Here is a 171089-nt window from a genome sequence, read left to right as displayed (position 1 = left end):
AGTACTATCTCCAGAGAAGTGACAAATGAAGTTATTCGATCAACTGGAGGAGATGTACTAAAAGGAGAAACAGGTTCAAAAGTGGATAATAGCCCTTGTAATCACTGATTTTAACACTTCCGTCAGAAGAGAATTCTCTTCTGACGGATTTTTTTTGTACAATTCTATGGGCGTTTGCATAGAATGAATTACACACGTCCTAAAGCCATTATTATTTTTAGTCACCAACCGCCCAGCTCAAACATAGGATGGGTGGTAGAATAAGGAGGAGTGAATCCTATGTCATATTTTGAACGTGATTACAGGGAGATCATTACCAAGGCTGTAATCGGGAAAGGTAAGAAGTTCACAGAAACGAAGCATACCATCAGCCCCTCCCATCGTCCAACTAGTATTTTAGGATGCTGGGTCATTAATCACATTTATAACGCGAAGAAGAAGGGCGATCATGTCGAAGTGTCTGGAAGTTATGATATCAACGTGTGGTATTCGTATAATGATAATACGAAAACAGAAGTGGTAACAGAACGAGTCAATTATTGTGACCAAGTTCCACTTCATGTAAAAGATCATAATTGTATCCACGACGACGTTGAAGTGATCGCAAAAGCTGTTCAGCAGCCAAACTGTCTTGAAGCGAACATATGCGCTCAGGGTCAGAAAATCTGCGTAGAGGTAGAAAGAGAGTTTGTCGTTGATGTTATTGGTGAAACCAAGCTTTGTGTGAAGGTCGACCCTCATGGCTGTGATCAAGAGGATGACTATGAAGTCGAATTATCATCCGATGATTTCTCGGCGATTGAGACTGACTTCCTTCCATCGTCAAGCAGCAGCTCCAATGGCAGTCACGAGTAGAAAGCTCAGTCCTTGCTGATTCAGCGAGGATTTTTCTTTTTTTGCAAGGACAAGCGTACACGTTCAGGACGTCTTGTTAAATGTGCTATAATTGTACCGTGATGAATTTTGTACGTTTTGGAGGATTTTTGTATGGCACAATACACACCTATGATGCAGCAATATTTAAAGATTAAAGCGGATCATAAGGATGCGTTTTTATTTTTTCGTTTAGGAGATTTTTATGAGATGTTCTTTGATGATGCCCTAAAAGCATCGAAGGAACTGGAAATTACATTAACCAGTCGGGAAGGAGGTTCTTCCGACCGGATTCCTATGTGCGGAGTGCCTTATCATTCTGCAGAAAATTACATAAAGCAATTAATTGGTAAAGGCTTTAAAGTGGCGATTTGCGAACAAGTCGAAGATCCTAAAGCTGCCAAAGGCGTTGTTAAGAGGGAAGTTGTTCAGCTGGTGACTCCTGGGACGGTCATGGAAGGGAGTATGCTCGAGGACAAAGAGAATAACTACTTGGCATCGTTAACTGAGTTTTCTGATGGAACATTTACAGTCAGCTATAATGATTTGACCACAGGAGAAAATAGTATCGCCCTTGTGACCGGCGGCTTTGACGCAGCGATCAGTGAACTTTACAATCGGCCGGTTAAAGAGGTTGTAGTATCAAGTGAGATGGCGGAAGAGCAATTGGAAATGCTGGAAGGAAGGCTGGGCTGCACGGTTTCCTTTGAAGACCGTACAGAGATTGAAGATGCTTTCAGCGGTTTAACGGAAGGAATCCATCAAGAGAAGTTTTTAACTGGGTTTGGCCGGATGCTTCAGTATATTAAACATACACAAAAGCGGGCTCTTGACCATCTAAGGCCTGTGCAAGTCATTGAATTACAAGAATTTATGTCTCTCGATATGTATTCCAAGCGTAATTTGGAACTGGTTGAAACGCTAAGGAAACAGGGGAAATCAGGGAGCCTTTTATCAGTTTTGGATCAGACCATTACCTCCATGGGGGCGCGAATGCTGAAAAAATGGCTGGAACGACCGCTGCTCTCCAGGAAAGAAATAGAAACTCGTCATGACCAAGTGGCAGGGTTTTTGGAGAATTACTTTGAACGGGAAGATTTACGGGAACAGCTGATTTCTGTGTATGATTTAGAACGACTGGCCGGACGCATCGCTTATGGGAATGTAAATGCGCGTGATTTAATTCAACTGCGTCATTCTTTATCTCGTATTCCTGATATTTTGGCGACCTTGCAGACATTTGACCATCCAGCGATGAAGCAATTGTTCGAAACCATCGACCCTCTTGAGAGTTTGAAGCAGTTACTTGTGGAGAGTATTGGTGAAGATCCTCCTCCTGTTATCAAAGAAGGAGGAGTGATCCGTGACGGCTTTAACCCTAAACTGGATGAATATCGAGATGCTTCTAAGAATGGGAAGCAATGGATCGCACAATTAGAAGCGAAGGAAAGGGAATCGACTGGAATTCGTTCGCTTAAGATTGGCTATAACCGGGTGTTTGGCTATTATATTGAGGTAACACGCGCAAATTTGAAGTACCTTCCGGAGGGGCGGTATGAACGTAAACAAACGTTAACCAATGCTGAACGGTATATTACCCCTGAGCTGAAAGAGAAAGAATCCCTCATTTTAGAAGCTGAGGAAAAGAGTGTTGAATTGGAATATGAACTCTTTCTGGAAGTACGCGAACGGGTGAAGGCCTACGTTCATAAATTGCAGTTTCTGGCAGAACAGATCAGCCGGATTGATGTTTTACAGGGGTTTGCCCAAATAGCTGAAAAGAATGATTACCATCGTCCTGCCTATCATGAAAAGCGGATCGTAGACATTAAACAGGGCAGGCATCCAGTTGTAGAAAGAGTAATGAAGGGAGAATCCTTTGTTCCTAACGATATTTATATGGATGAAGAGACAGATGTCCTGCTTATTACCGGCCCCAACATGTCGGGGAAGAGTACGTATATGCGTCAGCTTGCTTTAACGGCAATTATGGGTCAGATGGGAAGCTTTGTCCCCTCTGAATCTGCAATTCTGCCAATCTTTGATCAAATCTTTACCAGAATAGGAGCGGCTGATGACCTCGTTTCAGGTCAGAGTACTTTTATGGTAGAAATGCTGGAAGCGAACCATGCGCTTAGTCATGCTACAGAGAAAAGTTTGATTCTTCTAGATGAAATCGGCCGGGGAACAAGTACTTATGACGGAATGGCTTTAGCTCAGGCGATCGTTGAACATATTCATCAGCATATTCGTGCCAAGACGATGTTCTCTACCCACTATCATGAATTAACGAGCTTGGACCTAGAGCTGGATCGATTAAAAAATGTTCATGTAAGAGCGGAAGAGTATGAAGGGAGAGTTGTATTTCTGCACCAGATTAAAGATGGAGCTGCGGATGAAAGCTACGGGATCCATGTCGCCCAGCTTGCCAATATGCCTGACTCTTTAATTGACCGTGCAGCTGATTTGCTTGCTCAGTTAGAAAAAGGCGCAGAAAACGAAGTGGCAGCGTCGGCAGAAGATGACCAGCAGCTAAGTCTATTTGTTGAGGAAGCCCGGCCAGCTCCGAAAGCAAAAGCGGAAACTCCCCTTGAAAATCAACTAAAGAAGCTGAATTTAATGGAAATGACACCTATGGACGCTATGAATGAACTCTATCGTCTGAAGAAACAGATAAAGTCTTGAGGAGGTGTGCTTAATGGCAAAAATCCAGTTGATGCCAGACCACTTGTCTAATAAAATTGCCGCGGGAGAAGTAGTGGAACGGCCTGCCTCTGTCGTTAAGGAATTAGTAGAAAATAGCGTAGATGCTGGGAGCACCTGGATAACGATCGAGCTCAAGGAAGCTGGCCTTGAAAGTATTCAGATTACCGACAACGGAGCAGGGATGGAAGAAGAAGATTGTGAACGGGCATTTTACAGGCATGCCACAAGTAAAATTACGAATGAGCATGACTTATTTCATGTTCGCACGCTGGGGTTTAGAGGCGAGGCACTTGCAAGTATTGCGGCGGTCAGCCGGTTAAAACTCCAATCTTCTACTGGGGACCATGCTGGCACTTGTCTTGAGCTTGAAGGTGGCAGGCTTTTGAGTAAAACGAAAAGTGATGCCCGACAAGGAACTGAAATTAGTGTGAATGAGTTATTTTTCAATACTCCTGCACGATTGAAATATATGAAAACGATTCATACCGAATTGGGACACATTACGGATGTTTTAAACCGGATGGCGCTTTCCCACCCAGACATCAGGTTTACATGCACTCATAATGATAAGCAACTGTTCCAAACAAATGGCAGAGGGGATCTTCTCCAAGTCATCGCAAAGATTTATGGTGTAAATGTGGCGAGGAAAATGGTGCCGATTGAAACGGAAACCTTGGATTTTAAAGTGAAAGGTTATATAGCAAAACCTGAAATCACAAGAGCATCCAGAAGTTATATGTCGACAATGGTAAATGGCAGGTATATAAGGAGCATTGCTTTAAACAAGGCAATTCTGCAAGGTTATCATACATTACTTCCTATTGGTAAATCACCAATATCGGTGTTGAATATTGAGATGGATCCAATATTAGTGGATGTTAACGTTCATCCTGCGAAACTTGAGGTGCGCTTTAGTAAAGAAAAAGAATTATTTCACGCTATTGAGGAAGCCATTAGACAAGCATTTAGAAAACAGACGCTGATTCCTCACGTAGAAGATACTAAATCGAAGCCCGTTAAACAAAAAAGTGAACAGAAAACCTTTCAGTTTCATGAAAAACAGCCAAGCGATCATCAGGAAGAGGCTCACGAAGAGAGGGAAACATCCTTCGCTGAACTTATTCAGCAGGCACCCTCACAACCATCAGATAGTTATGAACAGGTTCAGCATTCTGTGGTGCGGGAAATGAATGAGGAGGAACGAGCGGTCCCTGCAGAACGGAGAGCAGAGACTAAAGAAGAAACAAAAGAGGAAGCAAATGAAAAAGACGACGGAAGAGTTCCGCCTTTGTATCCCATTGGCCAGCTGCATGGGACCTATATCATTGCCCAGAATGAAAATGGCATGTACATTGTTGATCAGCATGCAGCTCAGGAAAGAATTAAGTATGAATTTTTCCGTGACCAGCTCGCTGAAGTTGATCATGAGGTACAAGAGTTGCTCGTTCCGTTAACTTTTGATTTTTCACGTCAGGAAGCTTTGAAAATTGAAGAATTTAAAGAGGATTTAACCCAGGTTGGACTGTTTTTCGAACCGTTTGGTACGACGACATACATCATTCGCAGCCATCCGCAGTGGTTTCCAAATGGATTTGAAGAAGAAGTTATTCAAGAAATGATAGAACAATTAATGACTGAAGATAGAATTGATGTGCTAAAGCTGCGGGAAGAAGCGGCTATTCTTATGTCTTGTAAACGATCCATTAAAGCGAATCATTATTTAAACTTATCCGATATGACAAGACTTCTGGAAGACTTAAGAAATTCTACGGATCCATTCACTTGTCCACATGGACGGCCAATTATAGTCTTCTTTTCAGAGTATGAAATGGAAAAAATGTTTAAACGAGTCATGTAAACCCTGAACCCGTTCTCGGGAGTCAGGGTTTTTTATTTTTGCTTTCTATGCATAATTTTTCATTAAGAAACATGAACTGAATAAAAGGGAGGCTGCTAAGAAGATGCAAAAGGAAGTGAATCCTTTGCCTTATATGGTTGTGAATGGAGAAGGTGTGGTAACCGCAGAACCTAATTCTGCCGTTATCGAGTTAGGTGTACAGACGGAAAATAAAAATGTAGCAGCTGCTCAACAGGAGAATGCTGAAACGATGCATCAGATCCTCCAGTCTTTATTAACTTACGGGGTAGGGGAGGGGGCAATTCAAACGTCCCAATACACGGTATCACCTAAGTATGATTTTATAGATGGAGAGCAGGTATTAAAGGGATACCAAGTTAATCACCTTATTCGGATTACTGTAGGTCAGGTTGAAAATACGGGCGTAATAATTGATAGTGCAGTTTCTAATGGAGCGAATCAAGTAGCCGGAATCACATTTACTGCTAGAGATTTAGAAACCTACGAGCAGCAGGCATTAAGTGGGGCAATGGATGATGCGCTGGTAAAAGCGAGAACATTAGCCTCAAACATGCAAGTAAATATGAATCCTGTTCCGATTAAAATTATTGAAACGACGAGCGCCTCGGGTTCTATTACTCCTATGTATTTCAAGACTCAAGCAGCGGCATCGTCAACCCCTCTCATGCCTGGACAATTAGAAATAAGAGCAGCTCTTGAAGTTCAATTCGAATATGGAAAAAGAAGGGAGTAACGACGGACTGGTGATGAAAAGAGTAAGTTACAAATATTTAAAACTTAAAAAACCATAACCAGTTAACATAACAACGTTACGTCAACTGGTTATGGTTATATTTATAAGAGAATAAATGCATTACGAAATATTTTTTTGCTGCAAGAGAAAACGGAAGTAGTTTTCAATTTGTTTAATTTCCTCCGGCTGTACTCCGAACCAGGCTTTTTTATCAAAAAAGACGGGGTGGTCATAACCCTGATTCTTCAAGTGTTCTTTGATTTCCCGCATCTCATCCTCTGTTTCATCACTCAGTCCTAATAAATAATCAGCTGTCGTGTGAAGGGCATGAGCAATTTTGGTTAAATCCTCAAGATCAGGAGAAGTATATTGACGCTCCCAATTAGAAACGACTTGAGCAGATACACCAACTTTTTGAGCTAACATGGTTTGAGTTAACCGCCGTTCTTTACGTAGAGATCGAATTCTATCATGGACCACGAAAAGACCGCCTCCTTTTTTATATCATACCACAAACTAACGAAATGCGATAGTGAGACTAACGAGTTTTTTGATTTTTTATAACGGAATCCGTTAGTACTTGTAACGGATTCCGTTATTTTGCGTCGTGAGGTATGATTCTATCAAGGTTCATGTATAATGAAAGAAAGTTAGGAAGGTGAAGATATATGAAGCCCTTAGTCGTTTCTGTAGTTGGACCGACAGCGGTAGGTAAATCACGCTTAGGAGTGGAAATTGCTAAGCAGTTTTCGGGAGAAGTGATCAGCGGTGATTCTATGCAGATTTATCGCGGTATGGATATCGGGACAGCGAAGGTTACAACCAAAGAAATGGAAGGAATTCCTCATCATATGATTGATATTAAAAATCCTCAGGAATCTTTTTCGGTGGCAGAGTTTCAAGAAAAAGTGCAGTCGCTGATCGTTGAAATTACAGAACGAGGTCATTTACCTGTTTTAGTTGGAGGAACTGGACTTTACATACAGGCAACGTTATTTAATTTTAATTTTTCGGATCAACCTAAAGATGAAGAAGTTTACAAACGCCTTGAAGAAGAACTGAAAATAGAGGGCGCTGAGGCTATGTACGCCCGTCTGGTGAAGATTGATCCTTCCCAGGCTGCAAAGATCCACCCCAATAATGAACGGCGTGTGCTTCGTGCTCTCGAGATTCATGAGGCAACAGGGAAAACAATGAGTGAGTATCAGAATTTGCAGGCGGAAGATGGTGATTTTCGTCCAATCATTATTGGGTTGGAAATGGACCGGGAGCAGCTGTATAAGCGCATCAATATGAGAGTTGATGAAATGATGAAAGATGGATTGCTGGAGGAGGTTGAGGCTCTTTACAGGGATGGTTTAGAAGATGCCCAATCTATGAAGGCAATAGGATATAAGGAATTTGTTCCATATTTAAAGGGCGAATACTCCCTGGACCGGGCCGTTGAATTGTTAAAAAGAAATTCGAGAAGGTATGCGAAACGACAATACACCTATTTTAGAAACAAAATGCAGGTTCAATGGTATGAAGTGACTGAGGAAAACTATGAAGACAAATTTACAACAATTTTACGTGATTTAGCAGGAATGATGCAGTAAAACATAGAATGGTATTAATATAGATAGAAAAGAGGAGGAAGATTCATGGCTCAGACCGTAAATATTCAGGACAACTACTTAAACCAATTAAGAAAAGAACGTATGCAAGTGACGGTCTTTCTGCTCAATGGTTTTCAATTGCGTGGAGTAATAAAGGCGTTTGATAATTTTACTGTATTACTTGAAACGGATGGGAAGCAGCAGCTCATCTTCAAGCATGCAATTTCAACCTTTGCTCCAATGAAAAATGTGACATTGGATAAAGAATAGAGAATGACAGCGGGCGCACAGAAGCGCCCGCTTTTTCTTTTGTGCTGATATTTCGACCGTTACCGCTGTCCTTAGGAAAAACAAAAGGAGGCATCATGGATAGAATGGTTTTCTCCTCTGCTCAGCCTTCCTGACTGACTTCCCTTAGGCGTTTGTCACAGCTTTTGGAGATTATGCGTATGATGAAGGGAAATGAGGAGGGATCCATGTGCATCCGCAAGCTAAAGCTGTTCGATCTGGTACGATAAATATTGTGCTGAATGAAACAAAAGGAAATCCCATTGCCGTTCAGCAGATTCAGGCTCAAGAAACATCGATCAAACCTTTTCTTAGGATTGATGAATTCTTTTCTACCATTATAGGAATGAAGGATTTAAAGAAACGAGTGAAAGAAATCTATGCTCAAGTTCTAATTGCCCAGAAGCGAAAGGATTTGGGACTTAAGCCAAATACTCAAGTATTGCATATGGTCTTTAAAGGAAATCCGGGAACGGGAAAAACAACGGTTGCGAGAATGGTAGCTCAATTATTTAAGGAAATGAATGTTTTAGAGAAGGGGCAGTTTATCGAGGCAGACCGATCGGATTTAGTGGGGGAATATATTGGTCATACCGCACAAAAGACCAAAGATTTAATTCATAAAGCCATTGGAGGCGTTCTCTTTATTGATGAAGCATATTCTTTGGCGCGTGGAGGTGACAAGGATTTTGGAAAAGAAGCGATCGATACGATTGTGAAATGCATGGAAGACCATCATGACCGTTTAATTATGATTCTTGCTGGTTATCCAGAGGAAATGGACCAATTTCTACGTATTAACCCTGGTTTAGCTTCGAGGTTTCCAATTCAATTGCCATTTTCTAATTATTCAGCAGCAGAATTGTCTGCAATAGCCTCCAAAATGTTGGAAGAAAGGGATTACTGCTTAACTCCTCAAGCCGAACGGAAGCTGTATGATCATTTGATTTCTGTATGTGCCCACTCCCCTTACAACTTTTCGAATGCAAGGTATGTTCGTAATCTAATTGAAGAAGCAATCCGAAAACACGCTTGGAGAGTAATTAGCAGTAACAATCAAAAGAAGACCGCCCTAATGACGCTCGAAGTAAATGATTTTTGTGGAATCAACCATCTTTCCTGCCCTTAATTCTGCAGGAATACCGTTTGCTGGTTATTTTTGATATTATGAAAGGAAGGATGGTTTAGAAAAGAGGGTGACCCAAGTTGATAGATAAAGAAAAAGTAATCCTTGTAGCAAGAAAAGCACCAAGAGAAGATGAAGAGCGGTTTAACTACTCTCTGGAAGAGCTGCAGTCTTTAACGGAAACAGCGGACGGAGAAGTGTGTAAAGTTGTAATCCAAAATCGGGAACGTGTTCATCCGGCAACCTACTTAGGGGAAGGTAAGTTAGAAGAAATAAAAATTCTAGCTGAAGAGTTTGAAGCTGATTTAATTATTTTTAATGATGAATTATCACCGGGTCAGTTAAGGAATATCTCAGATCGGACAGATAGGCGGGTAATTGATCGCAGTCAGTTGATCTTAGATATTTTTGCTGGCCGTGCTCATACCAAGGAAGGGAAGCTTCAAGTAGAACTTGCTCAGCTTGAGTATCTGCTTCCACGCCTGGCTGGGCAAGGAACTGCATTATCGAGGCTTGGCGGCGGGATAGGGACCCGTGGGCCAGGGGAAACAAAACTAGAAACAGACCGCCGTCATATTCAACGGAGGATAGATGATATTAAAAAACGATTAAACACGGTCGTCAAACAGAGGGATCAATATCGTAAGCGGAGGAAAGAAAATAAAGCGTTTCAAATTGCGATTGTCGGATATACCAATGCCGGGAAATCGACCTTCTTTAATCAAGTGACAGAAAGTGATTCTTTTGAGGAGAACTTGTTATTTGCCACATTAGATCCTTTAACAAGGCAATTCAGTCTGCCTTCAGGCTTTCAGGCCCTGTTGTCCGATACAGTCGGTTTCATTCAGGATTTACCGACTACTTTGATTGCTGCCTTTCGCTCAACGCTTGAAGAAGTAACGGAAGCAGACTTTATTCTTCATATGGTAGACGCGGCTCATCCAGATCATCTTCACCAGGAACACATTGTGCTTAAACTGCTTGAGGAACTGGGAGCGAGCCAATTGCCAATGCTTACTGTTTACAATAAAAAGGACCTAGTGGAAGGAGATTTTATTCCACCGGCGTTCCCTTCTTTATCGGTCAGTGTGCACGACTCCATTGATGTGAAGCGGATCCTACATAAAGTAGAAGAAGTGATCAAGGATGACTGGTATGAATACGATGTGTTTGTACCTGCAGGTGAAGGAAAAAGACTTCAGGAATATAAGAAATTCAGCATAGTAACCAGCATGCAATTTTATGAAGAACGGGAAGGATATGCACTTCACGGATATATCCATCCAGACCACCCATTAAAACACAAGATTATACAAAAGTAAGGAAGAATGCGGCTCATGAATATTGAACAAGCTTTACGAGAGACGGAAGAATCCATTAGAAATTACCATGATGAGATTAATCGAAAGGTGGAAAAAAACCAGCGGAAAGTATTACAAGCTTTTCAGGCCCTGCGAGTTAGTGATGCACACTTTAATCCGACCACGGGCTATGGGTACGATGACTTTGGGCGAGATACGCTGGAAGCTCTTTATGCGGCAATCTTTAACGCGGAAGATGCCCTCGTTCGTCCTCAGCTGATCTCGGGAACGCATGCGATTACAACCAGTTTATTTGGAGTTCTGCGCCCTGGAGATGAACTGCTTTATATTAGTGGAGAACCTTATGATACACTCGCAGAAGTAATTGGGAGCAGTGGAAAAGACACGGGCTCCCTAAAGGACTTTGGTATCACTTATCAGTCCATACCGCTTACCAATGAACATGATTTTGACAAAGCAGAAATCGAACGTGCATTGTCTAACCAAACGAAAGTGGTGGCTATTCAGCGGTCAAAAGGCTATTCTGAACGGCCTTCCTTTCGTATAGAAGAGATTGAAAAGATTATTCAATACGTCCGTTCAATGAAAGACGATGTAATTATTTTCGTCGATAATTGCTACGGTGAATTTGTAGAAGAGCGGGAGCCTTTGGAGGCAGGAGCGGATTTAATTGCAGGTTCTCTCATTAAGAACCCTGGCGGCGGGCTGGCAAGAATCGGTGGGTACATAGCGGGGAAAAAAGAGCTGATTGAATTATGCAGTTACCGCCTCACTGCGCCTGGATTAGGGAAGGAAACGGGTGCTACGGTAAATAGTCTCCAGGAAATGTATCAAGGAATCTTCCTTGCTCCACATGTTGTGGGAGAAGCTCTTAAAGGAGCAGTATTCACAGCTAAATTTCTAAATGAGCTGGGCTTTAAGACTAACCCTTCCTACGATGTTCCGCGTACCGATCTCATTCAGTCGGTAAGTTTTGAAAACGCCAGCCAAATGGTTCGGTTTTGTCAGACCATTCAAGCGGCATCACCGATTAACTCTCATGTGACTCCTCACCCTAGCCCTATGCCTGGATATGAGGATGACGTGATTATGGCGGCCGGCACGTTTATCCAGGGAGCCAGTTTAGAGCTTACGGCAGATGGCCCGATCCGTCCGCCTTATACTGCCTTTGTCCAAGGCGGGTTAACCTATTCTCATGTAAAAATTGCTGTCACCACGGCAGTGGAACAGCTGCTGAGTGAAAATATTATGTAAGATTATAAGCGCTTTCTTTTTTTATGTAAACAATCCTAACATTCATTGACATATCACCTTCGTGTCGTATAATGAAAGTATCATTTCTTTTGGGAGGAGGCAATTCGATGAGTGATGAAATTCGTCGTTCGATGCCGCTATTCCCGATGGGGATTGTTCAATCTTTAACTGACCTGTCTGCGCGGCAAATCCGTTATTATGAGCAGCACAAACTTGTGACTCCTGCAAGATCAGATGGCAATCGCCGTCTGTTTTCCTTTAACGACGTAGATCGTTTGTTAGAGATAAAAGATCTCATAGAAAAAGGAGTAAATATGGCAGGAATTAAGCAGGTTCTGGAGCTGACGGACCAGCCGAAGAACGAGCCCTATAACGAAGAGCGCGTAGAAGAGGTCCACAATGAACTTTCTGAAAAAGAACTTCGTCGTATGTTACAGCAAGAACTATTCACTTCGGGAAGACAAGGTAAACTTGGATTACGACAGGGAGAATTATCACGATTTTTCCATTAAAGCAGTTCGGGAGGAGACGAGGCAATGGGATTAACCAGAGAAGAAATTTATAAGAAAATTGATGAGGAAAATGTTCGTTTTATCCGGCTTCAATTTACTGACATGCTGGGAACTATTAAAAATGTGGAAATACCATTAAGCCAGCTGGATAAAGCTATTGATGGATTAATGATGTTTGATGGATCCTCGATTGAAGGGTTCGTACGCATAGAAGAATCAGATATGTACTTAGTACCAGATTTAGATACTTTTGTAGTTTTCCCATGGACTTCTGAGAAAGGTAAAGTGGCACGCTTTATCTGCGATATTTATAATCCTGACAAAACCCCATTCGAGGGCTGTCCGCGTTATAATCTTAAACGCAACCTTAAAAAGATGGAGGAATTGGGTTTCTCTGCATTCAATATTGGAACAGAACCGGAATTCTTTCTATTCAAACTTGGGGAAGATCGGGAACCTACGTTGGAATTGAATGATAAAGGCGGATATTTCGACCTGGCACCTACCGACCTTGGGGAAAACTGCCGCCGGGACATTGTTTTAGAACTTGAAGAGATGGGATTTGAAATTGAAGCCTCTCACCATGAAGTGGCTCCAGGACAACATGAGATTGATTTTAAATATTCGGATGCTGTGAAACATTGCGATGATATTCAAACGTTTAAGCTTGCAGTTAAAACGATTGCACGTCAGCATGGACTGCATGCCACCTTTATGCCTAAACCGTTATTTGGCGTGAACGGATCCGGAATGCATGCGAATATGTCCTTGTTTAATGAAAATGGCAACGCATTCTTTGATGAAAAAGGTGACAAACAGCTCTCTAAAGTTGCTTACCATTTTACAGCGGGCATCATTAAACATGCGACGAACTTTACAGCGGTGACTAATCCCACTGTAAATTCCTATAAGCGTTTGGTGCCTGGCTATGAAGCTCCTTGTTATGTAGCTTGGTCCGGCCGTAACCGGAGTCCGCTGATTCGCGTACCGACTTCACGAGGGTTAAGCACCCGTATCGAAGTACGTAGTGTGGACCCATCTGCTAACCCATACATGGCTATGGCCGTGTTACTTGCTGCAGGGCTTGACGGGGTGAAAAATAAGTTAGAAGCTCCAACTCCAGTAGACCGGAATATTTATGTTATGAACAAAAAAGAACGTGAAGCTCATGGAATTAAAGATCTTCCAGCTACACTATTTCATGCGCTTGAAGAATTGGAAAAAGATCCAATTATGGTGGAAGCGCTTGGCGAACACCTATTCGAACATTTTATTGAAGCAAAAGAAATCGAATGGGATATGTTCAGAACCCAGGTTCACCCTTGGGAACGAGAACAATATTTACAGACGTATTAATCTTCTCACCCTTGATGTTAATAGCATCAAGGGTTTTTTTGTGAACAAATAGTAACTGGCGCACCGTTGTTTTTTGATTACTACAGTCAAAGTGAAGTTGAGACACAAGAAAATGATTCATCAAAACGCTCGAAAAAAAAGACTGGCCGGAGTTCGGTCAGTCTTTTTAGTCTTCTAGGAAATGATCATACGATTTCGGTTTGAATAGCTTTAGGTATATCCAGCTCCAGGGATTAGCCAATAGAAATCAGCGATCGCTCTCCGCGGATAATGAACCACCCGCCCCCCCGTTTGTCGGTGCTCACGATTCGCTTGCGCTTTCTTCTTTAATGAACAGTACGGTATAAACCGACTACTTTACCTAATATCGACACATCATTTAAGAGGATCGGATCCATGGTCGCGTTTTCCGGCTGCAGCCTAATGTGATTTTTTTCTTTAAAGAAGCGCTTAACAGTTGCTTCTTCGTCTTCTGTCATGGCTACTACAATGTCTCCGTTTTGAGCGGTTTGCTGCTGTCTGACAACGACCATGTCACCATTTAATATGCCAGCTTCGATCATACTTTCCCCTTGAACAATCAAAACAAAGGTGTTCTGGTCTGATCCGGCAAGTGAATCAGGAAGTGGAACATATTCTTCAATGTTCTCGACTGCAGTAATGGGAGAACCTGCGGTAACTTTACCAATGACAGGTGCATAAGCTGCTTCGCTTCTAGGAATACTATGGTCTTCTTCAAGCTCTATTACTTCTATTGCTCTAGGTTTTGTCGGGTCTCTGCGAATATACCCTTTTTTCTCTAGTCTGGATAAATGCCCGTGAACAGTAGAACTGGAAGCGAGGCCAACAGATTGGCCAATTTCACGAACGGATGGGGGATAACCCTTTAATAAAACCTGTTCTTTTATAAAATCTAGTATTTCCTGCTGCCGTTTTGAAAGTTTACTCATAGATTGACACCTCATACATAGGATTATAGTAACCACATTGTACCATGCATAAAAAATAAATACAAACAAGCGTTCGAATAAATGGGTTGACAAGAACCTTTGTTCGTATATAATTGGAATTAACAAAAGGCGAACAAAAGTTCTTAGGAACGTTCGTTCTTAAAATGGAGGGAATCTAATGTTTAATAAACTATCAAAGCTTGATGTTACTTATCTTGTTCTATTTATTGCGAGTTTAGCATTCTTATATTTCTCTATGGTGATTACAGGATAAAGTATATTATGATAAGAAGTAGTTTTATTAGAGAGGGTTAAGTGATCATGAGAGTAATACTATATTGCCGTGTAAGTACGGAAAAAGAAACCCAGGTTTCTTCCTTGAAAAGGCAGAGGGAAGAATTATATGCGATGGCAGCAGAGCACGGCATGGAAGTGTTGGATTGTATAGAAGAACGAGCGAGCGGTTACGAGGTTGAACGGGAAGGTCTCTACCGCTTGCTTCAATACTTCTCCAGTGAAGAAGCTGAAGGGCTTCTCATTCAGGATGAAACTAGACTTGGGCGGGGGAACACCAAGATTGCTTTATTTCATCAGCTGCAGAAACTGGGAGTGAAGATCTACTCCCTTTCTCACGATGGTAAATTAGAAATCTCGGAATCTGATTCAATGGTTTTGCAAATCGTAGGGATTGTAGAGGAGTACCAGCGGAAAATACATAATATGAAGATTCGCAGAGGGATGAAAAAAGCTGTTCAGAATGGATACAACCCGGCTAACAATCTTTCTAATCTTGAGGCAGCTTCTGGCAGGGAGCGAATTGAATTTCCAATCGAAGAAGTAGTGCGTTTAAGGCGAAATAAACTGACCTTTAAAGATATAGCTGCCACTCTAAGAGGGTTGGGGTATGATGTATCAAAAGCTACCGTTCATCGCAGGTATCAGGAATACGAATCACTTGAAAATAAAGAATGATCGCGTTACTATAGTAGAGACAAGGGCTTAAATGCGCTTGTCTTTTTCATGGATACTTCCAAATAAAGGGGTATGTAATATGTTGTCTAAAGAAAAAATTAATCGTATTAATGAATTAGCTAATAAATCAAAGCAAGAAGGCTTAACTAAGTCTGAGAAAGAAGAACAAAAGGAATTGCGTCAGCAGTATTTAGGAAATGTCCGTAAATCCTTTAAGAATCAGTTAAAAGGAATGAAGGTCATTGACCCGAATGGGAAGGATGTAACTCCTGAAAAGCTGAAGCAAATGCAGAAAAATGAAAAAAAACACTAATAAACTTTCCGCACCTGAGTGAAGGTGCGGATTCTTTGTTTGGAAGTAATTGGTGTTCCGGTAGAGCTCTTGCTTGAAAAAAACAGGAAATCACTGTAGAGTGCTTGTCACTGGAGCATTTTCATTATAGGATAAAACATGTTACATATAACAGAAATGAAAGGAGATTTTTGAACATGGCAAACAGCCTTGAACAAACTTCAATAAACACGATTCGTACACTAGCAATTGATGCAGTAGAAAAAGCAAACTCTGGACATCCAGGGATGCCGATGGGCGCTGCCCCGATGGCCTATACTCTTTGGACGAAATTTATGAACCACAATCCTAGTCATTCTCACTGGTTTAACCGTGACCGTTTTGTATTATCGGCAGGGCACGGCTCTATGCTTTTATACAGCCTGCTTCATCTTTCCGGTTATGATGTAAAGATCGATGATTTAAAGTCTTTCCGCCAATGGGATTCCAGAACTCCAGGACACCCTGAGGTTCACCATACAGACGGTGTAGAAGCAACAACCGGACCGCTGGGTCAGGGACTTGCAATGTCTACAGGTATGGCGATGGCCGAGGCCCACTTAGCAGCAAAATACAACCGTGACGACTATAATGTAGTTGACCACTATACGTTCGCAATTTGCGGAGACGGAGATTTAATGGAAGGCGTTTCACAAGAATCTGCTTCTCTTGCCGGCCACTTGGGCCTTGGTAAACTAGTCGTTCTTTATGATTCCAATGATATCTCCTTGGATGGTGATCTGGATCGATCCTTTAGTGAAAGCGTTGAGAAGCGCTATGAAGCTTATGGCTGGCAGGTTATTCGCGTAGAAGATGGAACGGACACAGAAGAAATTGCCCGTGCGATTGAAAGTGCAAAACAAAACACAGATCAGCCGACGATGATTGAAGTGAAAACTGTAATTGGTTACGGTTCTCCAAATAAATCAGGTAAGTCTGCTTCTCACGGTGCTCCGCTTGGAGAAGAAGAAGTGACAGCAACGAAAGAATATTATAAATGGGAACATGAACCATTCCATGTACCTGAGGAAGTTTATCAGGATTTTAAAGATAAAGTCCAAGCGAATGGACAGCAGCAAGAGGATTCCTGGAATGATCTAATGAAGGGATATAAAGAAGCTTATCCTGAGTTAGCTGAAGAACTGGAAGCTGCCATTAAAGGCGAACTTCCTGAAGGGTGGCAAAATCAGCTGCCTACGTATAAAGCCGGAGAAGACAAGTTAGCTACCCGTGCTTCTTCTGGAGAAGTTATTAATGCTCTTTCCAAAACGGTTCCTTATCTATTTGGAGGAAGCTCTGACTTAGCAGGCTCTAACAAAACGTCTGTTAAAGAAGAAGAAGATTTCTCAAGAGAGAATTATGCTGGACGTAATATCTGGTTTGGCGTGAGAGAATTTGCTATGGCTTCTGCTTTAAATGGAATGGCGCTTCATGGCGGCTTAAAAGTATACGGCGGTACCTTCTTCGTATTTAGTGACTATCTGCGTCCTGCTCTACGTCTATCAGCAATTATGGATGTACCAGTCAATTATGTATTTACTCATGACTCTGTCGCCGTTGGTGAAGATGGCCCAACTCATGAACCTGTAGAACAGCTTGCTTCTCTTCGCGCGATTCCTAACTTGTCCGTTATCCGTCCGGCCGATGGAAATGAAACGAGTGCAGCTTGGAGACTTGCATTAGAATCTAACAAAACACCTACAGCACTAGTTCTTACACGTCAAGGACTTCCAACTCTGGAAGGAACGGATGAAAAATCTTACGAAGGCGTGAAAAAAGGTGGATATGTAATCAGTGACTCCGAGAAGGAAGAACCAGATGCGGTTCTGCTGGCATCAGGCTCTGAAGTTCAGCTTATTATTCAGGCACAAGCCGAACTGAAGAAAAATGGCTACGATGTGCGAGTTGTAAGTATGCCATCCTTTGACCGATTTAATGCTCAAAGTAATGAATATAAAGAAAGCGTACTTCCTAATCAGGTTCGTAAGCGTTTAGCTGTTGAAATGGCTGCATCCTTCGGCTGGGATCGTTACGTAGGTCTTGATGGTTCAGTAATTGGAATCGATACCTTTGGCGCCTCTGCACCAGGAGAAACAGTTATTGAAAATTATGGCTTTACCGTTGAAAATGTTGTGAAACATGCAGAAAACCTTATGAATTCCTAAAGTCTTTTTAATTAAGCTGCTGCTGTACTAGCAGCAGCTTGATTTAATTTTAGAATAGTTCACCGGGAATCTATGACAAAAATCGAAATTACTGAACGTGAAGAAATGACATCCTTCGCTTCCCTAAGCCGTTATACTACGACTCAAGGGGGGATTAAGGATGCACTTTGCTATTTTTGCTGTGAAGCCAGAAGTCAGTGTCAGCTATTATTATAAAGTTGAAATGATGAAACGTTTTCTGCTGGAATGTCTCCGTTTTCCACAATCGGAGGTCCATCAAAAGCAGCTGGAATATATAACTGATGCTTTTCCTTACATAGATTGGCTGAATCAGAGAAAGAACATGAATGTTAGTGAGAAAAATGATAGGTTTGTAAGGTTTCCTTTTTCGGATGAAGAGGGCAATTATGGTATAATAAAGTATAAGAATAATAGCTGTTTCTTTCAGTGTAGTAGTCTCTGTCAGGCAGACCGTATGATCTTTCAGCCCTTAAGAATGTCCCATAAATCCTTTTATATTCTGGAGAAGAACGGGGATCATTATGGCTGGATATCATCTCTAGCTCGTCAGCGATTATTATTGTAAAATGCCCTATTGTATTCAGAAGAGCATTTTACTATACTGTTATGGGATACAACACGAAGGAGGAAGACGAATCAATGACACTGGGGATTGTATGGGTGATCATCATTGCTATTTTAGCTCTTGTCGGTGGTGTAGCTTTAGGCTTTTTCATCGCAAGAAGATACATGATGAACTATTTAAAGAAAAACCCGCCAATTAATGAACAAATGCTGCGCACATTAATGATGCAGATGGGGCAGAAACCATCGCAGAAAAAGATAAATCAGATGATGCGTTCTATGAACAACCAAATGAAATAATTATTTCTGTAAAAAGCCTTCTTTCAATAATAGAAAGAAGGCTTTTTTCTAGTAGTAAATAGGTACACTCTTGAAAACAGATTATATTTCTGCCTGAAGACTTGAAAGATTGAGGTGGGGGAAACCTGCTTTTATTCTAAATGAAATAACCAGTATTAGAGAATGGTATTGTAATCCGCCAGACAGTTAAAGATTCATCAATGTGTCATCGTTTTTTATAACTGGGTTTGATACAATAGTATCTAGCAATTCGTTTGGAGGAAGAAATCATGACTGACGTGAACATTTTTATCGCCTTCGGGGCAGGTTTTTTATCTTTTATTTCTCCCTGTGTGCTTCCTCTGTACCCTGCTTTTCTTTCTTACATAACAGGAATGAGTGTGAGTGAATTACGGGGAGATAATGGGATGCTGAATCGAAAAAGTCTTGCCCATACGATTCTCTTTCTGCTTGGTTTTACGACGATTTTTATTATTCTGGGCTTTTCGGGATCCTTGCTCTCACAATTTTTCATAAGAAATGAAGATTTGATCCGGCAGCTCGGTTCCATCATTATTATTTTCTTTGGTTTTGTCATTATTGGTGTGTTTAATTTCTCATTTTTAATGAGAGATCGTAAAATTGCCTTTAAAAATCGTCCGGCAGGATTTATAGGGTCATTTTTGATTGGGTTAACCTTTTCGCTGGGGTGGACGCCATGTACAGGACCGATCCTCTCTGCGGTATTGGTTCTTGCTGCAGACCGTCCCAATTTATTTATGCTGATGATGGTATCCTATTCTTTAGGGTTTTCTGTGCCTTTTCTCATTCTTTCATTCTTTATTGGAAAAATGACCTGGATTAAACGGAATAGCGGTATCATTGTGAAAATAGGCGGCTATGTAATGATTGTCATGGGAGTAGCCCTCTATTTTGACTGGATGACGAAGTTAACCTCTTATTTAGTTAACTGGTTTGGTTTTCAAGGTTTCTAACCGTGGATTTTAACCGTGCTTTATATTATGATGAAAATATCGACACTAATCAAAGGAGCATCTATATGGCCCGCACGAATGACATAATACTACGTACAACTACAACTTTGATTGCATTTATTCTTTTTGGGTTCTCCATCTATTTATTTCTGGCCGGTCATAATGCCCCAGGAGGAGGATTTATAGGCGGGCTGATGACCTCAGCTGCGATTGTTCTCATGTATATGGCTTATGGCTTTCAATCCATGCAGAAGGTTCTTCCTGTGAACTACCGCTATCTAATCCCTGTAGGGCTGTTGATTGCCTTAACTACTGGCATAGGCTCATTTGTTTTTGGTCAGCCTTTTTTAAGTCATACTTTTGCTTATTTTCATCTTCCTGTCCTGGGAAGAACAGAACTTGCAACTGCTTTAATGTTTGATCTTGGCGTTTATATAACGGTTATCGGTGTGACAATGACGATCATTCTATCGATCGCAAATGATCGTGATTAAGGAGCAGGGGGAGCAGTTATGGCGAGAATTTTAATTGTGGATGATGCTAAGTTTATGAGGATGACGCTGACCGCCATTTTACAAAATGGAAATCATGAAGTGGTGGGAGAAGCGGAAAATGGAGAAGAAGCTGTAGCTAAGTTTCATCAATTAAAACCAGACTTAATTACGATGGATATTACGATGCCTGAAAAAAGCGGAATCGAAGCATTAACAGAAATCAAAGCTCATTCAGCGGATGCTCGGATTGTCATGTGTTCGGCAATGGGACAGCAGAAAATGATTGTCGAAGCCATTGAACGCGGCGCCAAAGATTTTATTGTAAAGCCTTTTGACGAAAATAGAGTTCTTGATGCCGTTGAGCGAGTCTTAAATCAACCGTGAATGGGCTAAAAGAAAGAGTGAATGGATATGTATTGGTTAATTGCAAGCACAATTCTGGCAGCCGGAATGGCTACGGGAATGATTTTCATCCGGCTGCGGGCAGCTAAACGCCCGGCGAGTATTAAGAAAATTGTTTTACCGCCGATTTTTATGAGCACAGGAGCCTTCATGTTTCTCTTACCGGAATTCAGAGTCGCTTGGAGTCAAGTAGCTGAAGCTCTCGTTGTGGGAATTATATTTTCCATCTTTCTCATTCGGACTTCACGTTTTGAAATGAGAGGGGACCAGATTTATTTGAAGCCTTCCAAGGGGTTTGTCTTTATTTTGGCGGGGCTGCTTGTGATAAGGATTATACTAAAAGTCATAATTGGTCAGAATGAGACTCTGGCTGAAACGAGCGGGATGTTCTTCCTGCTTGCCTTTGGGATGATTGTTTCCTGGCGCATAGCAATGCTCAAACAGTTTCTGCAGCTTGATCGGAAAAGGCATACTTCAGATGCCAATGCATGAATATTAGAAAAGGCCGGGGTGGTTAGACCCCGGCCTCTTTCGATTCGTCCGAATTAGTTAAGCAGAACGAGCACTATGAGGTTTGATCAAACAATGGCTGATAAGGTGCAAGATCAATTTTCTTCTCTTCAAGCTTCTTTATCAGAAACTTATGATCTCGCTTAGGTGTAGCCAGAATGTAGCCTTCGATAATGACTTCTTGTGTAATTTTCTTTTGTTTCTTTTCGAGCGCTACCTGCCCGATGCGTCCGGCGATTTTCTGACGTGCGATATCTCTAAATAATTCCGGCACCGGGGACACCAGCTCTTCCAGTAAGTCTTTCTGATCCTGTTTCCACATATGTCTGGTCAGCTCAATATAATGTTCTTCCCAGTCGATGATGGACTTTCCATCTTCTTTCGGCAAACGCTTCAAAAACTTACGGAACATAAAGAAACCGCCTATACTCATTAAGCCTACCATGATGATGACCCAGGTAATGATAAACAGGGAAAATCCGAGAGACATTTTGTAATCACCTTGTTTCATTTTCTAAGTATGATTGATTAGGTTAATTATAAAAGGTTGCTTTAAGAAATACAACCTGTGTTTACTTTTAGGTCAGCATAGTTCGCCGTTTAGTAATAACTGAATAATTAAAAATCTGCTTAATTGTTTTACTTCTAAATTCTTTTGTTTTACAATAATAGTTGCAGATTTGTGTCCTTTTTTGTTGAAAGGAGCAAATGAACAATTGGGGAATGGGGAAGCCTGTCGGGCTCGCCATTTAATTTTGATGAGGGGGTAAAAGGAAACATGGCTAGCAATGCATATAATGCTCGCAAACAATTTGACCTTAATGGCCAAACGTACAACTATTACGACTTGAAAGCCTTAGAAGAAGCGGGACATGGAAAGATCTCCCGTCTGCCTTTCTCTATCCGTATTCTGCTCGAATCTCTGCTTCGTCAGCACGACGGACGTGTGATTAAAGATGAACACGTGGAGAGTTTAGCAAATTGGGGAACTAGTAAATCAGCAGGGGAAGATGTTCCATTTAAACCTTCCCGGGTAATTCTGCAGGATTTCACAGGTGTACCCGCAGTAGTTGACCTTGCTTCACTTAGAAAAGCTATGGTCGATATGGGAGGCAGCCCGGATAAAATTAATCCTGAAGTCCCTGTGGATCTGGTTATTGACCACTCCGTACAGGTGGATAAATATGGCACACCTGATGCACTGAGAGCTAACATGGAACTTGAATTTGAACGAAATCAAGAGCGTTATGAATTTTTACACTGGGCTCAAAAAGCCTTTGATAATTACCGTGCAGTTCCACCTGCAACAGGTATTGTTCACCAGGTGAACCTTGAATATATTGCAAATGTAGTTCATTCAAATAAAACGGATGATGGTTCTGTAGATACTTATCCAGATACATTAGTAGGTACTGACTCACATACGACTATGATTAATGGTCTTGGAGTACTTGGGTGGGGTGTAGGCGGTATTGAAGCCGAAGCAGGAATGTTAGGTCAGCCTTCTTATTTCCCTGCTCCAGAAGTTATAGGTGTGAAATTAAACGGAAGCTTCCCTCAAGGAACTACCGCAACAGACTTAGCGCTAAAAGTGACTCAAAAACTTCGTGAGCAAAACGTAGTTGGGAAGTTTGTTGAATTCTTCGGACCAGGCTTACAGGAAATGCCGCTGGCAGATCGTGCAACGATCTCCAACATGGCTCCAGAATATGGTGCTACATGTGGTTTCTTCCCAGTAGATGGGGAATCTTTAGAATATATGCGTCTAACTGGCCGCAGTGAAGAGCAGATTAAATTGGTAGAAACATACTGTAAAGAAAATAATCTTTGGTATGATCCATCCTTTGAAGATCCAGATTTCACGAAACTGGTCGAAATCGATCTTGAAGAGTTGGAACCAAATTTATCTGGACCGAAACGTCCTCAAGATTTGATTCCGCTTTCTCAGATGAAGAAATCCTTTAACAAAGCGATTACAGGCCCTGCCGGTAATCACGGCTTTGGACTGGATAAAGCTGAATTTGATAAAGAAGCAGAAGTAGAATTCTCTAACGGAGATAAAGCAGTTATGAAGACAGGTGCACTTGCGATCGCTGCTATTACTTCTTGTACAAATACTTCGAACCCGCATGTAATGCTGGGCGCAGGACTTGTAGCTAAGAAAGCCGTTGAGAAAGGTTTAAACGTACCATCCTATGTGAAAACTTCTTTGGCTCCAGGATCTAAAGTAGTTACTCGCTATCTTGAAGATTCAGGCTTAATGGAGTATCTAAACAAACTTGGCTTTAACTTGGTCGGTTATGGCTGTACAACATGTATCGGTAACTCCGGTCCTTTACTTCCTGAAATTGAAAAAGCAATTGCTGATAATGATTTAACAGCATCATCAGTACTTTCAGGTAACCGTAACTTCGAAGGCCGTATTCACCCGCTTGTGAAAGCAAACTATTTGGCATCACCGCCATTAGTGGTAGCTTACGCATTAGCTGGAACAGTGGATATTGATCTGAAAACAGAGCCTATTGGCAAGGATATGTCCGGAGATCCAATTTACTTTGATGATATCTGGCCGACTCAGGAAGAAATCAAGCAGGAGATTTCAAACTCTGTTACTCCAGAGATCTTCCGTAAAGAGTATGAAAACGTATTTAATTCCAACAAGGAATGGAATGAAATTAATACAACGGATGAGCCATTGTATGACTGGAACGATAATTCTACGTACATTCAAAACCCACCATTCTTTGAGGGGCTTTCAAGCGAACCTGAAGAAGTCAAGCCGCTTAACGGCATGCGTGTAGTAGGTAAATTTGGTGATTCCGTTACGACAGACCACATCTCACCTGCAGGAGCTATCCCGAAAGACATGCCTGCCGGCGAATATTTACAGGAAAACGGTGTAAGTCCGCGAAACTTTAATTCTTATGGTTCACGCCGTGGTAACCACGAAGTGATGATGCGCGGTACGTTTGCAAATATTCGTATTCGTAACCAATTAGCGCCTGGAACAGAAGGTGGATTTACCACTTACTGGCCAACTGAAGAAGTAATGCCGATCTATACAGCGGCAATGAAGTATCAGCAGGACAATACCCCGCTTCTCGTAATTGCTGGAGATGACTATGGTATGGGAAGCTCCCGTGACTGGGCTGCTAAAGGAACGGACTTACTGGGAATTAAAACGGTTATTGCTCAAAGCTTTGAGCGGATCCACCGTTCTAACCTAGTCATGATGGGTGTTCTTCCGCTTCAATTTAAAGAAGGAGACACCATCGAATCTCTTGGACTTACTGGACGCGAAACGTTCGACGTTCAAGTAGATGAATCTGTACAACCTCATGATTTAGTGAAGGTTACGGCTACCGACGAAGAAGGCAGCAAGAAAGAATTTGATGTTGTCGCTCGTTTTGATAGTGAAGTTGAAGTTGATTACTACCGTCATGGTGGAATTCTTCAAATGGTCTTGCGTAACAAATTAAGCTAAGTATGATTAAAAAACCGCCTTTTATGGCGGTTTTTTTAATTTTATTTACGCTTTTCTTTACAAAAGCGTGTTTTATTATATAAAGTAAAACATAGACTATCCTATATAAATCTTGTACATATTTTGATGATCTTATTAGAGAAAGGGGCGAGTAAATCATCGTCAAGAAGGTCCTTGCAGGAGCAGTGATGCTTGTCTTAATTGGAATGCTTGTGGTAACTGTCGCTGACTATAAAAAAGACCAGCAGAAAAAAGAGGATGTAACTGCGGAAATATCCAACTCCGAGTCGAATCAGGACGGGACGATGATGGTCGCCCCTAACGCCCCGAGAGAGCTTAAAACTGGGGAAAAAGCACCTGATTTCACTTTGGAAACTTTAAACGGAGACTCCATAACTTTAGATGACTTAAAAGGGAAAAAGGTTTTTCTGAATTTCTGGGCGACCTGGTGTCCCCCTTGTCAGGAAGAAATGCCGGAGCTGGAAACGTTCTATCAAGACTTCGGAGATGAGGTTGAGATTGTGGCGGTTAATGCCACTGGAAGCGAAAAAGGTGTTGCAGAGGTAAACAAATATATGAAGGAACACCATTATCATTTTCCTGTTGTGTTAGATAAAGAACTAAAAGTCAATGATCTTTACCAGGCGCTTACGATTCCGACTACTTATTTTATTGGGACGGATGGCAGAATACAGCTGCCTAAAATAGTTGGTCCAATGACTTATGATGTTATGGTCAAAATGAAGGAATCGCTGGAATAGGAATATTTTGCTTATCTCTTGGGAATGCTTATTCTTAAAAGGAGAGATTCTCATGAGAAAAAGGCAATCCTTAACGTTTAATGAGCGTGTGCAGGCGAATATTAAAAGTATAGAAGAAGACCAAAAACTACTAGATGAAATTGATGACCGCATTGAAAAGCGTCATAAGGACAGATTAGAACAAATTCCATCCTAAAAAAGATGGAATTTGTTTTTTTGTATAAGGTTTTTTTCATTGGGAAACGTAAGGGAGGACTTCCGACAAGTCCGAATCGATTTTAAAGGAGAATTTTAATGGGGCGGAACATGCCGAAACCAGACAACCGCAAGGATAACGTTGACCGTTTACAGGAGAACGTAGCAAATACCATTGAAAATATCGAAGCTTCTCATGAATCACTAGAGTTTGCTAATGAAACGGAACAACAGCAAATTAAAGAAAAGAACAAACGGCGCGAACAATCTATTGAAGGTATGCGTCAAGAAATTAAAGATGAAGCCAAAAATCAATAAAACCAACATTAAATGGAAAAGGATGGGATGAAAGCATTCCATTCAGTAGCAAACCCGGACCTTTAACTTTGTATGGTTCGGGTTTGCTTTATTTTGCAATAAATAAAAGCACGGTTTACCAATCGGCTTCCTGAGAGAGTAAACTATTCTCGTGCAGGGTTCTCGGTTCGTGGAGTTTCCGTAGTATGCAGACAGCATTTCCGGCCGCAAGAATAAAGAACGGGATCCTTGGCGGGAGTTCGTCCGCCTGTTCAGGGCTTGTTCTTCTACATATAAAACGGATTATGATAAAATGGGAAACGTTGATAGGAAAGGACGTGAGGAAGCAATGTGGGATTTTATTAAAGAATGGAACAGCTTGGATGAAGCACCTCCGATATCCGAAGTGGAAGCGCTGCGTTATTTAAATGACTCCGAGATTAATGATAAAGAATTGAAAGCCCTCTTATATGCATCCCTTGCCTATCACCGAATTAAGCGTCACCCTGATCAAGATTCCCTATCTGATCAGTTTATAGATGAGGCAAGAGTGATGAATGATAACCATAAAGTAGTGAACGAAATTTATGAATCTAAGCAGCTCATGCAGGCCTATACTTTACTAAAGAATACACCTATTGAGCAATGGGTGATGCATGAAACTGACCATGATTCAGCGAAAGCTAAAAAGGCACGCTCTATTCAACAAGACCTTCTTAAACTGAAGGAGCAATGGGACAACTCCCTAGCTGAAAAAGAAGTAATGGAAACTTCCAGCAGATTGCAGATCTATAAAGAAGTATACGAACAATTAACTGAACTGCAGACAGTCATGGAAAATGCAATTTCAACAATTGAAAAAAGGAGAATTCTTGTTCCGGTAAAGGAAATAAATGAAATGGCCAGACGGTTATCCGATTCACAGGATGAATTATACAAACGTCTGCCATCCTTTTTAACAGAAAGTGCTCGGGAAAATCCTTTAGAAGTCTTTGAACAGATGGTGGGACTTACCGATGTGAAAACTTATATTACGCGCTACTACCATTTTCTAAAGTATCAGCAGCAGCGCAGAAATTTCGGTTTTTCGATGGTAGATGAACCTGGTCTTCATATGATAATGACGGGAAATCCCGGCACGGGAAAGACGACGATGGCCCGTTTATTAGCGGATATCTACTATGAACTCGGTATTTTAGATACTAAAGAGGTCGTGGAGGTAAACCGTTCCCATTTGGTCGGATCCTATGTAGGTCAAAGTGAAGAAAATACGATGGACTACGTTAAACAAGCAATTGGCGGTGTCCTTTTTATAGATGAAGCCTACAGCTTGAGAAGAGACGGACAAACAGGGAACGACTATGGACAAGCAGTTATAGATACACTCGTTTCAGCGATGACGAGTAAAGAATTTGGTGGAAAATTCGCGGTGATACTAGCGGGTTATCCAGAGGAAATGCGCCAGTTTCTATGGTCCAACCCTGGGCTGCGAAGTCGTTTCCCAGAACAAAATCATATTGAGCTTCCTGATTATGGAATGGATGAGCTTATTACGATTGCTGAACAAACCGCTATTGAAAATGATTTCTTTTTCACAAAACAAGCGATTAATGATTTTTCAACTTTAATTGACAAAGAAAGAGTGGATGATTCATTTGGCAATGCACGCACTGTGAAAAACCTGGTCATGAAAACGATTTTTCATAAAGGGGCTTCAGAAGCTGAAAGAGATAAACATCACTGGCTCGATCATATGAGGATCGATCAGCAAGATGTGAATTGGGAAGCAGAAGCGGAATTATCAGACGGTACACCGATGGAAAGACTGGATGAGCTAATTGGCTTGGGAAATGTAAAATCAGAAGTGAAGAAACTATCTTCGTTTGTAAGAGCTCAGCAAGCCAGGAAAGAAGAAGGATACCCTGTTGTTCCTATCCAGCTTCATTCAATATTTTCCGGGAATCCGGGAACAGGAAAGACTACCGTAGCTTCTATCTATTCTGATGTACTGAAGAATTGTGGTTTGTTAAAGCGCGGCCACATGGTGGTCGTATCAAGAAGTGATCTTGTCGCTGGTTATGTCGGTCAAACCGCGATTAAAACAAAGCGGAAAATTCGTGAAGCACTTGGCGGTGTGTTGTTTATTGATGAAGCCTACTCCCTTTATAATGGAGGCAGAGACGATTTTGGCAAAGAGGCAATTGAAACCCTGGTCGATGAAATGACGAAGCATAATGAAAATCTAGTCATCATATTAGCTGGCTACCAGTATGAAATGGAACAACTAGTCGAAAGTAATCCGGGACTTGCCTCCAGGTTTAAAAAATATTTTTATTTTCCCGATTATAATGAAGAGGAACTGTTAGCTATGACCAGCCACCAATCCGAAAAATACGGCTATCAACTGAATGAAGCTTGTCGGACCTTCTTACTCGGCAAATTTAAAGATCATCGAATTCGAGGTAACGGACGATTCGTAGATAATCTAGTAAATGAGGCCATCCAGTATCAGTCCATTAGAGTAGTCTCAAATGATTTAGAAGACATGAACCAGCTGATCGAATTGGACATGGAGAAGGCGTGGCATGCTTTAAGAAGGGAGCGCTAATAATGAAAGTAACAGAAACCCCTATAAAAGTAAGGTATCAGGAGACAGATATGATGGGTGTGGTTTATCATGCGAACTATTTAGTGTGGTTTGAAATGGGCAGAACTGATTTTATTGAAGGACTGGGCTTTAAATATTATGAGATTGAAAATCAGGGCGTCGTATCGCCGGTTGTGGATGCTACGGTTCAATTTAAAACACCGGTCAGGTATGGGGAAGATGTCCACGTTCTCACTTGGTTAGAGGCGTATGACGGGCTTCGAATTACGTACGGGTATAAAGTGGTTCACGAGTCCGGAGATATCGCTGTGACGGGGCAGACGCAGCATGTGATCGTCAAGAAGGAATCGTTCCGGCCCCTCTCCATCCGAAGAAGTTTCCCAGATTGGCATAAGGCGTATTTAAATGCTATGGAGTCTGATCAATAATGGCATTTGGATTAAAAAGAGAAGAACTTGTCAGGTGGAAGAAAAACGTAAAAAAAGGTGAAATTGCTTTCTTAACTCATTTTTGGATTGATGACCGCTTCCCCGGCTGTGATACAGTGACGAAGGTAGGCTGTGCCGATCTTAAAAAACTGACCGCCTGGGGAAGAACCTACGGATTAGAACCGAACTGGATCCATAACGATCCCCGTTTCCCACATTTTGATTTATTTGGCCCTCGCCAAGTTGATATATTAAAAAAAGAGAACCAATGGGATCAAATTGAAAGGTTTTCTTTAAATAAAAAAGTCTGATACATGTTTCTGACTCTATGGACAGATTAACTAGTCTGCCCCGCTGAAAAAGCTGACATCCTTATACTCAAAAAACCCGAACCTATGTACATCAAAGGTTCGGGTTTTTTGATGAAGTTTTTACGCACACTTTTTCAGGTATAGTTAGCTCTCTGCCATTAGCCGTCATTTTTTTCATAGTTAAAATTGGGCTCCTGCCACGTTTCATCAAAATCTACGGTCAGCGAATGACTGTCAAAATACCAGCTATCTTCCTCTTCAATAAAGTAATCGATCGACCCTGCTCTCTTTATTGCCACTGGATTTTCAGGTTTTTCTATTTTGATGGCAAGAGAGAATCCAGGCTGTAATCCAGAACCTCCGTAGCGCACATAAAATCGAAGCGATGTATCTTCTATTTCTAACTCATTCTCATACCACTGAGCTGCTTTATCCGTTACGTTTAATTCCATAAGGTTCTCTCCTTTCAGTACTTGGTGTCTGCTTTCTATTCCCTTTAGCTGTCGTGGGGTAAACGAATAAGTAGGAAAATAAAATTCCGGACGGCGAGCGCCCGGAATTAAGAATTGCGTTTCTTCTCAGGAACAGGATCAAATCCTCCTGAATGGAAGGGATGACATTTGCCAATACGTTTGATCGTTAAATAGAGGCCTTTGAAAAATCCGAACCTCTGAAATGCTTCTAATCCATAGGCAGAGCAAGTAGGCTGAAACCTGCACGAAGGCGGGAAAAAAGGGCTGATTGCTTTACGGTAAAACTGGATCATAGCGATCATTACATATTTCATAGTCAATCCCTTACTCTCCTCGTTCGTCTTTTTTATCATAACGCAAAACAGCGGCAGCATCGTGAAGATGAATGGACTCTTCATTTCTGCAGGTAACCTCAAAGGATTCCACAAATTCGTATTCATAAAGATCTGCTGCTACCAGCCGAACAATATCTTCTACGAAACGCGGATTCTCGTACGCTTGCTCGGTGACCATTTTTTCATCGGGACGTTTTAGAACTGGGTGAATTCTCGCGCTGGCATTACTCTCCGCGGCTTCTAACAGGGCAGCTTTCCAATCTATGTCTTGTTCATTAAAATCATCGGTCAACTTCACTTTCATCGTCACATTACCACGTTGGTTGTGGGCGCTGTATTCACTTATTTCCTTTGAACATGGGCATAGGGTGGTAATTTTTCCGGTGAGAGTCACCGAAACATCATATCCTTTTTCTTCCTCATAGTTCACACTGATTGAAGCGTCGGCGTGATTCATTCCAGTTAGGTCAGAATAGGGACCTTTTCGTTCAAAAAACCATGGGAAGCTGACTTCTACACATGCATCTGACTGTTTTAAGCGGCCGGCTAATTCTGCTGTGAAGTCTTTCAGTGTGGCGACATCTATGGCAAATCCTTCATGATGGTATTTATCAAGCTGTTCCGTAAAGCGGCTCATGTTCGTTCCTTTGCTTCCTTTTTTAATGGATGATCCAAAAGTAAAGGTACCAATCGTGGTCTGGATTTCGGGTGTCAGCTGACTTGGGATTCGGATCGGGTGCTTCACATTAGAAATCCCTACCAGATCAATATCAAAGAGAAAGTCTTTTCTTGAATTTTGAAGGTCTGCCATTTTGTCTTTATCCACGGGTTTCGTTCTAGGGCCTGGATCTACAGAGCCGAATAATTTATGGCGCTCTTTCTTGGAAGGTAATTGTTTTTGGTTATTTAATTCAGTTTGGTTCATAGCAAGGTCTCCTTTCAGGCCTTCTTATACGTCAAAGTATACAATATGTAGGGCGATTTATACAATTTATTGCTTTTCTAATGGGCTTACATACATGCATGTTTTAGCATGTCTTGAAGAGAATGAGTTTATCCGCTTTTCATCAAATAAGCCAATGACAGCAGACTTGTCATTGGCAGAAGATCTATTCCTTTACATCCAGGTGATTTTCGGCTCTGTTTTGTTGATGATCCTCTTAATATTCGTACTGTGCCTGTATATGACGAATAAAGTCATTACAGATACCACAATGGTTAATCCATACTCTTGCTGAAGAAGTGTAACAATTACAGTAACGATCCCTGTAATCATTGAAGCAAGTGACACGTATTTACTTAAATAAAGCATAAGAAAGAATGTGCCGATAGCAATGATAAATAAGATGGGATTGACGGCTAACACAACCCCTCCAGAAGTTGCTACGGCTTTTCCTCCTTTAAACCTTGCAAATACAGGATACATATGACCGACAACTGCGAATAATCCTATGATAAGAATGATAACATCTGCTCCAAATAGAAGCGGCAGGAGGGTGGCCAGGGTCCCTTTTAAGATATCAGCACTAGTAACGAGCATACCTGCTTTGATTCCAAGAACACGAAACGTATTCGTTCCTCCTAGATTTCCGCTGCCATGTTCGCGAATATCCTTACCGTAACCGATCTTACCGACAATCAGCCCCGATGGAATAGAACCTAATAAATAGGCAATCACTCCAAAAATTATATATTCCATAACGCACAACTCCTTAAAGTCTTTTACTAGTTTTATTTTATCATGCCAGAGGGTTGTAAAGAACTAGATATACCGTGAATTCTCTTTAACCAACTCAGTTATTCATTTCCTTCTTTTGCAAATTTCGCTATTATGTAGCCAGGAGGGAATCTATGAAAAACAACCATTTACACAAAAAAAAGAAGAAGATTAAACGATCCCTCATTGCTGTAATCCTTACTATAGCAGGAATTACTGCTATTCTGTGCTTTAAACTCTATCCTTTTGATTCTCAGACTAAGATTGATTATTTTAAGCACACGCATACGATTTTATTGAATGATCGATTGCAAGGTGATTATAGAGCAAAGATGCTGGATCAAAAGATTTATGTACCTTTTTCGTTTATCAAACAGAAGATCGACTCTCACATCATTTATGATAAAGCTTCCCAGGCTGTTGTGGTCACCACTCCTCAGCAATTGTATCAGCTGCCTGCCAATAAGCGCTATTATTATAAGAATCGCAAGAAATCTCCTTTAAATTTTCCAGCTTTTAAAGAAATAAATGGCAACCTATTGATTTCTACCGCGTGGCTGGAAGATGTGTATTCATTAAAAGTAAATTATAAGTCGAATACGGGAGCTTTGTTTGTCTATCGGGATGGGTATGAGCAAGAAAAAGCTGTACTGAAGAAGGAAGTGACCACTCCCTGGAAACGGCTTAGACAAAGATCAACCGTGACATCTCCTTATTATATCAATTTGAAAGCGGGTGACAAGGTCTTTGTTATCGACCAGAATGGATCCTATTTCAAAGTCCGTACAGACAGCGGGTATGGTGGATACATATCAAGGAAAGTCCTTACCAAGAAAGGAGTAACGACTATTAACGTGAAGACTGCAGGTATCAACCATCCAAAATTGAAAAGACCAGCCTCTCCTTTCCACTTAGTGTGGGATGGGATTTACGTCAAGGGGGCGAATCCTGCCAAGTTAGCCAATCTCCCTGGAGTTAGCGTCTATTCCCCCACATGGTTTACCTTGCAAAATAGTAAAGGTGACATTGGAAATATTGCTTCTAAATCCTACGTGCAGCAAGCCCATGATCATAATGGTCTAGTGTGGGCATTGTTTTCCAATGCGTTTGATCCTGATTTGAGCGCTAAAGTGCTGCCTTCATTTTCGAAAAGACAGAAAATGATCAGTCAGCTGCTGCATTTTGCGACGAGGTATAAACTAGATGGAATAAATTTAGATTTCGAAAACGTCTATGAGGAAAACGGAGCTGATTTCACTCAGTTTGTCAGAGAATTGACTCCTTTAGCCCACCAGGCAGGCCTCACTGTTTCACTTAACGTCACTTTTCAATCCACGAGTGGGCAGTGGTCAAAATTCTATAACCGCAAAGAGCTTGCAAAAGCAGCAGACTATGTGATGGTGATGAGCTACGATGAACATTGGGCAAACTCACAGGAGGCAGGCAGTGTCGCCGGTCTATCATGGGTTGAGAGTAATTTACAGCGACTCTTAGATGAAGTGCCTTCAAGTAAGCTTCTTCTGGGAGTTCCGTTATACACTCGCTTATGGATAGAAGATCCAAACAAAACCGATGAACCGAAGATGAGCTCTACATCTATGTCTATGGATGAAGCAAGAAGTTGGGTTGAGAAACACCATTTAACACCAAAAATAGACCAGGATTCCGGACAGCATTATGTGGAAACAACAAGTAATGGAAAGATCTACCGTATGTGGCTGGAGGATGAAACTTCTCTGCATAAACGCATTTCATTGGTGGATAAATATCACCTAGCTGGTTTGGCTTCGTGGAGTAAACGGTTTGGCAGTCATAATATTTGGGAGAAAATAAAAACAGACCTCCGTAACTAAATGGTACGGAGATGAAGCAGGTCTTCTGTGGAGACGAACAAATGTTTCTGAATAGGTTTGATGAGCCACTAAATTGGGAATATATCAATGATTTATTTAAAGATACAGGGGGAAGGCAATGATCACTTTTAAAAATGTAACCAAGACTTATCCTGATGGGACTACGGCGCTTAAAGCCATTGATCTTCAGGTGAAAGAAGGAGAACTACTCACCTTAATCGGTCCAAGTGGATGCGGAAAGACTACTACCATGAAGATGATTAACCGGCTGATCCATCCAACAGAAGGGACAATCACGATACATAACAAGGATATTCGGGACTACAATATACATGAACTTCGCTGGAATATTGGTTATGTATTACAAGAAATTGCGCTCTTTCCGCATATGACAGTGGAAGAGAATATTTCCATTGTACCCGAAATGAAAAAGTGGAAGAAGAAAGACCTCTCCAAGCGCATTGACGAACTCATGCATATGGTGGGACTTGATCCCGATAAGCACCGCAAAAGAAAACCAAGTGAACTCTCCGGCGGTCAGCAGCAAAGAGTGGGTGTCATTAGAGCCTTGGCCGCTGATCCTGATATTATCCTCATGGATGAACCCTTCAGCGCTCTTGATCCAATCAGCCGCGAACAACTGCAGAAAGATATTCGAAATCTTCAGCAGGAAATCCAGAAAACAATTGTGTTTGTGACTCATGATATGGATGAAGCCATGGCGCTTGGTGATCGGGTGTGCTTAATGAAAGAAGGAGAAATTATCCAATTAGATACGCCGCAAAATCTAATTCTGCACCCGGCAAATGCTTTTGTTAAAGATTTCATCGGTGGCAGGAAATCACCGTGGCAGACAGCCGTCGATGTGATGATGGATCAAACTGAAAATCAAGTCTATACGGAAGAGGATTTTGCCAATCACCAGGTTCCATCCAGGGGGACTTACGCCTTGAAGAATTCGGCGGGCACTTATAGCAGCGCTGTTCATGAAGGAGAGAAGATTAATCTTCCAGCCCTGGACAATGGAATGACTTTGAAGGAAGCGATGACCGTATTTGAACAGCATGATTATCCCTTGCTGCCAGTTGTGAAAAGAGACGAATTAATTGGCACCCTTTCTTATAAAGATATGGTTTATTACCTCAAAGAGAATGTTCGAACAGAAAATGGGGTGGTTCAGTCGTGAATGAATTTCTGGACGTCTTTCAACAGCGGCAGGATGTATTATTAGAAAAAATTTGGGAACACTTGCAAATATCAATCATTGCCCTGGTCATTGCGACATTAATTTCGGTTCCGCTCGGGCTTCTTCTCACCCGTAAGCAGAAGGTTGCCGAGCCAATAATCGGTCTGACAGCCATCCTTCAAACGATCCCGAGTCTTGCTGTTCTGGCGTTTTTAATTCCTCTCTTCGGAATTGGACAGACTCCGGCAGTCATTGCGCTAACCGCGTACGGACTCCTGCCCATTCTCCGTAATACGTACACCGGAATTAAAGAAGTGAATCCGGCATTGAAAGAAGCGGCTACCGGGATGGGAATGAGTTCATTCCGCCGGTTATCAAGAGTAGAACTGCCGCTTGCTATGCCGGTAATTATGGCAGGAATCAGGACGTCTATGGTTCTCATAGTCGGCACAACGACCATAGCTGCGTTAATCGGCGCCGGCGGTTTGGGGGATTTGATTCTGCTCGGTCTCGACCGAGGAGGAGATATTAATCTCATCTTATTAGGTGCTATACCCGCTGCGTTACTAGCAATTGTATTAGATGTTATTCTTCGTATGTTTGAACGAACCTCTGCAAAATCAGGTTTTCGTTCGCTTGTCAGTCTGTTAGTCATCGCTGCCTTAATAGCCGTTGGCCCGCTTGCATTCGGAGGAAAAGCGAAAAACGACCTGGTATTAGGAGCGAAATTAGGCTCTGAACCAGCGATTTTGATTAATATGTATAAGCTTTTAATTGAAGATCAAACAGACCTGTCTGTCGGGTTAAAGCCTAATTTAGGCAAGACAGACTTAGTCTTCAGCGCTTTACAGGAAGGTAGTATTGATATTTACCCGGAATTTACCGGAACCGCTATCGTGTCTCTGCTTGACCAGCAGGCAAATAGCAACCAGCCGGAAGAGGTTTACAAGCAGGCCGAAAAAGGGATGGCTGAAAAGTACGACATGGCATTTCTTCAGCCTATGAAATATAACAATACCTATGCGGTCGCCACAACGCAAGAACTTGCTGACAAATATAACTTGAAGTCAATCGGGGATTTAAAAGCGGTAGAAGATCAAATCACTGCAGGATTCACGCTGGAATTTAAGGATCGCCAGGATGGCTATCAAGGTATGAAAAAAGTATATAATCTGGATCTTGGCACCGTGAAAACGATGGATCCAGGGCTTAGACAAGGAGCGATTTCTAAAGGGGATGTGGATGTCATCGATGCTTATGCCACTGCCGGATACATGGTAGATCTGGATTTAAAAGTATTGGACGATCCAAAACATTTATTCCCGCCGTACCAGGGAGCTCCGCTTATGCGTAAAGAAACCTTAGACAAATATCCGGAAATAAAAGATGTGTTAAACCAGCTGGGCGGAAAAATTAACGGGGACAAGATGCGTGAAATGAATTATGAAGTCGATTTTGAAGATCGGGACCCAGAAGCGGTTGCCCGGGAGTTTTTAGAGAAAGAAGGATTACTAAATAACTAGGAGGCAAAAGGATGTCTTTTCAAAACCCGACGCAAGAGCAAATTAAGAAGTTGTTGAATGAATCGAAAACGATCGCAGTGATCGGTCTGTCAGATAATCCTGGACGGACATCTTACCAAGTAAGCCAGGCGATGCAGGAGGCCGGTTATCGGATTATTCCTGTGAACCCTACCATTCAGGAATCACTTGGCGAGAAAGCGTATGCTTCGATTTCAGAGGTAAAAGAACCCATCGATATTATTAACGTTTTCCGCCGGCCGGAGCACTTGCCGGAGATTGCCAAGGAATGTAAAGGGGTGAAGGCTAAAGCCTTCTGGGGTCAGCAAGGAGTTATCCACCCCGAAGCTTATGAGCAATTAAAAGACTCAGATATGCTCGTAATCATGGATATGTGCATTAAAGTTGCTCAAGCAATTCTACGCTGAAAAATGAAAATTCTTTTTTAAAAATCCCTGTGAGAACAGGGGTTTTTCATTTTCAAAAATAGAATTGTGTTTGCGTCTTGGGATAAAACCGCTACAATATAACAAGCAATGTTTTTATTCGAACGTTTACAGTTGCGAACATTTGTTCTATTATAGAAGTAGCTGGTGTCGATCTGAAAGGAGCCGATGGAAAATTGTCAAAACAACAACAAACGTACTCAGATGATTCCATACAAGTACTTGAAGGATTGGAGGCCGTACGGAAACGGCCGGGGATGTATATCGGGTCCACGGACCACAGAGGTCTCCATCATTTGGTTTATGAAATTGTAGATAACGCAGTAGATGAAGCTTTAGCTGGATTCGGAGAACAAATGACCGTAACGCTGCACAAAGATGGAAGTGTTTCCATTCAGGATGAAGGAAGAGGGATGCCGACAGGAATGCACAAAACCGGCAAGCCTACACCTGAAGTTATTCTCACTGTTCTGCATGCAGGCGGTAAATTCGGTCAGGGCGGTTATAAATCAAGCGGAGGGCTGCACGGAGTTGGAGCTTCTGTAGTGAATGCTCTTTCTGAATGGCTGGAGGTTCACATCTGCCGTAATGGAGAGAAGTTCTACCAGCGATTTGAGCATGGCGGTCGTCCCGTTACTTCTCTTGAACATAAAGGAAATACGAGAAAGTCAGGTACGACTGTTCGATTTAAACCGGATCCAACCATTTTTTCTGTCACGAAGTACAACTTTGAGACGCTCTCGGAACGGCTTCGCGAAGCGGCCTTTTTGTTAAAAGGGTTTCGCATTAACTTAGTAGATGAACGGGACGAGTATGCAAAGGAATCCTATCAGTATAATGACGGGGTTGAATCTTTTGTTGCGTATCTTAATGAGGAAAAAGATACCCTTCACCCGGTCGTTTCTTTTGAAGGAAGAAATTCAGATATTGAAGTGGATTTTGCCTTTCAATTTAACGATGGATTTGCAGAAAGCATGTTATCGTTTGTGAATAACGTCCGTACAAGGGATGGAGGCACCCATGAATCCGGAGCTAAAACAGCAATTACACGGATTTTCAATGATTATGCAAGACGAACGCAAATGTTAAAAGAAAAGGATAAAAATCTTGAAGGAAATGATATCCGAGAAGGGTTTACATCGATAATCTCAGTACGTATTCCCGAAGAATTTCTTCAATTTGAAGGTCAGACTAAAAGTAAGCTGGGAACCTCTGAAGCTAGGTCAGCGGTTGATGCTGTAGTGGCTGAGCAGCTGTCCTATTTCCTGGAGGAAAACCCAGATATAGCTTCCATGCTTATAAAGAAAGCGATTAAAGCAAAAGAAGCCCGGGAAGCCGCACGTAAAGCCCGTGAGGATGCCCGTTCCGGTAAAAAGAAAAAACGGAAAGACTCACTTTTAAGTGGAAAGCTGACACCTGCCCAGTCAAGAAATCCGGACAAAAATGAACTTTACTTAGTTGAGGGAGACTCAGCAGGAGGTTCAGCTAAACAAGGAAGAGACCGGAAGTTTCAGGCCGTGTTACCGCTGCGAGGAAAAGTGATCAATACTGAAAAAGCTAAAATAGCTGATATCTTTAAAAATGAAGAAATTTCTACGATCATTCATACCATTGGAGCAGGGGTGGCCGGCGATTTTACGCTGGAGGACTGCAATTATGATAAGATCGTGATCATGACCGATGCGGATACAGATGGAGCACACATACAGGTTCTGCTGCTCACCTTTTTTTACCGGTACATGAGACCGCTTGTCGAAGCAGGAAAAGTTTTTATTGCCCTTCCGCCTTTATATAAAGTTTCTAAAGGAAAAGGAAAGAAAGAGAAAACGGAGTATGCCTGGGATGATGAAGGCATGCAGAAAATTCTTAAGGAATTTAAATCTGGTTATATGATTCAACGATATAAAGGTTTAGGCGAGATGAATGCGGATCAGCTGTGGGAAACCACGATGAATCCAGAATCTCGTACTCTCATACGTGTGACGATAGATGATCTTGCACGTGTAGAACGCCGGGTAACGACACTGATGGGTGACAAAGTAGAACCTCGCCGTAAATGGATTGAATCCCACGTTGCTTTTGGTCTAGAAGAGGAAGCAAACATTTTAGAAAACGACAAAATTCAGACATAAAAGGGGGATATTCTGTTGGCTGAGGCAGAAAAGTATTTAGATTTACCTTTGGAAGAAGTATTAGGAGACCGTTTTGGACGCTATAGTAAATATATAATCCAGGAAAGAGCTCTCCCTGATATTAGAGACGGACTGAAGCCGGTGCAGCGAAGAATATTATTTGCGATGCATCAGGAGAAAAATACACATGATAAAGCGTACCGGAAATCGGCGAAAACGGTCGGTACCGTTATTGGGAATTACCATCCCCATGGAGACACGTCTGTGTACGATGCGATGGTCCGTTTAAGCCAAACGTGGAAAGTCAGAAAAACACTCGTAGAAATGCATGGTAATAACGGGAGTGTGGATGGAGATCCACCAGCTGCTATGCGTTACACGGAAGCACGGCTGTCAAGCATTTCTTCTGAGTTATTAAGAGATATTGAAAAAGAAACCGTAGAATTTATACCCAACTTTGATGACACGATTCAAGAGCCGACGGTTTTGCCGGCAAAATTTCCGAATCTGCTGGTTAATGGATCGACGGGTATTTCGGCAGGCTATGCGACAGAGATCCCTCCGCATAATATAGGGGAAGTGATCGATGCTGTAATTATGAAAATTGATAAACCTGCAGCTACTGTTCCAGAACTTATGACGAAAATTTTGGGTCCGGACTTTTCCACTGGAGGCACCATTCAAGGGATAGATGGGATTCGGAAAGCTTATGAAAGCGGCAAAGGGAAGATTGTATTGAGAGGACGGGCAGAAATTCAACAGGTCCGTGGCGGCAGAGAACAGATCGTCATAGATGAAATTCCCTTTGAAGTAAACAAAGCTTCCATGGTGAAGCGGATGGATGAATTAAGAATAGACCGGAAAGTTGAAGGGATTTCAGAAGTACGCGATGAAACCGACCGTACTGGACTCCGGGTCGTTATAGAGCTAAAGAAAGATGCGAATAGTGAAGGTGTGCTGAATTACTTGTATAAGCATACAGATCTACAGATTTCCTATAACTTTAATATGGTCGCCATTCACGAGCGGACTCCTAAACTATTAAGCTTGCCGATGATCCTTGATGCCTATATTCAGCATCAACGTGATGTTGTAACCCGGCAGGCGAAGTATGATTTAAATAAAGCAAGAAAGCGCGCTCATATTGTGGAAGGACTTATTAAAGCTATTTCCATTCTAGATGAAGTGATCGCTACTATTCGTGGTTCGAAAGATAAACAGGATGCAAAGCAGCAGCTGATTGCTCAATATGATTTTACTGAAGAACAGTCTGAAGCAATTGTTACCTTGCAGCTTTATAGGTTAACAAATACAGACATTACGCTGCTTCAAAAGGAAGCGGATGAACTGAAGAAGCAAATTGATGATTTAGAAAAGCTTCTGAACAGTGAAAATGAACTGATGAAAGTTATTAAAGCTGATCTTCGTTCGATGAAGAAACAATATAATGACGATCGTCAGACTAAAATCGAAGATAAAGTGGAAGAACTGAAGGTCGATTTAGAAGTAACTGTAGCAAGTGAAGATGTCCTGGTATCGGTCACCAAGGACGGTTATGTTAAGCGGACAAGCTTAAGATCCTATGCTGCTTCCAACGGCGAAGACTTAGCCATCAAAGACCGCGATCATATCTTGCGGTTGTTTGAAATGAATACGAAAGATACAGTTCTGCTGTTTACCAACCTGGGTAAATACTTGTATCTGCCAGTCCATAAACTGCCGGATATCAGGTGGAAGGATCTCGGGCAGCACGTGGCTAACATTGTGCAGCTTGAAAAGGAAGAATTCTTTGTTGAAGCTCTGCCCATTAGAGAATTTGAGGACGATCAATTCTTATTATTCTTTACGAAAAATGGCATGGTGAAGAAAAGTGAACTGTCCCTGTACAAAGCGCAGAGACATTCTAAATCCCTTGTGGCCATAAATTTAAAAGGCGATGATGAGGTAGTCGATGTGCACCGTACTTATGGAAATTCTTCTATTTTCATGGCCTCCAGCAAAGCTTACGGCCTCTGGTATCATGAGGATGAAGTAAAACCGGTCGGCCAGAGAGCAGCTGGCGTGAAAGCGATCACTCTGAAAGAAGGGGAAGCTGTTGTTTCCGGTCAGGTTTTCGATCCGGCAAAGGACCCTTCCATTCTTATTACGACTCACCGTGCGGCAGTTAAGCGCATGAGATTGAAGGAATTTGAGGCAACTTCTCGGGCGAAACGCGGAGTGGTCATGCTAAGAGAACTCAAATCGAATCCGCATAAGCTCATCGATCTTCACTTAGTCCAAAGTGACGAGCAAGTGATCATTAAATCTGCGGGCGACAAGACGATAACCGTTCGACCGATGGATTTTAAAGCGAATGATAGATACAGCAACGGATCTTATGTCATGGATACCGAACAATCAGGCGAAGTTACAGAAGCCTGGGTTAAACCGCAATATGAGAAACCGTTTGAGCATTTGAATGAGAATAAAGACTAAGAACGAAAAGCAGCCTTATGTCCATGGTGACATAAGGCTGCTTCTTTTATGATTTCATGGTCTTTTTTCACGATCCATTATAAATAAAAAACATAAATGGCCACTTATGACGTATAGGGAAAGAGTTTTCCTTATACTTATTCTGTTTGTTTTTTCTGAAAACTGTGATAAAATGAACATGTATTCAGCAGATAGGGGATGATGTATGGCGGAGTTAAAGAATACTATAATTCGGACGTCCCTTGAATTATTCGATGAATATGGATTTCACGGGGTAACGGTCAATCAGATTGTGGCCGCTTCAAATACCTCGAAAGGCGGCTTTTATCATCATTTTCACTCGAAGGATGAGCTTCTATTTGTCATTCACGACACGTTTATTACATACGTATTGAAGGAAGCGAAGTCGGCTGACAGAGTGCATACTTCACCCGTTAATAAAATCCAGGCGATTATCCAGGCATTTGTGCAGGTATTTGATCTGTATAAACCTCATATTGCTGTTTTTTATCAGGAGAGTAATTATTTAAAGCCTGAATATGAAGTACTGATTAAGCGGAAACGTGATGAGTTCAAGCAGCTGATTTTTGCTGTTATTAACGAAGGACAGGAGGCAGGTTATTTTCGCAAAGAACTGCCGACAGAAATCACAGGGATGGCGATCCTCGGTATGGTAAACTGGATTTATAAGTGGTATAAGCGATCAGGCACTTATTCCATTGATGAAATTGCAGATGTTTTTGTGGACTTAGTTCTGCATTCGCTGTTACCGGTCCAAATGGAAGACGAATATTTTCGTCAAATGCTGCAAGTTCCTTTTTTTTACGAAAGTAAGTAAACGCTTTCATTTTATTTTTGCCGTACACCGACCAACCAGTCGGTCTCAGAGATTAAAGGAGGAGACGTATGAATTTTGAATTATCGAAAGAGCAGGAAATGACCAGGAAAATGGTGAGGGATTTTGCAGAGGACGTCATTCAGCCTCGTGCGGTGGATATTGATAAGAAGGCTGAGTTTCCGGAAGATATCTTTAAGGAAATGGGGAAACTGGGTTTGCTCGGCATTCCATTTCCAGAAGAGTATGGTGGAGCCGGTGGTGATACCGTTACGTACGCTTTAGCTGTAGAGGAAATCGGACGTGTCTGCGGGTCGACAGGATTAAGTTATGCAGCGGCTGTTTCACTAGGAGCAAGTCCTATCTATTACTTTGGTACCGAAGAGCAGAAGCAGGAATTCCTCGTACCATTAGCGAAGGGGGAAGCACTAGCGTCTTTCGGCCTGACGGAACCAAACGCAGGTTCGGATGCTGGAGGAACGAAGACGCGAGCGGTCCTTGAAGGCGACCAATACGTCATCAATGGTGAGAAGTGCTGGATTACTAATGCTGAGTATGCCCGTTCCATCACCGTTACCGCAGTTTCCGGCAAAAGAGATGATGGGAAGAATATTATATCCGCATTCATTATTCCTAAAGACACTCCGGGAATGAAGATTTCCAGTCCCTATGACAAGATGGGGGTTCGCGGATCGAATACTTCTGAAATTATTTTGGAGGATGTTAGAGTTCCGAAAGAAAATATTTTAGGAGATCCATCCAAGGGATTTAAGCAATTCCTTCATACGCTGGATGGGGGAAGAATTTCAATAGCCGCGCTGGCTGTAGGAATCGCACAGGCTTCATTAGATAAAGCCCTTGCTTACGCAAAAGAAAGAAAACAATTCGGTCAGCCCATATCCAAATTTCAGGCCATTCAGTTTAAGCTGGCCGATATGGCTATGGAAGTAGAGCTTGCCCGGAATATGGTGCTTAAATCGGCTTGGTTGAAGGATCAAGGAAAACCGTTCACTAAGGAATCGGCGTATGCAAAGCTGTTCGCTTCTGAAACCGCTTTCCGTTCCTCGAATCAAGCGATTCAAATCCATGGCGGCTACGGATATATGAGGGAATACGAAGTTGAGCGCTTCCTTCGAGATGCTAAACTGTTGGAGATTGGGGAAGGGACATCGGAAATACAGCGGATGGTTATCGCACGACAGCTTGGATGCTAATTAAGATCAAGGAGGAACTTTCATGGCGCTTTTAGAAAAAACTGTGGGTCAGCTGCTTGAGGAACAAGCAAGAAATTATCCAGACTATGAAGCTATGGTTTATCCAGAGAAAAAGCTGAGAAAAACATACCGTGAATTTAATGAAATGACGAATGAAGCTGCCCGTGGCTTTATGTCATTAGGAATTGAAAAGGGAGAGCATGTAGCCATCTGGTCAGATAACAAACCGGAATGGCTGGTTTCTCAGTTTGCTACAGCAAAAGCGGGGGCCGTATTAGTCACAGTAAACACGAATTACCGGGCTCAGGAGCTTGAATACTTACTTAAACAATCGGATGCCACTACGCTTATTTTGGCAGAAGAATTCAGAGGAACCTCTTATATTGATATTTTAAAAGAGATCTGTCCTGAGCTGGATACTTCTATAAAAGGAGATCTGGATAGCGAGCGGCTCCCCAGACTGAAGAATATTATTGTGCTCAGTGAAAAAGAGTACACGGGCTGCTTTACATGGCAGGACCTTCTGGATATGAAACGATCAGTGAATGACGATCAGCTGGAAAATCGCAAGCAGTCTTTACACTGCGAGGATGTCATTAATATGCAGTATACGTCAGGGACTACGGGTTTCCCTAAAGGGGTTATGCTCAGCCATAATAATATCGTCAATAACGGTAATCAGGTAGCTGATTGTATGCGGCTGACTCCAGATGACCGTTTATGTATCCCTGTTCCGTTCTTTCATTGCTTCGGCTGTGTGCTTGGAACGATGGCGGCGGTTTCCAAGGCGTCTACGATGGTTATATTAGAGCAGTTTCATCCGAAGAAAGTACTGGAAGCCGTTCGAGATGAAGCTTGTACGGGGCTTCACGGGGTGCCGACGATGTTTATTGCTGAGCTGAATGATGCTTCGTTTGAAGATCTTAAACCAACGACTCTACGGACTGGAATTATGGCCGGATCCACGTGTCCAATGGAAGTAATGAAAGGCGTAATTGATCAAATGGGTGCGTCAGAAATTACGATTGCCTATGGGCAGACGGAATCATCCCCAGTCATTACACAGACCAAAGCAGATGATCCGATCGATCTGCGCGTTTCGAGTGTAGGAAAGCCTCATCCGAATGTAGAAGTGAAAATTATTGAGCCTGCTACCGGAAACGAAGCAGAACCAGGAATGCCGGGGGAATTGTGCACGAGAGGGTACTTAGTGATGAAAGGCTACTATAAAAATGAGGAAGCGACAGAAGCGGCAATTGATCGTGAAGGCTGGCTTCATACCGGGGATATTGCGGTGATGGATGAGAACGGTTATGTGGAAATTACCGGTCGAATGAAAGATATGATTATTCGCGGCGGAGAAAATGTGTACCCTCGCGAGATTGAAGAATTTCTCTATCAGCACCCCGATGTCCTGGATGTTCAAGTGATCGGTGTGCCAGATCAGAAATATGGGGAAGAAATCATGGCATGGATTATCCCTAAAGAAGGCAAAAATTTAACTGAACAGAATATCCGTTCATTCTGTGATGGGAAGATATCGAAACATAAAATACCACGTTATATCTCCTTTACAGAGGAGTACCCAATGACCGCCAGCGGTAAAATTCAAAAATTCAAGCTGCGGGAAGACGCTCTAGAAATTATTGATTTGAAAGCTTAATAGAAAGGAGTCAACAACGCATGTTTAAAAAAGTGCTCATTGCAAACCGGGGGGAGATTGCCTCTCGCGTGATCCGGACGTGCAAACGAATGAATATTGAAACCGTCGCCGTTTATTCGGAAGCCGATCAATATGCTCCATATGTAAAGGAAGCGGATGAAAGTTACTTAATTGGCAAACCACGAGTGAATGAATCCTATTTAAATATTGATAAAATTTTAAAAGCAGCGAAAGACTCCGGCGCAGAAGCCATCCATCCCGGGTACGGGCTGCTAAGCGAAAATGCAGACTTTGCCCGTAGAGTGAAAGAAGCAGGAATCGTATTCATTGGTCCATCGGCAGAAGTCATAGCGAAAATGGGAGACAAAATTGAAGCAAGAAATACGATGAAAGCAGCTGGGGTTCCGATTGTACCTGGGACGGACAAAGCTGTCGCAAGTGCTGAAGAAGCAAAGGAAATCGCCCGTGAATTCGGCTACCCCGTAATGCTGAAGGCTGCCGCTGGCGGAGGAGGCATCGGCATGCAGGCGGTGCAAGAGGAAGCAGAGCTTGAGAAGGCGTTTGAAGGAAACTCTAAGCGTGCTGAAACGTTTTTCGGGGACGGCAAGATGTTTATTGAAAAACAGATCGTTCAGCCTCGTCATATAGAGATTCAAGTGCTTGCCGATCATTACGGAAATGCTGTTTACTTATTTGAGCGTGAATGCTCAATTCAGCGCAGGCACCAAAAGGTCGTTGAAGAAGCACCTTCACCATTCATATCAGAGGAAACGCGCGCTAATATGGGAGAAAGTGCTTTGAAAGCCGTGAAAGAACTGGGGTATACAAATGCAGGGACGATAGAGTTCCTTGTCGATGAGGAGCAAAACTACTTCTTCCTGGAAATGAATACTAGATTACAAGTAGAACATCCGGTTACTGAAGAAATCACTGGTGTTGACCTTGTGGAACAGCAGCTGAAAGTTTCCTATGGGGACAAACTCACGATGAACCAAGAGGACTTATCGATCCATGGTCATGCCATTGAAGTAAGAGTGTACGCTGAGGATTCCAACACGTTCCTCCCATCCCCAGGAAAGTTGACCAAGTTGATTTTACCTGAAGGAGATGGAGTCCGACACGAGTTAGCGGTGGAAAGCGATTCCCAGGTGACTCCGTACTATGATCCAATGATTGCTAAGTTAATTGTTAAAGGAGATTCAAGGTCCGAAGCAATCGACAAGCTGACAAAAGCTCTTCATCAATATGAAATTGAAGGAATTAAGTGCAACTTGACGATGCTGAAGCGGATCATTACCCATGAAAAGTACCACGAAGGTGACACAAAAACGACTTTTATTGAAGATTACTATTTACCAACATTAACGAACCAATAAGGAGGAAGAATAATGAGTGAAGTAAAAGCGTCTATGGCAGGAAGTGTATGGAAATTGGTAGCAAAAGAAGGGGAAGATGTCACAGAAGGACAGGATATCGCCATTCTTGAATCGATGAAAATGGAGATTCCTATTCCTTCAGAAGCGGCTGGAACGGTCAAGGAAGTCAAGGTAAGCGAAGGAGACTTTGTGAATGAAGGAGACGTTATTGCCATTATCGAATAATGAGGAGCGTAGGTTATGCTGACTGTACCGAAAGAAGTCATCATTAAAGAAGTCGGACCTAGGGATGGATTGCAGAATCAGCCATCCGAGGTACCGGCCGAGGATAAAATTAATTGGATTAATCAGCTGACTGAAGCTGGGTATTCTTATATCGAGATCAGTTCGTTTGTGCATCCGAAATGGATTCCCCAGCTTAAAGATGCAAGACAAGTAGCGGCAGGGATTAAACGAGATCCTTCTGTGACCTATGCGGCTCTGGTACCGAATATGAAAGGACTGGAGGGGGCGCTTGAAACGGACGTGGATGAAATATCCGTGTTTATGTCTGCGAGTGAAACTCACAATAAGAAAAACATTAACAAGTCCCTGAGTGAAACCTATCCCGTTTTAAAAGAGGTTATTGATGAAGCAAGGCTCGCTGGCAAGACCGTGCGGGGGTATGTATCGACTGTATTTGGCTGTCCTTATGAAGGAGATATCCCAACAGATCAAGTGATTGAAGTGAGCAAACGTTTATTTGATCTAGGCATTGAGGAGCTGTCGCTTGGCGATACCATTGGAGCAGCAAATCCATTACAGGTGGATCGCGTGCTTACAGAGCTTGAGAAGCATTTTACTTTTGGACAGCTTGCGATGCATTTCCATAATACACGGGGAATGGCGCTTGCAAATACGCTGGTTTCGCTCGAACACGGAATCATTACTTTTGACGGTGCACTGGGTGGACTTGGAGGCTGCCCTTATGCTAAAGGGGCGTCTGGGAATGTGGCGACCGATGATCTTGTCCATATGCTTCATCAGATGGACATTCGTACAGGGATAGACGAAACGAAACTTCAAAAAGCGGCACGATTCATTCAATCCAAATTGAACAGTGCACTGCCGAGCCATCAAATGCAAATCTGGAATAAGCAGCAGGAGGAGGGGTAATAGTGAATGATCTTGTTACAGTGGAGGTAATAGAGGAACACGTTGTATTGCTGACACTGAATCGTAAAGAAGCCGCGAACGCACTTTCTTCTGCTTTGCTCGATGCCTTAACCGAGTCTTTACAGCAATTAAAGAAACAAACTCAATTAAGAGCCGTAATGATTACAGGGAGCGGAGAAAAAGCTTTTTGTGCAGGGGCCGATTTAAAAGAAAGAAAAGGAATGACCAATGAGCAAGTTGTGGAAACCGTTGAGAAAATTGGTGATACGATCCGTTTAGTGGAAGAACTTCCAGTCCCTACGATTGCTGTCATTAACGGTGTAGCTTTTGGAGGAGGACTGGAGCTGGCGCTTGCTTGTGATCTTCGTGTGATGAACAGTAATACAAAAGTCGGCCTGACTGAAACTTCATTAGCGATCATCCCTGGAGCCGGCGGCACTCAACGGCTGACGAGACTGGTAGGATTGGGACAAGCGAAGAAAATGATCTTTACGGCAAAACCAATTACAGCGGAAAAAGCCCGGGAGATCGGACTTGTAGAAGAAATCGCTCCATTAACCGATTTGATGGCATCCGCTGAAGAACTTTGCAAACTCATTGCCCAAAACGCGCCGATTGCATTGAGACAAGCTAAAAAAGCCATTCAGGAAGGATTCAATACTTCCCTTTCTTCCGGCCTTGAGATTGAAAGATTGTGCTATCAGCAAACCATTCCCACCGAAGATCGGATGGAAGGACTAGAAGCGTTTAAAGAGAAGCGGAAGCCTGTATATAAAGGAAAATAGAGGAGGGGAAACCATGGGAATAAATGAAACATTAGAAGAAAAAAGCCAAAAGATCGCCTCCGGCGGAGCAGAAAAGTATCATGGGAAAAATGCCGAAAAGGGTAAGATGTTTGTAAGAGAACGCTTAGAATTATTATTTGATGAAGATATTCAAATCGAGGATGCTTTCTTTGCGAATTGCCAGGATGATAGTCTTCCTGCGGATGGTGTCGTAACCGGTATTGGGAAAATTAACGGAGAACAAGTTTGTGTAATGGCGAATGATTCCACTGTTAAGGCTGGTTCCTGGGGTGCGCGGACGGTAGAAAAAATTATCCGCATTCAGGAAACGGCTATGAAGCTTCAATTACCCATGCTTTATTTAGTAGACTCAGCGGGTGCACGGATCACGGATCAAGTAGAAATGTTTCCAAATCGCCGTGGAGCAGGGCGGATTTTTCATAATCAAATTAAATTATCTGGACGAGTGCCGCAGATTTGTCTATTATTTGGCCCGTCAGCGGCGGGTGGTGCTTACATACCTGCATTTTGTGACATTGTAGTCATGGTTGATGGAAATGCCTCCATGTACTTAGGTTCGCCGCGTATGGCAGAGAAAGTTATCGGTGAGAAGGTATCCTTAGAAGAAATGGGCGGTGCTAATATGCACTGTTCGGTCTCAGGATGCGGTGACGTATTGGCGAAAGATGAGAAAGAGGCCATTTCGTTTGCGAGAAACTATTTAAGCTATTTCCCCCAAAATTTTAAACATTTGCCTAAAAGACAGGAATCCATCGATCCTAGTGAATTTGATAAAACGATAGAAGAGCTTATTCCTGAAAATCAGAATGCCCCTTTTGACATGTACCAATTGATAGACAGACTGATAGACAGCGGCTCATTTTGTGAAATTAAAAAGAAATTTGCGCCTGAACTGATTACCGGCTTAGCAAGATTGGACGGAAGGTCTGTGGGAATCATTGCGAACCAGCCGCGAGCAAAAGGCGGGGTTCTATTTCCTGATTCTGCAGATAAAGCAGCTAAATTTATGCAGCTTTGCGATGCGTTCAATATTCCGTTGTTATTCCTAGCAGACATTCCCGGTTTTATGATTGGAACGAAAGTAGAACGAGCGGGTATCATTCGTCACGGGGCTAAAATGCTTTCAGCTATGAGTGAAGCTACGGTACCTAAAATATCGGTGATCGTTCGAAAAGCTTATGGAGCGGGTCTCTACGCTATGGCGGGTCCTGCGTTTGAACCTGATGCCTGTTTAGCGCTTCCATCTGCACAAATTGCAGTGATGGGACCTGAAGCGGCTGTTAACGCGGTTTATGCCAATAAAATCGCTGCTCTTCCAGAAGAAGATCGTGCCGATTTTATTAAAGCTAAACATGAAGAGTACAAAGAGAATATTGATATTTACCGTCTCGCGTCTGAGATGGTTATTGATGACATCGTTCAGCCCGACCGCCTGCGTAATGAGCTCTCCCGACGGTTTGAAGCTTATGAAAGCAAAGATGTCCAGTTTACTGAAAGAAAGCATGGAGTCAACCCTGTATAATAATGAAGTTCTGTCAGCTTACAGCTGGTGATCAGGCTGTCGAAACATATGACAGCCTGTTTTTTTAAGTAATTTTGTAGTGGTAAAGGTAATAAAGGCAGAATTTAGCGAGTAAAGATCACTCACGTATTTATAAATGAGACTTGTAGGCACAATTATAAAAGGCATGCAGAATACCAAGAGGTTTTCTGCATGCCTTACTTTGCTTTTAAAACGTTTATTATGATTCAGTGGAAGCGGATTGGCCGATTTGTTGTATCTCTTTAACTGCTCCAGGGTTCTCCAAAGCGCTCAAGTCACCGGAAGGTTTATTTAAATAAGCAGACTTTATCGCCCTCCGCATCACCTTTGCATTTCTAGTTTTAGGAAGGTCATGAACCGCAAAGACTTTCTTAGGAGCCAGTGCTTTACCCAGTTTGTTATTCAGATGGGACTTAAGATCGTTCATTAATTCTTCACTGGCTTGAATAGAAGGATTTAAAACCACGAATCCCACTGCTTCTTCTCCTTTAATATCGTGAGGAATGCCAATAACTCCTGCTTCCACTACAGCATTATGCTCGACGAGGACGGATTCTACTTCAGCAGGTCCCAAACGTTTTCCAGCGACATTCAACACATCGTCAGAGCGGCCGGTAATTGTGTAATAGCCTTCATCATCGACAATTACCCAGTCCCCGTGGACCCAAGTGTCTTTAAATCGGTTCCAATACGTATTTTCATAGCGATCATTTTCTTTATAAAATCCGTGAGTCATTCCTACCCAAGGTTTTCTTAGTACCAGTTCACCAACCTCATTCGTTAGCGTAGAACCATGCTCGTCATATACTCCAACATCCATACCCGGAAGAGCTGCATTAAAGGTTACTGGCTGAATAGGCTTTACGAGAACATTTCCTAAAATGCCACCGGAGATTTCCGTGCCGCCAGAATAGTTAAAGATCGGTACATTTGCTTTCCCTGCATGGGTATACAGCCAGCGCCAAGGTTCTGGATTCCATGGTTCACCTGTTGAACCTATTAATTTGAGTGATGAGAGGTCATGCTTTTCGATCCATTTCTCTCCGTGCTTCATCATCGACCGGACTAAGGTTGGGGAAATACCCAAATGAGATACTTTGTAGCGCTCGACAAGCTCCCATAAACGATCAGGTTCGGGATAATCTGGCGTTCCTTCAAACATAACGATGGATGCGCCATTTAATAATCCTCCATATACGAGGAACGGTCCCATCATCCAGCCCATGTCGGTATACCAGAATAAGGTATCTTCTTTGGTTACATCCATACAGATACCGGCATCAAAGGCTGCTTTAATTGGAAATCCTGCATGAGAATGGACCGCACCTTTAGGCTTTCCGGTGGTCCCGGAAGTATAGATCAGCATGAAGGGGTCATCCGCTTTCGTCGTACACGTGCTGTAAACGGTTTCATTTTTCAGCAGTTCGGCCCAGGAAACATCCAGGTCACTGGTTAACGGAGTATCTTCCCAAATGCGGTTTACGACGACTACATGCTCCAGAGAAGGCGACTGTGCAGCTGCTTTATCTGCTTCTTCTTTCATATTGACCAATTTTCCTCTTCGAAAGAAACCATCCGCCGTTATTAAGACTTTTGCACTGGCAGCATTCATTCTTGTAGCGACCGCGTCCGCTTTGTAGCCGGAAAAAGCCGGGGAAAAAATCGCTCCTATTTTAGATATAGCTAACATGGCCATTAATGTTTCAGGCAGCATCGGCAAATAAAGAGTCACAACGTCTCCTTTGGTTACCCCCAGCTTGCTGAGGCCGTTAGCAATAGAATTCACCTTCTCTTGCAGTTCATGAAAAGAAAAGGAAATCTTATCGCCGTTATCACCTTCCCAAAAGAGAGCTGCTGCATCTTTCTTAACTGGGTCATCTGCCCATTTATCGAGAGCATTATGAACGACATTCATTTCTCCGCCTAAAAACCATTTAGGGTACTGAATTCCATTAGATAAATCGAGGGTTTCAACATAGGGGGTTTGCCATTCAATTCCTAGTTCTTTAACGGCTTCGTCCCAAAACCAATCAATATCTTGTATAGACTTTTGATAGAATTGATCATAATCTTCCATGCCATGTTTTTTCATCCATTGATAAAGTCTCGTTTTTTGTTTTTGTTCGTCGGTAGGGGCCCAGGCTGTAGTATATGTACTCATTGTTCTTCCTCCTTAAAACAAATTATTAAACTGGTTCTATTTCTATTATAACTGAAATGAGTGCATTAATGAATAATGATTCATTCACGTTAAGGAGTCTACTTTGTCTGAAAAATTGGGCGGAAACGGAGTGTAAGTATAAAGGAAGGAAACTAAGGGAAGAGTAGGAATTATTTCCTTGAAATCTGTTGAAATATTTACAAGAAATTAATCTTCCGGTTTCTGATAAAGTTTATCTTTAACATAGGATATATTGTTTCCGGGATTATTTAATGGTAAAGTCTTAAACGGAAGTCCGGCAATACCATTGTAGAAGTTTTCCAGTTCATAATTTAGGGGTTTTTGTTTACCATGCTAAATAAATTAATGTTATTCTATAATGGGAATACGAATTAGCAGATAGGTCACTAGGAGGTTTATTATGAGAATAGTAGTAGCTGGAGGAGATGGTTTTTGTGGTTGGCCAACTGCATTATACCTTTCCAAGCAAGGACATGAAGTAACGATTGTAGACAATTTGGCACGCAGGAAGATTGATGATGAACTTAAATCTAACTCTGTGACTCCTATAGAAACACTAGAACAACGGGTGGCCAAATGGAAAGAGCTTACAGGCAGAGAAATCCGGACATTTATCGGCGATTTAAATCACTATGATTTTCTGAGTGAGGTATTTCGTCAGACAGAACCAGAAGCCTTTGTTCATTTTGCTGAACAGCGTTCGGCTCCATATTCAATGATTGATCGTGAACACGCCGTTTATACTCAATCGAATAATGTCATTGGAAACTTGAACGTATTGTACGCTATTAAAGAATTCGCACCAGAATGTCACTTAATTAAATTAGGGACAATGGGTGAATATGGAACTCCGAATATTGATATAGAAGAAGGGTATATTGAAATAGAACATAAAGGTCGCAAAGACTTGCTGCCCTATCCTAAGCAGCCCGGTTCTTTTTATCACTTATCTAAAGTACATGACAGCCATAATATTATGTTTGCCTGCAAAATCTGGGGCATTCGCGCGACAGATTTGAACCAGGGGATTGTGTACGGTCTCCATACAGAAGAAACGAATCTAGACCCGGCACTTATGAATCGTGTCGACTATGACGGGGTATATGGTACAGCTTTGAACCGTTTTATTAATCAGGCAGCGATTGGCCATGATATTACGGTTTACGGAACAGGCGGCCAGACACGGGCATTTCTAAATATTGAAGATACCGTACGCTGTGTAGAGATTGCTGCTGAAAACCCTGCTGATAAAGGGGAATTCAGAGTCTTTAACCAATTTACTGAATGGTTCTCTGTACAGGAATTAGCAGAAAGAGTTCAGCAAGTTGCAAAAGAAGAAGGATTAACAGCGGAAGTAAAGAAAATTGAAAATCCTCGAATAGAAAATGAAGACCACTATTACAATGCTGTGAATACGAAGCTGCGCGACTTAGGTTTAGAACCTCATTTATTAACGGATGACGTCATTCGTGATATTTTACGTACCGTTGTGGAGTATAAAGATCGCATTATCGAGGAAAACGTACTACCATCTATAACTTGGAAGTAAGGAGTTATCTACCTTGAAAATCGCCATCATTACTGAAACATTCTTACCATCCATAGACGGTGTAGTTACCAGGCTGAAGGAAGCAATTAAATACTTGCGCAAGCAGAACCACGAGGTTGTTGTAATTGCTCCTGATCTTGGTGTAAAAGAATATGAAGGGGCGATTGTTGAAGGGGTAAAAGCAACTACGCTGCCTTTTTATCGGTATAAGGAGTTTTCGTTACCGCAGAGAAAGGTAAAAGATCTGCTTTTAAAACATGATCCCGATGTCGTTCATGTAGTAAACCCTGCTATTGTTGGTGTTTCTGGAGTCTATTATGCAAGCAAGTTAGGCTATCCGTTAATCGCTTCCTATCACACCCATATCCCTAAGTACATGGATTACTACAAGCTTTATCCTTTAAAACCAGCAGTATGGTGGTATTTCCGTAAATTGCACAATTATGCCGATGTCAATTTGTGCACATCTAAAGCCATTCAGGGTGAGCTCGTTGATAAGAATTTTCATAATGTTCATGTATGGGACCGTGGTGTTGCCGTCGATCATTATCATCCCAGACACACAAATGAAGAGATGAGAAATCGGTTATCCAGGAATGAACCAGATAACAAACTCCTTGTATTTGTCGGAAGACTTGCTCCTGAAAAAGAAATCCACAAAATCAAACCTCTTCTCGAACAAAGAGATGATATATCATTGGCTATTGTAGGAGATGGACCAGAGAAAGAGTCTTTGGAACACACCTTCGCCGACACAAAAACTGTTTTCATGGGGCTCTTGGAAGGAGAGGAATTAGCTCAAGCTTTTTCTTCTTCCGATGCTCTCATCTTTCCATCTGTTACAGAGACGCTTGGCTTAGTTATCTTAGAGTCTATGGCTTCCGGCCTTCCTGTGATCGCTGCCAAAAGCGGTCCGACTATGGAACAAGTGGAGGATGGTAAGAATGGGTTGCTATTTGAAAATGAAAACACCCAAAGCATGATTGATGCCATCAGCCGGCTGGGAGATGAACGTCTCTATGACAGCCTTTGTAAAAATGCACGGAAGGAAGCAGAAAGACATAGCTGGCAAAAACCGTCCAAGCAAATTCTTGATTATTATTACGAAACCATTGAAGTTTATCAAACGAACCAATCTGAAGAACCTTCAAAGAAATCTAAGGTAAAGGTCACAGAGTAACATTTTCTGTGACCGTTTTTTTTGTAATCACAAAGCCACTCAATACTATTATTGTTCGAACTTAGTAGCAACTCCGACTTAACCACAAACCATACACTTCAAATTCAACCTTAATAGTTCCTCTTTATACTTAGTAGCAACTCCGAACTTTAAAACAAAAAAACAATCCCTAACCCATGAAAAATTGCCTAGTAAAATTTAAGAGCTCTGTTTCAAACGAATGACCGTATTTATATACGGTATAAATCGTACAAATGGGAAGTGAGAGAGAAGGTGTATCAACGGTAATCATTCGTCCTTCTAAAAGCTCTCGTCTTACCGCAAAAGCAGGGAAGAAGGAGACTCCCATGCCTTCTAGAATAAATCGCTTAGCAGCATGAGATTGCGTGATTTTTAAGAAACGATGGGTAGTTGTTCTTACCTGAATGTTTCTTTTTAGCGTGTCCCAGTATCCAGGGTGATGGTCCGTGAAAATTATTGACTGATTTAAAAGTTCCTCCCAGTCTAAAGCAGGGGCTGATTCTAATTCCAATCCATCGTGTGCGGTTACGAGGGAAACTGAATCAGAGAATAACTCTTCACAATAGAGAATTGAATTCCTTGATGGTAAACAAGAGAAGGCTAAGTCAAGCACATCTCGTTCTACTAAGGATTGAAATTCTTCTGACTCTGCAACGGTGATGGCCAATTCTAAAGCAGGGTGATATTCCGTGAACCTCCTAATAATACTTGGGAAGACACTGTCAATGAGAAGGGGAGTCATTCCGATTCTTAGAGTTTTGCGATAGCCTTGTTGGAAGCTTTTCACCCTATGAAGCATGGACTCATAGTGATTGATCATCTCAGCAGCTTCCATTCGGAACTGTCTGCCGAATTCCGTCAATAATAGGCCACGGCCTTTTTTAATGAACAATTTTTCATTTAATTCTTCTTCCAACTGTCTGATGTGCTGACTGACAGCTGGCTGGGTAATGTATAGTTGTTCAGCTGTTTTTCGGTAATTTAACAAATCAGAAGCCAGTGTAAATGTTTTCAGCCATTTAATCTCCAATAGAAAACCTCCCATAACTATTACTTATTAAAAAGATAACTATTACTTAATTTTAATTATTGTTGATTGAACTTACAATAGATCATAAGGAAATAGGGAGGGGATCTTATGTTTGCACTAGGATTAAAAGGAATTACAGCTTTGGAAACAAGTATAAGTGAAATTGACGGAGAGAAGGGAGAGCTGCATTACCGAGGCATTCCCATTGGGGATGTTATTCAGAAGGGTTCATTTGAGGAAGTGGTCTTTCTATTATTAGAAGGATCCTTTCCTAACGAAGAACAATTCGAGTGGGTAAGAAGGAAAATGAAGGAGGGAAGAGCTTTAACGAGGGAAGAAATGGAATGGATTGACCATTTAAGTGAGAAACAATCCCACATAGCTGTTATCCGATCAATCATTTCCTTCATGGATAACTCGGAGGATTTATGGCCAATTTCTAAGGAGGATGCTTTTCATCTTATTGCTAAACTTCCTGCAATCATAGCTTACAGTTACCGCAGGAGAAATGGATTAGAGCCTGTAGAACCAGACGGAAAGCTTGATCACGTAGAAAACTTTCTTTATATGCTGTTTGGAGAAAAGAAATCGCAGCAGGAAGCAGCTGCACTTGAAGCTTATATGATATTAACTGCAGAACACGGGTTAAATGCATCTACATTTGCCGGCAGAGTAGTAACATCTACACAAAGTGATCTATTCTCAGCTATAACGGCAGCGATTGGTGCATTAAAAGGACCTCTGCACGGAGGTGCACCGTCTGGTGTGCTAAGCTATGTAGAAGAAGTAAGTCATGATCGCGTGGAGAATATTATAAAAAGAAAAATCAGCAGGAATGAGAAGGCCATGGGATTCGGACATCGGGTGTATAAAGGAAAAGATCCGAGAGCAGAAGCGTTAAAAGTAAAATTAAATGAAATGAATTCAAAACCGGACTGGGTAAACCAAATGATGAATGTGGAACAAGAAACCGTTTACTGGCTGAATGAACTTAAACCTGGCCGAAAATTATTCGCAAACGTAGAATTTTACGCTGCGGCCATAATGAAATCCATTCAAATTCCTGCCGAATTATTTACACCGATTTTTTGCTCAAGCCGAATAGCTGGCTGGACTGCGCATATGATTGAACAATCGAATCACAATGTTATATTCAGACCGAGAGCCAGTTATGTAAAATAATTTTGTTCTGTCTCATTATCTTAAGTATACTTTTGATATGAGACAGAATTTGTGTTATTTCTTTTACTTCCTATAATATATATTATGTAAACTAGATTATTTTTTATTTTTTTATGGAAAGTCTCACCTACTATCTTGTACGTTGAAACAAATCCGCACTTCCAACTTTCAAATCTGCCTATTAGAGAAAGATTAAAGAATATACCTAATATAAAAGGTATATTCTTTACCTGCTCTTGCATAGATAACCTTATCGCACTTATTGAATTGAGCAACTCCTTTATGGAGAGCTGTTAAACGAACGGTTACTCAGGGAATAAAACGCCTGTCATCTTTTCGCTGAGTGTCCATAAATTCTCTGCGCTTTCTAGATCTATCGCCCACGGACGGACACCGTTTTCTTTTCCGCTATCCTCTGGGACTGCTTCAGCTATATCGACATCTTCACAATACACTCCGCCGTGTTCTTTCAACTGCGAACTCACTGCACACCACACACTGGTCGCAGCTCCTTGCTCGATGGATTTAAAAGAAGCTTTGATTTTGCTGAATATGTCTTTCTTTTCACCGTTTTGCACGGGCTTTGGTCCCATTTCCTTCTCTGTTAAATCTCTCCCAAGGTCTGTTGTTGGGATTAGCCCTGGGTGCACAGAAAATGCCCTGATGCCTTTGTCTTTTCCTAATTCATCCAGTTTAAGCGCGAATAATACATTGGCCGTCTTCGACTGCGCATAAGCTTTCCATTTATCATACGCAGTCGATTGATAATTCGGATCGTCAAAGTTTATTCCGCCAAGCCGGTGACCTCTGGAGGAAACGGCAACCACTCTTGCTCCACCGGCTTTTTTCAGTGATGGCCAAAGCCGTGCTGTCAGCTGAAAGTGGCCGAGATGGTTGGTGGAAAATTGAGATTCATAGCCGCGTTCATCCCTCCTGAGCGGCGGAGCCATCACTCCTGCACTGTTGATCAGGATATGAAGTGGGCGGTTGGTTTCAACAAAGCGATGGGCAAAAGTGTCAATCGACTTAGGATCCATTAAATCCATTGTATCAATCTCCACATTCGGAATGCCGGCTAAAGCACGCTCCCCTTTCTCCCTATTTCTCACAGGGACAACGACTACAGCGCCAGCTTGAGCGAGCACTTTCGTCGTTTCGAGCCCGATTCCTGAATAACCACCTGTGACGATCGCAACCTTTCCTCTTAAATCCTCGTCAGCGACGACTTCCTTCGCTCTAGTCTCAGCTCCGTAGCCCGAATGAATCGGATTTTGCTTCTTAATTGGTTCCATTTCCATTCCCCTTTTCTTTAAGGTTTGTTATCTTCACTTTCTACTTTAAACCTATAAGTGCACTCCAAAGCAAATAACAGGCTGATTCTGGTATAATCTTCACCATACAACCAAGAACTTTGAAATTGGAGGACATATGAATGGCAAAAACCATCAAGCAGGCAGCAGAGGAATTGAGGATCCCGACAGATACGATCCGCTATTATGACCGAGTTGGACTGTTACCGAACTTACAACGTAACCAAAATGGCTACCGACTCTTTTCCGACGATGACATGTACACACTTGAGATGATTAAATGCTTCAGGGCAACAAATATGAGTATCGAGGATTTAACAAAAATTTTCGCTTTTCAAAGCAACGACTCTAAGGTTTCCCTTACAGAACGTCTTAGAATTATTTCCAGTCAGCGCGAAAACCTGTTGGAACAGAGAAAGCAAATCGATGAAGCACTCGCTCTCACCGATTATAAAATCAAACGCTATAAAGAAAAACTTAAAAATTAGCTTTTCCTCACTAAAATTAAAATTATCTCGAAACTGAGTCTTACACGATCCTTCCCGTTTGCGGAAGACACAGTTTCGAGAAATTTACAATAATACAGTCAAACGAAGTTTTTAATCAGGATTTCTTTTAATCCGGGCAATAAAGAAGCAGCTACTCCTAATAGTGTGATTATGGCTGTAAAGGAAATTCGAGATGTTGTGTTGAAGCATATCTTTAATTAACGCTCTGTTATCTTGAGTCATTGTTCAAGATTTTTTCTCTAAATCATTAATTCTCTTTTCAAGTTCTTTTACATTATTACTACTATTCAATACTGTCGTAAAAGCAATGATACCGAAAGTGAATCCCGCCATTCCAAAAATAAGTCCCATAATTCCGAAAATCTCCACATAATCCCCCCCTATTTAAGGCTTTAAGACATACCTCTAAATTTAGTCATTCCAAAATTAAATGCTCTATCTCAGTTTTAAAAATCCCATCATGATAGCTCCTATTCTTATGCAATAAGAACGAGTGCTTTTATGCAATCGCCTCAAGCTCGTGTAAGACTTGATTTTAATATATCTTGATGTTGTTCACCTTACACTTACTCTCCCTTTAGTTCAACAAGGTAACTACCTCGTATTTTTTATGGACCACCAATTAATGAATACTCAATAAAACTCCCGTTGTGTTTCTTTAGAATTAAAACGGTAGCTGTTTTTTCTTGTTTTTGAGCTTTGATAGAACTTGGAGTATCGTAAACATTCAAACCGATTACCTTTTCGCCAGTAGGCATAATTTGTTCTTGTTCAAAAACGTTTTTAACCTGTTCAAGGGTCATCTCTTTGCTGGGCCCCGAATATGCTCGATTGTGATACCAAACACGATCATATCCATATACCATCCAATGAAGTTCTTGATGTAGATTCCCCCCTCCCTTCACGAGAATAGGAACAACTCTAAACCCAAGAGAAAGAATTAATATAGCAATAATAGAAAAAGCAATCAATTTCAGCTTCATAACAATTCTCCTGCACTTTACTTATTTATCTTACCAACTCTCTAACTTCAATAAAAACGCAGCAACGTCCTTCATAAATTCTTCTGCGCCATCGCTTTATGAAACGGCTTTTCTACTTATGGAATAAATGCTCCAGTTTAAAGATAACGACTTTAAATTAATTATCAAATGGTCACTTAGTTTTTTCAACAAAAGGGCTGATGGGCACTTAACATCAGTAGGATTTATACACCTACAGATAGGGAAAAAGATCCAATAGGAGGAATTTATATGGAAAATTTCAATAAAAATCCATTATTCATAGCGATACTTACGTTAATCTTTGGATTTGCTTTCACTTGGATTCTTGATTCTTCGGAGGGTATAGAACTTAGTTTGGGGTTAAAAATTTTTATATCTATTTTGGCGGCAATCTCGGCTTATAGGCACGTCTATACCAAAAATAAGAAAAAGGATTAATTGTTAATTCATAAACTAACAATTATTCAAAATTAAGCTCCTATGGATTAACCCTGTTAGTCTATTGAAATACACCATTCCTTCCTATTTTACAAGCTGTAAATAATTATTACTTTTAGAACAATTACCCACATAAATTTACTTTATGATTTGAATTCGAGATACCTGGATTCTGAAGAATTCCTTTTCCAGACTATATCTCACGATCGTCAGCTCTTCTTTTTTAGTTTTACTTCAGCTTTACGCTGATTTTCAACTACTCTATATTTTACTATTTGACCAATTAGTTCATAAGGAATGGGTCTATCAATAGGAAATTGTACGGCACCTTTTGAAGTTTTATATTGCTGCAATTTCTCTTTAAACGCATTAATACCGTCAGGAGTTGGATAGAATCCTATATGGTTCTTGTAAGCAGCAAAATGCACTAAATTTCCTTTTAAAGCAAGAGTTGGCATTTTATAACTTATTTTTTCCAGTATTTCTTGCACCTTTTGAGGAAATTGTACAATATACGCATCAATTGAATGAGGTGTATCATTTTCCGACATCATGTTTTCCCCTTTCAATGTCATTTGTATAGTATTCTCTATTGTATTGAATTTATGGTGTAAATGAGGTTATCGGTCCACTCTCCAAATTCAAATATAAAACCTTTTCTAGTACATTCATATTCCATACCGACATTTTCTGCTAAATGAATCGAAGGAGCATTATCTGTATTTATATGGGCTTCAATTCGGTGGAAATCCATATGGTTAAAAGCAATATTAATTGCTTCCCTTACAGCTTCTTTACCATAACCCTTTCTCCAATATTGATTATGAATTGTATATCCTAACCTCCCCCATTGGAAGCCGCCTCTCGCTAGTGTCGAGAAATCAACCATACCTAAATGCTTTCCATCTTCCTTTCTAAACACACCGAAAACATAACATATATAAAACCATTATTATCCTGTAACTGAGTCTTCCATAAACCTGTCCAATACTATAAGTCTCGATTTCAAAGTAAGTTGTTTAAAAACAAATATCGACAATCAACTTCATTAGAAAATTTTTTTATTAAACGGAGACAACATAAATTTGTAAAATATTCCAATCTGCAATATATTAAACCTATGCCTTTATTTTCAGGAGGGATTACATGCAGGATCTGGATGGGGCGATTAGCATCATTATCTTTTGCTTATTAATCTTAGCAAACTGGTACGCCATTAAGTGGTATAGAATTGGCCGTTTACCTTTATGGGGTTCCGGACTTTGGCTGGTCCTTATTGGTGTCATCGTTGGCATTTTAATTGGGGCCCTCCTGGCAGGGTCGAGTGGCGGTTGGGGAGTGATGTATGGAGTATTAGTAGGTTATGTCATCGTGGGAAATGGATTACTGCTTATCCTCGCCGGGCTTGCTGTAACCATTGGAAAACGATTGTCAAAAAAGAATAATCAAGCATAAGAATCCCCAAAACCGACCGTCTCTTAACCTAGGCGGTCAGTTTTTTTTGTTCAGGGGTAGATGTGGTATCGTCCATAGAAAATGACTCCCGCTGGCGTGGAGAATTTATTAAACTAAAACTCCCTTTTCTTGAAGACTTGATTTCAAGCTATACTGCTTTTATTCATAGTCACATAACGTCATCAATATTTAAAGCTCATACCTTCTCAAAAACCATAAGTTAAAAAGAAGAAGAAAAACTTTCCTTCTTCTTGTTGGACAATTTAGTTGATCAACTGTTCAAATTTTTCTTTGTACTCGCTTCTCTCAAGAATCATACTAGCAGGCATAAAGGTCCATTCTTTTATGGTGGTATCTGGATTATTATTCAAAAAACTTTTCATAATTTGTTTTGAAATGCGATATCCTGACGAACTAGGAAAACCCTCACTAGATCCATCGTATGTCAGTATATCTTTGAATTTTTGACCAGTCTCGTAGCTGTTTTTCTTAAGATAATCCCAAACCTCTTTTTCTTTCTCTTTTGATGAAAATGGACGGGAAATATAACAGGTGTATTCCGGAAAAACTGTTTCAGCGAACTGTTCTGCTTTTCCCTCAGCAAGGACATAAGGAAACAATGGATCAGAAAAACTCGGTGGATTCTTTTCATTGTAAACCAGGTGATGATATTCATGTGCAACAAGGTTCTTGAGTGACATTTTTTCAAAGGAAGGTGTGACTCGAACAACCATCGTATCCTTTGTTAAGGAAAAACCAGACGTACCACCTACTGGTGCATACCTAGAAGATGCCCCTTTGGCAGCCATGTCAACTGGTAGGATGTAGACTTCTTTACCTACAGATGGCAGGGCGTCTACAGACATTTTTAGGCTTTCCTTGGTCCATTTAAGAATATCCTCTCTACGATTGATAAGTTTTTGAACATCCTCTTTTAGTCGGTCTGGATCATCAGGAGGGATAAACCCCCAATTTTCATTCAATAAATCCTGATTATCATCCTTTTCCAACGCAGCTGCCTGAAGTGGATCAATGACGTATTTCTGATAGAGCTGCTCTGATTCCTCAGGATTTGCCTTCGCTTTTTCCTCATAAGTCAAGAATTCCTCGAAATATGTATGAATTTCGTAAGTTTGTCCTTTGTATTCAAACGTTTGCTGTGCTTGATTATTAGATTTAAGTTCTTTTCCAGAATCCATACAGCCCAAGAGAAAAACTAAACATAAAATAATAAATGTTCTTTTCATAGAATCACCCTATCATTAATTTTAAGCCAAATATCATTAAGGATAATGGTAAGTTGAATAAGTAATTTCCTTTCACCTTTTCACTTTTCAAAACTTACGAAATCTGTTTACGACATTTCCTCTATAATTAAAGGCGAAGTTAACATCTCGAATGCAAATTGCATAGCCCTAGACATTTATACTTGAAATTCTTATGATGTCTCTCTTGAATTAAACTGTCTAAATTTCTATAGAAGTCTGGGCTTTTAAATTGCTTCACCCCTTTCACTCCGTAAAGCTTAACAAGTTTACTGTCACAACTCCGCCGGTATCAATTTTTCATAAACCTTGAAAACTAGTAATTCTGTTTTAACCCATCCCTCTCTAATTTTTAAGTCTTCGTACAATTACTACCCCGATCCATGTAGGTGATTTTCATACCTAATCTATATCAAATCATTAAAATTGAAGGACAACTACATTAAATCTATCGCCCTCGTTTTCCGTAAGACTTGAATTCGAGATAATTGAAGCATACTTACAAACAACTTACCCAATAGCTTAAAAACGTTTATTTTCTTTTAGTATTACTTTGCAGTCCCCTTTTATCTTTCCAATGATTGACAATAAAGCTTGCGGAGAAAATTAACAATAGCAACATAAAAATTGGGGAGATTAGTGGTATAATTCCTGCTTGATTGCTTATGTCACTAAAAAGTTCGAACAAGAAATAGGGCATTAACAGTATACTTATTACAAATATAAGAACTTCAACTTTCACCTTCATACCTCCATTTCAAATTTCCACTTCAAATTGTATCCATTCTACGGATGAGAAAGTATCAACAATTCTGCTTGTTAGGAAAAAGACGATTATTCCTATTAACCAGTCGCCCCAATTCTTGAAGAATCGATTTCAAGATAAAATTTCCCCCTCCAAGCAGATGAACATTCTCTTGACCTATTAGCTTAGATTCTGCCGATTAATTACCTTCATCTTGATATTCATTTTCTATTGTCTTAAATTTTTCTTTTACTAAGCTCACAATTCCACCAACTATTAAGAGTATAAATCCTAACGAATATAGGTCGAAATCTCCATATCCAAACCAATTTATAATTAAAAGAATCAGAGCCGCAATAATTAATCCAATGTTAAACACAATGTTACTTATTCTACTCATATACTTCCCCTTCCCTAAAGGCGATGCCCCGTTTATTGAGTGTGAGTCTTCCTTGAGGATTTAAGAGACTACTTTAACTTGGTAAATCGAAAAACAGCTTTAATAATAAAGGTTTGATTAGTCAAGAATTAGAACATCCAGACTTTTAGATGAGCCCCCTTATTGTTGAGAAATTGATATCAAGAATAAAAGCAATTAAAACACCCATAAGTAAAATCGCCAAATTTACCCACTACCTAAATCTTATTCTGTAGTATCTATAGTCCTTCTATGGTTTACAGCTATTACTAAATCTCCTACTCCCATTGCAATAAAACCATTTAGTAAGGCAAACAAAGGAGTAGCAAAACCCATCCCACCATTGGAAAAAGGTATTATTACTAGTAGAGCTATACTAAAAATGACAAAAAACATACCTAAAATAAATAGAACGCGACCAACAAACATATAAATCTCCTTACTGTAAGTAATTTCTTTTGTAGTAGATATTTAAATTTTACTATGTAGCACCATATAGGATCATTTAACCACCTCGGATCATTAACATAAATCTACTCACTAACTCTAGATTGGTACAATTATATTAAACTAAAGCCCCCCGTTTATGTATCTGTATTCTCACTTATAAATCCATTCTATTCTCCTGGAAAACCCAGTACCTCGGTAAAGTAAATCTTATTAAACATTTACTTCCAAGCTGTTTAGCTTTACTATTTTACTTAAAAGTAGATAAGGGTGGGCATATAGATGAAAACGAGTTTTTCTGTAGATAAAATTACTTTACGCCGATTTCTTTTACACAAACAGTCTCTATTTAAACCAGATCGATCATTGGAATCGACCTCTCTTGAAAAGACTTTAAATATGATTAAAAAACTGGAATGTGTTCAACTTGATCCAGTATCAGTCGTTGAACGGAACCAGCACTTGGTATTAGCGGCAAGAATGCCTGGTTATGATCCTAAGTATTTGGACGATCTTTTATCTGACGGCAAGGTCTTTGAATATTTTGCGAATGCAGCCTGTGTCATCCCGATGGAAGACTTTCCTCTGTTCGAACCGACACGGAAACGGATCCAGGAAAATGTTGCTGATTCGTTAGAGAGCTTAGAAATCGTTGTAAATACTGTGTTAGAGCAATTAAGGGCAGAGGGCCCTCTTCCTTCTCGTGCTTTCAAATCAGACAACCGCGTTAACGGCTATTGGGATAACAATGCCCCGAAAACAAAAGAAACTTCCCATGCATTGAACCTGTTGTTGGATGCTGGCATTATCCGGGTCGTCCAGCGGGACAGGACTGAACGCTATTTTGACCTTACAGAGCGTACGGTCACCCGGAAATTGTTGAAACATACAAAAGACATGGATGGACCTACTGCAAAAGATCTGCTGATAGAAAAATACATTCGCGCTTACCGGGTATTTGATCCAAGAGATGCTCGATTTGGTTGGCAAAAAATGACCGCGGCTGAACGGCGTGCAGAAATTGAGCGTAGAGTCCAGGATAAAACGGTCATTCCACTCGAAGTCGAAGGTGTAAAACGACAATATTATTTAATGGCAGAGGACTTGGAGGAACTCGAAACATTCGTTGAGATTACCAAACAGGAACCCCGTTCACTTGAGAGTACGATCACTTTTCTACCACCGCTCGATAATTTACTTTGGAGTCGTGAGCGGATCAAAGACCTGTTCGACTTCGATTATAAGTGGGAAATCTACACTCCTCGTGTGAAAAGAAAATACGGACCATATGCGATGCCGATTTTATATGGAGATAGACTGATTGGTCGTATCGACCCACAAATTGACCGAAAAAATAAAGTGATGATTGTACGTTTGCTCCAGCTTGAGCCAGAGGTTAAGCAAACGTCAGAGTTACGTCAATCATTCCGTAACGCGCTCAATTCTTTTACCATTTTTAACGGAGCAGATGACATACAAGTTGAGAATTCTGACCTGAACTATTGATAGAAATTTTCATTTTGTAGATGAATTTGTGTTTTTGTAGATCAATTTTAGTTTTTGTTGATTCATCCATCATTTTTTTGATATCCGTTCTAATTTTCTTTTTATAATAGCCCTGTTAAGCATAAATACTTCATATCTTCCTACTTAATTTATCGAAACAGTTTCAACATCACATTAATAACTTTAAAAAAACCTGTCACAAAATATTAATTCACGTAAGAAATTGCATATGATAATTGCAATATGTTTAGTAATGTATTTGCTAATAAATAAGCCGCACTTTCAATCTTTAACGGATCGATGTTCGGCTATTATTTTATCTGGTCTTATTAAACTATAGCCCCAGTTTATGTAAGACTCGATTTCGAGATAATTCAACAATTATATAGTCTTTATCGTGTTCCACCAGTTTTCAAAATAGATCCCGCTATTGTTAAAGGGGTTAATAGGACCTGACTGGAGATATAAGTTGGAGATAAGAGGAATCACTCTTAGGTGTAATTATGATAGGTCTCATGGTGCCCCCAAAACTAATAAGTATTTCCCTATTATCAATGACAGATAAAGCATCTTTTAAAAAGCTACCGTCTAAACTCAAATCTAATTCAGCTTCTCCTGAAAAATTTATAATCTCTTGGGTTTCACTGATATCCCCCACTTCGCCTGCGCGGGATGAAATGCTGAGATTCCCGCTATCATTTAGACTTAACCGTATGTTGTTATGTCTCCAATCACTCGCAAATAGGCAAGCTCTATCCACGGCTTCGTATAGACGCTTAGTGTTTAGTTCAATAGTGAGTTTTGAATCATTAGGTATTAGACGTTTTACATCCGGATACTGACCTTCTATTAGTCTTGAATATAATGTGGTATTTTCACTGGAAAAGATTATGAAATTCTCGTTCATGTATAATTTGACTTCTGAGGAAGTCTTTCTTATTAGTTTTGAAAATGTTATTAGAGAAGTTGCGGGTACTGTACACTCCCCGTTATCAATTGACTTGATTTCTGCTTTTTTTAAAGTGAGTCTATGTGAATTCGTAGCTACTGCTGTTAATTTGCCTCTTGAAAATGAAAAATTCACCCCAGTAAGCAAAGGTCTAGATTCATTACTTGAAGCAGCAAACACTGTTTGACCTACTACTTGGTTAAAGACTTCACTACCAATTGATACCCCTTCATTTTCACTAATTTGAGGTAAGCTAGGATATTCACTACTGTCCATACTACTAAGTCTTGTTCTGATTTCTCCCGAACGGATATGAGCTATACCGTCTTTCACATCGACTGCTATATCTGTTGATAACTTTCTAAGTAACGGACTTAAGTACTTAGCAGATAACACTGTTTCGCCAATCTCTTTAACATCTAAAACCTTTCTTCCATTTACTAGAAGTGGAATTTCCTTTACTAAAACTACTTCAGAGTTACTTCCAACAATAATCAAACGGTTTTCTTCAGCTATTAACTTTATACCATTTAAAATTGGAATTGCTGATTTTGAGGAAACTACAGAAGCTGCCTCAGCAATCATTTTATTAAACAACTCATGATCAACAATAAACTGCATGAAATCCTCCCTTTTCTTACATTTCCATTTTTTAGCTTACCATAGATTGTGAAAGCTTAAAAAGAAGCCCACATTATGAATAACGATTTTAAGCTACTTAACAGTATTTACCTCGATTATAAATCGTTCGCAAGATTGGATAAGTATAAAAAGACGATGATTATACCTTTTTATTAATATTTAGTGAAACAAAAATTATAAAATCATACGTACGCACCCCTTATTTCAATGAATATCTCGAAACTGAGTCTTCCACAATCCTGCCCGTTTGTGCAAGACTCAGTTTCGAGATATTTACAATAATACAGTCAATCTAATTCTAAAACAGGTTTTCTTTTGATCCAAGCTGCCTATATAAAAGACGAGAAAACGTCAGGTTCATTAATACTGCTTCTGAAGCAATCGTGAAATATAACAATAAACTCTTAAATAGCAAAGAGTTTAGTCTGAATTATAATTTGGCCAACGTGTGGGCTGTCATTTATGTAAGTGTTTTTGATTAAAATAAACATTAATTAGTAACGAATAGATTGTAAGTTCACTTATTTAAACGTACAAATCTCCTGAAATTTAAATTTATGTTTAAATAACTGCAATTTGTTCTCTTATCAATACCTCAGCTACCATTAGCAGGTCTAGCTTAAAAACATTTCTTCACCAGATCCATGGAAACATCTTTTTTGTTCTTCTCATATAACTTACATACTTATCACCAAATTGCTGAATCATGGCTGTCTCTTCTACATGAATTCTGTAAGCAAATATGAATAACACACCTATTGCTGTTAAGAGCGCACCCCACCACGTTCTTAACGCCAATGCAATTCCATTTGCAACTAACCAAACGCCTGTATAAGAAGGGTTTCGAATCTTTTTATACAGTCCTGTCTGTATTAGTTTTTGATCGGCAACGACTCCCACCGTTACGGAGAAAAATCGACCAAGTTGAATAATCGCAGAAAAGCGGATCACCGTTCCAATGATAATGAGAACATCACCAACATAACTCATATAAAATGATAATTCTCCAAGTTTCCTGAATCCAAAGACAAACGACAGAAAAACAAAGAAATTCATTCCTAACATAACCAAAAAAAACGAGCCGCGATCGAGTTTCTTCTGTTTTGCTTTTCCTCGACGAAGAATTCTTGCTCGAATGGAAAACCCATACTCGGCAACTATGTACAACAATAGTAAGAGCCAAAACACAGCATGAACATATAAGTGATTCAACGTTGAGCACCTCCTAACTGTGCACCTCCTACTGACTTCGATCATTATTCAACCTGAACTAACTTCATCACAGTGAGTTCTTTATATTTTTTTTGGAGATCTTTCTACTTCGTTCTTCCTAGCCCATAACGCTTTCCTTTGTCTTGAATCTTAGAAACGTCGTAACAATGAAATATTGAACATTAATTAGAATCCTCTTAATTGTGCAGGCGATTTCCATAGCGTTTGTGAAACTCTTTTAGGATCGTTTCCTTATCTTCTTCTTTCACGTTCTCTAAATAAACCGTTTCTTCGTCACCCTTGTGAGTCCGAATAATCAGATTGTCTGCTGTTTTCTGAACCCATTTAACGTCCTCGTCTGCTAGTTCCATTCGAGGATCTCCTATTCCGCGTCGGATATTAATCCCCATTTCTTCAAACCTAATGTATTCGCGTTCGGGCATTTTTAGATAGTGAAGGGTTTGCAAGAGCCCAGTTAACACTAACAGGGCAGTTACATAGACGAACCCCTTCCTCACTTCCCCATTTAAATACAGTGTGACCATGAGTACACAGGCACTCGTAAAGGTATTTAATGCTGTCCCGCGTGCTTTCTTGTTCCAAACAGCTCTATTACTGTAATAGATATGCATGAGGTCATTCCTTTCTGTTCTTTCTTCAACTGCTACCCAGAATGGTTTTGATCTCAGAAATTTCCTCTGTTTAGAAAACAGCATGTCCAAGTATAAGTATCAGAGGGCAGCCAATTTAAAAATGACTCAAACAGAGTTTATTGTTTATTATGTATGGTTATCCATGTATTCGCTCAGACAACTTGATGTGAATAAATACTCTTGAAATCTAAATTCACTTTACTCTTTTATTTGATCGATACTCGCTGCCGAAGTAAATAGCCCCAATTACAAAAAGTATACTTGAAATGAATAGAACAAAACCATTCCAATTACCATTAAATATTGTGACATTTACAAGTGTAGTTATATGCATGAGGCATAAAAGAATAAATAAAATTTTATACGTATTCAAACATTTCACCTCTTTAAATCAGTACTTAATCTTCCCGTTCCTTCTATCATACGATAAAGATGGAACTAAAGTTTCAACCATTTCTATATGAAGTTTCCTTGCTCTGACTCTAGAGTAACGTCTAGTTGAACGAAGAGAAAAGAAATTTTAAATGAGCTAGCGTTTGCTCCTCCATACCGGTATCTCAATTCTCAAAACACTCACTCCCGATATGTGAACCCGTGCACAAGGAACAGAAGAGTTCTAGCTTTCTCTGCAGATTTATATGTTAACAACGCATATCCAAGGATACCAATGAACTCAGCCGCCATTTGAATGTTCACCCATAAGCATACTGAATAGAGCTCATTCCATTAACTTAAACAAGGGAATGCCTAGAATTCCTGTCCTTCATTAAATCGATTATTATATTCTTCAAGTTTATCCCTAAGGACGATCAACATGTTTTCAATATCCTCACATTTTCCAGCTACAATACTAACCAATCGCTCTTCCACATAAAAGCCTACCGTTAATATTCCTTTAAAATCACTAAGATATCTGACTAAAATATGCAATTCATCCACCCTCCTTGTAGTCACGCGAGTGCCACTGCACTATGGCTTTGTTTCTATAAATTATGTAAAAAAAGGACGCCTGACACGGCGCCCTTCCTAATTATTATTCGATTCCTGGATCTATTCTGCTTCATAAGGACTGCTCGTTAATTCCTTTACACCTTTTCGTAAAAACACAAGCTCCACCAGGGCTGCAAATTACAAATCTGAAGAATCCTTTAGCTCCACTTTAAATACGACAGCAAATTCTGCATTTTTTACTGACTTAGGTAAAGTGGTCATGTCCTCGTTATCCTGTGAAGTCACTGTATTCTTACTTGAACCGATTAAATAAGATAAATAAACGGGGGCGTCTTTCTTCAGGGTGATTTCATTATTATCAAACTTTTTAAACATAAAAGCACCTAAACTTCCAGGAGTTGTCGTTGAGCCTTTCGCATAGCCATTTGGAGCTCCAATAGTAAGAAAAGTCGTTTTCTTCTCCATCTGAAGTTGGAACGAGTGCAAGCCAGAGCTAAAACCTGTTTGATTAACAGGAGAAGAAAGAGCTTCTTTCTGTTTTCCTTTTTTAAAAATGATAATCGAACTCACAAATACTTCCCCGCTCTTTATTTTTCCATCTACGGTGTAAAAGGTTTGATAGTCAGCCCCGATTTGATTAACAAGGCTCTTTTCTCTTTTCGAAAGTTTGGCGGGTTTAATTTTCAAAGCGGTTGAAGAGAAATCTTCTTTCGACTGGGTTTGTGGGTTCTTTTGATTATTTTGTGTATCAGTGCTTCCTTCCTGTGTACATCCAGTGACAAGTAAAAGGACCCCGAGTAGGGTGATGAACCATTTCATTTGTATTCTCCTTTTCTTCTATAGGAAATGTCTGTGGTATTCGTATTTGGTTGTTTTTTTATCCCTTAAAACGAACATATGTTCCATGGGCGGGGAGTTCCTTAACAGGTTGGGCAAATAATGGGGGGGGGCATTTCTCCAGTCCCCAAGTTTTGATCATCCACTAGCCACGAGATTTTTTTCCAATCTAAAATTCCTTCTCTAACCTTTTTAGGGGTTGGAAAGGAAAAATCCTTAGGCAAATTTATTAAGTAAACATACATGCCGCCCTTATCGGAGCCGTCTGCTTCCCAGGTTATGAGACCTTTGTAAACGAGTTCATCAAGATGAACTTTAAGAGCGGTTTCTTCTTTCACCTCTCTCCTCGCACATTCTTTTGCGGTTTCATTCATTTTTATTTTCCCGCCAACACCGTTCCAGAGACCTTTAACAGGTGCGGATTCTCGATTTAACATAAGTAATTCATCTTTTCTTTTTATAAAGCATAATGTTTGGTTATACACTTTTTCCTCTGCCTTTAATTTGATTTTTCCACACCTTCTTTCCACCATGAAATTGCTCTTTGCTCCAGAAGTTTAACAAAATCATTTTTCCCCTTACTATACGCATCAATGTCATTTGGGAATTCCTGAGCGAGTCGTGCTTTTAAATCCCCGTATGTAGTCCTCTCATCATCATGAACCCTTAAATAATCGCGGACGGCTAGATGGCGTTCGATTTCTGAGGAATGATCATACTGAAAAATATGGATTTGATGAGTTCTGTTTTCTCCCCCTTTTCGAAAGTATCTACGTCCGGAAATTCCTAATTCTCCTAGAGGTTCATAGCCTATTTCGATCATTTTTTGATTAAACTGATCCAGCCGTTTAATATCCTTGACGATCGGCATCATATCAATGACAGGTTTAGCTTTTAAATAGGGTACTGCCGTACTGCCTATATGGTAAATCTCAACGAGTTCGCTTTTTAACACATCCTGAATTACTTTTGCTTCTTTTTGATACAACTTCCCCCAACTTTTATTATAATCTGTCACAGTGATATTCATTGAACGATCAATTCTCATAGATTTTCTCCTTTTCATTTGAAGATGTCTCTTCCCTTTTGGATCAGGAGACGGCTTCTCCATCACTTTTAATCTTGTTGTTATCTGTATTTTTGTTCCTCTTCCAGAGGAGCTTTTGAAGTAGGATTCCGCTAAAGCCGAGGAAGGTTAAACTCATCCCAATTCCTTTAAATGCTGCAAATATACCAAACTGACTAATCATAACACCACCAAGTAAGGGGCCAGCGATAAACAGAACGCTCAAAGTGGAGTCCAAGATTCCAGAAACTCTTCCAATAGCATGCTGCGGTGGTTCTTTCTGAATAAGATAATTTACAGCTGCATACACCATTCCATTGCCAACCCCTCCAATTAACGAGAGACAAATCGCCAGAAGACTGTAGTTATAATTCGCTAAAAACCCAAATCCCCAGACCATAACGCCTATGAGCAGAGATCCGCCGCCGAAGAACCACCCATACTTACTCATACTGTTCATTCTGTTCAAAAGAAGAACTATAAGAAGGGAACCAATTCCGATTGATGAAATGGCCCACCCTGTAATCTCGGAGGTGTTCGGAAAGACTTCACTGAACAATGTCACGATCTGGGCGTCAATCATCTGTATCGTTAAGGTACTGCCTATTCCGAATAGAACACTGGCTAGAAGGATTCTGTTCCTTAATACAATCATCCAGCCTTCTTTCCAAGAAGAAAGAAAATGAGATGGTTTTGCTGAGGAAGAACGTTCAGCTTGTGTCCTATCGTTCTGCTGTCTTATACGAATTCGAAGCAGAACGATAGCAGATAACATGAAGGAAACAGCATTCACTCCTATAGAAAAACGGGGAGATAAAAGGCTTGCCACTGAACCTCCGATAAGTGGCCCAATCACTTTTACCAGCTGAAAGAGACTGCCGTTTAAAGTCACCGCCTTCATAATATCTTCTTCTTCGACTATCTTTCTCATTAATGCCTGCTGAGCCGGTAAGCTCACAACTCCAGCTGTATTTCGGAGTAACAGAACAGGTAATGCAAACAGTGGTGCTGGAGAGACAATAAGCAATACAGTTAAACCTGCTCGTATCCAATCAGAATAGACTAGAATTTTCAGTTGATCTTTTTGATCCGCAAACACTCCAGCAAACTGACCGAAAAGAATGCTTGGGACGGCATACATGACCGGAATAAGAGCAATCAGCATCGGGTCAGCTTTCCACGTGTACCGGAATAAAATGAGTACGGATACAAAATCAAACCAGTTCCCTAAATTGGAAAGCGCATTGGCTGCAAAGAATTTGATGAAATTTCGGTTTTTCCAAATCAACTCAGGACTCGACATATCTTACTTCCCCCTCGTTATTAATTCCTGTTTCAATCATAACGAGTGAATGTCATAGGAATATCAGAGGGGAAACTTTTTTTATAACTCTGCTTTATAAGTAATCATCGAGAAGTTTTGCAATCTTTGGTTTTAACACGTTAAACTTGTATTCTTCTGCGTACCCTTCCCATTTCTTTTGATAAACGGCAGATAGGTCGTTTTTTATGTTAAACTCTTTCAAATAAAACAAAATTATTGCGTGTGCCATCAATAAACCAGGTACATATTTAGCTTGCCGGAACATTTCAAAGGCTTGTTTGAAATAGCTGCTTGCTTCGTCCCCATGATCACTAGTCAAGGAGTACACGCCTTTAATGACTAAAAAACTAGCTTTTTCTCTGGAAAACGGAAAATCTGCCAGCACTTGTTCTAAATTCTCCATCTTTTTCTTTACATGTAAATGCTCTTTACGGAGCAATAGGAGATAAAGCTCAATAAGTAAGATCAGAGGCTTAAATCCAGCCAGATCTTGCTCTTGAATGTCCTGCTTCGCGTCAATGATCATCTTTTCTGCTTTCTTCATTTGCTTTGTAAATATGAAAAGCGGCAAACGATTCAACAGTTTTATTTCAAGTCGATGAAATTCAGGCAAATTCTTTGCTGCTAAGGCTTTAGTGAAATATTCGAGCGTTTTACTTTTATCAGGTTCCATAAGGGAGTAGATGTGCAGGTAATAGTAGCACTTTTCCCAGAATGAAATCTCCTGTGAATCTAAGAACCATTTAAAATCGCCATTCATGAAGTGAAGGTAGAGTCGGCTTTGCACATCTAGTTCAAAACCGAACACCGCTTGGTTTTCTTCCAGCAGCTTCAGGGCAGCCCCTTCGCCGTAGAGATGATATTTATGAAAGAGATTTTTTACATTTGAAGAGACTTCTTCGTCTTTTAATAATGGACTATTATGAATGCTCTTACGAAGATTCAGCAGATAACCCTGTCCCCGAATGGTTTGTATGCTGATGAAAGTATCCACAGGGACCAGTTTCTTTCTTAACCGGTAAATATGATCGTCAACGGTTCTGTCTATAGGAGCACACATGGGCCAAACTTGGTCGAGAAGTTCCTGCCTTGAGAAGATCCGCGACGGGGAATGATATAGAAACTGCAGCAGCTGGAATTCCTTAGGTAATAAAACGATTTCTTCGCTTCGGTATTTAATTTTACATTCCTCGTTAATAAATATAATTCGCTCCATCATTTCACCTTCATTAAGTCGTTATGTAATCATTGACAGCAGGCAGCTTATATTGCCTTTTTTACCTGAGCAGAACTGATTTATGAGTCGTTACTCTATATCTTCGTAAAAAATGATTCGATTAGAAAAAGGATCAATCACGGTTACCTCAAGAGTATTCCAGGGGGTTTTCTCCAGTCCTGGATTAAAGTATCGATACGGCTTATCTTTCAGTAAGGCATAATAATTTTTCAAATTCTCCATATGGATTCTTATCGTGCTTCCGGGAGAAGCGTCTCCATGATGTTCAGATAAATGGATGCAGGCACCATTTATGGATACCTGAAAATATAAAGGCGTGTCTGCCGTATACTGGTGTTCCCAATCGGCCTGAAAACCTAAATAATCTAAGTAAAATGATTCTGCCTTTTCCTTGTCAAAAATTCTAAAGATCGGTGTAATCAAATAGGTTCATCCTCCTATTAATTTATCCTTGCTGAAGTATGGCAAGTTCTATTCGACTGTTGATGTTATCGTCTCATTTTCCTGTAATCATAAACACTTGTCCAAAAACAGACCACCACTCCGACAATAAAAATTTTAAACTGTTATTCATCTTGTTTGCTCATTCTTATGTTTTCCCTCCTCATCAAATATAAAGAGTTCATCTATAAGTGTGTTCAGATTGACGGATAATTTGAAGGCAAGCTGTAATGTAGGATCGTATTTATTGTTTTCGACAGCATTAATGGTCTGCCTGGTAACATGGCAGATGCTGCCTAATTCATCTTGAGAAATTTTCATTGCTTTTCTAATTTCTCTTATATTATTTTTCATATATTAAACCCCTTATCAAAATTATGAAAAAAAGTAATTACAATTACATTTTTAAGATAAGTGATAAAAATGTCAAACCCTTTTTACATTAACTTTAGTTTAGAAATGTATTAAAGAATAGAAATTTTTTGATTTCAACCAAATTTATTCGTTTTTTTTCCTAATGAACTAAATTTGTGTTAGGGAAAAGGGAATTAAGGGAAGAGTAAGGATGGATGTTTTTTTAAAAGACTATTAGGAAAGAGGAGTGTTAGCATGAACAACAGTCAATTAGAAAAAATCAAGAACGGAAAAGGCTTTATCGCCGCCCTTGACCAAAGCGGAGGCAGCACACCGAAAGCATTGGCAGGATACGGCGTACCTGAAGACTCCTATTCCAGTGAGGAGGAGATGTTTGACCGTGTGCACCAAATGCGCACAAGGATCATAACTTCTCCTGCCTTTAATGCAGACCATATTCTAGGAGCGATTCTATTCGAACAAACAATGGATCGCGAAATTGAAGGCAAATATACGGCGGATTACCTTGCAGATAAAGGCGTCGTTCCATTCCTTAAGGTAGATAAAGGACTGGCAGATCAGGAGAATGGTGTTCAAATGATGAAACCGATTAATGACTTAGATGAAACACTGAGACGAGCGAATGAGCGCAAGATTTTCGGTACTAAAATGCGTTCTGTGATTCACGAGCCAAATACTAGCGGCATCAAAGCAGTAGTGGATCAGCAGTTTGAATTTGGAAAGCGTATTATTTCCGCTGGCCTCGTACCAATTATCGAACCGGAAGTAAATATTCACAGTGAGAATAAGGAAAAATCTGAAGAAATTCTAAAAGAAGAAATACTCAAACACTTAAATGAGTTATCTGCCGATGAAAATGTAATGCTGAAGCTTTCCATCCCAACGAAAGCCAACACTTATAAAGAGCTGATTGATCATCCTCGCGTGATCCGCGTAGTCGCTCTGTCAGGTGGTTATTCTCGTGATGAAGCAAACGAGAAGTTAAAAGAAAATCACGGATTGATTGCGAGCTTTTCAAGAGCGCTGGCAGCTGATTTAAATGCCAACCAGACGGATGAAGAGTTTAATAAAGCATTGAATAACGCAGTAGAATCAATTTATGATGCTTCTGTTAATAAGAAATAACCTGAATAATTATTTCAAATAATCATTTGAAAAGGGTGCGTTTACGAAATTGTAAACGCACCCTTTTCTATGTACTACGAGGCCTGGTGAAGAATATGAACCTCTTTCAAACAGGCTGTATTGAATCCATTAATTCAGGAAGATCGCTTTCAACTCTTTTAAATCATCAATGACCTGGTCTGCCTGAGAAAGCTCATCTGACCGTGCAAAGTCAAAATTACATCCGATTGCTGTTAAGCCGTTTTCTTTAGCGGCGTTAATATCAGAAATCCGATCTCCGACCACAGCCCCTTTCGTGATTCCGTGTTTTTGGATAATGGTTTCTATCAGATCTGATTTATTGAGCGATTGTATTTGTTGAATACTAAATGTTTCTGTAATCCAATGATCCAGTTGATAATAACTCACAATAGCTGTTAAATACTCGGTCAGCCCGTTACTTGCTATGTAAATGGAATAATTATTCTCTTTTAAAAAGGTGAAAACCTTTTTTACATTCGGATATAGTGCCCCTTCCCCCTCTCTAATATTTTCAACTAATCTTTCTAGGAAGAATTGATTTGATTGTTCCCTGACTTCTTTTGAATGGGAAGGCAATAACGTTTCCCACACTTTAGGTAAAGGAACGCCCATAATATCTCGGTAAGTATTGATTGGTGTATCGGTGTCCCATTCATTTCGGGATCTTAATAGGTCAAATGTATCGTTGAGGGACAACTCAAGGATTTTATCCGTTTGAAACAGTGTTCCGTCCATATCAAAAATGATAGCGTGAGTCATTATTTTTGAACTCCCTTTTTAAATTTTTTATAAAGAGCTTCGTTAGTTCTCAGATTGCCCTTCTAAATCTATATCTACTAGTCTCTCATATTTATGTTGTTCACGTTTCTTTTCATAAATTCTAATGAAATCTACTTCAAATGCTCGATAAGGAGTCAATTCCTTTTCTACCGAGAGTTTCATATCCTGCAGGTCTTGCTTAGATACTCCATACCCCTCTTTTCCTAAAGTTAAGTGCGGCACAAAATCAACTAATTCAAAATAAGTTTGAATTAGTTGATCAGAAGGCGAAATCTCCCTTACTAATTTTTCGTGTAACTCATATAAGAGCGTAGATTGAACACTTAAGTACAGTATATTTACACCAAAGAATCTTGGTTGACTTAAGGCAAGGGAAAAAGGCGGAAAGTCCTGACAAACCTTCCTTACCTTATTTATCCACTTTTTGTCTAAGGTTAGTCCCCCCTGCGCTTTCAGGGTCACATGGGGTTCTACTCTTATCTGCTCCATCCATTTGTTTTGGAATTTTACGATGCGTTTTAGATAATCTTCTGGAGGAACGATTCCGATAAAATACTCTATTTCCATTGAAAACCTCTTTCTGCAGTTGTTATTAGATACTGAAATCTATGCGAATAAAACGATGGAGCAATTAGTAAGTACATGAAATACCATAAACTGCAAATCAAATTATTTCAAAATCTTCCGTCCAGCACAACCGTATGCTTTCCAAAGGGAAGGACATGGAAGGATTCTACAAGATTGATGAAGCGGCTCTTGAAATGAACTTATAATTAAGGCAGGATTTTTTTCAAAATCATTTGTTCTAGTAAACGCCAGGGAAGAAACTTCTTAAAGAAAAGGGTGGCTTTCACACCCGATCCTATTGGGTATCTCAAATTGCGAAGCTTTTTTTTCCTCGCTAAATTTGTAATTAATCCTGCTACTTCTCTTGGATCCTTATGATTTACCTGGTTTAAGATATTCTGCAGTGCCTGTAAGTAAAATGCATATGGCGAATAAGAATCGTGTACTTCTTTCGGTAATTCCATGCCTTTGGACCAGATATTTGTTTGATAAGAACCAGGTTCGATAATCGCGACGTCAATGCCAAATGGCTTCAACTCCAATCTCAAACTTTCAGATAAACCTTCTAAGGCATGTTTGGATGCTGAATAAGCGGAAAGCCCGGGAAATCCAATCACTCCGCTAATACTGCTAACATTAATGATTTTACCGCATTTTTGACTTCGCATTAGCGGAAGAACTGCCTGGGTTACACGGATTACACCAAAAAAATTGGTTTCAAATTGCCGTCGGTAAGCTTCCACAGGAATTTGCTCTACAAAACCTCCTACAGCATAGCCCGCATTATTTACGAGCACATCGATTCGTCCCCTTTCGTTTAACTTCTTTTCAAAGTTTAGTAATGACTCAGTGTTAGTAACATCGAGCTGCCAGACTTCAATCCGGCGATAAGTCTCTTCTGACAGACCTGCAGTGAGAAAAACTTTAGACTTAGATGGATCTCTCAGAGCAGCGATTACTTGAAACCCTCGCTCGGCACATTTAATTGCAGTTTGAAGTCCGAATCCACTGGAGGCGCCAGTGATTAGTACGGTTGTTTTCATTATATTCCTCCTTAGTTTGTTTCACTTACACTCTATAAGTAATAGGGTTAATTTTCAGTAATGATAGGCGTCATTCTAGAATAATGGTAGAATAGGTAAGGTTTCCAAACAAACGAATCAACAGCTGGAAAGGAAGTTCCAATTATGCAGCAGAATAAAAAGAAGTTTCCTGATATTACTCCTTCCTATGATCCATGGGAAGCCTATATGGATGTTAAAGAGCATGGAGACATGACCCTTTCAAATATTGAATTTACGACCACGACCTTATGTAATATGAGGTGTGAACATTGTGCCGTCGGTTACACCTTGCAATCTAAAGATCCAGAGGCCCTTCCGATGACTGCGATTTTAAATCGGCTGGACGAGATACCTCACTTGCGCACCTTGAGTATTACCGGTGGTGAACCGATGATGTCTAAAAAATCAGTGGAAGAGTATGTTCTCCCCCTCCTTAAGTATGCTCATTCAAGAGGCGTCCGAACTCAAATGAACTCAAATTTAACTTTGCCTTATAACCGGTACCTGCCTATAATTCCATACCTTGATGTCCTCCATATTTCTCATAATTGGGGAACGATCGAAGAATTTATCCATACCGGATTTGCCCGTATGGACAGAAAACCTTCCGAAGATAATCGTAAAATGTACTTTGATCGAATGGTCGAGAATTCTAGAAGACTCTCTGATGAAGGAGTTATGGTTTCTGCTGAAACCATGCTGAATAAACGAACCTTTCCTTATCTAGAAGCTATTCATGACCATGTCATTCAGATGAAATGCGCAAGACATGAGATACATCCTATGTACCCAGTAGATTTTGCGAGCAGCCTGGAAACATTAAGTCTAGCAGAAATGAGAGAAGGTATCACTCGGTTACTAGATCACAGGAGTGAGCAGCTATGGATGTTATTTGGTACGCTTCCTTATTATCCATGCAGTTCTTCTACGGAAGATCTTGAAATGTTAACCCGGTTGTATAAAGAAAAAAATGTAACAGTACGCAATGACCCGGATGGACGATCTAGATTAAATGTGAATATATTCAGCGGAGATATTATTGTTACAGATTTTGCAGATGAAGCGGGACTCGGAAACATTCAAACGACTTCGCTGGTAGATGCTTATGAAACTTGGCTAAACTCTCCGACTGCGAAAAGCTTAAACTGTCATTGTCCAGCTGTGGAGTGTCTTGGTCCCAATGTTTTGGTGAAAAATACATATTATAAGGATATAGACTTTCAAAAAAGGCAATCCAACCTCCATTTATAATGAGATGCAAACAACTAAATTCAACATTTTTTCCTACATAAGGTTTTAACTCAACAAAGATTGAGTTAAAACCTTATTCTTTTTTTCTTAAGTGCTCAATTAAAGCATACAAAATTTGTTCTTTCGCCTGTTTGAATGTTGCATCCATTCTAATGCGCTGGCTGTTGAATAAAAAAGCATCATGCAAATAAAAAATGCGCGGTTTTGCCTGCCACGTATGTTCATTAATACGTTTCCAAACGTATTCTTCAAATTTATTGGAATAATTTTTGGCTTTCATACAGGCGTGTATGTCTGATTTTTGCACTTCAATGGTCCCTTCAAATAAATTCTTACGAGCCATTTCCCACCACATTTCCGACCGATAAAATTCCCGTTCATCCCCTCCTTTTACAACGTTTGTTGTAAAAGGATTCTGGATCCCTTCCTCCGGCATGCGCTGCTCTATAAATGTCCATAAATCTTGTTCTTTTATCCGCCAGCCTTTTTTCCTGGAAGCAGGCGCAATGCCTTTAATCGTGCCATTCCTCAGCCATCTTCGTAAACTCTCTTTATGGGTGGTTATTTTATATAATTTTAATTTTTCAAGTGCCTGTTCGACATTGTATTCTTTCATCTTACATCCTCCAACAAAACAATTGATGTGTTAAATTAATCATACATGACTTGTTTTATTACATCAAAATTTTACATAATCTTCTTCAAATATGGTCAGTTTATCTGGTTTATTATTTTTAATGTACTTTCATGCAGCGAATAATCTATGATCTCTATTTATTTTAGCTGAAGTTGTCTGAAAAGAATGTTGAAACTTGTTTAATTTGGGTAGAATTCATCTGGCTGGCAGTGCTTATATTTTTATACAATGGTTGGTGATGTAATATTATGTCGACTATTGTAAAACGATTACAGCAGGGATTTAAAGTATTTTGTAGAAACCTATAGTATAAGACAAAACTAGGCACATTACACAGGAAGGTGAATATATGTTTAACAATGTTCTATCCAAATGGATGCCATACAGAGAGCAGAATTTGTGTGAAAAGAAACTAACCCGGGTGATTAAGCGTTTAGAAATTGAAAATTTCAATTTCAATTGGGACCGCAGCAGTTGTTTTATAGAATTCTCTTATCATGACCGGTCGTACAGGCTGGAACATTCCATTGAACAAGCCAAGAAAAGAGGAATTATCCTTAAAAATGGTATGGATTGTTTAAATGAGTTAACTCAATCCCTCGAAGACTTATGCAGAATTATGGAGAGAGGCACTTATCAATTTGAGACTTGGATAACTGGCATGAGACAGCCGTCTTTTGAGCAGGAGCAGCCGGAATATCAGGAAGAATTTCATATTAGATATAAATCTTTAGGAAAACAAAAGCATCCGGAGTATAATCGAACCGATGAATTTAATCCATTTGCGCCAGATTCACCTCTCAGTGATTTGGAGCAGGAACAGCTTGCCCATCGAATTCCACGCAAATAGTAATATAAAAGTCTAAGATCGGGCAGCCGTCATGAGATGAAATGACCAATCCTCCCTCTTTAATCGTTCGGAGAGTTTGTGGTCGTTCGCAGGGATAATCAAATAGCATTGAAATTTTGCTTGCAGAAACCTATGTTTCTGCAAGCATTTTTTTATTGATAAGAAATTGCTGTTGTAGTGGAAGCTTTTATATAGAAGCATGACAGGTAATTATGTTTGGTCTTCAATCATTAGTGGAACCTTTTCAAAAGAAAGAATTATTACTAAGTAAAGGATGATAAGAATGACTGAATCTATGCGAGCTATCGGATTATATAAGCATTTACCTATCTCAAATAAAGAAAGTTTGATTAATGTTACGGTACCAAAGCCTAAGGTGTCTGGTCGCGATATTCTAGTTAAGATTAAAGCTGTATCTGTAAATCCAGTCGATACAAAAGTGAGGGCTAATGGTGATGAAGAACAAGAACCCAAGATTCTCGGGTATGATGCATCCGGTATAGTGGAATCGGTTGGAGCAGACGTTTCTTTATTTCAAGAAGGCGATGAAGTCTATTATGCAGGCTCCATCTCCCGTCCGGGATCCAATAGCGAATATCAGCTTGTCGACGAACGTATTGCTGCTAAAAAGCCTGAAAACTTATCGTTTAATGAAGCGGCGGCCTTGCCATTAACAACTTTGACAGCTTGGGAAGCCCTGTTTGAACGATTGAATATTTCTGCAGACGCATCAGTGAATCAGGGAAAGACCATTCTAATTATTGGAGCTTCTGGCGGTGTGGGATCTATGGCTGTACAACTAGCAGATCTAGCGGGATTAACTATAGTAGGCACTGCCTCTAGAGAAGAAACCATTTCATGGGCCAAAGACCGTGGATGTGACTATACCTTAAATCACCATCAGGATTTCCAATCTCAACTTGAGTCGATCGGTAAAAGTCAGGTTGATTATATTCTTTGTTTAAACTCTACGGAAGAGCATTGGGGTCACATGGTCGAAGCAATTAAACCACAGGGGAAAATATGCAGCATAGTTGAAACAGAAGGAAAACTGGATTTGACTGCCCTACAACAGAAAAGTGCCACGTTTGTTTGGGAATTCATGTTTACCAGACCCCTCTTTCAAACCGAAGATATGCAGGAACAGCACCGTATTTTAACCAAAACAGCTGAGTTGATCGCAGAAGATAAGTTAACTACTACTTTGACAGAAACGTTAACAGGCCTTCATGCCGAAAACTTGCGCGAGGCGCACCGAAAAGTGGAAACCGGAAAAATGATAGGTAAAGTGGTAGTCGGGGCAGAATAAAGAAAAACCCACAGGGATTGCTGATCAGCTCTCTGTGGGTTTTCTGTTCAAACTTTTCTCTCAATATTCCGGCCACTTTTTATCTCTTCTACAGACATCTATTTAAACTTCCAAGTAATGTTCCAACGCTTCTATTATTTGATATGGACCAGATTCCTTGTTAGATGTAACCACCACTTTAATATTGGACTCAGGATAAAATGCCGACCGAAAGCTCACACCCGGGTCATAACCCATCACGTGATATTTATAAATCTGCCCTTTCCGCGAGTTTATCCATAATCCTAATCCGTAGTTCATTTCATTCTTGACATGAACTTGAGGAATTAAAAGGGAGCGGGTCATCTCACCGTTAAGCAATTGATTACTCATGAAAGATTCCCAAAAATTCATCATGTCAGGTGCTGTGATAAATGCTCCTCCATCTGCTCCCCCTTTTGCAGGAACAGAAAAAATATTGGTTTTCCATGAGTCCTCCTCCGCATGATCTATGTATCCCTAAGCAGTTTGATCAGGGAGCTGGTCCATGGAGAAATATCCTGATCTTTTCATCTTACTGGTATTAAAAATTTCTGTCTCTACGTAATCTGTAAAACTCCTTTCTGTTACTTGTTCTATCAGTAGACCTAAGATGATATATCCTGCATTATTATAATGAAATTTCTCCCCTGGCTGATGAGCCATTTCTTTCGACTGAAACATAGGTAAGAAATCATCCGGATTTCTCATATGGTAAACAGGACGTTCTGTCCAAAGATCTGCAAAATCCTCCATGACCTTTTCATCAAAGTAATCCGGAACTCCAGAAGTATGCGTTAAGAGCTGGTGAACGGTTACCTCTTTATCAAAATTTGGGAATTGGACGTCTAAGATTTCTGCTGCTTTACTTTGAAGGGAAAGATGCCCTTGTTCAATAAGCTGACAGATGCCTATTGCTGTGAATAATTTACATCCAGATGCTATTCCGAAGCGGGTATCGATGGTGTTGGGCAGTTCATCTGCTCGATTGGCAAAACCAAAAGCTTTTTCGTATATGACCTTTTGTTCCTGTTTTAGGTGAATAACACCAGAAAAATTCATTTGATTGGCCACTTTATCCAATAACGGATGAATCAGATCTTTTTCCACTTTTTTTCTCCCCCTCTAATTAATTTAGTATTTTTTCTATTACCTTAAGAGTCTCCTGCTTAATTACGTCGGGCTTTCTAGTATGAATGTCATGTCCAGAATTTTCAGCTAAAACATAGGTCGTTTTTTCACTCATCTTTGTTTGGAGGGTAATAAGATATTGCCAGATTTCTTCAATTTTCTCAGCTTCTGTTTCGGAAATTCCTTCTTCTTCGATCATCTCTTGGATGGACACTTTTGGGTCTCTTCCTATAACTGTGACAGGTATCTGAGGAAATCCATCGAATGACAAGGGGTGATTCCGCCACCACTCCAGCTCTTCTGCCAAAGTTGCAAACATGAATGGGTTACTCATAAACTCTTGGATAGGCTGCTTCATATCTACAGGTGCCGATGCTTGGAGGTCATAGATCCAGTCCGATAGTTCATCATGAAGTTGCGAAGGGGTCAGCTTGGAATAATCTCTACATTTTCGCATCCATGCATCCATACTATTATCATCGTTCCCCTCCATTTCCACCTCATCAAGAAGGTGCGAATCTGTCGATGAAGAATCTACAAGAACTAAAGCACTTGCTGTATCAGGGTACGTGTGAACGAATAATTGTGCGAACAACCCTCCATACGAATGCCCGACTATGACTGGGGATTTCAATTCCAGGATATCTATTAATTTTTTGAGGTCTTTTACATTTTCGTATAAATTAGCAGGATTAGATCCTTTGCTGCTGTTTCCGAATCCTGCTCGATGAAAGAGGATCATTTCTGTGTTCTCCGCAAGATCATTAGCGATGGATTCCCATTCGGCCATGGAACTAACCATCCCTGTCAAAAGAATGACGGGGTGTCCCTTCCCTCTTATGGAAACTTCTAAATGTCTGCCTCCTATGTCAATTAGCTGTTTGATAGATTTCCCTCCTTTATTATGAGTCGGTCTTCTCCTAAACAAGGATAAGCTCTTTGCTCTTAAACTTCCATATTGTGGACTAAAAAAGCTGCGATTAATTAGAAAGGAAAGGAAAAACTTGACATTTACTTAATGATACATGCCGAAAACCCGAACCAACGTGCTTAAATAGTTCGGGTTTTCGTGTAAATAGAACACTATAATTTAATTTCCATTTGTTTTCTAATTCTCTTAGTCTTAGGTGGTTCCCTCATCCCCAATTAGAGACAGAGGATGATTCTTTAAAGCTTTTAACCGATAGTTTTTACTTCAGTTATTTCTACGCCTCTCTTCGCCATTTCGGCAATATAAAGTTCGCCGGGAACAATTTGCTCTGGAGGACAGACTCCTGTATTTGTTATGTCCTTTCTGCCAATCATTTGAGCAACCACGGAAATGGTATTTGCGGTGGCTCTTGCCATAGCGGTTACCTGATTTTTACGGTCTTTATAGGTTACCATTTCATATTGATAGCTGGCAGGCTTCCCATCTTTCAATCCTCCGACACAGACACGAAGTAATACCGCATCATCTTTATCTTTTAAATCAACAATGGGATCAAGCGTCTTAAGCAGAACCTCTCTAGGTTTTACTGGAAATCCATTTACTTCTACTTCAACATCATTTCGGGTTAGTCCTAAATCGACTAGAAGTTTCATTTTCTCTGCGTGCCCTGGATAACGGATAGTTTTATACTCAAGTGTTTCAATTGAAGGATAAGATTTAAGCAACGTAGACGTACCGCCAGAGGTGTGGAAGGCTTCTAACGGTCCAAAGCGCTCAAAGTGCAATTGTTCAATTTCAGTTAAGGAAGACACGACCTGTTCTCTGCCATTTCTGATAATGGTTGAAGGATCCGTGTAGTGATCCAGCAGTCCTTCCATCGAAAAAACGTGATTATATTCAAGCGGCGGCTCGGGTATGACTGGAATCCCTCCGACAAATAAGCGAATCGATTTGAGTTGGTCCAACTTACTTGCCCCATAGCCTGACAGGATATTAATCATCCCTGGTGCGACCCCGAGATCTGGAATGATGGTGACATTTGCTGCTTTTGCGTCCTCGTATAGTTCCAATACTTTATCGGTGATGTGCCCAATATGGCCACCTAAATCCACGGAGCAGATTCCCACCTTAATAGCTGTTTGAGCGACTATTTCATTAAAAGAGTAAAAGAGAGCATTAATGACAACATCGAACTGACTGAGGAATGCTGCTAATTCTTCGGCATTGCCTGCATCTACTTTATAGGCTTGAATCTTCGAGGAATTGATTGCCTTACATACGTACTCGGCTCTTTGTATATCGATATCAGCAAGACCGACTTTATCTACACCTGCGCTCTGTACTAAATCACGTGCGGCTTCTTTTCCCATTAATCCGGAACCCAGAACTGCTAATTTCATACTTATGCACTCCTTCTTTTCTCGTTAAGCAAAAGCACACCGCCAAGCTATTCCACATCAATTTGAGCTCTCTGAAGTTTGCCGCTGAAGTCAACATAAACTGCTTTCCATTCAGTAAATACATCTAAGGCGGCTACCCCCGAGTCACGATGCCCATTCCCCGTCCCCTTCGTTCCTCCAAAAGGCAAATGAATTTCTGCGCCGGTTGTTCCAGCATTTATATAAACGATTCCTGTATCTAAATCGCGCTGTGCTGCAAAGATTTTATTCACATCACGGGAAAAGATCGAGCTTGATAACCCGAATTCTACATTGTTGTTAATCTCAATCGCTTCTTCAAGACTTTTCACAGGAATAAGCGAGACGACCGGTCCGAAAATTTCTTCCTGAGCGATCCGCATATCAGGTGAGACATCGGTAAACAATGTAGGTGCAAAATAATTCCCTTTCGCATGTGGTCCAGTTTCTAATGTATGTCCTCCGGCTATTAACTTCGCGCCTTCGTCTTTCCCGATTTGGATATAGCTTTTAATTTTCTCTAAGCCGCCTTGATTAATGATCGGTCCAACCTTAATGGTTTCATCAAGACCATTTCCGATCGTTAATTTCGTCATCTCAGTCTGTAGTCGTTCTTCTAGCTCAGCTTTTACACTTTCATGCACCATCACTCTGCTGCAAGCCGTACAACGTTGTCCACTAGTTCCAAAGGCGCTCCATAATATCCCTTCGACTGCCAGGGATAGATCAGCATCATCCATGACAATGACAGCGTTCTTTCCTCCCATTTCCAGAGATACTTTTTTCAGCTGTTGGCCGCATTTAGCTGCGATGTTCCGCCCCACTTCGTTGGAACCAGTGAACGAGATCACTCGGATGGCCGGTGAATGGATCATTGCTTCTCCTACCGCAGATCCCGAGCCGAACACCACATTGATGACACCACTAGGAAGACCTGCCTCCTCAAAAATTTTGGCTAATTCAAATGCCATAATTGGAGTTTCGGTAGCTGGCTTCCATACTACGGCATTCCCAGCAACGATCGCGGGGAATGACTTCCAAGTGGCAATTGCTATTGGGAAATTCCAAGGTGTAATGATTCCGACTACTCCTACAGGTGAGCGCACACTCATAGCGAATTTATCTTTTAGCTCAGAAGGGGTTGTTTGACCAAATAATCTTCGTCCTTCACCAGCCATGTAAAAGGCCATATCAATCCCTTCTTGAACTTCTCCACGAGCTTCTTCAATCACTTTCCCATTTTCCATTGTCAGTAATTGAGCTAGTTTTTCTTTTTGTTCTTTCATAATAAGACCGACTTTGTAAAGAACTTCTGCTCGCTGCGGGGCAGGGACCAACGCCCAGTTTTTCTGAGCCCGTTTAGCGGACTCAACTGCCGTTTCAACATCTTCCGTACCTGATAGAGGTACTTGTACTAATGATTGTAAATTGGCAGGGTTAATAACAGACGTGTATCTAGTGTTAGAGGGTGGCAGCCACTCTCCGTTAATAAAGTTTAATAATTTTTCTTCTTTTAGCAATTGGCGGATCATATTATATTCCTCCTTAAAGTATGAAGTCGAAATTATACTTAGCAGCGTATTTAATTACGCTTTCTAATTTGTTCAATGGTTTTTGACACGGATATTTGTTCACCGTCACACTTTATTTCTATGACAGAAGGTTTTAGACATCGCAATGCTTCTAATAGAGCGATTTCAAATTCTTCCGCATTTTCTACATAACGGCTATGGGCGCCCACCTCTGCAGCAATCTTCGCAAAAGGTACATAGCCCAGGTCAGTACCTATAGTTTTAGTAGGATAATGAATTTCTTGATGCATGCGGATGGTTCCATACATGCTATTGTTGAAAATAAGACTTATGACAGGAATTTTATATCGAATGGCAGTTTCCAGTTCCTGCATCGTCATCATAAACCCTCCGTCTCCCGACAGTGACACTACTGTACGTTCAGGGTGTGCTAATTTCACGCCTAATGCAGCAGGCATTCCGTAACCCATCGCTCCTGAAGTTGGACCAATATAAGTGTTTGTTTCATTAAATTGGTAATAAGTATGAAGCCATCCGGCAAAGTTTCCTGCATCATTGGTAATGATGGCATCAGGTGGCAGATGCTCTTGCAAAAGGGAGATCACCTGATCATTTAAGGTTGGCTTGTCCCTGAGTGATTGCACAGATTCTTCATACGCCTTACGCTTTTCCCTGCCCCAGCTTGTCCAGCTTGGGGTGAATTCCATTTGTATTAAAGCAAGTAAAGCTTCCCTGGCGTCTGCTATGATCCCGATGTCTGGTGCATACACTTTCCCGAGTGTTTCATATTCAATATCGATATGAATGAGGCTTTGGTTACTTCTTATAAGTGAATAATCTTGAGTGGTGACTTCTGAAAGCCTGGTGCCAATTGCCAAAATGAGATCTGCCTCTTGAATTGTTTGTAATAAGCTTGCTTTCATCCCTAAACCAAGATGTCCCGTATAAAGTGGATGATTATTTGGGAAAATATCGTGCCGTCGGAAAGCTGACATAACTGGCAATTGGTATTTGCCAGCGAATTGAATTAATGCCTCTTCGCCCCCTGAACTTTTAACGCCTCCACCCGCAATAATGATCGGTCGATTAGCGGTCTTTAGAAGCTTTTGGATTTCATGGATTTCCTTTAATGATGGCGCTGGAGATGGCCGGACTGCCGGCTTTCCAAAGGTCATTTTAGCTTTTTTCTTTAATAGGTCTTCAGGGAGGGAAAGGACGACGGGTCCTGGTCTACCGGTTTTAGCAATACGAAAAGCTCTTTGAACAAGTTCTGGAACTCTAGCAGGATCCTGGATTTCAGCTGCCCATTTTGAAATTGGACTGAAATATTGCACTAAATCAATTTCCTGAAATCCCTCTCTTCCTCTAAAATCACTGTGGACTTGTCCTAACAAAACCACCATGGGAGTAGAATCCTGATAAGCGGTATGCACCCCAATAGTTAAGTTGGAGCCCCCTACCCCCCTGGTAGCCATGACGATTCCGGGTATCCCACTAGCTTTTGCAAAGCCTTCCGCCATAAAGGATGCACCACCCTCATGTCTCGCTGATATCAAATCGATTGAAGGTTCGTCGCGTATTGCATCCATTAACGGGAGATAGCTTTCGCCTGGTACACAAAATACTTTAGGGATAGATTCTAATTTGAAGCACTCTACAATGGCTTGCGCGCCCGTTAATGACACCTGCGGCAGCTTATTCATGATCGCGTTCCTCCACAGCATTCATTTTCAATATTCGGTTGGCAGCTTCATTCAATCGATCTGTGGGAACGGATAAGGAAATTCGAAAATAACCTTCTCCTTTTGCTCCAAATGCCGTACCGGGTGTTATGATCACCCCGCATGCCTCCAGGATCTTTTCAGCAAATTGCTGTGAAGAATACCCATCAGGAACTTTTGCCCATAGAAAAAAAGTACCTCTGGGTTTTCCAGCATTAATCCCTGCTTGTTTTAAAGCGTCCACCATCGTTTCCATGCGCTCCTGGTAAACGAGATTATTAGACTTTACTGTAGATAAGTCACTGGTTAAGGCAGCAGCCCCTGCCTTTTGAATAGCTAAAAACTGACTAGTATCTATATTACTTTTCATGATGGATAGAGCTTGGATCAGCTCTCTGTTTCCTACTACATAGCCAATTCGCCACCCTGTCATGTTAAAGCTTTTAGATAAAGAGCCAAATTCAACGGCCCTCTCCATTGCTCCTTCTGCTTGGAGAATACTGGGGGACTGATATCCGTTGAACGTTACTAAATCATAAGCAGCATCATGAACTGCACACAAATTATGCTCTTTCGCAAATGTAATGGCAGAGGTAAATGTCTCTCTTTCTACAGTCGCTCCCGTTGGATTACTAGGATAATTTAATAGCAAAAGTTTCGATTTCTTTAATTGGGAAGTAGGTACCTTGCTGAAATCTGGAACATATCCATTAATTTCATCTAAAGGATAGGGTACAGATTCTCCGTGAGCGAGGTGAACCGCCGATTGATAAACAGGATAACCAGGATCGGGAATCAGAACACCCTCCCCTGGATTGATGACTGCCTGAATAAGGTGAGCAATTCCTTCTTTTGATCCAATAAGTGTAAGAACTTCATGAGTTGGGTCAAGGGTCACACCGTAATGATTTTTATAAAATGTTGCTACCGCTTGTTTAAATTCCTGACTGCCTCCATATGGAGAATATTTATGATTCTCCGGCTTGCGTGCCTCCTCTATTAATCGATCGATAATAAAATCCGGGGTCGGCAAGTCAGGGGCTCCAATTCCTAAATCTATGACGTCTATTCCTTGTTTCTGCAGCTTTCTTTTCTTTTCGTGAAAAACAGAGAATAGATAAGGAGGTAAGCTTTTCACTTGTTTAGATGCATAGGACATGGATTCAACCTCCCTGGATGAAATGATATTTGAAAACTCCTCGTCCAAACTAGATGTGCGGATGTGTGTTACTTCAAAATATCTGTCTATTAACCGCGCTATCTAGTAGGACGTGTTCTCAGTGATTGCCCATTGGTCTATCCTATTACTTAACTATTCGTTTCATGATAATAGATTTCTGCATCTCCCCCATTTTTAAAGAGTTATAATATTTTCGGTAACGGAAGAATAGGATGGAATGCAGGTACTTGATAGGAAGTTCTATCTAAAACCCCCAATAGATGAGGCAATCCATAGCCAGTTGTATTCATACTAAGTATGGGTTCTGCTGGTTTTTCCTATATTGAAAGGATGTGATTCTGCTGGCTGCTGCATTAAAAGGTATTCAAGTTCTGGATTTTACCAGAGTGCTAGCCGGACCCTATTGTACGATGATTCTTGGAGACCTCGGTGCTGAAGTGATCAAAGTGGAAGCACCGGGCGGGAGTGATGATACGAGAAATTGGGGGCCCCCATTCCAAAAAGGTGTAAGCGCCTATTACTTATGTGCAAATCGGAATAAAAAGAGTATAACGGTAGATTTAAAAACGAAGAAAGGCAAGGAGATTGTTAAGAAATTAATCGTACAGAGTGATGTGATGATTCATAATTTTAAATCAGGCACGATGGAACGCCTTGGGCTGGATTATGATGTTTTAAAAGCAATTAATCCAGCACTTGTATACTGCTCGATTACAGGTTTTGGAGAAACTGGCCCTTACAGGCATCTTCCAGGTTATGATTTTATTATTCAGGCGATGAGCGGGCTGATGAGTATTACAGGAAATGAAAACTCAGGTCCGCAGAAAATGGGGATTGCCATAACTGATATTTTGACAGGGCTGTATGCCTGCATTGGAATTCAAGCGGCTCTGATTGAAAGAGATCAGTCAGGTCTTGGACAGAAGATTGATTTATCATTGTATGATGCTGCGGTGAGCAGTCTAGTCAATATTGGAAGTAATTACTTAATGACTGGACAAACTCCCGAACGACTAGGTAACCATCATGCTAATATCGTCCCTTATCAAACCTTTCAATCTGAAAATGGAGAGATGGTAATTGCCGTAGGAAACGATAAGCAATTTTCATCGCTTTGCCAGATGATTAACAATAAAGAATTAGCGGAAGATGCCCGGTTTAGGACGAATGCTGACCGCGTTGCAAACCGCAAGGAGCTCACCCGGATTCTGCAGGATTATTTTATAAGACAGCGAACTGATTACTGGGAGGAAAAATGTGGTCAAGCAGGTATCCCTTTCGGCCCTATCCAGTCATTGAAAGATCTAGATGAAGATCAACAACTTAAGGCAAGGGATATGTTCGTAAGTCTTCCCCACCCCCGCGCTGGAGAGGTCAAGTTAATCGGCAGTCCTCTAAAACTGTCGAGAACTGCAGTAGAGTTTGAACGTCATCCGCCGGAGCCTGGTGAACATACAGATGAATTGCTGCAGTCCCTTGGTTATCAAAGTGAGGAAATTGAAGACATGAGAAATACAAACACGATTTAAGGAGTGGTTCGATGAATTTTGATTTCAGTGAAGAGCAAGTCATGCTTCGTAAAACAGTCAGGAGTTTTGTCGATAAGGAAATCATGCCTTTTATTGGAGAATGGGATGCTCAAGGACATTTTGACACCAATACTCTAAAAAAACTTTCAGCGTTGGGACTTATGGGAGTTTGCATTCCCACAGAATATGGCGGCAGTGGAATGGATTACAATTCCCTTGCCATTGTATGTGAAGAATTAGAGCGAGGAGATACTGCCTTTCGGACAGCAGTTTCTGTTCATACCGGACTAAATAGTATGGCTCTGCTCCAATGGGCAAATGAACAGCAGAAGCGCAAGTATCTAACTCCGCAGGCAAAAGGTGAAAAAGTTGGGGCTTTCGGTTTAACTGAACCGGGCGCAGGTTCCGATGTCGCGGCGTTGCAGACGACAGCTGTCCTTAAAGGAGACTCTTATTTCCTGAACGGGCAGAAAACGTGGATTTCACTATGTGATACGGCCGATCATTTTCTAGTATTTGCCTATACGGATAAGAGTAAAAAACATCAAGGCATTTCTGCATTTATAGTAGAAAGAACAATGGAAGGATTCTCTTCAAAAGCTACGAAAGGAAAACTCGGTATTCGTGCCGGAAATACGGGTGAACTATTTTTCGATCAGGTGAAAGTTCCCAAAGAAAATTTAGTTGGCCAGGAAGGTGACGGCTTTAAAATTGCTATGTCTGCCTTAGACAACGGGCGCTTCACCGTTGCAGCTGGAGCCTGCGGACAAATCATGGCTTGTTTGGAAGCAAGTGTTCAGTACTGTCATGACAGAGAAACGTTTGGCAAAGAGATCGGCAGACATCAGCTTGTTCAGCAGATGGTAGCTAAAATGGAAGCAGGACTGCAAATGAGCCGCTTGCTCGTTTATCGTGCTGGAGAACTAAAAAATAAAGGGCTGCGGAATACTAGAGAGACTTCTTTAGCCAAATGGCAAGCTTGCGACTTCGCTAATCAAGCCGCCGATGATGCAGTTCAGATCCATGGTGCGTATGGATATTCTAATGAGTATCCTGTAGAAAGATACTTAAGGAATTCTAAAGCACCCGTCATTTATGAAGGCACGAGAGAAATTCATACGATTATGCAGGCGGAATATGTATTAGGCTATCGAACAGATAAACCATTGAGTCAAAAGCTTCCCGCATGGAATTCAACAAACTAATTTTTTATAAGAAAAGAAGACGTTTCCTTTTTAATTAGGGTCCTAACGTCTTCTTTTTCTTTTTAAATGATGGAACCTAATGGTAGGATAATAAGTGCTGCTGTTTTTAGAGAAGGAATCTTAAGAAATTCTATCTAGGTACGATAAGGGATTAGTTTTTCTTCCCTTCCTTTCTTTCTTTCTTTCTTTCTTTCTTCCTATTATTTCTATGTTATTGATGTTTTGTTTTTAATTTGTGTTCGGAGTTGCTACTAAGTATTAAGTGGAAATTAATTCTGTTTATGGTGTACGCTTCCGTTCTTTCATTTATAGATGGAACGTTGTAAGAATACACTCCTTTTTTTATCTCAGATTTGGTTTTCGTCTCGTTCATTCATTTACACCCTTCTCTGCTTCTATCCTCTAAGTTCTCCTGCTATAAACTACTTTAGTAACTTGCCCAGGTTCCCGGCTTTGTCCGAGGACATTGTCCCTTTTATTCTATAAGCTAACGTACGGATCGTTTATTAACCGCATTTTCAGTGATGAATAAATCATAGGTTTTTTCACCGTACTACTCTCCCTTTATTGTAATCATCACCTTTTCATCATTTTAAAAATTACACTACTGATTCTTAAGCTAAATTTTTGATAAAAGATCATTTTGTATCATTATGGAGATCCTGCTAGAATTCTTCAATTTAATAGGTTATATAGAAGGAAGTGTTACTTTACCTATACTCTATAGCTGGTATGGGGTTTGAACTCGTTTTTTTTGATTGCAATTTAACTTCATTCAACAGGGATATCCCCCCTTAATTTCTTTCTAAAGTATTCAATTCATAGCAAAAAAGGGTATAGGGAATAGATTGAAAGTTTTAAATATTTCCTTTGTTTTCATACTCTATAAAATACGTTTATGCCGCTTCTTATTTCTCTTATGGTCAATAACTGTTCGATTCTCATCTTCATTTTATGAAGTAGATTCATTGACTGACTAAATATTCACACATATAATGTAACAAAACCTAACATAAATCGTGAGGAGATTACTATGATCGTACGGGATGATTTTAATCAAAAGAACACTCTCGAGTATACATCGGAAGATTATATAACTTCTTTAAATCGAGTGATCAACGAAAAAGAAAAGGAAATTGAGCTGATTCGCAACAAGATAAGTAAATACGAAGACAAGAAACGAGCAGAAGAAGCCTTTTACCGCTCTCTGTCCCCTGTTCGTAAGTTCTTTGCCAGCAAAAGCCCTTCTCATCATCAGGCCGTTGAATATATGGTCCATGTAAAAGAAAGATTGAAATTAATTGATAAAATTTCACAGCGGATCACCGAGGTAGAACAAGCGATTGATGATTATAATGAGCATCAATCGGATCAGGAAATCGTACTATCCAACTCGATATTTGAGGAATTAAAGATTCTAAGAGAAATGGAGGACGCAGACTCATGACCATACAGGAGCTTCACTCGGGACTTGATACCATCTGGGTAGTATTAACGGCCGCGATGATTCTTCTCATGGAAGGCGGTTTTGCTTTACTAGAAGCGGGCTTTGTCAGACATAAGAATAATGTGAATATCATCATGAAAATCTTCGCAGATATTACCATCGGCACCCTTTGTTACTATGTGATTGGATTTGGGTTGATGTATGGCAAGGATATCGGGAGCTTCATAGGAACGAATGGGTTTATGATGTCAGGGGATCTATCTCATTTACAATTCTCGATCTCCCTTGACACGTATTGGCTATTCCAGGCAGCATTCGTCATTGCTGTGATCTCTATAGTCTCCGGAGCTGTTGCTGAACGAATCAACTTTCGTGCCTACATACTCTATGCTATTTTAATGACTGCTCTAATCTATCCAATTGCCGGTCATTGGGTTTGGGGAGGCGGCTGGCTTGGCCAATTAGGGTTCATGGACTTTGCCGGATCAGCTGTCATTCATGCTTTAGGCGGTTTTGCTGCCCTTGCTGCCGCTATCTTCATTGGACCTCGTAAAGGTAAATTTCTTCCTGAAGGTTTGAGCAAGATTGCTTTACCTAGTAATTTGCCGCTTGCTTCTGTAGGGGCCTTCTTATTGTGGTTCGGCTGGTTCGGGTTTAATGCCGGGAGTACCTTAAGTGCAACGGATGTAAGAATTGGTCATATTGCCGTCGTCACCATGTTATCTGCTGCCTCTGGCGGAGCGGCCACCATGCTCTACACGTTGTTTCGTTATAAACGTTCAGATGCCCCCTCGGTAATCAATGGGTCCTTAGCCGGGCTTGTAGGTATTACAGCTGGCTGTGCCTTTGTCAGTGATGGCTATGCCATTCTCATTGGTGCCATCGCTGGCTTGCTTATGTTGTTTGTTACCGATTGGCTCGAAGCGAAAGGAATTGACGATCCAGTAGGAGCTTTTCCAGTCCATGCCGTATCAGGAGTCTGGGGGTCTATCGCAGTCGGTTTGTTTGCCACAGATGGCGGGTTATTCCATAATGGCGGGTGGCATTTAATTGGTGTGCAGCTACTCGGATTACTTGTTTTATGTGCCTGGGGCTTTGTGTTAACCTGGCTTGGTTTGAAACTAATCCAGCTCATTGTTCCTGTCAGGTCTACAGAAGACGAAGAAGAAATCGGCTTGGACGTCAGTTATCACGGGATGGTGGCTGCTTATCAGGAGCATGAATTTATCCATCACGATGATCCATATAACGATGCTGACGAAGAACAATAAATAAAGCGATTGAAAAAGGCAAGCCGCAGTAACGGCTTGCCTTTTTTATCATCTATTTTACAGCTTCACTGACTTTAATACTTTTCCCCTTAACAGGAGTACGATTTAATTCCTGCAGTACGAGAGAACCCTTCCCATTTAATATATCCACATAAGAGAAGTTTTCTTTAATCGTTATGATACCGATATCCTCGGCTTCAACACCGGAAATACTCGTGATCGTGCCCACTATATCCAGCGCGCGGATTTTTTTCTTCTTCCCGCCGCTAAGGTGCAATTTCATAATATCTTTATTAATCCGTGCCGTTTTGTTGTTTCTCACGATTCTAGTCGTCTTGCTTTTCTCTTCAAAAGCATACCTGCTAGCTTCCACTTGTTCTGCCGAAGGTGCTTCAGCTCTTGGTAATTCAAACCCAATATAGTTTTCTATCGCTCGAATGGTCTTTCCTTCAAACGGAGTCATAAACGTAATAGCTTTTCCTTTGTTTCCAGCACGTCCTGTCCTACCCGTTCGGTGGACATAGCTTTCTTTTTCAGCGGGTACGTCGTAGTTAATGATTAGCGTAACATTATCAATATCTACCCCTCTTGCAGCTACATCAGTGGCGACTAAATAACGAAATTCTCCTTGCTTAAATCCATCCATTACTGCAAAGCGATCTTCCTGCTCCAATCCCCCATGGAGCTTCTCACATGGATAACCGGATTCATTCAGTTCTTGAAAGACCGTGTTCACGTGTTCTTTAGTTTTGCAGAAAACCATACAGCTGTCAGGGTTTTCCACTACGGTTACATCCTTAAGCAATGACAATTTGTCTGCTTCCTTCACATCTATTCCCTGGTGCTCGATCGTTTCAGAGGTTAAACCCTCGCTCTCGATTTCGATGTGAACGGGACGATTCATAAATTTAGCACATAACTGTTTAACGTTTTCCGGTAAAGTTGCGGAAAATACCATGGTTACTCTATCTGCAGGCATAGCTTCAATTATTGATTCAACTGCATCAATAAAGCCCATGGCCAGCATTTCATCCGCTTCATCAATAATTAAATGATTAATGCGGCTTAGTTCCAAGGTTCCTCGGTCAATATGGTCTAATACTCTACCAGGAGTTCCTACGACAACGTGAGTCTTCTGTTTTAATTCTTCCTTCTGAACAGAAAACGGCTCTTTTCCATAGAGAGCAAGTGCCTTAATGCGTTTAAACCTGCCGATATTTGAAATATCTTCTCGAACCTGCACGGCGAGTTCTCTAGTTGGAGAAAGGACTAACGCTTGAGGCTGCTTAACCTCCCACTCTGCTTTTTCACAGATGGGAATAGCAAAGGATGCTGTCTTGCCGCTCCCTGTTTGTGATTTTACTACTAAATCCTGATTTTCCATGGCTTTAGGGATAACTTCCATCTGTACTTCTGTTGGCTGCTGATATTTTAAAATAGCCAGCGATTTATAGATTTCTTCACTTAGTTGAAATTGGTCAAAATTTTTCTCACTCAATAGATTACCCTCATTTATTCTTTATTCTTCAGTTGTTCTCCCTGTGGGCTTGATAACCGAATAGGTTTATTATACGCGAAAAAACGACCTAATAGTGACTGATAGAGAATATTCCTCATTTTCCGTTGATTTCTATGCTTCGGTAAGGTAAGTCAACGCGTCTGTCAGGTGCACGCCGAAATCTTTAGGATAATCGTGATCTACATGCGGAATTTTGTGAAACTGGTGGGGTATGGAGTCAGCAGTTAACAGATCGATGAGCTTCTCGGCGTGCTCTAAGCAATCGCTATCCTGATCACCACAGATAATATAACCTTTGATCCCTTTCTCCTTTAATAAAGCGAATTTATTTTTCCAAGTTTCTATCTCAGACAGCCAAGGAGAAGCCAATATAAATCCATCTGCTTCGACTTGACCATTCAGTAAAGCCTTTAAAACGATCCCGGCCCCCGCAGAGAATCCCCCCACAATTATACTTTCGTAATCTTCAATGGAAATGACTTGTTGATAGTGTTGCTGCAGTTCCGCCATTCCTTTTTCAGCATTATGCCAGCTGTAGCCATCAGAAAATTCAACCTGGGACGATTGAGGCAAAGCTAAGGAATAGGTGTTAGAAGTGATAGAATTCCAGTACTTTTCTGTTATTTCGTTGTTTTCCTGATCTCCATGGAGAGTTATCACCAAGTTCCTTCGCTGTCTCTCTGATGATGCCTTTGCTATTACTTTTAATTCTGGCTTAGCTTCAGCCTTTGCTCGTTTCTCTCTTTCTTTACAGATGCGCAGCATATCTAGAAATTCTGGGTATTTTCGCAAAGGATCCAAATCTTCATCCTCCTGTAAATATTCCCAGCTATACCAGTATTGACGCTCAATAACAGCCTCTTTCATGATATTTAGAGCTAGATCTGCTAAACCAGAAGCAGCGGCAAGAGAATATCTGAAATTGTAAATTTGAGCCTGTAACCCTTCTGTCTCTGCTGCATGCTTCGTTATGTAGTGATAGGCTTCTAAACTTCCGTGATCAGCATAAATAGCGAGGGTAGTGTTTAATAGTTCCGTGTAAGTAGGTGACTTCAATAGATTCTCTCCTTTGTTAATCCTCATGCAGGTGAACAGCCGTCATTCTAATAATCTTTTACTAGTAAATTCAGAGTATTAAAAGAAAAACACCTCTGGCCTATTGCTCATCCTATAACCATAAGATAAACTAAATGAGGTAAAATAAACAGCCATCTCCAAATTCAAAAAAAGCAATTTGAACAATTTATAAAAAAATAACGTCTATTCATTACAGCACATGTGTACAAGTAGGATAAAGAGCAGATGCACGATAAAGGAGAGTAGAAGCAATGCACAATATGGCAGTGGATTTATTACTGTGGTTAACAGGTCTTGGTTATACAGGGATTGCTTTAGGATTGATGATTGAAATTATTCCTAGTGAGATTGTTCTCGCTTATGGAGGATATATGGTGTCACAAGGAACGATTACTTTTACAGGAGCCCTCATTGCCGGTACAGTCGGCGGCACAATTGCTCAATTATTTCTTTATTGGATTGGTGCTTATGGCGGCCGACCGTTTTTAGAAAAATACGGTAAATATTTACTCATAAAGAAGCATCATATTGACGTGGCAGAAAACTGGTTTACGAAATACGGGACAGGAGTTATATTTACGGCACGGTTTATTCCTGTTGTTCGTCATGCGATTTCTATTCCAGCAGGTATAGCGAAAATGTCATTCGCGAAATTTACCATTTACACAACCATTGCTATCCTCCCGTGGTCGGCCCTCTTTCTATATTTAGGACTGAGACTCGGAGCCAATTGGGAAAATATCAGTTCCGTCGCTGCCTTATATACAAGACCGATTGGACTAATGGCAGCAGCTATTATTATCGTCTACATTGCTTTTAATTTGATCAGGAAAAAGAACCGTCGTACGGTATAGACGCAGCAACGTTCTCCTATAGGTTCTTCAATAGCATGTATTGAAAAAGCGTTCCAGCTCCCAGCCCAGGAGAGGAACGCTTTTTTTTATTGGGATAAATTCCTAGTCTGCTTTTATTTTATATAAATAAATTTTCCAAGGGGACTGGTTATTTTCAAATGATTTTTCATAAGCAAGGTTGAGGGAACGGTAATCTTTAATAGGAAGCCCTGATAAAATATACTCTCCACCCAACCGCTGTAATTGATCAGTATTTATCGTAAGATGCTCTAACGTTTTTTGACTGTTTTTCGTGAACATATAGTGCTCACCCAGTTCACTGGAGAACATATAAAGCCTTCCTCCCCACGTATCAAAATAATTCCTTAGTTCCGGATCCTTTGCGAGCTCAGGAGCAATGATTTTCCTAAACTTATGTTTGTAGGTAAGCGGATAGGTGACATTGTAGGTATCTAATGTGTACATGCCATTGTACTGAGCAATAACTGGATGCAAAGCGACACTTACCACTCGATAATCCTCAGGAGGTTCATGAATATAATCTTTAATTTCCTGGAAAAGTTCGGTGGAATAAAACTCTTTAAACGTAGGTGTTCCAATTTCACGGTATTTAAATTCCTCATCCAGCTTAAACAGCATATTCAGCTGCAGGATCATCAAGATAAGGATCAGCCATTTTCCAAGCTTTACATGCTTTCCGATCATCACTAAGGCAAAGGCGAAAGCTATATACCATAAAAAAGGATGAAGAAAGTGAATCCGGCTGAAATTAAACGTGTTAAGCAGGGAAAAATGGTTCTTTAACCCTCGCCATCCCTCCCAATACCAAAGGGCATACCAGAACGAAAGCAGAACATTCATCGTAAGCGGAACGGCAATTCCTTTAAACGAAACTTTTTTATAAAATGCCACAAGTAATGCCACGATAATGGTGGGAAGAATCACCTTTTGATGAATACTTAAGTCGTGGGTGTGGCCAAATATAAAGTTCTTATTAAATAGACGAATCGTTTCGCTAAACGTGTTGTGCCCAAGGTTAAACTCGGCCCTATGGGAAGTAAAGCCTTCGCCAAAAAACATCGAAGCAATAAGCAAATAATCTTTAAGGAGATAAATACAACTCATCATAAGTATGGCAGAGAACAACGCCAGGTTGGCATGCTTCTGCTTCCACCAATCATACAGCCAGAGAAGGCCGATCAATCCTATAAAAAAGCCAAAGGTTAAGATCAGACTAGAATCAAAAGGCAGCAGAAAGAGGATCACCCAATAGATTTTCTTTGCATGCTTTCCATCTCTGCGTATGTTCAAAAAAGCAAGTAAAGCTGCGGGAAGACCTGCAATAGAAAGCGCACCTGAAGGCCAGAAAGGAAGCAATGCAAAGCCTACCCCGACGCCTGCAGCAATCCACTCGTTGAAACCACGATACTCTTTGGAGCGAAACAAGAAACGCAGCAATCCATACATGCCAAAAAAAGCTGCAAAACGCATAATCGACTGGTTAATGACGTAGGCTGTAAACGGCTGAAAACTCACATATAGCCAAGTCATTACATCGAGACTAGAAGATAAAGCACTCCGCGGCAATCCGTTAATCACATTAGGCAAGGTCGTGCCGGGAGCTGCAAATATTTGACCACTCTGGGCCAGTAAATGGTACCAGACAATATTAGAATCTAAATTATCATGAACCCTGATATGAGTATCTTCCCCTAAAACAAAATAAGGCATGAGATAACCGATAATACCGAGACAAGCTATAATTATCCATTTACGATTGATAATAATTCTGAATAGATGCGGCCACATAATCGACATCCTCTGTGTTCATTCCATAGTATAAAGGCAATCTTAACAACCGTTCCCCTTCTCGGGTTGTATACGTGTCTTCCCCGGAAAAGCGTCCGAAGCTTCTTCCCGCTTTAGAGGAATGCAAGGGTTCATAATGAGGAACTGCAAGAATCCCCTGTTCCTTTAAATACGTCATAAGCAGCATCCGTTCCTCCGGGCTGCGCGCCTTGATATAACACATGTGCGCGTTGTGCGTTGCGTAATCAGGAATTTGCTGAGTCTCAATTTGTTTGTCTGCCTCCAAAGGTGCAAGCATTTGTTTATACCTCTGCCATGTAGACAGGCGGTCAGCTAATATTTCCTCTGCTGATTCCAACTGAGCGTACAAATAGGCCGCATTTAATTCACTAAGTAAATAAGAGGAGCCCAGGTCCTGCCACGTATATTTATCAACCTGTCCCCGATTAAACTTAGAACGATCGGTTCCCTTTTCTTGAATCACTTCCGCACGCTCCGCATAGTTTTCATCATTGATCAGTAAGGCTCCACCTTCCCCGCACGTATAGTTCTTCGTTTCATGAAAGCTGATCGTTCCAAAGTGACCAAAAGTTCCCAGTGGCTTTCCTTGATATGTACTCATTAAAGCTTGTGCTGCATCTTCAATTACTAACAAAGCATAGCGGTCCGCAAGTTCCATAATCTTCTCCATGTTACAAGCGACTCCTGCATAATGGACGATAACGATGGCTTTGGTTCGATTGGTTATAGCGGTTTCGATTTTTTCCGAATCAATATTCATGGTTCCGGGCTCAATATCAACAAAGCGTAAGGAAGCTCCTCGCAGGGCAAAGGCGTTTGCCGTAGAGACAAACGTATAGGAAGGCATGATCACTTCATCACCTTCGGATATATCCGAAAGCAGCGCCGTCATTTCCAGGGCGGCCGTACAGGACGGGGTCAACAATGCTTTTTTGCTGCCTAACTGCTTCTCCAGCCAGTTTTTACACTTGATTCCAAAAGGGCCATTACCCGAAATTTTTTCATTTTGAACAATCGATTCCTGGATATAAGTACTTTCTTTACCAAGATAGCATGGTTTGTTGAAGGGAATCATCGTTACCGCCTCCTGAGAATTCAATTATGACGAAACCTATAGGGAGTGACCCAAGCGTTTCATTCGGATTTTCATTCTACGGCAGTGAGGCTGCCATTTAATTTATGATAGACTTCTTCTACTCCTCGTAACTTAAACCCAATGGACAGAAATAGATTGAGAGAAGGAAGATTCACCGCAGAAATCGAAGTGGTTAAACGATCGTGCCCGTCCTCCACCAGCTGCTTGCAAACCTGGATTAACACAGGCCGCGATAATCCTTTGCTCCGAAACTTTTTATCAACTCCCATTAATAAGATTTGTTCATCTTTACAGCCGATAAACCCCATCGTTTCGTCCTGATAATAGAGGAAAAATATCCGGTTCTGCTCATATAAATCCTCCACCCATCTTACATACCTCAAATCTGCCAGTTTATTAGGAATGTTAATATCCTTGTGAAATCGTCCATGAACAAATGATTCACGGGCAATCCGGAGTACAGTTTCCAATTCTCCTTGCTTAGAAATAAATGTGCCTTTTAGATCGGATTCTTGCAGATCATGTTTATCGCAAACCGGCTGCAATAAAGTATCCGTGTAGTAGAAACCGTGTTTTATTAATGGCCTTTTATCCGAAAGCGGATTCGTTTTAAGGGTGAAGTGACCGCACTGATCAGTGGTCTGCTCTAAAGCAGTTTCTTCCTCCTCTAACAGCTCAAATGTATCAATCCCGAACGTGCGCTTGTCCCAAGGAGTCTCTTTAAGATAATTCATTCTTTCTGTCCTCCTTATAATTATTCGTTGTTTCCCGGATAATGTATAATGGCCTTCTCTTAGTCTCATCAAACACTTTGCCTAAATAAAGTCCGATAATTCCGAAATTAAAAAAGAGTATACCCGCAATAAAATAAAGAGAAACCATTACACTTGTCCATCCTTGTACGGGCTCCGCTAAAAAGAAGTAACGAAAAAATAAGTAAATGCCGTAGATAAACGACCCCAAAGATAGTAAAAAACCGAACTGAATCGACAATCTTAAAGGTTTATTGGATTGAGAAATAATGACGTCAGTTGCTAGTGTAATCATTTTCTTCAAACTGTAGGCAGACTTCCCTTCCGCCCTTCTTTCATGCTCCACCGGTAAACGGGCGGTTTTAAATCCCATCCATTTAACGAACAATGGAAAGAATCGATTCTGCTCGTTCATTTTCCGAAAGTTTTCTACCACATTCCGGGAACAGATACTGAAATTAGCAATGGTATAATCGGAGGTTCGTTCGGTTAAATAATCATAAATCTTGTAAAATAGTTTAGAAGACATCCGCTTAAAATAACCGTCTTTTCGCAGCTGTCTTGCCCCGAAAACCACTTCGTATCCTTCTTGGGCTTTTTCGTAAAGACGTTTAATCTCCTCCGGCTGATCCTGCAAATCACAGTCCATAACGACCACCCAGTCTCCCCTGGTTAAATCGAGTCCCGCGGTAATCGCGTGATGCTGACCGAAGTTTCTCGATAAATCAAAGCCTTTCACATTTGGATTACTCGCAGCAAGCTCCTCTATCGTTTCCCAGGCATGATCGGGACTATGATCATTAATGAGCAGTATTTCGTACAGGCTCGGGATCTTCTCCATCGTTTGATCAATTCTTTGACAAAGTTCTCTTAAACAAGTTTCACAGCCATAAACCGGAATAACGACGGAAATCATTTCATTAATACCTCATCCTGTTTGCTAAGAAACCAATCAATCGTTGCTTCCATGCCTTCCGCAAAGGATTGTTCTGGCTGCCAGCCTAGTTCTCTTCTTATCTTTGAATCATCCACTGCATACCGTAAGTCATGACCCGGTCGGTCTTCAATAAACGTAAGTAACTCACTAAATTCGCTAGCATCTTCGTCAACAAGAAGGCGGCTGGCTTTTTCATCGAGAAGTCCACAGATCATTTGGGCAAGAGAGAGATTCGTAAGTTCATTTCCTCCCCCCACATTATAGCTTTCTCCCTCCCTGCCAAAATGGAAAATGGTATCTATCGCGCGGCAATGATCGTTAACAAACAGCCAGTCTCTAACATTCTGCCCATCGCCGTAGATGGGGATAGGTTCACAGGCTAAGGCTTTGCGGATAATCGTAGGTATCAGCTTTTCTTTATGCTGTCTAGGACCGTAATTATTTGAACTGCTGGATAGGACTACATTCATGCCATAGGTAGAATAATAACTCTTCACCAGCATATTAGCCCCGGCTTTCGTTGCGCTGTAGGGATTTCTTGGGTCATAAGGCGTGTCTTCAGAGAACTTACCCGTCTTCCCTAACGAACCATACACCTCATCAGTGGAAATATGATGGAAACGCCTCTCCTTGAGTACCCCTTTCTCCTGCCAGTCCTTTCTTGCGGTTTCAAGCAGATTTCCAGTTCCAAGTACATTGGTTCTTATAAATGGAGTGGCATCAGCGATAGAATTGTCTACATGAGATTCCGCTGCAAAATGAATAACCCCTTCTATATCGAATTGGGTAAACACTCTCTCCACACCCTCTTTGTCCGTAATATCTCCGTGTACAAAGTGATACGTATCCAAATCGCTGGTCGAAGCTAATCTGTCCAAGTCTCCGGCATACGTCAGTTTGTCCAAATTAACAAGATGCTTTTTTCGATGGTTCTCCAAATAATAATGAATATAATTAGAACCAATGAAGCCGGCCCCTCCAGTTATTAATACGGCTTTCTGCTTACTCATTTTCTATCACCCCAAGCATCGGGTTACTGGCGGTTTCATCCCAGTACTGCTGTACATGCTTCCTTGCAGCAATCTCCATCAAATACTGCCCATAATCGTTTTTCTTCATAGCTTCACCCATTTGATAAAGAGCTGCCTTTGAAATATATCCCATATAATAGGCGATTTCTTCTATACATGCGACTTTAAATCCTTGCCGCTGTTCAATATTCTTAATAAATTCAGCAGCTTCAAATAAAGCTTCATGAGTACCTGCATCGAGCCAGGCAAAACCTCTCCCAAGCAGTTCGACATCCAATCTGCCTTTTTCTAAATATTTTTTATTGATATCCGTAATTTCTAATTCTCCCCGCTCAGAGAAGTTCAGTCTTTTCGCTATTTTAACAACTTCATTGTCATAAACGTATAGTCCTGTAACTGCAAAGTCAGACTTTGGATCAGCTGGCTTCTCTTCTAAAGACATAACCTTTTGACGTTCATTAAATTCCACTACGCCGAACCGTTCTGGATCCTTTACCCTGTAACCGAAAACGGTGGCCCCAGAATGGTGATGAATGGCATTCCTAAGAATATTTGTTAACCCCTGTCCATAAAAGATGTTGTCACCCAGGATTAGAGTCACGTGGTCTTTACCGATAAACTGTTCTCCTAAGATAAAAGCTTCCGGTATACCGTTGGGTTTTTCCTGTGATTGATAACTCAGTGTTATGCCAAACGAAGATCCATCTCCGAGTAATTTTTCAAATCTGCTAAGATCTTCTGGAGTGCTGATGATCAATATTTCCTTAATACCCGCAAGCATGAGAATAGAAAGTGGATAATAAATCATTGGTTTATCATAGACAGCTAGCAAATGTTTATTAATACTATTGGTGCTCGGCGAAAGTCTTGAACCACTGCCGCCTGCTAGAATAATTCCTTTCATACTCATCACCTTCCTTAAGGTTCACGGTAATTTGGAAAAAACAAGGATTAGTAGTGTAATAACCGTTCAGAAGAGAAGCTAAGCTTAAATTCTCCTTACGTTTTAGTGACGATAGTTTTTTTTGACAAGACAGGATTTATACAGTCATCCTTCTTTGTTGAATACTTATTCGATTCGCTTTTTTATAAAACTGGTTCCTAACACTATTCGAAAGAGTCGCTTCCTTTTGGACTGTATTCTCCCAATTATCTGACTCTTCTTACAAAGGATGAATGCTCCCTGCCTCTCAAGAGATTCATCTTTAATGCAAAAAAGCAGGGAATGATGACTGGAACCAATTGGGAATCACCCCTATAATAGAAAGAAGATTCCTACAATTGGATAGACTTATTTTTCCATATTAACACTAACGGATTAAATGACAAAAAACTTTGACTTTTAGTACTAATTGATGTAAATTACTCAATGGTCGAACATTTATTATTAAATCGGCCTCATCATTCGTGTTTAGGAGCGTGAACCATGGAGAATGTGTTTGATTATGAAGATATACAATTGATTCCTGCTAAATGTGTGGTGAAAAGTCGTACGGAATGTGACACTACAGTAACACTTGGTGAACATACATTTAAGCTGCCAGTCGTTCCAGCTAATATGCAGACGATTATCGATGAAAATATCGCGGTGTTTTTAGCAGAGAACGGCTATTTTTATGTCATGCACCGTTTCAAACCTGAAGAAAGAAAGTCGTTTATTAAAGATATGAAAAATCGCGGTTTAATCGCGTCTATCAGCGTAGGTGTAAAAGATCAGGAATTCAGTTTCATTCAGGAGCTGGCTGAAGAGAACCTTGCTCCTGACTATATTACCGTGGATATTGCCCACGGACATGCCAATTCCGTTATTGAAATGGTCCAGCATATTAAACAATGTCTGCCCGACAGTTTCGTAATCGCTGGGAATGTGGGAACACCAGAAGCTGTAAGAGAGCTGGAGAAAGCTGGCGCCGACGCTACAAAAGTAGGGATTGGTCCCGGCAAGGTCTGCATTACTAAAGTGAAAACTGGATTCGGCACAGGCGGATGGCAATTAGCCGCTTTACGCTGGTGTGCAAAAGCTGCCACAAAGCCTATTATTGCTGACGGTGGTATTCGCACGCATGGAGATGTTGCAAAGTCGATTCGCTTCGGCGCCACCTTTGTGATGATCGGATCTTTATTTGCCGGCCATGAAGAATCACCGGGAGAAACCATTGAACAAGATGGAAAGCTTTATAAAGAATACTTTGGATCTGCTTCAGAATTTCAAAAGGGTGAAAAGAAGAATGTGGAAGGTAAGAAAATGTTTGTAGAACATAAAGGATCCTTGAAAGATACATTAGTGGAAATGCAGCAGGATCTCCAATCGTCCATTTCGTATGCAGGTGGATCGAGTTTGGAATCCATTCGCCATGTAGACTATGTAATCGTAAAAAATTCTATTTTTAATGGGGATAAAATTTATTAGTAGGGGTTAATCTTTTGCAAATAAAAAAGGGGAGCGGTTCGTCCGCCCCTCTTTTATTGGTAATCCGAGGATTTAGTCAATAGGATCCTCCGCTTTTCCGTAGCGTATCACATCATAGATAGCCATCCCATCACTAGGTTTTCCGCTACCATTTCTATAAGGCATTAATGAAAAGAAAATGAAGTACACCGAGAAATAAGCATATTGATAGAAAAATAAGGCCGCAGGTAAAATATCTACGTAGATAAGATAATTCATCAATAAAATAACAAGTAAATTAAACAGACTCCCTGCTAGATATATAGAAACATGGGCCCATGTCTTGTTATAGGATAATCTTTCATACTGACACCATCCCTCCATGAAATACTTCTTCTTAACCTCTAATGAACCGATGTGAAACAGCGTCTCTCCTGTTCCTATGCAAAATTTAATTTTCCCGCCAAATATTCTGGCAATGAGCACATGCCCTGACTCATGGACGAGCGTAACCATTGGGAGAATAAAGAAGAAATTAATAAAGAACATAGGCAAGTCACTTAACATAAACATCACTATTACCTCCTTTTACAACATGGGTCTTTATCCCTAATCGGGTTTTGATTCAAGAACTTGGATGAGTTCTATACACAAGTGCCCATTCAACCTGCAGATTTCTTTCATTCTTTTTGAAACCATATCTTCCGTTTCTTGTATTCTTTCCGCACATGAATAACATGTTGAAGCCCTTTCCTTACATAATTTATCAGCATGAGGATGTCCGTTCTCTACCATACTCCTCGCTTGTTCATAGGCTTCTCTGCTTTTCTTAACTAAATAAACATTGGTAAGCAGCTGGAAAGATTGGGTTTGCTTCTTTTGGTCTACATGTCTCATTTAAAAGAACCTCCTGAAATTTTCCATTAAAAAAAGCCAAAGAAGACTCCAGTCAAGAGTCTTCTTTGGCTTATGACTAACTTTATTATTTAGTGCATTGCTGCCAATCCAGATCCATTTGTCCTTACTTACATCACAATTATTCATCCAACTCATTAGCAAAAAAGCCTTGTTTCTTTTTTACCTTATAGTAGAATAACATCTTCTTTTCTACATTAAAAGCCTAAATATACAGTTTTATGATAAAAATCAGCAGTTCCCCTTGTTATTATCACTCCACTACTAGATTGAAGTACACCCTTCTAGCAGCATGTAAAACGGTTATTTTGCTTTCTGGTTGTGATCTTTCTAGTAATCGTTTATGATAGGAATAGTGATTTTTTTTATGAGGAGCGTATTTATGAAACAATCCATCTACGGATTAACGTTTGAACAGCTTACCAATTGGCTGGTTGAACATGGTGAGAAAAAGTTTCGGGCCAAACAGGTGTGGAATTGGCTGTACCAGAAACGGGTAACGCAATTTTCCCAAATGAAGAATGTAAATCAATCGTGCATTGATCTGCTTCATGAAAACTTTATTATAGAATCTTTATCAGAAGAGATTAAACAAGAATCGAAAGACGGAACTATTAAATTCTTGTTTAAACTAGAGGATGGAAATGTTATTGAGACAGTTCTTATGCGGTTTAATTATGGTCTGTCGGTATGTGTAACCACCCAAGTCGGCTGTAATATCGGCTGTTCGTTTTGTGCCAGCGGTGTTCTTCGTAAAAACCGTGATCTGACCAGCGGTGAAATCGTAGAACAAATTATGCAGGTCCAGCAGCATCTCGATAAACAGGATAAAGATGAGCGAGTAAGTCACATTGTTGTGATGGGCATAGGCGAACCTTTTGATAACTACGATCATTTGATCGACTTTCTAAGGGTAGTTAATGACCAGCAAGGCTTGTCCATTGGAGCGCGTCATATTACAGTTTCCACAAGTGGAATTACTCCGAAAATGTACGATTTTGCGGATGAAGGAATTCAAATCAACCTTGCGCTTTCCATTCACGCGCCTAACAATGAATTAAGATCTAAAATCATGAAAATTAATCGGGCTTATCCATTAGAAACCTTAATGCCAGCGATCGATTACTATTTAGAGAAAACAAACCGGCGGATTACCTTTGAATATATCTTGCTGAAAGATGTCAATGACCATAAACAAGAAGCCGAGCAGCTGGCAGACTTGCTGAAGGACAAACGCCACCTTTCATACGTCAATTTGATTCCTTACAACCCTGTTGCTGATAATCCTTATGAGCGAAGTGAAAAGGAAGCCATTCTTACGTTTTATCAAACTTTGATGGACCGGGGAATTAAATGCGGTGTACGTACTGAACATGGTACCGATATAGATGCTGCCTGCGGACAGCTTAGAAGTAAACAAATTGAAAAAGAAAAAGCACGAAAAAAGAAAAATCTTCAATCAAATTAAAGCATAAGGCCTTTCTGCCTTATGCTTTTTTTATATCGCGGGGAATGAACAAAGTTAAGATATGATCTTTGCTGGATCACTGGGAACAATCAAATCCGTATTTTCTGACACGCAGCCGAGCTTTCGAGCAACGGAACCGATTTGCCCACTGAAAAAACAGCAAATAAAAAGGCCCAGGTACAGCTAAATAAGCTGACCTGAGCTTTCATGAAATTCATTTACTTGTGAAAATCCAATCCTGAATGGACGGGTTTTACATAACCGGCACGAATGACATAATCTCCAAAGTGTTCGTTTTCTTTCCGCTCTTTCGCATAATCAGAAATCATAGGCTTTAATGTGTTTAAGATCTCCTCTTCCCCGATATTTTCTTTGTACAGTTTATTTAAGCGATCACCTGCAAATCCAGCACCTAAATACATGTTATATTTTCCTGGGGCTTTCCCAATGAAGCCGATTTCTCCTAAAGCTGGTCTTGAACATCCATTTGGACAGCCGGACATTCTTATAATTATGTCCTCATCCCTCAAGCCAGCCTCATCCAGTAAGACTTCTATTTTGTCGATAAGTTCTGGAAGATAACGTTCAGATTCAGCCATAGCCAGACCACAAGTGGGCAAAGCCACACACGCCATCGAATTCCTGCGCAACGCTGAATTTTGTTTCCCGTCTGTTAAGCCGTACTGGTCGACGAGATCAGTGATTTCCGCTTTTTTCTCATCCGTTATATTGGCAACAATTAAATTTTGGTTTGGGGTCAGGCGAAATTCTCCTGTATGGACCTTCGCAATTTCCCTCAACCCCGTCATTAACTGGTAATCTTCGCTATCTTTAATGCGTCCATTCTGGATAAATAAAGTCAGGTGCCACTTGCCGCTTCCTTGTATCCATCCGTAGCTATCCCCATTATTTTCAAATTGGTAAGGCCGCTGTTCCTGCAGTTCAAATCCAAGCCTTTGATGGAGTTCATTTTTCAGCCAATCCAAGCCACGCTTATCAATCGTGTATTTAAAACGTGCATTCTTTCTTTCTGATCGGTTTCCAAAATCGCGCTGAATGGTCAGAATCTTTTCCGCTACTTCTGAAATCCTCTCGGTCTCGCAAAATCCAATTACCCGTGAAAGCTGGGGGTACGTATCGGTATCGCCATGGGTCATCCCCATGCCGCCGCCTACTGCAACGTTAAATCCTTCCAGCTTGCCGTTTTCCAAAATGGCAATAAACCCGAGGTCCTGAGAAAATACGTCCACATCATTAGAAGGTGGAACAGCAATTCCAATTTTAAACTTTCTCGGTAAATAATGAGTACCGTAAATCGGTTCACTCTCTTCTTCCCGGCTATCCGCTACTTTTTCTTCATCCAGCCAGATTTCATGATACGCTCTGGTTTTCGGCAGTAAATCTTCACTCAGCTTCTGCGCCCATTCCTGAACTTCCGCATGAACGTCTGACTGGTAAGGGTTGACATTGCACATCACGTTTCTATTTACGTCTCCGCAGGCAGCAATTGTATCCATAAGAGAGGCATTCATGGCTTGAATACTTTTTTTCATATTCCATTTCAAAATCCCATGCATTTGAAAGGTTTGACGTGTTGTCAGCTTCAACGTCCCGTTTCCATACGTCTGTGACAGGTGATCCATCGTCAACCACTGTTCTGGTGAAGCCACTCCTCCTGGTAAACGAACTCGAATCATAAACTGGTAGGCTGGTTCTAGTTTCTGCTGCTTTCTCTCCTGGCGTATATCCCGGTCATCCTGCATATAGCTGCCATGAAATTTCAAAATTTTGGTTTCTTCATCAGGAATTGCGGCCGTAATCGGATCCGCGAATGTTTCGACTAATCGTCCTCTCAGGAAGTCGCTTTTCTCTTTAATCTCTTCCATTTCACTTGGAGGTCCGTCATCCTTTGAAAATCGTTGGTCTGTCATAATTTAACTCCTTTCCTTTAAATTCAAATTTAATAGACGTCGCGCTGATATCGTTTCTGCGCTCGGAGCTCTGCCAGATAAGCTTCTGCTTCTGCTTCCGTTAAGCTTCCTTCTTGTTTAAGTATGGATACGAAGGTTTGATGCACATCCTTCGCCATAAATTTTTCATCTCCACAAACATAAATAGTAGCTCCTGATTCCAGCCACTCATAAAGTTCCTTGCTTCTTTCCTGCATCCGATGCTGTACATAAATTTTCTTCTCTGTATCCCGGGAAAAGGCCACGTCCATTCTGGAAAGAACGCCATCTTTCAGCCATCTTTGCCACTCGATTTGGTAAAGAAAGTCTGTAACAAAGTGCTGTTCACCAAAGAACAGCCACGAATTTCCTGAATGCCCGATTTCTTCTCTTTCTTCAAGGAATGCACGATAAGGTGCTACTCCGGTACCTGCTCCAATCATAATAATGGGAGTATCCGCGTTTTCTGGAAGTTTGAAATTGGCATTTCGCTGTATGAACACGGGTAATGAATCTCCTGTTAGCGAGCGTTCAGCACACTGCCCTGAACAAACTCCTTTGCGCCCTCTTCCGTGAGCATCGTATCTAAGTGCACCCACAGTGATATGAACTTCATCAGGATTAGCTTTTGAACTGCTTGCGATCGAATATAAACGAACCGGCAATTTCCGTAAAATACGGACGAAATTCTGTGCCGTTATCTTCCATAGGCCAAAGTCTCTAATAAAATCAATCAGGTCTCTGCCGTAAATATAATTCTTCAGTTCCTCTCTGTCTTCTGAGGACAGTAGTGCATGGAGTTTCTCGTTATCGGTTAGTTCTGCTGCCTTCTCTAGTAATGGTTTCGTCAGACAAGTGATCTCATATATAGAAGTTAACGCTTCACGTAAAGGTTTTACATCGCCTTGCTTGTTAATGGGAACATTTTCTTCAGGATCCCAGCTCATTTCTGTAAGAAGTTCGTTAACTAATTCAGGATCGTTTTCCGGTACAATTCCTAAGCTGTCACCAGGTTCAAATTCCAGATTTGATCCTTCAAGATCTAACTCAAGATGACGGGTTTCCTTATTAGATCCGCGTCCATTTAAATTTAAATTCTCCAGGATTTCGGCTTTAAATGGGTTTTTCTTTGAATAAACTATCTGTTCTGTACTCATTTGCTCAGCAGCAGGCTGCTCAGAAGGAGCATCTATCCCGGCTTGTTGATCACTTAATTCGTTCAAAACACCTTGAAACCATTCTTCCGCAGGATCTTCAAAATCTAAATCACAGTCCATTCGCGGATAAAGACGGGTGCCTCCGAGTTCTTCCAGTCTGGCATCAAAATCTTTACCGGTCTGACAGAAAAATTCATAGGAGCTGTCGCCTAATGAAAGAACAGAAAATCTGACTTCCTCTAATTTAGGTGCTCGTTTGCTGTAAAGAAAATCATATAAGGAAATTGCATTATCAGGCGGATCCCCATCTCCATGTGTACTAGTCACTACGAGCAAATCCTGAACTTTCTTCAAATTCTTCGCTTTAAATTCGTCCATAGAAGCACGAGTAACTTTAAAACCTTTGTCTTCTAACCTTGTTGTCATTTCTTCGGTCAATGCTTCTCCATTTCCTGTATGGGATCCATAAAGAAGCGTAATCTCCCGTGTTTCTTTGGTAAGGGATGATTGCGAAGCAGGGTTGGTTTCCGGAGTATGATTTTCGGCATCGGCCACTGCTTGTGCCCCCGCCGATTGAGCATTAGCCAAGTAGCCACTAAGCCAAACCTTCTGCGTTTCTGTCAAAGTTGGCAGAAGCTGGTTCAGAAGATCTGCCTGTTCTTGATTAAATGGACTGTTCGTTACTTGAAATTGCAAAAATACCCACCTCACTAAGGAATTCTCATATACTTAGAAAGACTGCTGTCTTCTAATGATTTATATTTTAGTTATTTTCAGATCATTCGTTGAATAGTTTTGATTACGTTGTTAGTTTATTTTAAGTTAAAGCAACGTAATCAAAGTTGTTTACTCGGAAATACGGCAGTACATCCCCAAGCTGACTTCCCTCCTCCTGTGAAATTCACGATAAAAAATGAAAAACCTCTCTTCTATAAAAATAAGAAGAGAGGTAAAAATGCAATATGTATCTGCCCATCTCCTTATCTTTCAAGCGCCTGAGCACCCGCTGGAAGTGGCACAGTATCTGAAAAGAGAAGTTCAGACCCGTTGCCGAGGCTTCAAAGGGCCAGTCCCTCCACCTCTCGCGATAAGAATGTCTATGATTCAATTGTTGAAAATGAATGATTGGTAAATATATTATGCCCAAACCGTATAAATGTCAATAGAATATGAGAAAATAAAGGCCATTCATAATTTTCATTCTTTTTTTAATTGGAAGTTGCACATATCTTTAAATTCCATCATTTCCAGGTATAACTTAAAAACAAAAAAGAACCCTGGGATTGTCAGGGCTCTAGTCAACGTAAGTATGAATGGTTTAGGAAGCTATTTTCTTGCACTCCTCCGCACATTCAAAACACGCCTGAGCACATTCTTGACAATGCTGATGATCATGCTGTTTGCATTCATCTCCGCAAGAAAGGCAGATCTCCGCACATAGTTGTGCTAGTTCTGAAACAAAAGGAGTGTTGCGTACTAAAGCTTGTTCTAAATAAGAGCAGATATCTGCGCATTCTCGATCCAATCGAATACAGCCGGCCATCATTTTCACATTATCTTCTTGTAAACAGGAATCAAAACAGTGGTTACACGCTGCCATACATTCATGAAGTTTCTTAATCGCAGATTGATATTTCTCTTGTGCCATTTACAAATTCCCCCTTGTTATATGATTTATATTCATTCCATTACCCGCTCCGTTTTTATTTAAACTATATTACTATAATATTCGCGATCGATTAAAATTCATTGTTTAACCTTTTTTGAATCCAAATTGCTGCAACGGAACCGTCTGCCATCGCTGCTGTTACGAGTTCTGAATGGGATGCTGCATCGCCCGCTGCCCATAGGTTGTTTATCGTAGTCATCCGGGTGGTTGGATCTATAGCGATATGATTATTAGCGTTCATTTCAGCTTCCAGTTGAGCAGCTAAGTCTGAACGAACTTTATTGCCTCCAAAGGCTACAAACGCTTTTTCACCTTCTAAATAACTTCCATCGGTTAGCTGAATTCCTAGAAATTTTCCATGGACATGCTTTACTTCAATAAGCGGATGATTAATATAAGCAATGTTATGTCTTTGAAGGTTTCTGATTGCTTCCTCTTTAACTTCACCTTCTCCATGATTGATGTAAGTTAAATCTTGACTCCAGTAAAGGAGACGGAGAGCCATAGATACTCCTGTCATTCCGCTGCCAAGTATAAAGGTTTTTTTATTAGAAATTTCATACCCATCGCAATCCGGACAGATATAAATAGAAGAACCTAAACAGGGTAGGATCCCTGGTATGCTGGGGATATGGTCTTTAACCCCCGTCGCCAGAAGCATAGTTTTCCCCTTGAATTTTCGATCACGTCTGGTTTCTATGAGAAACTGCTGCTTTTCTTTGCGCACGTTCACGACTTCGTCATTTAGAATTTCTACTCCATATTCAGCCGCTTGCTTCCTTCCTTCTTCTCGCAAGTACTTTCCGCTTACTCCTTTTGAGAAGCCGAGGATATTATTATAATTCTTGCATAGAGAAGAACGGCCATCCTCAGAATCTAAAAGCAGAATCGATCGTTTATACCTGCCTAATTGAATGGATGCCTGAAGACCAGCAATACCTCCTCCAATAATAATACAATCATAACTAATCGCTCTTCCTCTCCCTTCGCTGCTCAAATCCGCTTTATTGAAGGACCGTATATTTGCTTATCGTCTATTAATTACGTGCTTTCTGGTACAGGGGTATGTTTAGTTTGTTTCTCAGTGTCATCCTTCTTTATACATTTCATGGCAACGAGAAACAAAATCCCTCCCATTATGCCTGCCGCTAAGTAGCTGAGGTTAACAAACTTGTCCATCACCAGCGACATAACCGGTGGACCTGCTGCAACGCCAATAAATCTCGATGAACTATAAAAGGATGATATGGTTCCTCTTTCCTCTTTTTCAATGCCTTCTGTAATCATGGCATCAAGCGTTGGAAGGAGAGCACCAATTCCAATACCGAGTAAGCTTACTATAATAAGCATCAGGATGACCTTTTCATTAACGTATCCGACGAATAGGACACTGATTGAAGACAGCAATAAAAAAATAAGGATTACTTTTTTCATCGTCTTAACGTTATCTTTAATTTTTTTGCCGGTTATGAACGAAGAAATACATAGAAATAGTAAAGGCACGGCCAATATAAAACCTTTCTTTACACCGTGAATATCGTGTATTTTCTCCAGATTCTCTGATAAAAAGAAGAGAACTCCAAATAAAATCAGCATAACGTAAACTCCGATCAGGAATATTGGATACAGCCATTTTCCTTCCTGGCCGAAGATCTTCTTCGTTTTCTTCAGAAACATCGACAATTTTACCGGCTTTTCTTTCGTGTCTTTGGGTACTTTTATGAAAAAGAACACAAGAATGATGGAAATGAAACTAAAGACCGAGATAGAAAAGAAAGGTAAAAACCATAAGAAAGCGGCTAAAGCAGACCCAAGTATAGGACTCAACACTTTTCCGAAGGTGTTAGAAGTTTCAATAATTCCCATACACGAGCTAGTTTTCGTATCATCGTCTTTATAAAGATCTCCCACGAGAGGTAAAACGATAGGCGTAGCTCCCGCTGCACCGATTCCTTGCAAAACGCGGCCGGTCATAATCCAAAGAAACGGATTTCCCATTTTCCAAGAAGCAAAAGCAGCAATCAATCCGCCAATTAATGTAAGAATCAAACTCGGCAGAATGACAACTTTCCTGCCAAACCGATCGGATAAGTAACCCGCAATAGGGATGAGAAAGATAGCTGCTAAAGAATAGCTTGTAATAATTAAGCTGGATTGAAATGATGAAATGCCGACCTTTTCTTCAAATATTGGCAGCACAGGGATGAGCATAGAGTTGCCCAGTGTCATGATTAAAGGGATGGATGCCATGCTGACCAGGCACCACCTGCTGACGTTATCTTTTGATGCGTTTTCCATTGGTTCACCTCCTATGATTCATCCTCTTAGTGAGGGGGATCAGTTTGATCAATATATAATTTACCATTTGGGCATGCTTCTGCATAAAATATTTCGTCTGCTGAAGGATATCCCTGGTTCTTTAACTGCTGAGTTAACCATTCTTTAGTTAAGTGTAGTTGCTTTAAGTTATCTTCATTTATAATTCCTTCAGAAATCATCTCTACACCTGCAGGAAAGGCAGGAGGGCTGGAATACATTTTCATATCATTTTTAGTAACGGGCTGTTTACCGGTGTTTTTCATAACTGACAGTTTTCCATTGGTTTCAAATACTGCATACTCTACATCCGCAAGTGAAAAAACTTTTTCTCTTCTCAGCATGACTTTGAGAGAATCAAGATCTAATCGTGTTTTTCGGAGAGCTTTCTCTATAATTTTTCCATTTTTAATTAATATAATGGGATCTCCGTTAATTAGTTTTCTGGCTTTTCTTGAATGCAGATCTACCATTCCCATAATGATGGTAAATACGGTCCAGCCTGCTAGTGCAATCATTCCTCTCGTGATGCTTAAGGTTTGATCAATGACTAAAGAACCTCCTATAGTGCCTATAGAGATGGCCGACACAAAGTTAAAGAAGGTCATTTGGCTGATTTCTTTTCGTCCCATGATCCGGGTTAAAATTAAAAGAGCCACAAAGGATAAGAGTAACCTTGCTAATAATTCCGTTACATTCATGTAAACACTCCCAAGTAAATGCCTGTTGTCTAATTATCCCCGGTAGTCCATTGGTTTATTTAAGGATTTTGATGGAATTTTTAGGAGCATAACCTTCAAAAGATGCTTCACCCCCACGTTTCTTTAAGCTGTCTAACCTCTTCCTTATGCGTAATAGTGTCCTCTGGAGTTTCCAATATGAAAGGAAGACCCGCTAACTGGGAACTTTTAATAATGGCAGCAAATTGGTTTTTGTTAATGTGGCCATTGATTAAAATATTGGAATGACGGTCTTTTCCGCTTCCGGATACATATTTAGAGTTATTTAGATGGATAACATGGAGGTGATCAAAATATCCCAGCTCGTTTCCTTTGCTCAGGATTTGAGTCCAGTTATCTCCATTCCAAACGCCGCTTGCATACAAATGGCAAGTATCAAGACAGAATCCAAGTTTTTCAGGGTGTTCCAGTAGTTCGCGGATCTTCACTAATTCCTCGATTTCTGTTCCAAATGAACCAGGTTTACCCGCATTATTTTCCAGAAGGATCTTTGCTTTACCCTCCCATCTACTCAGAATCTCATCCAGTGAGTTAATGATCAGCCTGTAGCTTTCTAAAGGAAGATCAGCATCTAAGAGTTTCCCGAAATGAACAACTACGCCTATCGAACCGCATGCTTCACTGATTTCTAAGTCATTCAAGATAGAATCCACTAGTTGTTTTCTTTTGCCAGAATCGGCAACAGTTAATATCGCAGGATACGGAGCATGACTTACAGAGACTAACTTACTTTCTTTAGTAAACTGCTTACACTAGTAAGCATCCTCGGGATCATAATTTTTTAAAGAGAGACTTCGCGGATTCTTAGGAAAATACTGAAAGGCAGATGCCTGGATCGATTCGGCATGCTTTGCTGCCGCTAAATACCCCGCTTTAATCGATACATGGCAGCCAAATTTCATGGGGATCATCACCTTTCTCTCTATATGGTTCGTATTTTTTATCATCCCCCACCCAAAGCAAAATAAAATTTCCTTATTTAGAAAACAAGAAGACCATAAATAAAAGCGTGTACAATCAGCTTGTAAAAGGCTGATTGTACACGCTTTTGTGATTTAAAGTTTTTTATTATCTGAACCTTCGTGAAAATGTCAATGTTTCACCGGACTGATAATTAACAAGCGTTAAGCATGAACGGTTCCATTACAAAGTTCCCTGGGAGGAATGCCCCTCTACTTAATGAAGTCGTCAATGCTGCCTCCCTTAACCTCGCTTTAGCAAAAAAGGTTTCCTTTGCCTATTTCCTAAGCTTTCTTAGTAGGTATCGGAAATTTAAATATGCTAAGCTATCTATACTCCTACAAATTAATCAAGCCAGTAGTCGTATTCAAATATTAATCAAAGTTTAATTTTGAGGATTCCAGACTTTTATCATAATTAATCGGAATGAATTAATAACTATAAGGTGTGAAAATTGTGAAGAAAATCCTACTTTTAGCCGCGGCATTTGCTGTTGGTTATGTATTTAATTGGTTACATATCCCCGCGGGCTGGTTATTAGGAGCCATGCTTGCTGGAACTTTTTATCGGCTGTTCGTAGAAGAAATATCCTACCCGCCGGTCTTATTTGATATTTCCCTTGCCCTAATTGGAGTGAGTATCAGCCTATCCATTAAAATAGCCATGTTTAAGCAAGTAGCTACTTATTTACTTCCCCTTGCCGTTTCCATGGTGATTCTTTTTGTTGCGAGCTGGATTTTAGGGAAAATTTTAAAAAAATATTCGAACATGGATGGGACCACTGCATTATTCTGCTGTCTTCCTGCAGGAGCTTCAATAATGATGGCACTCAGTAGAGAATATAAGGCAAACATGAGTATGGTTGCCGCCTTTCAGACTGTACGCATTATGTTGTTAGTTGCAACAATTCCTTTAGTTGCTGGTTTAATTTCTTCTTTCGTGCCCACGGAAGAAGTCCAAAATAGTCAGACCGGAGCCCAGGCAGCAGCTTCTACCTCCCCTTTATGGGTGGCCCTGCTGTTTTATGCCCTTTTAGTGGTCGTGACTCTGGTTTTAGCAAAAAAATGGAGAATTCCTATTGCTCCTTTTTTGTATTCCATCATCCTTGGTTTCTTATTTAAAACCTTTCTCCTACCGCTTCCTGCGATGCCGAACTTATTGGTTGGATTAGGAATGGCGATGCTGGGAGTGATCATCGGAGTTCGGTTTGATAGAGAATCTTTAAAAGAATTTAAAAGTATCGGCTGGACAAGTTTGATTATATTAGCCGCCTTCTTCCTGCTCACTTTTATTACTACATTTGTATTTTATCTGATGACTTCTTTGGATTTCATTACAAGTCTGCTTGCGATTGTGCCTGCTGGCGCTCCGCAGATGGCTTCCGTTGCTTCATCAATGGACTTGGATGCAAGTATAGTAGCGGCAATGCAAATCATAAGGCTGTTAACAATTATTGTCTTCATCCCTATGATTGTCCCTCTATTAGTCAGCAAAGATGCAAAAGAAAAATCTGATCCTCAATAAATCAGTTTCCCTTATTGAATGTACTCAATAAGGGTTTTTTTTATCGATAAATTCACTTATTTATCAAGTGCGAGGAAGTTGTGTCTGCTTCCCTTGTTCTGCTAAAATACTCCGGCCATTAGAGTTGTAATCATAAGCATGAATTCGTTCTTCCTGCTTCTAGCGTAATTAAATGGATGGACGCTGCAATATCCATTTTTTATCCGGTTTAAACTAAGCTCTCTGAATTCTTGATTAATTAATCCTATATGCTTCCGTTATTATTCCGCTCCCTTGAGAATTTTCTCTCAATCACAGCACTTCTATCTGCTTGGTCAATATTAATAATGGTTATTTCCTTTTGTATTTTACTAGGAAATAATTAGCACATCCTGCCAACACATGGATTTGAAGTATAAAGGAAGGAAAATTTCTAACAATAGAAAGAGAGGTGATGAAAGTGGTTTACATTTTTCTTTTAGGTTTTGTTCTCCCATGGATATTAGGGGTCTATTTATATAAAAAAGTACCAGCGATTCTTTTAACGGCCGGACCAGCCACGGCATTAATTGCAGTTACAATTAACCAGTTAGGTATCCACTTAGGATTATGGAAAGTAAATCCTATGCCGCGAGTCATTCTAATGGATTCTATTTTCTTAGATCTTGGTATCTTCCCTGTTGTCGGAGTATGGTTTTCTTATTTTATTCATGCTAAGAAATATAAACGTATCTGGGTGTACTTAGGATTTATTCTAGGAATGACCGGGCTGGAATATGGTTCCCTGCTTATAGGAACGGTGTCTTATGGCGAGGGTTGGAATATCTTTTTTACCTTTCTTATTTATGTAGGCGGTTTTGTTATTATCGATGTATTGTTAAGTAAACTTGAAAAATTAAAGGCGATGCCTAGTCAGTAACATCCTGCGAAGCTCACCAAGAAGAGCCGAGTGTAGATCCTAAACGGTAAACGCCTTCTAGCATCTGGAAGGAAAAAATCCGAACGATGATGAAAGAAAGTCGATAATCTCATCATTGTTCGGATTTATTGTTTGCTTATATACGGTTGTATCGTGGAGTGTATGGTCCGTTTGAATTAAATCGAACTTGACTGCCTTCTAACAACAAGATCTTACCGTAAATCAGAAGATGCTGGGTTTTCTTTACAAGAGTCGCAAATCGTTTGAATGTTTAAATCTCCTCCGGCACTCATATGAACCATTTGTTCGTCATCCGCATCATTTAAAACATCAGATCCTAATTGAGCAGCATCTGCTTTCTTGTTGTCTAATTCGCCTACCTGCTGCTGACACTTGCGACAATAGTATCGAATTTTCATTTTCATTCTCCTTCTTTACTTGCTATCTATAGTTTGTTCGTCCTTTTAAGTACTTATACAAAAGAAAAGAAGACAAATTTTTTTATGCGTTGCTTGATTATCTCTGGGAGAACTTTAAGAAAATCTGGCCTTCCATAATGTAACTTTCACCCCCCTTGTACTCTCATTCGATCCGACGCCCTTCTTTAAACGGGATCATTACCTCAGGGAAAATATAAAACAGCTTGCTTTCCTAATAGACTGCTGTCACACTTAAGAAGAGAGAGAAACTTTCTCATTAAGGAAAGCGCAGGTGAATAATATGATTGAAATCAAGACTTCCCCTCTTACGAATGAGGTATTTAATAGAGGTGTGTTTGCTACTCAGGATATTAGTAAGCAGGAACTTCTTCATGAAGCTCCCGTTCTCTTTTATCCGAATGAAGAACATGAACATATCGAAAAAACCCTTCTAGCTGATTACGCCTTTAAATATGGAGAAGATTATACAGCATTTCTTTTAGGATACGGAATGATGTTTAATCATTCGTACCAGCCGAATGCAAATTATAAGATCAACTTTCAGAATGATACGTTTGAGTTCTATGCTTATAAGGATATTAAAGCAGGCGAAGAAATACTCATTAACTACCATGGTGAGGTAGAGAACGATGATCCTCTTTGGTTTAATGAAGAAGAGTAGTATAAAAGCTGGAACATAACAAAGTGAGACCCCGAACCATTTCTACTCATTGGTTCGGGGTTTCTATGTACAGATCCCGCGTAGTTCATCCGTTTCACTTTTTTAATAATTGTATTAATGTTTGTAGAGGATTCTTTTTTATGATTTTCTATGACCATCTTTACGGGCTTGTATATACCCATAATACACGCAGGTTCCATTATTCTGATTGTCTGGAACATCAAACCCGCACTTACGATATAGTTCATAATTATTTGCTGAAGTGTGTGCAAACCAATCACCGTGAGGAAGCTTTTGCAGGGAAAGTTTAATCAATTGTTTGGCGATACCTCTCCTCCGATAGGGAGCTGACACGACCAAATCCATAATGGTTGCCGCCATAATTCTGTCGGATATAATTCTGACCATAGCTATCATTTCATCTTGATTCCAAACGGTAAATGCCCAAGTTGAATTTTCAAATATTAACTTAAATTTTTCAGATTGCCATTCAGGAAGGTTTCGTACCCAGTCCGCTTCTTCAAATAACTTTTTCACTTCACCTGCAGGCACTCCTTCTGTTCCTTCTCTAATAATAAGACCTTCATAATATTGGTACATTCCCAAACCTCCTTCCGTAACAATGCCAGGAAAAACTTTTGCTTCGTTCTTTCTTTTTTTCGTTACAATTCACTACTTTTCTTAGCTGATTTCTACCAATTCCAAATGATTTCCAGAAGGGTCCTCAAAGACTATGTATCGTCCTGGCGGGCAAGGCTGAGGCTCATCAACTAAAATGGTTACTCCCTTACTTCTCAGATAGGAAAAATCCTGGTCAATGTCCTCGGATTTCAACCCAAGTCTAACGTTTTGGCCACCGTCTTTATTCATATGAACGTTTTCTTCCAGCACAATGGGGATATCATGATGAACTAAGCTGATAATTTTTTCTCCATATTTTTTCTCTGTCTCAAATTTCAATACCTCTGTGTAAAATTTCAGGGCTTGATCCATATCGTGGACATGAATCGTGAAGACACACACGTTGTTCATAGTTTAAACTCCTCCTGCAATTATCTTCTTCCGATCAGGATCTATTGGTTATGCAGAAAATACAAATTATTCCTAATTAAATCCTTTATCCTAGTATTCGGCCTATGTAGACAATATCCTTCTTCTTTTCTTAAAAACCTCCCTTGATTTATTCAAAAAAATAGTTCTCAGAAGAACTTTGATATTCGTGGAGCACTGAAAGTCACCAGACGTGGACTACTTTAACAAAGTTTCATCACAAAATTATTTCCGCGGGACAGCGGTATCCTGAAATGACCGAAGTTAACTTATAAATTTCATTAGACCATGATAAAAAAGAGCATCCATTAACTGGATGCCCTCTTTTGCAGTGGAATGTCTGTTTTTAAGGTTTAGTTTTTTTTATTTCCTCCATTGATTAATGTAAATCTTGAGGACGGTTTTTCCCCGGGCAGAAATTCAAAAGCCGAAATTACAGCGCTTGTCCCCACGGTTAATGAACCATCTGCTTGTACTAAGAATAAGGTCCCCGGCTCATTTACTTTAATCGCTTGAACATTGTGCTTGGCAAATACTTTTTGTAGATCCTCCATTAACTCAAGCTTTCCATAGGTGAGTCCCATTTATTTCATCTCCCTACTATTCACTCTATTAGAAGTAGGATATGCAAAATTTTCGTAAAACATGCTCTTCTCTCACAACCTGTTCTATGAAATGAATAAAAAGCTGCCTCGAGATCTTACTAAGTGAACTTACGCTTAACTAAGAAAATTTTAGCTCCATTAATTTTTTTCAGATTCCTTTGTGTTATTGTCGCACGGATCTAACATCAGTCCCTCCCAAAATGAATACCATGTACAATACAGAAGTTTATTTCAGAAGGGGGTAACCGTATGATTCAAGTATCAGGGAGACCTTTCCAGCCAAGTGAATCATGGAAAACGGATAAGATTGAGAACGTCATAATTGAAGCACTAGAGACGGCTCAGAATGTCTATTCCTACCCATCGGAGCAAGAGCTGCTATTCGAAATTAAAGCTAGGAAAAATATTATTTCAAGTGCACACCAAATGGATGAAGGAAAAGCTGACTTTGCCACGTTCAAAAATGCCCAGTGTAATTCTGAGTATTGGGATATAACTGCTCCAGGCGGATTCCTTTTAAAGCAGCATGTACATCCAGGTGAGGGGATTCAAGATATTTTCACTAATAGTGCCCTCTATAAATTCGAATGTGCTACTGCTTGTGTGATTAACTTTTACCACGGAATCCTGCTGACCATAAAAAATCCTAAGTTTAATACTCTTTTCCCAGACCTTTATCTATACAGCTGGCACAGCAGCCATAACCTTGGCTTATATTCCTTCTATTCTGATCATGCTATTCCTGGAGATGTAGTCTATTTCAATAACCCCGATGTTGCTCCCAAGAATCCATGGCTCAGAGGGGTCAATGCGGTGGTGATGGGAAATGACCTTTTTTTCGGCCATGGGTTCGGTATTAGGACGGAGAATAAAGTAATTGAAGGACTGAATAAAAAAAGAAGACCGGATAGCCAGCAATCAGCGTATTTGACTAGCTTAATCACACGTCCTTCCTTTAATCCATCCACTAGGTTACTCCCTCGAAACGCTGCCGAGGCATACCCGCCAATTATTCACCATAACAAGAATTCGTTATCATTTATTCATTATCTGCTTGAATTGAAATTCCAATTGTATCGTTGAAGCATTCGTGACACTAACCCATTTTTAAGGTTGACGGGCTCGACTTTGCGTTAGGCGAGTACTATATAGGGACGAAGACAAAACGAAAGGAAGTATTTTAAATGGAAAATGTTAATTCTCCTTATAACATGGGTGCCAATATGAATGCACCTTACTGGGGTGAAAATGCAAACGCTCCTTACTTAGGAGCCAATGTCTCTCCCGTACAGTATGCTCCTGTGCAAAGATGTCATAGACGCCCTCCTTGCAGAAATAACTTTATCTTGATCGTTGTACTGTTTATCTTATTGATCATTGTCGGCTGCAGCCTTCCTAGGTGTTAATCGACTAATTCTTGGTTTATAGGCTCAAATCTCGATGATTACTATGCGGACTGGTCCAGCAATTCTATCCAGGAAATTATTCTTTAGAGATGAACAGAATTAAACCAGCGCCTTTTTAACAGGTGCTGGTTTATAATTGGACTCCTTTTGAAAAGAGTTAACGTAACATTTTCTTAAATCCTGTGCAGAAAAGAAACTGGTTCTCAAATAAGAAAGAATATAAGGATGCGATTCTTACATAGGGATTTGAAAGGTATGATTGGCAGGATCTACATTGAGCATTTAAGAAAGAACTTTAAACTTACATTAGTTTCTGTTTGTCCCTCTCTCTAGCATGAAAATGATAGAAAAATATTTCAAAAATTATAAATGCCACCATCCCCCCTGCTATAAATGGAGAAGGAGAGTGAATGATTACAAAAAAGATCAAAGCAAGAACAAAGGTGATAATTCCGGCAATGACTGAATATTTCCAATGATTTTCATTCAAAGAAAATCCTCCTTATCACTAGACGATAAAAGGTTATATCTTATTCCAGCTCTTATCTGCATGGAGAAAAGTGAACCTAGTTTCTATTTATTTCTCTGCCATCGCTTCAAAAGTTACGATTTGGTCGGGAGATTCAGGATATTCCCCTTGATGATAGTCTGAAGATATCTTAATATTACTAAACCCTGAATCCTTAAGAAGCATGTTAAATTCTTCAACCCCATACCAGCGAAGTGGAAATCGCTCCAGTTCACTTTCTATAAGACTGCCATCCCTCCATCTCTCATAACGTCCATGGGAAACGGAATATTGCTGAATATAATCAACCTCTACGTTTTTATCTTCCAGTGTGATCACATCTCCATTAGCACAGTCCCAAACCCGCGTAGAAACTTTTCCTATAGGCACTTCTGTTTGCAGAAATATATCGATTATAAGCTTCCCTCCGTGACACAGATGCCGATGAAAATTCTTTAATGCCTGGATAGAGGCCTCTCTTTCATGGATTAACAAAAAAGTTCCTGTTGGCACAATAATAGCTTCATACTCCGTTTCCAACGAAAAATTTTCCATTTTTGCTTCGTATAATTTAGGTGACAGGTTTCTTGTTTTACAATTTTCTCGGCATATGTCTAACATTTCGGAAGAGCTGTCCAAACCTTCAACATCCTTACCTTTTTCTAAAAGTGGAATAAGAATTCGTCCAGTCCCTGATGCAGGCTCGAGAATCTTTCCTTCCACTGAACTTAATCTTTCAAGATAAAATTCTACATCCCCAAACGAATGTCCCACTGGTTTGTCCTTATCATATACTTCTGCTGATAAACGGCTGTAATATCCTAACAAATCTACACTCCTAGTAAAGTATTGGTTAACATGTATTCAACTAGCTATTTTTGTTATTGATCGGTGGCATTTATATCTGCCTCTTCTATGCAGGCAGCTGATTAAGATATCAGGAGTATTTAGCTCCTATAATATTGGTTTACAGTTATTCATTTCCAATAAACCTGGTTGAATTCGCGTTTCAGCAGCCCCATTAATACCGCATCATGATATTCTCCATCGTAAAATAAGTCCTCTCTAATTCGCCCTTCTTCCTGAAAGCCTAATTTCTTATAGGAGTTAATCGCCCTTTCATTGAAGGAAAATACGTCTAAACCTATTCGATTCATATTTAAGTTATTAAAACCGAAACTTATTAATAACTTCAACGCCTCCGTGCCGTAACCTTTTCCCCAGAATTCTTTATTAAAAATAGAGATTCTAACTGTAGATTTACCATTTAGTGGATCAATATCCAGCAAGGCCACATCACCAATAGGTTCATCCGTCTTTTGCAAACAAATAATAAGATCCATTCTCGTATCATCGTCAGATATTCGATCAAACCATCTTTGAACCCCTTTCCTAGTGAACACAGCTTGTGTACCTGTAAGTTTTCTTCCTTCTTTATCCCAAAGGGCTCTCGTATAAAAGAAGTCAAGATCTTCTTGTTGGATTGGCCGCAAATAAACGCGTTTATCCTCTAAAAATTTGATTTTTTGTTCATCCATAAGATTTCATCCTCTAATTTATTTGATTATGATTGTAAAACTATTTGATTTAATTTCCTTGACTTATAGAAAAGTCAATAAGTTCATTCTTCAGTTTATTAAAATTGGACCCAATTTAATGGTTCAGTTGACGGGAGTTATGTAGTTGCTACCAGGAACTCTTCACCCCTCGGCAGAAAAAGACCATCTGTTCGTCCATTAAAGTAAAGGTGGTTAAGGTGCTCAGAAGATACATGACGGACCTCTTGAAAACCAGCTTCACGTGCCATTGCCATGATTTCTGAAGGTTTGAAGAAGCTAATGAATGGCGTTCCACTTGCTTGGGCACCTTTCTCCGCTTCCTTAACTTTACTACGTTCCTGTGATTCAGTTAACTCAAAAGGCAAAAGGAACGTCATAACTAATGTAGATCCTGAAGGAAGGTTTGCTGCTTGACTTAGGGTCGCCGCAATCGCCTCTTTGCTGAGATACTGGGTGACACCAGCAGAAGTAATCACTGATGGACGGCTCGCATTGAAACCGGCAGCTATGAGTTTCTCCCACCAAGATCCGCCTTCTTCAAAATCTACCGGAACGAGTCTCAGCCAATTAGGAATGTCATAGCCTATTTCAGACAAACGCTGCCTCTTCCACACTTGTGTTCCGGGTTGGTCGACTTCAAACACTTTCATTCTTGAGGCAATCTCCGGTCGGCGTTGAGCAAATGTGTCTAGACCTGCCCCAAGAATAACGTATTGTATAATGCCTTCCCTCAGCTTATCGCTGACAAAATCTTCAATAAAGCGGGCACGGGCCACAATGGATGCTCTAAATTCACGGGTGCCTTCAGGATCCATATCAGGACGTTCGCGCCAATCGTCTCCCGGGGCAGCTAGTTGCAAACCGATCTCGTCCTCAAATATAGCTGGTGAATCAACTTGTACATGTAGAGCTCTCCATAAGGCCACTCGCTCTGCAGTATGATCAGGTTTATTTTTTTGGTTTTCTGACAAGGTTTAGTCTCCTTTCATTCAAGCATATGGCTTATATTATTGATACTACTATAGTTCAGTGTATTCTTTAACCACGTTAACAGCAAGACCATCCATACTTAGATAGAATAATGAAAAACTTATTGTAGAATACCTCTAACCACTCTACAATGATAACGTTTTCTAAATTAGCATGAGGACATTCCCGCCAGACCTTTAATACATGGTGGTGTCTATTCACTTCTTCCTTTTCAAATTCTATAAGAACACAAAAAAGCGGGCAGCAGGGAACACTGATGCTCATTTAATGTTACTTAAAAGTACTTATGAAACAAAAAAGTGCCTACTTTTCAATCGAATACAAATCAATTACGATTACTGAACAAGTCACAAGTTGGCCAACTTGTCTTAAAAACAATTAATGATAGAAAAGAGGACATCATCATGGAAGTTAAAAATATTCAACTAAACAATGGAAAAGAAATGCCGAAGATCGGATATGGTGTATTTCGGGTAGACGAAGGAAAAGAGTTAGAAGATGCTGTAGTAACAGCCATTCGTTCCGGCTATCGCAGTATCGATACAGCTGCTATCTATGGTAATGAACGAAGTGTAGGAAAGGGTATCCGTAAAGCAATTGAATCGGAACTTGTAACTAGGGAAGAACTTTTTGTTACATCAAAACTTTGGAATAATCACTCCTCTTATGATGAAACCATCACTGCGTATAACCAGACTCTTGAAAAAATGGGACTTGATTACCTGGACCTTTATTTAATCCATTGGCCTGGCCAAGACAAGTATCTCATGCCTTGGAAGGCGCTTGAAAACCTTTATCAAGAAGGTCGTGTAAAGTCCATCGGCGTCAGTAATTTTCAGGTAAATCACTTGGAAAACCTTTTAAGTCATTCAGAAATCATTCCAGTGATTAATCAAATTGAATTTCATCCTAAACTCACTCAATCGGAGGTTAGAGCCTATTGCCTTCAGCACAATATTCAAGTTGAAGCCTGGTCTCCCCTTATGAATGCTGAACTATTGAACAATGAGAAGGTTAGAGAAATTGCATCGAAACACGGTAAATCTGCTGCACAAGTAATACTGCGGTGGGACATCCAGCATGGAGTTATTACCATCCCTAAGTCCATGACGCCTTCTCGGATCAAAGAAAATATCAGTCTATTTGATTTTAGTTTGACTGATGAGGATATGAAGCAATTAAACGATCTTAATGAAAACCTGCGCAGCGGGCCACACCCAGACAAATTTGACTTTTAAAATGGACAGATGATGGGGAAGGAAAAAATCAATTACCTTAGCTTCGGAATTTGAGAGACTTAACTTTAGAATTTATTTTTCGATCAGCTTTTATCAAGAAGCTTTCAAAAAAACAAGCATGGGCAATCAGCCTATGCTTGTTTTGAATAAATGAGTTGAGGTTCAGATTATAACATGGCAGCATATATGTCTTCATAGCTACCCCTCAACAGAATCCTTCCTGCCGAATATCCAAAATATCAGATTGGATGTTTTTTAGAAATGGACTTGGATCACCCACACTATAAAGCTGCAAATGATGCATAGCACGAGTGCAAGCGGTATAAAACAACCGACGCAGATTCTCTTCTCCATAAACTTGATTTGAAGCATTATAAATAATCACACTATCAAATTCGATTCCTTTTGCAAGGTAAGCGGGAATTACAAGAACTCCTTGTTGATATTCATCCGTATTCTTCTTTATGAGCTTAAGACCCTGGATAGCACGGAGCGAGTGATAGGCACAGGAAGCTTCTGCCGCTGATTTACAAATGATGGCAATGGTAGGATATTCCCGCTCTTGCAATTTAACCACATTAGAAATGATGTTTTTGTGTAAGTCCGCATGATCAGTAACCCTGACTAGTACCGGTTTCTCGCCTTCCCTGTTAAATGCTTGGATTTGTTCACCCTCTGGAATAAGTTCTCTAGTAAATTCTATGATTTGTTTGGTAGATCTGTAACTTCGATCTAATGTAATCTGTTCCGTTTCATCGCTGCCATACAAGCTTGTGAGAGAATGAAAATCTGTAAAATGATCCGTGTGAGGAGAAATGGCCTGGTTAAAGTCGCCCAGCACAGTCATCCGTGCTCTGGGAAACAGCTGTTTGATAAACTCGAACTGAAAGACTGAATAATCCTGGGCTTCATCTATCAGTACATATTTAATCGACGTATTGGATTGAAATCCTTGAATGAGTTCCTTAAGCAGCAAGAAAGGTGTAGCATCTTCTTGGAATAAATGATCTTCGTCAAGCATTCCTCTTGTTAGAAGGCAAATCTCTCTCCAATAAGCAGGAAAATCATGTTCATTCCATATTGTTGCACTTACCGATTCTTCAAAAATCTGCTTGTATAACCTTTTTATATTGATAAACTTGAGAGCTGCCACTTTTCTTCGCAAAGGCTTCAACTTTCTTCGAACGATCATCCGGCTGAGGATTTGTTCCTCTTTATCGTAGAACTCAAATGAACTTTCATCCACATCATCGTTTTCCTTTAATTGAGTCAATACTTTCTGAAGTTCTTCTTTGCTGAGCAGCTCCATCTCTTCTCGCACCCAAGACTTCTTCATCTCTATTTTTTCGATATGATCGATTTCCTTCATTAACCAATCTCTTACTTGATCCATTCGATTATGAAAATTAAGGGACGGATCATTTGTATAAAATCGTTCCGTGATTTGTTTAGCGGAAACGACAGTTACTCCTCGAAATTTTATTCCTTTAAAGACCATACCGGTTAACTCTAACGCTTCCCTATACCTCTTTATTCCGTGAAAGAAGACGGATGATGATTTAAATTGTATGCTGGCTTTCCTTGTTTGATAAAGTGGATTATCAGTCGATTCCAGCAGGTATTCTAATTGATCATAAGGATCCTCTATTGTAAATGATCGATTAAGACGGTGTTCCAAATAATTCTGAAAGGTTTCCTGCTGCATATTCTCTTCACCAAGTTCGGGTAAAACATGGGACACATAATTGCTAAACATCGCATTAGGGGAAAATAAAATGATTTGGTCTGCTTGCAGTGTTTCCCGATACTTGTAAAGAAAATAAGCGATTCGCTGGAGGGCTGCAGAAGTTTTACCACTCCCAGCAGCACCTTGCACTACAAGAAGTCTTCCACTCACATTTCGGATGATTTTATTTTGCTCTTTCTGAATAGTAGCCACTATGTGGTGCATATGTTTATTGGATCCATCACCAAGGACTTCCTGCAGGATTTCATCCCCAATAGTTAGATTCGTATCAAACATGGATTCAATGACACCATTTTTGATCGTATACTGCCACTTATTATAAAGCTCCCCGCGAATGATCCCTTCAGGAGTTGCATATTCAGCGGGTCCGGGTGGATAATCATAGTAAATACTGGAGATCGGAGCTCTCCAATCATATATTAAGATCAACTCGTTGGTTTCATCAGTAATCGTTGCCACCCCAATATGAATGTTCTCCGAATTGCTTGTTCCGTCCTCCACAAAATCAATTCGGCCGAAAAATGGAGACTTTTCTATTAGTTTAAGCTTCGACAGCCTATCATAAGCATGTTTGTGCGTACTTTGACTAACGGACAAATCCTGAGTTTGCTGCCTCATCCCAATAATCGTTTCGAGAAAGTCATCGAAAGTATCCATATTCATTTTAATGTCGTCCCAGAAGTGTTTGCGAATATGGATAACATCTTCCTTTCGCTTCGCAGCATTGACTTCAACTTCTTTGATCTGCATTGAAATGGTTTCCATCACCTTATCCAAATACTTTTGCTCGTTTTTAATATCAATGTTCAGAAAAACCACTCCTTAAAGACACTATTTGATTAGGTACGTCACTTTATCGCTGTCGATTCAAAAGCATCGGGATCTGCATGAATGGGATCACGAAATTACAACAATTCGATATATCCTTCGGTGCCGTTAACGCGGATTCGCTGCCCGTCTTTTATTAGTGTGGTAGCATTTTCTACCCCCACAACGGCTGGTAATCCATATTCCCGAGCAATGACTGCGCCGTGCGTCATTAATCCTCCAACTTCCGTTACTAAACCCTTGATCGCTAAAAACAATGGCGTCCAGCTGGGGTCAGTAAAAGAAGTGATTAGTATATCCCCGTCTTCCAGTTCAGCATCTTCCATGTTTAAGACGATCCGTGCTCGACCTTCAATCACTCCTGATGAAACTGGCAACCCAGCAATTGCTCCAGCGGGTAGATTTTCTCGTTTGTATTCACCGGTAAGAGCTTCCCCATCTGATGTCAGAACACGAGGAGGAGTTAGTTTTTCATGAAATTTGTATTCTTCTTTCCGTTCGCTGATGAGTTGCTGTTCCAGTTTATGGGTATGGGCAACTTCGCGAAGTTCATCAAAAGTAAGATAATAGATGTCTTCTCTATCTTGAATGACGTTCGCTTGGACAAGTCGGTCTGCTTCTTTCAGTAAAGCCTGCTTATAAATGAAATAGCGGTTAATCATGCCGTACTTTGGATATTCACGGTAACCGATAAAATTTCGGATGAATTGGATCATTCGTTTTGTTTCGTTAGCTTTTTGCAGACCGTCTGGTAATTGCCTCAATCTACTCATTAACTCATATTCTTTGGTCAACGCCTGCTGTTTCCCCTGCTTAAGTTTCCGATCTTTTTCAAGCGGTTTAAAATTGTGGATGTTATTTAGAATCATTGGGACTAGTGCAGAGGGGTTTTCGCTCCAGCGCGGTTTCGTGATATCGATTTCCCCACTGCAGCGCATTCCGTATTTGGCCAGAAAGTCATATATAGCGTCACGGGTTTCCTGACCGCCTTCAAATTGAAACAGTTCATCTAAAAAAGTATCCTCATTTACACCCTTCAAGTAGTCAATTACGGAAGGGTAAGGTCGAATTACATCCGCAACGTCTAATAACTCCAGACCCATTTCCGCCGTGATATTGTTAGCTGCAAATTGAGAAATCGTGTCTGCTGTGTTTTTTTCACCGAGCCACAGCTCCATTTTTTCATTCATCCATGAGGAAGCATCCATAGCAGTCTTGAAAACTTTTGTACTTTGCGGGTCAAATAAAATACTTTTTAATCGCTGGATATCCTCCTGAATAAATTCAATCAATGCCGTTCCAGATTTGGTTATAATGGTTTGTTTTAATTCTTCTATCGCTAATTGGTTTTTCTGAATTAATTCATCAATAATTGTTGGATGGTTTTCGATTTCTTTTAGATCATTCTCTAAATTATTCTTATTACTTGGGACGGGTGCTGAGGTGTGATTCGGAATTGGGGAATTTTTAATAAAGTCTTCCCGTTCTAAAATAGTCATGAGGGCTTGTTTAGTGAGCGGTTCGTGTTTGCCCATAGTGTTTAATAAACTCTCTCTTGATGCAGGTATAGTGAGAGCCTTTGTGCAATCAACAAATAACCTTCCTCCAGCTTTGAACATTGGGGCATTAGTGGTTAACAGGAAGAACGACAATCCTAATGGTTTCATAGCATCCGTCATCATTTGCTGATGGCCGACAGATAGATATACGTGGTTATCTTTATCCTTCCTTTCAGGTAAAGGATAAAGAGTTGTTATGGGGCGACTCTGTACAATATAAAATGTCCCCTCAGCTAAACACCACTCAATGTCCTGCGGGCAGCCGAAATAAGCTTCGATTTTTCTACCAATCTTTGATAACTGTACGATCTGCTCATTCGTTAACGTTTGCGCCTTTTGCTGCTCAGGGTTAAGCTGCTTGATCTCTGTTCCGCCTTCTTTTAATCCATAGATTCCGATTTTTTTAGTAGCTATCGTCTTTTCTACAATTTCTTCCTTTTGTACTTTATAGCAGTCTGCAGTTACCAGACCAGACACCAGTGCTTCTCCAAGTCCGAAACTAGCATCGATGGACAATCGTTTCCGGTTAGATGTCAACGGATCAGCGGTAAATAATACACCAGATACTTGGGGAAAAACCATCCTTTGAATAATTACGCATAAATCCACTTGGCGGTGGTCGTATCCGTTTTTTATTCTGTAGATAACTGCACGTTCCGTGAACAAGGAAGCCCAGCATTTTCGAATGTGCTGCAAAATCGATTCTTTGCCGGTAATATTTAAATACGTATCTTGCAGACCAGCAAAAGAGGCATATGGTAAATCTTCAGCAGTTGCACTGGAACGAACGGCATAAGCATGTTCATACCCAAGTTGGGAGAGGGTGTGAGTTACAGCCTCCACTACTTCAAAAGGCATTTCTGCTTCGAGAATGATATCGCGGATTTTCTTGCTGATTTCACTAATTTTGTCTCGATCTTCAGCGTTTAACTGGGCTAACTGATTTACCAAAACATAATAGGAGCCATTTTGGTTGAGGACTTCTTCAAGTCCTGCGGTAGTAAGGCAAAATCCTTCAGGTACTTGTATCCCATCAATTTTAGTTAATTCTCCCAAATTCAGCCCTTTGCCACCTACATGCCTCCACCTTGTTTTGTCCAATTCATGAAAACCGAGTACAAATGAGCTCATTACACATCTCTCCTCAAAAAGATTTGCGAAAAAATTTGACAACTATCCGCCTGCATGGTAAGATTAAATTATAAGATGGGATTACTTTGATTATTTATAAGCGCATAGGTGTAAATGAAGTATATCATCCTCTCTGCAAATGTACAATATAAAAGAACCTGGAAATTTTTCCAAGTTCTTTCTTAAACTATCATTTTATGTAATTATCCGGGTCCAGCAGCAGGGAGCCGGCTTTTTTACGCAAAAATTGTTAATTCTCACTAATTTTCCTTCTGTTCCAGTTTCAGCAAAATTTTTCCTAACACTAATGGACTCCAAGCTTTTATATTAACTCTTGGGGTCCATTCATGGAAGTGGTAGTGAAAAACATGGGTTGAGCGAGCTGTATAATATATTTTTGTCTAAATAAGATCTTGTTTATCAATATTCCGTACTGCTATATAAGCGACGATTATACCTATGGTGCAAAAAGTTAATGGAATAGCAATGATTTGTTCCATTTGAAAATTATTCAAATCAAACCCCAGGACGGAAACAACGATAAGAGAAGTAACGATCGTCACGGGAACCGACTTCCTCAGCATTCCGAAAAATAACGGGATTAAACCGATCCCCGAAGCAGCTAGTGAAGTCGTGGTGATACCTATGACCTGCCTAGTGAGCAGTTGGAAGGTGAGTGGTTCATTGATATTGTTCAGCATTTTTTCTGCTGTAATAAATACAACTGTGACAACTATGCTGGAAATTAGAATGGTCACAAAGGTCATCAAGACGATAAGTAGCAGTTTGGCAGTCATCATTTTCTTCCGGCTGATCGGATAAGTAAAAAGGACGGTAATGGTTTTAAACTTATACTCATCGATGATCAGTTTGGCAATTAAAACAGAAGCAAACACGATGAAAATCGAACTTTGTGCTGTGTTTATCGCATGAAAGGCTTCCGAGTAATTTTGAAACACTACAGCGTTATCAAAGGTTCGTTCTACATAGGGAAGCACAGACATAACGATAGCCATAAAAAGGGTGGCGATCAGAGCCCCATTTACATACCAGTTCGTTTTAAATTTTTTTAATTCGAGCTTTATGAGCTTAAGCATTTATAATTCCTCCTTCCGTTACAGTTAAAAAGTAATCCTCTAACGATAGAAACTTTTTGTTCATGGCTTCTATTTCTATGCCATTGGAGAGGAGTGTTTTAGTTACTAGGGATTGCGAAAAGTCTTCATCATAAATTCTCAAAAGTTGATCTTCAATAATTTTATAATTTTGTATGCCTAACTTATGGTCTAAGAGATAGGCAGCTTGTTTGCAGTCTGACAATTTTAATTCAAGATACATGGTGCTTTTGCTCCGTAGATCTTCCATAGAAATTTCCTCTATTAACTTTCCTTCTTTAATAATTCCTACCGTATCTAGAATTTTTTCAATCTCACCTAGAATATGACTAGAGATGAGAAGTGTGGTACCATTCTCCTCACTTAATCGTTTAAAAACATCCCTAAGTTCTTTAATTCCCTTTGGGTCCAAACTGTTAATGGGTTCATCAAGAATAATGAATTCGGGTTTCGCAACGACTGCTCTTGCAATTCCAAGCCTCTGCTTCATGCCAAGCGAGAATTCTTTCACCGGCTTATCCGTTAGGTTTGATAAATTTACTAAATCAAGAGCTTCATCGATGGACTGTTTATCATAGTATCCCATGTATTCACAGTGGATTTCCAAATTCTCCCGAGCGGATAGGTGTTCATAAAAGATCGGGTATTCAATTAAACACCCCATTCGCTTCAATACTTCATAAGAGGAATGATTAAGTTCTTTACCAAATATCTCAATGACTCCGTTCGTGGGCTTCATTAAGGTTATAAACATTTTCATTAATGTGGTTTTACCTGCTCCGTTTGGTCCTAGTAACCCATAAATTTCTCCTTTCTTAATCTTCATGTTCACATCTGACAGAACCTCTTTTCCTTTAAAAACTTTGGACAATTGATTTGTTTTTAACACATAGGACATAGCGGCTTGCTCCCTTCTAATTAGGTACACTGCCAAGTATATCGAAGAGTTCTTTCAGGAAAGTGTTATATTTCTTACTTAATTCTTACTTTTACCTACCCGCTTATTTGATTCGTCCTAATTGGATAGAAAATGTGGTTTTTTCATAGGGAACACTGTGCAGGGTTAATTGCCCGCCCAAATTCTTCACAAGCCGCTTTGTAATCGTCAAACCTAAGCCGCTTCCTTGATATCTTATATTTCTCGAATCCTCCATTGTGTACATTCGTTCAAACACTTGTTCTTGGTATGCTTCTTCGATCCCCCTTCCTCGATCCCATACCTCAATAGTAATTAACCGTTCCTTTGTGAGAACTCTCAGACCAATAATTTTACCCTCTGAGCCATAACGAATCGCATTTGAAATTAAGTTGTTCAGGACTCGATTTAAAGCTTCTTCATTAGCTATCGCATAACTAGGGGTTTCGGGAATTTCTATAGATACTTCCATGTCCTTTGTTTGAATCATTTCATAAAAACCTAGGATGTTATTCCGGCAGATCTCATTAATCTCAATACGCGACAACGGAAAATCTTTATCGCCGGATTCAAGCTTTGCCAGATCAAAGAACTTATTGATAAGTACAAGCAGATCTTCTACTTTCTCATAGACCTTGGTTAGCATCTTCTCTTTTTCTTCTTGACTTAGAGTATGATTGGATTTAGAAGTGATCATTTCTAAATATCCGAGTACCACCGTGAGCGGTGTTTTTAAATCATGGGAGATATTCGAAAGCATCTTCTTCATGGAGCCTTCTGTTCGCTTAAATTCCGAATAGACATCTTCTTTCAATCTCAACAAGTGATTGAGTGTAGTCACTAGCTCTTTCATAACAGTATCGTCTGTAAAAAGAAGAATTTTCTCTGAGCTTCGATCCGCTAGAATCGTTTCAAGCTTTTCATAAACGTATGTAATTTCTTTATTTTTTTTGTTTTTGCTGTGAAATTGCATAAGAATCACTAAAATCAGAAGACATATGACTACTGTCAATAGGATGATCATCTCAATAACCGCCCAGTTTATATCCGATTCCCCAAACCGTAATTACATACTTCGGGTCCGATGGATCATCTTCTATTTTCTCTCTTAATCGGCGAATATGAACATTGATGACATTCTCTTCGCCAAAATAATCCTGCTTCCAAATGGACGTATAAATTTGCTCTTTCGTAAACACTCGTTCTGGATGATCAAATAATAACTTCATTATCTGAAATTCTTTAGCTGTTAACTTAATCTCCTTCCCTTGTTTACGGAAGGAAAAATTTTTTAAAACGAGCTCAGCATCGCCTCGTTTAATCGTCTCGTTAACACTAACCTTCTGCGTCGGATAATTGGCTCTCCTTATCGCAGCTTTCACTCTTGCGGAAAGTTCAATCATAGAGAATGGTTTAGCTATATAATCGTCTGCTCCAAAACCTAGTCCAATCGCTTTATCTACGTCACTATCCTTAGCAGAAACAATGACCACCGGCAGCGTACTTTGTTCTCTAATCTTTTGTAAATATTCTATGCCATCCAGTTTAGGCAGCATTAGATCGAGAAGAATTAAATCATAAGGAACTTTTTCAAATTTATTTACTGCCTCTTCCCCATCAAATGCACATTCCACTTGGTAGCCTTCTTGCAGCAAATACCTTTGAATCATTTCACTAATCGACACATCGTCTTCTATTAACAGGATTCTCTTCTCCATGTTTCATCCCCTTATAGCCTAAGTTTTATAGTTGGTACTTTCTCGTTGGATAAGTCAATTGATTGCATACCACTTCCTGGCCAGGTTAGATTATTAGTATAACCTTGAAGCAGAATTACTCTCTTTCCTTAGTGTCTTAGATTCTATAAATAAACCACTGGCCAATTATCTTGAATGATTAGTAAGTTCACTAATTTTAATGAAATCTTCCACATCCTTAGTGCAGCGGCGCATACCTTTCTCCCAGAAGTCTTCTTTAGTTATGTCTTCACCTAAATGCTTCATGACTAAGTCTTCCACATTCATGCGTCCGGAATCTCTAAGAAGTTCTATGTATGAGGTTTCAAAGTCCGCACCTTCTTCTACCCCTTTGGCATAAATCCCCATAGCAAGTAAATATCCGAAAGTGTAAGGAAAATTATAAAACGGGGTCTTTGTCATATAAAAATGCGGAGTTGAGGCCCATGAATATATAGATAACTCATCTATAGATCCCTGATATCCTTCATCGATCGCCTCATTCATCATATTGTTTAACTCATCCTCAGGCACAAATCCTTGTTTTCTCTTATTATAAAGCTTTAATTCAAATATAAATCTTGTGTGAATCTCCATGAAGTTCATGACACTTCTCTTTAATTTTTCATCTAACAAGAATAACTTCTGCTCCTTTGTATGGGCTTCTTCTAATGCTGCATTTAACACAATCATCTCCGAATAAGTAGAAGCAGTCTCTGCTAACACCATCGGATATTCTCTGTTTAAATGGGAAACTGACATTAAAGTATGGTTATGGAAGGCATGACCTAATTCGTGGGCTAATGTAAGCGTATCTGTAATATGGCTTCCATAGGTCATGAAAACGCGGGATTCCCCTGATATTGGAAAACCCGCGCAAAATGCGTAGGCAGATTTACCAGTGCGATTTTCGGCTTCTACCCAATTTCTCTGGATCGCTTGCTGAGAAAAGGTTTTCAGTTCCAACCCTGATTTAAAAAATTGAGTTAATATGAAATCGACACCTTCTTTGTAACTCATTGACTTTACTTCCTCATTCATGGGTGCCCAGAAATTATGGGCTTGCAAAGACGACTTCCCCAATACTTTTGCTTTCTTGTTTAAGTATTGAATAAAGGGTTGTTTACTTTTACTTACTACTTTCCACATGCAATCTAGTGTCTGATGGTTGATTCTATTCTTGCGTAGAGATTCTTCTAATACTTTCTCCCCGCCTCTCCTTTCAGCTACTTTAGTACGGACTCCGGAAATACGATTCATGATAGAAGATATAACGGTAGAATTGTTTTTCCACGTGTTATTTAGCTGTTCGCAGGAGTGCTTGCGGAGTTCTTCTTGAGGATGAGATCGCAAATTTCTCGTTTGGGCAATGGATAATTCTTCACTCTTTCCATTTATGTAGAGCTTGACTCGTAGATCAGCTGCCAAAGAATGATATAACTCGCCCCAACCGTGATATCCATCCTCAACTAGCAGATCAATGGTTTCCTCTTCACGTGTTGGTAACAATAGGCGTGCTAGTTGACGCCATTCATTAAGAATAAATAGGTACTCTTTTAAATCTTCATCGTTCAAAATTTTTGTCCAAGACATTTCATCGAGTTCAGCTAACCCTTTTTGGAGTCGGCTAACTGACAAGTTAAATTGGACATTTATGCCAGACAATTTTTCTTTCCAGTTGGAGACCCTCTGATCTTCTGGTTTTTCTGCCCGGCGGCAAGTTAAGAAAGAAGAGAGCTGTGATACGTATTCTTTTAACCTTTCCACCATTTGAATAGTTTCCTTCAATTGTCCCCTATCGCTATTTAACGGTTCTAGATTGTCAACTTGCCTTTCAAGCTCTGCGACTTCCTGATTGATGGAGTTTAAATGATCCTATATGTCACACGAATCTGCAGAAACATCAAAAATAGAACGAATATCCCAGCGTTCTGAATACGTTAAGGGTGACATCCTATCCCCTCCTATAGTAATAAGCATTCTAATTTTTATGTATATTTTTTTAAGCCAACTTATCCTTTAAAAGGGGACTTTCTATTTTGCGAGAACCATCCCCTTAAGACTAGCCATCAATCTCTATTTTTGTTTTAAAACTGCTTATTTCTTATTCGCATATTTTAATAATTGACGAATGGATCCAAGGTGATAGGCGGAATGAGCCAATGAACCAGTAACCTCATTAGCAAGGTTTTCATTCCATTCCATCCAGTCAATGGCATCCAATAGTCTTTCATATTCACCTTGTAACTCTTCTTGAATGTGATTCCATTGTTGTTCATCTACTGCACTGATCTTCCAGCTTTTTGCCCAGTCCATTTTGGGAAAAGTTCCAGTGGATAATAGTTCATTGGTTCCCCACATATGATAGCGGACGTGGTCGACATGAGCAGCTAAGGTTACGCCGCAAACGGAAACAGAAGCAGTTTCATGACTTACACCTTCCAGGGCACCAAAAATGCCAGAATTCGGTTCAGTATTCGTAAACCAGCTTTCCTTTACCGGCACAGGCGGTCCCTCAAATGCTTCTTTAATTAAATTCTTTAATGAATTTGCTAGGACAGGGGTCACGAGTATCCTCCTCTTTTTTCACTTCACCTTACGGGTAGTAGAAATAAAGTGAGTTTTCAAACGGCATTCCTTTTTAAGAATTCTTCAAGCTTATATAGGTATCCCCGAAGTAGACGTTGCCTCCCTCAATACAATAAATATTACGATCTCTTACTAGCTTTAATAATCATAGTTGTGGGAAACTTCCTAGCTTTGTATAACGAATAATAACGATCAGAGACTTCCGCTTCCTCTTTTTCAAATGCAGCGGACACGTCACTCTCAATCACTGTATCTATAGAAAACCCTGCATTTATTAATTCATTGATATAAGTAGCCATCTTCCGGCGGTGAATAACCATATCAACCTTTTCTCCCTTGAAATTTTCCATTAGCTTTTCTCCCTCTAGTTGGTACGATCCTTCAAGGTGAACCCTTCCATTTTCACTTTTCAGGTTCGCATATAGAGGGTGATCCCAGCTGAAAATTAATGATCCGCCATCTTTCAAATAGGAATAAATCAACTTAAAAGTAACGGATAAATCTGTCGTCCACCCTATAGCATAGATCGAATACACATAGTCGAAATAATGTTTCGGTAAATTGATATCCGTTTCCATTGCTGCACAAAAAAGCTGGGGGTTCTGATCCTTTAGCAATTCTTCCGCTGCATTTTTTTGCGAGTCGGATAAATCAACTCCCCATAATTCCTTCGCTCCTCTGGACGCCATGTATTTCAAAGAATGGCCGCTTCCATAACCAATTTCCAGCACTCTTTTACCCTGTAGATCCTCGAACAGTTTTAATTCTTCTTCTGTTTGAGTATAAGGTCCGTAACTTGGAAGGGCATCTTTCCCATTAAAATGATGCGCAACTGTATTCCAGCTTTGCCTATTTTGTTCTAATATCTCTTTCGCATTTGCCATAGGTTTTCCTTCTCTCAAGATTTTCTTGTTATGCTCATCCTTCAGCTGCTCATTAATTTCCAACTATTAAGATTCAAGCACTTAAATAAGGTTGTCTTTTCCTGCTATGAAGGTCATTTTCTTTACTAATAAAGTTAGAGTAAGAATGATTAGACAAACAAACGTGGCACCAGCAATGAGGAGCAACCCTCCAAATAGTAAGAATTCATTAATTGGTCCTGCATAGTCAAACCACCACACCGCACTCATAATCCCGAATAAACCATTAAAACATAAGGCTAAAAGCACATTCTCTAATATCTTTTTATCCTTCTTCATCCCTTGTTTTGCCGCAATGTAACTTATGATTCCGCCTGCCAAGATAAATAAGTTCAGACCAACAACGACCATTAAAGTCACCAATCACATCCCCTTCGGATCTAGTAAGACTTATTTACTTAAGTGTAATTTTACATTTATTATAAAATTTCCACAACTCGAAGATCAGAATTTACTAAGAAAGGATATTGGTTTTGTACCGGTGAAACCTCTCCCTGCAGCACATTATAGTTGATATATATATATAAATTTGTTTTTTACTCGTTTTTACATACATTTGAAGATTTCTCAGTTTTATCGTAGGTGTTCCAACATTAAGAACCCTGCTTAACAATCCATTCCTTGTAGGTTCTTACTTTCTTATCGAGCATCTCTTCGGTTTCCTTTAACTCCTGAATTTGGTTTCGGATATAACTCCGATGATCTTCTAATAGGTGTAAACGTTCGAGAGTCGTGTGATCCCCTTCCTGCACCAGCTTTACGTATTCCTTAATTTGGGCAATCGGCATCTCTGTTTCACGAAGCTTTTTAACAAATTTCAACCATGTAACATGAGAGTCCTTGTATTTTCTAACTCCGTAAGAATTTCTGTCGGGCTCTATAATCCCTTCTTTTTCATAATAACGGAGGGTATGAGCTTTAATACCTAACTGTTCAGATACTTCGGTTATCGAGTACATAAGTTATTCTCCTGACTTTAGGATGCATTAATAGTTGACTTAAAGTGCACTTTAAGATTTATGATAATAGCGTACCATATAGATTACCCTATGAGGAGGAATTTGCTATGAAATACACCGTTATTACTGGAGCGAGCTCAGGGATTGGATATAAAACAGCATTAGCTTTTGCTGAAAGGGGAAAGAATCTAATTCTGGTTGCCCGGAGAAAAGAGAATCTGGAAGAAATTAAAGAAGAAATCTCTCAAATAAATGGTGAATTAGACGTGGTTGTTCTAACTGCTGATTTATCCATAACAGAGAATGTGTACCATTTATATGAAAAATTAGGACAATATCAGCTGGAAACCTTCATTAATAATGCGGGATTTGGCAACTTTGATCCTGTCGCTGATCAGGATCTTCCTAAAATTGAAAAAATGCTGCATTTAAATAACGAAGCTTTGACCATACTCTCTACTTTATTTGCTAGAGACTATGCCGATACCGAAGGAACCCAATTAATTAACATTTCTTCAGGCGGAGGTTATTCAATCGTTGAAGGTGCAGTCACTTATTGTGCTACTAAATTCTTTGTTAGTGCCTTTACAGAAGGATTAGCCCAGGAGCTTGCAGGAAAAGGAGCAGCGATGAAAGTAAAAGTTCTAGCACCCGCTGCAACAGAAACCGAGTTCTTAAAACGCTCCACAGATACGGACGAGGATATTGATTATAACGATGTCGTTCCAAAATTCCATACGGCAGAAGAGATGGCTCAATTTATGCTTGAGCTTTACGACAGTAACAAAGTTGTAGGTATTGTAGATGGAAGAACGTATGAGTTCCAATTAAGAGACCCTATTTTCCCTTACGTCTCCTTGTCGAGAAGTAATGATTGAGTGATTGCCGCTCCTCCTTACAATAAAAGGAGGAGCTTTTTTACGTATAAAATCAGCTTCAGGCAATCCCCAGCTTCTTTGTTCATAGGCCAGTTTATCTCTAGATCCCCCCTTTCTTATCAAATTTTCAGAAAAATCATTGACAAGTCTTTGGATCGTCTCTATAATTTCTAGCAAGTCAAATAATTTGAATATTAACTCTTATCAAGAGCGGCGGAGGGACTAGGCCCTGTGATGCCCGGCAACCTTTCAAGTATAACTTGAAGCTGGTGCCAATTCCTGCAGATTGAGAAATCTGAAAGATAAGAGGAGCCTATGGAATAATACCGCTCTTCTTATATTAGAAGAGCGGTTTTTTATTTGAATGTAATTAAAAAGAAGGGTGTTGGGTTGTATGATGAAAAGAACATTAGAAGAACGTTTACAAGCAGGTCCGGTGGTTTGTGGAGAAGGGTATTTGTTCGAACTCGAAAGGAGAGGTTATCTTCAAGCTGGATCCTTTGTGCCTGAAGTAGCGCTTGATAATCCCCAAGCCTTGAAACAGACCTATCGTGACTATATGTTAGCAGGGTCTGATGTAGTGCTTGCTTTTACTTATAATGGTCACCGTGAAAAGATGAGAATCATTGGTAAAGAGGATTTGCTTGAACCCTTAAATCGGCAGGCCATTCGACTGGCAAAAGAAGTAGCTCAGGAGCACCCCGTTGAAGAGGCACTTGTAGCGGGCAATATTTCCAATACGAACCTTTTTAATCCAGAAGATGAAGACTCGAAGGATTCGATCAGAAATATATTTAAAGAGATGGTCTCATGGTGTAAAGAAGAAGGCGTCGACTTTGTGAATGGTGAAACCTTTTACTATTATGAAGAAGCAAAAATTGCCTTGGAAGAGATTCAAAACCAGGGGCTTCCGGCCGTGATTACTTTTGGACTGATGGGTGAAAATATTTTGAGAGACGGCTATACGGTGGAAGAAGCTTGCCGCCTCCTCAAAGAACAAGGGGCTTTAGTGGTCGGCATGAACTGTTTCCGAGGACCGGCCACTATGCAGCCTTACGTCGAGAAAATAAGAAATACGGTCGATGGCTACGTGGGCGCCCTTCCTATTCCATACAGAACATCAGCAGAACACCCGACTTTTTTCAACTTGCCTGATGGTGGATGTTCCTGTTCCCTGCCGACGGAAACAACCTTCCCTACCTCATTGGATCCTCTGTACTGCAATCGGTACGAACTAGCGGAATGGGCAAAGGATGCTTATCGAATCGGGGTCAATTACTTCGGACTGTGCTGTGGAGCCTCCCCTAGCATGCTGCGAGAGGTGGCAGAAACTGTAGGGCGGGAAACGGTGAACTCAGTGTACTCTCCAGATATGGAAAAGCATTTCCTTTTTGGAAGTGACCAATCCTTAAATACAGCAAATACTGCCTACAAGACAAAAGCATAAGGATAATCAAAAGCAGTCTCCGTTTTCTCTGGAGCCTGCTTATTTTCCTTTTAGTTTCAAAAATGCATAAACGAGTACTCCTGTGACCAAGGCTCCCATCCCCATAGCAAATCCTATCATTACGCCGCTGGAACCATAGCCAATCAGAAAAATAACGAAAGCTAAAATCAGGGGAGAATACCATCTTTCCACTCGACCACTCCTTAAAATGTCAATTATCATTAAAAACCACCACTTGCCTCTACATAAATAATAGCGCATTTGAGCTACGATCGAAAAGTTTTCCTTTTGCACACAAATGGAAGCTGATTGTGATTTAGATTTATTGTTTTTTTCACGCCAGCCATCTTCTTACATAAATTGAAGTTAGGGTAACCACGAAGGTTGGAGGAAAACAATGAAAAATAAATATTTGGATTTTTTAGCTTTATTTGGTGTCGGCGGAGCTCATCCAGGCGGGCTTCCTTTAACAGAAGAGCTTTTACAAAAGGAACAAATTCATCCAGACACTCGTATCCTTGACATAGGCTGCGGTACGGGACAGACGGCATTCTTTCTCGTGCAGACATTTGGCTGCAAAGTTACAGCGGTGGATAAGCATCCATTAATGATTGAGAAAACCAAGAATAGGTTTCAGCAAGATCTAAGCTGCGTTACTATTGTGCAGGGGGATGCTGAAAACCTTGAGTTTGAAGATGAATCCTTTGATATCGTGATCTCAGAATCCGTCGTTTCCTTTACTACTATCAGCCAAACGCTTCCTGAGTTATTTCGAGTTCTAAAGCCAGGCGGACGCTTGATCATGATAGAAATGACAGCAGCACAGCCTCTTTCTAAAGAGGAGCAGAAGGATGTATTTGACCTTTATGGAGTGCAGAAAGTTCTTTGCGAAGATGAGTGGAAAGAGTACGTGACCAAGGCAGGTTTTCAACTTACAGAAGTGAACCAGACACCATTCGAACCAGGGGCCAATGAAGTTCCCGAATTCTCACCATCTGATCACATTGATAAGGAATATTATGATATCTGGCTACAGCATACAGCCTATTCTATTCACTCGAACAATCCACTCGTCTGCAGGATTTACCGGTGCACAAAGTAAGCTTATTCCCCATCTGATTTTGCGAGCTTTTGCAGATCGTTGACGGTTACAAAGCGATAACCCTTGTTTGTTAAGTTCTTCAAGATTTGTTCAGTCACTTCTAGTTCTTTGCTGTCTTTTTCATACATGGGATGCAATAGAATAATTGAACCATTACGCGCATTTTTGGTTACTTCCCTGACTTTTGCTGTGACGGTGGAAGCATGGGTATCTGGTTCTATGCTCCACATAATCGTTTCAATATGATGGGTCATTAAATAATAGGGTAGTCCGATTAGTTTTTTCCCATTTGGCGGCCGGAAATCTATGTCCCCCTGGAAACCTGTCTTCCGTATGATTTGGTTCGTCTTTTCAATTTCCTGCGCTATAAACGACGGTGATTTAAAAATCATCCTTTGGTGAGAGTAGGTATGATTGCCAATTTGATGCCCTTGTTTCACAATTTCCTTTCCTATTTCCAGGTGATCTTCCAATTCCTCTCCAATAGAAAAGAAGGTCGCTTTGGCATGGTATTTATTTAATAGCGGCAAAATATCTTCCACTTTTCCAGTCGGTCCATCATCAAAAGTTAAGGCGACTTTTTTTTCATCTGTATCTACTTGATCCGTAAGCTCACCAAATAACTGATAACTCCTTGAATTCATTAACCTGTACATTCCTACGAGTAGGGAGAGCAGAATAATTACAGCTACTACAGCATAAACTACTTTTTTCATTCCACGACTGCCTCCCAGCACTTTGCTTAGTTAAGTTTTCTTATAATTATACCAGATAAGCTCACTAAAGACGGACATTCTCTTTACTACAGAAAGTGTCTGTTTTTAGTGAGCTTATCTTTGATCTCATGCCCCTCCTTCATTGAAGATCCCGGCCGTAACGGAAGTTCATTAATCGTAAAAACGAGGAGAAGGCCGATATTACTTTGAACACATGGATAACCGTTTACCTGCTCTTGTTTACTGAGCAATCCTCCTTTATGCTCTTTTTTTCTAAATTACCACATCCTTCGATAATTAACTTGAAATCTTCCATTTATTACGATTACGTTATAAAAAAATCCCCAAACCACTATGGAATCGTGGTTTGAGGGTTCGTCATTTTTTGATCGCGAACATCCTAGCTTTCCCAAATCTCTAACCCTTGTTTTACTACATTGGAACGCGGGGATGCTCTTTTTGGTTTTAGGTTCCTTCACCTTAATCATCATCATCGTGGGTGACTTGCTGATTAGAAGTCTGGTGATCCGGATAGACCATTTTACCTCCGTAATGCCCGGTAATCGACAGCGTGATTGCTCCGGCAATGGTGATAATAGTTAGAAGATAGGAAAACGATTGGGGCAGCTTCTTCCAAAATTTCCACAGCTTCAACACTAAGTACACCCCAAATATGATTAATGTGGTGAGCGCAAATGTTTCATGAGTATGGACAATAGAGTCAATTTCGTTACTTTGATGAGCTTCTGCATAATGTTCAGCTCCATCACCTGTTAAGTATGCGAATATTCCGGTGATAAAACCTGTACCGATAAGATAGAGACTGGCTTTATCAAAGAAGTCTTTTTTAAACAGAGCAATAATTTCGGTAATCGCCCCAAGAAATAATAAGGCGATTGGAAAATGGACCAATAATGGATGTAACGGTGTGGACAGCATTCATTTCACTCCTTTTCTTTTTATATGTTTTAGTATAAGTAATTAAACTGAAATGAATATGAAAATACCTCCACTCCCCTTCTTTTAAGCATACTCTCAAGCATTGTGGCCGCCAATTTTTTTACTGCGATCTCTGGTAATTGCTGATTCTGTAAAGCTGGTGGCTCTAAGGATAGCCGTTGATCCGAATTTATCTCTAATTTCATCCATGACTTCTCCCACATCCTTTTCCTTAGTTCGGTCCCTAAACAGGCTCAATTGAACATCGGACTCCTCATTTAAATTCGTTAATGAAACATAGACACGCCTTATTTTACTTATCCCATCATAAAAGCGTTCAAAAAGCTTAATAATTACACGATAAACATCCATCGTAATATTTGTAGGAATTTGAATCGACATGGACCGGCTGAATCCTCCCCCCGTTTCTTTAGAATAGCCCAGTCCTAAATGGATCGTTCGTCCTTCTTTATTATCCCTTCTTGCTCGTCTGCAGGCCTCTTCGCACAAATCAAGAAAACAAGCATAAATTTCATCTTTTTCATAATCCCTTAACAAAGTAATTCCATGGCCATAGCTCTTCTGATCAGATTTCACAAAATTTCCAATAACCGGGCTTAAATCAATTCCCCAGGCGTGATAATGGAATTGTTCCCCCATAATTCCAAAGTGTTTCTGTAAATATTTGAGCGGGTGCTTAGCAAGCTGACCTAAGTTAAGAATGCCCATTCGGTTCAGGTTGCGGGTCATGCGTCTCCCAATTCCCCAAATTTCTTCAATGGGAACAGGCCATAATAAATGTTCAACATCTTCATAACGGCATTCCGCAATCCCATCCTTTGCTTTCTTCGCGTGAATATCCATAACCACTTTTGCCAAAAATTTATTATCTCCAATTCCAATCGCACATTCTATGCCAAATTGATCTCTGATCTGAGCTTGCAGCAGGCTGGCAATTTCACGGGGGGCGCCGTATAAACTTCTCATTCCATTAACTGTTACCCACAGCTCATCTACGGAATAAACGTGAATAGCTTCTGGAGGGACATAATTCATAATCGCTTTAGAAATTTCGACCGACACCTCCAGGTAATCTCCCATGTGGGCCTCGGCTACCACAAGGTTAGGATCATCAGGTAACTCAAAGTAACGGCTCACATTACTTATGCCATGCTTCTTCTTTAAGGTTGGGGAGGCGGCTAACACAATACTCCCACTTCGACTCGGATCCCCCACTACCGCTAACAGGGCCGTTTTAGGATCAAGACCTCGCTTGGCACATTCCACACTTGCATAAAAGGACCGCATGTCTATACATAATACGTCATTGCGTGGATACATTGAGTAATCCATAAATCATTCCACCTTATTTACGAACATTTGTTCTTATTATACAAAAGAGAGCATTCTTCGTATACATGTAATTTCTAGAAAAAGTAAATAAAGTTAAAAAGAATAAGACTGCGATTCATTACATGATATAGTCGTTGCTTACCCATACTATAGCCAAGTATGCAGTTAGAAATGGAGTGGATCACAGTGGATCATGCATGGGTTGCCTTAATCCCCTTTTTATTAGTTATTCCAATTTCAATCTTGACTAAACAAGTTCAGCCAGGACTATTTGTAGGATTACTGGTGGGGTCGTACATTATCGATCCCAGTTTATTAGGAGGAATCAAGACAGCTTTATCCTACATTGTCGACAACGTTATAGAATCAAGTAATATAAGAATTATCATCTTTTTATACGGATTTGCTGGGTTAATCAGCATTATTAAATTTGCTGGCGGAATAAAAGGATTTGTTCACTTAGTCAGCAACAAAGTGAAAACGAAAAAAAGTGCCATGTTTCTTACCTGGATTACTACCCTTGGAACCTTTAGTGATCCTGATTTTCGAATTGTAACCGTTGCTCCTATCATGAAGGCACTGAGAAAACGGCTGAAAATGTCGAAACAGCGAATTGGATTTGCTATAGAAATGACTTCCAATCCAGTAGTAGCTTTAGTTCCGATAGCGACTGCCTTTGTAGGATACATGGTAACCACCATTGGAGATTCGCTGAAAGAAGTCGGCATCGACAAAGAGCCTTACATTGTTTATGTAGAGAGCATCCCTTTCAACTTTTTCTCTTTTGTGCTGATCCTTATCGGGGTTTATTACAGCTTCTTTAAGAAGCCAAAAGAAGATGAGTCGGACGAAGCGATGCAGCAGGAGTCCGGTCAAAACGCGGAACAGCAGCAAGGGGAAGAAGGATTGGATGCTTGTCACAGAGCATACGATGAAGACACAGCCGTGAAACCGCTGAACTTAATCCTGCCGCTGATCACCTTCCTTGCGTTAACCATCTTCTTAAGCTGGTGGGATGGCCATAAAGAAGCAAGTGGATTTTTCCAGGGTTTCATTCGCAGTGATGCTCTTGGGGTTATGCTTGAATCCCTGCTCATTTCCTTTATTTTGACGTTTGGATATTTTATGTTTCAAAAGTATAAGGTATCTGATCTTGTCACTCATTTCGTTAAAGGCGGAAATGAGTTAATGTCCGTTATCATTTTACTGGCACTGATTTGGGGCGTGTCTGCGGTCTCTGAAGATCTTGGTTTCTCAGACTACATTACAAATCACGTCGGCTGGATTCCACATATGTTTGTGGCACCTGTAATCTTTCTGCTCGGAGGGCTCATTTCTTATTTCATTGGCTCTTCTTGGGGAACGTGGGGGCTTCTTATGCCACTGGGGATCACACTTGCTAATGATGCCGGAGTTAATATTCTGCTCGTTATTGGGGCTGTGTTTGCAAGCGGAACGTTCGGCGCGTTTGCTTCCCCGCTTAGCGATAACTCTGTTACATTATGTACCATCATGGATCTTGATGTTATCAAATATTCGAAGAAAAAGCTTACCCCCGCGCTTATTGGAGCAGGGATCAGCGCCGTCCTTTTCGGTGTCTTCTCCTTTTTTATGAGGTAATGCCAAGCATCAGCGTTCTGGTCAGACTTAAGAGCGCTGATGTTTTTTTACATACCAGCTGGATAACTTTCTTCATCGATCCAACCGCAAATGTTAGAAAGGAAATAATTCTCCTCTGCACGCGCATAAACCTTAGACGGATTGTTAATATTCGGATGAAACAACCCGCCAGCCTTCTTCTACGGGAAAGCTCTCCCCAGAAAGGTGATTCACGTCTTGCTGTGGGGCAGCCTTATGCTTTAAATGCGGAAAAAGATGTAGCCTGTACATCTGATGGTATAAATGATTTTCCCATCCTGTAAAGATAAGAAAACTCTGAAAATCTCTTTGCGAACGGCATACAACGCCACCAATCATCCCTTCTGCACGCTTCATGCCCGGATTCCAAACGTTTCTTTGCATGTCAAGAAAGTGGTTGATTCTGTTTTCTTTCACTTGTGTGAACGCTGTGCGAATATAACGTGCCTTCTGGATGAGAGATCTCAAACCTGACATCCCTTTCAACAGGTCTTGTTCCACTTGAAAGAGTTCTGTATCTATCGAAAAATAGGTGTTTTCCTGGCCGGAATTATGATAAATGCGGTCATGAGCTTCATTCATAAAACTTTCATAAGAAGCTTCTTCTTCCCAGAAGGCAAAAATATTGGCCGTGAAAGGATCGCTGAGACTCCAGCCGCCAAGCTGTCCTAGAAATCCAGCTGTAGGCAGGATTTCTTTCCATTCTTCTTGTGCTCGAGAAAACAATGGCTTTTTGTGCTCATGTACTTGGCAGGAAATTTTCTTTATAATCATGGCTACCTCTCCCTAAAAAATATCGCTTCTTACCTGTTCCTGCTGTGAACTCTTAAACAACGAAGAAAATATCTATCCATTACCATTCGAATTAAGTGGATGATTTCAAAAACCTAGTGATTTCTCAACAGTAAATAGCTGATATTGGCGGGACGTCTTTTTTAGTTTAACTATCCTGAGGAAAAGGAATGAAATTGAAAAAGAGAAGGGAAGATGAAAATGAATACATTGGGAAAAGAATTTTATGAACAACCAACTTTGAAATTAGCAAAATCCTTACTAGGCTGTCAGTTAGTAAAGGAAACAGAAGAAGGAACTGCCTCTGGATTTATCGTAGAAACAGAAGCTTATATGGGACCGGAAGACCAGGCAGCCCATAGCTTTAATAATAAAAGAACAAACCGAACGGAGGTTATGTTCGGCCCTGCCGGTTATGCTTATACATATGTCATGCACACGCATTGTCTGGTGAATGTAGTCAGCGGGAAACAAGAGAAGCCTGAAGCTGTTCTCATTCGCGCCGTTGAGCCTGTGAAAGGTGAGGAATTAATGTATCTCAGAAGAGGAAACAAAAAGGAAAAAGAGCTGACCAACGGACCTGGGAAACTCACAAAAGCACTTGGAATTACTCAACAGGATTATGGGCGCCCTCTTGACTCGCCTCCCCTTTATATTCTTCCGGGTTTCACACCTGAACAAATTTCTGAAGGACCTCGTATCGGAATCGATAATTCAGGAGAAGCCCGCCATTTCCCCTGGAGATATTGGGTAACTGGTAATAAGTTCGTTTCTAAATAATAATGTACTGTGCCAGGAAAGGATGGTGAGAAGATCCCTTAGTTTCCCTGCTTTTATCTACACGTATTTTGATGAGCTACCAAATAAAATCACCTAATTTTTCTGCCGGGTAGTGGATGAAATAGGTGGTTTTATTGATATATTTCTTGATTCGTTGATAAACTGTTCGAATTCGTGGATATATTTCATTTATCGTTGATATATTCTATTTTCCGACGATATAACCAAACTTCCGCCGATATTATCCTCCCAGTCCTTCAACAATACACGCGTACCCACCCTCCGTCTTTAAGAAAGTCTTTTCTTGATAGTAAACTTCCGGTAATTAATTGACGATACGAAGTAATGGTTCCATCATGAGAGACAATGAATATTTTTTCTTTATGCTGCTGTCTGCACCAATCCAGAAATTGATTTCCAATCGTTTTAAAAACGTGTTCTGGTATAGTATTTATCCCCCTTCTCCACAACTCTTCAGAAGAGCAGTCTTCTACTTCCACGCTGGGAAGGTCCTTCTTAAGGAACTCTTTATCTAACGTTTTATCACAAGGGAGTGTTTTCCATTTCGAATTTTGAGGGAACATTCTTGGTGAAACTGCGGGACTAATGGTAATCATCTCATTTATACCGTTTGCCAGAAGCGTGGCCGTTTCTATTGTTCTCCGAGTAGGGCTGCTCACTATAAGGTCTCCCTGATTCAAAGGAAGATTCTTTTTCAGGAGAGTAATCTGGTTTACTCCTTCCTCAGTCAAGGAAGGATTTCTATGCTGTAAACTTTCCGGAGGACTAAGAGTGTGCTGACCTTGCCCGTGTCTGACAAAGATTAATTCCATAGAGTCACCCTCCATTTTTCGATATTTATGAACCTATAATTAGTCTACCATTTTATGGATCATGATGAACACCCGATCGAATCGTGCAGAGGAGGGTGATACAGAGTAATCCACTGTTCTATGGATGGAAATTTTGTTCTTTTCCTCTATTGTTTAGGATGAACCCATCGTTTGGAAAAACTGTCATCATCGATTTAACTGATGGTATACTGGAATGGACTAAAGTCACTAAGGAGGTTTCGTATATGAATCTAAAAGTTGTAGGAGCAGGTCTCCCAAGAACAGGGACGAGTTCTCTTAAGTCTGCCCTAGAAGAACTTCTTGGCGGACCATGCTGTCATATGAGCGCTATACCGGGGCACCCCTTTGATCTCGGGAAAGGATGGAATGAAGCTATTGAATCAGGAACGACCGACTGGGATAGACTGATGGACGAGTATTCGGCAGCAGTAGACTGGCCGGCGTCCATGTTTTGGCAACAGCTAAGCAAAGAAAATCCGAATGCCCTGGTCCTTTTGTCCGTACGGGAAGATGTAGAGGATTGGTGGACGAGCGTAGCATCAACTATTTTGCGGCCAGCCCGCATGGCCAAGAAAGAGGATTGGACTGAGGGCCGCGACCTTATCAAACTCTTAGAAAGATTTACTGGAACGTCCCATTGGGATGATAGGTCCACTATGATAAATGCTTATCTTGCACATAATGATGAAGTTAGAAGGAGCGTTCCTGCTGATCGCCTGCTCGAGTGGAAAGCTTCTGATGGATGGGAGCCCATTTGCAGGGCACTAGATCTTCCAATTCCTGAGCACTCCTTTCCCTGGCTGAATAAGAGAAGCGAATGGTCTTAGCCAAATAAAAAAACGATCTTCTCCTGTAGAAAATTTTCTTAATGTACGTTTAGCTTGTAGGTGTTTCATACATTGTCAGATTCCTTATTGACAGCATACTAAATCATAGAAGACAGCAAGTAATACTAATGCTAAAATAGGAATAAGAGAGTGGAAAAGTATCCATCCTCTAAGAGATTCTAGATAATCTATTTATTCAGCGAACCAATTTAATTGACTTTCAGGAGGTTAAGCAATGGACAGGAAGGCAATGGACGAGCAGATTATTCACCACTATAAGCAAGACGAACAAAAGATGATATTAATATTTGCTCAATGGTGTGTGAACAATGAACTGGATCCTTTTGAAACTTATAAGAAGGCTTATCCAAATCAAGCAGACAATATTGCTCTGCAGGATGCTGCAGAATTAACCCTCCCCCAAGCTGAAGCTCATCAAATTTCTGTAGAAACTCTATTAGAAGTCTTATCATTATTCGGAAATGATGACCTGGCATTTGTAGTCAATGAGGAATGGAACCAAATGGAATTGAATAATAAAAAATAGCAGGAGGCGCCATCTGCCTCCTGCTATTTTTACACTTTCTTAATTGAAAAATTGGTCTGAAGTACTGGCCAATTTTGGGGAAAAGAGCTGCCTAGTACCCAATAACTCGCTCCACGCAATCCATAGGCTTTAATCGTGTCATATTTAGCCTGGACACTTCGTGCATCTTCAAACCATACTTCATGCTGCTGACCGTTTTCATCCCTATATCGAAAGTAGGGTGATTGATATTTCTCATCGTATTGAATGGCCACTCCGTATCTGGCTGCCAATTGAACAGCTTCCTTTGGGCTCACTGTTCTGGCATAAGTTCCTTTCACCCAAGGAATTTTCCAATCTCTACCGTATAGTGGGACGCCCATTAGGATCTTTTGTCTAGGAATAACGGTTACTGCATAATCCAGTACTTCTTTTACTTTATTGATCGGAGCAATGGCCCATGGCTCGCCTCCTGCCCATCCCCATTCATAGGTCATTAATACTACAAAATCCACAATCTCTCCATGTGCCTGATAATCGTGGGCTTCATATAGCAGTCCTGATTGACTCCCTGAGATTTTAGGAGCTAGAGCTGTAGACACGGTGTATCCTTTGGGATGCAAGCGGCCCACTACTCTCCTTAAAAAATCATTGTAATTTTGACGGTCTTCTGGATAAACATATTCGAAATCGATATTTAATCCGGTATACTGCTTTGCTTCCATTTCCGCTAACACGTTGGTTATTAACTTTTCCTGCAATTCTGGATTTCTAAGAATTGACGCCGCTAAGTCTGAATCAAATGTGCCCCCCGAGAAGGTAGTTAATACCATTAAAGGAGCTACATTATTTTGTCTGGCTGCTTCTAGTAAACCCTCTTCCTCCATGCTTGTAATGGTCCCGTTTGACCGGACTGCATACATAAAAGGCGACAGATAAGTGAAGTTTCTCCCTAAATAAAGGACTTCCTGAGTACCTTGCTCATTAATATTTGTCGTGTAAGCATTTACTTCTGCTGAGGTCAGAGTCTTAGCTGGTATCTTTATTGTTTGACCGATATAAATCAATCCAGGCTCTGCAATATTATTCAGTTGAGCTATTTGATCTATGGACACTCCATTCTTGCTTGCAATCCCCCACAGGGAATCTCCTGCCTGAACAGTATAGTACCAATAAGGCAGTTTAATTAACTCTCCGACGAATAATAATTGAGGATTAGAAAGATTATTGTTCGCTGCAAGCTGCTGGACCGACACCCCATAACGGTTCGCAATCCCCCACAATGTATCACCGGGCTGCACGATATATTCTCTCGATGGTTCTGGGATCACTAGAGCTTGCCCAACCACTAAATCATCCGGTTGATCCAAGCCATTCACCAAAACAATTTGGTTAATGGAAGACTGGTAGTTCTGAGCGATACTCCACAATGTATTCCCAGGCTGAACCACGTGAATTTGCAAATATTTCCCCCCTCTCTTTGCATTCTACTGTCATCTTATTCAGGGAGAAGTCTGCTTATTTGTGTAAAACGTAAAACGGATAAAGGCAGATCGATAATTCAAGCATACCTCCTAATAGTATTCATAAAATGTAAATAAAAGGAGGGGATGGTTTGGAAGAAAGATTGAAAAATTATACGAACTTACATTATCCAGAAGATATGCTCTCCATCATTAAAAACGGTCTAAAAAAACCAAAGGAACCCAAAACAATCCTCATTGCCGGAGCAGGTATTTCTGGTCTTGTGGCCGCCTCTTTACTTAAAGAAGCGGGCTATCATGTAATTATCATTGAAGGGAATAACCGGGTAGGCGGACGGATTTTTACAGTTAGGTATCCTTTTACTGATGGCAATTATTTAGACATGGGAGCAATGAGAATTCCAAGTAATCATGCCCTCGTTTTGGAGTATATTAAGAGATTTAACCTGGTACTAAACCCATTTAATAACAGTTCGCCAAAGGATTTTATTTTTGTCAATAATGTCATAACCACTCAAGGTGATTATGAGAAGGATCCGGAGATACTCAATTATCCGCTGGCCGACTGGGAAGAAGGAAAGACAGCGACCGAACTATTACAGCTTGCCGTTCAGCCATTTCTCGACTTATATGATAAAAGTACTGTTGAAGAAAAAGAAAAACTTAAAAAGAAATACTCTGACTATTCCATGGGAAGGTATTTAGCCAACAATCCTTTAGGTCCCTCCATGTCAAATAACGCGATAAGGATGATCAACGTCCTCTTAGGGATTGAAGGGTTTCCAGAATTCTCGTTTGTCGATATTCTTACGGACATTATTTATCCTATTTTTAATAAAAAGACTAAGTTTTTTGAAATCTTAGGAGGAAATGATCAACTACCCAAATCGTTCTTAAACCAACTAGAAAATGATATTTACTTTAATCAAAAAATAACAAAAATCTACCAAAATGATGATGGAGTAATTTTTGAAACTAAAGACCTTTTAACTGGGAAAACCAGTCTATTCAAAGGGGACGCTGCGATTATCACTCTTCCATTTTCCGTACTGCAGTTTATTGAAATCCTTCCTTTTGATTCCGTTTCCTATAAAAAGCGCCAGGCAATAGCGGAACTTATGATGGTACCTTCTATAAAAATTGGGATAGAATTTAAGAACCGGTTTTGGGAGCAGTTAGGATATGGGAATATCATTTCTGATCGGCCTACCCGTTTTACGTATATCCCAAGCCATGCAAGCAGGTATACTTCTACCGGCGTTTTACTGGCCAGTTACAGCTGGGGACAGAATGCCTTGTTATGGAATAGTTTAACGCAGGATCAAATCACCCAATATGTATTAAGGGACCTGGCAGAAGTTTACGGACCTATCGTTTATCGTGAGTACTTACAAAGCCTTTCTTTCAATTGGAGTCAAAATCCATTCTCTGCAGGGTGTTTTACTTTATTCACCCCTGGACAAGAAAATAATATCGCTGATTTTATAAGAAATCCTGAAGGTAAACTTCATTTTGCAGGGGAACATACATCTGACTTTCACGGCTGGATCGAAGGAGGAGTGGAATCAGGAATCCGGACAGCATATGAAGTTAACCTGAGTACACTAAATTAAGGAAATGGAAATACCCATTTCCTTCATTCCCCTTAGCGCCTCATTCCTCTTCTATCTCGCTGATTTGTTCAGGATCCCCCGGTTATTTCCTTAAGAATCCCCCTTCAGAATTAATAACCTGTCCAGTAATCCAATCGGCTTCATCCCTGACAAGAAATCCAATGAGTTTGGCAGCATCTTCAGGCACTCCAATACGACCTGATAAAAATTTCGGCCGCAATTCTTCCTTGATTGCTTCAGTCATCCACCCAGTATCTGTTGGTCCGGGATTCACTGCATTAACATTAATCCCTAGAGGAGCAAGCTCGGCAGCTAAAGTAACAGTAAAAGCCGCAATTGCTCCTTTAGTCGAGGCATAGGCAAGTTCTCCTATCATAGGTCCTTGATTTTGACCAGAGGTTAAGTTAACAATTTTCCCCTTCTTCTTTCCGAGGGTTTCATAACGGCGGGCGAATTCTGTACAAAGGAGGAACGTGCTCCTCATATTCACCGCATAGTGGGCATCTAAGCTCTCTGCATCAAGCTCAGCAAATCCATCCCTCGTCGAATAAGCTGCATTGTTCACAATTACAGTTGGAAAACCCAAGGAATCAATAACTTGATCTAAAAGACTGGAGGCAGCGTGAGATTCAGATAAATCAACTGCGGCATACTGACTTTTCACGCCAAAGCTTTCTAACATCGTTCGAAATTCCTCTGCCCATTGTTCATCAGCCTGATAGCACGTAAAGAAAACATCGTGACCTTCTTCTGCCAACTGTTTACACACGGCTGCTCCTATTCCATGTTCATGGCTAACCCCTGTAACAACTGATATTAACCTTTCCATATATACACTCCTGTCTATACAATAGTAATATTTTTAAAAAATGTGGACATAATAAAAGAAAAAAAAGGGGGGTGTCCTCTTGCTGTTAAATATTATTCTAGGAATTTTGATACCCTGGATTTTATGTATTTTACTCATTCAAAGAGCTCCCATTGTTGTCTTTGTTATGTTCCCTATAGGAATTTCCATTGCCTTTCTTGCCAATGACTGGGGGTTTGATTTATTCTGGCTGGTTTCACCTACTTTAACCAATCCTTCCTTATCTGCTCTGCCTTACAACGTTGGTTATTTTCCTTTTTTAGCTAGTCTGTTTGCCTACTTTAAAGTTAAACAAGGCAGGAATAGCACCCTGCTCGTTACCATCTTTTCAATTATTACTACAAGTATTGAAGGCTGTGCCTTAATCATTGGCAAAGTCCACTACTTAAATGGCTGGAATATACTTTATACTTTTCTCGTCTATGTGACTGGTTTTACAATCGCTTCCCTTTATCTTCATCTCCTAACGAATTATAAAATTCTCCCAAAATAATGCCTTTCCCCTATCATACCAAAAATCCAAATTTTTATATCCCCCCTCTATCTATCCCCTCTATTCTTGCAATTAAAGAATGGAGGGGATTTTATTTAGCTGATTCAAAACTGAGTAAATGGAATGGTTTTAAATGGTATTTATTGTAACTATACTTAGACCTTTACATTAATTTCCTTGATAAGCAGTGGAATAATTGACGTATGCTCCTGGGCAGGTTTACCATTTAGATTGACCAAAATAATCAATTGGTCAGTTTACCTAACTTAGTCATGGCTGCTTCTCACCATGAATGACTTTTAAGAAAGAAGGCGTATTAAAATGTGTGGAATTGCAGGATGGATTGATCTATCAAACAATCTCTCCAATGAAAAAGGGATTTTAAAAGAAATGACAGATAGGATTGCGCTTAGAGGACCAGACGCAGAAGGTTTCTGGCTAAGTGATCATGCAGCTCTTGGTCATCGCCGCTTAATCGTAATTGATCCTGAAGGCGGGGCACAGCCTATGCTTTACAAGCAAGGAGATGATTACATCGCTCTTGCTTACAACGGAGAACTTTATAATTATTTAGAGCTTCGTAATGAATTAATCGAAAAAGGGCACCAATTTAAAACAAATTCAGATACGGAAGTCATGCTCCATGCCTATCTTGAATGGAATGAAGACTTCGTAAAGCATCTAAACGGCATTTATGCATTTGGCATCTGGGATGAACGATCAGAACGATTAATGCTTGGACGCGACCATCTAGGTGTTAAACCACTATTTTTTGCTAAACGAGGAGACAAATTAATATTCGGCTCTGAAATCAAATCTCTGCTTGCTCATCCGGAAGTAGAAGCAAAACTGGACAAAGAAGGATTATCAGAAGTATTTGGTCTCGGTCCAATGAGAACCCCAGGAAATGCCATATTTAAAGACATTCAAGAAGTCCGCGCAGGTCATTATGTTACCTTTTCCAAACAAGGAATGAACCATAACCAGTATTGGGAATTGGAAAGCAAGGAACATACAGATGATGTAGAAACGACCGTCCAAACCATTCGGGAACTGCTGGAAGATACCGTAAACCGACAGCTGATCGCCGATAAACCACTCGTCTCTATGTTATCAGGCGGTCTTGATTCCAGTGGACTCACCGCAATTGCAGGCAAAGAATTTAAAGAAGAAGGTAAAACATTACCTACTTATTCGATTGACTTCGTTAACAGTGAAGAGGACTTTGAAACCGATTTTCTTCGCAGAGATTTAGATGAACCTTGGGTTAAACGGGTTTCCGAACATGTGGGGACAGATCACAAATCAGTAGTCTTTCCAGCAGACAAACTCGTAGAAAATTTATTAGTCCCTATGAGAGCACGCGATTTGCCAGGTGTTGGAGAAATCGAAACCTCTCTTTATCTCTTATTTAAAGAAATGAAACAGGATGCGACCGTCGCTCTTTCTGGGGAATCTGCCGATGAAGTGTTCTCTGGTTATCCTTGGTTCCACCAGGAGGAATTTTTAAATGCTGATATCTTCCCATGGTTAATTAACATTGGGAACATGTCCCGCATTTTAAAAGACGATATTCAAGAAAAACTGGATTTAAAAGCTTATCAGCATCAACGGTTTGAGGAGGCACTCGAAGAACTGCCCGTGCTCGAAGGAGAAAGTGAGCGGGAAGCGAAACAGCGCCAGATGTCCTATATGTTTATCACCCGTTTCCTTCCATTTATGTTAGATCGTAAAGACCGGGCAAGTATGATGACTGGCTTCGAGGTACGTGTACCTTTCTGTGATTATCGGCTTGTCGAATATTTATGGAATATCCCATTTGAAATGAAGAATATCGATGACATTGAAAAAGGTATACTTCGCCGTGCCTTTGAAGGCTACCTGCCGGATGATGTACGTAATCGAAGGAAAAGTGCCTATCCAAGTACAAAGGACGATGCTTATTTAGCAGGTCTTAATAAATGGATGCTGGAGGTATTGGATAACCCTCAGTCGCCTATACTATCAATTGCTAATGAAGATGTGCTCCGAGAAATTGCTAATGGCGAGCACCCCGTTATTAACGGATCCAAAGCCAGGGGTCTGCTCGATTATTTGCTTCAAATCAATGCCTGGCTAGATGAATATAACATAGAACTACAATTATAAAAGAAACATGGCCACTGGATATCCAGTGGCCTTCATAGTATCCATCTTTAAATTTGGGAGAACCTAACCTTATCTTACAATTTGGAGGGTTCCTTATGAAAATCACCGTGACCATTCTAATTAGTGGATTATTCCTCATAGCAAACGCGGGCTGCAACGGACAAAACAATGTACAGCCTTCTAACAATCTTGATCCTGCTAAAGTTAGTTATCAGGATCAAAAGGATTCCACTAGCGATAACCTTAACTTTTCTGGCTTTGATCTAACTATTGATTACGGAACAAATAGAACATATCAAATCAATTTTTCGGATACTGCTTCCTATAAGAAAGCTTTTCTGCAAGATTTAGATGGTCAGCAAGTAACAGGTACTAAAGCCTTTAATCAGCTGATCACTAATTTTCACAAATTCTCGTTTGATGAAGATACGAAAGAAGACGATGTAGTTGAGGAGGTAACAAGATCTTTAGGAGTGCCCGATCAGTTCCGCACTTTTCAATTAAAAGTCATGTATAACAATGGTTATGAAAAAATTTATAAAAAAAGAGCCTAGACTTCTCTAGACTCTCAAAAACATGTTAGTGATAGGTTCAATGGGAGAGTATATTAATTAATCACTCTCCTTGCTCTCTCTTCAGCTTACAAGTTACAGCTAAACTCTTTACCGCGGATGATCCTTCTGTACGTTTTTATTTGAGGGTGGTTTTCTCCATATTCTTCTCAATTTTATCTTCTTTCAAAAGCTTTCCAATTGCTCGTTTGAATGCAGCTTTGCTCATATTCAGCGTATGCCGGATATCCTCAGGATCGCTTTTATCATGAAGGAACATCGCACCGCCCGTCTCTTCTAAATAATCAAGAATGACTTCTGCATCATCTTTCATCATATCTTGTTTTAACGGCAGAAGAGATACATTAATGGTACCATCCTCTTTTACATCAATTACACGGCCCTGGATAGTTTCACCCAGACGAGGCTCGATTTTCCTCTCATAAGGATGGATAAATCCCCGGTACCCTTCTTCACTTAAAATAAATGACCCTGCCTTTGTAGAGCGATAAACCCTTCCAACAATTTCATTATTCAGAATAGAAGCAGGAGCAGGAGTAAGATCATCCGTCACTTCATTCTCAGAAATGGGCTCTGCCAATAATCTGCCTTTTTTGTCTGTTTCTAGACTAACAAACAAAAAATCGCCGGTTTTGGGCCAAACGGACTTTAATAAGGGAAGCTCGTCCTTTGATACTAGAATTTCTTTTTGGATTCCAATGTTTACGAATACTCCCAGATGAGGAAGAACTTCTGCCACTTCTGCCCAGCCGTAACTGTCGATCCGCACTTCCGGAAGCTCCATCGTTGCTAATAGTTTGCCTTGTTTGTCGGGATAAATAAAGACGGAAATCTCTTCACCTAATTCGATCTCCCCGCTAACCTCTTCATCAGGAAGCCGCACTTCCTCGTTGTGAGCTGTTAAAATAAAACCTTCTGTTATTTTTTTTAGTACATGAAGCTTGTGGACGTTTCCGATAGATAATGTCATTAATTCGCCTTCCTTTACTCGTAGAACTACTAGTGAAACCATTATACCGCACTGCATCCTGCACATAAAATAATTAAATATTCGCTCTTATGTAAAAAAGCGCAGCCTAGGCCACGCTTTTTAATCCTTATCCTATAGCCAGGCAGCTCCTACAATAATAAGGAGAATAAACAAAACAACAATTAATGCAAATCCTCCACCATAACCGTAACCCATAGCTCTCCCCCCTTTAATAATATATATGAAGAGAAAGGGCAATCCGTATGGGTGAATTTCTCATATGGGAATCATTTTGTTAATCCTAATTGTTCTGCTACTAAACGGTACGATTTCTTTCGTGCCTCAAAGTCAAATATATTCGATATAATCAGGAATTCATCCGTGCCATACTTTCCCTCTAATTCTTGAAGTTCTCTTATCACGGTTTCTGGATCACCAATTATTGCTCTCTGTCTATTTTTCTTTATTTTCTCAAGTTCTTCCGGCAGAAGACTCCATTTTTTCAGCTCTTCACTCGAATACACACGGGTGTCTAATCCCTTCTCTACTTGCAGCAGCCACATATCTTGACTTATGGCCAGTTCTTCCGCTTCTTCCTGTGTTTCTGCACATATTACAAACACACACGCATTAATTTTTGGAGCCTGAAGAGCAAACGATGGCTGAAATCTTTCTTTATAGGTCTGAATAGCTTCTTCCCCTTGGTCCGGGCTGATAAAATGTCCAAAAGTAAATCCTGTCCCGTTCAGTGCTGCATGTTTGGCCCCGCGTGAAGATAAACCGAGTATCCACGTTTCCGGCTGGTGACTTGTATCAGGTTTAGCAGAAACGCCAAAGTACTTATCCCCTTTTTCAAAAGAATGATATAGAAATTGGTGAAGCTCTCTTACTTGCCTGGAAAAAGAGCTTAAAGATTTTTCGATTCCATCCGTTAAAGCAAGCCTCGTCTTTCTTCCACCTCCTGGCGAACGTCCTAGTCCCAGGTCTATTCTGTCTGGGAATAGAGCTTCTAACATTTTAAAGTTTTCAGCGACTTTGAGTGGACTATACTGGGGAAGAAGAACGCCGCCGGAGCCGACACGTATCGATTGGGTGAGTGATGCGATCCGGCTGATTAATACTTCTGGAGAGGTACTCGCCAGTCCATTCGTATTATGATGCTCTGCCACCCAATAACGATAATATCCCAGTTCTTCTGCCCACTGTGCCAATTCAAGAGTTTGGCTCAGCGCATCTTCTGCTGTTTGACCTTTGGAAATAGGGCTTTGATCCAGAACGCTTATTCTCATATCGTCTTGCCATCCTCCTCTCTCTTGTGCTCAAAACGGCGTATTTAAATTATTGATAAACATCCTTCATTATTTGATGGAGGATTTGAAGCTGTTCTTCAAATAAGATTTTGTACCTTTTTTTAAGAACATCAAATTCTTCTTTTCCCTGGTTGGTTAAATAATACCAATAGACTTTTTGTCTTTTCCGAGAGTGAGATTTAAAATCTTCTCTTCTCTCCAGCAGTCCTTCTTCGGTCATCTCATGGAGTGTATCCAGCAAGGTTGACGGAGCTGGAATCCAATTTTTTGTCAGTTTCCGAAATTCATCTTTGAAATGTTCACTAATCATTGGTTGACTCACTTGAAGTAAATGCATAATATAAAATTTGGTGAACTGTGCAGCACTCATATTTAGAGCAAATTTCTTCGGATTGTTTTTATGTGACAAGCGGATCCCCTCCTAAACTAATGATTGTCTCTATTTTACTATAAAGAAGGGCTTCATTGTCCAATTAAACGCACGCTTGTTCGGTTATTGATTTGTTTTATTTTATAGGATTCGGAGTTGCTACTAAGTATTAAGTGGAAGTATTTAGTTGATTTAAAAAGTGCTTCACCTGTTTTCTGTTGGTGAAAATGATGATTTGAGAACTTTGGGACTGATTTTCCACTGCTTTCATCGTTTTTTTAGCTCTCGCTTTAGGAAAATCCCATACATATTTTATAAATTCCCAATCGATCTTGTCTGGACATCCTTCGCCTAAATCCTCTCTTACTCTGCCCCGATGGAACCACCAGCGTTTGATTATACTTAATAAACAAATACTTCTGGACAGATTTAGAAAGATAATTGTATCAGCAAGCTCAAGACGCTCCGCCCACACTTTACTGTAATTTCCATCGATGATCCAGCTCTCTTGCTTTAAATAGGGAGCCTGCTTGGCATGAAGTTCATCTTGATCGGAAGGAACCCATCCAGGCTTCCAAAACAACCGATCAATGTGAATAGCTTCTATTCTTAATATCTCAGCAAGTTGTCTAGCTAACGTGGATTTTCCAGAACCAGCTGAACCTAGAATTGCAATTCGTTTCATTGTATCCCTCCATAGAAAAATTCCGCAGAAGACAGATAACCACTGCGGAATTTTTTAACTTAATAAAAGATGGAAGCAAGCAGCCTTTTCCCTTCTAGTTCATAGAGAGGAAAAAGAAATAGCGATCTTACCAAAATTCTTGGATTCTTCAATATATTTAAATGTTTCAAGGTACTCTTCATAAGAGAACACACGATCTAGATGAGGAACAATTTGGTGAGTGGCTACAAAATCAATCATCTCTTTAAATTCTTCGGCACTGCCCATGGTAGAACCTAAAAGGTTGTATTGGCCGTAGAAAAACTTCCGGATATTGATCGTAACTTCATCCTCCGTGGTAGCACCGAATGTTACGATCGTGCCGCCTTTACGAATGATGTCAAGGGACTGGTTAAATGTCGCTGCCCCTACACTTTCAAGCAAGAGGTCCACCGATTCATTTGCTAATTCTTCATTCCAGTCACTATGAGTATCGATCGCACGGTCCGCACCAAGCGAAAGAGCTTCTTTCTTTTTGGCCACTGATCGAGAGGTAACGATAACACGGGCTCCTTTTGCTTTCGCAAATTTTAATGCGAAAGTTAGAACTCCACTTCCAATGCCAGGAAGAAGCACCGTCTGATCCTTAGTTAATTTCCCTCTCGTAAAAAGCGCCCGATACGCGGTCAGTCCTGCCAGTCCAAGAACGCCCGCCTGGTCGTAGTCCAGATGGGCAGGTTTATGTTCCACATATTTTTCAGATTGACAGATATATTCCGCAAATGTACCTTGATCCGGAAACCCGACAATCTCAAACCCTTCAGGCGGAGAATCACTGTTCGTCTCCCATCCTGTGCCGGGATTCAAGACTACCTCATCTCCAGCTTTAAATCTCGTGACACCTTCTCCCACTTCTTCTACTATCCCTGTTGCATCGGAACCTGGGACTAAGAGAGGGTCTTCGGCACCATGTCGTTTTGTTACCACAGATAAATCTCTACGGTTCATGCCTGCTGTAATAATTTTTACTTTTACTTGATTTGAATCTAATGAAGGTTCTTGAATTTCCTTAATGCTTAAACCATCTAAACCAACTTTTCCTTCATGTACAATTGCTTTCATTTTCAAGCACTCCTTCCCTATTACTCTAGGTAATAGTTTATCAATATCAGGTAGGTTCGCAAAGTAATACCCTCTTTAAATAGAAAAGTCAATAAACCACAGAAATCTAGTTTATGATTCATCCTTAGCATAGAACATTTTTACAGACAAAAAAACACGTGAAACCAAGATTGCACATCTGATTTCACGTGTTTTACTTTAAATTTAACCTGTCTTACTTTATAACATATGATCTTCAGTTAGACCATGAAATTTTATTCAGCTAGAACTTGAACTTTTACATCTTTACGACCAAATGCCAAAGCATCCTGACGGTCTGCCATATACACATCGATACGGCTGCCATTAATCGCACCGCCAGTATCGCCAGCAATTGCTACACCATATCCTTCAACGTATACTTTTGAACCTAAAGGAATTACATTAGGGTCTACAGCGATCACTTTCAGATTAGGGTGTGCATTTAAGTCAATCCCTGTTGCTGTTACACCGCTGCAGCCTGCACATGATGCAGTATATGCTGTAGCTTGTGCAGTAAATTCTTTCACTACATCATTACCTGTGTTACTGCTCTGTTTTTGAGTGTTTGATTTTTCAGCCGTTTTATTGCTGGACTGATTACTTTGCTTGGTCTGCTTCGGTGCTTTCTTCTCCGCAGATTTAGTAGATGTACTAGGAGCTTTAGCTGCGCTTGCTTTCACCGCAAATTTATCTCCAGGATAAATCATAGTGGAAGATAAATTATTCCAAGCCATAAGCTGATCTACAGATACTCCATATTTCTGGGAGATCGCATAAAGGGTATCTCCTGATTGAACCGTATAAGTTGTTGAATTATTGTTGCTAGTCGTTGATGGTGTATTTGATTCATTAGAAACGGTTAATTTTTGATTTGGATAAATTAGATTTGAGTTCAAGTCGTTCCATGTTTTCAGCTGGTCCACAGAAACGTTATAGTCTTTTGAAATGCCCCAAAGTGTATCGCCTTTATCAATTGTATATTCTTCAGCACTTACAGTAGATGCAAATGCGCCTGTTAACGTTACCGTAGCTGCTAGAGAGAAAACTGTTTTTTTCATAAATAATGTCCTCCTGTTGATTGTGATCACGTCACAATTAATTTCCTGTGATAACTCCACAATTAATAGACTAACAGAATCTATGAATTATTTAAGAACAAACAGCTAACAGTTCGATTTCAAAATTAACATAAAGATTTCATACACATTACAGTGGAGGGAAAATCCCTTAAAATCAGTGGTTTTAAGACGAGATATTACTTATTTCTACAATAAACAACCCTTATATTCTTTTTATATTTAGGAATGATAGTCGAAAATAGATAAATAAGGAACTAAAAAAGGTAATTTATGATTTACAATCCATTATGTTTCAATTTCGTTTTTTAATCCTAGTTCACAGCGCTGTAGTCCCACTTGCCAATGATCACGATTAATTCCCTTACCAACATGAAAGAAAAAACCTGTCACTTTAACATGACAGGTTTTTCTTAACTATTATTGATAAAGAGCAGCAACTTTCTTCTGTACAGCTGGATCTGCTAAATATTCATCATAAGACATCTCTTTATCAACTAAGCCATTCGGAGTCAGTTCTATAATCCGATTCGCAATCGTCTGGATAAATTCATGGTCATGAGATGCAAACAGAATCGATCCTTTAAAATTAATTAACCCTTTGTTCAATGAAGTAATTGATTCAAGGTCTAAGTGGTTAGTCGGTTCATCTAAAACAAGGACATTAGCTCCAGACAGCATCATTTTAGATAACATACAGCGGACTTTTTCTCCTCCAGAAAGCACTTGCGCTTTCTTAAGAGCTTCTTCCCCGGAGAAAAGCATTCTTCCTAGAAAGCTTCTCAGGAACGTTTCCGTTTCATCTTCTGGAGAATATTGACGCAGCCAATCAACTAACGATAAGTTCGAACCTTCAAAGAATTTCGAGTTATCTTTAGGGAAATAGCTCTGGGTGGTCGTAACTCCCCATTTATAAGAACCGGAATCCGGCTCCATTTCCCCCATCAGGATTTCGAACAACGTGGTCTTGGCCGTTTCACTGCTTCCTACAAAGGCAACTTTATCATTCGGGTTCAAAGTGAAACTGACGTTATCTAATACTTTGACCCCATCAATCGTCTTGGTCAGATTCTCTACTATCAGGAGATCATTTCCAATTTCCCGATTCGCTTGAAAAGCTATATACGGATATTTGCGTGAAGAAGGCTTAATATCATCCAGCGTAATTTTATCAAGCAGTTTCTTACGTGATGTTGCTTGTTTAGATTTCGAAGCGTTAGCACTGAATCGTGCCACAAATTCCTTTAAGTCGTTGATCTTTTCTTCTTTCTTCTTGTTCTGTTCTTGAGCCAGTTTCATAGCTAACTGACTGGATTCATACCAAAAATCATAATTTCCTACGTACACCTGTATTTTCCCAAAATCCAGATCTGCAATATGAGTACATACATTATTTAAGAAGTGACGGTCGTGAGAAACGACAATAACGGTATTTTCAAAATCTATAAGAAAATCTTCCAGCCATTGAATAGCTTTGATATCCAAGTGGTTGGTCGGCTCATCCAGCAGAAGAACGTCCGGGTTACCGAATAGTGCCTGAGCAAGAAGAACTTTTACTTTTTCTGAGCCTGCCAGCTCACTCATCTGCTTTTCATGCAGATTTTCTTTAATGCCTAAGCCTGTTAACAGCCGTGCCGCTTCAGATTCCGCTTCCCAGCCATTCATTTCAGCGAATTCACCTTCCAGCTCTGCCGCCTTCATCCCATCTTCTTCAGTAAAATCACCTTTCATATAGATGGCATCTTTCTCCTGCATAACTTCATAAAGTCTTGCATGGCCCATAATGACCGTTTGAAGTACCTGATACTCATCATACTCGAAATGGTTCTGTTTTAAGACAGCAAGCCGTTGATCATTCTTTAAAGAAACTTCACCAGTCTGCGCCTCAAGTTCTCCACTGAGTATTTTTAAAAACGTAGATTTCCCTGCACCATTTGCCCCAATAAGTCCATAACAATTTCCGGGGGTGAATTTTATATTGACGTCCTCGAACAATTTCTGGTCACCGAAACGAAGACTAACATTATTAACATTTAGCATTAAAAATCCTCCAGTATTTGAATGTATAACATTAGAATTATACCATTCATCTGGAGGATTAAACAGTTTTCTCAAAAATTTATGATTGGAAAGATTCATTTTCCTTCAGCCATTGCTTAAAAAGCTCATAATCATGTTCTACAATATCCTGATAATGATCTGACCATAAGCTTATTTGATGGCGGAATAATTTCTTGTTCGAACCGATCGCCTTTAAAATCGCTTTCTCACTATGGTAGCTCATGATACCTTGTTCAAGATCTGCGTCAGCTCTGGAATGAACTTTAGCAGAAATTTTCCCCATGATCTTCACGGTTTGTTTCACAGCTTTGAAATCATCGAGATGCTTCTCCTTGATTTCTTTGCTGAACGGAGACCGTTCCCGCA

165 protein-coding genes, 4 pseudogenes and 2 riboswitches (1 of these 171 only partly in view) are annotated in these 171089 nt (G+C 40.4%); of the genes and pseudogenes, 77 read left to right on the top strand and 92 right to left on the bottom strand.

All coding sequences use genetic code 11. The annotated features are described in order from the left end of the window. From Q7A53_RS04150 to Q7A53_RS04130, 5 genes and pseudogenes are all read left to right on the top strand, one after another. Positions 1 to 108, top strand: a pseudogene (locus tag Q7A53_RS04150) (hypothetical protein); the annotation flags it as partial. 171 nt (positions 109 to 279) lie between these two features. Beyond that, the gene (locus tag Q7A53_RS04145) at positions 280 to 855 is read left to right on the top strand and encodes an outer spore coat protein CotE (protein WP_411787836.1); all 576 of its coding nucleotides are present in this window, start codon (positions 280 to 282) and stop codon (positions 853 to 855) included. A 132-nt stretch (positions 856 to 987) separates the two neighbouring features. Next, complete coding sequence (mutS, locus tag Q7A53_RS04140) at positions 988 to 3558, top strand: DNA mismatch repair protein MutS (RefSeq protein WP_411787835.1); 2571 nt, start codon at positions 988 to 990, stop codon at positions 3556 to 3558. A 13-nt stretch (positions 3559 to 3571) separates the two neighbouring features. Continuing rightward, positions 3572 to 5437 (top strand): DNA mismatch repair endonuclease MutL, encoded by a 1866-nt coding sequence (gene mutL, locus Q7A53_RS04135; RefSeq protein ID WP_411787834.1) that lies wholly within the window; start codon positions 3572 to 3574, stop codon positions 5435 to 5437. Positions 5438 to 5540: 103 nt separating this feature from the next. Beyond that, a complete protein-coding gene (locus Q7A53_RS04130) occupies positions 5541 to 6191 on the top strand; it encodes an SIMPL domain-containing protein (RefSeq protein WP_411787833.1) in 651 nt (216 codons plus the stop codon). A 120-nt stretch (positions 6192 to 6311) separates the two neighbouring features. Here Q7A53_RS04130 and Q7A53_RS04125 read toward each other — a convergent pair whose 3' ends face one another. After that, positions 6312 to 6671 carry a helix-turn-helix domain-containing protein gene (locus Q7A53_RS04125; RefSeq protein WP_411787832.1) on the bottom strand — a complete coding sequence of 120 codons (360 nt, stop codon included), beginning with the start codon at positions 6669 to 6671 and terminating at the stop codon, positions 6312 to 6314. A gap of 188 nt (positions 6672 to 6859) precedes the next feature. Here Q7A53_RS04125 and miaA point away from each other — a divergent pair, with 188 nt between their 5' ends. The 7 genes from miaA (at position 6860) to glnA (ending at position 13647) form a co-directional block, all read left to right on the top strand. After that, positions 6860 to 7789 (top strand): tRNA (adenosine(37)-N6)-dimethylallyltransferase MiaA, encoded by a 930-nt coding sequence (gene miaA, locus Q7A53_RS04120; RefSeq protein ID WP_411787831.1) that lies wholly within the window; start codon positions 6860 to 6862, stop codon positions 7787 to 7789. A gap of 45 nt (positions 7790 to 7834) precedes the next feature. Next, positions 7835 to 8059 (top strand): RNA chaperone Hfq, encoded by a 225-nt coding sequence (gene hfq / locus Q7A53_RS04115; protein ID WP_411787830.1) that lies wholly within the window; start codon positions 7835 to 7837, stop codon positions 8057 to 8059. A gap of 208 nt (positions 8060 to 8267) precedes the next feature. Continuing rightward, positions 8268 to 9206 carry an AAA family ATPase gene (locus tag Q7A53_RS04110; protein WP_411787829.1) on the top strand — a complete coding sequence of 313 codons (939 nt, stop codon included), beginning with the start codon at positions 8268 to 8270 and terminating at the stop codon, positions 9204 to 9206. Between the two features lie 80 nt (positions 9207 to 9286). Continuing rightward, positions 9287 to 10525, top strand: coding sequence for a GTPase HflX (gene hflX / locus Q7A53_RS04105; RefSeq protein ID WP_411787863.1), 1239 nt, complete (start codon positions 9287 to 9289; stop codon positions 10523 to 10525). Positions 10526 to 10540: 15 nt separating this feature from the next. Further along, positions 10541 to 11779 carry a methionine gamma-lyase family protein gene (locus Q7A53_RS04100; RefSeq protein ID WP_411787828.1) on the top strand — a complete coding sequence of 413 codons (1239 nt, stop codon included), beginning with the start codon at positions 10541 to 10543 and terminating at the stop codon, positions 11777 to 11779. 107 nt (positions 11780 to 11886) lie between these two features. After that, complete coding sequence (locus tag Q7A53_RS04095) at positions 11887 to 12291, top strand: MerR family transcriptional regulator (RefSeq protein WP_411787827.1); 405 nt, start codon at positions 11887 to 11889, stop codon at positions 12289 to 12291. A 24-nt stretch (positions 12292 to 12315) separates the two neighbouring features. Then, the gene (gene glnA / locus Q7A53_RS04090) at positions 12316 to 13647 is read left to right on the top strand and encodes a type I glutamate--ammonia ligase (protein WP_411787826.1); all 1332 of its coding nucleotides are present in this window, start codon (positions 12316 to 12318) and stop codon (positions 13645 to 13647) included. A gap of 326 nt (positions 13648 to 13973) precedes the next feature. Here the strand turns inward: glnA and lexA are convergent, their stop codons facing one another. After that, positions 13974 to 14597, bottom strand: a complete 624-nt coding sequence (gene lexA, locus Q7A53_RS04085) for a transcriptional repressor LexA (protein ID WP_411787825.1) — start codon at positions 14595 to 14597, stop codon at positions 13974 to 13976. A 321-nt stretch (positions 14598 to 14918) separates the two neighbouring features. Here lexA and Q7A53_RS04080 point away from each other — a divergent pair, with 321 nt between their 5' ends. The 9 genes from Q7A53_RS04080 to Q7A53_RS04040 all read left to right on the top strand — a co-directional run bounded on the left by Q7A53_RS04080 (position 14919) and on the right by Q7A53_RS04040 (position 21312). Beyond that, positions 14919 to 15569 carry a YneB family resolvase-like protein gene (locus tag Q7A53_RS04080; RefSeq protein ID WP_411787824.1) on the top strand — a complete coding sequence of 217 codons (651 nt, stop codon included), beginning with the start codon at positions 14919 to 14921 and terminating at the stop codon, positions 15567 to 15569. 79 nt (positions 15570 to 15648) lie between these two features. After that, the gene (locus Q7A53_RS04075) at positions 15649 to 15882 is read left to right on the top strand and encodes a DUF896 domain-containing protein (protein ID WP_411787823.1); all 234 of its coding nucleotides are present in this window, start codon (positions 15649 to 15651) and stop codon (positions 15880 to 15882) included. Between the two features lie 176 nt (positions 15883 to 16058). Further along, positions 16059 to 18065: a transketolase gene (gene tkt, locus Q7A53_RS04070; RefSeq protein ID WP_411787822.1), complete on the top strand. Its 2007-nt coding sequence runs from the start codon at positions 16059 to 16061 to the stop codon at positions 18063 to 18065. A 160-nt stretch (positions 18066 to 18225) separates the two neighbouring features. Continuing rightward, positions 18226 to 18651, top strand: coding sequence for a sporulation inhibitor of replication protein SirA (sirA, locus tag Q7A53_RS04065; protein WP_411787821.1), 426 nt, complete (start codon positions 18226 to 18228; stop codon positions 18649 to 18651). A gap of 74 nt (positions 18652 to 18725) precedes the next feature. Further along, on the top strand, positions 18726 to 18950 hold the full coding sequence (locus tag Q7A53_RS04060) for a YneF family protein (RefSeq protein WP_411787820.1): 225 nt from the start codon (positions 18726 to 18728) through the stop codon (positions 18948 to 18950). Positions 18951 to 19219: 269 nt separating this feature from the next. Beyond that, the gene (locus tag Q7A53_RS04055; protein ID WP_411787819.1) at positions 19220 to 19924 is read left to right on the top strand and encodes a cytochrome c biogenesis CcdA family protein; all 705 of its coding nucleotides are present in this window, start codon (positions 19220 to 19222) and stop codon (positions 19922 to 19924) included. Between the two features lie 65 nt (positions 19925 to 19989). Then, the gene (locus Q7A53_RS04050; RefSeq protein ID WP_411787818.1) at positions 19990 to 20418 is read left to right on the top strand and encodes a Na(+)/H(+) antiporter subunit B; all 429 of its coding nucleotides are present in this window, start codon (positions 19990 to 19992) and stop codon (positions 20416 to 20418) included. A gap of 18 nt (positions 20419 to 20436) precedes the next feature. Continuing rightward, positions 20437 to 20802, top strand: coding sequence for a response regulator (locus Q7A53_RS04045; RefSeq protein ID WP_411787817.1), 366 nt, complete (start codon positions 20437 to 20439; stop codon positions 20800 to 20802). 27 nt (positions 20803 to 20829) lie between these two features. After that, positions 20830 to 21312 (top strand): CcdC family protein, encoded by a 483-nt coding sequence (locus Q7A53_RS04040; protein WP_411787816.1) that lies wholly within the window; start codon positions 20830 to 20832, stop codon positions 21310 to 21312. 73 nt (positions 21313 to 21385) lie between these two features. On the opposite strand, the gene Q7A53_RS04035 is transcribed toward Q7A53_RS04040, so the two are convergent. Further along, positions 21386 to 21820, bottom strand: coding sequence for a DUF2621 domain-containing protein (locus Q7A53_RS04035; protein WP_411787815.1), 435 nt, complete (start codon positions 21818 to 21820; stop codon positions 21386 to 21388). Positions 21821 to 22108: 288 nt separating this feature from the next. Here Q7A53_RS04035 and acnA point away from each other — a divergent pair, with 288 nt between their 5' ends. The 7 genes from acnA (at position 22109) to Q7A53_RS04000 (ending at position 29414) form a co-directional block, all read left to right on the top strand. Further along, the gene (acnA, locus tag Q7A53_RS04030; RefSeq protein WP_411787814.1) at positions 22109 to 24814 is read left to right on the top strand and encodes an aconitate hydratase AcnA; all 2706 of its coding nucleotides are present in this window, start codon (positions 22109 to 22111) and stop codon (positions 24812 to 24814) included. A gap of 188 nt (positions 24815 to 25002) precedes the next feature. After that, positions 25003 to 25575, top strand: a complete 573-nt coding sequence (locus tag Q7A53_RS04025) for a TlpA disulfide reductase family protein (RefSeq protein ID WP_411787813.1) — start codon at positions 25003 to 25005, stop codon at positions 25573 to 25575. A gap of 52 nt (positions 25576 to 25627) precedes the next feature. Continuing rightward, positions 25628 to 25771 carry an FbpB family small basic protein gene (locus tag Q7A53_RS04020; protein WP_411787812.1) on the top strand — a complete coding sequence of 48 codons (144 nt, stop codon included), beginning with the start codon at positions 25628 to 25630 and terminating at the stop codon, positions 25769 to 25771. 98 nt (positions 25772 to 25869) lie between these two features. Then, the gene (gene tlp / locus Q7A53_RS04015) at positions 25870 to 26088 is read left to right on the top strand and encodes a small acid-soluble spore protein Tlp (protein WP_411787811.1); all 219 of its coding nucleotides are present in this window, start codon (positions 25870 to 25872) and stop codon (positions 26086 to 26088) included. 328 nt (positions 26089 to 26416) lie between these two features. Then, on the top strand, positions 26417 to 28675 hold the full coding sequence (locus Q7A53_RS04010; RefSeq protein WP_411787810.1) for an AAA family ATPase: 2259 nt from the start codon (positions 26417 to 26419) through the stop codon (positions 28673 to 28675). A gap of 2 nt (positions 28676 to 28677) precedes the next feature. Then, on the top strand, positions 28678 to 29103 hold the full coding sequence (locus Q7A53_RS04005; protein ID WP_411787809.1) for an acyl-CoA thioesterase: 426 nt from the start codon (positions 28678 to 28680) through the stop codon (positions 29101 to 29103). Beyond that, a complete protein-coding gene (locus tag Q7A53_RS04000; protein ID WP_411787808.1) occupies positions 29103 to 29414 on the top strand; it encodes a hypothetical protein in 312 nt (103 codons plus the stop codon). Before Q7A53_RS04005 ends, Q7A53_RS04000 begins: the two co-directional genes overlap by 1 nt. A gap of 158 nt (positions 29415 to 29572) precedes the next feature. Here the strand turns inward: Q7A53_RS04000 and Q7A53_RS03995 are convergent, their stop codons facing one another. The 4 genes from Q7A53_RS03995 to plsY all read right to left on the bottom strand — a co-directional run bounded on the left by Q7A53_RS03995 (position 29573) and on the right by plsY (position 31921). Next, entirely contained in the window at positions 29573 to 29866 is a 294-nt protein-coding gene (locus Q7A53_RS03995; protein ID WP_411787807.1) for a HesB/YadR/YfhF family protein, read from the bottom strand. Between the two features lie 107 nt (positions 29867 to 29973). Next, a complete protein-coding gene (gene yidD, locus Q7A53_RS03990) occupies positions 29974 to 30201 on the bottom strand; it encodes a membrane protein insertion efficiency factor YidD (protein ID WP_411787862.1) in 228 nt (75 codons plus the stop codon). Between the two features lie 10 nt (positions 30202 to 30211). After that, the gene (gene folE2, locus Q7A53_RS03985) at positions 30212 to 31147 is read right to left on the bottom strand and encodes a GTP cyclohydrolase FolE2 (RefSeq protein WP_411787806.1); all 936 of its coding nucleotides are present in this window, start codon (positions 31145 to 31147) and stop codon (positions 30212 to 30214) included. A gap of 192 nt (positions 31148 to 31339) precedes the next feature. After that, a complete protein-coding gene (plsY, locus tag Q7A53_RS03980) occupies positions 31340 to 31921 on the bottom strand; it encodes a glycerol-3-phosphate 1-O-acyltransferase PlsY (protein ID WP_411787805.1) in 582 nt (193 codons plus the stop codon). 152 nt (positions 31922 to 32073) lie between these two features. On the opposite strand from plsY, the gene Q7A53_RS03975 reads away from it, so the two are divergent. From Q7A53_RS03975 to Q7A53_RS03910, 14 genes are all read left to right on the top strand, one after another. Beyond that, positions 32074 to 33792: a glycosyl hydrolase family 18 protein gene (locus Q7A53_RS03975; RefSeq protein WP_411787804.1), complete on the top strand. Its 1719-nt coding sequence runs from the start codon at positions 32074 to 32076 to the stop codon at positions 33790 to 33792. A 118-nt stretch (positions 33793 to 33910) separates the two neighbouring features. Continuing rightward, complete coding sequence (locus tag Q7A53_RS03970; protein ID WP_411787803.1) at positions 33911 to 34978, top strand: ABC transporter ATP-binding protein; 1068 nt, start codon at positions 33911 to 33913, stop codon at positions 34976 to 34978. After that, positions 34975 to 36501 carry an ABC transporter permease/substrate-binding protein gene (locus Q7A53_RS03965; protein ID WP_411787802.1) on the top strand — a complete coding sequence of 509 codons (1527 nt, stop codon included), beginning with the start codon at positions 34975 to 34977 and terminating at the stop codon, positions 36499 to 36501. Before Q7A53_RS03970 ends, Q7A53_RS03965 begins: the two co-directional genes overlap by 4 nt. An 11-nt stretch (positions 36502 to 36512) precedes the next feature. Continuing rightward, positions 36513 to 36926, top strand: a complete 414-nt coding sequence (locus Q7A53_RS03960) for a CoA-binding protein (RefSeq protein WP_411787801.1) — start codon at positions 36513 to 36515, stop codon at positions 36924 to 36926. Between the two features lie 194 nt (positions 36927 to 37120). After that, complete coding sequence (parE, locus tag Q7A53_RS03955) at positions 37121 to 39076, top strand: DNA topoisomerase IV subunit B (protein ID WP_411787800.1); 1956 nt, start codon at positions 37121 to 37123, stop codon at positions 39074 to 39076. Between the two features lie 15 nt (positions 39077 to 39091). Continuing rightward, entirely contained in the window at positions 39092 to 41551 is a 2460-nt protein-coding gene (parC, locus tag Q7A53_RS03950) for a DNA topoisomerase IV subunit A (protein ID WP_411787799.1), read from the top strand. 205 nt (positions 41552 to 41756) lie between these two features. Then, complete coding sequence (locus tag Q7A53_RS03945; RefSeq protein ID WP_411787798.1) at positions 41757 to 42389, top strand: TetR/AcrR family transcriptional regulator; 633 nt, start codon at positions 41757 to 41759, stop codon at positions 42387 to 42389. Between the two features lie 68 nt (positions 42390 to 42457). Continuing rightward, positions 42458 to 43600, top strand: a complete 1143-nt coding sequence (locus tag Q7A53_RS03940) for an acyl-CoA dehydrogenase (protein WP_411787797.1) — start codon at positions 42458 to 42460, stop codon at positions 43598 to 43600. 22 nt (positions 43601 to 43622) lie between these two features. Continuing rightward, positions 43623 to 45263: an AMP-binding protein gene (locus tag Q7A53_RS03935; protein ID WP_411787796.1), complete on the top strand. Its 1641-nt coding sequence runs from the start codon at positions 43623 to 43625 to the stop codon at positions 45261 to 45263. 20 nt (positions 45264 to 45283) lie between these two features. Further along, positions 45284 to 46639, top strand: a complete 1356-nt coding sequence (locus Q7A53_RS03930) for an acetyl-CoA carboxylase biotin carboxylase subunit (RefSeq protein WP_411787795.1) — start codon at positions 45284 to 45286, stop codon at positions 46637 to 46639. A gap of 12 nt (positions 46640 to 46651) precedes the next feature. Continuing rightward, a complete protein-coding gene (locus Q7A53_RS03925; protein WP_411787794.1) occupies positions 46652 to 46864 on the top strand; it encodes an acetyl-CoA carboxylase biotin carboxyl carrier protein subunit in 213 nt (70 codons plus the stop codon). Between the two features lie 15 nt (positions 46865 to 46879). Then, entirely contained in the window at positions 46880 to 47794 is a 915-nt protein-coding gene (locus Q7A53_RS03920; protein ID WP_411787793.1) for a hydroxymethylglutaryl-CoA lyase, read from the top strand. A 2-nt stretch (positions 47795 to 47796) separates the two neighbouring features. After that, on the top strand, positions 47797 to 48579 hold the full coding sequence (locus Q7A53_RS03915) for an enoyl-CoA hydratase (RefSeq protein WP_411787792.1): 783 nt from the start codon (positions 47797 to 47799) through the stop codon (positions 48577 to 48579). 13 nt (positions 48580 to 48592) lie between these two features. Continuing rightward, the gene (locus Q7A53_RS03910; protein WP_411787791.1) at positions 48593 to 50122 is read left to right on the top strand and encodes an acyl-CoA carboxylase subunit beta; all 1530 of its coding nucleotides are present in this window, start codon (positions 48593 to 48595) and stop codon (positions 50120 to 50122) included. Positions 50123 to 50342: 220 nt separating this feature from the next. Here Q7A53_RS03910 and Q7A53_RS03905 read toward each other — a convergent pair whose 3' ends face one another. Continuing rightward, entirely contained in the window at positions 50343 to 52304 is a 1962-nt protein-coding gene (locus tag Q7A53_RS03905) for an AMP-binding protein (RefSeq protein WP_411787790.1), read from the bottom strand. A gap of 421 nt (positions 52305 to 52725) precedes the next feature. Here Q7A53_RS03905 and Q7A53_RS03900 point away from each other — a divergent pair, with 421 nt between their 5' ends. Together Q7A53_RS03900 and Q7A53_RS03895 are read left to right on the top strand one after the other, a co-directional pair. After that, on the top strand, positions 52726 to 53874 hold the full coding sequence (locus Q7A53_RS03900; protein WP_411787789.1) for an NAD-dependent epimerase/dehydratase family protein: 1149 nt from the start codon (positions 52726 to 52728) through the stop codon (positions 53872 to 53874). A 13-nt stretch (positions 53875 to 53887) separates the two neighbouring features. Next, a complete protein-coding gene (locus tag Q7A53_RS03895) occupies positions 53888 to 55054 on the top strand; it encodes a glycosyltransferase family 4 protein (protein WP_411787788.1) in 1167 nt (388 codons plus the stop codon). Between the two features lie 169 nt (positions 55055 to 55223). Here Q7A53_RS03895 and Q7A53_RS03890 read toward each other — a convergent pair whose 3' ends face one another. Continuing rightward, positions 55224 to 56105: a LysR family transcriptional regulator gene (locus Q7A53_RS03890; RefSeq protein ID WP_411787787.1), complete on the bottom strand. Its 882-nt coding sequence runs from the start codon at positions 56103 to 56105 to the stop codon at positions 55224 to 55226. Positions 56106 to 56213: 108 nt separating this feature from the next. Between Q7A53_RS03890 and Q7A53_RS03885 the strand changes: the two genes are divergently transcribed. Further along, the gene (locus Q7A53_RS03885) at positions 56214 to 57287 is read left to right on the top strand and encodes a citrate/2-methylcitrate synthase (protein ID WP_411787786.1); all 1074 of its coding nucleotides are present in this window, start codon (positions 56214 to 56216) and stop codon (positions 57285 to 57287) included. Positions 57288 to 57592: 305 nt separating this feature from the next. Here the strand turns inward: Q7A53_RS03885 and Q7A53_RS03880 are convergent, their stop codons facing one another. Beyond that, positions 57593 to 58579 (bottom strand): oxidoreductase, encoded by a 987-nt coding sequence (locus Q7A53_RS03880; protein ID WP_411787785.1) that lies wholly within the window; start codon positions 58577 to 58579, stop codon positions 57593 to 57595. Positions 58580 to 58719: 140 nt separating this feature from the next. Between Q7A53_RS03880 and Q7A53_RS03875 the strand changes: the two genes are divergently transcribed. Continuing rightward, positions 58720 to 59085: a MerR family transcriptional regulator gene (locus Q7A53_RS03875; protein WP_411787784.1), complete on the top strand. Its 366-nt coding sequence runs from the start codon at positions 58720 to 58722 to the stop codon at positions 59083 to 59085. A 246-nt stretch (positions 59086 to 59331) separates the two neighbouring features. Here Q7A53_RS03875 and Q7A53_RS03870 read toward each other — a convergent pair whose 3' ends face one another. Both Q7A53_RS03870 and Q7A53_RS03865 read right to left on the bottom strand, forming a co-directional pair. Continuing rightward, positions 59332 to 59475 carry a hypothetical protein gene (locus Q7A53_RS03870; protein WP_411787783.1) on the bottom strand — a complete coding sequence of 48 codons (144 nt, stop codon included), beginning with the start codon at positions 59473 to 59475 and terminating at the stop codon, positions 59332 to 59334. 239 nt (positions 59476 to 59714) lie between these two features. Then, positions 59715 to 60089 carry a hypothetical protein gene (locus Q7A53_RS03865; RefSeq protein WP_411787782.1) on the bottom strand — a complete coding sequence of 125 codons (375 nt, stop codon included), beginning with the start codon at positions 60087 to 60089 and terminating at the stop codon, positions 59715 to 59717. A gap of 270 nt (positions 60090 to 60359) precedes the next feature. On the opposite strand from Q7A53_RS03865, the gene Q7A53_RS03860 reads away from it, so the two are divergent. After that, complete coding sequence (locus tag Q7A53_RS03860) at positions 60360 to 60548, top strand: hypothetical protein (protein WP_411787781.1); 189 nt, start codon at positions 60360 to 60362, stop codon at positions 60546 to 60548. Between the two features lie 209 nt (positions 60549 to 60757). On the opposite strand, the gene Q7A53_RS03855 is transcribed toward Q7A53_RS03860, so the two are convergent. Further along, on the bottom strand, positions 60758 to 61102 hold the full coding sequence (locus tag Q7A53_RS03855; RefSeq protein WP_411787780.1) for an iron chaperone: 345 nt from the start codon (positions 61100 to 61102) through the stop codon (positions 60758 to 60760). Positions 61103 to 61137: 35 nt separating this feature from the next. Further along, positions 61138 to 61482, bottom strand: a pseudogene (locus tag Q7A53_RS03850) (GNAT family N-acetyltransferase); the annotation flags it as partial. Positions 61483 to 61694: 212 nt separating this feature from the next. Between Q7A53_RS03850 and Q7A53_RS03845 the strand changes: the two are divergent. Further along, positions 61695 to 62003 (top strand): inner-membrane translocator, encoded by a 309-nt coding sequence (locus tag Q7A53_RS03845; protein WP_411787779.1) that lies wholly within the window; start codon positions 61695 to 61697, stop codon positions 62001 to 62003. Between the two features lie 263 nt (positions 62004 to 62266). On the opposite strand, the gene Q7A53_RS03840 is transcribed toward Q7A53_RS03845, so the two are convergent. From Q7A53_RS03840 to Q7A53_RS03830, 3 genes are all read right to left on the bottom strand, one after another. Further along, positions 62267 to 63250 (bottom strand): DUF2268 domain-containing putative Zn-dependent protease, encoded by a 984-nt coding sequence (locus tag Q7A53_RS03840; protein WP_411787778.1) that lies wholly within the window; start codon positions 63248 to 63250, stop codon positions 62267 to 62269. A gap of 962 nt (positions 63251 to 64212) precedes the next feature. After that, the gene (locus Q7A53_RS03835; RefSeq protein ID WP_411787777.1) at positions 64213 to 64413 is read right to left on the bottom strand and encodes a hypothetical protein; all 201 of its coding nucleotides are present in this window, start codon (positions 64411 to 64413) and stop codon (positions 64213 to 64215) included. A 243-nt stretch (positions 64414 to 64656) separates the two neighbouring features. Next, positions 64657 to 64860 (bottom strand): hypothetical protein, encoded by a 204-nt coding sequence (locus tag Q7A53_RS03830; RefSeq protein WP_411787776.1) that lies wholly within the window; start codon positions 64858 to 64860, stop codon positions 64657 to 64659. 300 nt (positions 64861 to 65160) lie between these two features. Here Q7A53_RS03830 and Q7A53_RS03825 point away from each other — a divergent pair, with 300 nt between their 5' ends. Beyond that, on the top strand, positions 65161 to 66384 hold the full coding sequence (locus Q7A53_RS03825; protein ID WP_411787775.1) for a winged helix-turn-helix domain-containing protein: 1224 nt from the start codon (positions 65161 to 65163) through the stop codon (positions 66382 to 66384). A gap of 442 nt (positions 66385 to 66826) precedes the next feature. Here Q7A53_RS03825 and dnaN read toward each other — a convergent pair whose 3' ends face one another. From dnaN to Q7A53_RS03770, 11 genes are all read right to left on the bottom strand, one after another. After that, positions 66827 to 67954: a DNA polymerase III subunit beta gene (dnaN, locus tag Q7A53_RS03820; RefSeq protein WP_411787774.1), complete on the bottom strand. Its 1128-nt coding sequence runs from the start codon at positions 67952 to 67954 to the stop codon at positions 66827 to 66829. Positions 67955 to 68608: 654 nt separating this feature from the next. Further along, positions 68609 to 69187, bottom strand: a complete 579-nt coding sequence (locus tag Q7A53_RS03815) for a methyltransferase family protein (RefSeq protein WP_411787773.1) — start codon at positions 69185 to 69187, stop codon at positions 68609 to 68611. A 197-nt stretch (positions 69188 to 69384) separates the two neighbouring features. Next, positions 69385 to 69819, bottom strand: coding sequence for a hypothetical protein (locus Q7A53_RS03810; protein ID WP_411787772.1), 435 nt, complete (start codon positions 69817 to 69819; stop codon positions 69385 to 69387). 768 nt (positions 69820 to 70587) lie between these two features. Then, positions 70588 to 70770, bottom strand: a complete 183-nt coding sequence (locus tag Q7A53_RS03805) for a hypothetical protein (RefSeq protein ID WP_411787771.1) — start codon at positions 70768 to 70770, stop codon at positions 70588 to 70590. A 198-nt stretch (positions 70771 to 70968) separates the two neighbouring features. Continuing rightward, positions 70969 to 71610 carry a hypothetical protein gene (locus tag Q7A53_RS03800; RefSeq protein WP_411787770.1) on the bottom strand — a complete coding sequence of 214 codons (642 nt, stop codon included), beginning with the start codon at positions 71608 to 71610 and terminating at the stop codon, positions 70969 to 70971. Positions 71611 to 71711: 101 nt separating this feature from the next. After that, complete coding sequence (locus Q7A53_RS03795) at positions 71712 to 72065, bottom strand: NUDIX hydrolase (protein ID WP_411787769.1); 354 nt, start codon at positions 72063 to 72065, stop codon at positions 71712 to 71714. Positions 72066 to 72127: 62 nt separating this feature from the next. Next, the gene (locus Q7A53_RS03790; RefSeq protein WP_411787768.1) at positions 72128 to 72676 is read right to left on the bottom strand and encodes a GrpB family protein; all 549 of its coding nucleotides are present in this window, start codon (positions 72674 to 72676) and stop codon (positions 72128 to 72130) included. A 43-nt stretch (positions 72677 to 72719) separates the two neighbouring features. After that, positions 72720 to 73997: an MFS transporter gene (locus Q7A53_RS03785; RefSeq protein ID WP_411787767.1), complete on the bottom strand. Its 1278-nt coding sequence runs from the start codon at positions 73995 to 73997 to the stop codon at positions 72720 to 72722. Between the two features lie 94 nt (positions 73998 to 74091). Beyond that, complete coding sequence (locus Q7A53_RS03780) at positions 74092 to 75234, bottom strand: winged helix-turn-helix domain-containing protein (protein WP_411787766.1); 1143 nt, start codon at positions 75232 to 75234, stop codon at positions 74092 to 74094. 90 nt (positions 75235 to 75324) lie between these two features. Continuing rightward, complete coding sequence (locus tag Q7A53_RS03775; protein WP_411787765.1) at positions 75325 to 75678, bottom strand: glyoxalase superfamily protein; 354 nt, start codon at positions 75676 to 75678, stop codon at positions 75325 to 75327. Positions 75679 to 75825: 147 nt separating this feature from the next. Then, complete coding sequence (locus Q7A53_RS03770; RefSeq protein ID WP_411787764.1) at positions 75826 to 76050, bottom strand: helix-turn-helix transcriptional regulator; 225 nt, start codon at positions 76048 to 76050, stop codon at positions 75826 to 75828. Positions 76051 to 76305: 255 nt separating this feature from the next. Here Q7A53_RS03770 and Q7A53_RS03765 point away from each other — a divergent pair, with 255 nt between their 5' ends. Continuing rightward, on the top strand, positions 76306 to 77196 hold the full coding sequence (locus tag Q7A53_RS03765) for a fructose bisphosphate aldolase (protein ID WP_411787763.1): 891 nt from the start codon (positions 76306 to 76308) through the stop codon (positions 77194 to 77196). A 129-nt stretch (positions 77197 to 77325) separates the two neighbouring features. Here the strand turns inward: Q7A53_RS03765 and Q7A53_RS03760 are convergent, their stop codons facing one another. The 3 genes from Q7A53_RS03760 to Q7A53_RS03750 all read right to left on the bottom strand — a co-directional run bounded on the left by Q7A53_RS03760 (position 77326) and on the right by Q7A53_RS03750 (position 79610). After that, entirely contained in the window at positions 77326 to 77976 is a 651-nt protein-coding gene (locus Q7A53_RS03760; RefSeq protein ID WP_411787762.1) for an HAD hydrolase-like protein, read from the bottom strand. 42 nt (positions 77977 to 78018) lie between these two features. Beyond that, positions 78019 to 78564: a 2'-5' RNA ligase family protein gene (locus Q7A53_RS03755; RefSeq protein WP_411787761.1), complete on the bottom strand. Its 546-nt coding sequence runs from the start codon at positions 78562 to 78564 to the stop codon at positions 78019 to 78021. A 206-nt stretch (positions 78565 to 78770) separates the two neighbouring features. Continuing rightward, positions 78771 to 79610 (bottom strand): SDR family oxidoreductase, encoded by an 840-nt coding sequence (locus tag Q7A53_RS03750; RefSeq protein ID WP_411787861.1) that lies wholly within the window; start codon positions 79608 to 79610, stop codon positions 78771 to 78773. A 141-nt stretch (positions 79611 to 79751) separates the two neighbouring features. On the opposite strand from Q7A53_RS03750, the gene yfkAB reads away from it, so the two are divergent. Then, positions 79752 to 80879: a radical SAM/CxCxxxxC motif protein YfkAB gene (yfkAB, locus tag Q7A53_RS03745; protein WP_411787760.1), complete on the top strand. Its 1128-nt coding sequence runs from the start codon at positions 79752 to 79754 to the stop codon at positions 80877 to 80879. A 73-nt stretch (positions 80880 to 80952) separates the two neighbouring features. Here the strand turns inward: yfkAB and Q7A53_RS03740 are convergent, their stop codons facing one another. Beyond that, positions 80953 to 81495: a helix-turn-helix domain-containing protein gene (locus Q7A53_RS03740; protein ID WP_411787759.1), complete on the bottom strand. Its 543-nt coding sequence runs from the start codon at positions 81493 to 81495 to the stop codon at positions 80953 to 80955. 370 nt (positions 81496 to 81865) lie between these two features. Here Q7A53_RS03740 and Q7A53_RS03735 point away from each other — a divergent pair, with 370 nt between their 5' ends. Next, a complete protein-coding gene (locus Q7A53_RS03735; protein ID WP_411787758.1) occupies positions 81866 to 82366 on the top strand; it encodes a hypothetical protein in 501 nt (166 codons plus the stop codon). A 283-nt stretch (positions 82367 to 82649) separates the two neighbouring features. Further along, positions 82650 to 83675 (top strand): zinc-binding alcohol dehydrogenase family protein, encoded by a 1026-nt coding sequence (locus Q7A53_RS03730; RefSeq protein ID WP_411787757.1) that lies wholly within the window; start codon positions 82650 to 82652, stop codon positions 83673 to 83675. Positions 83676 to 83777: 102 nt separating this feature from the next. On the opposite strand, the pseudogene Q7A53_RS03725 reads toward Q7A53_RS03730, so the two are convergent. The 6 genes and pseudogenes from Q7A53_RS03725 to Q7A53_RS03700 all read right to left on the bottom strand — a co-directional run bounded on the left by Q7A53_RS03725 (position 83778) and on the right by Q7A53_RS03700 (position 91585). Then, positions 83778 to 84755, bottom strand: a pseudogene (locus Q7A53_RS03725) (serine hydrolase domain-containing protein). Positions 84756 to 84822: 67 nt separating this feature from the next. Then, positions 84823 to 85752, bottom strand: coding sequence for an alpha/beta hydrolase (locus Q7A53_RS03720; RefSeq protein ID WP_411787756.1), 930 nt, complete (start codon positions 85750 to 85752; stop codon positions 84823 to 84825). A gap of 248 nt (positions 85753 to 86000) precedes the next feature. Beyond that, positions 86001 to 87155, bottom strand: coding sequence for a saccharopine dehydrogenase family protein (locus Q7A53_RS03715; protein WP_411787755.1), 1155 nt, complete (start codon positions 87153 to 87155; stop codon positions 86001 to 86003). Positions 87156 to 87202: 47 nt separating this feature from the next. Continuing rightward, positions 87203 to 88705 (bottom strand): aldehyde dehydrogenase family protein, encoded by a 1503-nt coding sequence (locus Q7A53_RS03710; RefSeq protein ID WP_411787754.1) that lies wholly within the window; start codon positions 88703 to 88705, stop codon positions 87203 to 87205. Positions 88706 to 88755: 50 nt separating this feature from the next. Then, on the bottom strand, positions 88756 to 90408 hold the full coding sequence (locus Q7A53_RS03705; protein WP_411787753.1) for a thiamine pyrophosphate-binding protein: 1653 nt from the start codon (positions 90406 to 90408) through the stop codon (positions 88756 to 88758). After that, positions 90401 to 91585: an LL-diaminopimelate aminotransferase gene (locus Q7A53_RS03700; RefSeq protein WP_411787752.1), complete on the bottom strand. Its 1185-nt coding sequence runs from the start codon at positions 91583 to 91585 to the stop codon at positions 90401 to 90403. Before Q7A53_RS03700 ends, Q7A53_RS03705 begins: the two co-directional genes overlap by 8 nt. 362 nt (positions 91586 to 91947) lie before the next feature. On the opposite strand from Q7A53_RS03700, the gene Q7A53_RS03695 reads away from it, so the two are divergent. The 4 genes from Q7A53_RS03695 (at position 91948) to Q7A53_RS03680 (ending at position 97058) form a co-directional block, all read left to right on the top strand. Then, on the top strand, positions 91948 to 93135 hold the full coding sequence (locus Q7A53_RS03695) for a CaiB/BaiF CoA transferase family protein (protein ID WP_411787860.1): 1188 nt from the start codon (positions 91948 to 91950) through the stop codon (positions 93133 to 93135). A gap of 11 nt (positions 93136 to 93146) precedes the next feature. Further along, positions 93147 to 94340: an acyl-CoA dehydrogenase family protein gene (locus tag Q7A53_RS03690; RefSeq protein ID WP_411787751.1), complete on the top strand. Its 1194-nt coding sequence runs from the start codon at positions 93147 to 93149 to the stop codon at positions 94338 to 94340. 1033 nt (positions 94341 to 95373) lie between these two features. Continuing rightward, positions 95374 to 95787: a hypothetical protein gene (locus Q7A53_RS03685; protein WP_411787750.1), complete on the top strand. Its 414-nt coding sequence runs from the start codon at positions 95374 to 95376 to the stop codon at positions 95785 to 95787. After that, entirely contained in the window at positions 95784 to 97058 is a 1275-nt protein-coding gene (locus tag Q7A53_RS03680) for an ammonium transporter (RefSeq protein ID WP_411787749.1), read from the top strand. Before Q7A53_RS03685 ends, Q7A53_RS03680 begins: the two co-directional genes overlap by 4 nt. A gap of 52 nt (positions 97059 to 97110) precedes the next feature. Here Q7A53_RS03680 and Q7A53_RS03675 read toward each other — a convergent pair whose 3' ends face one another. Further along, positions 97111 to 98556, bottom strand: coding sequence for a DEAD/DEAH box helicase (locus Q7A53_RS03675; RefSeq protein ID WP_411787748.1), 1446 nt, complete (start codon positions 98554 to 98556; stop codon positions 97111 to 97113). A 132-nt stretch (positions 98557 to 98688) separates the two neighbouring features. Further along, positions 98689 to 99633 carry an alpha/beta hydrolase gene (locus Q7A53_RS03670; protein WP_411787747.1) on the bottom strand — a complete coding sequence of 315 codons (945 nt, stop codon included), beginning with the start codon at positions 99631 to 99633 and terminating at the stop codon, positions 98689 to 98691. A 272-nt stretch (positions 99634 to 99905) separates the two neighbouring features. Between Q7A53_RS03670 and uptA the strand changes: the two genes are divergently transcribed. Next, complete coding sequence (gene uptA / locus Q7A53_RS03665; RefSeq protein ID WP_411787746.1) at positions 99906 to 100508, top strand: undecaprenyl phosphate transporter UptA; 603 nt, start codon at positions 99906 to 99908, stop codon at positions 100506 to 100508. Between the two features lie 102 nt (positions 100509 to 100610). Here the strand turns inward: uptA and Q7A53_RS03660 are convergent, their stop codons facing one another. From Q7A53_RS03660 to rfbA, 6 genes are all read right to left on the bottom strand, one after another. Then, entirely contained in the window at positions 100611 to 102317 is a 1707-nt protein-coding gene (locus tag Q7A53_RS03660; protein WP_411787745.1) for a DUF6044 family protein, read from the bottom strand. After that, a complete protein-coding gene (gene rffA, locus Q7A53_RS03655) occupies positions 102280 to 103413 on the bottom strand; it encodes a dTDP-4-amino-4,6-dideoxygalactose transaminase (RefSeq protein ID WP_411787744.1) in 1134 nt (377 codons plus the stop codon). Before rffA ends, Q7A53_RS03660 begins: the two co-directional genes overlap by 38 nt. 71 nt (positions 103414 to 103484) lie before the next feature. Beyond that, the gene (locus Q7A53_RS03650; protein ID WP_411787743.1) at positions 103485 to 104168 is read right to left on the bottom strand and encodes a GNAT family N-acetyltransferase; all 684 of its coding nucleotides are present in this window, start codon (positions 104166 to 104168) and stop codon (positions 103485 to 103487) included. Continuing rightward, on the bottom strand, positions 104155 to 105102 hold the full coding sequence (locus Q7A53_RS03645) for a glycosyltransferase (protein ID WP_411787742.1): 948 nt from the start codon (positions 105100 to 105102) through the stop codon (positions 104155 to 104157). Before Q7A53_RS03645 ends, Q7A53_RS03650 begins: the two co-directional genes overlap by 14 nt. Then, the gene (gene rfbB / locus Q7A53_RS03640; protein WP_411787741.1) at positions 105099 to 106133 is read right to left on the bottom strand and encodes a dTDP-glucose 4,6-dehydratase; all 1035 of its coding nucleotides are present in this window, start codon (positions 106131 to 106133) and stop codon (positions 105099 to 105101) included. The genes Q7A53_RS03645 and rfbB overlap by 4 nt, the downstream gene beginning before the upstream one ends. Next, positions 106126 to 107058, bottom strand: a complete 933-nt coding sequence (rfbA, locus tag Q7A53_RS03635) for a glucose-1-phosphate thymidylyltransferase RfbA (RefSeq protein WP_411787740.1) — start codon at positions 107056 to 107058, stop codon at positions 106126 to 106128. The genes rfbB and rfbA overlap by 8 nt, the downstream gene beginning before the upstream one ends. 522 nt (positions 107059 to 107580) lie before the next feature. Here rfbA and guaC point away from each other — a divergent pair. Continuing rightward, positions 107581 to 108564 (top strand): GMP reductase, encoded by a 984-nt coding sequence (gene guaC / locus Q7A53_RS03630; protein WP_411787739.1) that lies wholly within the window; start codon positions 107581 to 107583, stop codon positions 108562 to 108564. A 72-nt stretch (positions 108565 to 108636) separates the two neighbouring features. Here guaC and Q7A53_RS03625 read toward each other — a convergent pair whose 3' ends face one another. Next, a complete protein-coding gene (locus tag Q7A53_RS03625; RefSeq protein WP_411787738.1) occupies positions 108637 to 109116 on the bottom strand; it encodes a site-2 protease family protein in 480 nt (159 codons plus the stop codon). Between the two features lie 36 nt (positions 109117 to 109152). Further along, positions 109153 to 109440: a hypothetical protein gene (locus tag Q7A53_RS03620; RefSeq protein ID WP_411787737.1), complete on the bottom strand. Its 288-nt coding sequence runs from the start codon at positions 109438 to 109440 to the stop codon at positions 109153 to 109155. A 400-nt stretch (positions 109441 to 109840) separates the two neighbouring features. On the opposite strand from Q7A53_RS03620, the gene rlmN reads away from it, so the two are divergent. Beyond that, positions 109841 to 110926, top strand: coding sequence for a dual-specificity RNA methyltransferase RlmN (rlmN, locus tag Q7A53_RS03615; RefSeq protein ID WP_411787736.1), 1086 nt, complete (start codon positions 109841 to 109843; stop codon positions 110924 to 110926). Between the two features lie 218 nt (positions 110927 to 111144). On the opposite strand, the gene cysI is transcribed toward rlmN, so the two are convergent. From cysI to Q7A53_RS03575, 8 genes and pseudogenes are all read right to left on the bottom strand, one after another. After that, positions 111145 to 112857, bottom strand: coding sequence for an assimilatory sulfite reductase (NADPH) hemoprotein subunit (cysI, locus tag Q7A53_RS03610; RefSeq protein WP_411787735.1), 1713 nt, complete (start codon positions 112855 to 112857; stop codon positions 111145 to 111147). 29 nt (positions 112858 to 112886) lie between these two features. Then, positions 112887 to 114728 carry an assimilatory sulfite reductase (NADPH) flavoprotein subunit gene (locus Q7A53_RS03605; RefSeq protein WP_411787734.1) on the bottom strand — a complete coding sequence of 614 codons (1842 nt, stop codon included), beginning with the start codon at positions 114726 to 114728 and terminating at the stop codon, positions 112887 to 112889. Between the two features lie 281 nt (positions 114729 to 115009). Beyond that, a riboswitch (SAM riboswitch) is annotated at positions 115010 to 115126 on the bottom strand. A 224-nt stretch (positions 115127 to 115350) separates the two neighbouring features. Next, the gene (locus tag Q7A53_RS03600) at positions 115351 to 115680 is read right to left on the bottom strand and encodes a four-helix bundle copper-binding protein (RefSeq protein WP_411787733.1); all 330 of its coding nucleotides are present in this window, start codon (positions 115678 to 115680) and stop codon (positions 115351 to 115353) included. Positions 115681 to 115771: 91 nt separating this feature from the next. Continuing rightward, the gene (locus Q7A53_RS03595) at positions 115772 to 116698 is read right to left on the bottom strand and encodes an NAD(P)/FAD-dependent oxidoreductase (RefSeq protein ID WP_411787732.1); all 927 of its coding nucleotides are present in this window, start codon (positions 116696 to 116698) and stop codon (positions 115772 to 115774) included. Positions 116699 to 116742: 44 nt separating this feature from the next. Continuing rightward, the gene (locus Q7A53_RS03590) at positions 116743 to 117999 is read right to left on the bottom strand and encodes an MFS transporter (protein WP_411787731.1); all 1257 of its coding nucleotides are present in this window, start codon (positions 117997 to 117999) and stop codon (positions 116743 to 116745) included. 26 nt (positions 118000 to 118025) lie between these two features. After that, complete coding sequence (locus Q7A53_RS03585; RefSeq protein ID WP_411787730.1) at positions 118026 to 118718, bottom strand: YetF domain-containing protein; 693 nt, start codon at positions 118716 to 118718, stop codon at positions 118026 to 118028. Between the two features lie 107 nt (positions 118719 to 118825). Continuing rightward, positions 118826 to 119494, bottom strand: a pseudogene (locus tag Q7A53_RS03580) (deoxyribonuclease IV); the annotation flags it as partial. Positions 119495 to 119509: 15 nt separating this feature from the next. Next, positions 119510 to 119668, bottom strand: coding sequence for a hypothetical protein (locus tag Q7A53_RS03575; RefSeq protein ID WP_411787729.1), 159 nt, complete (start codon positions 119666 to 119668; stop codon positions 119510 to 119512). Between the two features lie 505 nt (positions 119669 to 120173). Between Q7A53_RS03575 and Q7A53_RS03570 the strand changes: the two genes are divergently transcribed. After that, positions 120174 to 121241: an AbrB family transcriptional regulator gene (locus tag Q7A53_RS03570; RefSeq protein WP_411787728.1), complete on the top strand. Its 1068-nt coding sequence runs from the start codon at positions 120174 to 120176 to the stop codon at positions 121239 to 121241. A gap of 439 nt (positions 121242 to 121680) precedes the next feature. Then, on the top strand, positions 121681 to 122139 hold the full coding sequence (locus Q7A53_RS03565; RefSeq protein ID WP_411787727.1) for a CBO0543 family protein: 459 nt from the start codon (positions 121681 to 121683) through the stop codon (positions 122137 to 122139). Positions 122140 to 122351: 212 nt separating this feature from the next. On the opposite strand, the gene Q7A53_RS03560 is transcribed toward Q7A53_RS03565, so the two are convergent. After that, complete coding sequence (locus Q7A53_RS03560; protein ID WP_411787726.1) at positions 122352 to 122558, bottom strand: anti-sigma-F factor Fin; 207 nt, start codon at positions 122556 to 122558, stop codon at positions 122352 to 122354. A gap of 301 nt (positions 122559 to 122859) precedes the next feature. On the opposite strand from Q7A53_RS03560, the gene Q7A53_RS03555 reads away from it, so the two are divergent. Beyond that, on the top strand, positions 122860 to 123240 hold the full coding sequence (locus Q7A53_RS03555) for an SET domain-containing protein (protein ID WP_411787859.1): 381 nt from the start codon (positions 122860 to 122862) through the stop codon (positions 123238 to 123240). 138 nt (positions 123241 to 123378) lie between these two features. Here Q7A53_RS03555 and Q7A53_RS03550 read toward each other — a convergent pair whose 3' ends face one another. From Q7A53_RS03550 to Q7A53_RS03540, 3 genes are all read right to left on the bottom strand, one after another. Continuing rightward, a complete protein-coding gene (locus tag Q7A53_RS03550; protein ID WP_411787725.1) occupies positions 123379 to 123840 on the bottom strand; it encodes a GNAT family N-acetyltransferase in 462 nt (153 codons plus the stop codon). A gap of 81 nt (positions 123841 to 123921) precedes the next feature. Next, positions 123922 to 124272 (bottom strand): VOC family protein, encoded by a 351-nt coding sequence (locus Q7A53_RS03545; RefSeq protein WP_411787724.1) that lies wholly within the window; start codon positions 124270 to 124272, stop codon positions 123922 to 123924. Between the two features lie 371 nt (positions 124273 to 124643). Further along, entirely contained in the window at positions 124644 to 124874 is a 231-nt protein-coding gene (locus Q7A53_RS03540; RefSeq protein WP_411787723.1) for a hypothetical protein, read from the bottom strand. A gap of 270 nt (positions 124875 to 125144) precedes the next feature. On the opposite strand from Q7A53_RS03540, the gene Q7A53_RS03535 reads away from it, so the two are divergent. Together Q7A53_RS03535 and Q7A53_RS03530 are read left to right on the top strand one after the other, a co-directional pair. Further along, entirely contained in the window at positions 125145 to 125978 is an 834-nt protein-coding gene (locus Q7A53_RS03535) for a protein-glutamine gamma-glutamyltransferase (RefSeq protein ID WP_411787722.1), read from the top strand. A 101-nt stretch (positions 125979 to 126079) separates the two neighbouring features. Next, positions 126080 to 126301 carry a YjcZ family sporulation protein gene (locus Q7A53_RS03530; RefSeq protein WP_411787721.1) on the top strand — a complete coding sequence of 74 codons (222 nt, stop codon included), beginning with the start codon at positions 126080 to 126082 and terminating at the stop codon, positions 126299 to 126301. A gap of 301 nt (positions 126302 to 126602) precedes the next feature. Here the strand turns inward: Q7A53_RS03530 and Q7A53_RS03525 are convergent, their stop codons facing one another. The 4 genes from Q7A53_RS03525 to Q7A53_RS03510 form a co-directional block, all read right to left on the bottom strand. Then, positions 126603 to 126791 carry a hypothetical protein gene (locus Q7A53_RS03525; RefSeq protein WP_411787720.1) on the bottom strand — a complete coding sequence of 63 codons (189 nt, stop codon included), beginning with the start codon at positions 126789 to 126791 and terminating at the stop codon, positions 126603 to 126605. Positions 126792 to 126878: 87 nt separating this feature from the next. Continuing rightward, on the bottom strand, positions 126879 to 127637 hold the full coding sequence (locus Q7A53_RS03520; RefSeq protein WP_411787719.1) for a class I SAM-dependent methyltransferase: 759 nt from the start codon (positions 127635 to 127637) through the stop codon (positions 126879 to 126881). A gap of 149 nt (positions 127638 to 127786) precedes the next feature. Then, positions 127787 to 128347 (bottom strand): GNAT family N-acetyltransferase, encoded by a 561-nt coding sequence (locus tag Q7A53_RS03515; RefSeq protein WP_411787718.1) that lies wholly within the window; start codon positions 128345 to 128347, stop codon positions 127787 to 127789. 137 nt (positions 128348 to 128484) lie between these two features. Continuing rightward, positions 128485 to 129339 carry a class I SAM-dependent methyltransferase gene (locus Q7A53_RS03510; RefSeq protein ID WP_411787717.1) on the bottom strand — a complete coding sequence of 285 codons (855 nt, stop codon included), beginning with the start codon at positions 129337 to 129339 and terminating at the stop codon, positions 128485 to 128487. 423 nt (positions 129340 to 129762) lie between these two features. Between Q7A53_RS03510 and Q7A53_RS03505 the strand changes: the two genes are divergently transcribed. After that, positions 129763 to 130596: an aldo/keto reductase gene (locus tag Q7A53_RS03505; RefSeq protein ID WP_411787716.1), complete on the top strand. Its 834-nt coding sequence runs from the start codon at positions 129763 to 129765 to the stop codon at positions 130594 to 130596. A 205-nt stretch (positions 130597 to 130801) separates the two neighbouring features. Here Q7A53_RS03505 and helD read toward each other — a convergent pair whose 3' ends face one another. From helD to Q7A53_RS03450, 11 genes are all read right to left on the bottom strand, one after another. Then, complete coding sequence (helD, locus tag Q7A53_RS03500; protein WP_411787858.1) at positions 130802 to 133153, bottom strand: RNA polymerase recycling motor HelD; 2352 nt, start codon at positions 133151 to 133153, stop codon at positions 130802 to 130804. Positions 133154 to 133248: 95 nt separating this feature from the next. Then, positions 133249 to 135861: a phosphoenolpyruvate synthase gene (gene ppsA, locus Q7A53_RS03495; RefSeq protein ID WP_411787715.1), complete on the bottom strand. Its 2613-nt coding sequence runs from the start codon at positions 135859 to 135861 to the stop codon at positions 133249 to 133251. 401 nt (positions 135862 to 136262) lie between these two features. After that, positions 136263 to 136958 carry an ABC transporter permease gene (locus Q7A53_RS03490; RefSeq protein ID WP_411787714.1) on the bottom strand — a complete coding sequence of 232 codons (696 nt, stop codon included), beginning with the start codon at positions 136956 to 136958 and terminating at the stop codon, positions 136263 to 136265. After that, complete coding sequence (locus Q7A53_RS03485) at positions 136951 to 137874, bottom strand: ABC transporter ATP-binding protein (protein ID WP_411787713.1); 924 nt, start codon at positions 137872 to 137874, stop codon at positions 136951 to 136953. Before Q7A53_RS03485 ends, Q7A53_RS03490 begins: the two co-directional genes overlap by 8 nt. A gap of 103 nt (positions 137875 to 137977) precedes the next feature. Next, on the bottom strand, positions 137978 to 138916 hold the full coding sequence (locus Q7A53_RS03480) for a sensor histidine kinase (protein WP_411787712.1): 939 nt from the start codon (positions 138914 to 138916) through the stop codon (positions 137978 to 137980). A gap of 1 nt (position 138917) precedes the next feature. Continuing rightward, positions 138918 to 139610 carry a response regulator transcription factor gene (locus tag Q7A53_RS03475; RefSeq protein WP_411787711.1) on the bottom strand — a complete coding sequence of 231 codons (693 nt, stop codon included), beginning with the start codon at positions 139608 to 139610 and terminating at the stop codon, positions 138918 to 138920. A 165-nt stretch (positions 139611 to 139775) separates the two neighbouring features. Further along, positions 139776 to 141398, bottom strand: a complete 1623-nt coding sequence (locus tag Q7A53_RS03470; RefSeq protein ID WP_411787710.1) for a M3 family oligoendopeptidase — start codon at positions 141396 to 141398, stop codon at positions 139776 to 139778. A gap of 327 nt (positions 141399 to 141725) precedes the next feature. Next, complete coding sequence (locus tag Q7A53_RS03465) at positions 141726 to 142196, bottom strand: hypothetical protein (RefSeq protein ID WP_411787709.1); 471 nt, start codon at positions 142194 to 142196, stop codon at positions 141726 to 141728. Positions 142197 to 142336: 140 nt separating this feature from the next. Beyond that, positions 142337 to 143101 (bottom strand): class I SAM-dependent methyltransferase, encoded by a 765-nt coding sequence (locus tag Q7A53_RS03460; protein WP_411787708.1) that lies wholly within the window; start codon positions 143099 to 143101, stop codon positions 142337 to 142339. Positions 143102 to 143182: 81 nt separating this feature from the next. Further along, positions 143183 to 143503 carry a hypothetical protein gene (locus Q7A53_RS03455; RefSeq protein WP_411787707.1) on the bottom strand — a complete coding sequence of 107 codons (321 nt, stop codon included), beginning with the start codon at positions 143501 to 143503 and terminating at the stop codon, positions 143183 to 143185. Positions 143504 to 143733: 230 nt separating this feature from the next. Beyond that, entirely contained in the window at positions 143734 to 144099 is a 366-nt protein-coding gene (locus tag Q7A53_RS03450; RefSeq protein ID WP_411787706.1) for a MerR family transcriptional regulator, read from the bottom strand. 107 nt (positions 144100 to 144206) lie between these two features. Between Q7A53_RS03450 and Q7A53_RS03445 the strand changes: the two genes are divergently transcribed. Continuing rightward, on the top strand, positions 144207 to 144977 hold the full coding sequence (locus Q7A53_RS03445; RefSeq protein ID WP_411787705.1) for an SDR family NAD(P)-dependent oxidoreductase: 771 nt from the start codon (positions 144207 to 144209) through the stop codon (positions 144975 to 144977). Positions 144978 to 145175: 198 nt separating this feature from the next. Continuing rightward, positions 145176 to 145286, top strand: a riboswitch (SAM riboswitch). Between the two features lie 88 nt (positions 145287 to 145374). Beyond that, positions 145375 to 146424, top strand: coding sequence for a homocysteine S-methyltransferase family protein (locus tag Q7A53_RS03440; protein ID WP_411787857.1), 1050 nt, complete (start codon positions 145375 to 145377; stop codon positions 146422 to 146424). 39 nt (positions 146425 to 146463) lie between these two features. Here the strand turns inward: Q7A53_RS03440 and Q7A53_RS03435 are convergent, their stop codons facing one another. Continuing rightward, on the bottom strand, positions 146464 to 146616 hold the full coding sequence (locus tag Q7A53_RS03435; protein ID WP_411787704.1) for a hypothetical protein: 153 nt from the start codon (positions 146614 to 146616) through the stop codon (positions 146464 to 146466). 205 nt (positions 146617 to 146821) lie between these two features. Between Q7A53_RS03435 and Q7A53_RS03430 the strand changes: the two genes are divergently transcribed. After that, positions 146822 to 147526, top strand: coding sequence for a class I SAM-dependent methyltransferase (locus tag Q7A53_RS03430; RefSeq protein ID WP_411787703.1), 705 nt, complete (start codon positions 146822 to 146824; stop codon positions 147524 to 147526). A 2-nt stretch (positions 147527 to 147528) separates the two neighbouring features. Here the strand turns inward: Q7A53_RS03430 and Q7A53_RS03425 are convergent, their stop codons facing one another. From Q7A53_RS03425 to Q7A53_RS03415, 3 genes are all read right to left on the bottom strand, one after another. Further along, positions 147529 to 148242: a polysaccharide deacetylase family protein gene (locus tag Q7A53_RS03425; RefSeq protein ID WP_411787702.1), complete on the bottom strand. Its 714-nt coding sequence runs from the start codon at positions 148240 to 148242 to the stop codon at positions 147529 to 147531. A 480-nt stretch (positions 148243 to 148722) separates the two neighbouring features. Next, positions 148723 to 149181: a DUF2231 domain-containing protein gene (locus Q7A53_RS03420; protein WP_411787701.1), complete on the bottom strand. Its 459-nt coding sequence runs from the start codon at positions 149179 to 149181 to the stop codon at positions 148723 to 148725. Positions 149182 to 149277: 96 nt separating this feature from the next. After that, positions 149278 to 150534: a DNA polymerase IV gene (locus Q7A53_RS03415; RefSeq protein WP_411787700.1), complete on the bottom strand. Its 1257-nt coding sequence runs from the start codon at positions 150532 to 150534 to the stop codon at positions 149278 to 149280. Positions 150535 to 150720: 186 nt separating this feature from the next. Here Q7A53_RS03415 and Q7A53_RS03410 point away from each other — a divergent pair, with 186 nt between their 5' ends. Further along, positions 150721 to 152154, top strand: coding sequence for a Na+/H+ antiporter NhaC family protein (locus Q7A53_RS03410; protein WP_411787699.1), 1434 nt, complete (start codon positions 150721 to 150723; stop codon positions 152152 to 152154). 144 nt (positions 152155 to 152298) lie between these two features. On the opposite strand, the gene Q7A53_RS03405 is transcribed toward Q7A53_RS03410, so the two are convergent. Beyond that, complete coding sequence (locus Q7A53_RS03405; RefSeq protein WP_411787698.1) at positions 152299 to 152946, bottom strand: YdbC family protein; 648 nt, start codon at positions 152944 to 152946, stop codon at positions 152299 to 152301. Positions 152947 to 153159: 213 nt separating this feature from the next. Between Q7A53_RS03405 and Q7A53_RS03400 the strand changes: the two genes are divergently transcribed. Continuing rightward, on the top strand, positions 153160 to 153744 hold the full coding sequence (locus Q7A53_RS03400; RefSeq protein ID WP_411787697.1) for a DNA-3-methyladenine glycosylase: 585 nt from the start codon (positions 153160 to 153162) through the stop codon (positions 153742 to 153744). Positions 153745 to 154001: 257 nt separating this feature from the next. Here Q7A53_RS03400 and Q7A53_RS03395 read toward each other — a convergent pair whose 3' ends face one another. Next, positions 154002 to 154577, bottom strand: a complete 576-nt coding sequence (locus Q7A53_RS03395) for a histidine phosphatase family protein (RefSeq protein ID WP_411787696.1) — start codon at positions 154575 to 154577, stop codon at positions 154002 to 154004. Positions 154578 to 154822: 245 nt separating this feature from the next. Between Q7A53_RS03395 and Q7A53_RS03390 the strand changes: the two genes are divergently transcribed. Both Q7A53_RS03390 and Q7A53_RS03385 read left to right on the top strand, forming a co-directional pair. Continuing rightward, positions 154823 to 155425, top strand: coding sequence for a sulfotransferase family protein (locus Q7A53_RS03390; RefSeq protein ID WP_411787695.1), 603 nt, complete (start codon positions 154823 to 154825; stop codon positions 155423 to 155425). A 235-nt stretch (positions 155426 to 155660) separates the two neighbouring features. After that, positions 155661 to 155972, top strand: a complete 312-nt coding sequence (locus Q7A53_RS03385; RefSeq protein ID WP_411787694.1) for a hypothetical protein — start codon at positions 155661 to 155663, stop codon at positions 155970 to 155972. Between the two features lie 29 nt (positions 155973 to 156001). On the opposite strand, the gene Q7A53_RS03380 is transcribed toward Q7A53_RS03385, so the two are convergent. Further along, on the bottom strand, positions 156002 to 157414 hold the full coding sequence (locus tag Q7A53_RS03380; protein ID WP_411787693.1) for a LysM peptidoglycan-binding domain-containing protein: 1413 nt from the start codon (positions 157412 to 157414) through the stop codon (positions 156002 to 156004). A 152-nt stretch (positions 157415 to 157566) separates the two neighbouring features. On the opposite strand from Q7A53_RS03380, the gene Q7A53_RS03375 reads away from it, so the two are divergent. Next, positions 157567 to 159048, top strand: coding sequence for a flavin monoamine oxidase family protein (locus tag Q7A53_RS03375; protein ID WP_411787692.1), 1482 nt, complete (start codon positions 157567 to 157569; stop codon positions 159046 to 159048). An 82-nt stretch (positions 159049 to 159130) separates the two neighbouring features. Here Q7A53_RS03375 and Q7A53_RS03370 read toward each other — a convergent pair whose 3' ends face one another. After that, positions 159131 to 159877 carry an SDR family oxidoreductase gene (locus Q7A53_RS03370; RefSeq protein ID WP_411787691.1) on the bottom strand — a complete coding sequence of 249 codons (747 nt, stop codon included), beginning with the start codon at positions 159875 to 159877 and terminating at the stop codon, positions 159131 to 159133. 79 nt (positions 159878 to 159956) lie between these two features. On the opposite strand from Q7A53_RS03370, the gene Q7A53_RS03365 reads away from it, so the two are divergent. From Q7A53_RS03365 to Q7A53_RS03355, 3 genes are all read left to right on the top strand, one after another. Beyond that, positions 159957 to 160409: a hypothetical protein gene (locus Q7A53_RS03365; protein WP_411787690.1), complete on the top strand. Its 453-nt coding sequence runs from the start codon at positions 159957 to 159959 to the stop codon at positions 160407 to 160409. A 321-nt stretch (positions 160410 to 160730) separates the two neighbouring features. After that, a complete protein-coding gene (gene asnB, locus Q7A53_RS03360) occupies positions 160731 to 162557 on the top strand; it encodes an asparagine synthase (glutamine-hydrolyzing) (RefSeq protein ID WP_411787689.1) in 1827 nt (608 codons plus the stop codon). 95 nt (positions 162558 to 162652) lie between these two features. Next, complete coding sequence (locus tag Q7A53_RS03355; RefSeq protein WP_411787688.1) at positions 162653 to 163111, top strand: YusW family protein; 459 nt, start codon at positions 162653 to 162655, stop codon at positions 163109 to 163111. 136 nt (positions 163112 to 163247) lie between these two features. Here Q7A53_RS03355 and Q7A53_RS03350 read toward each other — a convergent pair whose 3' ends face one another. From Q7A53_RS03350 to Q7A53_RS03310, 9 genes are all read right to left on the bottom strand, one after another. Further along, on the bottom strand, positions 163248 to 164099 hold the full coding sequence (locus Q7A53_RS03350; protein WP_411787687.1) for a CvfB family protein: 852 nt from the start codon (positions 164097 to 164099) through the stop codon (positions 163248 to 163250). Positions 164100 to 164231: 132 nt separating this feature from the next. Beyond that, positions 164232 to 164315 carry a YjcZ family sporulation protein gene (locus Q7A53_RS03345; protein WP_101844812.1) on the bottom strand — a complete coding sequence of 28 codons (84 nt, stop codon included), beginning with the start codon at positions 164313 to 164315 and terminating at the stop codon, positions 164232 to 164234. 71 nt (positions 164316 to 164386) lie between these two features. After that, on the bottom strand, positions 164387 to 165388 hold the full coding sequence (locus tag Q7A53_RS03340; RefSeq protein WP_411787686.1) for an LLM class flavin-dependent oxidoreductase: 1002 nt from the start codon (positions 165386 to 165388) through the stop codon (positions 164387 to 164389). Positions 165389 to 165437: 49 nt separating this feature from the next. Continuing rightward, a complete protein-coding gene (locus tag Q7A53_RS03335) occupies positions 165438 to 165818 on the bottom strand; it encodes a PadR family transcriptional regulator (protein WP_411787685.1) in 381 nt (126 codons plus the stop codon). A gap of 130 nt (positions 165819 to 165948) precedes the next feature. Continuing rightward, a complete protein-coding gene (locus Q7A53_RS03330) occupies positions 165949 to 166464 on the bottom strand; it encodes a P-loop NTPase family protein (protein WP_411787684.1) in 516 nt (171 codons plus the stop codon). Positions 166465 to 166563: 99 nt separating this feature from the next. Further along, complete coding sequence (locus tag Q7A53_RS03325) at positions 166564 to 167565, bottom strand: zinc-binding dehydrogenase (protein ID WP_411787683.1); 1002 nt, start codon at positions 167563 to 167565, stop codon at positions 166564 to 166566. 254 nt (positions 167566 to 167819) lie between these two features. Next, the gene (locus Q7A53_RS03320) at positions 167820 to 168644 is read right to left on the bottom strand and encodes a LysM peptidoglycan-binding and 3D domain-containing protein (RefSeq protein ID WP_411787682.1); all 825 of its coding nucleotides are present in this window, start codon (positions 168642 to 168644) and stop codon (positions 167820 to 167822) included. Between the two features lie 438 nt (positions 168645 to 169082). Then, positions 169083 to 170702 carry an ABC-F family ATP-binding cassette domain-containing protein gene (locus Q7A53_RS03315; RefSeq protein ID WP_411787681.1) on the bottom strand — a complete coding sequence of 540 codons (1620 nt, stop codon included), beginning with the start codon at positions 170700 to 170702 and terminating at the stop codon, positions 169083 to 169085. A gap of 79 nt (positions 170703 to 170781) precedes the next feature. Next, a protein-coding gene (locus tag Q7A53_RS03310) for a DUF2252 domain-containing protein (RefSeq protein WP_411787680.1) crosses the window boundary here: on the bottom strand, positions 170782 to 171089 show its end. 1036 nt of this gene lie beyond the right edge of the window; only the last 308 of its 1344 coding nucleotides appear in the window; the start codon falls outside the window, past its right edge — the gene reads right to left on this strand; its stop codon occupies positions 170782 to 170784.

This window comes from Halobacillus rhizosphaerae (genome assembly GCF_046719735.1).
GTDB classification, from domain to species: Bacteria; Bacillota; Bacilli; order Bacillales; family Halobacillaceae; genus Halobacillus_B; species Halobacillus_B rhizosphaerae.
This window is presented reverse-complemented; position numbering and strand designations above follow the sequence as displayed.

Bases quoted from the DNA above. Each gene is read 5' to 3' on its own strand.
- Q7A53_RS04145 (WP_411787836.1), top strand. From the start codon at position 280: ATGTCATATTTTGAACGTGATTACAGGGAGATCATTACCAAGGCTGTA.
- mutS (WP_411787835.1), top strand. From the start codon at position 988: ATGGCACAATACACACCTATGATGCAGCAATATTTAAAGATTAAAGCG.
- mutL (WP_411787834.1), top strand. From the start codon at position 3,572: ATGGCAAAAATCCAGTTGATGCCAGACCACTTGTCTAATAAAATTGCC.
- Q7A53_RS04130 (WP_411787833.1), top strand. From the start codon at position 5,541: ATGCAAAAGGAAGTGAATCCTTTGCCTTATATGGTTGTGAATGGAGAA.
- miaA (WP_411787831.1), top strand. From the start codon at position 6,860: ATGAAGCCCTTAGTCGTTTCTGTAGTTGGACCGACAGCGGTAGGTAAA.
- hfq (WP_411787830.1), top strand. From the start codon at position 7,835: ATGGCTCAGACCGTAAATATTCAGGACAACTACTTAAACCAATTAAGA.
- Q7A53_RS04100 (WP_411787828.1), top strand. From the start codon at position 10,541: ATGAATATTGAACAAGCTTTACGAGAGACGGAAGAATCCATTAGAAAT.
- Q7A53_RS04095 (WP_411787827.1), top strand. From the start codon at position 11,887: ATGAGTGATGAAATTCGTCGTTCGATGCCGCTATTCCCGATGGGGATT.
- glnA (WP_411787826.1), top strand. From the start codon at position 12,316: ATGGGATTAACCAGAGAAGAAATTTATAAGAAAATTGATGAGGAAAAT.
- lexA (WP_411787825.1), bottom strand. From the start codon at position 14,597: ATGAGTAAACTTTCAAAACGGCAGCAGGAAATACTAGATTTTATAAAA.
- Q7A53_RS04080 (WP_411787824.1), top strand. From the start codon at position 14,919: ATGAGAGTAATACTATATTGCCGTGTAAGTACGGAAAAAGAAACCCAG.
- Q7A53_RS04075 (WP_411787823.1), top strand. From the start codon at position 15,649: ATGTTGTCTAAAGAAAAAATTAATCGTATTAATGAATTAGCTAATAAA.
- tkt (WP_411787822.1), top strand. From the start codon at position 16,059: ATGGCAAACAGCCTTGAACAAACTTCAATAAACACGATTCGTACACTA.
- sirA (WP_411787821.1), top strand. From the start codon at position 18,226: ATGCACTTTGCTATTTTTGCTGTGAAGCCAGAAGTCAGTGTCAGCTAT.
- Q7A53_RS04060 (WP_411787820.1), top strand. From the start codon at position 18,726: ATGACACTGGGGATTGTATGGGTGATCATCATTGCTATTTTAGCTCTT.
- Q7A53_RS04055 (WP_411787819.1), top strand. From the start codon at position 19,220: ATGACTGACGTGAACATTTTTATCGCCTTCGGGGCAGGTTTTTTATCT.
- Q7A53_RS04050 (WP_411787818.1), top strand. From the start codon at position 19,990: ATGGCCCGCACGAATGACATAATACTACGTACAACTACAACTTTGATT.
- Q7A53_RS04045 (WP_411787817.1), top strand. From the start codon at position 20,437: ATGGCGAGAATTTTAATTGTGGATGATGCTAAGTTTATGAGGATGACG.
- Q7A53_RS04040 (WP_411787816.1), top strand. From the start codon at position 20,830: ATGTATTGGTTAATTGCAAGCACAATTCTGGCAGCCGGAATGGCTACG.
- Q7A53_RS04035 (WP_411787815.1), bottom strand. From the start codon at position 21,820: ATGTCTCTCGGATTTTCCCTGTTTATCATTACCTGGGTCATCATCATG.
- acnA (WP_411787814.1), top strand. From the start codon at position 22,109: ATGGCTAGCAATGCATATAATGCTCGCAAACAATTTGACCTTAATGGC.
- Q7A53_RS04025 (WP_411787813.1), top strand. From the start codon at position 25,003: ATGCTTGTCTTAATTGGAATGCTTGTGGTAACTGTCGCTGACTATAAA.
- Q7A53_RS04020 (WP_411787812.1), top strand. From the start codon at position 25,628: ATGAGAAAAAGGCAATCCTTAACGTTTAATGAGCGTGTGCAGGCGAAT.
- tlp (WP_411787811.1), top strand. From the start codon at position 25,870: ATGGGGCGGAACATGCCGAAACCAGACAACCGCAAGGATAACGTTGAC.
- Q7A53_RS04010 (WP_411787810.1), top strand. From the start codon at position 26,417: ATGTGGGATTTTATTAAAGAATGGAACAGCTTGGATGAAGCACCTCCG.
- Q7A53_RS04005 (WP_411787809.1), top strand. From the start codon at position 28,678: ATGAAAGTAACAGAAACCCCTATAAAAGTAAGGTATCAGGAGACAGAT.
- Q7A53_RS04000 (WP_411787808.1), top strand. From the start codon at position 29,103: ATGGCATTTGGATTAAAAAGAGAAGAACTTGTCAGGTGGAAGAAAAAC.
- Q7A53_RS03995 (WP_411787807.1), bottom strand. From the start codon at position 29,866: ATGGAATTAAACGTAACGGATAAAGCAGCTCAGTGGTATGAGAATGAG.
- yidD (WP_411787862.1), bottom strand. From the start codon at position 30,201: ATGAAATATGTAATGATCGCTATGATCCAGTTTTACCGTAAAGCAATC.
- folE2 (WP_411787806.1), bottom strand. From the start codon at position 31,147: ATGAACCAAACTGAATTAAATAACCAAAAACAATTACCTTCCAAGAAA.
- plsY (WP_411787805.1), bottom strand. From the start codon at position 31,921: ATGGAATATATAATTTTTGGAGTGATTGCCTATTTATTAGGTTCTATT.
- Q7A53_RS03975 (WP_411787804.1), top strand. From the start codon at position 32,074: ATGAAAAACAACCATTTACACAAAAAAAAGAAGAAGATTAAACGATCC.
- Q7A53_RS03970 (WP_411787803.1), top strand. From the start codon at position 33,911: ATGATCACTTTTAAAAATGTAACCAAGACTTATCCTGATGGGACTACG.
- Q7A53_RS03960 (WP_411787801.1), top strand. From the start codon at position 36,513: ATGTCTTTTCAAAACCCGACGCAAGAGCAAATTAAGAAGTTGTTGAAT.
- Q7A53_RS03945 (WP_411787798.1), top strand. From the start codon at position 41,757: ATGGCGGAGTTAAAGAATACTATAATTCGGACGTCCCTTGAATTATTC.
- Q7A53_RS03940 (WP_411787797.1), top strand. From the start codon at position 42,458: ATGAATTTTGAATTATCGAAAGAGCAGGAAATGACCAGGAAAATGGTG.
- Q7A53_RS03935 (WP_411787796.1), top strand. From the start codon at position 43,623: ATGGCGCTTTTAGAAAAAACTGTGGGTCAGCTGCTTGAGGAACAAGCA.
- Q7A53_RS03930 (WP_411787795.1), top strand. From the start codon at position 45,284: ATGTTTAAAAAAGTGCTCATTGCAAACCGGGGGGAGATTGCCTCTCGC.
- Q7A53_RS03925 (WP_411787794.1), top strand. From the start codon at position 46,652: ATGAGTGAAGTAAAAGCGTCTATGGCAGGAAGTGTATGGAAATTGGTA.
- Q7A53_RS03920 (WP_411787793.1), top strand. From the start codon at position 46,880: ATGCTGACTGTACCGAAAGAAGTCATCATTAAAGAAGTCGGACCTAGG.
- Q7A53_RS03910 (WP_411787791.1), top strand. From the start codon at position 48,593: ATGGGAATAAATGAAACATTAGAAGAAAAAAGCCAAAAGATCGCCTCC.
- Q7A53_RS03905 (WP_411787790.1), bottom strand. From the start codon at position 52,304: ATGAGTACATATACTACAGCCTGGGCCCCTACCGACGAACAAAAACAA.
- Q7A53_RS03900 (WP_411787789.1), top strand. From the start codon at position 52,726: ATGAGAATAGTAGTAGCTGGAGGAGATGGTTTTTGTGGTTGGCCAACT.
- Q7A53_RS03885 (WP_411787786.1), top strand. From the start codon at position 56,214: ATGTTTGCACTAGGATTAAAAGGAATTACAGCTTTGGAAACAAGTATA.
- Q7A53_RS03880 (WP_411787785.1), bottom strand. From the start codon at position 58,579: ATGGAACCAATTAAGAAGCAAAATCCGATTCATTCGGGCTACGGAGCT.
- Q7A53_RS03875 (WP_411787784.1), top strand. From the start codon at position 58,720: ATGGCAAAAACCATCAAGCAGGCAGCAGAGGAATTGAGGATCCCGACA.
- Q7A53_RS03865 (WP_411787782.1), bottom strand. From the start codon at position 60,089: ATGAAGCTGAAATTGATTGCTTTTTCTATTATTGCTATATTAATTCTT.
- Q7A53_RS03860 (WP_411787781.1), top strand. From the start codon at position 60,360: ATGGAAAATTTCAATAAAAATCCATTATTCATAGCGATACTTACGTTA.
- Q7A53_RS03855 (WP_411787780.1), bottom strand. From the start codon at position 61,102: ATGATGTCGGAAAATGATACACCTCATTCAATTGATGCGTATATTGTA.
- Q7A53_RS03845 (WP_411787779.1), top strand. From the start codon at position 61,695: ATGCAGGATCTGGATGGGGCGATTAGCATCATTATCTTTTGCTTATTA.
- Q7A53_RS03840 (WP_411787778.1), bottom strand. From the start codon at position 63,250: ATGAAAAGAACATTTATTATTTTATGTTTAGTTTTTCTCTTGGGCTGT.
- Q7A53_RS03835 (WP_411787777.1), bottom strand. From the start codon at position 64,413: ATGAGTAGAATAAGTAACATTGTGTTTAACATTGGATTAATTATTGCG.
- Q7A53_RS03830 (WP_411787776.1), bottom strand. From the start codon at position 64,860: ATGTTTGTTGGTCGCGTTCTATTTATTTTAGGTATGTTTTTTGTCATT.
- Q7A53_RS03825 (WP_411787775.1), top strand. From the start codon at position 65,161: ATGAAAACGAGTTTTTCTGTAGATAAAATTACTTTACGCCGATTTCTT.
- dnaN (WP_411787774.1), bottom strand. From the start codon at position 67,954: ATGCAGTTTATTGTTGATCATGAGTTGTTTAATAAAATGATTGCTGAG.
- Q7A53_RS03810 (WP_411787772.1), bottom strand. From the start codon at position 69,819: ATGCATATCTATTACAGTAATAGAGCTGTTTGGAACAAGAAAGCACGC.
- Q7A53_RS03800 (WP_411787770.1), bottom strand. From the start codon at position 71,610: ATGAAATGGTTCATCACCCTACTCGGGGTCCTTTTACTTGTCACTGGA.
- Q7A53_RS03795 (WP_411787769.1), bottom strand. From the start codon at position 72,065: ATGTTAAATCGAGAATCCGCACCTGTTAAAGGTCTCTGGAACGGTGTT.
- Q7A53_RS03790 (WP_411787768.1), bottom strand. From the start codon at position 72,676: ATGAGAATTGATCGTTCAATGAATATCACTGTGACAGATTATAATAAA.
- Q7A53_RS03785 (WP_411787767.1), bottom strand. From the start codon at position 73,997: ATGTCGAGTCCTGAGTTGATTTGGAAAAACCGAAATTTCATCAAATTC.
- Q7A53_RS03780 (WP_411787766.1), bottom strand. From the start codon at position 75,234: ATGGAGCGAATTATATTTATTAACGAGGAATGTAAAATTAAATACCGA.
- Q7A53_RS03770 (WP_411787764.1), bottom strand. From the start codon at position 76,050: ATGAAAAATAATATAAGAGAAATTAGAAAAGCAATGAAAATTTCTCAA.
- Q7A53_RS03765 (WP_411787763.1), top strand. From the start codon at position 76,306: ATGAACAACAGTCAATTAGAAAAAATCAAGAACGGAAAAGGCTTTATC.
- Q7A53_RS03760 (WP_411787762.1), bottom strand. From the start codon at position 77,976: ATGACTCACGCTATCATTTTTGATATGGACGGAACACTGTTTCAAACG.
- Q7A53_RS03755 (WP_411787761.1), bottom strand. From the start codon at position 78,564: ATGGAAATAGAGTATTTTATCGGAATCGTTCCTCCAGAAGATTATCTA.
- yfkAB (WP_411787760.1), top strand. From the start codon at position 79,752: ATGCAGCAGAATAAAAAGAAGTTTCCTGATATTACTCCTTCCTATGAT.
- Q7A53_RS03740 (WP_411787759.1), bottom strand. From the start codon at position 81,495: ATGAAAGAATACAATGTCGAACAGGCACTTGAAAAATTAAAATTATAT.
- Q7A53_RS03735 (WP_411787758.1), top strand. From the start codon at position 81,866: ATGTTTAACAATGTTCTATCCAAATGGATGCCATACAGAGAGCAGAAT.
- Q7A53_RS03730 (WP_411787757.1), top strand. From the start codon at position 82,650: ATGACTGAATCTATGCGAGCTATCGGATTATATAAGCATTTACCTATC.
- Q7A53_RS03715 (WP_411787755.1), bottom strand. From the start codon at position 87,155: ATGAAATTAGCAGTTCTGGGTTCCGGATTAATGGGAAAAGAAGCCGCA.
- Q7A53_RS03710 (WP_411787754.1), bottom strand. From the start codon at position 88,705: ATGATCCGCCAATTGCTAAAAGAAGAAAAATTATTAAACTTTATTAAC.
- Q7A53_RS03705 (WP_411787753.1), bottom strand. From the start codon at position 90,408: ATGAATAAGCTGCCGCAGGTGTCATTAACGGGCGCGCAAGCCATTGTA.
- Q7A53_RS03700 (WP_411787752.1), bottom strand. From the start codon at position 91,585: ATGTCCTATGCATCTAAACAAGTGAAAAGCTTACCTCCTTATCTATTC.
- Q7A53_RS03690 (WP_411787751.1), top strand. From the start codon at position 93,147: ATGAATTTTGATTTCAGTGAAGAGCAAGTCATGCTTCGTAAAACAGTC.
- Q7A53_RS03685 (WP_411787750.1), top strand. From the start codon at position 95,374: ATGATCGTACGGGATGATTTTAATCAAAAGAACACTCTCGAGTATACA.
- Q7A53_RS03680 (WP_411787749.1), top strand. From the start codon at position 95,784: ATGACCATACAGGAGCTTCACTCGGGACTTGATACCATCTGGGTAGTA.
- uptA (WP_411787746.1), top strand. From the start codon at position 99,906: ATGCACAATATGGCAGTGGATTTATTACTGTGGTTAACAGGTCTTGGT.
- Q7A53_RS03660 (WP_411787745.1), bottom strand. From the start codon at position 102,317: ATGTGGCCGCATCTATTCAGAATTATTATCAATCGTAAATGGATAATT.
- rffA (WP_411787744.1), bottom strand. From the start codon at position 103,413: ATGATTCCCTTCAACAAACCATGCTATCTTGGTAAAGAAAGTACTTAT.
- Q7A53_RS03650 (WP_411787743.1), bottom strand. From the start codon at position 104,168: ATGAATTATCTTAAAGAGACTCCTTGGGACAAGCGCACGTTCGGGATT.
- Q7A53_RS03645 (WP_411787742.1), bottom strand. From the start codon at position 105,102: ATGATTTCCGTCGTTATTCCGGTTTATGGCTGTGAAACTTGTTTAAGA.
- rfbB (WP_411787741.1), bottom strand. From the start codon at position 106,133: ATGAGTAAGCAGAAAGCCGTATTAATAACTGGAGGGGCCGGCTTCATT.
- rfbA (WP_411787740.1), bottom strand. From the start codon at position 107,058: ATGAAAGGAATTATTCTAGCAGGCGGCAGTGGTTCAAGACTTTCGCCG.
- guaC (WP_411787739.1), top strand. From the start codon at position 107,581: ATGGAGAATGTGTTTGATTATGAAGATATACAATTGATTCCTGCTAAA.
- Q7A53_RS03625 (WP_411787738.1), bottom strand. From the start codon at position 109,116: ATGTTTATGTTAAGTGACTTGCCTATGTTCTTTATTAATTTCTTCTTT.
- Q7A53_RS03620 (WP_411787737.1), bottom strand. From the start codon at position 109,440: ATGAGACATGTAGACCAAAAGAAGCAAACCCAATCTTTCCAGCTGCTT.
- rlmN (WP_411787736.1), top strand. From the start codon at position 109,841: ATGAAACAATCCATCTACGGATTAACGTTTGAACAGCTTACCAATTGG.
- cysI (WP_411787735.1), bottom strand. From the start codon at position 112,857: ATGACAGACCAACGATTTTCAAAGGATGACGGACCTCCAAGTGAAATG.
- Q7A53_RS03600 (WP_411787733.1), bottom strand. From the start codon at position 115,680: ATGGCACAAGAGAAATATCAATCTGCGATTAAGAAACTTCATGAATGT.
- Q7A53_RS03590 (WP_411787731.1), bottom strand. From the start codon at position 117,999: ATGGAAAACGCATCAAAAGATAACGTCAGCAGGTGGTGCCTGGTCAGC.
- Q7A53_RS03585 (WP_411787730.1), bottom strand. From the start codon at position 118,718: ATGAATGTAACGGAATTATTAGCAAGGTTACTCTTATCCTTTGTGGCT.
- Q7A53_RS03575 (WP_411787729.1), bottom strand. From the start codon at position 119,668: ATGATCCCCATGAAATTTGGCTGCCATGTATCGATTAAAGCGGGGTAT.
- Q7A53_RS03560 (WP_411787726.1), bottom strand. From the start codon at position 122,558: ATGAAAATTCGATACTATTGTCGCAAGTGTCAGCAGCAGGTAGGCGAA.
- Q7A53_RS03555 (WP_411787859.1), top strand. From the start codon at position 122,860: ATGATTGAAATCAAGACTTCCCCTCTTACGAATGAGGTATTTAATAGA.
- Q7A53_RS03550 (WP_411787725.1), bottom strand. From the start codon at position 123,840: ATGTACCAATATTATGAAGGTCTTATTATTAGAGAAGGAACAGAAGGA.
- Q7A53_RS03545 (WP_411787724.1), bottom strand. From the start codon at position 124,272: ATGAACAACGTGTGTGTCTTCACGATTCATGTCCACGATATGGATCAA.
- Q7A53_RS03540 (WP_411787723.1), bottom strand. From the start codon at position 124,874: ATGGGACTCACCTATGGAAAGCTTGAGTTAATGGAGGATCTACAAAAA.
- Q7A53_RS03535 (WP_411787722.1), top strand. From the start codon at position 125,145: ATGATTCAAGTATCAGGGAGACCTTTCCAGCCAAGTGAATCATGGAAA.
- Q7A53_RS03530 (WP_411787721.1), top strand. From the start codon at position 126,080: ATGGAAAATGTTAATTCTCCTTATAACATGGGTGCCAATATGAATGCA.
- Q7A53_RS03515 (WP_411787718.1), bottom strand. From the start codon at position 128,347: ATGGATGAACAAAAAATCAAATTTTTAGAGGATAAACGCGTTTATTTG.
- Q7A53_RS03505 (WP_411787716.1), top strand. From the start codon at position 129,763: ATGGAAGTTAAAAATATTCAACTAAACAATGGAAAAGAAATGCCGAAG.
- ppsA (WP_411787715.1), bottom strand. From the start codon at position 135,861: ATGAGCTCATTTGTACTCGGTTTTCATGAATTGGACAAAACAAGGTGG.
- Q7A53_RS03490 (WP_411787714.1), bottom strand. From the start codon at position 136,958: ATGCTTAAGCTCATAAAGCTCGAATTAAAAAAATTTAAAACGAACTGG.
- Q7A53_RS03485 (WP_411787713.1), bottom strand. From the start codon at position 137,874: ATGTCCTATGTGTTAAAAACAAATCAATTGTCCAAAGTTTTTAAAGGA.
- Q7A53_RS03480 (WP_411787712.1), bottom strand. From the start codon at position 138,916: ATGATCATCCTATTGACAGTAGTCATATGTCTTCTGATTTTAGTGATT.
- Q7A53_RS03475 (WP_411787711.1), bottom strand. From the start codon at position 139,610: ATGGAGAAGAGAATCCTGTTAATAGAAGACGATGTGTCGATTAGTGAA.
- Q7A53_RS03470 (WP_411787710.1), bottom strand. From the start codon at position 141,398: ATGGTGGAAAGGTTAAAAGAATACGTATCACAGCTCTCTTCTTTCTTA.
- Q7A53_RS03460 (WP_411787708.1), bottom strand. From the start codon at position 143,101: ATGGCAAATGCGAAAGAGATATTAGAACAAAATAGGCAAAGCTGGAAT.
- Q7A53_RS03450 (WP_411787706.1), bottom strand. From the start codon at position 144,099: ATGTACTCGATAACCGAAGTATCTGAACAGTTAGGTATTAAAGCTCAT.
- Q7A53_RS03445 (WP_411787705.1), top strand. From the start codon at position 144,207: ATGAAATACACCGTTATTACTGGAGCGAGCTCAGGGATTGGATATAAA.
- Q7A53_RS03440 (WP_411787857.1), top strand. From the start codon at position 145,375: ATGAAAAGAACATTAGAAGAACGTTTACAAGCAGGTCCGGTGGTTTGT.
- Q7A53_RS03430 (WP_411787703.1), top strand. From the start codon at position 146,822: ATGAAAAATAAATATTTGGATTTTTTAGCTTTATTTGGTGTCGGCGGA.
- Q7A53_RS03425 (WP_411787702.1), bottom strand. From the start codon at position 148,242: ATGAAAAAAGTAGTTTATGCTGTAGTAGCTGTAATTATTCTGCTCTCC.
- Q7A53_RS03420 (WP_411787701.1), bottom strand. From the start codon at position 149,181: ATGCTGTCCACACCGTTACATCCATTATTGGTCCATTTTCCAATCGCC.
- Q7A53_RS03415 (WP_411787700.1), bottom strand. From the start codon at position 150,534: ATGGATTACTCAATGTATCCACGCAATGACGTATTATGTATAGACATG.
- Q7A53_RS03405 (WP_411787698.1), bottom strand. From the start codon at position 152,946: ATGATTATAAAGAAAATTTCCTGCCAAGTACATGAGCACAAAAAGCCA.
- Q7A53_RS03400 (WP_411787697.1), top strand. From the start codon at position 153,160: ATGAAAATGAATACATTGGGAAAAGAATTTTATGAACAACCAACTTTG.
- Q7A53_RS03395 (WP_411787696.1), bottom strand. From the start codon at position 154,577: ATGGAATTAATCTTTGTCAGACACGGGCAAGGTCAGCACACTCTTAGT.
- Q7A53_RS03390 (WP_411787695.1), top strand. From the start codon at position 154,823: ATGAATCTAAAAGTTGTAGGAGCAGGTCTCCCAAGAACAGGGACGAGT.
- Q7A53_RS03385 (WP_411787694.1), top strand. From the start codon at position 155,661: ATGGACAGGAAGGCAATGGACGAGCAGATTATTCACCACTATAAGCAA.
- Q7A53_RS03370 (WP_411787691.1), bottom strand. From the start codon at position 159,877: ATGGAAAGGTTAATATCAGTTGTTACAGGGGTTAGCCATGAACATGGA.
- asnB (WP_411787689.1), top strand. From the start codon at position 160,731: ATGTGTGGAATTGCAGGATGGATTGATCTATCAAACAATCTCTCCAAT.
- Q7A53_RS03355 (WP_411787688.1), top strand. From the start codon at position 162,653: ATGAAAATCACCGTGACCATTCTAATTAGTGGATTATTCCTCATAGCA.
- Q7A53_RS03350 (WP_411787687.1), bottom strand. From the start codon at position 164,099: ATGACATTATCTATCGGAAACGTCCACAAGCTTCATGTACTAAAAAAA.
- Q7A53_RS03345 (WP_101844812.1), bottom strand. From the start codon at position 164,315: ATGGGTTACGGTTATGGTGGAGGATTTGCATTAATTGTTGTTTTGTTT.
- Q7A53_RS03340 (WP_411787686.1), bottom strand. From the start codon at position 165,388: ATGAGAATAAGCGTTCTGGATCAAAGCCCTATTTCCAAAGGTCAAACA.
- Q7A53_RS03330 (WP_411787684.1), bottom strand. From the start codon at position 166,464: ATGAAACGAATTGCAATTCTAGGTTCAGCTGGTTCTGGAAAATCCACG.
- Q7A53_RS03325 (WP_411787683.1), bottom strand. From the start codon at position 167,565: ATGAAAGCAATTGTACATGAAGGAAAAGTTGGTTTAGATGGTTTAAGC.
- Q7A53_RS03320 (WP_411787682.1), bottom strand. From the start codon at position 168,644: ATGAAAAAAACAGTTTTCTCTCTAGCAGCTACGGTAACGTTAACAGGC.
- Q7A53_RS03315 (WP_411787681.1), bottom strand. From the start codon at position 170,702: ATGCTAAATGTTAATAATGTTAGTCTTCGTTTCGGTGACCAGAAATTG.